General features: G+C 62.4%; 225 protein-coding genes and 5 tRNA genes. 110 read left to right on the top strand and 120 right to left on the bottom strand.

The genetic code is table 11. The features are described 5' to 3' along the window. Positions 1–4: 4 nt before the first annotated feature. The 8 genes from HRU92_RS04490 to rpsL all read right to left on the bottom strand — a co-directional run bounded on the left by HRU92_RS04490 (position 5) and on the right by rpsL (position 6,280). A complete protein-coding gene (locus HRU92_RS04490) occupies positions 5–298 on the bottom strand; it encodes a 50S ribosomal protein L23 (RefSeq protein ID WP_127752906.1) in 294 nt (97 codons plus the stop codon). Continuing rightward, positions 295–915, bottom strand: a complete 621-nt coding sequence (rplD, locus tag HRU92_RS04485; RefSeq protein ID WP_172123151.1) for a 50S ribosomal protein L4 — start codon at positions 913–915, stop codon at positions 295–297. The genes HRU92_RS04490 and rplD overlap by 4 nt, the downstream gene beginning before the upstream one ends. Then, positions 916–1,617 carry a 50S ribosomal protein L3 gene (gene rplC, locus HRU92_RS04480; protein WP_127755207.1) on the bottom strand — a complete coding sequence of 234 codons (702 nt, stop codon included), beginning with the start codon at positions 1,615–1,617 and terminating at the stop codon, positions 916–918. Positions 1,618–1,704: 87 nt separating this feature from the next. Next, the gene (rpsJ, locus tag HRU92_RS04475) at positions 1,705–2,013 is read right to left on the bottom strand and encodes a 30S ribosomal protein S10 (RefSeq protein ID WP_072338649.1); all 309 of its coding nucleotides are present in this window, start codon (positions 2,011–2,013) and stop codon (positions 1,705–1,707) included. A 67-nt stretch (positions 2,014–2,080) separates the two neighbouring features. Then, the gene (gene tuf / locus HRU92_RS04470) at positions 2,081–3,271 is read right to left on the bottom strand and encodes an elongation factor Tu (RefSeq protein ID WP_127752904.1); all 1,191 of its coding nucleotides are present in this window, start codon (positions 3,269–3,271) and stop codon (positions 2,081–2,083) included. A 53-nt stretch (positions 3,272–3,324) separates the two neighbouring features. Then, positions 3,325–5,415, bottom strand: coding sequence for an elongation factor G (fusA, locus tag HRU92_RS04465; protein ID WP_127752903.1), 2,091 nt, complete (start codon positions 5,413–5,415; stop codon positions 3,325–3,327). Between the two features lie 12 nt (positions 5,416–5,427). Then, complete coding sequence (rpsG, locus tag HRU92_RS04460; RefSeq protein ID WP_127752902.1) at positions 5,428–5,898, bottom strand: 30S ribosomal protein S7; 471 nt, start codon at positions 5,896–5,898, stop codon at positions 5,428–5,430. A 10-nt stretch (positions 5,899–5,908) separates the two neighbouring features. After that, positions 5,909–6,280 (bottom strand): 30S ribosomal protein S12, encoded by a 372-nt coding sequence (gene rpsL, locus HRU92_RS04455; RefSeq protein ID WP_046136734.1) that lies wholly within the window; start codon positions 6,278–6,280, stop codon positions 5,909–5,911. Positions 6,281–6,742: 462 nt separating this feature from the next. Here rpsL and HRU92_RS04450 point away from each other — a divergent pair, with 462 nt between their 5' ends. Next, positions 6,743–7,219: a YbjN domain-containing protein gene (locus HRU92_RS04450; RefSeq protein ID WP_172123150.1), complete on the top strand. Its 477-nt coding sequence runs from the start codon at positions 6,743–6,745 to the stop codon at positions 7,217–7,219. A 123-nt stretch (positions 7,220–7,342) separates the two neighbouring features. Here HRU92_RS04450 and rpoC read toward each other — a convergent pair whose 3' ends face one another. The 8 genes from rpoC to secE all read right to left on the bottom strand — a co-directional run bounded on the left by rpoC (position 7,343) and on the right by secE (position 19,455). Then, a complete protein-coding gene (gene rpoC / locus HRU92_RS04445; protein ID WP_172123149.1) occupies positions 7,343–11,530 on the bottom strand; it encodes a DNA-directed RNA polymerase subunit beta' in 4,188 nt (1,395 codons plus the stop codon). 80 nt (positions 11,531–11,610) lie between these two features. After that, on the bottom strand, positions 11,611–15,753 hold the full coding sequence (rpoB, locus tag HRU92_RS04440; RefSeq protein ID WP_127752899.1) for a DNA-directed RNA polymerase subunit beta: 4,143 nt from the start codon (positions 15,751–15,753) through the stop codon (positions 11,611–11,613). A 355-nt stretch (positions 15,754–16,108) separates the two neighbouring features. Beyond that, positions 16,109–16,483 (bottom strand): 50S ribosomal protein L7/L12, encoded by a 375-nt coding sequence (gene rplL / locus HRU92_RS04435; protein WP_127752898.1) that lies wholly within the window; start codon positions 16,481–16,483, stop codon positions 16,109–16,111. Between the two features lie 61 nt (positions 16,484–16,544). Further along, a complete protein-coding gene (gene rplJ, locus HRU92_RS04430; protein ID WP_127752897.1) occupies positions 16,545–17,066 on the bottom strand; it encodes a 50S ribosomal protein L10 in 522 nt (173 codons plus the stop codon). 324 nt (positions 17,067–17,390) lie between these two features. Continuing rightward, positions 17,391–18,083, bottom strand: a complete 693-nt coding sequence (rplA, locus tag HRU92_RS04425) for a 50S ribosomal protein L1 (protein ID WP_127752896.1) — start codon at positions 18,081–18,083, stop codon at positions 17,391–17,393. A gap of 3 nt (positions 18,084–18,086) precedes the next feature. Then, a complete protein-coding gene (rplK, locus tag HRU92_RS04420; RefSeq protein ID WP_127752895.1) occupies positions 18,087–18,515 on the bottom strand; it encodes a 50S ribosomal protein L11 in 429 nt (142 codons plus the stop codon). A 172-nt stretch (positions 18,516–18,687) separates the two neighbouring features. Continuing rightward, the gene (nusG, locus tag HRU92_RS04415; protein WP_127752894.1) at positions 18,688–19,218 is read right to left on the bottom strand and encodes a transcription termination/antitermination protein NusG; all 531 of its coding nucleotides are present in this window, start codon (positions 19,216–19,218) and stop codon (positions 18,688–18,690) included. A gap of 39 nt (positions 19,219–19,257) precedes the next feature. Further along, positions 19,258–19,455: a preprotein translocase subunit SecE gene (gene secE, locus HRU92_RS04410; protein WP_164854949.1), complete on the bottom strand. Its 198-nt coding sequence runs from the start codon at positions 19,453–19,455 to the stop codon at positions 19,258–19,260. Between the two features lie 250 nt (positions 19,456–19,705). Between secE and HRU92_RS04405 the strand changes: the two genes are divergently transcribed. The 3 genes from HRU92_RS04405 (at position 19,706) to HRU92_RS04395 (ending at position 21,291) form a co-directional block, all read left to right on the top strand. After that, complete coding sequence (locus HRU92_RS04405; protein WP_172123148.1) at positions 19,706–20,035, top strand: hypothetical protein; 330 nt, start codon at positions 19,706–19,708, stop codon at positions 20,033–20,035. A 119-nt stretch (positions 20,036–20,154) separates the two neighbouring features. Then, positions 20,155–20,820 carry a dihydrofolate reductase family protein gene (locus HRU92_RS04400; RefSeq protein WP_172123147.1) on the top strand — a complete coding sequence of 222 codons (666 nt, stop codon included), beginning with the start codon at positions 20,155–20,157 and terminating at the stop codon, positions 20,818–20,820. Between the two features lie 207 nt (positions 20,821–21,027). After that, positions 21,028–21,291 carry a hypothetical protein gene (locus HRU92_RS04395; RefSeq protein WP_127752890.1) on the top strand — a complete coding sequence of 88 codons (264 nt, stop codon included), beginning with the start codon at positions 21,028–21,030 and terminating at the stop codon, positions 21,289–21,291. Positions 21,292–21,416: 125 nt separating this feature from the next. Here the strand turns inward: HRU92_RS04395 and HRU92_RS04390 are convergent. Both HRU92_RS04390 and HRU92_RS04385 read right to left on the bottom strand, forming a co-directional pair. Beyond that, a tRNA-Trp gene (locus HRU92_RS04390) sits at positions 21,417–21,492 on the bottom strand. 56 nt (positions 21,493–21,548) lie between these two features. Further along, positions 21,549–21,941 (bottom strand): MAPEG family protein, encoded by a 393-nt coding sequence (locus HRU92_RS04385; protein WP_172123146.1) that lies wholly within the window; start codon positions 21,939–21,941, stop codon positions 21,549–21,551. A 210-nt stretch (positions 21,942–22,151) separates the two neighbouring features. On the opposite strand from HRU92_RS04385, the gene HRU92_RS04380 reads away from it, so the two are divergent. Then, a complete protein-coding gene (locus HRU92_RS04380) occupies positions 22,152–22,739 on the top strand; it encodes a HupE/UreJ family protein (RefSeq protein ID WP_172123145.1) in 588 nt (195 codons plus the stop codon). Here HRU92_RS04380 and HRU92_RS04375 read toward each other — a convergent pair. The 5 genes from HRU92_RS04375 to HRU92_RS04355 all read right to left on the bottom strand — a co-directional run bounded on the left by HRU92_RS04375 (position 22,736) and on the right by HRU92_RS04355 (position 26,964). Next, positions 22,736–24,025: a DUF6395 domain-containing protein gene (locus tag HRU92_RS04375; RefSeq protein WP_172123144.1), complete on the bottom strand. Its 1,290-nt coding sequence runs from the start codon at positions 24,023–24,025 to the stop codon at positions 22,736–22,738. The two genes, HRU92_RS04380 and HRU92_RS04375, sit on opposite strands and share 4 nt — an antisense overlap. Positions 24,026–24,171: 146 nt before the next feature. Next, positions 24,172–24,245 (bottom strand) — tRNA-Gly (locus HRU92_RS04370). Between the two features lie 118 nt (positions 24,246–24,363). Next, positions 24,364–25,164, bottom strand: coding sequence for a Hint domain-containing protein (locus HRU92_RS04365; protein ID WP_172123143.1), 801 nt, complete (start codon positions 25,162–25,164; stop codon positions 24,364–24,366). A gap of 106 nt (positions 25,165–25,270) precedes the next feature. After that, complete coding sequence (gene phnN / locus HRU92_RS04360) at positions 25,271–25,819, bottom strand: phosphonate metabolism protein/1,5-bisphosphokinase (PRPP-forming) PhnN (protein ID WP_172123142.1); 549 nt, start codon at positions 25,817–25,819, stop codon at positions 25,271–25,273. Continuing rightward, complete coding sequence (locus HRU92_RS04355; RefSeq protein WP_172123141.1) at positions 25,816–26,964, bottom strand: alpha-D-ribose 1-methylphosphonate 5-triphosphate diphosphatase; 1,149 nt, start codon at positions 26,962–26,964, stop codon at positions 25,816–25,818. Before HRU92_RS04355 ends, phnN begins: the two co-directional genes overlap by 4 nt. Before the next feature lie 324 nt (positions 26,965–27,288). Between HRU92_RS04355 and HRU92_RS04350 the strand changes: the two genes are divergently transcribed. Both HRU92_RS04350 and HRU92_RS04345 read left to right on the top strand, forming a co-directional pair. After that, the gene (locus HRU92_RS04350; protein WP_127752883.1) at positions 27,289–27,504 is read left to right on the top strand and encodes a cold-shock protein; all 216 of its coding nucleotides are present in this window, start codon (positions 27,289–27,291) and stop codon (positions 27,502–27,504) included. 174 nt (positions 27,505–27,678) lie between these two features. Beyond that, positions 27,679–27,903 carry a hypothetical protein gene (locus HRU92_RS04345; RefSeq protein WP_127752882.1) on the top strand — a complete coding sequence of 75 codons (225 nt, stop codon included), beginning with the start codon at positions 27,679–27,681 and terminating at the stop codon, positions 27,901–27,903. Positions 27,904–28,014: 111 nt separating this feature from the next. Here the strand turns inward: HRU92_RS04345 and HRU92_RS04340 are convergent, their stop codons facing one another. Next, positions 28,015–28,236: a hypothetical protein gene (locus HRU92_RS04340; RefSeq protein ID WP_127752881.1), complete on the bottom strand. Its 222-nt coding sequence runs from the start codon at positions 28,234–28,236 to the stop codon at positions 28,015–28,017. Positions 28,237–28,579: 343 nt separating this feature from the next. On the opposite strand from HRU92_RS04340, the gene HRU92_RS04335 reads away from it, so the two are divergent. After that, complete coding sequence (locus HRU92_RS04335; protein ID WP_127752880.1) at positions 28,580–28,819, top strand: hypothetical protein; 240 nt, start codon at positions 28,580–28,582, stop codon at positions 28,817–28,819. Here HRU92_RS04335 and HRU92_RS04330 read toward each other — a convergent pair. The 6 genes from HRU92_RS04330 to HRU92_RS04305 all read right to left on the bottom strand — a co-directional run bounded on the left by HRU92_RS04330 (position 28,816) and on the right by HRU92_RS04305 (position 36,270). Continuing rightward, positions 28,816–29,550 carry a Crp/Fnr family transcriptional regulator gene (locus HRU92_RS04330; RefSeq protein WP_173087611.1) on the bottom strand — a complete coding sequence of 245 codons (735 nt, stop codon included), beginning with the start codon at positions 29,548–29,550 and terminating at the stop codon, positions 28,816–28,818. The genes HRU92_RS04335 and HRU92_RS04330 overlap by 4 nt on opposite strands. A 125-nt stretch (positions 29,551–29,675) precedes the next feature. Continuing rightward, positions 29,676–31,328: an iron ABC transporter permease gene (locus tag HRU92_RS04325; RefSeq protein WP_210259486.1), complete on the bottom strand. Its 1,653-nt coding sequence runs from the start codon at positions 31,326–31,328 to the stop codon at positions 29,676–29,678. Continuing rightward, positions 31,325–32,410: an ABC transporter ATP-binding protein gene (locus tag HRU92_RS04320; protein WP_172123139.1), complete on the bottom strand. Its 1,086-nt coding sequence runs from the start codon at positions 32,408–32,410 to the stop codon at positions 31,325–31,327. Before HRU92_RS04320 ends, HRU92_RS04325 begins: the two co-directional genes overlap by 4 nt. 31 nt (positions 32,411–32,441) lie before the next feature. Further along, positions 32,442–33,476: an extracellular solute-binding protein gene (locus tag HRU92_RS04315; RefSeq protein ID WP_210258535.1), complete on the bottom strand. Its 1,035-nt coding sequence runs from the start codon at positions 33,474–33,476 to the stop codon at positions 32,442–32,444. 89 nt (positions 33,477–33,565) lie between these two features. Next, a complete protein-coding gene (locus HRU92_RS04310) occupies positions 33,566–35,215 on the bottom strand; it encodes an iron ABC transporter permease (RefSeq protein ID WP_172123138.1) in 1,650 nt (549 codons plus the stop codon). Beyond that, positions 35,212–36,270 (bottom strand): ABC transporter ATP-binding protein, encoded by a 1,059-nt coding sequence (locus HRU92_RS04305; protein ID WP_172123137.1) that lies wholly within the window; start codon positions 36,268–36,270, stop codon positions 35,212–35,214. The genes HRU92_RS04310 and HRU92_RS04305 overlap by 4 nt, the downstream gene beginning before the upstream one ends. A gap of 124 nt (positions 36,271–36,394) precedes the next feature. Here HRU92_RS04305 and HRU92_RS04300 point away from each other — a divergent pair, with 124 nt between their 5' ends. The 14 genes from HRU92_RS04300 (at position 36,395) to HRU92_RS04235 (ending at position 49,781) form a co-directional block, all read left to right on the top strand. Then, entirely contained in the window at positions 36,395–37,387 is a 993-nt protein-coding gene (locus HRU92_RS04300; protein WP_172123136.1) for an extracellular solute-binding protein, read from the top strand. Between the two features lie 42 nt (positions 37,388–37,429). Continuing rightward, complete coding sequence (locus HRU92_RS04295) at positions 37,430–38,446, top strand: protein phosphatase 2C domain-containing protein (protein WP_172123135.1); 1,017 nt, start codon at positions 37,430–37,432, stop codon at positions 38,444–38,446. Next, the gene (locus HRU92_RS04290; protein WP_172123134.1) at positions 38,443–39,267 is read left to right on the top strand and encodes a DeoR/GlpR family DNA-binding transcription regulator; all 825 of its coding nucleotides are present in this window, start codon (positions 38,443–38,445) and stop codon (positions 39,265–39,267) included. The genes HRU92_RS04295 and HRU92_RS04290 overlap by 4 nt, the downstream gene beginning before the upstream one ends. Positions 39,268–39,328: 61 nt before the next feature. Continuing rightward, a complete protein-coding gene (locus HRU92_RS04285) occupies positions 39,329–40,075 on the top strand; it encodes a glucosamine-6-phosphate deaminase (protein WP_172123133.1) in 747 nt (248 codons plus the stop codon). Then, positions 40,075–41,073 carry an amidohydrolase family protein gene (locus HRU92_RS04280; RefSeq protein ID WP_172123132.1) on the top strand — a complete coding sequence of 333 codons (999 nt, stop codon included), beginning with the start codon at positions 40,075–40,077 and terminating at the stop codon, positions 41,071–41,073. The genes HRU92_RS04285 and HRU92_RS04280 overlap by 1 nt, the downstream gene beginning before the upstream one ends. Positions 41,074–41,280: 207 nt before the next feature. After that, positions 41,281–42,081: an ABC transporter permease gene (locus HRU92_RS04275; RefSeq protein WP_172123131.1), complete on the top strand. Its 801-nt coding sequence runs from the start codon at positions 41,281–41,283 to the stop codon at positions 42,079–42,081. Positions 42,082–42,095: 14 nt separating this feature from the next. After that, positions 42,096–42,869 (top strand): ABC transporter ATP-binding protein, encoded by a 774-nt coding sequence (locus HRU92_RS04270; protein WP_349236736.1) that lies wholly within the window; start codon positions 42,096–42,098, stop codon positions 42,867–42,869. A 3-nt stretch (positions 42,870–42,872) separates the two neighbouring features. After that, positions 42,873–43,838: an aliphatic sulfonate ABC transporter substrate-binding protein gene (locus HRU92_RS04265; protein ID WP_172123130.1), complete on the top strand. Its 966-nt coding sequence runs from the start codon at positions 42,873–42,875 to the stop codon at positions 43,836–43,838. A gap of 74 nt (positions 43,839–43,912) precedes the next feature. Beyond that, positions 43,913–45,469 carry a sulfatase gene (locus HRU92_RS04260; RefSeq protein ID WP_172123129.1) on the top strand — a complete coding sequence of 519 codons (1,557 nt, stop codon included), beginning with the start codon at positions 43,913–43,915 and terminating at the stop codon, positions 45,467–45,469. A gap of 105 nt (positions 45,470–45,574) precedes the next feature. After that, positions 45,575–46,411, top strand: coding sequence for a formylglycine-generating enzyme family protein (locus HRU92_RS04255; protein ID WP_349236690.1), 837 nt, complete (start codon positions 45,575–45,577; stop codon positions 46,409–46,411). 14 nt (positions 46,412–46,425) lie between these two features. Next, a complete protein-coding gene (locus HRU92_RS04250; protein WP_248306952.1) occupies positions 46,426–48,318 on the top strand; it encodes a chloride channel protein in 1,893 nt (630 codons plus the stop codon). Positions 48,319–48,380: 62 nt separating this feature from the next. Beyond that, entirely contained in the window at positions 48,381–48,683 is a 303-nt protein-coding gene (locus HRU92_RS04245; protein ID WP_172123127.1) for a metalloregulator ArsR/SmtB family transcription factor, read from the top strand. A 1-nt stretch (position 48,684) separates the two neighbouring features. Beyond that, a complete protein-coding gene (locus HRU92_RS04240) occupies positions 48,685–49,200 on the top strand; it encodes an SRPBCC family protein (protein ID WP_172123126.1) in 516 nt (171 codons plus the stop codon). A 101-nt stretch (positions 49,201–49,301) separates the two neighbouring features. Further along, on the top strand, positions 49,302–49,781 hold the full coding sequence (locus tag HRU92_RS04235) for an SRPBCC domain-containing protein (protein ID WP_172123125.1): 480 nt from the start codon (positions 49,302–49,304) through the stop codon (positions 49,779–49,781). A gap of 44 nt (positions 49,782–49,825) precedes the next feature. On the opposite strand, the gene HRU92_RS04230 is transcribed toward HRU92_RS04235, so the two are convergent. Continuing rightward, positions 49,826–50,719 (bottom strand): NAD(P)H-hydrate dehydratase, encoded by an 894-nt coding sequence (locus HRU92_RS04230; protein WP_172123124.1) that lies wholly within the window; start codon positions 50,717–50,719, stop codon positions 49,826–49,828. Next, entirely contained in the window at positions 50,716–51,474 is a 759-nt protein-coding gene (locus HRU92_RS04225) for a histidine phosphatase family protein (protein ID WP_172123123.1), read from the bottom strand. The genes HRU92_RS04230 and HRU92_RS04225 overlap by 4 nt, the downstream gene beginning before the upstream one ends. 246 nt (positions 51,475–51,720) lie before the next feature. On the opposite strand from HRU92_RS04225, the gene HRU92_RS04220 reads away from it, so the two are divergent. Together HRU92_RS04220 and HRU92_RS04215 are read left to right on the top strand one after the other, a co-directional pair. Next, on the top strand, positions 51,721–52,467 hold the full coding sequence (locus HRU92_RS04220) for a FadR/GntR family transcriptional regulator (protein ID WP_248306951.1): 747 nt from the start codon (positions 51,721–51,723) through the stop codon (positions 52,465–52,467). A gap of 15 nt (positions 52,468–52,482) precedes the next feature. Further along, positions 52,483–52,875, top strand: a complete 393-nt coding sequence (locus HRU92_RS04215; protein ID WP_172123121.1) for a VOC family protein — start codon at positions 52,483–52,485, stop codon at positions 52,873–52,875. Positions 52,876–53,085: 210 nt separating this feature from the next. On the opposite strand, the gene HRU92_RS04210 is transcribed toward HRU92_RS04215, so the two are convergent. Beyond that, positions 53,086–54,168, bottom strand: coding sequence for a Gfo/Idh/MocA family oxidoreductase (locus tag HRU92_RS04210; protein WP_172123120.1), 1,083 nt, complete (start codon positions 54,166–54,168; stop codon positions 53,086–53,088). After that, positions 54,165–55,184 (bottom strand): Gfo/Idh/MocA family oxidoreductase, encoded by a 1,020-nt coding sequence (locus tag HRU92_RS04205; protein ID WP_172123119.1) that lies wholly within the window; start codon positions 55,182–55,184, stop codon positions 54,165–54,167. The genes HRU92_RS04210 and HRU92_RS04205 overlap by 4 nt, the downstream gene beginning before the upstream one ends. 263 nt (positions 55,185–55,447) lie before the next feature. On the opposite strand from HRU92_RS04205, the gene HRU92_RS04200 reads away from it, so the two are divergent. The 4 genes from HRU92_RS04200 (at position 55,448) to ugpC (ending at position 59,925) form a co-directional block, all read left to right on the top strand. Continuing rightward, positions 55,448–56,722, top strand: coding sequence for an ABC transporter substrate-binding protein (locus HRU92_RS04200; protein ID WP_172123118.1), 1,275 nt, complete (start codon positions 55,448–55,450; stop codon positions 56,720–56,722). Between the two features lie 96 nt (positions 56,723–56,818). Then, positions 56,819–57,742: a sugar ABC transporter permease gene (locus HRU92_RS04195; RefSeq protein ID WP_172124937.1), complete on the top strand. Its 924-nt coding sequence runs from the start codon at positions 56,819–56,821 to the stop codon at positions 57,740–57,742. Further along, positions 57,735–58,823 carry a carbohydrate ABC transporter permease gene (locus HRU92_RS04190; RefSeq protein ID WP_172123117.1) on the top strand — a complete coding sequence of 363 codons (1,089 nt, stop codon included), beginning with the start codon at positions 57,735–57,737 and terminating at the stop codon, positions 58,821–58,823. The genes HRU92_RS04195 and HRU92_RS04190 overlap by 8 nt, the downstream gene beginning before the upstream one ends. 7 nt (positions 58,824–58,830) lie before the next feature. Then, positions 58,831–59,925, top strand: a complete 1,095-nt coding sequence (ugpC, locus tag HRU92_RS04185) for a sn-glycerol-3-phosphate ABC transporter ATP-binding protein UgpC (RefSeq protein WP_172123116.1) — start codon at positions 58,831–58,833, stop codon at positions 59,923–59,925. Between the two features lie 172 nt (positions 59,926–60,097). Here ugpC and HRU92_RS04180 read toward each other — a convergent pair. Further along, positions 60,098–60,182: transfer RNA gene (locus HRU92_RS04180), tRNA-Tyr, on the bottom strand. 182 nt (positions 60,183–60,364) lie between these two features. Here HRU92_RS04180 and rlmB point away from each other — a divergent pair. Continuing rightward, positions 60,365–61,120, top strand: coding sequence for a 23S rRNA (guanosine(2251)-2'-O)-methyltransferase RlmB (gene rlmB / locus HRU92_RS04175; protein WP_172123115.1), 756 nt, complete (start codon positions 60,365–60,367; stop codon positions 61,118–61,120). Then, a complete protein-coding gene (locus HRU92_RS04170) occupies positions 61,117–61,506 on the top strand; it encodes a hypothetical protein (protein ID WP_127752852.1) in 390 nt (129 codons plus the stop codon). Before rlmB ends, HRU92_RS04170 begins: the two co-directional genes overlap by 4 nt. 6 nt (positions 61,507–61,512) lie before the next feature. Here the strand turns inward: HRU92_RS04170 and HRU92_RS04165 are convergent, their stop codons facing one another. From HRU92_RS04165 to HRU92_RS04155, 3 genes are all read right to left on the bottom strand, one after another. Next, positions 61,513–61,977, bottom strand: a complete 465-nt coding sequence (locus HRU92_RS04165) for a YaiI/YqxD family protein (RefSeq protein WP_172123114.1) — start codon at positions 61,975–61,977, stop codon at positions 61,513–61,515. Between the two features lie 65 nt (positions 61,978–62,042). Next, positions 62,043–63,170 (bottom strand): S-(hydroxymethyl)glutathione dehydrogenase/class III alcohol dehydrogenase, encoded by a 1,128-nt coding sequence (locus HRU92_RS04160; protein WP_172123113.1) that lies wholly within the window; start codon positions 63,168–63,170, stop codon positions 62,043–62,045. Positions 63,171–63,322: 152 nt separating this feature from the next. Next, entirely contained in the window at positions 63,323–63,676 is a 354-nt protein-coding gene (locus HRU92_RS04155) for a DUF1428 family protein (protein WP_127752848.1), read from the bottom strand. A gap of 193 nt (positions 63,677–63,869) precedes the next feature. On the opposite strand from HRU92_RS04155, the gene HRU92_RS04150 reads away from it, so the two are divergent. Then, positions 63,870–64,232: a response regulator gene (locus HRU92_RS04150; RefSeq protein ID WP_127752847.1), complete on the top strand. Its 363-nt coding sequence runs from the start codon at positions 63,870–63,872 to the stop codon at positions 64,230–64,232. A gap of 46 nt (positions 64,233–64,278) precedes the next feature. Here HRU92_RS04150 and HRU92_RS04145 read toward each other — a convergent pair whose 3' ends face one another. Then, positions 64,279–64,491 carry a hypothetical protein gene (locus tag HRU92_RS04145; RefSeq protein WP_127752846.1) on the bottom strand — a complete coding sequence of 71 codons (213 nt, stop codon included), beginning with the start codon at positions 64,489–64,491 and terminating at the stop codon, positions 64,279–64,281. Between the two features lie 230 nt (positions 64,492–64,721). Here HRU92_RS04145 and HRU92_RS04140 point away from each other — a divergent pair, with 230 nt between their 5' ends. From HRU92_RS04140 to HRU92_RS04130, 3 genes are all read left to right on the top strand, one after another. Continuing rightward, positions 64,722–65,069 carry a hypothetical protein gene (locus HRU92_RS04140; RefSeq protein ID WP_127752845.1) on the top strand — a complete coding sequence of 116 codons (348 nt, stop codon included), beginning with the start codon at positions 64,722–64,724 and terminating at the stop codon, positions 65,067–65,069. A gap of 382 nt (positions 65,070–65,451) precedes the next feature. Further along, on the top strand, positions 65,452–66,609 hold the full coding sequence (locus tag HRU92_RS04135; RefSeq protein WP_172123112.1) for an alpha/beta hydrolase: 1,158 nt from the start codon (positions 65,452–65,454) through the stop codon (positions 66,607–66,609). Between the two features lie 108 nt (positions 66,610–66,717). Continuing rightward, positions 66,718–67,311, top strand: a complete 594-nt coding sequence (locus tag HRU92_RS04130; protein WP_127752843.1) for a hypothetical protein — start codon at positions 66,718–66,720, stop codon at positions 67,309–67,311. A 44-nt stretch (positions 67,312–67,355) separates the two neighbouring features. Here HRU92_RS04130 and HRU92_RS04125 read toward each other — a convergent pair whose 3' ends face one another. The 6 genes from HRU92_RS04125 to HRU92_RS04100 form a co-directional block, all read right to left on the bottom strand. Further along, a complete protein-coding gene (locus HRU92_RS04125; RefSeq protein ID WP_127752842.1) occupies positions 67,356–68,180 on the bottom strand; it encodes a transporter substrate-binding domain-containing protein in 825 nt (274 codons plus the stop codon). A 59-nt stretch (positions 68,181–68,239) separates the two neighbouring features. Beyond that, on the bottom strand, positions 68,240–69,997 hold the full coding sequence (locus tag HRU92_RS04120; protein WP_172123111.1) for a PQQ-binding-like beta-propeller repeat protein: 1,758 nt from the start codon (positions 69,995–69,997) through the stop codon (positions 68,240–68,242). 48 nt (positions 69,998–70,045) lie between these two features. Next, positions 70,046–70,660: a cytochrome c gene (locus HRU92_RS04115; protein ID WP_164854790.1), complete on the bottom strand. Its 615-nt coding sequence runs from the start codon at positions 70,658–70,660 to the stop codon at positions 70,046–70,048. Positions 70,661–70,821: 161 nt separating this feature from the next. After that, complete coding sequence (locus tag HRU92_RS04110) at positions 70,822–71,646, bottom strand: transporter substrate-binding domain-containing protein (RefSeq protein ID WP_172123110.1); 825 nt, start codon at positions 71,644–71,646, stop codon at positions 70,822–70,824. Further along, a complete protein-coding gene (locus HRU92_RS04105) occupies positions 71,643–72,455 on the bottom strand; it encodes an ABC transporter permease (protein WP_210258533.1) in 813 nt (270 codons plus the stop codon). The genes HRU92_RS04110 and HRU92_RS04105 overlap by 4 nt, the downstream gene beginning before the upstream one ends. A gap of 64 nt (positions 72,456–72,519) precedes the next feature. Further along, a complete protein-coding gene (locus tag HRU92_RS04100) occupies positions 72,520–73,494 on the bottom strand; it encodes an ABC transporter ATP-binding protein (RefSeq protein WP_172123109.1) in 975 nt (324 codons plus the stop codon). A 292-nt stretch (positions 73,495–73,786) separates the two neighbouring features. Here HRU92_RS04100 and HRU92_RS04095 point away from each other — a divergent pair, with 292 nt between their 5' ends. Beyond that, positions 73,787–74,221: a pseudoazurin gene (locus tag HRU92_RS04095; RefSeq protein ID WP_248305326.1), complete on the top strand. Its 435-nt coding sequence runs from the start codon at positions 73,787–73,789 to the stop codon at positions 74,219–74,221. A 106-nt stretch (positions 74,222–74,327) separates the two neighbouring features. Here the strand turns inward: HRU92_RS04095 and HRU92_RS04090 are convergent, their stop codons facing one another. After that, a complete protein-coding gene (locus HRU92_RS04090) occupies positions 74,328–74,882 on the bottom strand; it encodes a DUF4142 domain-containing protein (RefSeq protein WP_172123108.1) in 555 nt (184 codons plus the stop codon). A gap of 200 nt (positions 74,883–75,082) precedes the next feature. Here HRU92_RS04090 and HRU92_RS04085 point away from each other — a divergent pair, with 200 nt between their 5' ends. Next, positions 75,083–76,384 carry a sorbosone dehydrogenase family protein gene (locus HRU92_RS04085; protein WP_172123107.1) on the top strand — a complete coding sequence of 434 codons (1,302 nt, stop codon included), beginning with the start codon at positions 75,083–75,085 and terminating at the stop codon, positions 76,382–76,384. 61 nt (positions 76,385–76,445) lie between these two features. On the opposite strand, the gene HRU92_RS04080 is transcribed toward HRU92_RS04085, so the two are convergent. Together HRU92_RS04080 and HRU92_RS04075 are read right to left on the bottom strand one after the other, a co-directional pair. Then, entirely contained in the window at positions 76,446–76,787 is a 342-nt protein-coding gene (locus HRU92_RS04080; RefSeq protein WP_172123106.1) for a hypothetical protein, read from the bottom strand. A 96-nt stretch (positions 76,788–76,883) separates the two neighbouring features. Beyond that, positions 76,884–77,858: a DMT family transporter gene (locus HRU92_RS04075; RefSeq protein WP_173087609.1), complete on the bottom strand. Its 975-nt coding sequence runs from the start codon at positions 77,856–77,858 to the stop codon at positions 76,884–76,886. 224 nt (positions 77,859–78,082) lie between these two features. On the opposite strand from HRU92_RS04075, the gene HRU92_RS04070 reads away from it, so the two are divergent. Next, entirely contained in the window at positions 78,083–78,463 is a 381-nt protein-coding gene (locus HRU92_RS04070; protein WP_172123104.1) for a DUF983 domain-containing protein, read from the top strand. A gap of 138 nt (positions 78,464–78,601) precedes the next feature. On the opposite strand, the gene HRU92_RS04065 is transcribed toward HRU92_RS04070, so the two are convergent. Continuing rightward, a tRNA-Thr gene (locus HRU92_RS04065) sits at positions 78,602–78,677 on the bottom strand. 138 nt (positions 78,678–78,815) lie between these two features. Between HRU92_RS04065 and HRU92_RS04060 the strand changes: the two genes are divergently transcribed. Further along, complete coding sequence (locus HRU92_RS04060) at positions 78,816–79,592, top strand: NAD kinase (protein ID WP_172123103.1); 777 nt, start codon at positions 78,816–78,818, stop codon at positions 79,590–79,592. Between the two features lie 4 nt (positions 79,593–79,596). Here HRU92_RS04060 and HRU92_RS04055 read toward each other — a convergent pair whose 3' ends face one another. The 5 genes from HRU92_RS04055 to HRU92_RS04035 form a co-directional block, all read right to left on the bottom strand. Further along, positions 79,597–80,799: a DUF2336 domain-containing protein gene (locus HRU92_RS04055; RefSeq protein ID WP_172123102.1), complete on the bottom strand. Its 1,203-nt coding sequence runs from the start codon at positions 80,797–80,799 to the stop codon at positions 79,597–79,599. 79 nt (positions 80,800–80,878) lie between these two features. After that, entirely contained in the window at positions 80,879–81,031 is a 153-nt protein-coding gene (locus HRU92_RS04050; RefSeq protein ID WP_172123101.1) for a hypothetical protein, read from the bottom strand. A 71-nt stretch (positions 81,032–81,102) separates the two neighbouring features. Then, positions 81,103–81,915, bottom strand: a complete 813-nt coding sequence (locus HRU92_RS04045) for a transglycosylase SLT domain-containing protein (protein WP_172123100.1) — start codon at positions 81,913–81,915, stop codon at positions 81,103–81,105. Positions 81,916–81,982: 67 nt separating this feature from the next. Beyond that, complete coding sequence (locus tag HRU92_RS04040; RefSeq protein ID WP_164854786.1) at positions 81,983–82,231, bottom strand: DUF2188 domain-containing protein; 249 nt, start codon at positions 82,229–82,231, stop codon at positions 81,983–81,985. Between the two features lie 39 nt (positions 82,232–82,270). Continuing rightward, on the bottom strand, positions 82,271–82,858 hold the full coding sequence (locus tag HRU92_RS04035; protein WP_172123099.1) for a nitroreductase: 588 nt from the start codon (positions 82,856–82,858) through the stop codon (positions 82,271–82,273). A gap of 310 nt (positions 82,859–83,168) precedes the next feature. Between HRU92_RS04035 and HRU92_RS04030 the strand changes: the two genes are divergently transcribed. Beyond that, complete coding sequence (locus HRU92_RS04030; RefSeq protein WP_127752827.1) at positions 83,169–84,032, top strand: hypothetical protein; 864 nt, start codon at positions 83,169–83,171, stop codon at positions 84,030–84,032. Positions 84,033–84,120: 88 nt separating this feature from the next. Further along, the gene (locus HRU92_RS04025; protein WP_172123098.1) at positions 84,121–85,944 is read left to right on the top strand and encodes a hypothetical protein; all 1,824 of its coding nucleotides are present in this window, start codon (positions 84,121–84,123) and stop codon (positions 85,942–85,944) included. 50 nt (positions 85,945–85,994) lie between these two features. Here HRU92_RS04025 and arfB read toward each other — a convergent pair whose 3' ends face one another. The 5 genes from arfB to HRU92_RS04000 form a co-directional block, all read right to left on the bottom strand. Beyond that, complete coding sequence (gene arfB, locus HRU92_RS04020) at positions 85,995–86,426, bottom strand: alternative ribosome rescue aminoacyl-tRNA hydrolase ArfB (protein WP_172123097.1); 432 nt, start codon at positions 86,424–86,426, stop codon at positions 85,995–85,997. Positions 86,427–86,441: 15 nt separating this feature from the next. Then, a complete protein-coding gene (locus HRU92_RS04015; protein WP_127752824.1) occupies positions 86,442–86,672 on the bottom strand; it encodes a hypothetical protein in 231 nt (76 codons plus the stop codon). Positions 86,673–86,675: 3 nt separating this feature from the next. After that, complete coding sequence (thrS, locus tag HRU92_RS04010; protein ID WP_172123096.1) at positions 86,676–88,655, bottom strand: threonine--tRNA ligase; 1,980 nt, start codon at positions 88,653–88,655, stop codon at positions 86,676–86,678. Between the two features lie 123 nt (positions 88,656–88,778). Further along, complete coding sequence (gene yidD / locus HRU92_RS04005) at positions 88,779–89,090, bottom strand: membrane protein insertion efficiency factor YidD (RefSeq protein ID WP_172123095.1); 312 nt, start codon at positions 89,088–89,090, stop codon at positions 88,779–88,781. Continuing rightward, positions 89,087–89,530, bottom strand: a complete 444-nt coding sequence (locus HRU92_RS04000) for an iron-sulfur cluster assembly scaffold protein (RefSeq protein ID WP_172123094.1) — start codon at positions 89,528–89,530, stop codon at positions 89,087–89,089. The genes yidD and HRU92_RS04000 overlap by 4 nt, the downstream gene beginning before the upstream one ends. 142 nt (positions 89,531–89,672) lie before the next feature. On the opposite strand from HRU92_RS04000, the gene folE reads away from it, so the two are divergent. Both folE and hisI read left to right on the top strand, forming a co-directional pair. Continuing rightward, complete coding sequence (gene folE, locus HRU92_RS03995; protein ID WP_173087607.1) at positions 89,673–90,296, top strand: GTP cyclohydrolase I FolE; 624 nt, start codon at positions 89,673–89,675, stop codon at positions 90,294–90,296. 40 nt (positions 90,297–90,336) lie between these two features. Beyond that, positions 90,337–90,786 (top strand): phosphoribosyl-AMP cyclohydrolase, encoded by a 450-nt coding sequence (hisI, locus tag HRU92_RS03990; protein ID WP_172123092.1) that lies wholly within the window; start codon positions 90,337–90,339, stop codon positions 90,784–90,786. Here hisI and HRU92_RS03985 read toward each other — a convergent pair. After that, on the bottom strand, positions 90,783–91,517 hold the full coding sequence (locus HRU92_RS03985) for a rhomboid family intramembrane serine protease (RefSeq protein ID WP_172123091.1): 735 nt from the start codon (positions 91,515–91,517) through the stop codon (positions 90,783–90,785). The genes hisI and HRU92_RS03985 overlap by 4 nt on opposite strands. A 179-nt stretch (positions 91,518–91,696) precedes the next feature. Between HRU92_RS03985 and HRU92_RS03980 the strand changes: the two genes are divergently transcribed. From HRU92_RS03980 to HRU92_RS03965, 4 genes are all read left to right on the top strand, one after another. Continuing rightward, complete coding sequence (locus HRU92_RS03980) at positions 91,697–92,344, top strand: PAS domain-containing protein (RefSeq protein ID WP_164854785.1); 648 nt, start codon at positions 91,697–91,699, stop codon at positions 92,342–92,344. 122 nt (positions 92,345–92,466) lie between these two features. Next, positions 92,467–93,099 carry a PilZ domain-containing protein gene (locus HRU92_RS03975; protein WP_127752816.1) on the top strand — a complete coding sequence of 211 codons (633 nt, stop codon included), beginning with the start codon at positions 92,467–92,469 and terminating at the stop codon, positions 93,097–93,099. 55 nt (positions 93,100–93,154) lie between these two features. Then, a complete protein-coding gene (locus HRU92_RS03970; protein ID WP_127752815.1) occupies positions 93,155–93,808 on the top strand; it encodes a sulfite oxidase-like oxidoreductase in 654 nt (217 codons plus the stop codon). Between the two features lie 51 nt (positions 93,809–93,859). After that, positions 93,860–94,660, top strand: a complete 801-nt coding sequence (locus HRU92_RS03965) for an ion channel (RefSeq protein WP_127752814.1) — start codon at positions 93,860–93,862, stop codon at positions 94,658–94,660. Position 94,661: 1 nt separating this feature from the next. On the opposite strand, the gene HRU92_RS03960 is transcribed toward HRU92_RS03965, so the two are convergent. From HRU92_RS03960 to HRU92_RS03940, 5 genes are all read right to left on the bottom strand, one after another. Beyond that, the gene (locus tag HRU92_RS03960) at positions 94,662–95,423 is read right to left on the bottom strand and encodes a 5-oxoprolinase subunit PxpA (protein ID WP_172123090.1); all 762 of its coding nucleotides are present in this window, start codon (positions 95,421–95,423) and stop codon (positions 94,662–94,664) included. Next, entirely contained in the window at positions 95,420–96,328 is a 909-nt protein-coding gene (locus tag HRU92_RS03955) for a biotin-dependent carboxyltransferase family protein (protein WP_172123089.1), read from the bottom strand. Before HRU92_RS03955 ends, HRU92_RS03960 begins: the two co-directional genes overlap by 4 nt. Further along, positions 96,325–96,996 carry an allophanate hydrolase subunit 1 gene (locus tag HRU92_RS03950; protein WP_172123088.1) on the bottom strand — a complete coding sequence of 224 codons (672 nt, stop codon included), beginning with the start codon at positions 96,994–96,996 and terminating at the stop codon, positions 96,325–96,327. The genes HRU92_RS03955 and HRU92_RS03950 overlap by 4 nt, the downstream gene beginning before the upstream one ends. A gap of 115 nt (positions 96,997–97,111) precedes the next feature. Then, positions 97,112–97,288 carry a hypothetical protein gene (locus tag HRU92_RS03945; protein WP_164854783.1) on the bottom strand — a complete coding sequence of 59 codons (177 nt, stop codon included), beginning with the start codon at positions 97,286–97,288 and terminating at the stop codon, positions 97,112–97,114. A 115-nt stretch (positions 97,289–97,403) separates the two neighbouring features. Next, positions 97,404–97,640, bottom strand: coding sequence for a hypothetical protein (locus HRU92_RS03940; RefSeq protein WP_127752810.1), 237 nt, complete (start codon positions 97,638–97,640; stop codon positions 97,404–97,406). A 290-nt stretch (positions 97,641–97,930) separates the two neighbouring features. Here HRU92_RS03940 and HRU92_RS03935 point away from each other — a divergent pair, with 290 nt between their 5' ends. Together HRU92_RS03935 and HRU92_RS03930 are read left to right on the top strand one after the other, a co-directional pair. After that, entirely contained in the window at positions 97,931–98,944 is a 1,014-nt protein-coding gene (locus HRU92_RS03935) for a glycosyltransferase family 2 protein (RefSeq protein ID WP_172123087.1), read from the top strand. Positions 98,945–99,020: 76 nt separating this feature from the next. Continuing rightward, positions 99,021–99,374 (top strand): hypothetical protein, encoded by a 354-nt coding sequence (locus HRU92_RS03930; RefSeq protein WP_127752808.1) that lies wholly within the window; start codon positions 99,021–99,023, stop codon positions 99,372–99,374. Between the two features lie 39 nt (positions 99,375–99,413). Here the strand turns inward: HRU92_RS03930 and cfa are convergent, their stop codons facing one another. Together cfa and HRU92_RS03920 are read right to left on the bottom strand one after the other, a co-directional pair. Then, a complete protein-coding gene (cfa, locus tag HRU92_RS03925; protein ID WP_172123086.1) occupies positions 99,414–100,529 on the bottom strand; it encodes a cyclopropane fatty acyl phospholipid synthase in 1,116 nt (371 codons plus the stop codon). A gap of 298 nt (positions 100,530–100,827) precedes the next feature. Further along, positions 100,828–100,904: transfer RNA gene (locus HRU92_RS03920), tRNA-His, on the bottom strand. A gap of 253 nt (positions 100,905–101,157) precedes the next feature. Here HRU92_RS03920 and HRU92_RS03915 point away from each other — a divergent pair. The 5 genes from HRU92_RS03915 to HRU92_RS03895 all read left to right on the top strand — a co-directional run bounded on the left by HRU92_RS03915 (position 101,158) and on the right by HRU92_RS03895 (position 109,103). Further along, positions 101,158–104,085 carry a histidine kinase dimerization/phospho-acceptor domain-containing protein gene (locus HRU92_RS03915; protein ID WP_172123085.1) on the top strand — a complete coding sequence of 976 codons (2,928 nt, stop codon included), beginning with the start codon at positions 101,158–101,160 and terminating at the stop codon, positions 104,083–104,085. 152 nt (positions 104,086–104,237) lie between these two features. Continuing rightward, the gene (locus tag HRU92_RS03910; RefSeq protein WP_172123084.1) at positions 104,238–105,719 is read left to right on the top strand and encodes an ABC transporter substrate-binding protein; all 1,482 of its coding nucleotides are present in this window, start codon (positions 104,238–104,240) and stop codon (positions 105,717–105,719) included. A gap of 21 nt (positions 105,720–105,740) precedes the next feature. Further along, a complete protein-coding gene (locus tag HRU92_RS03905; protein ID WP_172123083.1) occupies positions 105,741–106,697 on the top strand; it encodes an ABC transporter permease in 957 nt (318 codons plus the stop codon). After that, positions 106,694–107,539 (top strand): ABC transporter permease, encoded by an 846-nt coding sequence (locus tag HRU92_RS03900; RefSeq protein WP_172123082.1) that lies wholly within the window; start codon positions 106,694–106,696, stop codon positions 107,537–107,539. The genes HRU92_RS03905 and HRU92_RS03900 overlap by 4 nt, the downstream gene beginning before the upstream one ends. Beyond that, entirely contained in the window at positions 107,526–109,103 is a 1,578-nt protein-coding gene (locus HRU92_RS03895) for an ABC transporter ATP-binding protein (protein ID WP_172123081.1), read from the top strand. The genes HRU92_RS03900 and HRU92_RS03895 overlap by 14 nt, the downstream gene beginning before the upstream one ends. On the opposite strand, the gene HRU92_RS03890 is transcribed toward HRU92_RS03895, so the two are convergent. The 6 genes from HRU92_RS03890 to HRU92_RS03865 all read right to left on the bottom strand — a co-directional run bounded on the left by HRU92_RS03890 (position 109,100) and on the right by HRU92_RS03865 (position 114,264). Next, on the bottom strand, positions 109,100–109,321 hold the full coding sequence (locus tag HRU92_RS03890; protein WP_172123080.1) for a DUF3072 domain-containing protein: 222 nt from the start codon (positions 109,319–109,321) through the stop codon (positions 109,100–109,102). The two genes, HRU92_RS03895 and HRU92_RS03890, sit on opposite strands and share 4 nt — an antisense overlap. 85 nt (positions 109,322–109,406) lie before the next feature. Next, positions 109,407–110,483, bottom strand: coding sequence for an Mrp/NBP35 family ATP-binding protein (locus tag HRU92_RS03885; protein WP_172123079.1), 1,077 nt, complete (start codon positions 110,481–110,483; stop codon positions 109,407–109,409). A 124-nt stretch (positions 110,484–110,607) separates the two neighbouring features. Continuing rightward, a complete protein-coding gene (gene fsa / locus HRU92_RS03880; protein WP_127752799.1) occupies positions 110,608–111,261 on the bottom strand; it encodes a fructose-6-phosphate aldolase in 654 nt (217 codons plus the stop codon). A 52-nt stretch (positions 111,262–111,313) separates the two neighbouring features. Continuing rightward, positions 111,314–112,498: an amino acid aminotransferase gene (locus tag HRU92_RS03875; protein WP_173087605.1), complete on the bottom strand. Its 1,185-nt coding sequence runs from the start codon at positions 112,496–112,498 to the stop codon at positions 111,314–111,316. A gap of 63 nt (positions 112,499–112,561) precedes the next feature. Beyond that, positions 112,562–113,506, bottom strand: a complete 945-nt coding sequence (locus HRU92_RS03870) for an electron transfer flavoprotein subunit alpha/FixB family protein (RefSeq protein ID WP_172123077.1) — start codon at positions 113,504–113,506, stop codon at positions 112,562–112,564. Continuing rightward, positions 113,506–114,264 (bottom strand): electron transfer flavoprotein subunit beta/FixA family protein, encoded by a 759-nt coding sequence (locus HRU92_RS03865; RefSeq protein WP_172123076.1) that lies wholly within the window; start codon positions 114,262–114,264, stop codon positions 113,506–113,508. The genes HRU92_RS03870 and HRU92_RS03865 overlap by 1 nt, the downstream gene beginning before the upstream one ends. Positions 114,265–114,462: 198 nt before the next feature. Here HRU92_RS03865 and HRU92_RS03860 point away from each other — a divergent pair, with 198 nt between their 5' ends. Beyond that, on the top strand, positions 114,463–115,632 hold the full coding sequence (locus HRU92_RS03860; RefSeq protein ID WP_127752795.1) for a M20 aminoacylase family protein: 1,170 nt from the start codon (positions 114,463–114,465) through the stop codon (positions 115,630–115,632). Continuing rightward, entirely contained in the window at positions 115,593–116,723 is a 1,131-nt protein-coding gene (locus HRU92_RS03855) for an AbrB family transcriptional regulator (protein ID WP_173087603.1), read from the top strand. Before HRU92_RS03860 ends, HRU92_RS03855 begins: the two co-directional genes overlap by 40 nt. Position 116,724: 1 nt before the next feature. Here the strand turns inward: HRU92_RS03855 and HRU92_RS03850 are convergent, their stop codons facing one another. Next, positions 116,725–117,654 (bottom strand): 2-hydroxyacid dehydrogenase, encoded by a 930-nt coding sequence (locus tag HRU92_RS03850; RefSeq protein ID WP_173087601.1) that lies wholly within the window; start codon positions 117,652–117,654, stop codon positions 116,725–116,727. Between the two features lie 161 nt (positions 117,655–117,815). Here HRU92_RS03850 and HRU92_RS03845 point away from each other — a divergent pair, with 161 nt between their 5' ends. From HRU92_RS03845 to HRU92_RS03835, 3 genes are read left to right on the top strand one after another with little or no spacing between them, the layout of a single operon-like run. Then, positions 117,816–119,237, top strand: coding sequence for a circularly permuted type 2 ATP-grasp protein (locus tag HRU92_RS03845; RefSeq protein WP_172123073.1), 1,422 nt, complete (start codon positions 117,816–117,818; stop codon positions 119,235–119,237). A gap of 4 nt (positions 119,238–119,241) precedes the next feature. Beyond that, on the top strand, positions 119,242–120,192 hold the full coding sequence (locus HRU92_RS03840; protein ID WP_248306950.1) for an alpha-E domain-containing protein: 951 nt from the start codon (positions 119,242–119,244) through the stop codon (positions 120,190–120,192). Between the two features lie 33 nt (positions 120,193–120,225). Continuing rightward, positions 120,226–121,119 carry a transglutaminase family protein gene (locus HRU92_RS03835; protein ID WP_172123072.1) on the top strand — a complete coding sequence of 298 codons (894 nt, stop codon included), beginning with the start codon at positions 120,226–120,228 and terminating at the stop codon, positions 121,117–121,119. Positions 121,120–121,126: 7 nt separating this feature from the next. Here HRU92_RS03835 and HRU92_RS03830 read toward each other — a convergent pair whose 3' ends face one another. After that, entirely contained in the window at positions 121,127–122,062 is a 936-nt protein-coding gene (locus HRU92_RS03830; protein WP_172123071.1) for an AEC family transporter, read from the bottom strand. A gap of 157 nt (positions 122,063–122,219) precedes the next feature. On the opposite strand from HRU92_RS03830, the gene glpD reads away from it, so the two are divergent. Beyond that, entirely contained in the window at positions 122,220–123,716 is a 1,497-nt protein-coding gene (glpD, locus tag HRU92_RS03825; protein WP_172123070.1) for a glycerol-3-phosphate dehydrogenase, read from the top strand. Between the two features lie 13 nt (positions 123,717–123,729). After that, positions 123,730–125,229 carry a glycerol kinase GlpK gene (gene glpK / locus HRU92_RS03820; protein WP_172123069.1) on the top strand — a complete coding sequence of 500 codons (1,500 nt, stop codon included), beginning with the start codon at positions 123,730–123,732 and terminating at the stop codon, positions 125,227–125,229. Between the two features lie 10 nt (positions 125,230–125,239). Here the strand turns inward: glpK and HRU92_RS03815 are convergent, their stop codons facing one another. The 4 genes from HRU92_RS03815 to HRU92_RS03800 all read right to left on the bottom strand — a co-directional run bounded on the left by HRU92_RS03815 (position 125,240) and on the right by HRU92_RS03800 (position 128,764). Then, positions 125,240–125,743, bottom strand: a complete 504-nt coding sequence (locus HRU92_RS03815) for a CAP domain-containing protein (protein WP_172123068.1) — start codon at positions 125,741–125,743, stop codon at positions 125,240–125,242. A 17-nt stretch (positions 125,744–125,760) separates the two neighbouring features. After that, on the bottom strand, positions 125,761–126,609 hold the full coding sequence (locus HRU92_RS03810; protein WP_173087599.1) for an aminoglycoside phosphotransferase family protein: 849 nt from the start codon (positions 126,607–126,609) through the stop codon (positions 125,761–125,763). Between the two features lie 91 nt (positions 126,610–126,700). After that, positions 126,701–128,116: a glucuronate isomerase gene (gene uxaC, locus HRU92_RS03805; protein WP_173087597.1), complete on the bottom strand. Its 1,416-nt coding sequence runs from the start codon at positions 128,114–128,116 to the stop codon at positions 126,701–126,703. A gap of 375 nt (positions 128,117–128,491) precedes the next feature. After that, a complete protein-coding gene (locus HRU92_RS03800; protein ID WP_172123065.1) occupies positions 128,492–128,764 on the bottom strand; it encodes a hypothetical protein in 273 nt (90 codons plus the stop codon). 322 nt (positions 128,765–129,086) lie between these two features. Here HRU92_RS03800 and HRU92_RS03795 point away from each other — a divergent pair, with 322 nt between their 5' ends. Then, positions 129,087–129,350 (top strand): hypothetical protein, encoded by a 264-nt coding sequence (locus HRU92_RS03795; protein WP_172124931.1) that lies wholly within the window; start codon positions 129,087–129,089, stop codon positions 129,348–129,350. A gap of 134 nt (positions 129,351–129,484) precedes the next feature. On the opposite strand, the gene HRU92_RS03790 is transcribed toward HRU92_RS03795, so the two are convergent. After that, a complete protein-coding gene (locus HRU92_RS03790) occupies positions 129,485–130,363 on the bottom strand; it encodes a DUF72 domain-containing protein (protein WP_210258532.1) in 879 nt (292 codons plus the stop codon). 87 nt (positions 130,364–130,450) lie between these two features. Between HRU92_RS03790 and HRU92_RS03785 the strand changes: the two genes are divergently transcribed. Next, a complete protein-coding gene (locus HRU92_RS03785; RefSeq protein WP_172123064.1) occupies positions 130,451–132,388 on the top strand; it encodes a PAS domain-containing sensor histidine kinase in 1,938 nt (645 codons plus the stop codon). 81 nt (positions 132,389–132,469) lie between these two features. Here the strand turns inward: HRU92_RS03785 and HRU92_RS03780 are convergent, their stop codons facing one another. The 10 genes from HRU92_RS03780 to HRU92_RS03735 form a co-directional block, all read right to left on the bottom strand. Continuing rightward, positions 132,470–133,513: an HlyD family secretion protein gene (locus tag HRU92_RS03780; protein WP_172123063.1), complete on the bottom strand. Its 1,044-nt coding sequence runs from the start codon at positions 133,511–133,513 to the stop codon at positions 132,470–132,472. Between the two features lie 22 nt (positions 133,514–133,535). After that, entirely contained in the window at positions 133,536–135,311 is a 1,776-nt protein-coding gene (locus HRU92_RS03775; protein ID WP_248306949.1) for an MFS transporter, read from the bottom strand. After that, complete coding sequence (locus HRU92_RS03770) at positions 135,308–135,787, bottom strand: MarR family transcriptional regulator (protein WP_172123062.1); 480 nt, start codon at positions 135,785–135,787, stop codon at positions 135,308–135,310. The genes HRU92_RS03775 and HRU92_RS03770 overlap by 4 nt, the downstream gene beginning before the upstream one ends. 160 nt (positions 135,788–135,947) lie before the next feature. After that, positions 135,948–136,919 (bottom strand): ABC transporter permease, encoded by a 972-nt coding sequence (locus HRU92_RS03765; protein ID WP_172123061.1) that lies wholly within the window; start codon positions 136,917–136,919, stop codon positions 135,948–135,950. Further along, the gene (locus HRU92_RS03760) at positions 136,916–137,836 is read right to left on the bottom strand and encodes an ABC transporter permease (protein ID WP_210258627.1); all 921 of its coding nucleotides are present in this window, start codon (positions 137,834–137,836) and stop codon (positions 136,916–136,918) included. Before HRU92_RS03760 ends, HRU92_RS03765 begins: the two co-directional genes overlap by 4 nt. A gap of 77 nt (positions 137,837–137,913) precedes the next feature. Next, a complete protein-coding gene (locus HRU92_RS03755) occupies positions 137,914–139,449 on the bottom strand; it encodes a sugar ABC transporter ATP-binding protein (RefSeq protein WP_172123059.1) in 1,536 nt (511 codons plus the stop codon). Between the two features lie 59 nt (positions 139,450–139,508). After that, on the bottom strand, positions 139,509–140,489 hold the full coding sequence (locus HRU92_RS03750; protein WP_172124925.1) for an ABC transporter substrate-binding protein: 981 nt from the start codon (positions 140,487–140,489) through the stop codon (positions 139,509–139,511). A 219-nt stretch (positions 140,490–140,708) separates the two neighbouring features. After that, a complete protein-coding gene (locus HRU92_RS03745; RefSeq protein WP_172123058.1) occupies positions 140,709–141,434 on the bottom strand; it encodes an SDR family oxidoreductase in 726 nt (241 codons plus the stop codon). Next, a complete protein-coding gene (locus HRU92_RS03740) occupies positions 141,424–143,079 on the bottom strand; it encodes a GMC family oxidoreductase (protein WP_172123057.1) in 1,656 nt (551 codons plus the stop codon). Before HRU92_RS03740 ends, HRU92_RS03745 begins: the two co-directional genes overlap by 11 nt. Positions 143,080–143,125: 46 nt before the next feature. Further along, on the bottom strand, positions 143,126–143,860 hold the full coding sequence (locus HRU92_RS03735) for an FCD domain-containing protein (protein WP_349236689.1): 735 nt from the start codon (positions 143,858–143,860) through the stop codon (positions 143,126–143,128). Positions 143,861–144,031: 171 nt separating this feature from the next. On the opposite strand from HRU92_RS03735, the gene HRU92_RS03730 reads away from it, so the two are divergent. The 6 genes from HRU92_RS03730 (at position 144,032) to HRU92_RS03705 (ending at position 150,570) form a co-directional block, all read left to right on the top strand. Beyond that, positions 144,032–145,510: an aldehyde dehydrogenase family protein gene (locus HRU92_RS03730; RefSeq protein WP_172123056.1), complete on the top strand. Its 1,479-nt coding sequence runs from the start codon at positions 144,032–144,034 to the stop codon at positions 145,508–145,510. 5 nt (positions 145,511–145,515) lie between these two features. Then, a complete protein-coding gene (locus HRU92_RS03725) occupies positions 145,516–146,607 on the top strand; it encodes a mandelate racemase/muconate lactonizing enzyme family protein (protein WP_173087595.1) in 1,092 nt (363 codons plus the stop codon). A gap of 229 nt (positions 146,608–146,836) precedes the next feature. Continuing rightward, positions 146,837–147,859, top strand: a complete 1,023-nt coding sequence (locus tag HRU92_RS03720; RefSeq protein WP_172123054.1) for a sugar ABC transporter substrate-binding protein — start codon at positions 146,837–146,839, stop codon at positions 147,857–147,859. A 73-nt stretch (positions 147,860–147,932) separates the two neighbouring features. Then, positions 147,933–149,009 carry an ABC transporter permease gene (locus tag HRU92_RS03715; RefSeq protein WP_172123053.1) on the top strand — a complete coding sequence of 359 codons (1,077 nt, stop codon included), beginning with the start codon at positions 147,933–147,935 and terminating at the stop codon, positions 149,007–149,009. Further along, positions 149,006–149,782 (top strand): ATP-binding cassette domain-containing protein, encoded by a 777-nt coding sequence (locus tag HRU92_RS03710; protein WP_173087593.1) that lies wholly within the window; start codon positions 149,006–149,008, stop codon positions 149,780–149,782. The genes HRU92_RS03715 and HRU92_RS03710 overlap by 4 nt, the downstream gene beginning before the upstream one ends. A 2-nt stretch (positions 149,783–149,784) precedes the next feature. After that, positions 149,785–150,570, top strand: a complete 786-nt coding sequence (locus HRU92_RS03705) for an SDR family oxidoreductase (RefSeq protein WP_172123051.1) — start codon at positions 149,785–149,787, stop codon at positions 150,568–150,570. A 55-nt stretch (positions 150,571–150,625) separates the two neighbouring features. Here HRU92_RS03705 and HRU92_RS03700 read toward each other — a convergent pair whose 3' ends face one another. After that, positions 150,626–152,284: a Na/Pi cotransporter family protein gene (locus HRU92_RS03700; RefSeq protein WP_172123050.1), complete on the bottom strand. Its 1,659-nt coding sequence runs from the start codon at positions 152,282–152,284 to the stop codon at positions 150,626–150,628. Positions 152,285–152,561: 277 nt separating this feature from the next. On the opposite strand from HRU92_RS03700, the gene ugpB reads away from it, so the two are divergent. The 6 genes from ugpB to HRU92_RS03670 all read left to right on the top strand — a co-directional run bounded on the left by ugpB (position 152,562) and on the right by HRU92_RS03670 (position 158,337). Then, positions 152,562–153,887 (top strand): sn-glycerol-3-phosphate ABC transporter substrate-binding protein UgpB, encoded by a 1,326-nt coding sequence (ugpB, locus tag HRU92_RS03695; protein WP_172123049.1) that lies wholly within the window; start codon positions 152,562–152,564, stop codon positions 153,885–153,887. A gap of 69 nt (positions 153,888–153,956) precedes the next feature. After that, a complete protein-coding gene (gene ugpA / locus HRU92_RS03690; RefSeq protein ID WP_127752767.1) occupies positions 153,957–154,841 on the top strand; it encodes a sn-glycerol-3-phosphate ABC transporter permease UgpA in 885 nt (294 codons plus the stop codon). A gap of 10 nt (positions 154,842–154,851) precedes the next feature. Continuing rightward, the gene (gene ugpE / locus HRU92_RS03685; protein WP_127752766.1) at positions 154,852–155,700 is read left to right on the top strand and encodes a sn-glycerol-3-phosphate ABC transporter permease UgpE; all 849 of its coding nucleotides are present in this window, start codon (positions 154,852–154,854) and stop codon (positions 155,698–155,700) included. A 2-nt stretch (positions 155,701–155,702) separates the two neighbouring features. After that, positions 155,703–156,755, top strand: coding sequence for a sn-glycerol-3-phosphate import ATP-binding protein UgpC (locus HRU92_RS03680; RefSeq protein ID WP_172123048.1), 1,053 nt, complete (start codon positions 155,703–155,705; stop codon positions 156,753–156,755). A gap of 46 nt (positions 156,756–156,801) precedes the next feature. Next, the gene (locus HRU92_RS03675) at positions 156,802–157,548 is read left to right on the top strand and encodes a glycerophosphoryl diester phosphodiesterase (protein WP_172123047.1); all 747 of its coding nucleotides are present in this window, start codon (positions 156,802–156,804) and stop codon (positions 157,546–157,548) included. Between the two features lie 6 nt (positions 157,549–157,554). Beyond that, the gene (locus tag HRU92_RS03670) at positions 157,555–158,337 is read left to right on the top strand and encodes a DeoR/GlpR family DNA-binding transcription regulator (RefSeq protein ID WP_172124921.1); all 783 of its coding nucleotides are present in this window, start codon (positions 157,555–157,557) and stop codon (positions 158,335–158,337) included. Positions 158,338–158,383: 46 nt separating this feature from the next. Here HRU92_RS03670 and HRU92_RS03665 read toward each other — a convergent pair whose 3' ends face one another. From HRU92_RS03665 to HRU92_RS03645, 5 genes are all read right to left on the bottom strand, one after another. After that, positions 158,384–158,644, bottom strand: a complete 261-nt coding sequence (locus HRU92_RS03665) for an SWIB/MDM2 domain-containing protein (protein ID WP_127752763.1) — start codon at positions 158,642–158,644, stop codon at positions 158,384–158,386. A 118-nt stretch (positions 158,645–158,762) separates the two neighbouring features. Then, positions 158,763–161,462 carry a sensor histidine kinase gene (locus tag HRU92_RS03660; RefSeq protein WP_173087591.1) on the bottom strand — a complete coding sequence of 900 codons (2,700 nt, stop codon included), beginning with the start codon at positions 161,460–161,462 and terminating at the stop codon, positions 158,763–158,765. Further along, entirely contained in the window at positions 161,462–161,695 is a 234-nt protein-coding gene (locus HRU92_RS03655; protein WP_172123045.1) for a hypothetical protein, read from the bottom strand. The genes HRU92_RS03660 and HRU92_RS03655 overlap by 1 nt, the downstream gene beginning before the upstream one ends. Further along, on the bottom strand, positions 161,682–162,065 hold the full coding sequence (locus HRU92_RS03650) for a response regulator (protein WP_172123044.1): 384 nt from the start codon (positions 162,063–162,065) through the stop codon (positions 161,682–161,684). Before HRU92_RS03650 ends, HRU92_RS03655 begins: the two co-directional genes overlap by 14 nt. 53 nt (positions 162,066–162,118) lie before the next feature. After that, the gene (locus HRU92_RS03645; protein ID WP_172123043.1) at positions 162,119–163,741 is read right to left on the bottom strand and encodes an XRE family transcriptional regulator; all 1,623 of its coding nucleotides are present in this window, start codon (positions 163,739–163,741) and stop codon (positions 162,119–162,121) included. A gap of 179 nt (positions 163,742–163,920) precedes the next feature. On the opposite strand from HRU92_RS03645, the gene HRU92_RS03640 reads away from it, so the two are divergent. The 7 genes from HRU92_RS03640 (at position 163,921) to HRU92_RS03610 (ending at position 171,755) form a co-directional block, all read left to right on the top strand. After that, positions 163,921–165,279: a substrate-binding protein gene (locus HRU92_RS03640; protein ID WP_172123042.1), complete on the top strand. Its 1,359-nt coding sequence runs from the start codon at positions 163,921–163,923 to the stop codon at positions 165,277–165,279. A gap of 174 nt (positions 165,280–165,453) precedes the next feature. After that, positions 165,454–166,482, top strand: a complete 1,029-nt coding sequence (locus HRU92_RS03635; protein ID WP_172124919.1) for a branched-chain amino acid ABC transporter permease — start codon at positions 165,454–165,456, stop codon at positions 166,480–166,482. A gap of 1 nt (position 166,483) precedes the next feature. Continuing rightward, a complete protein-coding gene (locus tag HRU92_RS03630) occupies positions 166,484–167,632 on the top strand; it encodes a branched-chain amino acid ABC transporter permease (protein ID WP_173087589.1) in 1,149 nt (382 codons plus the stop codon). Between the two features lie 11 nt (positions 167,633–167,643). Further along, a complete protein-coding gene (locus tag HRU92_RS03625; RefSeq protein WP_172123040.1) occupies positions 167,644–168,411 on the top strand; it encodes an ABC transporter ATP-binding protein in 768 nt (255 codons plus the stop codon). Next, complete coding sequence (locus HRU92_RS03620) at positions 168,408–169,178, top strand: ABC transporter ATP-binding protein (RefSeq protein WP_172123039.1); 771 nt, start codon at positions 168,408–168,410, stop codon at positions 169,176–169,178. The genes HRU92_RS03625 and HRU92_RS03620 overlap by 4 nt, the downstream gene beginning before the upstream one ends. Positions 169,179–169,295: 117 nt before the next feature. Then, a complete protein-coding gene (locus HRU92_RS03615) occupies positions 169,296–169,985 on the top strand; it encodes an alpha/beta hydrolase-fold protein (RefSeq protein ID WP_172123038.1) in 690 nt (229 codons plus the stop codon). A 144-nt stretch (positions 169,986–170,129) separates the two neighbouring features. After that, on the top strand, positions 170,130–171,755 hold the full coding sequence (locus HRU92_RS03610; RefSeq protein ID WP_172123037.1) for an MFS transporter: 1,626 nt from the start codon (positions 170,130–170,132) through the stop codon (positions 171,753–171,755). A 280-nt stretch (positions 171,756–172,035) separates the two neighbouring features. On the opposite strand, the gene HRU92_RS20470 is transcribed toward HRU92_RS03610, so the two are convergent. The 3 genes from HRU92_RS20470 to HRU92_RS03595 form a co-directional block, all read right to left on the bottom strand. Further along, the gene (locus HRU92_RS20470) at positions 172,036–172,209 is read right to left on the bottom strand and encodes a hypothetical protein (protein WP_248306947.1); all 174 of its coding nucleotides are present in this window, start codon (positions 172,207–172,209) and stop codon (positions 172,036–172,038) included. Positions 172,210–172,746: 537 nt separating this feature from the next. After that, entirely contained in the window at positions 172,747–173,337 is a 591-nt protein-coding gene (locus HRU92_RS03600; protein WP_172123035.1) for an SH3 domain-containing protein, read from the bottom strand. A gap of 151 nt (positions 173,338–173,488) precedes the next feature. Continuing rightward, complete coding sequence (locus tag HRU92_RS03595) at positions 173,489–174,136, bottom strand: DUF2161 family putative PD-(D/E)XK-type phosphodiesterase (RefSeq protein ID WP_172123034.1); 648 nt, start codon at positions 174,134–174,136, stop codon at positions 173,489–173,491. A 267-nt stretch (positions 174,137–174,403) separates the two neighbouring features. Here HRU92_RS03595 and HRU92_RS03590 point away from each other — a divergent pair, with 267 nt between their 5' ends. The 8 genes from HRU92_RS03590 to HRU92_RS03555 all read left to right on the top strand — a co-directional run bounded on the left by HRU92_RS03590 (position 174,404) and on the right by HRU92_RS03555 (position 180,648). Further along, a complete protein-coding gene (locus HRU92_RS03590) occupies positions 174,404–175,519 on the top strand; it encodes a sugar ABC transporter substrate-binding protein (RefSeq protein ID WP_248307017.1) in 1,116 nt (371 codons plus the stop codon). Positions 175,520–175,575: 56 nt separating this feature from the next. Further along, complete coding sequence (locus HRU92_RS03585; protein ID WP_172123032.1) at positions 175,576–177,120, top strand: sugar ABC transporter ATP-binding protein; 1,545 nt, start codon at positions 175,576–175,578, stop codon at positions 177,118–177,120. Further along, positions 177,117–178,103, top strand: coding sequence for an ABC transporter permease (locus HRU92_RS03580; RefSeq protein ID WP_172123031.1), 987 nt, complete (start codon positions 177,117–177,119; stop codon positions 178,101–178,103). The genes HRU92_RS03585 and HRU92_RS03580 overlap by 4 nt, the downstream gene beginning before the upstream one ends. 7 nt (positions 178,104–178,110) lie before the next feature. Beyond that, positions 178,111–179,100 carry an ABC transporter permease gene (locus HRU92_RS03575; protein ID WP_172123030.1) on the top strand — a complete coding sequence of 330 codons (990 nt, stop codon included), beginning with the start codon at positions 178,111–178,113 and terminating at the stop codon, positions 179,098–179,100. Between the two features lie 67 nt (positions 179,101–179,167). Then, positions 179,168–179,422, top strand: a complete 255-nt coding sequence (locus HRU92_RS03570; protein WP_172123029.1) for a helix-turn-helix transcriptional regulator — start codon at positions 179,168–179,170, stop codon at positions 179,420–179,422. Between the two features lie 99 nt (positions 179,423–179,521). After that, entirely contained in the window at positions 179,522–179,722 is a 201-nt protein-coding gene (locus HRU92_RS03565) for a hypothetical protein (RefSeq protein WP_172123028.1), read from the top strand. 85 nt (positions 179,723–179,807) lie between these two features. Continuing rightward, positions 179,808–180,242 carry a GFA family protein gene (locus tag HRU92_RS03560; protein WP_210258530.1) on the top strand — a complete coding sequence of 145 codons (435 nt, stop codon included), beginning with the start codon at positions 179,808–179,810 and terminating at the stop codon, positions 180,240–180,242. A 13-nt stretch (positions 180,243–180,255) separates the two neighbouring features. Continuing rightward, positions 180,256–180,648, top strand: coding sequence for an ester cyclase (locus HRU92_RS03555; protein ID WP_172123026.1), 393 nt, complete (start codon positions 180,256–180,258; stop codon positions 180,646–180,648). 53 nt (positions 180,649–180,701) lie between these two features. Here the strand turns inward: HRU92_RS03555 and HRU92_RS03550 are convergent, their stop codons facing one another. After that, on the bottom strand, positions 180,702–182,615 hold the full coding sequence (locus tag HRU92_RS03550) for a glucose/sorbosone family PQQ-dependent dehydrogenase (protein WP_248306946.1): 1,914 nt from the start codon (positions 182,613–182,615) through the stop codon (positions 180,702–180,704). 320 nt (positions 182,616–182,935) lie between these two features. Here HRU92_RS03550 and HRU92_RS03545 point away from each other — a divergent pair, with 320 nt between their 5' ends. Beyond that, positions 182,936–183,616: a hypothetical protein gene (locus HRU92_RS03545; protein ID WP_172123025.1), complete on the top strand. Its 681-nt coding sequence runs from the start codon at positions 182,936–182,938 to the stop codon at positions 183,614–183,616. A gap of 26 nt (positions 183,617–183,642) precedes the next feature. Here the strand turns inward: HRU92_RS03545 and HRU92_RS03540 are convergent, their stop codons facing one another. Then, a complete protein-coding gene (locus HRU92_RS03540) occupies positions 183,643–183,999 on the bottom strand; it encodes a hypothetical protein (RefSeq protein WP_127752740.1) in 357 nt (118 codons plus the stop codon). A 281-nt stretch (positions 184,000–184,280) separates the two neighbouring features. On the opposite strand from HRU92_RS03540, the gene ytfQ reads away from it, so the two are divergent. The 13 genes from ytfQ (at position 184,281) to dld (ending at position 197,307) form a co-directional block, all read left to right on the top strand. Then, positions 184,281–185,252 carry a galactofuranose ABC transporter, galactofuranose-binding protein YtfQ gene (ytfQ, locus tag HRU92_RS03535; RefSeq protein WP_349236688.1) on the top strand — a complete coding sequence of 324 codons (972 nt, stop codon included), beginning with the start codon at positions 184,281–184,283 and terminating at the stop codon, positions 185,250–185,252. 118 nt (positions 185,253–185,370) lie between these two features. Continuing rightward, the gene (locus HRU92_RS03530; RefSeq protein WP_173087585.1) at positions 185,371–186,888 is read left to right on the top strand and encodes a sugar ABC transporter ATP-binding protein; all 1,518 of its coding nucleotides are present in this window, start codon (positions 185,371–185,373) and stop codon (positions 186,886–186,888) included. After that, on the top strand, positions 186,885–187,889 hold the full coding sequence (locus HRU92_RS03525) for an ABC transporter permease (RefSeq protein WP_127752737.1): 1,005 nt from the start codon (positions 186,885–186,887) through the stop codon (positions 187,887–187,889). The genes HRU92_RS03530 and HRU92_RS03525 overlap by 4 nt, the downstream gene beginning before the upstream one ends. Continuing rightward, positions 187,886–188,863 (top strand): galactofuranose ABC transporter, permease protein YjfF, encoded by a 978-nt coding sequence (gene yjfF, locus HRU92_RS03520; protein ID WP_172123023.1) that lies wholly within the window; start codon positions 187,886–187,888, stop codon positions 188,861–188,863. Before HRU92_RS03525 ends, yjfF begins: the two co-directional genes overlap by 4 nt. 1 nt (position 188,864) lies before the next feature. Further along, positions 188,865–189,641, top strand: a complete 777-nt coding sequence (locus HRU92_RS03515) for a FadR/GntR family transcriptional regulator (RefSeq protein WP_172123022.1) — start codon at positions 188,865–188,867, stop codon at positions 189,639–189,641. Between the two features lie 230 nt (positions 189,642–189,871). Next, the gene (locus HRU92_RS03510; protein WP_172123021.1) at positions 189,872–190,852 is read left to right on the top strand and encodes a TRAP transporter substrate-binding protein; all 981 of its coding nucleotides are present in this window, start codon (positions 189,872–189,874) and stop codon (positions 190,850–190,852) included. Positions 190,853–190,988: 136 nt separating this feature from the next. Beyond that, complete coding sequence (locus HRU92_RS03505; protein WP_172123020.1) at positions 190,989–191,516, top strand: TRAP transporter small permease; 528 nt, start codon at positions 190,989–190,991, stop codon at positions 191,514–191,516. Between the two features lie 5 nt (positions 191,517–191,521). Further along, a complete protein-coding gene (locus HRU92_RS03500) occupies positions 191,522–192,805 on the top strand; it encodes a TRAP transporter large permease (protein WP_172123019.1) in 1,284 nt (427 codons plus the stop codon). 3 nt (positions 192,806–192,808) lie between these two features. Continuing rightward, positions 192,809–193,537: a FadR/GntR family transcriptional regulator gene (locus HRU92_RS03495; RefSeq protein ID WP_173087584.1), complete on the top strand. Its 729-nt coding sequence runs from the start codon at positions 192,809–192,811 to the stop codon at positions 193,535–193,537. Positions 193,538–193,558: 21 nt separating this feature from the next. Continuing rightward, positions 193,559–194,401 carry a 5-dehydro-4-deoxy-D-glucuronate isomerase gene (gene kduI / locus HRU92_RS03490; RefSeq protein WP_172123017.1) on the top strand — a complete coding sequence of 281 codons (843 nt, stop codon included), beginning with the start codon at positions 193,559–193,561 and terminating at the stop codon, positions 194,399–194,401. Further along, entirely contained in the window at positions 194,398–195,162 is a 765-nt protein-coding gene (gene kduD, locus HRU92_RS03485) for a 2-dehydro-3-deoxy-D-gluconate 5-dehydrogenase KduD (protein ID WP_173087582.1), read from the top strand. Before kduI ends, kduD begins: the two co-directional genes overlap by 4 nt. 4 nt (positions 195,163–195,166) lie before the next feature. Further along, positions 195,167–195,493 carry a cupin domain-containing protein gene (locus HRU92_RS03480; protein WP_248306945.1) on the top strand — a complete coding sequence of 109 codons (327 nt, stop codon included), beginning with the start codon at positions 195,167–195,169 and terminating at the stop codon, positions 195,491–195,493. Between the two features lie 128 nt (positions 195,494–195,621). After that, complete coding sequence (gene dld, locus HRU92_RS03475; RefSeq protein ID WP_172123015.1) at positions 195,622–197,307, top strand: D-lactate dehydrogenase; 1,686 nt, start codon at positions 195,622–195,624, stop codon at positions 197,305–197,307. Here the strand turns inward: dld and HRU92_RS03470 are convergent, their stop codons facing one another. The 5 genes from HRU92_RS03470 to HRU92_RS03450 all read right to left on the bottom strand — a co-directional run bounded on the left by HRU92_RS03470 (position 197,308) and on the right by HRU92_RS03450 (position 202,428). After that, a complete protein-coding gene (locus tag HRU92_RS03470) occupies positions 197,308–198,192 on the bottom strand; it encodes a DMT family transporter (protein WP_210258623.1) in 885 nt (294 codons plus the stop codon). It abuts the gene before it with no gap. Positions 198,193–198,209: 17 nt separating this feature from the next. Next, a complete protein-coding gene (locus HRU92_RS03465) occupies positions 198,210–199,424 on the bottom strand; it encodes a mandelate racemase/muconate lactonizing enzyme family protein (protein WP_127752727.1) in 1,215 nt (404 codons plus the stop codon). 125 nt (positions 199,425–199,549) lie between these two features. Continuing rightward, positions 199,550–200,560, bottom strand: coding sequence for a TRAP transporter substrate-binding protein (locus HRU92_RS03460; RefSeq protein WP_172123014.1), 1,011 nt, complete (start codon positions 200,558–200,560; stop codon positions 199,550–199,552). Positions 200,561–200,617: 57 nt separating this feature from the next. After that, positions 200,618–201,895, bottom strand: a complete 1,278-nt coding sequence (locus HRU92_RS03455; protein ID WP_127752725.1) for a TRAP transporter large permease subunit — start codon at positions 201,893–201,895, stop codon at positions 200,618–200,620. After that, positions 201,892–202,428 carry a TRAP transporter small permease gene (locus HRU92_RS03450; RefSeq protein ID WP_127752724.1) on the bottom strand — a complete coding sequence of 179 codons (537 nt, stop codon included), beginning with the start codon at positions 202,426–202,428 and terminating at the stop codon, positions 201,892–201,894. The genes HRU92_RS03455 and HRU92_RS03450 overlap by 4 nt, the downstream gene beginning before the upstream one ends. 199 nt (positions 202,429–202,627) lie before the next feature. Between HRU92_RS03450 and HRU92_RS03445 the strand changes: the two genes are divergently transcribed. After that, the gene (locus HRU92_RS03445; protein ID WP_172123013.1) at positions 202,628–203,662 is read left to right on the top strand and encodes a LacI family DNA-binding transcriptional regulator; all 1,035 of its coding nucleotides are present in this window, start codon (positions 202,628–202,630) and stop codon (positions 203,660–203,662) included. A 74-nt stretch (positions 203,663–203,736) separates the two neighbouring features. On the opposite strand, the gene HRU92_RS03440 is transcribed toward HRU92_RS03445, so the two are convergent. Together HRU92_RS03440 and HRU92_RS03435 are read right to left on the bottom strand one after the other, a co-directional pair. Beyond that, complete coding sequence (locus tag HRU92_RS03440) at positions 203,737–203,946, bottom strand: YMGG-like glycine zipper-containing protein (protein ID WP_127752722.1); 210 nt, start codon at positions 203,944–203,946, stop codon at positions 203,737–203,739. A gap of 148 nt (positions 203,947–204,094) precedes the next feature. Next, on the bottom strand, positions 204,095–204,286 hold the full coding sequence (locus HRU92_RS03435; protein WP_172123012.1) for a hypothetical protein: 192 nt from the start codon (positions 204,284–204,286) through the stop codon (positions 204,095–204,097). 192 nt (positions 204,287–204,478) lie between these two features. Between HRU92_RS03435 and HRU92_RS03430 the strand changes: the two genes are divergently transcribed. After that, positions 204,479–205,381 (top strand): S1C family serine protease, encoded by a 903-nt coding sequence (locus tag HRU92_RS03430; RefSeq protein ID WP_172123011.1) that lies wholly within the window; start codon positions 204,479–204,481, stop codon positions 205,379–205,381. Between the two features lie 41 nt (positions 205,382–205,422). Here HRU92_RS03430 and HRU92_RS03425 read toward each other — a convergent pair whose 3' ends face one another. The 7 genes from HRU92_RS03425 to HRU92_RS03395 form a co-directional block, all read right to left on the bottom strand. Continuing rightward, on the bottom strand, positions 205,423–206,343 hold the full coding sequence (locus HRU92_RS03425) for an MYG1 family protein (protein ID WP_172123010.1): 921 nt from the start codon (positions 206,341–206,343) through the stop codon (positions 205,423–205,425). A 613-nt stretch (positions 206,344–206,956) separates the two neighbouring features. Beyond that, positions 206,957–207,274: a septal ring lytic transglycosylase RlpA family protein gene (locus tag HRU92_RS03420; protein WP_248305264.1), complete on the bottom strand. Its 318-nt coding sequence runs from the start codon at positions 207,272–207,274 to the stop codon at positions 206,957–206,959. A 628-nt stretch (positions 207,275–207,902) separates the two neighbouring features. Beyond that, entirely contained in the window at positions 207,903–208,817 is a 915-nt protein-coding gene (locus HRU92_RS03415) for an SMP-30/gluconolactonase/LRE family protein (RefSeq protein ID WP_173087580.1), read from the bottom strand. Between the two features lie 32 nt (positions 208,818–208,849). After that, entirely contained in the window at positions 208,850–209,815 is a 966-nt protein-coding gene (locus HRU92_RS03410; RefSeq protein ID WP_172123008.1) for an ABC transporter permease, read from the bottom strand. Further along, positions 209,812–210,807 carry an ABC transporter permease gene (locus tag HRU92_RS03405; protein ID WP_172123007.1) on the bottom strand — a complete coding sequence of 332 codons (996 nt, stop codon included), beginning with the start codon at positions 210,805–210,807 and terminating at the stop codon, positions 209,812–209,814. The genes HRU92_RS03410 and HRU92_RS03405 overlap by 4 nt, the downstream gene beginning before the upstream one ends. Further along, a complete protein-coding gene (locus tag HRU92_RS03400) occupies positions 210,804–212,273 on the bottom strand; it encodes a sugar ABC transporter ATP-binding protein (RefSeq protein ID WP_172123006.1) in 1,470 nt (489 codons plus the stop codon). Before HRU92_RS03400 ends, HRU92_RS03405 begins: the two co-directional genes overlap by 4 nt. A gap of 19 nt (positions 212,274–212,292) precedes the next feature. Continuing rightward, positions 212,293–213,306 (bottom strand): ABC transporter substrate-binding protein, encoded by a 1,014-nt coding sequence (locus HRU92_RS03395; protein WP_127752713.1) that lies wholly within the window; start codon positions 213,304–213,306, stop codon positions 212,293–212,295. Positions 213,307–213,529: 223 nt separating this feature from the next. On the opposite strand from HRU92_RS03395, the gene HRU92_RS03390 reads away from it, so the two are divergent. The 3 genes from HRU92_RS03390 to HRU92_RS03380 all read left to right on the top strand — a co-directional run bounded on the left by HRU92_RS03390 (position 213,530) and on the right by HRU92_RS03380 (position 215,658). Continuing rightward, complete coding sequence (locus tag HRU92_RS03390; RefSeq protein WP_173087578.1) at positions 213,530–214,282, top strand: GntR family transcriptional regulator; 753 nt, start codon at positions 213,530–213,532, stop codon at positions 214,280–214,282. A gap of 9 nt (positions 214,283–214,291) precedes the next feature. Continuing rightward, positions 214,292–214,501: a 4-oxalocrotonate tautomerase family protein gene (locus HRU92_RS03385; RefSeq protein ID WP_127752711.1), complete on the top strand. Its 210-nt coding sequence runs from the start codon at positions 214,292–214,294 to the stop codon at positions 214,499–214,501. A 113-nt stretch (positions 214,502–214,614) separates the two neighbouring features. Beyond that, positions 214,615–215,658 (top strand): Ldh family oxidoreductase, encoded by a 1,044-nt coding sequence (locus HRU92_RS03380; RefSeq protein WP_172123004.1) that lies wholly within the window; start codon positions 214,615–214,617, stop codon positions 215,656–215,658. A 45-nt stretch (positions 215,659–215,703) separates the two neighbouring features. Here the strand turns inward: HRU92_RS03380 and HRU92_RS03375 are convergent, their stop codons facing one another. Genes HRU92_RS03375 through HRU92_RS03355 form a run of 5 tightly spaced genes read right to left on the bottom strand, consistent with a single transcriptional unit; the run spans position 215,704 to position 220,639 of the window. After that, positions 215,704–216,315, bottom strand: coding sequence for a DJ-1/PfpI family protein (locus tag HRU92_RS03375; protein WP_172123003.1), 612 nt, complete (start codon positions 216,313–216,315; stop codon positions 215,704–215,706). A 57-nt stretch (positions 216,316–216,372) separates the two neighbouring features. Further along, positions 216,373–217,323, bottom strand: coding sequence for a substrate-binding domain-containing protein (locus HRU92_RS03370; protein ID WP_172123002.1), 951 nt, complete (start codon positions 217,321–217,323; stop codon positions 216,373–216,375). A 46-nt stretch (positions 217,324–217,369) separates the two neighbouring features. Next, positions 217,370–218,374 (bottom strand): ABC transporter permease, encoded by a 1,005-nt coding sequence (locus HRU92_RS03365; RefSeq protein WP_172123001.1) that lies wholly within the window; start codon positions 218,372–218,374, stop codon positions 217,370–217,372. Then, positions 218,361–219,872, bottom strand: coding sequence for a sugar ABC transporter ATP-binding protein (locus tag HRU92_RS03360; protein WP_248307014.1), 1,512 nt, complete (start codon positions 219,870–219,872; stop codon positions 218,361–218,363). The genes HRU92_RS03365 and HRU92_RS03360 overlap by 14 nt, the downstream gene beginning before the upstream one ends. Positions 219,873–219,928: 56 nt before the next feature. Beyond that, positions 219,929–220,639, bottom strand: coding sequence for a GntR family transcriptional regulator (locus HRU92_RS03355; RefSeq protein WP_172122999.1), 711 nt, complete (start codon positions 220,637–220,639; stop codon positions 219,929–219,931). 135 nt (positions 220,640–220,774) lie between these two features. Here HRU92_RS03355 and HRU92_RS03350 point away from each other — a divergent pair, with 135 nt between their 5' ends. Together HRU92_RS03350 and HRU92_RS03345 are read left to right on the top strand one after the other, a co-directional pair. Further along, positions 220,775–221,641, top strand: coding sequence for an alpha/beta hydrolase (locus HRU92_RS03350; protein ID WP_349236860.1), 867 nt, complete (start codon positions 220,775–220,777; stop codon positions 221,639–221,641). 73 nt (positions 221,642–221,714) lie between these two features. After that, the gene (locus HRU92_RS03345; protein WP_172122998.1) at positions 221,715–222,506 is read left to right on the top strand and encodes a YdcF family protein; all 792 of its coding nucleotides are present in this window, start codon (positions 221,715–221,717) and stop codon (positions 222,504–222,506) included. The last annotated feature ends 98 nt before the right edge of the window (positions 222,507–222,604 follow it).

The raw sequence follows: 222,604 nt of genomic DNA, 5'->3' as shown, positions 1-222,604 counted from the left end.
TCCCTTAGAGGCCGGTCGAAATATCGATCGACTGGCCGTCGACGAGGGTCACGATGGCCTTCTTGACGTCGTTACGAACGCCGATCTTGCCGCGGAAACGCTTCACCTTGCCCTTGCGGACGAGGGTGTTAACTGCCTTCACCTTGACCTGGAAGAGCTGCTCGACGGCAGCCTTGATCTCGGTCTTGCTGGCATCGATTGCCACATCGAAAACAACCTGGTTGTTTTCCGAAGCCATGGTCGACTTTTCAGTCACCACTGGATTGCGGACGATGTCGTAAGCGCTAAGCTTGTTCATGCGAACCTCGCTTCCAGCGCTTCGAGCGCTGCCTTGGTCAGGACGAGCTTTTCACGCTTGAGGATCGAAACAACGTTGATCCCCTGCACCGGCAGCACGTCGATGTGCGGAATGTTGCGGGCGGCCAGAGCGAAGTTCTGGTCCACAGCCGCACCATCGATGATCAGCGCATTGGACCAGGCCAAGTTGCCGAACACGGTGCGAAGCGCCGCAGTCTTGGGAACAGCAGTCGCAACGCTATCCAGGACGATCAGATCGCCTGCCTTAGCCTTTGCCGACAAAGCATGCTTGAGTGCCAGGGCGCGGACCTTCTTGGGAAGATCGATCGCATGGCTGCGCGGGGTCGGACCGAATGCACGGCCACCACCACGGAACTGGGGAGCCTTGCGATCGCCGTGACGGGCGCCGCCCGAACCCTTCTGCTTCACGAACTTCTTGCCCGTGCGCACGCCTTCCGAACGATGCTTGACATCGTGCGTGCCGGACATGGCCTTGAGCTGCTGGTAGCGAACCATGCGGTGCAGGATGTCCTGCCGCACTTCGAGGCCGAACACGTCGTCAGCAAGCGTAACGCTGCCGTTCGACTGGCCATCAAGAGTGGTTACCTGGAGTTCCATTTATACTGCCTCCCCCGCAACATCAGCGGCGGGCTTGAACGAACCGGGGAAAGCCGCATCTTTGGGAGCGGGCTTCTTGACGGCGTCCTTGATCATGATCCAAGCGCCCTTGGCACCTGGGACCGAACCCTGGATCATGATCAAACCGCGCTCGACATCGGTCTTGACGACCTTGAGGTTCTGCGTGGTGATGCGACGATCGCCCATATGGCCCGGCATCTTCTTGTTTTTGAAGGTCTTGCCCGGGTCCTGACGGCCACCGGTCGAACCGATCGAACGGTGCGACACAGACACACCGTGGGTCGCGCGCAGACCACCAAAGTTCCAGCGCTTCATACCGCCGGCAAAACCCTTACCAATCGAGGTGCCGGTGACATCCACCAGCTGGCCTTCGACAAAGTGGTCAGCCTGCAGCTGCGCGCCGACCTCGATGAGGTTGGCCTCATCAACGCGGAACTCAGCGACGTGGCGCTTTGGCTCGACCTTGGCGACGGCGAACTGGCCGCGTTCTGCCTTGGTCGTATTCTTGGCTTTCGCCTGCCCAGCACCGAGCTGCAACGCCACATAGCCGTCTTTTTCCGCAGTCCGCTGACCTACCACCTGGCAGTTCTGCAGCTCAAGCACCGTGACCGGCACATGCGCGCCGTCATCGGTGAAAATGCGGGTCATGCCCAGCTTCTGTGCGATCAATCCAGAACGCATCGGTTTAAACCTTTTCAAACTGGCGCTGTGCCGGGTCATTGTTTCCCAAGAGGACCCTGTTGGCGGCAAGCGCGAAAATTATGTCACTTAGAGCTTGATTTCGACGTCCACACCGGCGGCGAGGTCGAGCTTCATCAGTGCATCAACCGTCTGGGGAGTCGGATCCACGATGTCGAGAAGACGCTTGTGGGTCCGGATCTCGAACTGCTCGCGCGACTTCTTGTCGATGTGCGGCGAGCGGTTGACGGTGAACTTCTCGATCCGCGTCGGCAACGGAATTGGGCCGCGTACCTGCGCGCCCGTACGCTTGGCCGTATTGACGATCTCGCGGGTCGAGCTATCGAGCACACGATGGTCAAAGGCCTTGAGCCTGATGCGAATATTTTGACCGTTCATCTTGTGAATCCTGACAGAAATGGACGCGGCGCGCGTCAATCCGCGCGCCGCGAATAAACAGTCGCTCTTACTTAAGGATCTTGGCGACCACGCCGGCGCCGACGGTGCGGCCACCTTCACGGATAGCGAAGCGGAGCTTCTCTTCCATTGCGATCGGAACGATCAGCTGAACGTTCATGTTGATGTTGTCACCAGGCATAACCATTTCCGTGCCTTCCGGCAGGGTCACGATACCGGTCACGTCGGTGGTCCGGAAGTAGAACTGCGGACGGTAGTTACCGAAGAACGGGGTGTGACGGCCGCCTTCTTCCTTGGTGAGGATATAGGCCTCAGCAACGAAGTCGGTGTGTGGGGTCACGGAACCGGGCTTGCACAGAACCTGACCACGCTCCACCTGGGTGCGGTCGATACCACGGATCAGCGCGCCGATGTTGTCGCCAGCCTGGCCCGAGTCGAGCAGCTTGCGGAACATTTCGACACCCGTAACGGTGGTCTTCTGGGTTGCCTTGATGCCGACGATTTCGACTTCTTCGCCAACCTTGACGATGCCGCGTTCAACGCGACCGGTCACCACAGTACCACGACCCGAGATCGAGAACACGTCTTCGATCGGCATCAGGAACGGCTGGTCAACAGGACGCTCTGGCTGCGGGATGTACTCGTCAACGGTCTTCATCAGCGCCAGAACGGCGTCGTGACCAAGAGCCTTGTCCGAGTCCTCGAGAGCGGCCAAGGCCGAGCCCTTGGTGATCGGGATATCATCGCCGGGGAATTCGTACGAGCTCAGGAGCTCGCGGACTTCCAGCTCAACCAGCTCAAGCAGTTCCGGATCGTCGACCATGTCGCACTTGTTCAGGAACACCACGAGAGCAGGCACGCCAACCTGACGGGCCAGCAAGATGTGCTCGCGCGTCTGGGGCATTGGGCCGTCAGCAGCCGACACGACCAGGATCGCGCCGTCCATCTGGGCTGCGCCGGTGATCATGTTCTTCACATAGTCGGCGTGGCCGGGGCAGTCCACGTGAGCGTAGTGCCGATTGGCAGTCTCATACTCAACGTGAGCGGTGTTGATGGTGATGCCACGGGCCTTTTCTTCGGGCGCCGCGTCGATCTGGTCGTACGCCTTGAAGGTCGCGCCACCGGTTTCGGCCAGAACCTTGGTGATGGCTGCGGTCAGCGAGGTCTTGCCATGGTCAACGTGACCGATGGTGCCGATGTTGCAGTGAGGCTTATTGCGGGAAAACTTTTCCTTGCCCATTGCTTCTCTCCGTATCGGTTAGCCCTGCGGCCAACCTAGTTTCAGTTTCTTGTTTAGGCGTACTTGGCCTGGACTTCGTCAGCGACTGCCTGTGGCACTTGCTCGTAGTGGTCGAACGTCATCGTATATTGTGCACGACCCTGGCTCATGGAGCGCAGCGAGTTCACATAGCCGAACATGTTCGCGAGCGGCACATAGGCATTCACCACCTGAAGGACACCACGACTCTCGGTTCCATGAATTTGGCCCCGACGGGAGTTCAGGTCGCCGATGACGTCGCCCATGTAATCTTCCGGCGTGACAACTTCAACCTTCATGATGGGCTCCAGGATTTTTGGAGCCGCTTTACGAAGACCTTCGTTGAAACCAGCACGACCGGCGATTTCGAATGCCAGCACCGAGGAGTCAACATCGTGGTAGGCGCCTTCGGTCAGCGTCACCTTGACGTCCACGATCGGGAACCCGATCAACGGACCGGCAGCCATCACCGACTTCACGCCCTTTTCGACGCCCGGGATGTATTCCTTGGGCACGGAGCCACCAACAACAGCGTTGACGAACTCAAGACCCTTGCCGACTTCACCTGGCTCAACCGTCAGCTTGACGCGAGCGAACTGGCCCGAACCACCCGACTGCTTCTTGTGGGTATAGTCCACATCGGCCTTGCGGGTGATGGTTTCACGATAAGCCACCTGCGGCTGACCGATATTGGCTTCCACCTTGAACTCGCGACGCATGCGGTCAACGAGAATGTCGAGGTGCAACTCGCCCATGCCCGAGATGATGGTCTGACCCGATTCTTCGTCGGTCTTGACGCGGAACGACGGATCCTCGGCAGCCAGGCGATTGAGTGCAAGACCCATCTTCTCTTGGTCGGCCTTCGACTTCGGCTCAACCGAGATATCGATAACCGGCTCGGGGAAGATCATGCGTTCAAGGATAACCGGAGCATTCTGCGCGCAAAGCGTATCGCCCGTGGTCGTGTCCTTAAGGCCAACGATAGCGACGATGTCGCCAGCAAAGGCTTCGGTGATCTGCTCGCGGCTGTTGGCGTGCATCTGGAACATACGGCCGACGCGTTCGCGCTTTTCCTTGACCGTGTTTTCCAGCATTGCGCCCTGCTCGATGTGACCCGAGTAGATGCGGCAGAAGGTCAACGAACCCATGTGCGGATCGTTGGCAATCTTGAAAGCCAGCATCGAGAGCGGCTCGTTGTCGTCAGCGTGACGCTCGATCGGCGCTTCGGTACGGGCATCGATACCCTGGATGGCCGGAACGTCAGCGGGCGACGGCAGATAGTCGATCACGCCGTCCAGCAGAGGCTGCACGCCCTTGTTCTTGAAGGCGGAGCCCGCAAAGATCAGGAAGAACTTGGCGTCGATAACACCGCGACGGAGCAGCCGGCGGATCGTATCGTTGTTTGGCACTTCGCCGTTCAGATACGCTTCCATGGCGTCGTCGTCGAGTTCAACCGCGGCTTCGATCAGCGCTTCGCGATACTTCTCGGCTTTGTCCTTGAGGTCCTCGGGGATCTCAACAACGTCCCACTGGGCCCCGAGCTCTTCGTTGCGCCAGACCAGAGCGTTCATCTCGATCAGGTCGACAACGCCCTTGAACTCATTCTCAGCGCCGATCGGCAGCTGAACCGGAACGCCCTTGGCACCAAGACGCGAACCGACCATTTCGACGCAGCGATAAAAATCGGCGCCGATCTTGTCCATCTTGTTCACGAAGATCAGACGGGGAACCCGGTACTTGTCGGCCTGACGCCAAACGGTCTCAGTCTGTGGCTCAACACCAGCATTGGCGTCCAGCAGGGCAACGGCGCCGTCGAGCACACGCAGCGAACGCTCAACTTCAATGGTGAAGTCAACGTGGCCGGGAGTGTCGATGATGTTGAAGCGGTGCTGGGTACCGTTGCGGTCTTTCCAGAACGTGGTGGTAGCAGCAGACGTGATCGTGATGCCGCGCTCCTGCTCCTGCTCCATCCAGTCCATGGTCGCGGCGCCGTCGTGGACTTCGCCGATCTTATGGGACTTGCCGGTGTAGTACAGAATGCGCTCAGTCGTAGTCGTCTTGCCAGCATCGATGTGCGCCATGATGCCGAAGTTACGATAGAGCGGAATTGGATATTCGCGTGCCATAGGGCGCTCCTACTACCAGCGGTAGTGCGAGAAGGCACGGTTGGCGTCAGCCATACGGTGCGTATCTTCGCGTTTCTTGACGGCCTGACCACGCCCGTTCACAGCATCCATGAGCTCGCCAGAAAGGCGCTCACGCATGGTGTTCTCACCGCGCTTGCGGGCCGAGTCGATCAGCCAGCGAATGGCAAGAGCCTGCTGACGGTCGGCACGGACCTCGACGGGAACCTGGTAGGTTGCACCGCCAACACGGCGTGAACGAACTTCTACAGCCGGACGGATGTTGTCGAGCGCGGTATGGAACACCGTGATCGGGTCCTGCTTGATCTTGGCTTCAACGATGTCGAACGCACCATAAACGATGGACTCGGCAGCGGACTTCTTGCCGTCCTTCATCAGGGAGTTCATGAACTTGGTTACGACGAGATCACCGAACTTGGGATCAGGGATAACGTCACGCTTTTCTGCGCGGTGGCGACGGGACATGACTCTCTCCTTACTTCGGACGCTTCGCGCCGTACTTAGAACGACGCTGCTTGCGGTCCTTCACGCTCTGGGTGTCAAGGACACCACGGAGCACGTGATAACGAACACCCGGAAGATCGCGAACACGACCGCCACGGATCAGCACAACCGAGTGCTCCTGGAGGTTGTGGCCTTCGCCCGGAATGTACGAGATCACCTCGCGGGAGTTGGTCAGGCGCACCTTGGCGACCTTGCGAAGGGCCGAGTTCGGCTTCTTCGGAGTGGTCGTATAGACACGGGAGCACACGCCGCGCTTCTGCGGATTGGCTTCCATTGCGGGAACCTTGTTCCGCTTGGGCTTGCTGGCGCGTGGTTTGCGGATCAGCTGATTAATGGTCGGCATTGAGCTCTTTCCATCGTCCAAATTCATTTCGATCGTGACAAGCAAACCAAAATAGCGCTCACCTGACCCCCTAAGGGGTATGGCGGCGCCTCAATTGCAGCGGACCACGCGCCAACAAAGGCGGCAGTCATGCGCACAAGGATTTACTTCGTCTATCTACCCACAGTGTGTTTGAGTGTCCTGGATGCCCGCGCTAGGTGGCAGGTACCCGAAGCGACAATCACGACCGACCGCTAAGGTATGGGCTGTTTAGAGGCGGAGAGTCGTTCCGTCAAGGATTCTTTCGTGATTTTGCGCATTGGAGGCATGCGTCAAATATTCAGCATGTTGAGATTTGCGACCTTCATGACGGTTCAACCATGCTTCTCCTTTCGGGCGCCACGCCCTTCCTCCAAAGCAGTGAAAGTGTAGTGTTCGATCGAGCAACAGCCCCTTGGCTGTCAGCCCACCATGGAGGTTTTGATGAGAGTTATAGCAAAGACTGCCGGCGCATTCATGGTGCTCGCTTTTACCGGCATTGCCACAGGGCAAGAGGCGATTACCGGGGCCGATGTGGATGCGGTTCTAGCGGCAGCAACCGAGTACGGTACAGCAGTCCTTTCGGCTCAGCCCAACGGGGATCCACTGATCAATGGCAAGATCGGAGAAGTCGGCTATCAGATCTTGTTCCGCAACTGCACGGACAATGCCGACTGTGAGGACATCAACTTCTTTCTTGGCTTTGTTGATGTGAAGCCAACGCTGGAGGTGATCAACGAGTGGAATGCATCCAAGCGTTTTAGCCGCGCCTACCTCGACCAGGACAAGGACGCGTGTGTCGAGATGGACATCGATCTGGTCGAAGGGGTGAGCCCGGCCTACCTCAATTCGCAAATAGCAATTTGGACCATGGTGGTCGAGCAATTCGCAGATCACGTCGGTTACACGGCGCCGTCCTAGGCGCTTGGACCGCTGCCTCGCCTCGTTCGCCATCGTTGAACCGCCACTGCGGGAGCGACATGTGCAGCTGGCATAAAGAAAGGGGGCCTTGCGGCCCCCTCCCCTAAATCGCAGTAGCTGGTCTTACTCGGCTGCTGTTGGCGCCGGGATCTGAACGGTCGACGCCTGGCGACGGCGCTCCTCGAGGATAAGGTCGTCGCGCTTGGCGGCGATCATCCGTGCCGAGGAGATACCCGCGCCGGTGCCGGCTGGGATCAGACGGCCCACGATCACGTTCTCCTTGAGACCCTCGAGCAAATCGGCCTTGCCCGAAACCGCTGCTTCCGTGAGAACGCGGGTGGTTTCCTGGAACGAGGCTGCCGACACGAACGAGCGGGTCTGGAGCGACGCCTTGGTGATGCCGAGCAGGACCGGGTTGGCGGTTGCCGGCTTCTTGCCTTCGCTGACCAGCTGGTCGTTGAGTTCGTCGAAATCCAGCTTGTCGAGCTGCTCGTCCTTGAGCAGGCCGGACTCACCGGGATCCACGATCTCAACCTTCTGCAGCATCTGGCGAACAATCACCTCGATGTGCTTGTCGTTGATCAGCACGCCCTGCAGTCGATAGACCTCCTGGATTTCATTGACGAGGTAACGAGCAAGCTCTTCCACGCCCTTGATGGCCAGGATGTCATGCGGCGCCGGGTTGCCGTCGAGGATGTACTCACCCTTTTCAATGGCGTCGCCTTCCTGAAGGTGGAAGGGCTTGCCCTTGGGGATCAGGTACTCGACGGGCTCTGCACCTTCTTCATGCGGCTCGATGATGACGCGACGCTTGTTCTTGTAGTCGCGACCGAACCGGACGGTACCATCGATCTCGGCGATGATGGCGTGGTCCTTCGGACGACGAGCTTCGAACAGTTCGGCCACACGCGGCAGACCGCCAGTGATGTCCTTGGTCTTGGCCGATTCCAGCGGGATACGGGCCAGCACGTCACCGGGCGCAACCTTCTCGCCGGGTTCAACCGCAATGACGGCATCAACCGAGAGCAGGTAACGAGCGTCGCCGCCACGTTCCACCTTCTGGACCAAACCACCTCGGGCAATGGCAATCGCGGGCTTGAGGCCCTCGCCACGCTGGTTGGTGCGCCAGTCGATGACAACGCGCTTGGTGAAGCCGGTGGCTTCGTCGGTGTTTTCCGCAACCGAGGCACCATCGACGAGATCTTCGAACACGACCTCGCCTTCAACTTCGGCAAGCACTGGACGGGTGTAGGGATCCCATTCAGCCAAACGCTGACCACGCCGCACCGTGTCGCCTTCAGCGACGAGGAGCTTGGAGCCGTAAGTCACCTTATGGGTAGCCCGCTCCTTACCGTCGGCATCGAGGATGGCCAGCGACACGTTACGCGACATCACCACATGGCGACCGCCCTCGATCTTGGCGAGGTTCGGATTACGAACGGCAATCGTGCCTTCCGCACCGGCCTCAAGGAACGAGGAGTCGACCACCTGCGCCGTGCCACCAATGTGGAACGTACGCATGGTGAGCTGGGTGCCGGGTTCACCGATGGACTGAGCAGCGATAACGCCTACAGCCTCACCCATGTTTACCGGAGTACCCCGGGCCAAGTCACGACCATAGCAGGCCGCGCAGGTACCCTGACGCATGTCGCAGGTCAGCGGGGAGCGAATCCGGATCGACTGGATGCGCGCTTCCTCGATGATGTCGATATGCTTTTCTTCCAGCAGCGTACCCTTGGTGGCGATCAGATCACCGGACAGCGGATGGAAGATGTCGTCGGCAGCAGTACGACCAAGTACCCGCTGGCCGATGGAAGCCACGATCTGGCCGGCATCGACAATCGGCTCCATGGTCAGGCCACGCTCGGTGCCGCAATCGTTTGACACGATGATCGCGTCCTGCGCCACGTCCACCAGGCGACGGGTGAGATAGCCCGAGTTCGCGGTCTTCAACGCCGTATCCGCCAGACCCTTACGGGCACCGTGGGTGGAGTTGAAGTATTCGAGAACGTTGAGGCCTTCCTTGAAGTTAGCCGTGATCGGGGTCTCGATGATCGAGCCATCGGGACGGGCCATAAGACCACGCATACCAGCCAGCTGCTTCATCTGCGCCGGTGAACCACGCGCGCCTGAGTGGCTCATCATGTAAACGGAGTTGATGGGCTTTTGGCGGCCGGTTTCTTCGTCGATTTGGACGGTGCGGATGGCTTCCATCATCTTTTCGGCCACGGCGTCGCCGCATTTGGCCCAGGCGTCAACGACCTTGTTGTACTTCTCGCCCTGAGTAATCAGGCCGTCATTGTACTGCTGCTCGAACTCTTCCACTTGCTTACGGGCAGCTTCCACGATCGTGTACTTGGACGCCGGGATCACCATGTCGTCCTTGCCGAACGAAATGCCAGCGTCGCAGGCGTTCTTGAAGCCGAGCTGCATGACGCGATCACAGAAGATCACGGTCTCCTTCTGACCGCAGCCACGGTAAACCGTGTCGATCATCTTGGAGATCATCTTCTTGGTCATCAGCTGGTTGGCCGTCGAGAACGGCACCGCCGGGTTCTTGGGCAGGATCTGCCCAATCAGCATGCGGCCAGGCGTGGTTTCCACGATCTCGGTGGTCTTGTTGCCCGCTTCATCGAAGCTGGTGACACGGCCTTTGATCTTGGTGTGGAGGGTCACGACCTTGTTGTCGAGGGCATGCTCGAGCTCGGCATAAGAGCCGAACACCATGCCTTCGCCCGGCTCCTTCTCGTTCATCAACGAGAGGTAGTAGAGGCCCAGCACGATATCCTGCGAGGGCACAATGATCGGCTGACCATTGGCGGGGTGCAGGATGTTGTTGGTCGACATCATCAGCACGCGCGCTTCCAGCTGCGCTTCGAGCGACAGCGGAACGTGCACGGCCATCTGGTCACCGTCGAAGTCGGCGTTGAAAGCCGAGCAAACGAGCGGATGCAGACGAATGGCCTTGCCTTCGATCAGGATGGGCTCAAAGGCCTGGATGCCAAGACGGTGGAGCGTGGGCGCGCGGTTCAGCAGAACCGGGTGCTCACGGATCACTTCGTCAAGGATATCCCAGACTTCGGGCTTTTCTTTCTCAACCAGCTTCTTGGCCTGCTTGACGGTCGAGGAGAAACCCTTGGCCTCAAGGCGCGAGTAGATGAAGGGCTTGAAGAGCTCAAGCGCCATCTTCTTGGGCAGGCCGCACTGGTGCAGCTTGAGGTTGGGACCAACGGTGATGACCGAGCGGCCGGAATAGTCGACGCGCTTGCCGAGCAGGTTCTGGCGGAACCGGCCCTGCTTGCCCTTGAGCATATCGGACAGCGACTTGAGCGGACGCTTGTTGGCACCGGTGATGGTGCGGCCACGGCGGCCGTTGTCGAACAGCGCGTCCACAGCTTCCTGCAGCATGCGCTTTTCGTTGCGGATGATGATGTCGGGCGCACGCAGCTCGATCAGGCGCTTCAACCGGTTGTTGCGGTTGATGACGCGACGATAAAGGTCGTTCAGATCGGACGTGGCAAAGCGGCCACCATCCAGCGGCACCAGCGGGCGCAGCTCGGGCGGAATGACCGGGATAACGGTCATGATCATCCATTCGGGCTTGTTGCCCGAAACAATGAACTGCTCGACGATCTTGAGGCGCTTGGCCAGCTTCTTGGGCTTAAGCTCGGTGGTGGACTCGGCAATCTCGACACGCAGGTCAGCGGCGATCTTTTCGAGATCCAGCGCCAGCAGGATGTCGCGAATGGCTTCAGCGCCGATCTTGGCGGTGAAGCTGTCGGCACCGTATTCGTCCTGAGCGTCCAGGAACTGCTCTTCGGTCAGCAGCTCGTGCTGGGTGAAGGGGCTGAGGCCCGGATCGAGAATAACGTAGTTCTCGAAGTAAAGAATGCGCTCGATGTCCTTGAGCGTCATATCGAGCAAGAGCGCGATACGGGACGGCAAAGACTTCAGGAACCAGATGTGAGCAACGGGCGCGGCCAATTCAATATGGCCCATGCGCTCGCGACGCACGCGGCTGAGGGTCACCTCAACGCCGCACTTTTCGCAGATGACGCCCTTGAACTTCATGCGCTTGTACTTGCCGCACAAGCATTCGTAGTCCTTCACCGGGCCAAAGATGCGCGCGCAGAAAAGACCGTCGCGTTCAGGCTTGAACGTACGATAGTTGATGGTCTCGGGCTTCTTGATCTCGCCGTAGGACCAGCTCAGGATCTTCTCGGGCGAAGCGATGGAGATCTTCATCTGATCGAAGGTCTGCACCGGGACAGCCGGATTAAACGGGTCCATGACGTGGGAATGATGGTTCATTCAAACTCTCCTCTACCCGCCCGGGCCGTGGTTTCGCCACAGACCTGAACGGATGATGAACGGGATGGGGAAGTGCCGGATTATTCCGCCGCTTCCTGAGGAGGTGCGAGCTCCGCTTCGGCCTGACCGAGGTCGCCGCCGAGGTCGCGCATGTCGAGTTCGACATTGAGACCGAGCGAACGGATTTCCTTAACCAGAACGTTGAAGCTCTCGGGGATGCCCGGCTCGAACGTATCGTCGCCGCGCACAATGGATTCATAGACCTTGGTACGACCGGTAACGTCGTCCGACTTGATGGTGAGCATTTCCTGGAGCGTGTAAGCCGCGCCATAGGCTTCGAGAGCCCACACTTCCATCTCGCCGAAACGCTGTCCGCCGAACTGTGCCTTGCCGCCCAGCGGTTGCTGGGTAACCAGGGAGTACGGGCCGATCGAGCGGGCGTGGATCTTGTTGTCCACCAGGTGGTCGAGCTTGAGCATATAGATATACCCAACCGTCACCTGCCGATCGAACTGCTCGCCCGAGCGACCGTCGAACACGGTGGACTGGCCTGAGCCCTTGAGCCCTGCCCGCTCCAGCATCTCGACGATATCGGCTTCCTTGGCGCCGTCAAACACCGGGGTCGCGATCGACACGCCCTTCGAGAGGTGTTCGCCGAGGCGGATCAGACCGTCGTCATCGAGATCGGTGATGGATTCATCACCGGCAAACAGCGCACCCACTTCCGCACGCAGCGGCTTGAGGTCACCCTTTTGCTGATAGATGCGCACCATCTCGTCGATCTTCTTGCCCATGCCGGCGCAAGCCCAGCCCAGGTGAGTCTCGAGGATCTGACCCACATTCATGCGCGAAGGCACGCCGAGCGGGTTGAGCACGATATCCACCGAAGTGCCGTCTTCGAGATAAGGCATGTCTTCGATGGGCACGATGCGCGACACCACACCCTTGTTGCCGTGACGGCCGGCCATCTTGTCGCCTGGCTGGATCTTGCGCTTGGTCGCGATGAAGACCTTGACCATCTTCATCACGCCCGGAGGCAGTTCGTCACCGCGCTGCAGCTTGTCCACCTTGTCGATGAAGCGCTGCTCGAGCAGACGACGGCTTTCCTCGTACTGGGCGTGCAAGGCTTCCATCTCGGTCATGACCTTGTCGTCATCAACCGCGAACTGCCACCACTTGGAGCGGGGCTGGGCCTCGAACATCTGGTCATTGAGGCGGGTGCCGACGACATAGCCCTTCGGGCCAGCAGTGGCAGCCTTGCCAAACAGCATTTCCTTGAGACGCGCATAAACGTTGCGGTCCAGGATCGACTGTTCGTCATCACGGTCCTTGGCGAGACGCTCGATTTCCTCGCGCTCGATGGCCATGGCGCGCTCGTCCTTGTCGATGCCGTGGCGATTGAACACGCGCACTTCAACAACAGTACCAGCATCGCCCGGCGGAACGCGGAGCGAGGTATCGCGAACGTCGGAAGCCTTTTCACCAAAGATGGCGCGGAGGAGCTTTTCTTCCGGCGTCATCGGCGACTCGCCCTTGGGCGTGATCTTGCCCACGAGAATGTCGCCTGGCATCACTTCGGCACCGATATGGACGATACCGGCTTCGTCGAGGTTCTTGAGCGCTTCTTCCGACACGTTCGGAATGTCGCGCGTGATTTCCTCAGGACCAAGCTTGGTGTCGCGGGCCATAACTTCATATTCCTCGATGTGGATCGAGGTGAAGACGTCCTGCATCGCGATCTTCTCGCTCAGCAGAATGGAGTCTTCGAAGTTGTAGCCGTTCCAGGGCATGAACGCGACGAGCACGTTGCGGCCCAGAGCCAGATCGCCCAGTTCAGTCGAGGGACCATCGGCGATGATGTCGCCCTGGTTCACATGGTCGCCCACGACCACCAGCGGACGCTGGTTGATGCAGGTGGACTGGTTGGAGCGCTGGAACTTCATCAGGTTGTAGATGTCGACGCCAGTCTTGCTCGCATCGGTTTCTTCGGTCGCCCGAATAACGATACGGGTCGCGTCCACCTGATCAACGATGCCCTTGCGCTTGGCCACGATGGCGGCGCCGGAGTCACGGGCAACCACAGCTTCCATGCCGGTGCCGACAAACGGCGCTTCAGCGCGCAGCAGCGGCACAGCCTGACGCTGCATGTTGGAGCCCATCAGAGCACGGTTAGCGTCGTCGTTCTCGAGGAACGGGATCAGCGAGGCGGCAACCGACACCATCTGCTTGGGAGAAACGTCCATCAGATCGACGTTTTCCTTGGGCGTCAGGCCGTTGTCGCCAGCATGGCGGGCAACCACCAGGTCATGCTCAAGCTCGCCGCTTTCAGTGAAAGTGACGTTGGCCTGGGCGACATAGTGCTTGGCCTCTTCCATGGCGGACAGATAGACCACGTCGTCGGTCAGCTTGCCGTCAACGATCTTGCGATACGGAGTTTCGATGAAGCCGTATTTGTTGACGCGCGCAAACGTCGAGAGCGAGTTGATCAAACCGATATTGGGACCTTCAGGGGTCTCAATCGGGCAGATACGACCATAGTGGGTCGGGTGCACGTCGCGCACTTCAAAGCCAGCACGCTCACGGGTGAGACCACCAGGCCCAAGAGCCGACAAGCGGCGCTTATGGGTGATTTCCGAAAGCGGATTGGTCTGATCCATGAACTGGCTGAGCTGGGAAGAACCGAAGAACTCGCGCACGGCGGCAGCCGCCGGCTTGGCGTTGATCAGATCCTGAGGCATGACCGTGTCGATTTCGACCGAACTCATGCGCTCCTTGATGGCGCGCTCCATGCGGAGCAGACCAAGACGATAGGAGTTTTCCATCAGCTCGCCGACCGAGCGCACGCGGCGATTGCCGAGATTGTCGATGTCGTCGATTTCGCCACGGCCGTCGCGCAGATCCACGAGGGTGCGCACGACTTCGACAATGTCTTCCTTGCGCAGGGTGCGCATGGTGTCGGGAGCGTCGAGCTCCAGACGCATGTTCATCTTGACGCGGCCCACGGCGGACAGGTCATAGCGCTCGCTGTCAAAAAACAGCGACTTGAACATGGCTTCGGCGGTATCAACGGTCGGCGGTTCGCCGGGACGCATCACGCGATAGATGTCGAACAGCGCGTCTTCACGCGACTCGTTCTTGTCGATGGCAAGCGTGTTGCGCAGGTAAGCGCCCACATTGATGTGGTCGATATCGAGCAGCGGCAGCTCATCAAAACCGAGGTCAACCAGGGTGGCGAGCACCTTCTCGTCCAGCTCGTCGCCAGCTTCGGCATAGATCTCGCCGGTCTGGAGATTAACCAGATCCTCGGCCAGATACATGCCGTAGAGGTCGGCATCGGTGGCCAGCAAATGGGTCAAACCATTCTCGGCAAGCTTCTTGGCCTGACGTGCGGACAGCTTCTTGCCGCCTTCATGGACGACGTCGCCGGTCTTGGCGTCGATCAGGTCATGGCTGGGCTTGGCACCCTTCCACTTCTCGGCGTCATACGGAACCTGCCAACCGCTCGCGGTCTTTTCGTACTGGAGCGTGGTGTAATAGGTCGCAAGGATTTCCTCGGCATCCATGCCGAGTGCCTTGAGCAGCGAGGTCACCGGGATCTTGCGACGCCGATCGATACGCGCATAGACGATGTCCTTGGCATCGAATTCCAGATCGAGCCAGGAGCCGCGGTAGGGAATGATGCGGCCTGCGAACAGGAGCTTGCCCGAGGAGTGGGTCTTGCCCTTGTCGTGATCAAAGAACACGCCAGGCGAACGGTGCATCTGGGAAACGATGACGCGCTCGGTACCATTGACGATAAAGGTGCCGTTGGAGGTCATGAAGGGCATGTCGCCCATATAGACGTCCTGCTCCTTGATATCCTTTACCGAGCGGGCGCCGGTTTCCTCGTCCACTTCAAACACGATCAGCCGCAGCGTCACCTTGAGCGGGGCAGCGAAAGTGATATCGCGCGCACGGCACTCGTCGATGTCGTATTTGGGCTGCTCGAATTCGTATTTCACGAATTCGAGAGAAGCGGTGTTGGAAAAGTCGGTGATGGGGAACACCGAACGAAATACGGATTGAAGCCCTTCGTCGGGACGGCCGCCTTCGGGCTCGTCCACAAGAAGAAACTGATCATAGGAGGCCTTCTGGACCTCGATCAGGTTGGGCATCTCCGTGACTTCGCGAATGGAACCGAAGGACTTGCGTACCTTGCGGCGGCCGTTGAACGTGGTAGCCATGAAAGCTCCTGTTTCTCTGCGATTGTCTCGGAGGCACCTAGCCAAAGCCCCGACTATCAGCCGTCGGGGATCGGGATATGTGCCCTTGTGGGGTCTAGTCGTTTAGGCTCAGCGATGACTCAAGGCCCTGCCCCAGCCATGGGAAGGGAAGACATGAAACGTCAAACAACCCCATGGCCAATAACCATGAGGTTTCGGGACGTCAGCGTGCCTCAGACATCGAAATCGTCATATGTTCCGCAAATTGGCGCCAGGACCCATCCAACCGGTCCGGCGATTCGTTTCCAAGCTGAAACGATAAAGCGAAATGGCACATAGCGCGCCATTTCGCAAATTGCAAGGGGTAAAAGCGAACTTACTTGAGTTCGACCTTGGCGCCGGCAGCTTCCAGCTTCTTCTGGATGTCTTCGGCTTCAGCCTTGGTAGCGCCTTCCTTGATGGCCTTGGGAGCCGATTCAACGAGTGCCTTGGCTTCGCCCAGGCCCAGGCCAGTAATGGCGCGGACTTCCTTGATGACGTTGATCTTGTTCTCGCCGAAGGAGGCGAGGATCACGTCAAATTCGGTCTTTTCTTCAGCAGCAGGAGCGGCAGCGCCGCCGCCAGCAGCGGCAACAGCAACAGGAGCTGCAGCCGAAACGCCCCACTTTTCTTCAAGCATCTTGGACAGCTCGGAAGCTTCCAGAACGGTCAGGGCAGACAGGTCGTCTACGATCTTGGCGAGATCAGCCATTTGATAAATCTCTTCTTTTCAGGTGTTCAGTTCAAACCGGTTCCAGAGGGAACCATGGGGGTTACGCTGCTTCGTTGCTCTTTTCCGCGTGAGCGGCCAACACGCGCGCGATACCACCAGCCGGAGCGACGATGACCGAAGCGATACGGGTCGCGGGCTGCTTGAGCATCCCGGCGAGCGTGGCGCGCAGTTCATCGAGCGACGGCATGGTCGACAAGGCCTTGACGCTGTTTGCGTCGAGAGCGGTCTTGCCCATGACGCCACCAAGAACGACGTATTTCGCGTTCTTGTCGGCAAATTTCTGCGCCAGCTTGGGCGCAGTCATGGGGTCTTCCGCATAGGCGATGACGATCGGACCGGTAAACAGGTCCGAGATGTCGGCGTGGTCGGTGTCTTTAAGAGCAAGCTTGGCAAGACGGTTTTTTGCGATCTTCACATAGCCACCGGCACCCTTCACCTCACGGCGAAGCGATTCCAGATTGGCCACGGTCAGACCGGCATTCTGCGCGAGGACGATCGACCCAGCGCCCGAGAGGGCTGACTGAAGCGATGCGACAAGCTCACGCTTTTCCGCTCTTTCCACTGCTAGTCTCCACATTGAGCCCGACAAGAAACAATGCCGGGCCATTGCCAATTGCTGCCCTCCGATCTCCCGAAGGAGGAGAGGAGCAACGGTTACATGCCTGTCAACCGTGCTGCCCGGATGGGCAACTGGCCTGGTTCGAACCTTGAACACCCCGGCCCTTGCGGGCCGGAAAATCCTTGGTCTTCACCCCATCTATGCTGGCGTCGGTGGACATTAAGCTGATCCAGATCGATCAGCACCGGCAGTCTCGGACAGGACTTACGCACCCGACAGGCGAACCAATCGGGTGCGGTCCGGGCGGCGAACCGCCCGAATTTCGTTTTAGAGCGCGGAAGCCGGCTCTACGTGCACGCCGGGGCCCATGGTCGAGGACACGGCAACGCGCTTGACATAGGTGCCCTTGGCACCGGCGGGCTTGCTCTTCTGCACGGCGTCGGTGAACGCCTTGATGTTCTGCAGGAGGGCTTCGTCCGAGAACGAAACCTTGCCAACGCCAGCATGCAGGATACCGGCCTTTTCGACGCGGTATTCAACAGCGCCACCCTTGGCGGCCTTGACGGCGCCAGCGACGTCCATGGTCACGGTGCCGACCTTGGGGTTCGGCATCAGGTTGCGTGGCCCGAGGATCTTACCGAGACGACCAACGATGGGCATCATGTCAGGGGTGGCAATGCAGCGATCGAAATCGATCTTGCCGCCCTGGATCTGCTCCATCAGGTCTTCGGCGCCAACAATGTCGGCACCAGCAGCGGTGGCTTCATCAGCCTTGGCGCCACGGGCGAACACGGCGACGCGCACGGTCTTGCCGGTACCATTGGGCAGGCTCACAACGCCGCGGACCATCTGGTCGGCGTGGCGGGGATCAACACCCAGATTGATGGCAACTTCGATGGTTTCGTCGAACTTGGCGGTGGCGCGTTCCTTGACCATCTTGATTGCCTCATCAAGCTTGTAGAGCTTGTTGCGGTCGATGCCTTCGCGTGCCTTGACGGTCTTCTTACCGATATGTGCCATCTATCAACCCTCGACCTGGATGCCCATGGAACGGGCGGAGCCGGCGATCATCGACACAGCAGCGTCGACATTGTCGGCATTGAGATCCTTCATCTTCTTTTCGGCGATTTCGCGCAGCTGAGCCTGCGTGATGGTGCCAGCCGATTCCTTGCCCGGAAGCTTGGAGCCGGACTTGAGGTTGACGGCCTTCTTGATGAAGTAGGTCACCGGGGGAGACTTCATCTCGAAAGTGAAGCTCTTGTCGGCATAGGCAGTGATCACGACTGGAATGGGCGAACCCTTTTCCATTTCCTGCGTGGCGGCATTGAACGCCTTGCAGAATTCCATGATGTTCAGACCGCGCTGACCCAGTGCTGGGCCAATCGGCGGGGAAGGTGTTGCGGAACCCGCAGGCACCTGCAGCTTGACGTAGCCAGTGATTTTCTTTGCCATGATCGTCCTTTGATGTTGTCTCCGCGGTCAAGCGGAGCGTTTGACGCTGTGGTGCGAAGCTTGATCGGCCGCCTGGCAGCAACCGCCCTCTTCCACAGATTTTGCCGGATCGCTCCGGCAGTATCCGGCTTGCGCCGGAATGGGGATGCCGCGGATCAGCGCGGCAAATCGATCAGACCTTTTCGACCTGACCGTATTCGAGTTCCACCGGAGTGGGGCGCCCGAAGATGGACACCTCGACCTTAAGGCGCGAACGCTCCTCGTCGACTTCCTCCACGACGCCATTGAAGCTGGCGAAGGGGCCATCCGACACGCGGACATTCTCGCCCACTTCGAAGGACACGGACGGCTTGGGATGATCCACGCCTTCCTGCACCTGCTGCAGGATCGCCATGGCTTCCTTTTCCGAGATCGGCATCGGCTTGTTGTCCGAACCGAGGAAACCGGTGACCTTGGGGGTATTCTTGATGAGGTGGAAGGCCTCGTCGGTCATATCCATCTTCACCAGCACATAGCCGGGGAAGAACTTGCGCTCGGCATCGACCTTGCGGCCACGACGGATCTCCGTGACCTTTTCGGTCGGCACGATCACGTCCTCGAACAAATGCTCGAGCTTCTTTTGCGCAACCTTCTGGCGAATATCTTCCGCCACCTTGCGCTCAAAGTTCGAATACGCCTGAACGATATACCAGCGCTTGGCCATGCCGCCTCGTCGCTCCCTAGTGGTTATTCGCCGACCGCTTTAGCGGATCGACAGCATCAGCGATACCAGCCACGAAATCAGCTGGTCGGCCAACAAGAAAAACAGACTGGCCAACATAACCAGCACAAGTACCATGATCGTAGAGATCATCACCTCGTTGCGGCCGGGCCAAGTCACCTTGCTGACTTCGGTTCGAACCTGCTGGAGGAAGGTGATCGGGTTCGTACGCGCCATCAGCGAATCATCTCTTTGGTGTTTTGGTGCAAAACCAAAGGCCGCGCAGGACACCCGCACGGCTGGAAGCTGCTATCTAGAGAAATCAGACGCGGATTGCAACAGGCCCTGCCCGATTTGTTGGACCGCACCGAGCCCGAACAGCTTACCTGCCGCAGTCTACATCCACCGAGCTAGGCCGGGAAGTTGGGTTGCAGTGTCACACTGATCTGCTTTGATGCGATCGGGCGGTTGGCCGGTGGAGGACGGGTCGATGAGCTTTGAGATCAAGGCCTGTGACATCCTGTATTTCGAGCCGCACCGCATCATCAAGGGCCGCACGGTCGGGGTGATCCGGGTAAAGGTGCGCGAAACCTTCATGGGCGCGGTTTCCGAGTTCTCGCTGGACCTGAAATGCCGAGCCGATATCGGGCGCGCCCAGGCTGCGGAAATCCGCACTGCACTGCTTGCCCACGCCGCCCATCAGCTCAACCGGATCAAGGCCCGGCACGAGCAGATGGAGGCGGACGAACTCGCGGCGAGCGAAGCAATGGCGGCCGCTACCGCGGAGCCTAGTGGCCGGGCTCAGGGCCGACTGCGCTGAAGCCTCATAACGCCGATCCGAACTCCCCTGCAGCGCCGATGCAAATTTCCGTGTGGCTGGATGTCGGCTCTGCGCCTTTGTGGGCGTCCTGATTGCGACGGATATGAGGAGTTACAGGCATGAGAAAGCTCATCGTAGGTGCATTTGCCAGCCTTGACGGCGTGATGCAGGCGCCCGGGGGCCCAAGCGAAGATCCCACGGGTGGCTTTCAATATGGTGGTTGGGGTGTCCCTTATTTCGACGAAGCGGTGGGGCAATTCATGGATGCCGGGTTTGCCGAACCCTATGATCTGCTGCTCGGGCGCAAGACCTACGAAATATTTGCTGCGCACTGGCCGCATATGCCGGCGGATGATCCGATCGCCACGGCCTTCAACAAGGTGACGAAATATGTCGCTACCCGATCCGACCAGGAGTTTGGGTGGATCAATACCACTCCGCTGCGCGGTGAGGTGGTGGAGCCCCTAAGGCGCCTCAAGGCGGAGGATGGCCCCCATCTGCTGACGCAAGGCAGCACGGTGTTGGTGCAAACGCTGCTGGCCCATGACCTTGTGGATCAACTTCGGCTCCTGAGCTTTCCCGTGCTGCTGGGCCCGGGCAAGCGGCTGTTCGGGCACGGCACCAAGCCGCGGGCCCTTAAACTCGTCAGCAACAGCGTCTCGGCGAGCGGGGTCAGCATGAGCGTTTATGAGCGCGCGGGAGAGGTTTCAACCGGATCCTTTGCCTTGGCCGAGCCCACGGCGGCAGAACAAGCGCGGCAGGAGCGGATGGCCCGGGAAGGATAGTGTCTGCGTGCACTGGTGCCGGGGGACGGTGCCCCCGCCCCTACCCTCCTTTTCAGGAAATGGGCGAAGGCTGGTGGCACTGCGGCAGGAGTTGCTGGTGCAGTGATCGGCCTGAGGAGCCTCGCGGGGTTTCATTCCCGCTGATATGGCCTAAATTAAGGGGTGAGTTTTCTGCCGCGCTTGCGCGGATACGAATGGAGCCAAACCATGCTGTTGCGATCCGCCCTCATTGCCGCCGTGTTGCTCGTACCCGTCAGCGGAGCAATGGCCGCCTGCCCGCCCGGCACCCGCAGCGTGCAGGAAACCAATAACCGCATCGTGTGCATCCAGCAGGAACTGGCCGAGGAAACCGCGGCGCGTGCCAATGAACGGCAACTGAAGGATTTGCAGACCGACTGGCGGCAGAACCAGCTGGAACAGCGCTTCAAGGAGCTGCCCCGTTTCAGCCCCGTTCCCAAGTGGAACGAATAGCTCCCAAGGGGCAGAGCCGGGCCATAGGTCGCTTTCGGTTTCTTGCCAAGCGCATCACCAAACCGGCCAGGCAACAAAAAGCCCGCTCACCGAGCGGGCTGGCAGCGATCAATGGTGGAAGTGCCTGGCAGGGGCTGGGGGACTCGAACCCACGACCCTCGGTTTTGGAGACCGATGCTCTACCAACTGAGCTAAACCCCTTCAGGCGAGCTATCCACTAATGGCAAAGCGCGCGGTGTGCAAGAGGTTCGCGACGCTCATCCCCAAAGATGGGGCACAAGCGGGATCGCCACAAGGATGGTGCCGAGCAGCCCCAGCGCATAACTGATCGAGCGCCAGGGGCTGAGCGCGCGCATATAGCACAAGAGATGTGCGACTCGCGCAGCGAGGAACAATGTCGCGCCCAGCAGGGACAGCCAGCCCTGCTCCCCCAGCACAATCGAGAGCACGGCCAGAGTGAGAAAAGCCGGCAGGTTTTCTTGCAGATTGGCGAGGGCGCGGCGTGAGCGGGCTAGTTCGGGCGTGGGTTCGGGCAGATTGTCGCGCGCGCCCATTTGCGCCTCGGGCCCGACCTGCTTGGCCAGGAGAACGCCGGGAAGCTGGGACTGCATAAAAAGCAGCAGCAGCACAAGAAAGATGATCAACAGCATGGCAAGGGGCGACTCCGGTTAAGGCGTGCAGTGTGGCCCAGCGCCAGGGGCTTGAGAACCGCTAAACGCCGGGGCGGCAAACAAGGTGCGCGAGGCACGAGGGGGCATTTACAAGCGTGGCGCCTCCGGGGATAACTAACGCGCGAGTGAATGGAAGCCGTGGGAAGCAACCTGAACCGGAGGGACGGACGTGTCCCCGAAAGGATATCGATGCGCCTAGTGCTTGCCCTTGTTATGCTCGCCGTTTTTCCCAACCTTGCCTTTGCCCATAGCGGGCCCGAACACGCCCTCGGCTTTGTGCACGGGTTCGAGCATCCCGTTGGTGGGCTCGATCATCTGCTGGCGATGGTGGCGGTTGGGGTGTTCGCCTTTGTGTTGGGCGGCCGCGCGCTTTGGGCGGTGCCGCTGAGCTTTGTGGCAATGATGATTGTTGGCTTTGGCGCTGGGGTCGCCGGGGTGCCGGTGCCGTTTGTGGAACTGGGGATTGCCGTTTCGAGCGTGCTGATCGGGGGCGCCGCGGCGCTGGGGCGGCCGATGCCGGTGGCGGCGGCGATGGGCCTCGTGGGGGTTTTCGCGCTGTTCCATGGCCACGCGCATGGGGCGGAAATGCCCGGCGGCGCCAATGGGCTGGACTATGTCGCGGGATTCACGCTGGCGACCGCGAGCCTGCATCTTGCCGGGATGGCGGCGAGCTTGACGGTGGCGCGACTCGCCGGGCGGTTTGGCGCCGGTGCGGCGCGCCTGGCAGGCGGCGGCTTTGCCCTGGCGGGCCTGGGTGCGATCACGGGCTGGATCTAGGCGGCAGCAAAGCAGTTCCACGCCCGCACCGCGGCGATCTCCTCCGCGCTCATGGGCTGGTAGCGCCGCGACAAGCGTTCGGTCATGGCTGACGCGATGGTGTCGGGCAAAATATCGAGCCCCGGTGGGAAGTATCGGCCGAGATCGAAGCGGACGGGGGGCACCTGCGCAACCGCCTCCGCCATGCTGGGCAGGTAGAGGCTCTCCGGCACCCGGTCCTGCAGCCATTTGAACGAGGATGCGAGGTAAACCGGCCTGACCTGGCAGAGCTTGGCGATATAGGGATTGTCGAAGCGGGCGATGTCCATCGCTTCGAACTGGGGAATGGAGATAGCGGTTTCGCGCTTCAGGGCCTCGTAAAGCAGGCGCTTGCGGTAGCATTTGAGACAGCGCCCGCAGGGCCCGCCATTTGGCCCCATGATACAGAACGAGACCTGGTCGCCCAATCCATGCAGGGCAACTTCCTTGATGTTGAGATATTCGGGCAGCATGGTGGCGGCAGGCGCGATGCGCAGGCCAAGGGCGGCGAAGGCCCGGCCGATCGTATCATGGCGATTGCCGGGCCTGAACTCGACATAGCGGCGGCCGTTTTCGTTGAACGAGCCTTCGAACACCGTGCCCGACAGGATGCAGTTGAGGCCGCGATCGGCTCCGGCCAGCAGCATGGGAATGGCATAGGTGGCCCAGGTGGTGACGCCGCGCGGGGACGCGATGTTTTCGGCATTGGTCCAGATATACTGGTCGCAGACGGGGGCGTCGTTGAGCCGGATGGCGTCCCGATCGGCGTAGAAGCGGTAGATGGGCAGGTGGAAGACGTTGTTGACGATGATGGCGCTGACGAGGTGGTAGCTGAACACTTCGGGCAGCAGCGTCTTGACCGCGACGGCATCAAAGCCCCCGCCCAAGGCGAGCCCGCAGGTGGCGAGGGTGATGGGCGAAGCATTCTCGGGGCGCGGCCCCGTTACGGTGGTGGTGACTTCGACCGGCTCGGGCCCGGGAGCGCCGCGTTTGTTGGCGTGAAGGAACTCGGGGATCACATCGGACACTGGGAAGGAAAAAGAGACCTTGTTGCCGATGAAAGGCAGGAAGAGCAGGCAGCAGGCCAGCGCCAGCCGATCGTAATCAAGGTTCTGGATATCGAGGCCGAAGGACACGCGGGTTTCGGTCAGCGTGAGCGGCGTTTTATCGCTCTGTACGCGGTTGCCGGTGCGCATATCGCCATGGGCGTCGACCAGCCCGGCGGTGATGGTGAACACCCCTGGCTCCTGGCGGAAGGTGAAATGCATCGGGGGTCCTCCACGGCCGGCAGACGTCCGGGCCCAATATGGAGGATTGCCGGCGCCAATGCAGCCGTACCCGCGATGGGAGTTGCAACGGAGTTACGACGCGCTTGCAGCGCGTGCCGGTAATTTACTGACAATGTGAGGAATTTTGGAGCGGGTAGCGGGAATCGAACCCGCATATTCAGCTTGGAAGGCTGCTGCTCTACCACTGAGCTATACCCGCCCGCTTGGGGGCGAACCCGACGCACAGAACTAGCGGGAGGCGCAGGCCAATGCAAGAGCGCGGGTGGGCCATCGCGCACTTTGCCGGGGGATTGATGCGCAGCGAGGCCCCTGCCCGCTCAACCGGCCATTTGGGCGCGGGCGGCGAAGCGGTCATGGGCGCGCATGGAGGCGTCGCGCAGATCAAGACCCCAGCCGGTGAGCCAGCGCCTGACAGAGGCGAGGGCACGGTCGCGGCGGCGACCATAGCGGATGACGCGGGCGTATTTGGCGGTGATTGCAGTGTGCGGGCCGTAGAGAAGCGCATACTCGGCGGCATTGTCGAACTGGTCACGGCCATTATTGGCGAGGAGGGTTTCGACCGCAACGCCATTGGCAAAGATCACCTGATGCTCGGCCAATTCGATGTTGAACAGCTCGAGTGTGGGGGAATGATCCCAGGGCTCTTCCGTAATGGTGGTGCCGTTGATGAGTTGATAGGCGGGGATCAGCACGCCGTCGAGAAAGAGGCTGTGTTCGCGCGAGACCAGCAGGTCGCGACTGGGGACATTTCGGGCCATGGCCGAGCGGCGGATGCGAACCGGCCGCATCGTGAGCGACCAGCCGGCGGCGGGACGATGGCGCAGGCTGCGCCCGATCCATTTGACGGGCTGAGTGCCGGAAGCGGTTTGCACGAGATCGCCGATCCGCAGGGTTTCGACGGCAACAGTGCCCTTGGCGGTCCCGATGCGCGTGCCGGGCAGGAAGCAGGAGACGGCGTCAGTGTCGGCGGCCCCACCGCCAATCACGGAGCGGGACCGGGCGCTGCGCCGGTGCCCGCCCGACCCGCAAGCTGCGAGCGAGCCGGCCAGGAGCGTAGCGGTGAAAGTGCGGGTTGCCTTGGCGAGAAACTCACGTCTGCCGATGCCAGGAAGATCCATGCTGCTGCCTACTCTCGTAACTACAGAACACTGTATAGAGGTGCAGAATCACGCACAGTTAAACATTGGAGTAAGCTGGACTTTCCCGTACTTACTATAGCTTAGTTCACCGCCCGCCGAGCTCTTGCAGCAGCGTCACGAATTGAGCGCCGGCAACGGAAAGCTCACCCGAATTGTCAATGACGACGGCGTTGGCGGGCACGGTGTTGCACTCGATGCGGCGCGCGAGGCGTCGCTCCACCGAGGCCGGTGATTCCCGGCCGCGGCGCAGGAGCCGCTCGGCGATCACCGGGCGATCAGCCACCACGGAGACGACCACCGCGGTGGGATAGCGCTGCAGCAGCGCTGGCAACACGCCGCGGGAGAGATTGGCGACGACGACCCGGCCACTGGCGAGTTCATGTTCCAGCGCGACCGGAAGACCGTAGCGCAGGCCGTGGGCAGCCCAGCTAAGCGCGAAATCGCCGCGGGCTTCGGCGGCCATGAAACCTTCGGGATCAAGCGTGTCGTGATCCTCGGCATTGCCATCGGCGCTGCGGGTAACGACCCGGCGCACGAAACAGATCTTATCGCCCAGCCGATCGCGGGCGAAGCGGATCAGACTGTCCTTGCCGACGCCACTGGGGCCAACAACGGCGACGAAGGTGCCGGTCATACCACCCGGCGACCTTGGCGCCACACGGTCAGGACGATCGGGATGCCGTCTTCGATGCGCAGATGCACCAGGTCGGCGCGCTTGCCGACGGCGATCTCGCCACGGTCATCAAAGCCGATGGCGGCGGCCGGACGCTTGGTGACCAGTTGCACAGCCTTGGGCAAGCTCACCCCTTCGGGGCCGTCGGCGAGGGCAAAGGCGGCCTGCAACATGCTGAAAGGGATGTAGTCCGAGGAGATGATGTCGAGCAGGTCGGCGGCGGCCAGCGCGCGGGCCGAGACATTGCCTGAGTGGGAGCTACCGCGCACCACATTGGGCCCGCCCATCAGGATCGCCATGCCCGCCTCACGGGAGGCGCGCGCCGCATCCAGCGTGGTGGGAAATTCGGCAATATGGGTGCCGAGCGTCACTGCTTCTTCCACATGGTCTGAGGTCGCGTCGTCGTGGCTGGCCAGCACGATGGCGCGGCTTTGGCACAGATCGGCAATGGCGCGGCGGTGGCGGCCGGCAAAGGTTTGCGATTCGATGTTGCGCCGCGTGGTGAACTCCTCGAGCGCGGCGTCGCTGAGCTTGAGCTTGCCCTGGTAATAGGACTTATAAACCTCTTCCTTGACGAACTGGCGCTGGCCCGGCGCGTGGTCCATCAACGATGCCAAGCGCACCTGGGGATCGTCCATCACCTGCAAAAAGCTCTCAAGGCAATCGGGTGCGGAAACCTCGCAGCGCAGATGGACGTGATGTTCGGCGCGCAGGCGCCCTGCCCGCGTCCCCGCCGCAATCGCCCCGGCCAGAATGCGCGACTCATCCAGGCCGACATCGGCGTGCTCGTCGGTGCCAACGCGAATGGCATCAAGCACGGTGGTGATACCCGAAGCGGCGATCTGGGCATCATGGGCCTGCACTGCCGCGACAGGGTTCCAACGCACGCGGGGACGCGGGGCGTAATGGGTTTCGAGATGGTCGGTATGGAGTTCCACGAGACCGGGGATCAGGTAGTCCCCCTCCAGATCCGTGCCGGATGCACTTATGGTGCCGATCTCGGCGATATGCCCGTCCACAACACGAAGGGAACCCTGGATCACCTCATCGGCCAGCACCATACGTGCATTGTTGAGAACAAGGTCTGCCGGGAAGGCTGTGGTCATGGAAAGGTCCGCAGTGAAAAGCCGGAAGAAGGCCGGAATAATATGATGGTAGTTGGGCCGCCGGCATGTCGCCAGCCTTTAAAGCGCCAGCCGCTTCCCGGGGCCTAACTGGCCCGGTTTGGCGCGGCGGACATGCGGCCTTGCTTTGAACACCATTGACTGTCATACAAGGGTTACACGTTTACAGCCAATCGTCGGCTGCCTGATCTTCCGGTTCTCCGGGCCCTGGCTCCCTTCTCTTTCTTGCGAACGTTATCACCCTTGCGCATGTCGCCCAAGGGAGCGCTCGCTTGCATGTGCTTCGGGCTTTCAAAGGACTTCATCATGGCAACCATCAATGGTACCGTAAAATTCTTCAACACCACCAAGGGCTTCGGCTTTATTTCGCCTGAAGATGGCAGCAAGGACGCTTTCGTCCACATCTCGGCAGTAGAGCGTTCGGGCCTGCAGGGCCTGTATGAAAACGACAAGGTTTCCTACGAACTGGAAACCGGTCGTGACGGCAAGGTTTCGGCAGCCAATCTGTCGCTGCTGAGCTAAGCCCAAGACTTTAGCACCGGGGTGCGCCGCCTGGCACATCCCGGTGTTTGTTTTGTTCCAGGCGGGAGTGCTCTTGTGTCGGCTAACTTGAAAAGTATCGCAGTGCCAATGAAGCGCAGCCGGGGTTCCGCAGCTGCTGCCCCTGTGCCTGCGGTGACTGATAATGTTGCGCCGATGGCCCGTAGCATCCCTGCCCCCGTTGCCCGCCAGGTCAACCATCTCTACAGCACCGGCGATCGGCTGATGCTGCTGAGCAATGTGCGCGCAGGCAAGGCGGCGACGCCATGCGTCGTGCTGCGCCTGCTGCCGTTTGAAGGCCGCGAATTTCAGTACCGCGTCCACGATGATTCCGACGGTCGCGAGCGCGTCGTCGCCGAGGCTGATCTGCAGGGGCTTTAAGCCCGGGCCTGCAGAGGGCTCCGCCCCGATAACATCCAGTGCCGTGCTGTTCAGCGCCTTGCAGGCTTCTGCGGGGCGCTTTTGCCGTTGGAGCGCCGGTCCGGGCCAGCGCTAAACCGCGCCGGCCGTGCCTGGTGCCTGCAAGAGGCTGCGGGTGTGGGGATCGGAAAGGGCGGCATTGAGTGCCTCGGCCAGCAGCCGGGCATTGAGCGACATCGCTGCCGTCATCCCAAAGCGCTGCTCGAGCCGCGACACTGCTTGCGCCGTCACCGAATCGGCTGATGCGGGTTGCTCGTCGAGAATGGTCTGCATGGTGTGGGGTAGCAGGTGCATCGTATCGGCCCCGGTGCGTTGCCTCGGCACAGTGCGCTTTTGGCGGTTCGGCGTCACCCGCAAGAGTTGCGAAACCATAAGTTGCCCACAGGAAAGCCCAAGCTGGGCAAAGCACCCGCGGCGGCGAGCACCGCTTCGGAGCCCCTTTATTGGTATCACTTTGCGGCTCACGATTGCTTGACCTAAATCATGGGCAGTGGCCGGATTTCACGATAGGAGAATAATCAGGACCTTAGCCGCACAAGCTTGCTTGGCGTGGTGCAAAGACCCGAGCCCGGCGCAGGTTAATTCAGCAACTGGCCTGCTCCATCTTCGTTGACGGGCTACACAGGGTGCCTTTGTGATGCAGCGCTTCTTTTTCGACGTCGATGACGGGAGCTTCCACGAAGACTCGGAAGGCACGAACCTGCGCGACGAACAGGCCGCGGAGGATGAGGCTGTGAAGGCGCTGGCCGAGATGGTGCGCGATTTGATTCCCACCTCGCCGCCGGGCAGCATCACCATGTGGGTGCGAGACGAGCACCAGGAGCGACTGCTGGAGCTCTCCATCAGCTTGACGATCAAGCGGCCGGGCCAGGCTTAGCGCCTGCGGGTCTCGTGGAGGTAATAGAGGTAGGCGGGTTCGAACTGCGCGAGGTCGCGCAGGGCGGGCCAATCGAGCACGGTCGCCTTGCCCCCCTCCAGGCTGACCAATCCGCGCTGCTGCAGGGCCTGCAAGCTATGGCTGGCAAGGACAATGCTGGCGCCGATCACATCGGCCACTTCGTCCTGGCTTAGCGGGAAGGGAAAAGGCCCGCCTTCGAGGTCGCCGATCATCTCCCAGCGGACATAAAGCTCGCACAGGATATGGGCGACACGGGCAAGCGTCTGGGTTTGGCCGATCATGGTCATCCAGGCGCGGAAGGTGGCGGCATCGATAAGGGTTTCGCGCCAGAGAAGGTCGCTCAGCGCCGGGCTGGCGTGGATAGCCTGCCCGATGTCCTCGTGGGCGATCAAGGCTACCTGGCAGTCGACCGTTGCCACCAGGTCATGGTCCATCTTCTTGAGATGGTAGCTGTGCAGATCGGGCACATCCCCCGGGATGTGGATGGAAAGGATCTGCCGATTGCCCTGGGGCGTCAGCTTGCGGCGGTGCAGCATGCCTTCGAGCAGCAGGCAACTATGCCGGGAGATTTCGCCATCGCTGACGACGTGCTCACCCTTGGCCAGCGACTTGACCTGGAGGGGCATGGCGTCGATCGCCGCCTTCATCTCCTCGGTCAGTTCACCAATGGCTTCCAGCTTACGGAACAGGTTGCCGGTTTCTGCTTTCATGGGATCCCCCGGGCAGCGCGGACAAACAGCGCCGACCAGAGGGTTAGCCTAGTTGCAGCACGCAACCAAGGCAATCATGCTGGTGGGCGTGAACTGGCGGACAGCTTGCCGCCAGCTCCACCGGGTTAAACGCGCAGTTCCTTGTGACCGCCGGGCAGGCGCATCAGCAGGAAGAGGGACAGCATGGTCAGCGCCAGCAGGATCGTCGACAACGCAGCGGCGGTGCCGAGCTGGCCGCGGATCACCTGGGCGTAGATGCCCAGCGAGAGCGTTTGCGTCGAAGTGTTGTAGAGGAACAGTGTCGTGCTGAGCTCAGTGATGATGGTCACCCAGCTCAGCACCGCGCCCGACATGATGCCGGGCGCGAGCGCGGGCACGATCACCCGGACCAGCGTGCGGAACTTGGAGGCGCCGAGGCTGATCGCCGCTTCCTCGATGCTGGGGCTGATCTGGTGCATGAGCGCGGTGGTGGAGCGCACGGCATAAGGCAGGCGCCGGATGGTCAGCGCGATCACCATGATGGCGAAAGTGCCGGTCAGCACCAGCGGGCCCTGACTGAAGGCGGTGACGAGAGCAATGCCGATGATGAGACCGGGCACCACATAGGGCACCATGGTCATGGTATCGAGCGTATTGCTGAGGGCACCCTTGCGCCGCACGGTCAGGTAGGCAACCAGCACGGCGATGACGACGAGGATGACCAGCGCGGTCAGGCCAATGCCGAAGGTATTGCCGATATAGCGGAAGATGTCGCGGCGGGCGTCGGTATAGCTGTCGAGCGTCCAGCCGGCCACGAACTGACCGTAGAGCGTCTTGCGAAACGAGCTGACCACGACAACTGCAAGCGGCGCCAAGGCGAGAACCAGGAAGCCATAGACATAGGCATGCACGGCAACGCCGCGCCAGCCTGGAAGCTTGCGGGCCTCGACGGAGCGCAGGGCGGTCATCGAGAACTGCCGGCGATCCACCAGCACTTTTTGCACGAGAAAGACCGTAAGCGTCACCAGGATGACGATGACGGCCACCGCGGCGGCAAAGCTCTTGTCGATGCTGACCTCGCCCACAAAGGAGCTGTAGATGAGCACGGGGATGGTGCGGAATCCCTGCCCGATCAACATCGGGGTGCCGAAATCGGCAAAGGCGCGCACGAACACCAGGAGGCTCCCGGCCAGCACGGTGGGCAGCAGCAGCGGCGAGATCACCTGCATGGCGCGACGCCAGCCGGTGATGCCCATGCTTTCGGAAGCCTCGAGCAGGGACACATCGATGGTGCGCCAGGCGCCCATCAAATAGGTGAAGATCAGCGGCACGAGCTGGAGCGTGAGCACCAGGACAATGCCGGGAAAGCCATAGATGCTGGGCGATTCGATGCCGAAGGTGCTTTCGAGCCAGCGGGTGATCATGCCGTTGTTGCCCAGCAGCAGGATCCAGGAATAAGCCCCGATGAATGGCGGGGACATCATGGAGGCCAGGATCAGCATCTGCACGGTGCGATTGCCGCGGATGCGGAACATGGTCATGAAGTAAGCGAGCGGGAACGCCACTGCCAGCGCCAGGATGGTGACACAGACGGTCACGAGCAGGCTGTTGACCAGGGTACCGTAATACAGGCGCGAGGAGAAAAAGGTCGCGAAGCCGGCGAGCGAGAACTCGCCGCCAGCGCTGACGCTGTTGATCAGCACGATCACGAGCGGCCAGATCACCATGAGCAGGTAGCCGCCGGTGAGGGTCAGTGCGATGGCCGTCCAGCCGTCGAGACGATCGCCGGCGAGCTTCACTGCTGGGCTCCATTGCTGATGGAGGTGCCGCTTTGCGCATCAAAGAAAGTCAGCATGTCGCGGTCGAACTGCAGGAAGACCTGCTCGCCACGGGTCCACTGGGAGGAGCGGCGGGAGAATTCGAGGAACTCCACGGTTTCCCCGGTCTGCAGGCGCGCCTGGACCTGGGAATGAGAGCCAAGGAAGGTTTCCTCAGCGATCTCGGCCGGCAGGCCGGTTGCGGCGGCACGCACGGCTTCGGGGCGCACCGAGACTTCGACGGTGCCGGTGGCGGTGTCGTTGACGGCAGCAGTGATGTCGAGGGGTTCGCCATCGCCGAGATCGATCAGGGCGCGGCCGTCGAGGCGGCGCAGATCGCGGGTGAGGAGATTGGTCTTGCCGATGAATTCGGCAACGAAGCGGTTGGCCGGATGGCGGTAGATCTGGGCGGGCGTGCCGACCTGCTGCACGACGCCCTGGTGCATCACGGCAATGCGGTCGGACACCGCCATCGCTTCTTCCTGGTCGTGGGTCACGTAGACGGTGGTGATCCCCGCCTCGCGCTGCGCTAGGCGGATGGTGTCGCGCATCTCAACGCGCAGCTTGGCGTCAAGATTGGACAGGGGCTCGTCCATCAGCAGCACGGCCGGCTGAATCACGAGGGCACGGGCCAGTGCAACGCGCTGCTGCTGGCCGCCGGACATGGCGCCGGGCAGCCGGTCCTTGAGATGGGCCATGTGTACGGAAGCGAGCGCGGCCTCGACGCGGCGGGCCATCTCGGCCTTTTCCACGTTGCGGGTCTGCAGACCAAAGGCGACGTTCTTGGCCGCCGTCATCTGCGGGAACAAGGCGTAGTTCTGGAACACCATGCCGATATTGCGCGCGGCCGGCGGGCGATCATTGATCACCGCGCCGTCGAACGAGATGGTGCCGGATTCAATGGAGTTGAAGCCGGCAATCATGCGCAACAGCGTGGTCTTGCCGCAGCCGGAGGGACCCAGCAGCGTGAAGAACTCGCCATCGGCAATGTCCAGGTCGAGATCGGGGATCGCGACCTGGTTGTTGTACTCCTTGCGGAGCGAGCGCAGCGCAATACTGGTCACCGCGCTGCCCCCTGGTTGATGCCATCAAGCATTAAAACTGTTCCTCGAGGATGGACTTGTACTTGGCGACGATCTCGTCGCGATGGGCCGCGACATAGGCACCATCTTCCTGCACGGTCGGGATATCAGCGAGCGCCGGCAGGCCTGGCTTGTCGACGCCTTCACGCAGGGGACGGCCGGCGGTCTGCTCGGCAATGATGGTCTGGCCTTCTTCGGTGATCACGAAGTCGATGAAGGCCTGGGCAGCCGCCTCATTGGGGCCGCCCTTGATGACCTGGACGGTCGCGGGCAGGAAGGCCGCGCCTTCTTCGGGGTAGACGATCTCGACGGGAGCGCCGCTCTGGACGAAGTTGAACGAGAGCGGCTCATAGGTCAGGCCGACGATGTATTCGCCATTGGCGACGTCCTGGGCCACCTGGCTCGAGGAGCCGATGGTGATGCCATCGAGCTGGGTCACGAGGGAGCGAACGAACTCCCAGCCCTTGTCGGATTCATAATCGCCGCCGACGGCCTTGAGCATATTGGTAAGCTGGGCGAAGGCGGAAGACGAAGCCGTGGGATCGCCAAAGGCGATCTTGCCCTTGAGCTCGGGGGCGAGCAGATCGGCATAGCTGTCGATCTCGACGCCGGCCTTGGCGGCCGCTTCGGTGTTGACCAGCAGGTTCGAGCCATCGGCCTGGTAGGGGGTGAAGAAGCCGGTGGTGTTCTTGCCCGCTTCGACCATCTCGGCATCGCCGGGCGAGACATACTCGGCCCAGAGTTCCTGATTGGCATTGGCCTGGGCGGCGCCGCCACCGAACATCACATCGCCCTGCGGATTGCCCGCTTCGCTGCCGATGCGCTGGTAGAGCTCACCGGTGCCGGCAGTGATCAACTGCACTTCAACGCCGGTCTGGTCTTCAAAGACGGGGATGAGGCTGTCGAGCATGCCTTCTTCATTGGGCGTGTAAACAACCAGGGTCGAGCCCGAAATGTCGTCCTGGGCGAGCACAGGCAGCGCGGCAAGGCTGGACATGCCGAGGGCCAGGGCAAGAGCTGACACGCTGATCATGGAGGTGCGGTTCATTGAGCGATCCTTTGCTTGGATGCGGGGCAAGTAGATGAAGCTGGGGCGTAAAGGCCCCTGCCCGGTGAGATGGTCAAGCTGCACAGATGTCACAGCAGTGCTTGTTCATTGCGGCCCATGAAGCGGAACGCGATGTAGACGGCACAGCCGCTCAACAGCAGCAACACGGTCGAAAGGGCCGCGGCGGTGCCGAAATCACCGTCGAGGATCAGGAGGTAAATGCGCACCGGCATGGTCATGGTGCTGCCGACATAAAGGACGAGCGAGGACGACAGCTCGTTGATCGCCGTGACGAAGCTGAGCATGCCGCCGGCGATGATGCCGGGGACGATCAGCGGCACGGTGATGCGCAGAAATGCCTGGAAGGGGCTGTAGCCGAGCGATACCGCGGCTTCCTCCATGCTGGGGGAAATTTGTCGCAGGGAAGAAGCGGTGGTGCGGACCGTGTAGGGCAGCCGCCGGATGAAGATGGACAGGATGATGATCGCAGCCGTCCCGGTCAGCACGATGGGGCCGGTGTTGAAGGCGGCGATGAAGGCAATGCCGATGACAATGCCGGGCATCACATAGGGGACCATGAAGGCCCCATCGAGCAGCGCGGTGTTGAGATTGGTGCGCCGCGCCACCAGTACGCCGACCACGGTGCCGACCATGACGATCAGAACAACCGCTGCCACCGAGAAGGTGAGCGAGTTGCGCACGACATCGCCGAGGTTGAACAGGATGCGTTCATAGCTCTGGAGGGCAAAGCCCTGCTGGAACACCGGGCCGTTGGTTTTGCGGAAGGAATAGATCACCGAGATGATGACTGGCATCGCACCGCACAGGCCAATTAAGTAGACGGCAAAGTGCGCCAGGACATTGCGCCAGCCCTTGAGCTGGATGCGGGTCGGCTTGTTGATCATGTTGCCATGATAAACATTGCGGCGCGACATGTAGCGCTGGAGCATGACGAAGACCATCGACACCAGGATCAGCACGACGCTGATCGTGGTGGCCATGGACATGTTGGAGCCCACTTCGGCCGAATAGAGCGTGAAGGCTTCGGTGGCGAGCACGTTGTAGCCACGGCCGAGGAGACGCGGCGTGCCGAAGTCGGCGATGGCGTGGATAAGGGCGAGCAGCCCACCAGCCGTCAAGGCCGGGAACACCATCGGAAACGAGATCTGCATGGTGCGCTGCCAAGGGGTTAGCCCCAGGCCTTCGGCTGCTTCCTCAAGCGAGCGGTTGACGTTGCTCAGTGCGCCCGAGACCATCAGGTACACGTATGGATAGAACTTGAGCGAGAAGACGATGAGGATGCCACCCAGCCCGTAAATGGGCGGCATGGTGATCCCCACTTCGCGCAGCCAGCCGCGCACCACGCCCCCTGCCCCGAACAGCACGATCCAGGAATAGGCGCCGATAAAGGGCGGCGAGACGAGCGCGAGAATGGCCAGGAGCGAGACGAACTTGCCGCCGCGAATAACAAAGCGCGACACGCAAAAGGCCATGATGGAGCCGAGCAGCAGCGCGCCGAAAAGGCCGCCAAAGCCCACCACCAGCGTGTTGACGAAGGCCTGCCGAAAGCGCGGTTCCCCAAGGAACTTGAGGTAATTGGCGATGGTCAGATTGCCGGACTGATCATAAAGGCTCGACACCAGGACCGAGCCCACAGGAATGAACAGCAGCACAAACAGCAGGACCCAGGTGAGAATCATCACCACGGACCAGAAATTGAGGCGCTGCAGCAGGGTCATTGCTGGATCCTCGTGCCATCGGCGCGGAACGCCATGAGGGCATCACGCGGCACCAGAACCGAGACCGTTTCGCCCGCCTGCCTGGTCGCCGCCATGCCGGGATCGGCCAGCTGAACGATGACAACGCCAGCCGGGGTTTCCACCTGCACATGAGCCTCGCGCCCGAGATAGGTGTATTTGGTCACGGTGCCGGGCAGCGTAGCGGTTTGGGCAGAGGCCGGCTCGGTGCCGTTCCCAAGGGCTAGACGTTCCGGGCGGATGGTCCAGTTGGCGACGCCTTCGTTGAACAGGCCTAGCTGGGCGACGAGCACATTGATCGCATCGCCCGGGGTGAAGATGTTGAGGGTGCCCACAAACTGGGCGACAAAACTGGTCTGCGGATCGCCATAGATCTGCTGGGGCGTGCCGATCTGCTCGATCTTGCCCGCGCTCATAACGCAGATGCGGTCCGAGATCGCGAGCGCCTCTTCCTGATCATGGGTCACATAGATGGTCGCGATATCGACCTGCTTCTGGATGTCGCGAATTTCCTCGCGCAGCTCGATGCGCAGCTTGGCGTCGAGATTGGACAGGGGCTCATCCATGAGCAGCAGGCGCGGATTAATGACCATGGCGCGCGCCAAGCCGATGCGCTGCTGCTGACCGCCCGACATGGCGGCGGGAAGGCGGTCGGCCATGGCGCCGAGGCGTACGGCTTCAAGCGCGGTGGTCACACGGGTCTTGATCTCGGCGGCCGGCACCTTGCGGGGCTTGAGGCCGAAAGCGACGTTGTCGAAGACGCTGAGATGGGGGAACACCGCATAGTCCTGGAAGACCATGCCGATATCGCGCTGATGCGGAGGCACGACGCGCAGATTGGCGCCGTCCAGGGTGATCTCGCCCGATGAGAGGTCATTGAAGCCGGCGATGGCGCGCAGCAAGGTGGTCTTGCCGCAGCCGCTCGGGCCCAGAAGAGTGAAGAACTCGCCGCGTTCAACCGCAATGGAAACGCCGGCCAATGCCGTGAAAGTGGATCCGAACTGCTTGGTAGCGTTGCGGACCTCAAGATAACTCATGCCTGCTCCTCCCGGACTGCGTTGTCACATATGACACCGGCCTAGTTTCGTATTGCAACATCTTTCGGCGTAGTTCAGGATCATCTCACCCGAAAAATGTCTAAAAACGAACCGGAGGATTCGAATGAGCATTCGCAAACGTACATTCCTGGCACTGTCGGCCGCGGCCCTGATCGCCTCGACCAGCATGACCTCGCTGGCGCTGGCCCAGGACGGCTCGGTGGTGATCTACACCGCCCACAAGTCATCGATCGTCGATACGCTGCTGCCGATCTTCGAGCAGGAAACCGGCCTCAAGGCCGAAGTGGTCAAGCTCGGTTCGGGCGATATCGCCAAGCGCGTGCAGGCCGAAGCGGGCGCACCGGCCGCAGACGTAATCTGGTCCATCTCGGGTAGCCAGCTGACCGAACTCAGCGATCTGCTGGAGCCCTATACGCCCCCCGAGGCTGACCAGATCGATCCGCAGTTCGTCAAGGATCCCGCCTGGACCCCCTACACTGCCGTTGTTTACGTGCTGGCGGTCAACACCGACCTGCAGCCGCTCGAATCGGCGCCAAAGACCTGGGCTGAGCTTGCCGATCCCAAATGGTCCGGCCAGATCGCCACGGCCCGTGCCGATGGTTCGGGTTCGGCCATGCAGCAGTTGCAGACTGTCCTCACCGTCTTTGGTGACGAAGGCTGGGACAAGTATGCCGAGATCGCCAAGAACTTCGTGTTCGCCGACTCTTCGGGCGCCGTGCCGCGCTTTGTTGCCGATGGCGAAACCGCAATGGGCCTGACCCTCGAAGACAATGCGCTGGAATATGTGCAGGGCGGCGCACCGATCTCGATCGTGCACCTGACCGATGGCACGGCAGCGACCCCCGATGGCGTGGCGCTGGTCAAGAACAGCCCCAATCCAGAAGGCGGCAAGGCGTTTATCGACTGGGCCATGTCCAAGTCGACCCAGGAAAAGCTCGCCATGGATATCGGCCGCCGCTCGGTGCGCCTCGACGTTGAAGGCCCGGCCGGCACGCCGAACCTGGCCGATCTGACCCTCGTCAATGTCAAGCCGCTCAGCGAGTTCGGCGGCGCCGAGGACGTACTGGCCAAGTGGCGGACGGCCATCGGCGAATAAGCCGGCCCACCACACCGAAAAACACGACTAGAGCAGGATTACATGCGGCAGCTTGAAGCTTTTACGTTGGGCAAGAAATTTGGCCAGCCGGAGACCAATGAAGACAGCCTCGTAGTCATGCCGAACCTAGGTTACGCCGTCATCGACGGCGTAACCGATCGCAATGGCACCCGTTTTGGCGGCATGCTGTCGGGGCAGTTTGCCTCGCGCACCGTCAAGCGGGCCATTGAAATCTTTCTGCTGGCGCAAGGCCAGCCCGACCAGCCCGCCCTGCAATTCCAGGGCGGCGAGCATTTCGTCGATTATCTCGGCAAGGCAATCCATGCCGGCTATGCCCAGCATGGGGCGCTCGAGGCCGTGGAAGCGGACTGGAAGCTGCGCGGCGGCTGCACGGTGATGGCCGCGCTGCTCCTGGGCGACCGGCTCGAAGTGGTGGCGGTTGGCGATAGCGGTATTCGCATCAACGGCCACGACACGCTGCAGGTGCTCAAGCCCCTCGATGACGTCACCGCCATCCTGCGGCGCGAGACCTGGCGCTATTTCGAACAGCGGGGCGCTTCGCTCGAGGAGTGCGACAAGCATGCCGCGGCCATGACCTGGCAGGGCACGCGCAACCAGCAGGCGGGCACGGTCACCGCCGCGCCCGAAATCGTGGAGGCGATCGAGCAGAGCGCCCTCAGCGCCTGCCGGCAGCACCTGCCCAGCGTGCCCGAGGCTGAAATCCTAGTGCTGATCCAGCACGGGATTTCCCACGGTCAGGGCCAATTCTCCAATGTCACCGAGCCGGTGCTGGGTTATGGCGGACTGGATGGCTTTGCCGTGCCCAAGCGCTTCATCGAGACGCGCAGCTATCCGCTGGCCGAGGTCGAGACCATCGAGCTGTTCTCGGACGGCTATTTCAAGATGGGCGCCGAGTTCGGCGTGGCATCCTGGGAAGCCGCCTTCGAGGAAGTGGAGGCAGAGGATCTGCACAAGATCGGCCCCTATATAAGCACCAAGGGCACTACGGCCCTGCAGCTGACCGATGACCGCAGCTATCTGGGTGTGCGGCTGAAATGAGCGGCGAGAACGCGCCCCGGCTGCATCCGCAAGCCGACGCCGAGGCTGGCGCGGGGGGCAATATCCGGGCGAGCGAGCGGCGGCAGGCAATCCTGGAAGCGGTGCGGGCCAATGGCGCGGCTTCCGTCGCTGAACTGGCGGCGCGGTTCGACGTGACCTACCAGACCATTCGCCGCGATTTGCGCACGCTCGAAACCGAGGGGCTGCTGCAAAAGGGTTTTGGCGGTGCGTTCGCCTCACCGGGGGTGGCGCATCATACACATGACGAGCGTCATGCGGTGGGCGTGGCGGTCAAGCGCCGGCTGGTGCTGGCGCTCGAGGAGTTCCTGACGCCCGGGGCGACCATTTTCGTGGGGCTGGGGACGACGTTCGATTCCCTCCATGAAGTGCTGGCGCGCCATCCTGGCGTGCTGATCGCGACGCCGAACCTTGAAGTGGCGCATTCCTGCGCGCTCAAGACCGATGCCACCGTCTATGTTTATGGCGGCTATGTCCGCAACAAGGACTCCTCGGTGCTCACGATGGCCGATGAAAGCCGGCACCGGTTCAAGTTCGACCTCGCGGTGATCGGCGCCAGCGCCATCGATCGCGATGGGGTCGTGCAGGAGTTCGACCCGATGGAGGTCGAGCTGATCCGCGCCATCCTGCCCCATTCGCGGCAAGTGATCCTGATGGCCCATGACGAAAAGTTCGGCCGCCGCGCGCCGCATGTGGTGACCCAACTGGCCGATGTGGACGTGCTGATCACGAATGGCGATCCCAAGGAGCGCTTTGATGATCCGGCAGTGCTTGCCGGCTTGCGGGTTATCGCGCTTGATTGAACATTGTCATGGCCCGCGGGCGTAACCGCTCCCATCCCTGCCCTTTTCGCCGGAGTTTGCAGTGAAGATTTCCATTTGCCCCGATAAGCCTGCGCTGGGTGCGGCTGCCGCCGAACATGGTGCCCGCGTGATCCGCGAGGCGATAGCGCAGCATGGGGAAGCCCATGTGGTGCTGGCGACAGGCGCCAGCCAGTTCGAGATGCTGGAACAGCTGCTGCAGGCCGAAATCGACTGGTCGGCAGTCAGCTTTTATCATCTGGATGAATATGTCGGCCTGCCAGTGGCGCATGGGGCGAGCTTCCGGCGTTATCTGCGCGAGCGATTCCTGGATCGCCTGCCGGGCTACAAGTCGTTCCTCGCCATCAACGCCGACGCCACTGATCTTGATGCTGAACTGGCGCGCCTCAACGGAGCCCTGGCCGGCCAGCGAATCGATGTATGCTTTGCCGGGATCGGGGAGAATTGCCACCTCGCGTTCAATGACCCACCGGCGAACTTCGATTACGACCAGCCCTATCTCGTGGTGGAGCTCGATCGGGAGTGCCGGCAACAGCAGTTCGGCGAAGGCTGGTTCGGGACCTTGGAGGCCGTGCCCACGCGGGCCATCTCCATGAGCATCAAGCGCATCATGGCGTGCGAAGCGCTGATCCTTGCAGTGCCTGATGAGCGCAAGGCCAAGGCGGTGCAGGCCGCGGTGGAGGGGCCGGTCTCGAACCTGTTCCCCGCCTCGATTGTTCAGCAGCATCCCGATGCCAGCCTTTATCTGGACCCGGCAGCGGCGTCCCTGCTGCGCCCCGTGCAGGGCTGATGGCGATCACCACGCTCGGGCTGTTTGACCTGCAGGTGAACGGCTATGCCGGGGTCGACTTCAACGATCCCGCGATTACACCGGACGCCCTCGATCATGCCCTGGCGGCGATGCGCAAGGCCGGGGTCACCGGGTGTTTGCCGACCATCATCACGGCGCATCGCGATCAACTGGCCGAGCGGCTCGCGGCGATTGACGCGGCGGCCCGCAGCAGCCGGCTCGGCCCCAGCATGGTTCCTGGCTATCACCTCGAAGGGCCGTTCCTGCGTGCAGAAGCGGGCTACCAGGGGTGTCATCCCGCCGACGCGATGCGCGACCCCGATGCTGCGATGGTTCAGGGCTTGTCCGCTGGGCTGGGGCGGCCGATCCTGATGGTGACGCTGGCGCCCGAGCGCCAAGGGAGCGCGGAAGCAATCCGTGCACTCAAGAACGCCGGGATGGCGGTCAGTATCGGGCACAGTGCGGCCGATTACGCACAGATCGAGATGGCGGTAGCGGCAGGCGCCAGCTGCTCAACCCATCTGGGCAATGGCTTGCCCCAGCACTTGCCCAAGCTCAACAATACGCTGCTGGCACAGCTGGGAGCCGAGGGGCTCTGGGCGTGCTTCATCGCGGATGGGCATCATATTGCACCGGACGCGCTGCGCGCTTTGGTTCGCCTGAAGGGCGTCGACAAATCCATCCTGGTGAGCGACGCCGTGCTGGCCGCGGCGGCGGAGCCTGCTCAATACGAATTTGCGGGCATGAGCATAGAGCGCGATGTTGATGGGGTGGTGCGGGTCCCCGGGCACGACAATCTCGCCGGTTCGGCTTTGGAGATGGATCAGGCGGTCCGCAATGTTGTTCGCTGGAACATCGCTTCCTTCGATACCGCGATCATCATGGCCGCCGATAATCCAAGACGCGCCATCGCTGCAGCCGCCAGTCATCATGGTATTGCCCTGCCGGCGGACGAGATCGACTGGGACGGGGAAATGCGGGTGCTTGGAAGGTCTTAGAACCATTGTCCGCGTCACCGGATCAAGGCCGGCTCACGCGATAAGCTGCGACTGCGCCGCGCTGGCGTCCTCCAAGCATTCCTGCCACAACAGCTGATGCTGCGGTTCCGATGGCGAGAGTCGGACGGGCACTTCGGCAATCCAAAACGGCGCCTCTAGGAGATGCCCGCGGCGGATTGAAGGAGTTCGCTATCAGGGATGACTTGGATGACCACGAACCATGAAGCCGCCGCGGAGACGGGGCAACCCGGCGGCCTGCTGCGCTCCAATCTTGCGCTGGGCACCATTTCCTTTGTGGTCGGGATCGGGATCTGGTGGCTGTATTCAGCGAGCGGCTCAACACCCTTGCCGGGCCCAGTTCAGGTGGTGCAGCGCTTTGGCACTGCTATCAGCAGCGGACAGTTATTCAATGACGTCAGAGCTTCCATTGTCCGGGTGCTGACAGGCTTCCTCCTGGGCATCACCATCGCGATCCCGGTCGGCTTCCTGATGGGATGGTATCGGGTGGCGCGTGGGCTGATCGACCCGTGGATCCAGTTCTTCCGGGTGATCCCGCCACTGGCGATTATTCCCCTGGCGATCGTCACGCTTGGGATCGACGAGCCGCCCAAGATCTTCGTGATCTTTCTCGCCTCGTTCCTGGCTTCCGTGGTCGCGACCTATCAGGGCGTGGTCAATGTCGACAAAACCTTCATCAATGCCGCCCGCGTGCTTGGGGCCAATGATTGGGTGATCTTCACCAAGGTCGTAGTGCCCGCCTCTACCCCGTTCATCCTTGTGGGCTTTCGCATCGGGCTGGGTGCGGCCTGGGCGACGCTGGTCGCTGCCGAGCTGATCGCGGCGCAATCGGGGCTGGGGTTCCGCATGCAACAGGGGCAGCTCTACTATGACCTGCCCGTTATTTTCGTGTCCCTGATCTCCATCGGGATCCTGGGTCTGATCATGGATCGGATCGTGCTGTTTCTCGAGCGTCGGCTGACCTCCTGGCAGGAAAGGGTTGAGCATTGAGCGCCGAGGTCAAGATCGATTTCAGCGATGTCGGACGGGTGTTCGGCGTGCCTGATGGGCGCTTCGTGGCGCTGGAGAACTTCAACCTCCAGGTGTTCGATGGCGAATTCGTCACTGTGGTGGGCCCGTCGGGCTGCGGCAAGTCGACAGCGATGAATATTGCGGCCGGCTTGCTCAAGCCGAGCAGCGGCCAGTGCCTTGTGGATGGCAAGGCGGTGGAAGGGCCCGGACCCGAGCGCGGCGTCATCTTCCAGCAATATGCGCTGTTTCCCTGGCTAACGGTGCGGCAGAACGTGGAATTCGGGCTCAAGCTCAAGGGCGTGGAGCGGGCCGAGCGCCGGCGGATTTCGGACCATTATATTGGACTGGTGGGCCTTTCGGATTTTGCCGATGCGCTGCCCAAGCAGCTTTCTGGCGGAATGAAGCAGCGCTGCGCCATTGCGCGGGCCTATGCGGTGGATCCGCAGGTGCTGCTGATGGACGAGCCTTTCGGTGCGCTCGACGCCCTGACGCGCGTGCGGATGCAGAACCAGCTGCTCGACACCTGGATGCGCGAGCGGCGCACCGTGATGTTCATCACCCATGATGTGGACGAGGCGGTTTATCTCGCCAATCGGGTGGTGGTCATGGCTTCACGCCCCGGGCGGCTGCAGGAGATCATCGAGGTCGACCTGCCCTATCCGCGCAACGACGAGATCCGGCTGTCACCGCAATTTGCAGCAATCCGCAACCAAGTTTGGCACGCCGTCTACACACGATCAGGCCAAAGCAACAACCAGGAGGAATAAGCCTTGAACAAACGCAGCTTCATCAAGATCATCGCGGGCATGGCGTTGGCGGGCGCCGCATTGAGCCCTGCTTTGGCCCAGGACCTGACCAAGGTGCGCGTGGGCTATATCGCCGATTATTTCGGCTCGAGCATGGTCGCCATCGCCAATGACCAGGGCCTGTGGGCCAAGCACGGGCTCGACCCGCAGCTGAGCGTCTTCACCAATGGCCCGATTCAGGTGCAGGCGCTGGGCGCCGGGTCGCTGGATTTCGCCTATATCGGGCCGGGTGCCCTGTGGCTGCCCGCTTCGGGCAAGGCCAAGGTGATCGCCATCAATGCCCTTGGCTATACCGACCGCGTGATCGCCCAGCCGGGCATCGAGAGCATCGAGGACCTGCGCGGCAAGCGCGTGGCGGTGCCGGAAGGCACGTCGGGCGACATGCTGCTGCGCCTTGCGCTCGACAAGGCCGGCATGAGCATCGGGGACGTCCAGGTGGTCAGCATGGATCCCAGCACCATCGTGACCGCCTTTGCCTCGGGCCAGGTGGATGCCGCGGGCATCTGGTATCCCTTCGTCGACGTGATCCGGCAGCGGGTGAAGGACCTGAAGGAGCTCTCCTCCAACGAGGATTTCTTCCCCGAGGTGGCGTTCCCGAGCTCGTTTATCGTGAGCAATGAAAAGGCGAGCGACGAAGACACCGTGCGCAAGATGAATGCGGTGATCAAGGAAGCGCTGGATTATCGCCGCGACAATCTCGACCAGTCGGTGCAGATCACCGCAGCGTTCCTGGGCGTACCGGTGGAGCCGCTGGCCGCCGAAGCGCCGCAGGCCCGCCTGCCCTCGAGCGCCGAACTCGAAGAACTCAGCGCTGATGGCACGGTCAATGGCTGGCTCGATACGCTGGCCAATCTCTATGTGGATTTCGGCAAGATCACCGATCCGCTGCCCGCCAGTGAGTTCTACCTCTCGAACCTGTATTCGAACTGATCTATGGCCCTATGCTGCGGCTGCCCCCCGGGGTGGCCGCAGCTGCCGGCACGCTCAAGACTGCGGAACATGCAATGACCAGCAAGCGCCCCAATATCGTGTTCATCATGTCCGATGACCATGCGGCCAATGCCATTTCCTGCTACGGCTCGGGGCTTAACTCGACGCCCAATCTGGATCGCATTGCCGAAGAGGGTATGCGGCTCGATCATTGCTATGTCACCAATTCGATCTGCACACCCAGCCGCGCCTCGATCCTGACCGGCACCTATAATCATGTGAATGGGGTGACGACGCTCGCCACCCACCTCGATAACCGCCTGCCCAATGTGGCCAAGCATCTGCGCCATTCCGGCTACCAGACCGCCATGTTCGGTAAATGGCATTTGGGCGAAGGCCCGGAGCACCAGCCCACGGGCTTTGACGAATGGTCGGTGCTGCCGGGCCAGGGCGACTATTTCGATCCGGTGATGATCGGGCCCGATGGCCCGAGGGTTGAAGCGGGTTACGCCACCGACATCGTCACCGACAAATGCATCGACTTCCTCGAGCGGCGCGATCGCGAGCGGCCATTCTTCATGATGTGCCACCACAAGGCGCCACACCGGCCCTTTGCGCCCCATCCGCGCCATCGCGGGCTTTACACCGAGGATCTGCCGGTTCCGCCAACCTATGACGATGACTACAGCAATCGCGCCGAGGCCGCCAAGCTGGCCAAGATGCGGATCCGCGAGGACATGACCTATGACGATCTGGGCCTGGTGCAGCCCGAGGGCGGCGATGAGACCGGCGAAGCGCAGCGCGCCGAGAACGGCTTTGTCGGTCGCAAGATTCCCAACCCCGAGGATGTCAGTGGCCTGCGCCTGATCGACAAGGACACCGGCGAGACCTTCACCTTCACCAGCCGGCGCGAGCTGCACCTCTTCAAATACCAGCGCTATATCAAGCGCTACCTGCGCACGGTTGCGGCGGTGGACGACAATGTGGGGCGGCTGCTCGATTATCTTGATGCCAATGGGCTGACCGAGAACACGATCGTCATCTACACCTCCGACCAGGGCTTCTTCCTGGGCGAGCATGGCTGGTTCGACAAGCGCTTCATGTATGAGGAATCGCTGCAGATGCCGTTCGTGATCCGCTATCCGGCGGCGATCAAGCCGGGCTCGGTCTCCAAGCAGATCGCCACCAATGTGGATTTCGCGCCGACCTTCCTAGACTATGCCGGCGCGCCGCTGCCGAGCTATATGCAGGGGGTGAGCATGCGACCGCTGCTCGAGGACAGTGCGGCGGGCGACTGGCAGGATGTCGCCTATCACCGCTACTGGATGCACAAGGACTATTACCACAACGCCTTTGCCCATTACGGGGTGCGCGATCATCGCTACAAGCTCATCTATTGGTACAATGACGATCTGGGCCAGCTCGGCGCTTTCCCCGGCGATGAACCGCCCGAATGGGAGCTGTTCGACTGCGAGAGCGATCCGCACGAGCTGCAGAACCGTGCCGGCGATCCGGCTTATGCCGAAGTGTTCGCGCGGATGCTGAGCAAGCTCGACGCCAAGATGGCCGAGATCGGCGACATTCCCGAGCACAACAGCGCCGAGGTGCTTGCCGGCTTGAGCGTGAGCTGAGCCATGTCCTGTTGCGCCCCTTCCTCGGGCAGGTTAGCGGCGGCGGTAACGGCCACCCCGGGTGCGGCCCCTGCCCCGGTGGCGCCGACGCGGTCGGCGGATGCCGTGTTGATCAAGGGTGGGCGCAGCTTTGTGGGGACAAACGATCCGGTGATTGCCGCTGACGGGGAAGGACCGGAGCGACCGCTCAAGCTCAACGACTTCCTGCTGGAAACAACCACAGTGACGGTGGAGCGCTTTGCCGAGTTTGTGGCGGACACGGGCTATGTGACGGAGGCCGAGCAGTTCGGCTGGTCATCGGTGTTCGTGGGCGGCGGCAAGGGTTTAGGGGAAGTTGTTGGCACGGGCCTGAATTGGTGGCACCGGGTAGATGGTGCGTATTGGCGCGAACCGGAAGGCCCCGGCAGCTTGGTCGATAAGCGGCTGGATCATCCGGTGACGCAGGTATCGGCGCAGGATGCGGAAGCCTTTGCACAATGGGCGGGCGGCCGGCTGCCGAGCGAGGCCGAATGGGAGCATGCGGCTCGGGGTGGCGCGCGGCGGCAGCGCTTTCCCTGGGGGGACGAGGAGCCGAGCGATGAGGCGATTTTCTGTAATATCTGGCAGGGCAACTTTCCCCGGCTGAATACGGCTCGCGATGGGTTTGAAGCCACGGCGCCGGCGCGCAGCTTCGCTCCATCCGAGCTCGGGCTTTACAACATGGTCGGCAATGTCTGGGAGTGGACGGCAGAACCATTCCGCATTCGTTCGGTGTCGCTCAAGGCGCGCGAGCGTAATGAGGCGGCGCGGCTGCATGGGGAGCGGCTGCTCAAGGGCGGCTCGTTTTTGTGCCACAAGAGCTACTGCTATCGCTACCGGATCGCCGCGCGCATGGCCCTGTCACCTGACAGTGCCGCCAGCAATGTCGGCTTTCGCCTTGCCTTTGATGCCCGGCGGGCGTGAGGAGCGGCGAGCCCATGTCAGAGCCAGAGGCCCAGCAGGCCGAGATCGACAAAGCTCCTGACAGCGCCCCGGATCAAGCTGTCCCCGAAAACGCCGGCGCTCAGGGGCAACCGGGCTGGAGCGCCTCGCAGCTCGGCAAGGGCCTGCGCTGGTTGCAGCATCGGCTAACCGCAGAGGGGATGTCGGCGTGGATGGGCAGCCTGATCCGGCGGCGCGAAACGGGGCTGGTGGTGCTGGCCGTCGTGATCGGCGCGCTGGCCGGGCTCGTCGTGCTGGTGCTGCGCGAGCTGGCCTATGGCATGCAGAGCATTCTCTTTCAGCTATCACCCGGCGAACGCTTGAGCGCCCTGCCTGCGCTGGCCTTTGACCTGGCCTTTGTACCGGCAATCGGCGGCTTGCTGTTGGGGCTGCTCGGCCTGTTGCTGCGCCGGCGCAAGTCGCGTTATGTCGACTTGGTAGAGGCCAATGCGCTTCATGGCGGCAAGCTCTCCATGACGGATAGTCTTATCATCACCGCACAAACGCTGATCTCGAACGGGTTTGGCGCCTCGGTGGGGCTGGAGGCGGCCTATACGCAGATGGGCGGGGCAACCGCATCCAAGCTGGGCGACTTCTTTCACCTGCGGCGCGGTGACTTGCGCAAGCTGGTGGGGTGCGGCGCCGGCGCGGCCATCGCCGCAGCTTTCGGGGCGCCGCTGACCGGCGCCTTTTACGCCTTTGAGCTGATCATCGGCACCTATTCCATCTCGACCCTGGCGCCGGTAATCGCCGCCTGCATTTCGGCGGTGCTGGTAACCTCCGTTTTCGGGCAAGGCCACACGGTGGTGTCGATCAGCCAGGCGCTGTCGTTTGGGGTTCCCCAGGTGCTGCTGATCGTCGTGAGCGGGGTTGCGGCGGGCGGCTTGGGCATTCTGCTCATGCGGCTTGTGGGCGTGGTGGAACGCAGCTTCAGCAAGTCGCATGTGCCCAGCTGGTGCCGACCGGCGGTCGGCGGGTTGATCGTGGGTGGGCTGGCGATGATCTCGCCCGCGGTGCTGTCGGCCGGCCATGGCGCGCTCGAGCGGGCATTTGCCTCGCCGCCCCTGCCCATCGGGGTGGCGGTGAGCCTGCTCGTGCTCAAGGTCCTCGCTTCGGCGGTGTCCCTGGGGTCGGGGTTCCGCGGCGGGCTGTTCTTTGCCTCGCTGTTCCTCGGCGCCTTGTTGGGCCAGGTGTATTTCTGGCTGGCGCAGGCGATCAGCCCGGGGCTGTTTCCCGATCCGAGCATTCCCATGCTGGTGGGCATGGCGGGACTCGCAGCGGCCGTAGTCGGGGGGCCTCTCACCATGGCATTCCTCGCGCTCGAGATTTCGGGCAGCTTGCCGCTGACCATTGCGGTGCTGGTGGCGGCGGTCACCTCCTCCATGCTGGTGCGCGAAACCTTTGGCTATTCCTTCACCACCTGGCGCTTTCACCTGCGCGGCGAAACCATCCGCAGCGCCCATGACGTGGGGTGGATGCGCAATCTTACCGTGGGCAAGATGATGCGGCGCGACGTCAAAATGGTTCCGCAAACCATGACACTCAAAGAGTTTCGCCGCGCTTATCCACTTGGCTCGGCCAACCGGGTGATCGCCACACGCGATGATGGCCGCTATGTCGGCCTTATCGATGTGGCGGACGCCTATGCCCCGGACGGGCTCGATGAAGCGGGCACTGTCAGCCAAATCCTGCGCCAGACCGATGTGATGCTGCATCCTGCCTTGCAGGCGCTGGATGCGGGGGCGCTGTTCGAGAAGCACAATGCCGAAGCCATCGTGGTCGTCAGCGACCTCGGCGATCCCAAGGTGATCGGCATTCTGACCGAAGCGCACCTGCTGCGCCGCTACAGCAATGAACTCGAAAAAGCCCGGGCAGACCTCGCCCAATAGCGGCTCCGATATCCCACGCAATATTCCTTGACAGGCATATGCCTATGGTGGAATATGTGTGCATGTCGATTTTCACAGCTATAGCCGATCCCGTTCGGCGCGAAATTCTGGGCCTGCTGCTGGCGGGCGAGCAGCCCGCCGGTGTGCTGGTGGATCGGCTGGACCTGCCGCAGCCCAATGTGTCCAAGCATTTGCGGGCCCTGCATGAGGCGGGGCTGGTGCGCTTTCGCGTGGACGGGCCACGGCGGCTCTACAGCCTGGAACCACAGCCCTTGGCGGAACTCGATCACTGGCTGCAGCCCTATCGCGCGTTCTGGGCGAACAAGCTCGATGCGCTCGATGATCACCTCAAAAGGAGTGATTGAAATGGCGTTCAACGATGAACTGGGCGTCTTTACCCGCCAAACGGATCATATAGATGTGCGCTTCGAGCGGCATTACGACCGACCGGTTGAAACGGTGTGGAGCGCCATCACGGAGCCAGAACGGCTGGCAGACTGGATGGGCGCGGCCTATGTGGAACCCCATGTCGGTGGGCGGTTCGAGCTGATGGTTGGTGGCCCCCACCCGATGACCGGCATTGTATGCGCCTGGGAGCCGCCCCACCTGCTCGAATTCAGTTGGTCCAACACGCACGCCCCTGACTCCGTTGTGCGGTATGAACTCAGCCGCGAGGGGAACGGCACGAGGCTGATCTTCACCCATCGCGGCATGCCTTATGTCAACAGCGCCCTGATGCTGCCCGGCTGGCACGATTTTCTTGATCATCTCGAATCCCTGCTGAGCGGCGCCACAGAGGGCGTCGATCCGAACGGCTGGCAACGGCGGCAGGAGCTCTACATCCAGCACTATGATTTGCAGGGCGTGAGGCTGCAGCCCTAAGCCAGCCCGCGCGAGGATACTACACGGCCGCTCCTTTTCCATCGACGCGCTGCGGCGCGGCCGACGCAGCACGTCCATGCCTTCAATCAAGGAGACCAGCGATGACTGACCAAAACTTCGAGACCAGCTTTATCGTGCCGCAACCACCTGCTGCCGTCTTTGACGCCATCACCAATGTTCGGGGTTGGTGGTCCGAGGATGTGAAGGGCGCGACTGATATCCTGGGCTCCACCTTCGACTATGCGTATCGCGACGTGCACCGGGCGCAGATCCGCGTCACCGAGTTGATCCCGGATCGCCGCGTTGCCTGGCATGTGGTCCAGAACCACTTCAGTTTCACCGAGGACAAGTCCGAGTGGACCGGCACCGACATCGTCTTTGATATCCAGCCTGTGGAGGGTGGGACGCAGTTGCGCTTCACCCATATCGGGCTTGTGCCGGAATATGAGTGCTTCGATGTCTGCTCGGACGGCTGGGGCACCTATATCGGCGGGAGCCTTAAGGCCTTGATCACCACCGGGACGGGCAGGCCCAATAAGGGCGAGCCGATGAATGCCAGCGAAACGGTGCTTTCGGCGTGAGATGGTTGGGGCCGGTCAACACCGGTCGGCCCCTTCCCCAGCACTCAATTGGCTGCGGGCTGCAGATCTCGCATGATCGCAGGGATTTGCGCCGGGATTTCGCGCGCGAGATAGCCAAGCAGGCCATGGACCTGCTTGAGGCGCTCGCCGGCTTCCCCATGCATGAAAACGCCCCATTGCGCTGCGAGGAGCGGGGAGGCGCCGCGCGCCAGCAGGCCGGCGATGATGCCCGCGAGCGTATCGCCCGAGCCGGACGTGGCAAGACCGACATTGCCCTGCCGGGCTTCCCAGATCTCGCCCTGTGGGCTCGCGATCCGGGTGTGGCTGCCCTTCATCACCACAACCGCACCCGTTGCCGCAGCGGCACGGCGGGCAGCGGCTGCGGGATCGGCGGCAACTTCCCGAATGTGAATGTCAAGGAAGGTGGCCATTTCGCCAGCATGGGGCGTGATAACAATGCGTCCGGCGTGTTCCTTCATGTGTTCGAGTCGGGTCCGCAATCCGGTCAAAGCCGCGGCATCCAGAACAAAACTTCGGCCATGGAGCGAGGACAGCAGGCTCGCAGCGAGTTCGCCGGCCACTTCATCGTCCAGCATGCCAGGGCCGAGCAGAACTGCATCGTCGTCGTGGATGGCGGCAGCTATGGCTGCGGCATTTGCCGCCTCGATCTCGCCGGTGGTGGTCTCCGACAAGCCAAGCACCCGCGCTTCGGGAATGGCGAGCCCCAGCGCCAACGCGCTGCTGCGCACAGTCGCAATCGCGAGCTTGCCGGCGCCGGCACGCAAGGCAGCCTCGCCGGAAAGCAGCACGGCGCCCGGAACTTCGCGGTGCCCGCCGACAGCCATGACCCGGCCGCGGGCGTCCTTGTCGACCTCGCCTTGCGGCAGGGGCAGCGGGTTCTCGAGCAGGAACTCACGCGTAATGGAGTGCTCGCTCATGGATTGGCACTGGCGACGGGCGGCTCGGCGGTGACGGTGGTGCCATCCTCTTGCAGAGGAGCCAGGAAATTGTACCGCTTGAGCACGAGTTCCCCGCCTTTGCGCGTCCCTTCGGCAAAGTGGTATTCAGTGATCGAGCAATTGGCGACATCGCCTTCCCGATCGATGGCGAGGATTTCTTCCTCGCTCAGCCGCTCCAGCAAGTAGCGCAAGCAGAGCACAACGACCTGGTGGCTGACGATGAGCACGTCCTGGCCGCCGTGATGCAGGCCGATCGTGTCCATCAGACTGCGCAGGCGCAAAACCACGTCGCACCAGCTCTCGCCCGCCGGCGGACGGTGGTAGAACTTGCCCAAGAGGGTGCGGAAGCGCGCCTGATCGGGGAACCGCTCCTGGATGCCCGCCGTCGTCAGGCGATCGAGGATACCGAATTCCTTTTCGCGCAGCCGCTCGTCGGCGATGAATTCGGCATCGGTGAAGCCGCCATGCTCACAGATGAGCTCGGCCGTACGATTGGCGCGCGCATAGGGGGAGGCCAGCACCACTTCGGGCAGGCCCTCGTGGCGGTTGCGGGCAAACCAGCGGCCGAGCGCAATGGCCTGCTCTTCCCCCAGCGGGCTGAGTGGAACGTCGATATCGCGGTGATCGATGTTGATCTCGGACAGGCCGGCATCCATTGCCGCCTGGCGGGCGACATTGCCAGTGCTTTCGCCGTGGCGCACGATCCACAGGCGCCGGGGCCATCTCTGCTGCATGTTGTTGTCCTCAAGCTCTGCTGCACAACTGCTCAGAGGAAACAAAGTTCGACGGGGAAAACGAGTTTGATGGGGGCAAGCGAGCTTGCGAGTACTGCCGCCGGCTCGATCTTGCCATCAAGAGAACGGCTGAGGAACGAGAACTGTGCTAGGAGTGGCATAGGGGATGCAACTGATCGCGCGACTTGCCGCTCGATCATGGATAAAGCTGTTCGCCTAGGGGCGTGCTTGAATAAGGACAGGCGGTTGGACCGAATAGACGGTGCGAATTATCAGCTCAGCAACAAGCGCCTCTACCAGGTGGTGGCTCAGCGTATCGCCCAGATGATCGAAGCGCATTCAGGCGATCCATCCTGGCGCCTGCCCTCCGAGCGCGAGTTGGCGGAAGAGCTTCAGGTGAGCCGGCCATCGATCCGGGAGGCGGTCATTGCCCTCGAGATGCGCGGCGTGGTCGAGGTCCGGGGCCGCGCCGGCATCGTGATCTTGCCGCGAAAAACCAATGATGTGAACTTCGACATCATCAATACCGATATCGGTCCGGGACCGTTCGAGTTGCTGCAAGCAAGACTTGCGGTCGAGTCAGGCGCCGCCGCCATCGCGGCACAGCGTGCTAATAGCTATGACATCATGCGGCTCGAAGACAGTATTGCTCGCATGCAGGACGAGGGCAGTTCGGCGGTCCACAACGAGAAGAACGACCGCGAATTCCACATGATCATCGCCCATATGACCGGAAACGCAATCGTCGTCTCCATCACCGAGGCCTTGTGGGCACAACGTGATGCCTCGCGCATGTGGAAGAAGATCCACGAGCACATGCATGGCGACGCCGTCCGCCCGACCTGGATCGGCGACCACCATGCGATTGTTGCAGCCTTGAAGCTGCGCAATGCCGATGCGGCCTACAAAGCCATGGCGCGGCACATCAACAACGTGTCGGAGGAATTGCTGCAGGCCGACGAACGCCGGCGGCTTACCGGACCTGAGGATTAAGAGGGAGACGCGGCCATGCTGAAGGGTTTTGAGCATGTGGGCATCACCGTGAAGAACATCGACAGAAGCCTGGCCTTTTACGTGGACCTGCTCGGGCTGGAGCTGCGCGTGCGTCGTCGGGTGTTCAATGGCGATGAACTGGCCTTTCTGGATGCCAAGGGGCCGATGCTGGAGATGGTCTGTCCTGCCACAGGCGCGCTGACAGCTGAAGACGTAGCCATCGGGCGGGCCGGCGTGCGGCATCTCACCTTCAATTTCGACAGCGTGGATGATATCTACAATATCCTGCTGGATGCCGGCGTGGATATCGTCGAGCCGCCCCGCGATGCGCATAACCGCGACATTGCGCGGCGGGTGGCATTTTGCCGAGATCCGGATGGCATCATGATCGAGCTCATCGAACGCTGAAGCGGGCCGCCGGGACAAGCCGCCCTGCCCGGCTCGAGGGCGCGCGCTTCCAGCAGCTTGAAAGGACCAGGGCCATAATCAGCGCCGCTCGCGTGGAAGCTGATCCCCCTGGTGCCGGGATCAGCCGCACCGGCTGGGTGCGATCCATCTCGTCCTTTCCGAGCGTGGGAGGAAATGCCCCACGCTCTAGGCTCCACCACTTCACTTGCGTCAGGCGGCGGCCTCCGTTTCCGGCAGCCAGGAGCGATAAAGGGGATTGCCTGGACCGATCGGCATTGGCGTCGGCAGGCCCGTGCGCTGGGACTGATAGGCCGCGGTGACCAGTTCAAGCGAGTTCCTGGCGTCCTGCAAGGTCACGGGTGGCTCGCCACCACTAATGATCGCCTGATGGAACAGCTCGAACTGTCGGGTGTAGCCATCCTCCTTCACCTCATAGCCGGCCAGGGCGTCGTCCACCCGTTGCTGGTGCTCGGGCGTTCCGGCGGTGAATTGCCAGGGATCGCGGCCCATCGTGTAGGGCTCGAGTATGCTTTCGGCGACAAGATCGTGGAAGCAGAAGCGCAACCGGGAGATCTCCTTGCGCGAGCCCAAGGTCATCGAAAGCGTGGCGAGCGAGCCATTCTGCATTTTAACGGCCAGCGCCATGGTGTCCTCGACCTCGATCTTGTTCACCAGAGTCGCGCCATAGGCGAAGAGTTCGGCGCAGGGCCCGTGCACATAGTTCAGCATGTCGTGGGCGTGAATGGCGTGCCCGAGCAGGCCCCCACCCAACTCCGTCGCCCATTTGCCGCGCCATGGCACTTCGTAATAGGCCGGACCGCGCCACCAGTGCGTTTCGATTGTGGTCATGAACGGCCTGCCCGTGAGCCCGGCCGCCATCAGCAGCTTGAGCTTTTGCAGGCCGGTCCCATAGCGATACTGAAAGATCGGCATCAGCTTGCGTCCGGAGTGCGCGACGATTTCCGCCATGGCATCCACTTCGGCGATGGAGCCGAACAGCGGCTTTTCGCAGATGACGTGTTTGCCCGCTTCGATGGCGCGGCGCGACAGCTCGAAATGGTTGTGCGGCGGTGTGCACACATCCACCACATCGATGTCACCTCGGGCGAACAGGGTGTCGACGTCCTGGGTGTATTCAGGGATGTTGAAGGTTTCGCACAGGCGCCGGCCGCGATCTTCATCGAGCGAGCAAAGCACCGCTACATCAAACAGATCCTTGTTCCACTGATAGGCCATGAGATGGCGCTCGGCGATTCCTGCCCCGATAACTGCCACTCGCAACTTTTGGCTCATGCCGACTTCCTCCCGCCTATATGGGTTGCCTGCTGCTGCGCTTCGAGCGAGAGCCGACAGACTTCGAATACGTGATGCTGGGTCATTGCCGTTTGCGTGCGCTCGCGCACGTCGGCTACAAAGCTCGTGAAATAGTCGAGCGGCTCGCTGCTGCAATCGACGTGACGCACGCCAGATCCGTCGACCAAGAAGAGGTGGTCCTTGCCGTCGCGTCCGCCGATATCGATGTATTTGCGCAGTTCGATGTAGCCGTCGGTGCCCAGAATGGTGAGGCGACCGTCGCCCCAGGTCGGCAGGCCCTCGGGGGTGAACCAATCAACGCGAATATAGCCGGAACCCTGCTCACTGCGCAGCAAGACCTCTCCGAAATCCTGGAAATCCGGGCTTTGCGGCGTGCCGAAATTGCCGACCGAACTGGCGACGACCTCACCCGAATTGGAGCCGGTATAAAAGAGAAATTGGTCGATCTGGTGGGATGCGATGTCGACGATAATGCCGCCAAAGGCGTCCAGATCGAAGAACCAGGAGGGGCGGCTGGCGGCAGAAAGGCGATGGGGCCCCATGCCGATTGTCTGCACCACCCTGCCAATCGCGCCCTCTGCAACCAGCTTGCCAGCCTTGACCGCCGAGGGAACGCAGAGGCGCTCAGAAAAGCAGACCGAGAACATCCGGCCGGTCTCCATCACCGTGCGCTTGACCTGGTCCAGTTGAGCGAAGGTGGTCACGCCCGGCTTGTCGACGATCACGTCCTTGCCGGCTTTCATGGCGGTGATGGCAAGACCGGCCCGGTCGCGGGGAACCGCAGCGATGCAGACGACATCGATGCCCTTATCGGCAAGAAGCTGGTCCCGACTGACTTCAGGCACGCCAGGATGTTGTTTGCGCACGGTGTCCACCAGAGCGGGAACCGAACTTTCTGGACAATAGCCGACGAACTCTGCGCCGGCATCGAGCAGGCCATCGATGTGGTTGAAGATGTGACCATGATCGATGCCTATCGCGGCAAATCTCAGCATTGACTAACTTTCTCCCGGCGCAATGGCTTCTTGGACCTCCGGGCCGTCTGGTAAGACCAAAACCGCTCCAAGACACATCAAGCAAGGGCTTGCTGTCAAGGCGGCCCAGTGGCTGGACGGTCTGTTCCGTCAGGCGCAGGAACTATTGACAAGCCAATCCGATCGCACCAACCTGCTGGTAAGGCCAGAGCCTGCTGGCTAGACCAAACTCGTTCGAGGGTCGGAGGAGCCGTTGCCTCGAAGCGGATGTGGAGGAGGAACGCATGCAGCTTTCTAGGCTTCGCCTGACTTGTGCCTTGGGCGCCCTGATGCTCGCCAGCGCACCAGCGCTCGCTCAAGAAATCACGGTGGTCTGCGACGACCTCGGCTTTGGCTGCAACACGATGCAGCCCATCGCCGAGAGGTTCATGCAGGAGAACCCGGGAAAGACCGTCAACCTGGAAGTCGTCCCGTATCAATCGATGCTCGAAAGCCTGCCGGTGCAGTTGGCGTCGGGGCAAGGCCCCGACGCAGCCATCGTCACCGACCTTGGTGGCCTCAGCCGCTATTACCTGGATCTCACGCCCTATGTTGATCCAGCCCTGTTCAACGAGAACTTCGAGCGGACCCTGCAGTGGTTGCGCGGTGGCGAGGCAAACAGCACAGCGATCAATGGCATGCCGACTTCGCTGACGGTCAACGGGGGCTATGTCAACCTGACCTTGTTTGAACAGGCCGGGGTCCCGGTGCCTGAAGAAGGCGCCACCTGGGAGGAATGGGCCGAAGCGACACGCCAGGTTGCCGAAGCGACCGGCACCGACTTTGCAATGGAAATGGACCGATCGGGACACCGCTTTTCCAGCCTAGCGATAAGCTATGGGGCCGAACTCGTCGATGAGGCGGGCAATCCGGTGGTCGACGATGGCTTGCGCGCAGCCATCGAGCAGTTCGTAGCCTGGCACCAGGACGGCACCATGCCGATGGATTTGTGGGGCGCCGTGGGTGGCGCCACCCACCGCGAGCTGTTCTCGGACTTCCTCAACGCCAATACCGTGCTTTATTTTGGCGGCTCATGGACGCTAAGCCAGATGGACCAGGAAGTGGGAGACCTGTTCGACTGGAAGGTCATTGCCGCTCCATGCGGCCCCTCCTCCTGCACGGTCATGCCCGGTGGCGGCGCCTTGGTGGCATTCCAGCACACCGACCAGCCTGAACTGGTGGGGGAGTTCATCAACTATCTGGCTCGGCCAGAAAATTTGAGCGAAGTGCTGGCAGCAGCCGTGGAAATCCCGGCTGCCTCCACCCTGATCGAAAGCGGCATCGAATATCCCGGCGCCTCGGAGCGGACCCAGGAAGCGCTTTCAACCTTTATCGCGCAGATTCCCAAGATGGCGCCGGCAGCGTACCGCTTCCAAGGCTGGCGCTACCAACGCGCAATGATGAATGCCCTCACCACCCGCATCAGCCAGGTCCTTAATGGCGAACTCGAGGTGGATGGCGCAATGGACCGGATCAAGCAGGACGTGAACCTGGCGATCGAAGCCGCCAAGGCGCAGTAAAGCTTAATCCGGGAGGGCGGCATGGGTGCTTCATCTCGTATTGCGCACGCTACGGGATCGGTATTTTCCCTGCCCGCGCGGGCAATCGAGCCGCTCATGGCGGGGCTGCAGAGGCTGATCGGCATCAAACGAATGCCGTGGTTCTTCCTGCTGCCCAACCTGGCTGCGGTGATCCTGTTCTCCCTGCTGCCCGTGTTTGTGAACATCTTTTATTCCTTCACGGGCAGCGACCGCCTTTACCCATCCGAACGCCCGTTCATCGGCACCTATAACTACGAGACGCTGCTGGATTGCGGCAATTATTTCGATCCTTCCACCTGTTCGCGTGACCTGTTCTGGCGCGCCCTTGGCAACAGCCTGGTGTTTGTGCCCACCCAGGTTGCAGCGATGATTGGCATCGCGCTGCTGACGGCTATCTGCCTTAACGGGGACATCAGGGGCCGCGGCTTTTTTCGCGGCGTGTTCTTTTTCCCAGTGATGCTGTCGCCAGTGGTGGTCGCCCTGACCTGGCAGTGGATTCTCCAGCGCACCGGCGTGCTGAACGGCATTCTGACCAATCTTGGCATGGAGCCGGTGAACTGGCTGGTCCACGCCAGCTCGGCATTCTTCTGGTCGGTGTTCGTCACCGTCTGGGCGCATATGGGCTTTTACACCATCATCCTGCTGGCGGGCCTGCAGGCGATCCCGCGCGACGTGTACGAGGCTGCCAAGATGGACTCCGCCAATCACTGGCGCGTTTTCACCCGCATCACCCTGCCGCTGCTGCGGCCAGTGCTGCTGGTGGTCTTCATCCTGGCGGTGATCCGTTCGGTGCAGACCTTTGATGAGCTTTACGTTCTAACGGGCGGCGGCCCAGGCTCGGCGACCCTGCTGATGGTGCAATATATCTACGAGATTGGCTTTGCCATCCAGCCGCGCAACTTCGGACTGGCCGCTGCCGCGTCCCTGCTGCTGGGGGTGGTGCTGCTCGTCTTCACCCTTGTCCAACTGCGCGTTTCGCGAGGATCGAGCAATGGCTGACCTGAGCTTGACGCGATCCGAAGGCGGAGTGAGGGCCATGCTGCTGGGCCGACGTGGCAGGGGGAAACTGGCGCTTTCCGACTTCCTGACCTACGGCTATCTGCTCCTTGGCGTGCTGATCATGTTCGCGCCCGTGGTTTGGGTCGTGCTGTCCTCGTTCAAAACCCCAGCGGCGCTGCAGGAATTTCCACCGACACTTTTGCCCTATTCAACCGAACAGGTGATGGTCGAAGGCTATGATCAGAGCTTGCCCCTGTTCGACGTCACGACTGAAAGCGGTGAGGTGGTTCAACTCGCGCAGATCCGGCGAGTGGGCCTTAATGCCCAGATGGTCGATCCGGCCAATCCTGAGGCCGGCCGCATCGTTGTACCGGTTGCTAACGCCATGCCCGTGCGCAAGGTGCATTTTGCCGTCGAGAACTATGTCCAGCTGCTCGCCAGTTCGGGCAGCGATATCTGGCGGTTCGTGTTCAACAGCCTGTTCATCACCGTTGCAGCCACAGTGATTACCTTGATCATGAACTCGATGGCGGCGTTTGCCCTGTCCAAGTACCGGTTCCGCGGTGACGGGTTGGCGCTCGTGGCGATCCTTTCAACGCTGATGATTCCGGCTACCGTGGTGCTGGTCCCCACCTATCTGATTGTTGCCCAGCTGGGGCTCGTCAACAATCTGTGGGGCGTCATCCTGCCCACCGTGGCCACGCCTACAGGCGTGTTCCTGCTGCGGCAATATATGCTGACCATTCCTGACGAGCTGATTGAGGCGGCGCGGATGGACCATGCCAGCGAGTGGCGCATCTTTTGGCGCATCATCCTGCCCCTGTCTTCGCCCGCTTTGGCGGTGGTGGCGATCTTTTCCATTCTTTCTCGCTGGAACGACTTCCTGCTGCCACTGGTAGTGCTCAATCGGCGCGAAGTGTTCACCCTCCAGCTCGCCCTCGCCTCTTATCAGGACGAGAATGTCGTTCGCTACGAACAGCTGTTGGCGATGACCACGCTGACGGCGTTGCCGCTCGCCTTCGCATTCATTTTCCTGCAGCGCTACATCACCAGTGGCATTGCCTCAACCGGGATCAAGTGAGGTCCGCATGGCAAATCTCGTGCTTGAAAGCCTCAACAAATCCTTTGGCCTCGTGGAAGTGATCCCCAGCGTCGATCTGGAAATCGCGGACGGGGAGTTTGTGGTGTTTGTCGGCCCCTCGGGCTGCGGCAAGTCGACCCTGCTGCGCCTGATTGCCGGTCTCGAAGAGGCCACTTCCGGCGACATTCGCATCGACGGACAGAGCGTGATCAACGTTCCGGCCGCCGATCGCGGCGTGGCCATGGTGTTCCAGTCCTACGCGCTATACCCGCATATGACGGTTCGCGAGAATCTCAGCTTCGGGCTCGAGAATATCCGCATGCCCAAGCAGGAGATCGAACAACGGGTGCTCAGCGCCGCCACGCTCCTGCAGATCGAGCAATTGCTGGAGCGTCGACCCAAGCAGCTTTCCGGCGGACAACGGCAGCGTGTCGCGATCGGGCGAGCCATCACGCGGGACCCGAAGATATTTCTGTTTGATGAACCACTGTCCAATCTCGACGCCGAGTTGCGGGTGCTGATGCGGGTCGAGATCACGAGCCTGCACCAGCGGCTGGGCAATACGATGATCTATGTCACCCATGACCAGATCGAGGCCATGACCATGGCCGACAAGATCGTGGTTCTGCGCCAAGGCAAGATCGAGCAGGTTGGAGCTCCCCTCGAGCTCTACAACCGGCCGCGCAACAGCTTCGTGGCCGGCTTCATCGGTTCGCCACGGATGAATTTCGTGGAAACGGTGGTGGCGGCCAACAATGATGCAGGACTGACTCTCTCAGGCGAAGGCCTGCCCGACCTGACCTTGCCGGTGCGTCGCGTGCCCTTGCAAACCGGGGCAAGCGCAACGCTCGGAATCCGCCCCGAACATCTGGTCTCCTCCAACACAGGCTGGCCTGTTCAGGTCAAGGTGGCAGAGCAGCATGGCGCCAGCAGCTACCTGCACTGCACCATGCCCAACGGCACGGCGTTACTGGTGCATGAGGCCGGCCAAAGCGGGTTGCGGAGCGGGGACGCACTTCATGTCACCCCAGCTACCGGGCAATGGCACTTGTTCGATGAGCAGGGGTTGCGGGTCGAGGGTGAACTCATCGGCCCGGGTTGAAGACGAGAACTTCGCCGGCTTTGGCCAAGCACTCACGAGCTGGGCACCAGCGGACTGGATGCAAGCCAATGCTCGGCAGCCAAACCCTTGCACACGAACCAAGGTCGCGGCCTGTTCGAAACGATCAAGGAAGATTTGGGGGCCGGGAACCGGGCGCTTTGCCCGGCGGCGTTGGTGGAGGGGACTGGATTCGAACCAGTGTACGCTAAGCGGTCAGATTTACAGTCTGATGGATTTAACCACTCTCCCACCCCTCCACTGCAACTTCGCCGTTGGGCAGGAAACGATGCACCGAAGCGCGTCGTCGGGGCGGTTTATGGGTGCCCTGCCCGCTCGTGTCAACACCCCTGACCCGGTTGCCCGCAAGAAAACGAAAACGGGGCACTTCCACCATGCCCCTCTGCTTGCCGGAGCGACGCAAAGAGGCTAACGCTCGGCCATGAGCATCAACAAATTTCCCCCCAAGCAGCGCTACAATCCCGATGACGGCCCGGTCTATCTTTATGGCTTTCATACCGTCCGCGCTGCGCTGGATAATCCCGGTCGCGTCAAGAAGGCGCTGCTGGCCACGCCCAATGCCTTGTTGCGGCTGCGCGAAAGCGGCGAGCTGGGCAAGGTCAAGGTGACCGAAACCACGCCCAAGGAGCTTGATCGGCTCTTGGGGGCCGATGCCGTGCACCAGGGCGTAGCGCTGGAAGTGGATCCGGTCAGCCGGTTCGGGCTCGACGATATCGACCCGCTCAAGCTCGTGGTGGTGCTCGACCAGATCACCGACCCGCATAATGTCGGCGCTATTCTGCGCACCGCCTGCGCCTTTGGCGCCGATGCGGTGATTACCACTGCGCGCCATTCCCCGCGGGAGACCGGGGTGATGGCCAAGTCGGCCTCGGGTGCGCTTGATCTCGTGCCCATGATCGAGGTGCGCAATCTCGGCGATGCGTTGGAAAAGCTGAAAAAGCGCGGCATGCTGGTCCTCGGCTTTGATTCCGAAAGCGAGCAACCCCTGCGGCCCCGCACTGACGATCAGCCGCTCGCCATCGTGATGGGAGCGGAAGGCAAGGGCTTGCGGCAGCGCACGCGCGAGCTTTGCGACGAGATGGTCAAGCTCGACATGCCGGGCCCCATCAAGTCCCTCAACGTTTCCAATGCGGCAGCGATCGCGCTGTTTGCTGCAACTGCAGGACGGTCTGCATGAGCCAGTTCGAGCCATTTGCCATTGCCTTGCGGCTTTCGGGCGTCAGCATCACCCAGCGGGATCTGGATACGGCGCTTAAGCAGCTGACCAGCCGTTACGAGCCAGAAGACGCCGACAACAACTGGTATGCGCAAGTGGACCTCGATACGGCCAATCCGGTTCGGGCTGTACTCGAGTTGGCGGAACGATCGGGCCCGGCCATCGAGGCCATGCTGGAAGATCGGCGGCTGGGCCGGGCGGTGTTGGACCTGGCCTTTGATTTCCCCGAAGCGGGAGAATCGATGTCGGCCCGCCTGCCCGCGCATCTCGCCGCCGCGGTGGCGGTGCATGGGATCGACATCGAAGTGTCGGTTTACCTCACCGATGTCGAGGACGACGAAGAGTAGCTCTGCTTACTCGCTTGCTGCGGCCAAGGCCCGCCGCACCAGCGGATCAAGCGCGCTGAGAAAGGCCGAGCGATCGCCGCGAACAAAACTCGCGTTGTAGCCCTTGCTTTCGCCGGTTTCGCGAAGGTGCTGCTTGAGCTCGCGCATAGCGAGCGCCATGCCGATGGAGTTCTGGGTAAAAGGCTTGCCGGTAAAACCGAGCACATGGCAGCCCTTTTCGAGGGCGCGACTGGCCAGCGGAATATCGGCGGTCAGGACGATGTCGTTGGCTTGCGCCTGTTCGACGATCCAGTCATCGGCCGCATCGGCGCCGGCGGGTACCACGACCACCCGCACCATCGGATCCCGCGAGGGCCGCACCCCGCCATTGCTAACAAAGACCAGCGCCACCCCCAGCCGTTCGGCAACGCGAAGCGCCTCGTCCTTGACCGGGCAGGCATCGGCATCAACGTAAATGGTGGGTGCCGGCATAAAATCCATGCATGTTTGGAGCAAGGGAGCCTGACCCGGCCGCAGCCAGGGTCAGGCGCACTACATCAGTAAACTACAACGCTGCGGATGCTTTCGCCGGAATGCATCATCTCAAAGCCCTTGTTGATGTCTTCGAGGCGCAACGTATGGGTGATCATGGGATCGATCTCGATCTTGCCATCGAGATACCAGTCAACGATTTTCGGCACATCGGTGCGGCCGCGCGCGCCACCAAAGGCGGTGCCCATCCAGGTGCGGCCGGTGACGAGCTGGAACGGACGGGTGGAGATTTCCTGGCCGGCAGCGGCGACGCCGATCACCACCGACTTGCCCCAGCCGCGATGGCTGGCTTCGAGGGCCTGACGCATGACCTTGGTGTTGCCGGTGCAGTCGAAGGTGTAGTCGGCACCGCCGATCAGGTCGCCGCGCCGCTTGGTCAGGTTGACGAGATAGGGGACGACGTCGCCTTCGATCTCGGTGGGGTTGACGAAGTGGGTCATGCCGAAGCGTTCGCCCCAGGCCTTCTTGTCGTTGTTGATGTCAACGCCGATGATCATGTCGGCGCCGGCCAGACGCAGGCCCTGGATGACGTTGAGGCCGATGCCGCCGAGGCCAAAGACAACGGCGGTGGCGCCGATCTCGACCTTGGCCGTGTTGATCACTGCGCCAACGCCCGTGGTGACGCCGCAGCCGACATAGCAGACCTTGTCGAAGGCCGCGGCCGGGTCGATCTTGGCCACGGCGATCTCGGGCAAGACAGTGTAGTTCGAGAAGGTCGAGCAGCCCATATAATGGTGGATGGGCTTGCCTTCGAACGAGAAGCGCGAAGTGCCGTCGGGCATCAGCCCCTGCCCTTGCGTGGTGCGGATGGCGGTGCACAGATTGGTCTTGCGCGACAGGCAGGACGGGCATTCGCGGCATTCGGGCGTATACAGAGGGATGACGTGGTCGCCCTTTTTCACCGAAGTGACGCCGGCGCCGACATCCACAACCACGCCTGCGCCTTCATGGCCAAGAATGGCGGGAAACAGCCCTTCCGGATCGGCGCCAGAACGGGTGAAATCGTCGGTGTGACAGATACCTGTCGCCTTGATCTCCACGAGAACTTCGCCCGCGCGAGGACCTTCAAGATCGACCTCGACAATCTCGAGCGGCTTGCCGGCCTGAAAGGCAACGGCGGCACGGGTTTTCATGGCTGGGACTCCTTTGGTGGTGCGGGCAAGGTTTGGCACAGCCAAGGGCAGGCGGCAAGTTTGCGGGGCGCGGCCCGGAGGCGCACCCGAGCACCGCTCAGATCAGATCGGCAGGGGCAGCCGGAAGGGGCGCCCCTGCCCGGCCGCCGGCGCTAGAGATCGACGAAGGTGGTGAAGCCGCCGAAAATCATGCGCTTCATGTCGATCGGTGCGTTTTCCATCAGCCCGGTGAGTTCGGGGTCGTTCATGACCTTGGCGTTGACGGCATCGCGCTGTTCGCGCGATTGATAAAGCACCCAGGAAAAGATCACGACTTCGTCCTCGGTGGCCATCACGGCGCGCGGGAAGGATGTCAGCTCCCCGTAAGGCACGTCATCGGCAACGGCTTCCTTGTAGGCCAAGGCGCCGTAGGCCATCCAGGCCTCGCCCGCCCGGCGGGCAATTTCCTTGTATTGCTCCAGAAAGCTCTTCGGCACGGCAAGAACATATCCATCAACATAGGGCATGGTGCACCTCCTTGTTGCTGCTGACGCTTGAAGACGCCACGATCCTACATTTGCCAAGGCACGACTGGGCAATCTTGGGGTTCGATCGGGGCCAAACGAGTCCGGGCAAATGTCGAGCTTCGCGCCGAATGTGAAGGATCGATTCAAAGGTGGTGACGTTCAGGCCGGAGTATCTCCCAGCCCCTGGTGTCCGATGACCGAGCAGATCTCCGTCCTGATCGTTGAAGACGAACCGCTTATCCGCATGAACATTGTCGCGGTGTTCGAGAATGAGGGTTTCAAGGTGCATGAAGCAGCCGGCGCCGCGGCCGCGCTAGCGCTGCTGTATTCGCACGTGGCGGTGCACGCCATGTTCACCGATGTGGATCTGGACGGGGGGATGGACGGCCTGACGCTGGCCGCGGCAGTGCGGGACGAATGGCCCGACATCAAGATTGTGGTGGCCTCGGGCGTCCGGCGGGTGAGCCCGCGCGAAGTGCCGGACGGGAAATTTTTCGTAAAGCCTTATAACCCTGAGACAATCGTCGCCACTGTGCGCGAACTAGTCGAGGCGTGACGCTGTTAAGACTCAGGCCACCCTGTTCAGGGTGGCTCTATTAACGCTAGGTCCGGCTGCGACTGGCTTCGACCGGCTTGCTGTGTTCCAAACGCTCTGCCGCATCAAGCGCATTCATGAGTGCGAGGCCAGATTGCGCCATATGAGCGGGAATACGGGTGAGTTCACGCCCGACATGTCGGGCGTTCCAGCCCGTGAACATGTCGACGATCGAGAACGAACCATCGGCGTCGGAATTGAGGATATATCGGTTTGCCATGGAGAAAACTGTAACAGAGTCGCACAACCTTGGAAGGGCGGCGCCGGGGTTATTCACCAAAAATACACCGGAGTTAACAGGTCCGTATCGCGGACTTAAGCCAGCAAGCGTTTGGTTAAGATTAACCACTGGTTAAGTCACTGCTGGATCGCCACTTTTCGCCGTGCAACAAGCAATTCACGGTTATTCACAACCACACCAACATGGCCACTCAAGCCGGAGGATACACAATGGCAACTGAACTCGACAACAAGGCGGCAGCGGCTGCACTCAACGCAAATGCATCTCCAGAATTCCTGCGCCAGAACCGGGCTCCTACCAAGGACCTTGGCGCAACGCGTTATGTAGACATGCATGGGCGCGATGAATTCGACCACAACATCATGAGCCACCGCACCCAGCTCGAAATGCTGCACACCCAGATCACCAATCTCGACCAGACCATCGAACTCGAGCAGCAGAAGCTGCGCGAAAGCAAGGCCGCGCTCGAGGCGAGCTATCACGCCCGCGCTCGTTTGCTGCACCTGCGTGAAGCCATGCTCCACTTCGTGCTCGAGCTGGAACGCGGCGACCAATAGGCGACGGTGCTGGTTGGTGTGATTGCGGCGGTCGTTGTCCTCGGACAGCGGCCGCCGTTTGCATTTCGGGGTGGGCTGCAATGGGCCAGCGCCCCAGGCGGCCGGTTTGTCCACGCTAACAATACCGGTTAGGGTTACGACGCGATGGGGTTGGACCCCGACAGCTGTGGGTTCTAAGCCCGGGGCAAGCCGGAACCCTCCTCATGCGTCGCACGCTTCTCCTGACCAGCCTTTTTGTTCTCTCGCTGGCCTTCATGGCCACTGCATATAGCCTCACCCCGGCCTGAGAGTGGCGGGCAAGCCGCACTAGCATAGAACAGGCCGGAACATTCGGGCATCGAGGCGATTACCCCTTGCACAAGGCTTTACCGCAAGGGTTCCCATGCCGCTTCAATTTCTGTTCCGCTTTCTCGCCAACCTCATCTCCCTCGCCATCCTGATTGCGGCTGGCTATCTGCTGTGGTCGTGGTGGGACGGCGATCTCGTCCGCCAAACCGACGGCACGATTGTGCGGGTGCGCGAGGACTGGCTGCTGTGGGTGGGGCTGGCTGGCCTCGCCTTTTCCTTTCTGGGTCGACCGCTGATGGTTCTGCTGCTGGCGGGCGCCGACAAGGATCGTACTGCTCCGGTCCGTGGCAATGGCACCACCATCGAGGCGCCAAACGGCGCCCAGCTTTATGTGGAGCAGGCAGGCGCACCCGACGGCGAAACAATCATCCTGACCCATGGCTGGAGCATGGACAGCACGATCTGGAATTACGCCAAACGCGATCTGGGCCAGCAGTTCCGGGTCGTCAGCTGGGATCTGCCCGGGCTGGGGAAATCGCGTGGCGAGATCAGCCTGGAAGCATTCGCGGCTGACCTAGCCGCAGTGATCACCTGGACCGGTGCAACTCGCGTCGTGTTGGTTGGGCACAGCATTGGTGGCATGACCATCCAGACCCTGGCGCGTGACCATGCAGGGGTGTTCGACACCAAAGTGGCCGGGGTAGTTCTGGTCAACACCACCTATACGAACCCGCTCAAGACCATGATCTTGCCGCGCCTCATGCAGGCGCTGCGCTTTCCGGTGCTGGAGCCTCTGATGAAGCTGACCAAATGGCTGTTGCCCGTCAGCCAGCTGAGTGCCTGGCAGAGCTATCTCAGCGGCACCGCGCATATGGCCAACCGTCTGGGTTTTGGCAAATACGTGACGCGCAGCCAGCTTGATCACACCACGCTGCTTAGCACGCGCAATTCCCAGGCCGCTATCGCTGATGGCAATCTGGCGATGTTCCGCTGGGATGCAACTGGCGCAACCGCAAAGCTGCAGGTGCCAGTTCTGGTGCTGGCGGGCGAGGTCGACATCGTGACCAAACCGGTTGCGAGCGAAACCATCGCTGGATACACGCCAACCGCCACGCTGCGGAAGATCGAAGGCGTGAACCATATGGGCTTTCTCGAGCGCTCGGACGTTTACAATCCGGCCATCGCCGAATTTGCTGCCGCCGCGCTGGCAACGGGGCGCACTGGCTCGCAGACGACACCAAGCTTCGGCTAAGTTTTTCGGCTTGGGCAAACAATCCCGGCGCTCACTTCCCACTTGAAGTGAGCGCCGGCATCGTGTTTCAGCAGCACGAACCTGGACGCGACGAGAGGACAAAGTCAGTTGGGCCTGCTGAACGAACTGACCGTGGGTTTGCTCGCCTCCCGCATTGGGGCTTTCCTGATTTATACGGCGGTGCTGGGTGGTCTGCTGGCGCTGTTTGCGCGGCTGCTCGGTTTCCTGCGCCCCAAGCATGAAGGTCGGCTGACCGCCAATCCCTTTGCCCATCTGTCGGTCTGGGGGCTGGCGATGGGGACGCTGTTTCAGATGGGGTGGATTCGCTCTATGTGGCTGGACGTAGACGGCAGCGGCAACAGCCGCCTTCGCGCTGCGGCAGTCGCGATCCTTGGGCTCGCAGCGGTGTTGCTGTTGATCCCGCTGCTCTGGTGGCTACGGCCGCTGCTGCAGGTCGCCCTCCCCCGCACCGGCGGCTACGCCGTGCTTGGGGTGGTGCTGGAGTTGCAGCGCATTACCTTGGCTACAACCATCCTGAACATCCTGCCGCTCCCAGGGCTCGTTGGGGGCTTGTTCCTGCAGGCGGCCTTTCCAGAGGCGGAAAAGAAGATCCGCCGGTGGGAGCCGTTCGTGCTGGCAGGTCTTGTTGTGCTGCTCGTGACGGGCTGGCTGCCCGCTGCGATGGCGCAACTGCTGGGCTAAGCCAACAACTGGCGCGTGAGCCATTGGCTCACGCGCAAAATCAATTATTGATCGCCGGCTTGGCCGGTATAGCCATATTTGTCCAGCAAGGTCTGGATAGTGCCGTCGGCAACAAGGGCGTCGATGGCCTGGTCAACCTGGGTGCGCAAGAAGGCGTCCCGGCTCGAGACCACGGCGCCGACCTTGATCGCGGTCGCAGGCACCGGGGCAAGTTCAATCACCCGCAAAGCCGCGGCCTCAGGCACCTCGCTCTGGAGCTTGCGCAGCGCGGGCTGCCAGAGCAGCATGCCACCAAGCGTGCCATCGAGCACGCGCTTGGCCATTAGTGAATTGTCCGCATAGGGCAAACGCTTCCAGCGCTCGGCTTCGGGCTGCTGCAGCGACCACGTGATATACACCAGCTCGCCCACGCTTTGCAGCGCGGTGCCGATCTTGCGGTCATGCGGAATGTCGGCCCAGCTATTCCAATTGGCATCCTCCACCGCAAGCACGAACGGAATGGTGGCATAGGGACGGGTCACGGCAGCCCATTCGGGAAAGGGCGAGTTGGTTTGCACCGAAACACCCATGAACATGTCGCAGGTGTTGTTCATGGCCAGCATCAGCTCGTCCATGAAGCCGTCGCCGTTTACCGGAAAGCCGCCAAAGCCTTCCTTGACGTTGACCTGCAGGAACAGCGCATCCCCAATGGCCTGGGCGACGTCGTGGTCGAAAGCGCTGATGACGCTGCTGGTGTCAAAGCAGACATTGATCTGGTCGCCGTTCTGGCGGCGCGAATTGTCGAGCAGTTCACCCGGCACGCTGCTGGTTTGGGCCAAGGCCTGGCCAGACAGCAGCAGCGCCATTGAAAGCGCGAGAGTGCGAAGCATGAGGTTCTCCAAAATAAAGAAAGGGGCCGAAGCCCCTTTCAATTGATCGCGCCGGAAGCTTATTCCTTCGGCAGCTTGTAGACGAAAACCGAGTTGCCCGAACCGGTCGGCAGCGGGATCTCGGGGAAGGCCGAGGAGATCGAGCTCGCCGAGTTGCTGTAGCCGGTGGGGATGGCGACATACTGCTCGCCGTCGATCTCGTAGGTCATTGGGTAACCACCGATCGGGGCGTTCAGGCGCTGTTCCCAAAGGACCTCGCCGGTATCCTGATCCCAGGCCTTGACGAAGCGGGCCGCGTCGCCGCCGAACACCAGACCACCGCCGGTTGCCAGAACCGAGCTGGTCATGGACGGACGCTCACGCGCCTGCCACTTGGATTCGGCCTGAGTCGGGTTGATGTCGAGAGCCTGCAGCAGGCCTGCATCGGTGATGCCTTCTGGCAGAACGCGTGGGCCGAATTTGACCGCACCAACGGCATTGCCGGCGGTGAATTCAGTCTGGGTCGGCGCAACGGTGTTGCAAGCCTCGGTCAGGGGCACGAAGAAGGTCTGGGTCAGCGGGCTGTAGGAGCCGGCCTGCCAGAGCTTGCCGCCCGACACCGAAGTACACACCAGGTGTTCCTGGCCAACGGCTTCGGAGATCAGGTCCTCGTTGATGTGCACGGTGCCGTCAGGATCAACGCCGGTGACAACGTTCTGAACAACTGTTTCCTTGTGCCACAGATACTTGCCAGTGTCGCGGTCAAGGCCGAAGGCGATGCCGTTCTTGCCGGGAACGCTGATCAGCAGGTGATGCATCTCGCCGTCGATTTCCTGGTCAACCAGGATACGCTCGAACGGGCTGTCCAGATCCCAGTTATCGCGCGGCAGGTGCTGGTAGTACCACTTCAGCTCGCCCGTATCGGCATCGAGAGCCAGGGTCGAGTTGGTGTAGAGCACGTTGCCGTCACCCGAACCGCGGATCAGCTCGGCATAGGGGCCAGGCATACCAATGCCCCAGAAGGTGGTGTTGGTGCGAGCGTCATAGGCACCGGTCGCCCAGGGCGTACCGCCCCAACGGTTTTCCGGCGGCACTTCGCCCCAGCTTGCCTGCTGCTCAGGATTGTTGGGGTCATCGATGGTGTTGAAGCGCCACAGCTCTTCGCCAGTGTTGGCGTCGTGAGCCAGGATAAAGCAACCACCGGCGGTGCCGGCAATCGAGCAGCCTGAAATGGCCGAGATGATCTTGTCCTTAACGATCAGCGGCCCAATCGTGTAGGAATAACCCAGGTTGTAATCGAGAACCTGCTTTTCCCACACGACCTTGCCGTCTGCTGCGTTGAGCATGACAATCTTGGCGTCGGGTGTGGTCAGAACGATCTTGTCCTCATAAAGAGCGATCGAGTTCTTCTGGCGGCGGGCCTGGTTGGCCTGGTAGCTCCACGAGGTCGGGATCTCGGGCATGGCATGGCGGTACTGCCAGATCAGGTCGCCGGTCTTGGCGTCGAGCGCCTCGACGATAGCGTTGCTGGTCTGCAGGAACATTACGCCGTCATGCACCAGGGGAGCGGTTTCCTGGATGCCGGCTTCAGCCATAGGCCAGGCCCAAGCGAGTTCGAGATCCTTGACCGTGTCCTTGTTGACCAGATCGAGCGGGCTGTAGCCCTGGTTGTCGCGGGTGCCACGCCACATCAGCCATTCTTCAGCTGGAGGGTTTTCCAGCATTTCTTCGGTGACGGGCTTGTAGTCTTCGCGCACGCCCTGGGCGAAAGCTGCGCCGGACAATGCCATCATGGCTGTCGTCGCCACCAAGACTGATTTCAAAACACCGATTTTCATCGATTCTCTCCAATGGTGCGCGTCGCGGACGCGCTTAGATGCAGTGAGTTAGTTGGTTGCCCCGGGCAATGGCTTGCCATAGGTGAAAGCCTGCGGAACGGCCGGTTCAGCCGCCGCAGTAGGCGCAGCTGCTGCCGCTGGTGGCGCGCCACCAGGCAATTGCTTGCCCCAGGTGAAGGCCTGCGGCACGGTCGTCTCCGGCGTCGCAGTCGCAGCTTCAGCCGGAGCAGACGGCGTGGCAGCGGCCCCAGCTGCGGTTTCTTCCGGCAGCGAGATGGATGCCAATAGTTCCGGATCGGCAGTCATGGGCGTGTCACCGGGCTGAGCGCCGTTGAACGACATGATATAGGCGACAATGTTGACATAGACGTCTTCGCCGAGCAGGCCGGGGGCCGAAGGCGGCATGGCGACGCTGATGAAGTCATAAAGACCGGCAGCGGTATACCAGTTCTGCATTACGTCGCGTCCGGCCAGGCCGGGGGCGTCGGGGCCCTCAAGCTGGAAGCCGTGGCATTGTGCGCAGTTGGAATCGTACGAGGACTTCCCCGCTTCCGCTTGTTCCGCCGTAAAGCCGGCGGCAGTGGCAGCGCCACTCCCAAGCAGCCCGAGGGTCAGCGACAGCAATGTGGCGCTGACAAATAGCCCTTTGGATCTTTCGATCACGATAACCTCCCAAAGGTGGTGAGTTGGATGGCACGCCCGTGAGCGCGCCCGAAGCGATAGTGGTCATATCGTTGCACCTGCACGCCTAAACCTCAAACCCGCCGGCTTCAATAGGTAACTGAGGCGTAACGATGCGAAGTTCAGATTGCTTTCGCGTATAGCTACAATGAGCCTTGTTCAGGAAGAACCCCGCCTAGCCCGTAGCGTTCTCGCAGATTATCAACGGTTCCGCTTTCCTGCAGGTGCTCCATTGCCGCCCGAACGGCGCGCATCAGCGTCTGGTCGCCTTTCCACAAGCCGAGAGCCATCTGGTAGCGCGGCAGATCCTGCGCCGGGAGCCATGACAGCGTGAAGTCAGGCGGCAGGCTCCCAATGGCGCTCGCCGCGAATCGCTCGGCAAATCCCACCTGCGCCCTCCCCTCGCTTAGCGCACGGGTCAGCTCATCGGGGCCGCTGACCAATACGGGCCGCAGTCCGTGCGCGCGCAGCCAGCTCGACAGGGCCAGGCGGTCAAGACCGCTGGAGCCCGGCAGCACGGCCGCGGCAGCACTTCCAGATGGCAGTTCTCCGCGAGGCGCGATAGCCACCCAGCCGGTTTCGGCCGTGGTGGGGATGGTCTGAAGAAACCCGCGCGTTTGCAGCGTATCGGTCAGGCCACCCGCGATCATGTCACACTGCGCGCGGGAAAGTTGCCAGTTGCGTGGATTGAAGTCGCGGCCCATCGATGGGAGGGCATTGACGATGAGCCGAACACCGATGGAATCGGCGATGTGCTGAGCCAGCTCGATGTCGAACCCAGGCTGCGCGGGATCACCGGTAACCAGGGGCGGATAGCTCGGGGGGACGCAGAGTTTAAGGACCCCCGCCTGCCGCCGCTCCTTGAGCGAAGTGTCGGGCGGCAGGAAGCTCACGGCAAACAGCAGCGCCGCGATCAGCGCGAGGTTGGCCGCTGCCCGCAGCCAGCGATGCGGGCGCCCCGTGCTCATGACCGGCCGAAATCCACGAGGGCCAGCACAAAGAACACGATGGCCATGCCGACCACGATCACGGGGCCATAGCTGGGCGTGAACTGATTGAAGCCGATCAGCACGCCGCGAAGGGTATCGACCGCATAGGTGATCGGGTTGATCTGCACCAGGAACACCAGCCATTCGGGATAGCTGGCAGTGGTCTGGGTGCGGCTCAGGGCGGGGTCGAGCGGAAACACCGAGGAAGAGGTGAAATAAAGCGGCAAGATCAAGGTGTTGGAGAACACTCCGAAGCCTTCAAAACTGCGCACGCGCGCCGCAAGGATCACGCCAAAGCAGGTCAGCCCGAACGACAGCAGGAACATGAAGGCCAAGGCCGTCACCACCTGTTCTGGCGTCATGGTGACATCGGCAAACCTGGCCAGGATCAGCACCACCGCGCCATGCAGCGTCGCGACAGTGCTGCCGCCCAGCACCTTGCCGAGCAGGACCAGCGGCTTGGGCATGGGCGAAACCAGCACTTCGCGGAGGAAGCCGAATTCACGATCCCAGATCACCGACACCGCGAACTGGATCGAGGTGTACATGATGTTGAGCACGATAACGGCCGGGAACAGGAACTGCAGATAGGTATAAGGGATGACATAGCGCACCTCCCCATAAACCTCGCCGCGGAAATAGGGATTGAGCCCGACGCCCAGGATCAGCAGCCAGATCAGCGGGCGGCTGACGCCGCCGATCATCTGCCCGCGATCACGGGTGGCGCGGGTGACTTCGCGCAGCCACACGCCGTAAACGCCGCGCAGCAGGGGCATGATCGCGGTCATGGTGTGCCTCGAAGATTGGGTGTGCCGGCGCTGGAATACGTATAGCGGCCATGGATTATGGTGATCATCGCCGCCCTGCCCTTCTGCCAGCTGCCTGTTCGGCGTCGCGCCGGCCGGCGGCGCGGTCGCGCAGCTCGGTTCCCGTCAGGGCGAGGAACACGCTTTCGAGGCTGGGCTGTTCGAGGCGCATTTCGCTGAGCTGGCTGCCAAAGCTGGCAAGGAAATGATCGACAAAGCCTTCGTCCGTCACCGGCACGGCAAGGCGATTGCTGCCCAGGTCGCGCGTTTCGGGGAAGCGCTGGAGGATCGCTTGGCGCACGCCCTCGTCCCGGGGCACAACATGGAGCCAGCTGCGGCCATGAGCGAGCTTGAGTTCAGCGGGACTGCCCTGGTTCACGATGACGCCGTTGTTGATGATGCACACCTGATCTGCGGTCTCCACCTCCTCGATATAGTGGGTCGTGGTGAGTACCGTCAGTTCGCGCTCGCGGCGCAGTTGATCGAGATATTGCCAGATGCGCTCGCGCGTTTGGGCATCAAGGCCAACCGTGGGCTCATCGAGAAACAGGATGGCGGGATTGTGTAGCAGCGCCCGGGCGATCTCGAGGCGCCGGCGCATGCCGCCCGAAAAGCTGCGCACGATGGCATCGCGCCAATCCTCCAGCTCAACCAGGGCCAGCATCTCGCCGATGCGCTGCCGCCGGTCCCGCGCGGCCATGCCGTAAACCAGACCGTGGAAGTTCAGGTTCTCGTAGGCACTCAGGCGATCATCGAGGCTGGAGTCCTGAAACACGACCCCGATGCGCTTGCGCGCGGCCGTCGGGCTGCGCCTGACATCAATGCCATCCACCTCGGCGGTGCCGCTGTCGGCCTTCTGCAGCGTACACAAGATGCTGATCAGCGTGGTCTTGCCGGCCCCGTTTGGACCCAACAGGGCAAAGCTGGAACCGCGCGCGATGGTGAGGGAGACCTTGTCGAGGGCCAGTTTCCCGGCATAGCTATGCGACAAATTGTCAACGAAAACAGAGGGTACAGTCACTTCCGGCCCCCTCCCGAGGTGGGCAAATCTACGCGAACCGCCCCGCCCAAGCCCGTGGTAGCGCTAGGATTTCTGTGAAATCGGATCATGCGTGCTTTTGCGTCATAGAGGGGGCGAGAGCAAGCGCTGAAGAACCTGTTCACAGGTGCGGTCCGGTTGGCAAACCACATTTCATTTCCTATCTGAACCTCAGACGCCGGTGGCATTCACTTTCGATAAGTGACTGACATGCGGGAACACCACGGCGTACTTCCGGTTGTAGTAGTAGTTCCTTCAGGAGGCTAAAATTCGTATTCTCAAAACTCTCGGTCTTGCGGCCGTAGCGGTATCCGCTTTCGCACTCCCCGCTTTCGCTGCTGACCATCAGGTCCAGATGCTCAACAAGGGCGAGGACGGCACGATGGTGTTCGAGCCAGCGCTGACCGAAATTGCCGTTGGCGACACTGTCACCTTCGTGCCCACCGACAAGGGCCACAACGCCGAAACCATTGCCGGCATGCTGCCCGAAGGCGCTACCCCGTTTAAGGGCAAGCTCAACGAAGAAATCACCGTGACCTTCGACACTGAAGGTGTTTACGGCGTCAAGTGCGCTCCGCACTTCGGCATGGGCATGGTGGCCCTGGTTGTTGTCGGCGAGCCGACCAATCTGGAAGAAGCCAAGAGCGTCAAGGTTCCGCCCAAGGCACAGTCGCGTTTCGACGCCATGTATGCTGAGCTGGCCGAATAATCTGTTTGGCTACGCGGCCCTTCCGGGTCAGGTTGCCACTATCTGATAATAAAAGCCTGCCGCTCTTTCGGGAGCGGCAGGCTTTTTTGCAGGGGGCGGAAAGGACCTATTCGGGCTTTGCGTCCTCGGGCAGCATGTCCAGATGCATGTTCAAGGCGGGTAGGCTTGCTGCAGCATATTCCTTGATCGGGCCGGCTTCGCCAGCCTCTGCATAGGACGAGAACAGCGAGATCGCGTCCTGATGGGCCTGATACTGCATCTTGAGATAGTCCATGTCGAAATCGGTCGAGGCTTCAAGCGTGTCCATCATCTGCTGATGCACCGGATCAAGCACGGTTGGCACCGCAATCTCGATGCCGGTCGCGGCTACCGCATCCGTCAGGGCTTCGGAATTGGCGGTGTGCTCATCGATCATGTGCTGGGCGAATTCCTTGACGTCGTCGCGCTCGGCTTTTTCCAGCGCCAGCTTGCTGGACTCGATTTCAAAGGTGCCGGAAAAGCCAGCCTGTTCGATGAACTGGGGCGTTTCCACCGGCGTGCGCGCCGTTGTGCTGGCGGATGGGTTTGCGGCTGGGGCCGCGCCACCGGCGGCAGGAGCGGCGTCCTGGGCAAAAGCCGTGCCGGACATCAGAACAAGGGCAGCTAGGGCTAGAATTCGCATCGTCGTCTCCTCTGTGAGTGTCCTTCAGGAACGACTGGAGATTCCGTTTGTTCCGATGTGCGCGGTTAGGGAGAGCCAGAGGAAGCAACTCGGCGACCAGCCAACACTAAAAGCGTGCAAGATCACTCCCTGCAGGGGTGTTCGACCCGTCGCAATGGCGTTAGCTTGAGCTAACCTGTTCCGCCAGTTGAGATCCTTCAATGAACACCAGTGCCGTTTTCGCCCGTGTTGTTGCCGCCGTAGGCGCGGTTGCCGTTGCCGTCCGCCACTCGGGCGACGGCCCCCGCCCGCCGGTTTACGGCACTGCCCCCACCATTCCGGCGCCAAAGCCACAGGGCAGCATCCCAACCCTCAAGATGCCGACGGCGAAAGGCTGGGAACCGGGGCACACCCCGACAGCCGCAGCCGGGCTCAAGGTCAATGCCTTTGCGGCCAAGCTCGACCACCCGCGCAACATGCATGTGCTGCCCAATGGCGATGTGCTGGTGGCTGAGTCCATGGGCGAATCGGGGGAGCCGAAGTCGCTGTTCGACCATGCGATGTCGAGCACGATGAAGCGCGCCAAGGCTTCGGGCACGAGCCCGAACCGCATTACCCTCTTGCGCGATGCCGACGGGGACGGCGTGGCCGAGATCCGGCATGTGTTCATCGACAATGTGCGCCAGCCCTATGGCATGGTGCTGATCGGCGACACGCTTTATGTCGGTGCGAGCGACGCGGTGCTGGCCTATCCCTACGAGGCTGGTGCCACCCAGATCACGGCGGCACCCCGCAAGCTCATGAGCACCAAGCCGGGCGGGCACTGGACGCGCAATCTCATCGCGAGCGCCGATGGCTCCAAGCTTTATGTGGCCGTGGGCTCGCTCAGCAATATCGGTGACTCCGGCATGGAGGCCGAGATCGATCGCGCCTGCATCCACGAACTGGATTTGGCAACCGGCCAGTCGCGCATCTTTGCGGGTGGCTTGCGCAATCCAGTGGGTATGGCCTGGGAGCCGAGCAATGGCTCGCTCTGGACGGTAGTCAATGAGCGCGACGGCTTGGGCGATGAGACCCCGCCCGATTACCTGACCTCAGTGCGCGATGGCGGCTTTTATGGCTGGCCCTACAGCTATTGGGGTCAAACCGTAGATGACCGGGTGCCCCAGGACGCGACCAAGGTCGCGACGGCCCTCGCACCCGATTATGCGCTGGGCGGGCACACGGCGTCGCTCGGCCTTTGTTGGTTGCCGGAAGGTACCCTGCCCGGCTTCCCCGCGGGCATGGCCATCGGCCAGCATGGCTCGTGGAACCGCAGCACGCTCAGCGGCTACAAGCTCTGTTTCGTTGCGTTCGAGAATGGCAAGCCAGTTGGCCTGCCGCGCGACATTCTCACCGGCTTCCTGTCGGCCGACGAGAAGTTCTCCTTTGGTCGGCCGGTGGGCGTGGCCATTGCTGCCGACCAGTCGGTGCTGATGGCGGACGACGTGGGTGACGTGATCTGGCGCATCACCGGCGCCTGAACGTAAAACTGGAGTTCCGCAGGCGCGGAACTCCAGTTCTTTTGTGGTTTCGATGCCGGGCTTAGTTGGGCGCGAGGCCGAAATTGCCTTCGCTGCACTGCTCGATCGAGAGCTTTTCCAGATCGATCGTGCCGTCTGCAGTCCAAAGCTCGCTTGAGAGTTCCACGGCCGCGTCAGCGGCCGCTTCGCGGCCAGCTTCCTTGTTGGGCTCATCGGCTGCGGCTTCGGCCACGGGGGAAGTGGTTTCGCCCTTGCGCATCTCGTCGCACTTTGCCTGGACCCCGGCCACCTGATCGGCGGGAACGGCCTTGCCGGCGATCCGGTGCTCTTCCTGGGCAAAGGCCGCGCCTGGCAGTACCATTACGGCGGCGAGAGCGAGGGACAAAGCTGTTCTGGTGATCATCGCGTTTTCTCCATTGCGCGTGCAGTTTGCGTAAAGCGGCAGCAGGCAGCTTTGGTTGCGGTCACTCAGCACCCGCGGCGATCAAGACTGCGGTAGTTACGACTTCGCCTGCTGCGGACCCGACCCGGCTATTGCGCACTGGGATATCGCGATATCGTCAAGCACCTTGGCCTCGCTCGGCTGCTGAGCAGCGCCGCCATGTCTCTTCAGGCTGAGGTGTCGGCCACAGGCCTCGGGGGAAAGCAGGTTCAAGGCCCCCGCGCCGATCATGATGACGAGCCCAACTATGCCAATGCCATCCAGGTACTCGCCGTAGAACAGCGCCCCCAGCCCCAGGGCCCACAGCATCTGGGTATATTGCGCGGGCGCCACCTGGTTGGCTGGCGCCAGCCTGGTGGCCCCAATAAAGGTCAGGTGTCCGAGGCCGCCCATGGTGCCGATCAGGGCCAGCACCGCAAGCTGGGGCAAGGTTGGCAGGCTGCTGCCCCAGATGATCATGCCGATCCCGTTCAGGACCAGTGCGTAGAGCGTCACCGTGGCGAAGATGCTCAGCCGATGCTCGCGCGGCGCGAGGGAGCGGAGCACGACCGTATTGGTCGCCGTGAAAAAGGCACAGGCCAGCACCGCCAGGTGGCCAAGCTGCAATTCGCGGAACCCAGGACGCACAACGATCAGCACGCCGACAAAGCTAAGCACCAGCAAGAGCCAGCGATAGCGCGGAATGGCTTCCGCGAGGAGCATAGCTGACAGCAGCACCACGAAAATAGGCGCGAGGAAAGCCAGCGAATATACTTCGGCGAGCGGCACATGAGTGAAGGCATAGATCACGCAGCCAGAGCCAAGCACGCCGGAAAGGCCGCGAATATTGAGCAACAAGGGATTGTTGAACTGCAAGACGTCGCGCCAGCGCTCCTTGCGGGCTTTGCTCAGAAGCGCCGGTCCTACGGCAAACAACGAGGTGAAAAAGCCGATCTCGAACACGCTGAGCTCCCCGCCCAGGCTCTTGATCGAGGCATCGGAACAGGAGAACAGGCCGTAGGCCAGAAGAGCGAGAATGACACCGGGGGACATGGGGAACCAAGCGTTGAGCGACAGACCAACGGCATGCCGTCTCTGCGGTTTCCCAATGCTAATCAGGATTAGCAAGCATAGCGAGACACTATCGACAGCAAACGGCAAAAACAGCGCCCGGCCCCCAGGCATGACATTTGACGTGATTACTCGGGGCGGCCGGATGTAAGCTCGTGCCGGCAAACCCGGCAGCAAGCTCGCTCGGTCCGAAACGGAGGCCTCCCATGCCTTCCTCAAGCGGCGAAACCAGGAAGACCTGGCCGGCAATATGGAACGGCATCAAGTGCCGCTGCCCTCGATGCGGCGAGGGCTGGCTCTTCCACCATTATCTTGAGCAGGTTGATCAATGCGCCGTATGCGGCGAGCCGCTCGCCAATTACCGGGTAGGCCTGATCCTGCCCCTTCTCGTCATCACGGTGGTGGGCCATATCATCGGCTTTGTGATGCTGGAGATGGAGCTCAGCGGCGCGGGCAGCCCACTTGTCTACATCTATGTTCTCGTACCGCTCGCCATCATCATCCCCCTCGCCATCATGCCCTCAAGCAAGGGAGCAATCATCGGCCTACTCTGGGCCAATGGCTGGAGCGACGAACAGGATCGGTGATCGTGCCTGTGGAGAAGTGGGGCTGCCGGCGTCTGGCGCGCAGGGGAACGGCTAAGCTGTGACCGGCGCTTTTGCCCGCTCAACTGCTCGTTTTGGATTGTCTGGTAAGTGCCGTAACTCTCCCCTGGGGAGTTATGCTGGTGCCGGCAGCAGGGTTCGAACCCGCGACCCCCTGATTACAAATCAGGTGCTCTACCAACTGAGCTATACCGGCGCCGAGGGCCCTCTAGCATTGCGGGCGCCTGCGGGCAATGGGGGATTGCAGCGACCCACAGGAGCGGCGGTCCCGCGAGACTGCTGGCACGGGCCTGCTTCACATGTTAGGCAGACGCGTTTCCTTTGGAGTGCAGCTTTGGCCGCGTCAGCCCCGCCTCGAATTTGCTTTGTCACCAATGGCACTCCCGACGCGGAGGCCGCTGCGCAGCGGCTGCGGCAGCGCTACGGCGATTACCCGATAGACCAGACCGACTATGTCGTGGCGCTGGGTGGCGATGGCTTGATGCTGCAAACCCTGCATCAGGTGATGCGGCGCGACATCCCGGTTTACGGCATGAATTTCGGCTCGGTCGGGTTCATGATGAACGTCTTTTCCGAAGACGGGCTCGACGAGCGCCTGGCGGCCGTGCAGCAGACCCGGATCTATCCGCTGTCCATGCAGGTGCTCGATGTGGCGGGCAACACGCAAACAGCTCTGGCGCTCAACGAGGTGTCGCTGTTCCGCTCGTCCTATCAGGCCGCCAAGATCCAGATCATCGTGGACGGGGAGACCCGGCTCGAGGAGTTGATCTGCGATGGGGCGCTGCTGTCAACGCCCGCCGGTTCAACAGCTTACAATCTCTCCGCCCACGGCCCCATCCTGCCGATCGAGGCCCCACTGCTGGCTTTGACGCCGATCTCGCCGTTCCGGCCGCGCCGCTGGCGTGGTGCTATCCTGTCCAACAGGGCGGTGGTGAAATTCGTCACTCGGGAAGCGGCCAAGCGCCCCGTCAGCGCGGTTGCTGACAATGTCGAGTTTCAGAACGTGCTCGAAGTCACCGTGCACGAAGATCGCTCGCATGGGGTGACGCTGTTGTTCGACCCCGGCACCAGCCTTGAAGAGCGGGTGCTGAGCGAGCAGTTCCGCTTCTAGCGGTTCAGGCTGCAGGCAAAGCCATTGGCTCGACCACCGGGGCAGGCAGCGCGCGATCAAGGCTGGCTTCCTCGGCAAAGGCGGCCATGACCCCGCGGGCGGCCTGGCGTGCCAAGGCGATGTTCTGCTCGCTGAGGTATGCAAAAGCTTCTTCGAGCTCGGCTGGGATGACACCGGCATGCTCGGCGATCAACTCTTCGGTGAGCGCCGTAACCACATAATGGCGAGCGGCAGCATCATCGACAAGATCGGTAGCGCGGGCATGCAGCACAAGGCGGGCGAGGAGGTTGCCCACCCCCTGCCCCAGCCCACATCGCGACAACAGCGCATGCAGCGCAGGCCGGCTGCCGCGCTCAAGAATGGCGAGCACCTTGGCATGCGGTACGTCACTGAGTTCGGCGAGGCACGCGGCGAAAAACATCACGTGACCGGTGACCATGGCATGCAGCAAGACGCGGGCATTAATCCGCGAGGTCTCCACCAGAGCCGAAACATAGTTGGATGGCCCGGCAACGGCTTCACGTTCCCCGATCGAGGATACCGCAGTGTCCTCGCTGTTGCGGAGCAGGCGGTTGAGCCGCTCGGTGGCAAGCGATCCCTTGACCACGCGGCAATTGCGCAAGGCTGCGCTGATTTTTTGCACCAGCAGCAGGCGCGCATCGGCCGGCAGGTCGTCGCGGGCCAGCAGCGCCCCGCGGAACTGCGCTTCATCCCCATGCGTCGCGGCCAGGTTCGAGAGTAGCGGCGCCGGCAAATCAATCTCCGTTCGCCGCAGCAGTCGCAGCGTAATGGGCCGGTCGCCACAGGACACCAGCGCCGCCGCAAGGCGCGGGCTGATGCGGTCGCGCTCGCTGATCGCCAGCAGCAGGCCGGGCTCGGCGGATTGTACCAGGCCGAACAGGTCGGCATCGATCAGCACGGGAGAATATTGGAGCACGGCGCGTGCGATCACTGCGCTGTCGTGCAGCAGTGCCAGGATGATCGGACGGGGCGCGTCGGACGAGTGAAGCAGTCCATAGGCTAACGCTGCGCGTACCTTGACCGAGGGATCATCCAGAAAACCGATCAAGGCGGCATAAAGCGCGGCCTGTTCATCGGCGGGACCATGGTGGTTGAGATAAGCGATCGCCGACAAATGCGCGGCGCGACCTCGATCCTCGCTATCGGGGGACTGACACAGCGACACGAACTCCTGATAGCCAACCATGACTCACTCCGCACACACACGCGCAGAAAGTTCTAAGTCACGGAGACTTAAGGAAACGTTCACCATGATAGCGGTGCAATCAAGTGCCTGTCAGGAGGGCGAAAAGGTGGAGCGCCAGATGCGCCAAGCCGATCACGGCGAGCCAACTCGCCACCAGCAAGCCGACAAACACCCATCCTGGCGGGATGCTCAACTCGTGGCTGGGCGCGAACGGAACAGAGTGATGGCGCATGGCAGGCCTCCCGGCTGCTGTGTCAGCGTTTTGACAGGAACGTCATGACGCCAACCGGGTTCCGATTCTTGTCAGGGGGCGTAGAGCTGGGTGAAAAAGGCCGAGCCTGGCTCCGGGGCAATCTCGGGCGCAGGCGAGGTGCCTTGGTTGGTGAACAGGCCCGTGAACGACATATTGGCCGGGGAAAAGCGTGAGGGCACCACCTCCGGTGCCGGCACCGTGGATGGTGGCGCTACACCCGTCAACTGCTGGGCCGCGAAACTCGCATTGGCGCCGCCGGCTTCATGCTTGGACACCAGCACGCGATAAACGTCACGGATCGTGCGCGGTTGGCCATCGGCATAAAAGATCGCGCGATTGGCCGCGGCCTGGCGGGGAAACAGGTTCGCGGCGATCTGATCGGGGTTCTGCAAACCCGCGGTGAACATGCGCTCGGCGCCCTGGGCCCCGAGGAAATGGGCAATATAGAGCTCGCCCGCGCTGGGCATGCGGCCGAAACGGGATTGCAGGTAGTCGCCGTTGGTCTTGGTGAAGGCCGCGGCGAGATCGGCGGCGATCTGCGGGTCTTCCCGCAATTTCAGGATCTGTTGGCGAATCTGGGGGTCGGCGATGAAGTAGTCGCCCTCGCTGTTACGCTGGATGTTATTGGCATAATCGCCATAGCCAAGCCGGGGGCCCTGCTCCTTCATGACCTGCATCCAGGTGCTTTCGAGAAACTGGAACAGCCCGGTGGCCGAGGAGGTCTGCGCCTTCGCCTGCGGATTGAGGCTACTTTCACGAATGGCGGTTTGCAGCAGATAATCAAAATCGACGCCGTTGCGGTCGCCGGCGGCATTGAGCACATAAGCCAGGCTTTGTGGCACTGCGATTGGTTGAACGCCCATGCGCGGCACGGTTCCAGAAACTTGCCGCTGAACTAAGCGACGGATATGGTTAATGCCGCGTTAAGGCTCAAGCCTTGGTCGCCAGGGGAGCACCCTCGTCTCCGGTATTTCTTGAGGTCCACGCCGTGTGGAAGTTCGATTCAATGTCCTGCACCAGCACTTCCACGTCCTCGCCGTCGTTGTACTCGGCCTGGGCCGCAGCGATGGCGATCTCGATGGCTTCTTCCTTGCTGGTGAACGGCCCCTGGTCGGTGCCGCGATAGCTGACCTTCCATTGGCTTTCGCTGCGCGCAACGATGTAGTGATGCTCGGCCATGGCCATTCCTCCCTTTCCGCAACAACGCGGTGGGAGGTTCTATGTTGCAGAAGGCGTCCAGCGCGTCACCACATCGGCAAGCGCCGGGCGGGGGCGATCCTCGATCGTTGCGGTAGGGGTGCCGATATGAACGAAGCCGACAAAGCGTTCGCCTGGCCGTGCACCAAGTGCGGCAGCGGCGGTTTCATCATAGCTATACCAGCGGGTAACCCATTGGGCGGCAAAGCCCATGGCATAGGCCGCATGAACAAGGTTGAAGGCGACATTGGCCGCCGACAGCAACTGCTCGAATTCAGGAATCTTGGGGTGTGGCTTGGCGGTGGAGAGCACGCCCACGGTCAAGGGCGCCGGCAAGAACTGGCGGCGCTCCAAATCCATAGCCACGGGCTCGATCGCGGGGTTCTTGGCTGCAGCAATTTCGGCCAGTTTCTCGCCGGCGGCCAGGCGATCTTCGCCTTGGATCAGAATCAGCCGCCAGGGGGCCAGCTTGCCATGATCAGGCACGCGGGTGGCGATTGTCAGCATCTGCTCGAGTTGCTCGGCGGTGGGCCCGGGCTCCTTAAGGAAAGCCATGCCCACCGACCGGCGGGTCAGAAGATAATCAAGCATGGCCTGGTTGGCGGGCATGGAAATTCTCCGTTGTTGGGGCTGCCATAGCAAGTGCGCCGGGACCGGGCCAGTCCAGAACCACACAAAATGGTAGCTATGCCCATGCCACTGTTTTCAACCGGGATGGTCTGTGACACAGCTTCTCCCCAATCGCCGCCTAGCATCCGCGCCTGATATCAGCGCCGGGGGGGGGGCGACTGTCTGGCCTGGAGTTAACATGCGTTTGCGACCGATCCTTGCTGTTGGACTGACTCTGGTTTTCGGAGCCCAACTGCCATGGGGGTCACCGGGGCCATTGGCCCAGGAGGAAAGTGCGGAGTCGCCGCCCATGCCCCGCCCGCGGCCACAGCGTGAGGGCGGCAGTGGGCCAGCCGCGCCGGGCAGCACGCCCGCCACGGCCGCCATCAATGCGCTGACATCCGCACCCCAGCCCGTTTCGCTCACTGCCAAGATCACTCAGGACGGGGCAGTCGTTCCCAACGGCCTGGTTTGGCGCATCTTCGAACCCACGCCGGACGCCAGCGGGGAGCTTCCCCTTGTCGCCAAATCCGATGAGGGCACGGCCAAGCTGGAACTGGCGCCCGGAGATTACGTGGTCCACATCGCTTATGGCCGGGCTCAGATCAGCGACACGGTGACGGTTGTTGCCGGTCCCAACGAAAAAAGCTTTGTGCTCGATGCCGGTGCCTTGCGGCTCAATGCTGCAGTGACGGGGGACATCCCGATCCCACCCGACTTGCTGCGGTTCGACATCTTCCTCGAAGAAGCCACCGGCAGCGTGCCCATCGCGGAGGGCCTGACGCCCAACGACATTGTAACGCTCAATTCCGGCACCTACCACGTGGTGTCCCATTTCGGCACGATCAATGCCGAAGTGCGGGCCGATCTTCGGGTGGAGCCCGGCCAACTCACCGACGCAACGCTTTATCATCATGCCAGTCAGGTTGCCTTCAAGCTGGTGTCCGAGCCGGGCGGCGAAGCCATTGCTGACGTGGAATGGACGGTGAAAAACTCGGATGGCGCCACCCTCTTTACTGATCTGGGCGCCTTTCCCTCGACCGTCCTGTCCGCTGGCGACTACGTCGTGCTCGCAAAGATCGGCGACAAGGTGTTTGACCGCGCCTTCCAGGTGCAACCGGGATCAGCCCAAGACATCGAAGTGCTGACAGCGGTCACCAGCCGCCCAAGCTAGGGTGTTCGGGCGCGACTTGCCGGCACGGGGTTTGTCTGCCGGCCAGCCTATAGTATGCAGTGGGGGCCGAGTGGCGAGGAGATCCCCAATGTTGTTTTGTGACCGACCCCATCGCGGCCTCGCCGCTCTTGTCACCGCCTGCATGCTCACCGTCGCTCTGCCGGTTGGAGCCGCCTGGGCGCAAAAGATCAAGAACCCGGCGCCGGAGGTGTCCCAGCCAGCCCCAGCTCCGGCGGAGGTAACCACGACCCAGCAGGTCGAGATCGATACGATCGAGGCGGTGGACTCCAATCTTGATGAAGCCACGTTGCGCGAGATTTTCAGCGGCAATATCGCCGACAATGCCGAAGCGCTGGCGTCGCTGTCCGCCACCAGCATTACCATCCCGGCCATCAATGTCCGGATCGAAACCACAAGCGGCGACAACGACACCACGCAAAGCACAGTCGTATTTAATGATCTGGTGCTCACTGATGTCGTGAATGGCGTTGCCGCAACCGTGTCGCTGGGCGGCACAACTGTAGAGAGCGAAGACGAGGGCAGTGCACAGATGGGCGCCATGACGGCGGCCACGCTCGACATCAGCGCGGTGCTCGGTCTTTACGGACTGGTCCAGACCAATCCTTCAAATGAGCTGACGCCGCTTTACACCAATTTCAACTTTGAGGGCGGCTCGTTTAAAGCCCCCGAAGTCAGCTGCACCATGGGCCCGATCACCATGGCCGAAGTGAAGGGCCGGCCGCTCCGCCATTCCATGGCCGAAGTCATGGCCCTCTCCAGTGCGCTCGACGATCAGGATGAGGACGACGAGACCCCCTCGCCAGAACTGATGGGCGCGGCCTTGCGTATGTATGCCGACATCTTCACCGCCTTTGAAACCTCCCCGGCCCAGTTCGGCGGTTTTGATTGCAACGGCGTCGATGACGAAGACCGCCCGCTTACGGTCGGGGTCAAGAGCATGAGCATGGCCGGGCTGTCCCCCGGCATCTATCCCGAGATCACCATCGAGGGCATGACCATCGCGGTTGAAGGCGATGGCCACTTCGAAATGGGCCGCGCGGTCTTCAAGCAGATCGACCTCGCTGGCCCGATTGCCGCCATCGAAGCGGCGCCCGAGGCGATCGACCAAGCCTGGCTTGATGCCAATGCGCGGGAGCTCGTGCCCGCCTTTACCGGCTTCTCACTTGAACAGATCAGCGTCGATGTGCCTGATCCGGAAGACAGCTCCGTGCGCATCAAGGGCAGCCTGGGCGCGTTCGACCTGACGCTGGCCGAATACCGCAACGGCATTCCCACCGATTTCCTGATGTCGGCGACCAATCTAGCCTTCGCCTTGCCGGAAGACACGAGCGACCCGCAGTTGGCGCAACTGCGCGCGCTGGGTGTCACCGACATCGATGCCGGCTTCAAGATCGCCGCGGCCTGGAACGAAGCCACGAGCAGCATCGACATCAACGAGATCTCGGTGACCGGGGCGGATTTGGCGACTATCGTCATGACCGGCACGCTGACCAATGCTACGGCCGAACTGTTTGACCTTGATGCCGATACGGCGCTCGCTGCCGGCATGGAACTGGCCGTCGGCAAGCTCAATGTCGATGTGAGCGATCAGGGGCTCACCGACATCATCTTTGCCGCCGTTGCCGCTGAGCAGGGCACCCAACCAGAAGCGCTCCGGCCAATCTTTGCCGGGCTGGCCGAGGGCACGATCGTGGGGCTGCTCGCCGGCGCCGCTGATGCACAAAATGTCGGGCGCGCCATCAACACCTTTGTCAGCGGCCAAGCCAAGAACCTCAATATCGATGTGGTGGCCAAGGAGCCGGGCGGCGTCAGCGTCGTGGACTTCATGGCGGCCGAAGAGGATCCCAAGGTTCTGATCGACAAGGTGACAATCAAGGCCACCGCCCAATAAGGTCAGGCTCAATCCAGCGCCGCCGGCAAACCACAGCCGGCGGCGTTGCCTTACTCAGCGTCCGGCCGGCTCGTGCGCAATTGCTTGGTGGCGGAGCGGATCGACTTGCCTTCGAGCCGGCGCCGCTTGGAGGCCAGTGTCGGGCGAGTCGGCACCCGGGCCTTGGGCACATGCGCGCCCGCCACCAACAAGCCAATCAGCCGCTCGAGCGCATCGGCGCGGTTCATCGGCTGGTCACGGTGGCTGTTGGCGGTGATGACGATCACGCCGTTCTTGGTCAGGCGCTTGCCTGCCAGCGCCGCTACCCGCCGCTTCATGCCTTCGGGGATGGAGGGGGAGTTGGCCAGGTCAAAGCGCAGCTGCACCGCGCTTGAGACCTTGTTGACGTTCTGTCCGCCCGGCCCGGCGGCGCGCACGAAGGTTTCCTCGATCTCGCCGGGATCGATCGAGATGGAGCGGGTGATGGGGATCGGATCGGCCATGCCCGCTTCCTCGGCTTAGCGCTTCAGCCGACCGGCAAAGATGATTTCACCTTCATGCACCGTCAGGCCCTTGATCGTGGCCTTGAAGCGGTTGGGGTGCCCCTCGGCAGGAACAACCCAACCCTTCTTTTCCATGCCAGCAAACACCTTCTCGCCGATGTCCTTGAAGTCATCGGGGCCAAGAATGTTGTCTTCGCCCAGATGGGTCAGGGCCTTGAGCTCGCGGTTGGACGGACGTTGCGGCACGGTTCAGGCAGCCTTTTGCTGGAGATCGGGCGGGGTCGCTTCTGCCATCAGTGCCACGATGGCATCCATGGCCGGCATGACCTTTTGCCCTTCGGTGCCGAGTCGGCGCACGGAGACCGTACCCTCCTCGGCCTCGCGCTTGCCCACCACGAACATGAGCGGCACCTTGCCCACGGAGTGCTCGCGCACCTTGTAGTTGATCTTTTCGTTGCGGGTATCAAGTTCGGCCCGGACGCCCGCTTCGCGTAGCTGGCGCACCAGCTTTTCGGCGTAATCGTCCGCTTCCGAAACAATGGTGGCGACCACGACCTGGGTCGGAGCCAGCCACATCGGCATCTTGCCGGCATAGTTCTCGATCAGCATGCCGATGAAGCGCTCGAGCGAACCAAGGATCGCCCGGTGCAGCATCACCGCATATTGGCGCGAGCCGTCCTCGGCGATGTAGGTGGCACCCAGCCGCTCGGGCAGCACATAATCGAGCTGCAGCGTGCCGACCTGCCAGGAGCGGCCAATGGCGTCCTTGAGGTGGAACTCGAGCTTGGGTGCATAAAATGCCCCCTCGCCTTCCGCGATCTCGAAATCATAGCCGGTGGCGCGCAGCGCATCGCCCAGCGCCTTTTCCGCTGCATCCCAGCGCTCGATCGTGCCGCCGAACTTTTCGGGGCGCGTGGCGAGTTTGATCACCACATTGTCGAAGCCCATATGGGCGTACACGGAATACAGCAGATGCACGAAGTGCTCGGTTTCGCTCTGAATCTGGTCTTCGCGGCAGAAGATATGCGCGTCGTCCTGCGTCATCTGCCGAACGCGCATCAAGCCATGCAGCGCACCATGGGCCTCGTTGCGGTGACAGCAGCCGAATTCGGCCATGCGTAGCGGCAGATCGCGATAGCTCTTGATGCCCTGGTTGAAGATCTGCACGTGGGCCGGGCAGTTCATGGGCTTGAGTGCCATGAGGTCGCCCTTGCCCGACAGCACCGGACCTTCTTCCTCAGTGCCAGGCACTTCATCGGGCACCACGAACATGTTCTCGCGGTACTTGCCCCAGTGGCCCGACATTTCCCAAAACTTCGAGCTCATCAGCTGCGGGGTCTTCACCTCCACATAGCCCGAGGAATTAAGGCGCCGGCGGATATAGGCTTCCATCTGGTTGTAGAGCACATAGCCGCGCGGATGCCAGAACACCGAACCCTGCGCTTCGGGCTGGAAATGGTAGAGGTCCATTTCCTGACCGATCTTGCGGTGGTCGCGCTTTTCGGCCTCCTCCATCATGTGGAGATAGGCTTCCAGCTCATCCTTGGTGGCAAAGGCCGTGCCGTAAATGCGGCTGAGCACCGGGTTATTGCTGTCGCCTCGCCAATAAGCGCCGGCCACCTTGGTCAGCTTGAAGGCGTTGCCGACATCCTTGGTCGAGCGCATATGCGGGCCACGGCAAAGGTCGATCCATTGGCCCTGCTTGTACATCTTGAGCGTCTGGTCAGCGGGAATGGCATCCACCAGCTCGACCTTGAAGTTCTCGCCGCGCGCATTGAAGAACGCCTTGGCCTGGTCGCGCGTCCAGATTTCCTTCGTAAAGGCAGCACCGCGCTCGATGATTTCGGCCATCTTCTTTTCAATGGCGGGAAAGTCTTCCTCGCTGAACGGCTCGTCGCGCTTGAAGTCGTAGTAAAAGCCGTTCTCGATCACCGGACCGATCGTCACCTGCGTGTCGGGCCACAATTCCTGCACGGCTTCGGCCAGGACGTGGGCGGCGTCGTGCCGGATCAGCTCCAGCACATCCTTGGAGCCGCTGTCCCGCGTCACGAACTCGATGCGGCCATCCGCTTCAAGCGGATCGCTGAGATCGCTCAACACGCCGTTCCAGCGCATCGCCACCGTCTTTTTCGCGAGGCTCTTGGAGATACCCTCGACGATCTCGGTGCCGGTGGTGCCGCGCGCATAATCGCGAGCTGCACCATCGGGGAACGTCACCTTGATCGTCATTGTTTCTCTCCAGAAATGGGTTCATGCCGCGCTGTTCGCGGCAAGGCGGGCCTATCTAGCACGCTTTACGTTTATTGCCACCTGAGCACACCAAAAACTCGGTGCTGCCGCAGCTTCCAGGTCCTAGCGCCATCGGCCATAGCGCCAGGGTTGCCACCAGCGACCGCTGCTCGGCAGGGTTTCGGGCACCGGATCATAGCCGTGGGTGCCCCCGGGCCGGCACCGGCTCCAGCGCGCCAGCCCCATCCAGCCGCCGGGCCAGAAACCGAAACGCCAGATCGCCTCGCCGGTATATTCCGAGCAGCTCGGCAAATGCCGGCAGGTTCGCCCCACAAAGGCTGAGAGCGTGTAGCGATAGATCGTGATCAGCAACACCGCCACGAGCTTGAACGGGAGATCGATGGCGCGCCAGAACGCTTGGGCGGACGGCTTCATCGGGGCTCGGTCTTGCCTTCGATGGTGTCGAGCGCTTCCGCCACGGCGTCGAACACCAGAAGGGTCGAAGCGTGCCGCGCCTTGTAGTCACGCACGGGCAGCAGATAGCCCAGATCGCTCCACTTGCCGGCGGGACCCGTCCCTTCAGCCTGCAGCATCGCGTACATCTGCGCCCGCAACTCACGAAACGCACTGACATCTGTGCCCACGATTTCGCGCGCCACCACCGCCGCAGAGGTCTGCCCGAGGGCGCAGGCGGAGAGATGATGGCCATAGCCGGTGATCACCCCGTCCGTCACCTCGATATCCACTTCGATCAGCGAACCGCAGACGCGGCTGACCTTGCGCGCCGAAGCATGGGGCTGCGCGAGGCGCCCCGGCTGGACAGCATTGGCCGCCAGATCGAGAATACGCTCGGAATAGAGATCGCTAAGTTCCATCAACCACGAAATTCTGTTTCTTGTGAGAGCCCGCCACTCCCTCTATATAGGAGCGCGCATGCCTTGTAACAGGCGCGGTTTCATCTGAACCGGTCACTTTCCCGCTCAGCCCGCCTGCTTGCCGGCCGCTACCGGAGCCGCCATGGACGCTCTATCGAAAACCGCTGTTCCCGTTGCCCCCTTTCCGGCGCCAGTGCGCCGTCCCACCCAGGAGGAAGCGGAAGCGGCCGTGCGCACGCTGATCGCCTGGGCTGGAGATGACCCCAACCGCGAAGGCCTGCTGGAAACGCCTAGCCGCGTGGCCAAGGCCTATCGCGAGTTCTACTCCGGCTACGAACAGGACGCGGCAGAGATCCTCTCGACCACTTTCCGCGACATCAGCGGCTATGACGACATAGTCCTTCTGCGCGATATCCCGTTCCACTCCCATTGCGAGCACCACATGGTGCCCTTTGTCGGCAAGGCCCATATCGCCTATCTGCCCGTTGACGGGGTGGTTGGACTTTCCAAGCTGGCTCGCCTGGTTGATGTGTTCGCGCGCCGGCTGCAGACCCAGGAAGCGATGACGGCGCAGATCATCGACGCCGTCACAGCCAGCCTTACGCCCCGCGGAGCCGCCGTGATGCTCGAGGCCGAGCATATGTGCATGTCCATGCGCGGCGTGCGGGCCCATGATGTCACCACGGTCACTCATCGCTTCACCGGCGTGTTTGCCGAGGACCGGGTGGAGCGTGACCGGTTTTTTGCGATGGTAACGCGAAGCTGACCGGTTGGCAAAGCCGCCAGGTGCAGGATAAACCAGCCCCATGAACATTACCTTTGCCGATCCCGCGAGCCTGTCCCCTGCCGAACTGGAGGAAGGCACCGCCTTTGCTCCCCGGTTCGATGCCAATGGCCTCATCACCGTTGTCACCGTGGAAGCGGGCAGCAATGCCGTGCTGATGCTGGCCCATATGAACAAGGAAGCCCTGCGGCTAACGTTGGAAACCGGCATCGCCCATTACTGGTCGCGCTCGCGCAACGCGCTTTGGAAAAAGGGCGAAACCTCGGGCGAGCTGCAGCAGGTCACCGAGCTGCGACTCGATTGCGACCAGGACGCCATCGCCCTTACCGTTGAGCAGACCGGCCGCGGCGCTGCCTGCCATACCGGCCGCCAGAGCTGCTTTTACCGGCGCGTCGTGCTCAACGAAGGCGAGCTGATGCTTGAAGACGACGGCTCGCCGCGCCTCTTTAATCCCGACGAAGTCTACGGCTAAGGCCGCCGCTCAAACAAACCGACCATCAACAGACCCGCAAAAAAGCCACCCAGATGGGCCTGCCAGGCAATGCCCACATTGGTGCCGGTCAGCATGGGCAGGAGCGGCACCGCCGCATTGAGCACCACCCAGATCAGCACGAACATCCGGGCCCGCTTGTCGCGGAACAGCTCGGGCAGGCTCGCCAGCCGGCGCCCGAGAATCACCTGCTCGCCGGTTTCGGGGTCCACCCCCACCAGCACTGGCTGGAAAAAGAATCGCACTGCCGCGCCGGTGAGCCCCGCCACGCCACCCGAAGCCCCGATGAGGTAAGCCCCGTTCCACAGCGTGGTGGCGGCAAAGGCCGCCGCACCGGCGATCGAGGACACGCAAAAGATCAGCAGCATCGGCACGGCGCCATAGCGGCGCGCGACCGGGGTGCCGAAGATCGCGAGCCAGGCCACGTTGACCAGCAAATGGTCCCAGCTGCCATGCAGGAATGCATGGGTCAGCGGGGTCCAGAGCAGCGGCACACCGAGGCTGGGGTCATCAAAGGCGGCAACGATTCGCAGCGGCAGAAACCCACCCCAGAAGATCAGCTGATTCCACCCGTCGGGGTTAAGGATCAAGGTTGACGCCAGGTGAATGGCGACCAGCACGCCACAGAGCGCCGTCACCGAACCTGGCAGCAAGAAAACCGGTTCGCGCCCGGCAGCACCGGCCTCACCGGCTGGGGGGCCTTGTTCGGCCATGTGATCTCTCCGACTCTCAGGCGCACTGCCCGTTTGCGCTTCTTTATCCACAATCGGGTGGGCGCGTTAACCTTAAGCTTTGATTAATGGCGCAATTGTCGGGCCATTTTGCCATGGTTGAGATGCGGCGAAAGCGTTCCATGGGGGGAATGCGCGCCCATTCCGCAACTGGGTCGACCATGCAAAAAACGAGCACCAAAACGCTCTATGATTATTGGAACAAGCTGCGGGGTTCCCGCAGCGCTCCAGACCGCAAGGATATTGACCCGGCCCGCATTCGCGATGCCCTGGGCAACACCTTCATCCTTGAACTGGACGAGAACGACAAATTCTCGTTCCGCCTTGCTGGTTCCCATCTGTGCAACAGCTATTGCCGCGAACTCAAGGGCCGCTCCTTTTCCGCCCTCTGGCATGAACGCGATCAGGATGCGCTCGATACCCTCCTGCGTGCGGTGACCGAAGACCATGCGGTGGCGCTGGTAACCTTCAGCGGCACCACGGCAATCCACACCAAGGCCAGCTTTGAAACTATCCTGATGCCGTTGCGGCACAATGGCTCCACCCATACCCGCCTCTTGGGCGCGATGACGGCCGTCAATGAGCCCTATTGGCTGGGCGTGCAGCCGATCATCGAGCAGCGCATTTCCGGCCTGCGGTTGATCTGGCCCGATGATGTGGCGCTGGAGGAAACCGTCAGGGACGTATCAGTGCAGGTGGTGGGCGAGCGCAGCTATTCCGCCTCGGCGCCAATGCCCGCCACCGTTTATGGCCGCTCCGCCCGCCGCTACGCCCATCTGGCGGTGATCGACGGCGGTCGTGGTAAGTAAGGCCTTGCCGCAGAACCTGCAGAAACACGCCGATCTGCGCATCTTTGGCGCCCAAATTCTTACAACTGTTTAACCAAAGCTCGATAGGTTTGCGTGGATAACGCTCACCATCGGTCTGGCGCATGCTCAGCGACGCAATACCTTCTCCGCGCTTCATCGCCCCGGCCCGCACGCGTGCCGAGCCCATTCAATTCCAGCGCGTCAAGGTTTCCGTCCTTGGCCGCTATATGCTGGCGGACCGCCGCGAGTTCCCCTGCCAGATCCTTGAGATGTCGCCCGGCGACGCGGTGGTCGTCGCGCCCATCAGTGGCGTTGTGGGGGAAAAGGTCATTGCGTATGTGGACCTTGTTGGTCGCATCGAAGGCACCATTCTCGCCCAGATCGATGGTGGGTTCTGCATGAACATCGCCGCCTCGCCGCGCAAGCGCGACAAGATGGCGGCCCAGCTGACCTGGCTCGCCAACAAGGAACTGCTGAACCTGCCTGAAGATCGCCGCCACGAACGTGTGGTGCCCGATATCCGCCATTCCAGCGTCGTGCTGGATGATGGCCGACGCTACAACTGCAAGATCATCGACATCTCACTCTCGGGCGCCGCGGTGGAGCTGGATGTGCGCCCCGCCTTGGGCACGCCGATTACGCTGGGCCGCATGCGCGCTCGCGTCGTGCGCCATTTCCAGAACGGGGTTGCGGTGGAGTTCGCCTCTGCCCAGGAAATGCTGACGGTGGTACAACAAAACCTGCGGATGAACTGACGCCGAAACTTCGGTGCACCCCGGCGCGTTCGCTTACCCAGAAGCGGAGCGCGCGATGGCAGACGATCTGACACAAGACAGCAAACTGACCCGCACCAAGGCGAAATGGGCCGCCGAGGGTCGCTTCATCACGGGCCGCACCAGCCGCCCCGAGGATAGCCGCTTGCCTCCAGGCCAGCACCTGGTCAAGAACTGGCCGGTGCTTGATCTGGGGATCGAGCCTCCCATCAATCTGACCAACTGGAAGCTCGACGTCACCGGGCTCGTGGATCGGCTGACCACACTGGATTGGAACGGCTTCATGGCCCTGCCCCAGGTGAACCCAGTTTCAGACATCCATTGCGTCACCACCTGGTCGCGCTACGACAACCACTGGCAAGGCGTTTCCACTCAGGAGTTGGCGGCGCAGGTCGGGTTGCAGCCCGAAGCGCAGTTCGTTCACCTGTTCAGTAATGACGGCTACACCACCAACTTGCCCGTCGCCGATTTCCTGGTGGAAGATGCGGTTCTGGCCCATAGCTGGGAAGGCACCCCGCTGACCGCCGAGCATGGTGGCCCGATGCGCCTCGTCGTGCCCCATCTTTATTTCTGGAAAAGCGCCAAATGGTTGCGCCGGATCGAATTTGCGGCCACAGACCAGCCTGGCTTTTGGGAAACGCGCGGCTATCACAACCACGGCGACCCGTGGCGTGAACAACGCTATTCCTGACCAGCTCACTATGGCAACCGCCACCCGTTTCCCTTGATAGGTCACGATGACATGGATCAGCCCGACCGAGCCTCCAAGCGGAGCGGCTTTACACGCCTGCGCTCGACGCTGCGCGTCTTGTATCACGGTCAGTCGCCAGCGGCGGTTCGCTTTCAGTATCTTGTGCTGGTGGTGGACCTCGCGATCATCGGGTTTTTCATCGCCTCTCCCCTGATCCGGGATCAGGATGCCTTTCTGTGGCTGGATTATTCCATCGCCGCCTTGCTGGGGCTGGACATCATCGCCCGCGCGCTGGCCACCAACAACTTTACCCGCTGGCTGCGCCAATTGCCGGTGATTATCGACATCTTCATCCTGCTGACGCTCCTGGCGCCCACCTGGTTCTTCAATCTTGGCTTTTTGCGCATCATGCGCCTGTGGACCTTGACCCGCAGCACCGTCTTCTGGCGGCCGCTCCGCAAGCGGGGATTGGCCCAATATCAGGAAACCATCCAGGCGGTGATCAACCTGCTGGTGTTCCTGTTTGTGGTCACCGGCTTTGTTTACACCGTGTTTGCCGGCCGGGGCGGCGGGATCGCCGGCTATGTGGACGCGCTTTATTTCACCGTCACCACGATCACGACCACGGGCTTTGGCGATATCACCCTGCCCGGCACGACGGGAAAGCTCGTTTCCATCGTCATCATGTTCGTCGGTATCTCATTGTTCGTGCGCCTGGCGCAGGCGATCTTTCGCCCCAACAAGGTGCATTTCCCCTGTCCGCAATGCGGGCTGCAGCGGCACGATCCCGATGCGGTTCACTGCAAGGCTTGCGGGCATATTCTTAACATCCCCGACAGTGGCCACTTCTGACCTAGGCTGGCTGTTGTTCGGGTAGCTGGGCGGCAATGGTGACCCCTGCGGCTTCCAGCGCCAGCCGCACCGCCCGCCCCAGCTCCACCGCCCCGGGCGTGTCGCCATGCAGGCAGATCGAGCGCGCCGACGAGGTCAGCACTGTTCCATCAATGGCGACAATCTCGCCGGCCAGGGCCAGCCGCAGGCAACGCGTGATTACGGCGTCCGGCTCATGGATCACCGCTCCGGTCTCCGAGCGCGACACCAGCATCCCTGCAGGCGTATAGGCACGGTCCGCATAGGCTTCCCGAATCAGGGGCAAACCAAGCCCCTCGGCGGCCCGCACCTGTTGGCTGTTGTCGAGCGACAGCACTGCCAGTTGAGGATCCGTTGCTTTGATCGCCCCGAACACCTGCGTTGCAAGCTCAAGGTCTTCCGCGGTCTGGTTGGCCAGTGCGCCATGCAGTTTCACATAGGCCAGTTCAGCGCCCACATCCTCGGCAACGGAGCGGATCAGCTGCATCTGCGTGCTGATCTGTGCGAGCAGTTCCTCGGCAGAAATATCCATCCGGAAGCGGCCAAACCGCGCCGGATCAGCATAGCCGGGATGAGCCCCAGCCCTGATTCCCCGCGCCTTGCACAGCTCCAGGACATGGCGGATGGTGGCCGCATCCCCCGCATGGCCGCCACAGGCGATCGAAGCACTCGAGACGATCGCGAGCAGCGCATCATCACCGCCCATGCCTTCGCCAAGATCGGCATTGAGATCAATCGAGATCATGGCGTTTCTCCGCGCAGCAAACGGTGGGCATGTTCGACAGTGACTGGTTGGAATGCAATTGTGGTTCCGGGGCGCTGTTGCGCGAACCGATCCAGATCTGCCGAGATCACCGTCGCAATGCGGGGATAGCCGCCCGTGGGCTGATGATCGCGCATCAGCACGATCGGCGTGCCATCGCCCAGGATCTGGATATCGCCCGGAACAATCGCGTCAGACACCAGCGATAGCGCGCCCGCACCGGCAAAAACCCTCTCGGCATCGCGCAAGCGCACGCCCATTCGGTCCATTTGTGGGCTCACCTCGAAGCGTCCCGCAACAAAGGCCTGCCGTGTTTGGGGCGAGAACAGGTCGGCATGGATGCCCCAGACCACACGAAAGGCGCTGTCGGCGGGCACCGTCGTTGACCGCTGCAGTCTCGGTGCACCGCTGGCGCCCACTCCAAGCTCCAAGCGATCACCGGCCTGCAGCGGCCGCCCGGCCAATCCCCCCAATTGCGCGCGGCTGTTGGTAGCCAGGCTACCCAGCACGGCCGGCAGTTGCAGGTCCCCATCGAAGCGAAGATAGCCATAGTTCCCCGCACCACCGGGCGTGATCGCCACTCGATCGCCGACCCGCAGCAACACCGTTCCCGGCCAATTCACCGGTTCGCCGTTGTGGCGCACCGTAAAAGCACCGCCGGCAAAGCCGATGCGGCAGGAGCCGGCAGTTACGGCCAGTTCGAGCCCCGCCATGGTGAACTCGATGCCCCCAAGCGCTTGGACGCCCAACATGTCCGCTGCCAACGCAAACCCGGCCGTGTCCATTGGTCCCGACGCACTGATCCCGCTGGCCAGCAAGCCAGAGCGGCCCTCGTCCTGAATGGTCGTGAGCGGCCCCGCCCGGAGAATCGTAATGGTCGCACTCACGCTTGCACCTCGAACTGAACGGCGTCGCCAGCCGCAAGCCGCGTTGGCGCTGCGGCGGCGGGGTCGAAATTGCGAAACTCGGTCCGGCCAATCACGTGCCAGCCCGTCGGGATTTCCGTGGCGGCAATGGCGGTCTGCCCGGCCGCAAACAGCACACTACCGGCGGGCACGGCGCGCCGCACTGCCGTGCGCCGCGGCAGCACCAGTTCGGAGCCGTGAAAACCACAATACACAAAGCCCGGCGCGAAACCGGTCGCCAGCACCCGCAGTGGTGCCCGGTTATGGGCTTGCACAAAGGCGTCCGCCTCCATGCCGAGCAGCGCCGCCACCTCTGGCAGGTCGGGGCCAGCCGCGCCGCCGAAGCGCGCCTTGATCTTGTGCTGCTCCCCTGACTCCGCTGCATTGTCCAACCCGGCCAGCCGCAACCGCAGTTCACCGGCCAGCTGCCCCGGGTCGGTGAGCGCGGGATCATACCGCACCAGCACAGACACCAGATTGGGCGTGATTTCGACTACCCCTGGCACAGGCTGCGACCCAAGCAGGTGCGCCAGCGCTACCGCAGCATTGTTGGCGCTTTCGCTTAAGCTCGTGGCAAAGCGCACCAGCACTGCCGCGTCACCGAGCGGCAAGATGGTGGGCTTGACCCGTGGCAGGCCTGCGTCAGACATGGCGCACAAAGTCCCTGATTGGCGATGGTCCCGCCTTAGCAGAACCATTTGCCGATCGCTACCTGAGCGCCCGATCGCGCGGCGTGGTCAGTGGTGAGGGCTGGAAGTGGGAGAGCTAGTTGGGATCTCGGCCCTCCTGTTCGACAACTGCATCAAAGAGCTGGCGGGCTTGCCCTGCCCCGATGGCCTCGATGGCCACGGCTGCAATAGCGGCAAACAGCTCGGCAATTTCCTGGGGGTCGGTGATTTCCGCGTCGTCGTCCTCTGCGTCGGCGTTTATTAGAGTGAACATACGCGCCTCCAAAGTAGCCAATGGAGGGAGTGTGCTTCGATTCATGTTACAGAATAAATAATGCAAATTCGCTGATGAGGGCGCATAGGCCGGTTGCCAGCAAGGTCAGCCAGACTTACTCTTCGCCGGCATCGAGCTTGTCGAGATAGGCCTCGATATCGGCCAGGGTCGCGGTGAACGGCAGCGGGTCGTGCCCGTAGACCACGTTGAAGCTCTCGTCGTCGCGCAGCGCATGGCCGCCCTTGCCCATTTTGGCGGTGAGCTTTTCGGCCGTCAGAATGGTCAGCCCGTGCCGTCCGGCAACCCGCCGCAGCCGGCGCATGATCGATGCATCAAAGTCGCGTCTGCTCACGTGATCCTCGGCGTGTTGGTTCGCGCCGTCCTACTACTGCAGGCCCCGCCGGGGCAAGACGAGACTTGCCGGCAGGAGCGAGTCGGCTTGTCCCTGCCCTCAGGAGCGACCATCGCTCGCGCCGCAAGTTATCCGCTGCGCAGCCTCCGTATGAGCACGGATATCCACCGGCCTAGCGAGGTTTCCGTACGTATTGAGCGATTCTTGTTGCCCGTTAATCTTCCATTTACCCCATCCGGAGGCGCAGCGACGGCTGATCGAGGCGCATCATTTTGGGCAGTGGATCCACATTGTTGCGAGAAAGCATCCTCGTTGTTGTTCCTACGCTGAACGAAGCCCTGCACATCGCCGATGTGCTTGCCTCCCTCCTTGCTGACCCTCTCGCCGCGGCAATGACCATTGTGGTGGCCGATGGTGGCAGCACGGACGACACCGAGGCCATTGTTCGACAGATCGCTCAAGCCGCGCCGCAAGTACACCTGGTCCGCAATGCCCGGCGGCTGCAAAGTGCCGGCGTCAACCTCGCCGCTCGCCTCTTCGGGCACGACTGCCGCTTTCTAGTGCGCATCGATGCCCACGCCGCCTATCCGCGTGATTATGTGAGCCAGCTCGTTGCCATTCAACGGCAAACCCAGGCCAATTCGGTGGTGGTGAGCATGAAGGCGGTAGGGCAAGCGCCCCTGCAGATCGCCATCGCCGAAGCGCAGAACTCGATCTATGGCACTGGCGGCGCCGCGCATCGCAGCATCTCGGGCGGCAAATGGGTGGAGCATGGGCATCATGCCTTGTTCCTGCTGGACGATTTCCTCGCCGTTGGCGGCTACAACGAAATCTTGAGCCACAACGAAGACGCCGAACTCGATCTGCGCCTCACCACCACAGGGCGGCGCCTTTATCTCGCGCCACTCACCATCGAGTATTTCCCCCGCGATTCCCTTGATCGTCTTTGGCGGCAATACTTCAATTTCGGTCGTGGCCGGGCGCGTACGGCGCTGATGCATCGCCAGCCGCCCAATGCGCGGCGCTGGCTGGTCATTCTGCTGCTGCCCGCCCTTGGCCTGGCGCTATTCACATCGGCCACCCCGCTCGCGGCGCTGCCGCTGTTGGCCTGGGCTGGGGTGATTGTGGTTTTTGCCAGCCGCTGGTCCAGCCACCATGGCGTTTTCCATGGCATCACGGCGGCGCTCGCCGGCGCCATCATGCAACTGGCCTGGTCGGCGGGCTTCCATGCCCAATTGTTGCTGAGCCTGCCCGGCACCATGCTGCCCCGGCAGGGTGCTGCGCCACCAGCCGAGCCGCGCTGACCTTTGCGCCTTGCTATATGGGCCTGCGCGCAGCTAGACTCACCTCGGCTCCAGATGTCTTTGGCGATCCGCTCCCATGAAAGTTCCTTTCAGCATGTTCCAGACCCGCTCGCCCGAGCGCGACAAGGAGCAGGACCGTGCGCGCATCGAGCGGATGCGGCGCGCCGTTGCAGGCGAACTGCAAGCGGCGATCAATGAACGCGATGGCCTGACGCGGCGCCGCGAGCGCGACTACGCCGTCGCGGCGACTTCCTTGTCACAGCTGGGCGAGTTCGGTGAACGCTCCGCCGCCGACGAGCAGTCCATCTCCGAGCTCGAACGCAATGCCGAGCGCGCCAATACCCGCATCAAGAACCTCACCATCCAGATCGAATCGATCCGCAAACTGCTGGCCGGGATCAACGAGCTGGACAATTTGCCCAGCCAGTAAAATTCAAGTCGTTTCACTCGCGAGGCCAGCCTGCCCCGCCTACCTGACGCTGGAATAGCCGCCAACCACGCCCTTGGGTGAGTAAACCACCTGCCAGAGTTGAGTGTAGCGCGCCCTGAATGTGGCAGCGAAGCTCAACAGGTAATAGCGCCACATCCGATAGAAGCGGTCGCCATACTTGTCCTTGAGACTGGGCCAGGCTGCCTCGAAGTTTTCGTACCAGGCCAGCAGGGTCCGGTCGTAATCCGCCCCGAAATTGTGCCAGTCTTCCATGATGAAGAGGCCCTCGCTGGCTTCACTGATCTGTTTTTGCGACGGCAGCATGCCATTGGGAAAGATGTACTTTTCGCTCCATGGATCGCCATGCGACTGGGTGAGATTGCCGCCGATAGTGTGCAGCACGAACAGGCCATCATCGGTGAGCAACTGCCGCACCTTTTCCATATAGGGGCGATAGTTCTTGTAGCCCACATGCTCGAACATGCCGATCGAGATGATGCGGTCAAACTTTCCCTCGAGCGCCATATAGTCCATCAGCCGGGTTTCGACCGGCAAGCCCTCAGTGTGGCTATTGGCCCAACTCGCCTGCTCCTTGGAGATGGTTACCCCAACACCCTCAACACCGTAGCGCTCGGCGGCGAACTTCAAGAACCCGCCCCAGCCCGAGCCGATATCGAGAATGCGCATACCCGGCTCCAGCCCTGCCTTGCGGCAGATGAGGTCGAGCTTAGCTTCCTGCGCCTCAGCAAGAGTGGTGGCGTTCTTCCAGTAGCCGCAGGAATAGATCATGCGTGGATCGAGCATGGCAGAGTAAAGATCGTTGCCGATGTCATAATGCCGCTCCCCCACTTCTTGCACCTTCAGGCGCTGCAGGTTGAGGATGCGGCCCTTTACCATGCTCCACATCAGGGCAAAGTCGATCGGCAGCTTGGCTTTGACGTTGTTCACCAGCAGTCGGTAGATGAACTGATCGAGCGCCGCAGCGTCCCACCACCCCTCCATATAAGCCTCGCCCAGGCCGAGCGTGCCTTGCAGCATTACCCGGTCAAACAGCTTTTCGTCGTAAACGGTGACGTCGAAGGGTCGCTGCCCTCCCACCTGGATGTCGTGTTGCTGCAGAAGATCGGAGATGAAGGTTTTGTTCCGCATACCCATTTGGCCACATCGCGCACATGTTGGACAAAGCAAAAGGGCGCGCCATGCCGGGGGCAGAAGGCCCGAGGCCGTGCGTGCATCATGGGGATGCTATGCCGCTCTACGAGGCGGCGCAATGATATATCGCAAGATACCGATGGTTAAGATTCGGGCACACAAATCGGGCCATTGCTGCGGGATTTCCGCCTCTTCGGTGGCAATGGGAAGGTGTTTGGGATCCCGGCGGCGCCGCAGCGGGCAAGTTCGACGCCGACTTGATCTGTCGGGCGCAACATGCGGCAGCAGGGATGTGAAGGAGTGGTACCACCTCTCGGGATCGAACCGAGGACCTCTAGATCCACAATCTAGCGCTCTAACCAACTGAGCTAAGGCGGCAATGGGCCTGTCCGGGTACATCGCCAAGCGAGTCCCGAAAGCGCGCGATACATAGGTCGACTTGTCGCTGATGACAAGCGCTCTTTTGCAGCTTTCCCCTCTGCACCGCTCCTCTTAACCATGCCCAAGTTTGTTGGGGGGTCTCGGCCCCACGGCTATGGACCGGGTGCGAGGGGCGCTATATTGAAGAACACTTAACGAACAAGAATGAACTGTACCGAAATGGCACAGATGCAACGGGTAGCGGTTATCGATGGATGACGACTGGATCACATCGCCAGCTGGTGCCCGCGTGTTGCAACACGCCGAGGATCCCCGCCCGGCCTGGCTATGGTCCGCCGACGGGTTGCACTTGATCTGGCACAATCGGGCAGCAACGCTGTTTGGGGCCAAGCTCAAGAAAAGCGGCCTCAAGCGCGGCCCCACCCCAGTACCGATCAAGGGCCAGATAGCTCGTAATATCCGACTCGGCTCCACCGGTCGAAGCAGTCTTGCGCGGATCCAGTTCTTGGCTGGGGAAAAGCCGATCTCGGCGACCTGCGCCACAACGCCGCTGCTCGACGGCGCGGGCGCAGCGATGCTGCTGATCGTGGCAGTTGACGCCATCGACGCCGAGATCTTGTTGGCGACCGGTCCGGCACCCGCCCTGGCCCCTGCCGATTCGCTGGCCGCACCCTCGGCTATGGCCGTGACGAGTGAGCCGGCTGCTCCGCCGACGACGATAGAATCCGGGACCTCGCCAGATCCGGTCACCGAGTCGCTCGAGCTTTCAGTTGTGGCGCCCGAGCTGGAAGCTGCGCTGGTAGAGGCTCAAGAGCCCCAACTGCCCGCAGCTGAGTCGCAAGGGCCTGTCTTGCCACCGCGGCCATGGTTGCCGCTGCCGCCCCCCGGCGTGGTCCTGGAAACGGCGCCCTTCCGGCCTGTCGCATTGGTTGATGAAGACGAGGAAACGGTCGAACCAGATCCCCAGGTGGGTGAGCTTGCCCCGATTGCCGCGGCGATCGAGGCCAATGATGCGGCCTATCAGCGCGAGCTCGACAACTGGCGGGCGACCGAAAGCGATGCTGCCGCTCCGAGCGGCTATGAGGCCGAGGACGAGGACAGCGCCGCCGAGACCTCGGAAGCGGTTTCCGAGTTCGAGCACGAACCAGAGGTAACGCCATCAGACGCCGCCGAGCCGCCTGTCGAAGAAGCGCCAGGCGTGGGCACCCGGCTATCGGCGCTGGTCGACCGGTTGAGTGCGGACGCCGATTTGTTCTCGCCGCTCACCGATTCGGATGATCCGCTGCAAAGCGACCCGGTTGTCACCGGCGCTGCACCACAACTCTGGCTGGTGACAGGCACAGGCTTTGTCGCTGCCGCTTCTGCCCCTGCGGCCGAAGATCAGCAGGACACCCCCGCGACGATTGAGGTCGAAGCATCGGCGGCGCCGATGGAGCAACCAACAGCCGCCTTTATCGATGAGCCCGAGCCGAAAGTGGATGAGGACGAGGACAACGCGCAGGAGCAGTTGCTAGCGTCCACAGCCGAGGACGAGCTTGCCGAATTCGACGGCGATGACACTCCCGAGCCCCAATCCGATGCCGCGACTGAGGATGGCCCGGAAATCCTGCCGCCGGGCGCCCCCGATCCTGAGGCGGTGGAACGCGTTTCGCGCTACAACTTCGATGAGCTCTCGCGCATTCTGAACGACCGCATGGGTGAGACCTCGGGTCAGGCGCAGCGCGCTGTTGCCCAACCACCGAGCAGTTCGGGTGCACTGATCAATCTGGGTGGCGAAACGCTGGTGCTGAACCGGCTGCCGCTCGGCATCCTCGTGTTCCGTGATCAGCAAGTGCTGTTCGCCAACCGTGCCATCACCGAGATGGTCGGCTATGATTCGGTGGAGAACCTGCGCGCCGCCGGCCTGGCCTCGGTGTTCCCGGCGGCCGGACCGGAAGGTCACGAAGCGGGGCCGGTCAACCATCTGGTGCAGCGTGATGGCACGCTGGTGCCGGTGACCGCACGCTTGCAGTCCATTTCCTGGCAGGGTCGCCCGGCCCTCATGCTGTCGGCGAGCGCCACCGAAGTTCGCACCGGCCATGAAGCGGCGGTGCGCGCCTTCGCGGAAACCTTTGCCAGCTTGCGTGGGGACGGGTTCTTCGAAACCAATCGCGCGGGCGTGCTGAGCGTCGTGTCCCCACGCGCCGCCGCGCTGCTGGGCCAGGAAGGCGCGTCGCTGCAAGGGCGGCCGCTGACGAGCTTTGTCGCCCGCGCCGACACCCCGGATCTGCAGTCGTTCCTCGAGCGGCCAGCGCGCTTTGCCGAATCGGCCCGTCCCTGCCTGTCGCTGCGCGCCGCCTCCGCGGGTGCCGAATTGATGCTGTTTGCGCAGGGCCAGGCGGGCGTCGTCACCGGTTATTTCGGCTTTGTGCACCAGCGCGAAACCAGCCAGCCGCGCCTCGGAGCGCCAAGCGATATCGATCCAGCGTTGCTGGCTCGGATCAGCCGGGGGATTCGCCGCCCCCTCAACACGATCATCGGTTTTTCCGATCTGCTGCGTTCGGAGGCCTTTGGTCGGCTCGGCACCGAGCGCCACGAGACTTATGCGCAGGATATCGTCACTGCCGGCAACGAGATCGCCGCGCTGGTGGATGAACTCGATGATTTCACCCGCCTGCGCGATGGGCGCTACCTGCCCCAACGCGCCAGCATTGATCTGACCGGACTGCTCGAAAGCTGCGTGCTGCGCATCCGCCACCAGGCCGGCATCTCGCGGGTGATCGTGCGCAACGCGATTTCCGAATTCCTGCCCAAGGTCACGGCCGATCGGGCATCGCTGGCGCAAGCGGTGCTGAACCTGCTCGCCAGCGCTATTGATCAAACCCCGGCGGGTGGCGCCGTCATCATCTCCTCCAATAGGGAGGACGATGGCAGCATCGCCATCCATGTGCGCGATAGCTCCAACACAGCAGTCGACATGGCTGAACGTTTCGTGGTGTTCCGCGATGGCGTGGGCCGGGACGGCAAGGCCGTGGCGCCGGTGCGCTCGAGCGTCGGGCTCGCCCTCACCCGCTCGCTGCTGTCGGTCAACGCCTTCTCACTGGCCGTGGACCCAGCTGGCGAGCACGGGCTGCTGTTCACACTGCGCATTCCCCCCGACCTCGTCGATGCGCCCCTGGCCGAAGCCGGCGAGAAGTAAGCGGGCCGCGGCACCGCTCCGGCAGTGGATGATCAATGCCATGCACTGGGGTCACACCAGCAAATCTTCATCCTTTGCCTAGGTGCCATGCCGGGCGCAGTGCCTTATAGAAAAGAATGCAAGGCGGCCGAGCCGCAACGGGGAGCGAAAGCATGGGCAAGGGACTACAAATTCTGGGCATGGCGGCAATGCTTGGCATGAGCTGGTCGAGCCTTGCGCTTGCTGCCTCGACGCAAGTCCGGATCGGCGTCGCCCTAGAGCCACCAACCCTTGATCCTACGGCAGGGGCTGCCGAAGCCATCGACAACATCGGCTATCAGAACGTCTTTGAGGGCCTGACGCAGATCGACCAGACCGGCGCGGTGCAGCCCTCCCTCGCCAGCAGCTGGACGATCAGCGATGACGGGCTGACCTATACCTTCACCCTCCAGCCTGACGTCACCTTCCATGACGGCACCAGCTTTGATGCCGATGACGTCAAATACACCTTTGACCGGCTGCTGGCGCCAGAGAGCACCAATGCCCAGAAGGCACTGTTCTCCCCCATCGCCAGCGTTGTGGTCCAGGATCCCCAAACCATCACCTTTACCCTCAGCCGCCCCGACGGGATGTTCCTGTTCAATCTCGGGCGCGGGGATGCCATCATCGTTGCGCCCGAAAGCGCCGAGAATAATGCCACTGCCCCCATCGGCACCGGCCCCTTTAGCTTTGTGCAGTGGGACAAGGGCAGCCGCGTCGTGCTCGAGCAATATGGCCCCTATTGGGGTGAGCTGCCGGCGATAACCCGCGCAACTTTCGTGTTTATCAGCGACACCGCAACCATGACCAATGCGCTCCTTGCGGGCGACGTCGACGGAACCAACAATTTCGCCGCCGAAGCGCTGCCGATCTTTGAGGGCAATCCGCAGTTCAAGGTGCTGGTGGGCACGACCGAGGGCGAGGCCATCCTCTCCACCAACAATGCCAAGGCTCCCTTCAACGAGCTCAAAGTGCGCCAGGCCATGGCGCATGCCATTGACCGTGCCGCCATCATCGAAGGGGCGACCTATGGCTATGGCGTGGCGATCGGCAGCCATTTCGCCCCGCACAATCCCTATTATGTCGATCTGACCAATACCTATCCCTATGACCCCGAAAAGGCGCGCGCCCTCCTCGCCGAGGCGGGTTATCCCGATGGGTTCAGCGCCACGCTCAAGCTGCCCCCGGTGAACTATGCCAAGGTCAGCGGGCAGATCCTCGCCAGCCAGTTTGCCGAGGTCGGCATCAAGCTCGAACTCATCAACCTCGAATGGGCGCAGTGGCTCGAAGATGTGCTGACCAACAAGGACTTTGATCTCTCCATCATCGCCCATGTGGAGCCGTTCGACATTGGCATCTATGCCGATCCCAACTACTATTTCGGCTACGACAATCCCCAGTTCCAGGCGCTGATCGAGAAGCTCAATGCCACGACCGACGAGGCGGAACGCAAGGTCCTGGCCATCGAGGCACAAACCATTCTCGCCAATGATGCGGTCAATGGCTACTTGTTCGAGCTGGCCAAGACCGGGGTGTGGAACGCCAAGCTCGAAGGCATGTGGCCGAATTCGCCGATCGAGGGCGTGGTGCTCCGGGATATCCACTGGGTGGACTAAGTCGTCCGGGGCGGCCGCGGCATGATCGCTTTTCTGGTGCGCCGCCTTGCCGGCTTTGCGCTAACGCTGCTGCTGGCAGCGGCAGCGATCTTTTTCCTGCTCGACCTGCTGCCCGGTGATCCCGCGCGCTTCCTCCTTGGCATTACCGCCAGCCCCGAAGCGGTCGCCAATCTGCGCCTGCAGCTGGGCCTCGAAGCGCCACCGCTGGAGCGCTTCGGGCAGTGGCTCTGGGGGATGCTGCACGGCAATCTGGGGGTCTCCTATACGCAGCAGGCCCCCGTTGCGTCGCTGATCGCGGGGCGCCTTGCCGTCACCCTGCCGCTGACCATTGCAGCGATGATCATCTCGGTCGCCATCGGGCTGCCGCTCGGCATTCTTGCTGCCCGGCACCGGGGCAAGGCACTCGATTCGGCGCTGATGGTGCTGGCGCAGCTGGGCGTCGCCATTCCCAATTTCTGGTTCGGCATGTTGCTGACCCTCCTTTTCGCGGTGACCTTGCGCTGGCTCCCGCCTGGAGGCTTCACGCCCTGGAGCGAAAACCCGCTGGGCGCACTGCGCTCGCTGGTGCTGCCGAGCCTGGCGCTGGCTCTGCCGCAGGCCGCCATTCTGGCCCGGGTGATGCGCACCGCCCTGGTCGATATCCAGGAGCAGGATTTCATCCGCACCGCCCGCGCCAAGGGCATGACCATGGGGGAAGCGGTGTGGCGCCATGGCGTACGCAACGCCCTTTTGCCAGTGCTGACCATTCTCGGGCTGCAATTTGCCTTCCTCATCGCCGGGGCGATCATTGTCGAGAACGTCTTCTACCTGCCGGGCCTCGGCCGCCTGATCTTCACCGCCATTTCCGAGCGTGACCTCATCCTCGTGCGTGGCGCCGTCATGGTGCTGGTGGTGACGGTCAGCCTCAGCATGTTCCTCGTCGATCTGGCCTATGGTCTCGTCGATCCGCGCCTGCGCGAACGGGGTGTCGCCACATGATCGCGCGCGTCCTTGCCAATCGCAGCTTTCGCATCGGGGCTGCTGGCACGCTCCTCTTTGCCCTTGCCGCGCTCATCTCCATCTGGTGGACCCCCTACCCCATTGCCGAAATCGACATCGGCCGCCGATTTCTTGGGCCCTCGCCCGAGCATTGGCTGGGCACCGATCAGCTCGGCCGCGACATGGTTTCGCTGGTGATGGCGGGGACGCTGACCAGCTTTGTGGTTGCCGCCATGGCCGTATTGATCGGCGCCGGCATCGGCGTGCCCTTGGGCCTTGCCGCCGCCGCATGGGGTGGCGCGGTGGAGTGGCTGGTGCTGCGCCTCAGCGATGTGGTGTTTGCCTTCCCCGCCGTGATCACCGCCATTCTGATCACGGCCCTGTTCGGCCCTGGCGCCATCAACGCGACCATTGCCATTGGGGTGTTCAACATTCCGGTCTTTGCCCGCGTCGCGCGCGGCGGGGCGCTCAGCATTGCCACCCTCGATTTCATTGCTGCAGGGCGCCTCGCCGGGCTGGGGAATGCCACGCTGGCCTGGCGGCATCTGCTGCCCAACATTTTGAGCCTCCTCATCGTGCAGGCAACCATCCAGCTCTCGCTGGGGATCCTCGCGGAAGCCGGTCTTTCCTATGTCGGGCTCGGCACCCAGCCACCGGCCACCAGTCTCGGCCTGATGTTGCGCGAGGCTCAAAGCCTTTTCCTGATTCATCCCTGGCTGACCCTCGTGCCAGGCCTTTCGATCGTGGCGATCGTCATTTCCATCAATATCGCGGGCGACGGCCTGCGCGATGCGCTGGACCCGCGCCTGCGCCGACAGGGAGCCGCGCATGGCCTTGCTTGAGGTGCAGGGCCTGTCGATAGCGTTCGGCTCCACACAGGTGGTCGACGCCGTCAGCTTCGCGCTCGAGCGGGGGGAGCGTTTCGGCATTATTGGGGAAAGCGGCTCGGGCAAGACCCTGACGGCGCTCGCGCTTGCCGGTCTCCTGCCCCTGGGCGCTGCCGCCACCGGCTCCATCCGCCTTGAGGGCGCCCCGCTCCCCAGCGCCGAGCGGCCGATGGCGCGGTTGCGTGGCAAGCGCTTCGGCATGGTGTTTCAGGAGCCGATGACCGCCCTCAACCCACTGATGCGGATCGGGCGCCAGATCGGGGAAGCGGTCGACCTCAACGAGGCCAGCCGTGACGTAGCGACGGTCGTGCCGCAGTTGCTGGCTGAAGTTGGCCTCCTGCCCGAGCATGCTAGCCGCTACCCGCACCAGCTCTCGGGCGGGCAACGGCAACGCGCCATGATCGCCATGGCCCTGGCGAGCGAACCCGACCTGCTGATTGCCGATGAGCCCACTTCCGCGCTCGACCTGGTCACCCAACGGCGCGTGCTCGAACTCATCGCACAGATCTGCGAGCGAAGGCACATGGCGCTCCTCTTTATCAGCCATGACCTCAAGTCCGTGGCGGCGCTGTGTTCGCGGGTGATGGTGATGCATCGCGGCGTGGTGGTGGAACAGGGCACCAGCGCCGCGGTCTTCGGGCACCCGCAACAGGACTATACCCGCCGCCTCGTCGCAGCCTCCCGGCTTGATGTGGCGGCCCCGATGCGGCCGCCCTTGGGCGAAACACTGCTCGAGGTCGAGCGTGTCAGCCGCGAATACCGCCACAATGCCGTCTGGCCATGGGCGGCAAAGCCTGTCCGCGCTGTGCGTGAGGTTTCGTTCGCGCTGCGCCAGGGGGAATGCCTGGCGCTGGTCGGTCCATCCGGCTGCGGCAAGACCACCCTCGCCCGCATCATTGCCGGCCTTGATAGCGCCAGTTCCGGTGTCGTTCGGCTGGATGGGCGCCCGTATCGTGGGCGTGACCTGCCGCGGTCCCTTCGCCCCGATATCTCGCTGGTATTTCAGGATCCGTTCGGAAGTTTCGATCCCCACCTCACCATTGGGCAATCGGTCGGCGAACCATTGCGGCTGAGGCCCGAACTGAGGCTAGTGGGGCGCAGCGAGCGGCTGCAGGAAGCCGTCAGTGCCGTGGGCCTGTCGCCGGATATGCTCGAGCGCTACCCGCATGAGTTCTCGGGCGGGCAGCGGCAGCGCCTCGCCATTGCCCGCGCCCTCGTCACCCGCCCCAAGCTGCTGGTTCTCGATGAACCCGTGTCGGCGCTTGATGTGTCGGTGCGGGGGGAAGTGCTAAATCTCCTCGCCCGGCTGCAGGCCGAGTTCGGGCTGACCTATCTCCTGATCAGCCATGACCTCGATATGGTCCGCGCCATGGCGGACCGGGTGATGGTGATGGAGGCCGGCAAGATCGTCGAAGAAGGCGGGCCGCAGGCGATCTTCGAGCACCCTCGGCACCGCCTGACCCAGGAGTTGGTTGGCGCTCGCCTACCCGAACTGGGCCAAGACCCGCTGCTGGCCTAGAGCCCCAGCTTTTCGCGCAGCGAGTCGATACGCTTGGAGGCTTCGGCCTTGCTCAGATCCTCGGCGAAGGCATCGGGATCGCTGGCCTGCTCGCTCAGCGTTTTCAGATACGACGCCTGCGCGCCGGTCATCGGGTCGTCACCCGTGGTCCAATCGTCAGGGTCCTTCTGCAGATTGGAATTGGGTGCGTCGGCAACTTTGGGATTGGTGGTGGACATGTCGAACTCCGTTCCGGTGTTCGCTTAATGTTCCAGCTGGCAACTTGTTCCCGGCGCCGCAACCTAGGTCAAGGATGCGCTCGGTTTAGTGGCGCAGCGACGGCGTAGCGGCAAGAATCCTGCGCGCAATGGCGCGGAAGGCTTCGGCCTCCGGACCATTGGGATCAGCCACGACCGGCGGTGCCCCACGGTCGGAGGCTTCGCGGATCGACATCACCAGCGGCACTGCCCCTAGGAACGGCATCTCAAGCTCCGCCGCTGCCTGTTCCGCCCCGCCCGAGCCGAAGATGTCGTACCGATTGCCGGTATCGGGGGCGATGAAATAGCTCATATTCTCGACCAGCCCCAGCAACGGCACACTAAGCCGCCGCAGCATGTCGATGGCCTTGCGCGCGTCGATCAGCGCCAAATCCTGGGGCGTCGAAACGATCACCACGCCATCCACTTCCGCCTGCTGGAACAGCGAGATGTGGATGTCGCCCGTCCCGGGCGGCAAGTCGACCACGAGGATATCGAGCTCGCCCCAGTCCGTTTCGCGGAGCAATTGCCGCAAGGCCGAGGTCGCCATCGGCCCGCGCCAGACCACCGCCTGGCCCGGATTGAGCATGGAGCCGATCGACATGGCCTTGAGCCCGAAGGCATCATGGGGCGAGAAAATCCCGTCCTCGCGCACCGCCGGCTTGCCCTCGAGATGGAGCAGCTTGGGAATGGAGGGGCCATAAAGATCGGCGTCGAGGATGCCGACCCGCAGCCCGTCCGCCTGCAAGGCCAGCGCCAGGTTGACCGCTGTCGTGGATTTGCCGACCCCGCCCTTGCCCGAACCGACGGCGATGATGCGTTTGACGCCAGGCACAGCCTGTTTTGGTGCAGGACCGGGTCGTCCCTGTGCCGCGGCTTGCCCTGTGGCTGGCGCCTTGTCCGATGTCAGCGAAACCATGATCTTGCGCGTCGGCGCCACCGACTGCGCGGCGCGCTGGGCCGCCTCGCGCACTGGCCCGAAGGCCGCTTCCATGCCCGGTTGCACCGCAATGGCAAAAGCTACGGCGCTGGGCGTCACGATGATTTCCGAAAGGCCGGCATAACCCGCCAGCGTGTCCCCGCCGGGGATTTCTACGGCAGCGAGGGCGGATTTCACCGCGGCAGCAAGTTCGGTATCGGCCATGTCAGGCTTTCACGGATGAGGCAGGCGCCGCACCTGCCCTATGGCTGCGGCCGGCCCATGAGCCGACCGCGGCAATTGTCTCGAACAAGAAGCGGGCCCCGGATGATCCGGAGCCCAAGCGCAACTAGAGGATCGACTGGCCGGTGCCGGCCCAATCCTTAAGGAAGCTGTCGATGCCCGACTTGGTCAGCGGGTGATCGGCCAGCTTGCGGATCACGGCAGGCGGGATCGTCGCGACGTCAGCACCGATTAGCGCGACCTGGGTCACGTGATTGGGCGTACGGATCGAAGCGGCCAGGATCTGGGTGTCGAACTGGTAGTTGTCGTAGATCGTGCGGATATTCTCGATCAGCTCGACGCCATCGAGATTGAGGTCATCGAGGCGCCCGAGGAAGGGCGAGATATAGGTCGCGCCGGCCTTGGCTGCGAGCAGGGCCTGGTTGGCCGAAAAGCACAGGGTCACATTGGTCTTGATGCCCTTTTCCGCGAAGTGCTTGGTGGCCTTGAGGCCATTGAGCGTCAGCGGCAGCTTGACCACGATGTTCTGCGCGATCTTGGCAAGGTGCTCGCCTTCGGCAACCATGCCCTCATATTCGAGCGAAGCCACTTCAGCCGAAACCGGGCCGGGGGTGATCGCAGCGATTTCCTTGATCACTTCCTTGAAGTCGCGGCCGGACTTGGCAATCAGCGAGGGATTGGTGGTCACGCCGTCAACCAGGCCGGCTTCATGCAGTTCACGGATGTCATTGATGTCCGCGGTGTCGACGAAAAACTTCATCGTTTCCTCCTAGAGTCTGGGTTGCCGGCGCGTCAGGGTGACGGGCGCCGCTTTATTTCGTTCCCGCAAGCAGGGCGTCGGCCAGATCGCCAACGCGGTCCTCGGGGATGCCGGCGACATTGATGCGGCTGTCCCCTATCATATAGACACCGCGGGCCGCTTTTACATGCTCGACGGTCGCATTATCGAGCCCGAGCAGCGAAAACATGCCGCGGTGGCGGGCGATGAAATCGAAGTCTTCCGAATTGCTCTTCTGGCGGATGGCGTCGGCCAGCTTCTCGCGCAGCCGGATCATGCGAGCGCGCATTTCATTGAGCTCGGTTTCCCATTCCGCGCGCAGTTGCGCATCCTCGAGAATGGTGCGGATGATCTCGGCGCCATGATCGGGTGGCTGGGAATAAGCGCCACGGATGATGTTGAGCAGCTGGGAATTGGCGATATCGGCGTGTGCGGCATCACGGGCCACAAGGATCGCCGCGCCGATGCGCTCGCGGTAAAGGCCAAAGTTCTTGGAGCCCGAAAATGCGACGAGGGCCTCGGGCACTGCTGCCAGCACCTTGCGGGTGCCATAGGCGTCTTCAGCAAGGCCATCGCCAAAGCCGAGATAGGCGAGATCGATAAAGGGCAATGCGCCAGTGCGGGCAAGGCTCGCGGCCACGGCGTCCCACTGCTCGTTGGAAAGGTTGGCGCCGGTCGGATTGTGGCAGCAGCCATGCAGCAGCACGATATCCTGCGGCCCCAGCCCATCAAGCGTGGCCAGCATGGCATCGAACTTCACGCCGCGCGTCTGCGTATCGAAATAAGGGTACTTCTTGACCGTCAGCCCGGCATTTTCGGCAATGGGGTTGTGGTTGGGCCAGGTCGGGTCCGAGACCCACACCGTGGCACCAGGACGGGCCCGGTTGATCAGCTGCATCAAGACCCAAAGCGAGCCGGTGCCGCCGGGAGCCTGCGCGATTCGCACGCGCGAGCGTTCCACCGCATCACCCAACGCCAGGTCCAGCACCGCGGCGCCAAAGCCCTTGTTGCCGGCAATGCCGAGATAGGTCTTGGTGGTGCCTGCCTCCAGAATGCGCTCTTCGGCTTTGCGCACCGCCGACATGATCGGGGTGGTACCGGTTTCATCCTTGTAGACGCCGACGCCGAGGTCGATCTTGTCAGTGCGCGGATCGGCGGCATACTCGCCCATCAGCGCCAAAATCTTGTCGCCAGGGGCCTTGGAAAGGGTCTCGAACATTGCGGGGCTGGGTTCCGTTGGGAGGCGCGGCCTTTATAGAAGCCGGGATGGGATTTGCAACCGTCAGCGCTGGACGCCGAGACGGTCGAGTTCGGCGATGAGCGCGGGCACGATGGTGAAGAGATCGCCCACCAGCACCGCATCGGCCATTTTGCTCAAGGGCGCTTCGGGATCGCTGTTGATGGCGATGATGCGCTTGGCGCCCTGAATCCCAGCCAGGTGCTGCAAGGCCCCCGAAATGCCGACAGCAATATAAAGGTCCGGCGCGATGATCTTGCCAGTTTGACCCACCTGCCAGTCATTGGGTGCGTAGCCGGCATCGACGGCCGCGCGGGTCGCGCCCACGGCAGCGCCCAGCGTTTTGGCGAGCTGCTCGATCAGCTTGAAGCCTTCGGCCGAACCCACCGACACGCCGCCGCCCACCACGATCTGTGCCGTGGACAGATCCGGTGAGTCGCTTTCGGTCCGGTGCGCCGCAATGATCCGCGCCACCGAAGCCACCGGCGCGTGTGGCAGCGGCTCGATCGGGGCGGCGTCCCCGAGCCCGGTTGGACGGAATGCGGAAGCGCGCAGCGTCAAAAGGTTCTGCTTCTGGTCGGACACCACCGTTTGAAGCGCGTTGCCGGCATAGATGGGCCGCACAAAGCGGTTGGGCGCCTGGATGGAAACTACATCGGTGATCGGCATCAGGTCGAGCTTGGCCGCAAGGCGCGGCATCAGGTCCCGGCCAGCGGCCGCGGCGGCCGCAACGATATAGGTGTATTGCGGTGCCAGCCCGGTCAGCAGCGGGACGATGCTGTCGGGCAGGCCCGCAGCAAGATCGGTGCCCTGCCCCACCAGCACGCGATTGACGCCAAGGAGGCGCGCGCCATCCAGCGCCACCTGGTCAACCCCTTCGCCCAGGACCAGCAGGTCCACCGCACCCAGCTCGCTCACTGCCCCAACGAGACGCGCCGTAGCGGGTGAGAGCAGTCCAAGATCATGCTCGGCCAGAACCAGAACGGACATCACAGCGCCTCCAGATCGGCAACGTCATCGGCAATGAGCCGGGCGAGGTCGGCAACATTGCCCACGGTCTTGCCGGCCGCACGATCGGGCGGGGGCGACACGCTGTCAACGCGCAGGCGCGGCGTCAGGTCGACGCCAAATTCTTCCACAGGGCGCACCGCCAGCGGCTTGCTGCGCGCCTTCATCACCATGGGCAGCGCCGCATTGCGCGGCGTATTGAGGCGCAGATCGGCCGTCACCACTGCCGGCAGCGGCAGCGCCACGGTTTCGCGGCCCCAGTCTACTTCACGCGTCACTTCAAGTCCGTCGCCAGTCGGGTTGATGGCCGAAGCGAAAGTGGCCTGCGGCCAGTCCAGCAGGGCCGCCAGCATCTGCCCGACATGATTGCTGTCGTCATCCACCGCCTGCTTGCCCAGCAGCACGAGGTCGGGTTGCTCTTCGGCCACGACCTTGGCCAGCAATTTGGCGATGGCGAGGGTTTCGAGTTCGGCATCGGTCTGAATCAGCACGCCGCGATGCGCGCCCATGGCGAGGGCGGTCAGGATCACGTCGGTCGCGGGCTTGGAACCGATCGAGACCACAGCGATTTCGCTATCTCCCACCTTCTCCGCCAGTTGCACCGCCGCTTCCACCGCGTGCTTGCAAAAGGGGTTCATCGACATGCGCACGCCAGCGGTTTCCACGCCCGATCCATCGGGGCGGACTCGGATACGGACATTGTGATCAACAACACGCTTTACGGCGACAAGGATCTTCATGGCGGCAGGAGGCTCCGGAACACGGGGCATGGTTTGGCAAATCTAGGCGAACGGAACAAGGCGGCGGGCGTAAATAACGGCCCAAGCTGGCGCACGATGTTGAAAAACGCTGCCGTTTGCCGGCACGGACCGACGCCGCGAGGTTGACGCGGAGAGTTATGGCAGCGACACTGACCCAGAACAATTTTCTGGTTTTTCATGCCCGTAATCAATCGCATTGCCGAGTTTCACGACGAGATCGCTGGCTGGCGCCAGGACCTGCATCGCAATCCCGAGATCCTGTTCGAGGTGCATCGCACGGCGGGCAAGGTCGAGGAACTCCTGCGCGCTTTTGGATGCGACGAGGTCGTGACCGGGCTGGGGCGGACCGGCGTTGTCGGCATCATCAATGGCAAGAGCAATACCAGCGGGCGCACCCTGGGCCTGCGCGCGGATATGGATGCCCTGCCGATCGCCGAACGCACGGGCAAGCCTTACGCCAGTGCGGTGCCGGGCAGCATGCATGCCTGCGGCCATGATGGTCACACAGCCATGCTGCTGGGCGCAGCCAAGTATCTCGCCGAAACCCGCAACTTCGATGGGCGAGTCGCCCTCATCTTCCAGCCGGCCGAAGAAGGCGGCGCCGGCGGGCGCGAAATGGTCGAGGACGGCGTTCTCGAGCGCTTCGGCATCAACGAAGTTTACGGCATGCACAACTGGCCGGGCATCCCGGCTGGCCATTTCGGCATTCGCGTAGGCGGCATCATGGCGGCGACGGATCGGTTCGTGATCGATATCGAGGGCCGGGGCGGCCATGCCGCGCGCCCGCAATCCACGGTCGATCCCGTGATCATCGCCGCCCAACTCATCACCGCGTTGCAGACCGTAGTGTCGCGCAATGTGGACCCGCTCGGTAGTGCTGTGTTGTCGGTCACGGTGCTGGAAGCCGGTGACGCCGACAATGTCATCCCGCGTACCGCACGCCTTAAGGGCACCGTGCGCACGCTCGATGCCGGGGTGCAGGACTTCATCGAAGCCCGTCTGCAGCAGTTCGTGCCCCAATTTGCCGCAAGCTTTGGCGGGTCGGCCGAGGTCAACTATATGCGCGGCTATCCGGTAACGGTGAACAGCCCCGCCGAAACCGCCTTCGCCGCCGGCATTGCCGAGGAGGTTTCCGGCGCCGAGCGCGTCGACAAGGACGTGCCCCCCTCCATGGGCGGGGAAGACTTCTCATTCATGCTCGAGCAGCGGCCCGGCGCCTATATCTTTCTTGGCAATGGCGACAGTTCCGAGTTGCACACGGACACGTACGATTTCAACGATGCCATCATTCCGGTGGGGACAAGTTATTGGGTAAAGCTGGCGGAACGAGCCCTGCCGATCCGCTAGAGCTCTGGTGGCGGCCCCGCATCCTGGGGCTGACCCTCCTGACCCTTACCCTGTCCGCCTTAGGCGGCTTGGGGGCGACCGCGCTGGGCCTGCCCGGCGGCTGGATCATGGGCGGCTCATTGGCGGTGACTGTCGCGGCGATGATCGGCCTGCCCGTGCGCATGCCCGTCCGCTTGCGCGACATCGCCTTTGTGCTGATCGGCATGTCGATGGGCACAACCGTGGCCAGCGAAAGCCTGTCGCTGCTCGCCAGCTGGCCGATCAGCCTTATGGGCCTCGTGCTCGAAATGGTGCTGATCATCGCGCTCACCGGCTGGATGCTGGTGCGCGTGTTCAAACTCGATCCGGGCACGGCTTATCTCGGTTCCATTCCCGGGCATCTGTCCTTCATCATGGGGATCGCTTCGGCCGGCGTCGGCGACGCCCGCCAGATCGTCATCATCCAGGTCATCCGGCTGCTGATGCTGACGATCTGTGTGCCGATCGGCGCCATGTTCCTGCCGGTGGAGCATTTTGGCAGCGCTGCCCCGACAACAACCCTGAGCTGGGGCGAGCTGCTGGCCCTCGCCGCCGCTTGCGTGGCGTTGGGGCTCGTCTTCATGCGCCTCGGCGTTCCCGCAGCCATGGTCATGGGGCCGATGGCCCTGGCGACTGCGGCCAAGCTTGGCGGGCTTTATAGCGGCGCCATGCCTGAGCCGCTGGTGATCATCGCTTTTGTGCTGACAGGGGCGCTGATCGGTTCGCGCTTTGCGGGCATCACCCGGCAAGAGTTCATGCAGGCCGCCCTTGGCGGGCTGATCGCCACGGCGATGACCGTCGGCATCGTCACCGTCGTCTCTTTCGGAGTGAGCCGGCTGGTGGACATGCCCTTCGGGCAGATCTGGATCGGCCTGTCGCCGGGCGCGCTCGAAGGTATGGGGGCTCTGGGTGTGGCGCTCAGCTTCGACGCCGCCTTTATCGCGGCCCACCACATGATCCGCCTGCTGCTGCTGAGCTTTGTCATCCCGCTGCTCGTCGTGCTGATCCGACGGCGCCAGGGGCTCAGCGAGGGAGCGGCGACAGCAGCAACGCTGCCGCCGGCTCAGGGCTAGATCAAACGACGGCGCTCAGCAGCGGCTCGCCGGCAAAATAGGCATCGAGGTTGGCCACCAGCAGCGCGCCCATCGCATCGCGCGTCTGATGAGTGGCACTGCCCTGATGGGGCGAGAGCACGACATTTTCGAGCTTCAGCAGCGCCTCGGGCACCTCAGGTTCGTTCTCGAACACATCCAGCGCTGCACCGCCCAGCTTGCCGTTCGACAGCAGCTCGATCGTGGCGGGCTCATCGATGAGGGTGCCGCGCGCGACATTGACCAGCATGCCCTTGGGGCCCAGCGCTTCGAGCACTTCGCGCGACACGATCCGGTTGGTGCCCTTGCCGCCCGGCGCAATGATCACCAGCCAGTCAATATCGCGGGCCATCTCCAGCAGGTCGGGATAGAACACATAGGGCTCTTTCTCCTGCCGCTTGCGGCCGTGATAGACCACCCGCATCTTCATCGCCTGCGCCCGGGTGGCAATCTCCTTGCCGATTCGCCCCAGCCCCAGGATGCCTACCGTCTTGCCGGTCAGTTCGGTGAACAGACCCATATTGCCCGCCGGCCATTTTCCGGCGCGCACGAACTGGTCCGCCTGCGGAATACGTCGCGCGAGGGCGATCATCATTCCGATTGTCAACTCGGCCACCGCGTCATTGAGCACATCGGGCGTATTGGTCACGCGCACTCCGGCCGCCTTGGCTGCCGCCAGATCGATATTGTCGGTGCCAACACCGAAGCCGGCGATGATTTCCAGATTGGGCAATTTGGCGATGAGGTCGGCATTTACATCGCTGCCGGCATGGGCGCGAATGCGGGGTCCAACCTCGTTCAGAAAGCGTTCAGGTTCCTGAACTTCGTGCAGTTTATGCACGGTAAACCGTTCAGCAAGCGCCGCTTCGCAGCTCGCCAGCAGCTTCTTGGTTTGCAGAATTTCGATGGTCATGGTCTCGCCCCCCGCTCTTAACCCAGGTGAGAAATAGACAAAGGTTCCCGCCGAGTCGACCAGATTTGGCGAAAATGGCCCCTTGCTCCCGCTGGACGGCGCGTCACAAATATGTAGCAATGTGAATAGGATGGGACCAAGCCCTTTACCCTCGGAGCGAGATGGCCGACACAGCGCCGTTTGACGAAATGAACAATGCGGACGGATCGATCCGCGAACCCTATCGCGTCCTCGCCGAGTGGCTGGCCGAGCAACCCGAACGAGCCCTGCCCCTGATGCAGTCGGACGCCGAAGCGATCTTCCGCAAGCTCGGCATCACCTTCGCCGTCTATGGTTCGAGTGAGGGCACGGAAAAGCTCATCCCCTTCGACGTTATTCCTCGCATCATCTCGGCGGCAGAATGGCGTCGACTGAGCAAGGGAATAGAGCAACGGGTACGAGCACTTAACGCCTTTCTTTACGACATCTATCATCGTCAGGAGATCATCAAGGCGGGCCGGGTACCGGAGCACCTGATCCTCCAGAACGCCGCTTTTTGCCCCGAAATGATGGGGCTTGAACCGGCGCAGGGCGTTTACGCCCACATTATCGGCGTCGATATCGTGCGGGTCGGCCCTAATGATTTCTATGTGCTTGAGGACAATCTACGGACGCCTTCCGGGGTGAGCTATATGCTCGAGGACCGCGAGGCCATGATGCAACTGGCCCCGGACCTCTTCCATCGCTACAAGGTCGCGCCGGTGGAAACCTATCCCGAAAACCTGCGCCGCACTCTCGAAAGCGTGGCGCCCGCAGGCGCTGGCAGTTCGCCCAATATCGTAGTGCTGACGCCGGGCATCTATAACTCGGCCTATTTCGAGCACTCGTTCCTGGCGGACCAGATGGGCGCCCAGCTGTGCGAGGGGCCAGACCTGTTTGTCGATGGCGGCAAGGTCTATATGCGCACCACAACGGGCCCGACGCGGGTAGACGTGATTTATCGGCGCATTGACGATGATTACGTGGATCCGCTGACCTTTCGCCCCGACTCCATGCTGGGTGTTCCGGGGCTGTTCAACGCCTATCGCGCTGGCAATGTAACGCTGGTCAACGCGCCCGGCACGGGCATCGCCGACGACAAAGCCGTCTACACCTATGTCCCTGATATCATTGAGTTCTATCTGGGCGAAAAGTCCCTGCTAAACAATGTGCCGACCTATAACTGCACCGATCGCGAGCAGCGGGAATGGGTGCTGGCCAATATAGGCGAACTCGTGGTCAAGGAAGTGCATGGCTCGGGCGGCTACGGCATGCTGGTTGGCCCTACGTCCACCAAGGCACAACAGGAAGAGTTCAAGGCCAAGATCCTGGCTAGACCGGACAATTACATCGTCCAACCCACGCTCGCCCTCTCCACCTGCCCTACCTACGTCAACAATGGCGTGGCGCCGCGCCATGTGGATTTGCGGCCCTATGTTCTGGTGGGTGACAAGGTGCGGATCACACCGGGCGGCTTGACCCGCGTGGCGCTCAAGGAGGGATCGCTCGTCGTCAATTCGAGCCAGGGTGGCGGCACCAAGGACACCTGGGTGCTGGAGGACTGATGCCATGACCATGCTGGGGCGCACAGCGCAAAACCTCTTCTGGATGAGTCGCTATGTGGAGCGGGCCGAGAACATCGCCCGCCTGCTGGAAGTTGGCTATCGCATGAGCCTTACCTCGCGGCGCGAAGGTGGCGCCAGCGAGCATCTGGTCTCGATGATGCAGGCCGCCGAAGTCGACGAAGCCTTCGCCGCCAAGCACGATCAGGCCGATGTCGACAGCGTCGCGCACTTCATGATGTTCGATCCGGACAACCCGTCATCCGTTCATTCATGTTTGCAAGCCGCCCGCACCAACGCCCGCTCCGTCCGCACCGCCATCACCAGCGACATGTGGCAGAGCCTCAACGCGGCCTGGCTCGAGTTCTCCCAGATCAAGCCCACCGATGTGCGCGGCGCCAAGCTGCTCGGCCTCTTGCAGTGGGTCAAGCAACGCAGCCACGAGTTCCGCGGCGCCATGCTCGGCACCATCTTGCGCGATGACGGTTTTGCGTTTTCGCAGGCGGGCAGTTTTGTCGAGCGGGCCGATAATACAGCGCGCATCCTCGACATGAAGTATTACGTGCTGCTGCCACGCGCAACGATGGTGGGGGGCGAGCTCGACATCCAGCAATGGACACTGATCCTGCGGGCAGCCTCGGCGCATCGCTCGTATCAGCACTTCTATCGGGACCGCTTCAAGGCCCACAACATCGCCGATTATCTGATCCTGCGCCCTGAAATGCCGCGGTCACTGGTCTATTGCGCACGATCAATGTCGGACACGCTGGACACGCTGGCGGATGTCTACGGGCAACGCATGATCTGCCACGAAGCGGCTGAACAGCTCTGTGCCATGGTGGAGGACACAACCATGGACACGATCTTCGCTCACGGCTTGCACGAGTTCCTCAACGAATTCATCGGCCGCAACAATCATGTCACCGAGTGCATGTCGGTCAGCTACAATTTCTACTGACACCCGGGATCGCTCGGCACAAAAGGCTTCCAGATGCGCATCGCCATCCATCATCGCTTGAGCATTACACCCCCGCCCGGCACCGTGCATGCGCTGATGCAATTGCTGCTCACGCCGCAATCAGGCGTCGGGCAGAAGGTCGAGAGCTGGACTGTGGACATGCCGGGCCTCGACAGTGCGGCACGGTTTACCGACGCCTATGGGAACATCATGCATCTGGTTAACCAAAGCCGCCCGGAAGGCGAGATCGTGGTCACGGTGGACGGCGTGGTTGAAACCGTTGACAAGCATGGTGTTCTGGGGCGCGTGGGGGGAGAACCGGTCCCAGGTCTTTTCAAGCGCAAAACGTCCTCAACGCAGGGCAGCGAAGAGATCTTCGGTCGCTTCAAAGGCAGCAGCAATAATCGACTGGAGGTGCTGCATGGCCTGATGGCGGCGGTCGGCGAAGCTCTTATTCCTCAAGAGGTGGAGGATGCGGCGGCTCCCCTGAACGGGGGCAACGAGGCGGCCCAGTCCATGTCCGCGGCAGGCGTGACGCAATCCATCGGTGGAGTGACGCAGTCGATAGGCGAGAGCCTGACCGAGGTGACTGAAAGTGAGGGAGCGTCAATCAAGTCATTGCCGCTGGCGAGCGAGTTTGCCCACCAATTTATCGGCGCGGCCCGAGCGCTCAACATTCCGGCGCGCTATGTCACCGGTTATCTTGCGGATGACGAGGGCGGAAGCACTGCGCTGCACGCCTGGGCGGAAGCTTTTGACGATCGGCTTGGCTGGATCGGCTTCGACCCCATGCTGCAACTGTGTCCCACAGAACAGCATGTGCGACTGGCTGCGGGGTTGGATGCCCACACGACCCAGCCCTTACGGGCAGTGCCACTGGGCGATGGCGTGCGGGTACTGGGCTTCTCGGTAGCGCCCGCTACCTAGGCCAGCGCTAAGGACCGAGGATCAACAACCAGGCCGAAATGGAAGCCGCCGAGGCAAGTGTTGCGATCAAAATCGTGTTCGCCGCGACGCTGGTGCCGCGATTGTAGTAGGTCGCGAACACGTAAACATTGACGCCGGGCGGCATAGCGGCCAGCAGAATGCCATATCGGGCAATCTCCATATCAACCCGCATCACCCAGACCATAAGCACATAGGCGATGGCGGGGTGCAGGACGAGCTTGATCAGCGAAGCCACAACGGCCTGCTTCCAATTGTCGGACAAGCGGTACTCGTTCAGGGCGCCGCCGATGCCGAACAAGGCGGCGGGCACCACCGCCTGGCTCATCATCAAGAAGAATGCATCGGCCGGCTCGATCAGTTGCAGCCCGGCAAAAGATCCGATCATCCCGCCGGCGATCCCCCAAATCAGTGGGTTGGAGAGGACCCGCTTGGCCGCTAGCAGCAGCGTTCTACCCAAGGAGCGACCATCCCGCTTGACCAGTTCCATGGTCACCATGCCGATGCTCAGCAAAATGGCCCCGTGCAGACCGATAATGGAGAGCGTGACCGGCAGCGAGTCCAGACCATAAGCGCGCTGCATGATGGGGAGCCCCACCAGGACCGTATTGGTGAAGGTGCCGGAAAAGCCAATCGAGACGCTTTCGCCGGGTGTGTTCGCAAAAAACTTTCGGGCGATGAATATGCCGACCACAAAGCAGATCAGCGCGCCCAGGTAAAACGGTCCGATAATCGCAAGGTTGAAGGCGGACCGAAAATCGCTGGTGAGAATGGAGTGGAACAGCAGGCAAGGGGTCGCAAAGTTGTTCACAAATGCGATCAGGCTTTTGATGCCTTCGGCGGGAAAAAGCCGGAAGCGCACGGCACAGTAGCCTAGCGCCATCAGCGCGAATATTGGCGCGATGACATTGAATATGGCGAGCATGGCCGGGCAACCTGGAAACTGGTCCCCTGCCCTAGACTGCCGTCGCGGTTGGGTCAATCCGAGGGAGTGAGACGGGCGGCTCCAAGACGCACATGAAGTTCATTTTCATGAGCGAACATAAGGCGTAGAAGCGGCGGGAATCTCCCGGGAGCCCAGCATGACCCAAACAGAGCAAGTCGATATTTTTGTGATCGGTGGAGGCGTCAACGGCACTTCCATTGCTCGTGATGCCGTCGGCCGCGGCTTTTCGGTGATGCTGGCCGAGATGAATGATCTAGCGTCCGGTACATCATCGGCCGCGACCAAGCTGGTCCATGGCGGGCTGCGTTATCTGGAGCACTATGAGTTTCGCCTCGTTGCCGAAGCCTTGGCCGAACGCGAAGTCCTTTGGGCGGCCGCACCGCACATCATCTGGCCGCTCCGGTTCGTCTTGCCCCACCACAAGGGGCTGAGGCCTAAGGTGGTGCTGCGCGCGGGTCTGGCGATGTATGACTATATGGGCGGACGCCGCCTGCTTCCCCCGACCAAGACGCTGGACCTAACCAAGGACGAAGCGGGCAAGCCGCTAAAACCGGGCTTCAAGACGGGCTTTGAGTATTCGGACTGCTGGGTGGACGACGCCCGTTTTGTCGTTCTCAACGCTCGGGACGCTGCGAACAAGGGTGCGACGGTCTACACCCGTACCAAGGTCACCAGCGCGCGCCGGGATAACGGGGGCTGGACGCTGACGCTGTCAGGGCCGGATGGCGAGCAGACGGTGCACGCCAAGTTTGTGGTCAATGCCGCTGGTCCCTGGGTGGACGAAGTGGTCGGCAATACGATGGGCAATAACGGCGCCCACAATGTGCGCCTTGTGAAGGGCAGCCACATCGTGGTGCGAAAGCTGTTCGACCATGATCGCTGCTACATCTTCCAGAACGCCGACGGACGCATCATTTTTGCCATTCCCTACGAGCAGGATTTCACTCTGATCGGCACCACCGACCAGGACTACACGGGCGATCCCAAGGACGTCGCTATTTCTGATAGCGAGATCGACTATCTCTGCCGGGCGGCCAGCGAGTACTTCGCGCTGCCTGTCCTTAAAGCCGATATCGTCTGGACCTATTCCGGGGTACGCCCATTGTTCGACGACGGCGCCAGCGCCGCCCAGGAAGCCACCCGGGATTACGTCCTCAAGCTCGATGGCGATCTGGCCAGCGGAGCGGCGTTGCACGTCTTTGGCGGCAAACTCACGACGTCCCGGCGCTTGGCCGAGTCGGCCATGGAAAAGATCGAAAGCGTGCTGGGCCAACGCGGCCCACGTTGGACCAAGGAATCTAAACTGCCCGGCGGTGAGTTCGAGCCGCTGCAGTTTGAATCGGAAGTGCGGCGCCTGGCTATGGACTATAGCCGCCTGCCCGCCACCATGATCCGGCGGTTGATGCGCCTTTACGGAACCAAGGCGCGGGTAATCCTTGGGGACAACAAGGAACTGCACGAACTGGGGACTCACTTCGGCGCTGACCTTTTCCAAAGCGAGGTGGATTATCTGATTGCCAATGAATGGGCTGTGAGTTCCGCCGATATCTTGTGGCGCCGCACCAAGCTGGGGCTGCATACCGGGGCTGAAGACAAGGCGCGCCTGGACGCTTATCTGGCACAACGGCGCTAAGGGGGAGAGCGGAATGACTGAGGGTTTTGTGCTGGCGATCGACCAGGGCACCACATCGAGCCGAGCCATCGTTTTTGATGCCAGCTGCCAGGTGCGGGGCGTCGGCCAGCAGGAATTTGCGCAAATCTTCCCCCAGGATGGCTGGGTCGAACATGATCCGGAGGCCATTTGGGAGAGCGTCCTTGCCACAGCACAGACGGCCATTGGGGCGGCCGGGATCGAGCCGGCGGCATTAGCTGGCATCGGCATCACCAACCAGCGTGAAACCGTGGTTTGCTGGGATCGCGATACCGGCAAACCCATCGCCAATGCCATTGTTTGGCAAGACAGGCGCACAGCACCGGTTTGTGCTCAACTGCGGCGAGACGGCGTCGAGGCGCTCGTAACCGAGCGAACCGGATTGCTGCTCGACCCGTATTTCTCTGGAACCAAGATTGGGTGGCTGCTTGACCATGTGCCTGGCGCCCGTGACCGCGCCGAATGTGGCGAAGTGCTGTTCGGTACTGTCGATAGCTTTCTGATCTGGCGGCTGACGGGCGGCCGAGTGCATGCCACCGACGCTACCAACGCGGCCCGTACGCTACTGTTTGACATTGTCGCCAATCGCTGGGACCCCGAACTGCTGGAGGTGTTCGGGGTTCCCGCAGCAATGCTGCCCGAGGTCAAGGACTGCGCCGACGACTTCGGGAGCACCGATGCGGCGCTGTTTGGCGCGGCTGTGCCGATCCTTGGCGTTGCCGGCGACCAGCATGCCGCGACGATCGGCCAGGCCTGCTTCAAGCCTGGGATGCTGAAATCGACTTATGGCACTGGCTGCTTTGCGCTGCTCAATACTGGCACCGAACTGGTACGGTCGCATAACCGGTTGCTGTCCACCCTTGCCTATCGGCTGGACGGCAAGACCACCTATGCGCTGGAGGGGTCGATCTTTGTGGCCGGTGCAGCCGTGCAGTGGATCCGGGACGGGCTGAAGCTTGTGAACAAGGCGAGCGAAACTGGCCCCCTGGCGCAGTCGGCAGATCCCAACCAGCATGTTTACATGGTGCCCGCATTCGTGGGCTTGGGCGCACCTTGGTGGGATGCCGAGGCGCGCGGCGCGATTTATGGCCTGACCCGCAATACCGGGCCAGCCGAGATCGCGCGGGCAGCACTGGAAGCGGTATGCTACCAGACGCGCGATTTGCTTGATGCGATGCGCAAGGATTGGAAAAGCACTGGCGGGGAGACCGTGCTGCGCGTGGATGGCGGCATGGTCGCGTCTGATTGGACCATGCAGTTCCTGGCGGATGTGCTCGACGCGCCGGTTGATCGGCCAACGATCCTTGAAACCACTGCATTGGGCGCCGCTTGGCTCGCTGGCTCGCGCGCCGGGGCTTGGCCCGACATGGAAGCCTTTGCTGCTGGCTGGTTATGTGACCAGAGGTTCGAGCCCGCAATGGACCCCTCAACGAGGGAGAGCAAGCTCAGCGGTTGGGGCGCAGCAGTGCGGCGCACGCTTAGCACAGCGGCTTAGGCCTGCGCGACTAGATGAGCCAAGCCTCGAATGAGCCGCCGGCGATCATGGCCCAATACAGCCGGCCCTTGTCGGTGCGCGCCACAGCCAAGCCGAACTCAGTGAATTTCGGGCTGAGCAAGGTGGACCGGTGCCCAGGCGAATTCATCCATCCCTGGATGGCGCTTTCGAGATTGGGATGGCCGCCGGCAACGTTCTCGCCCACTGCGCCGAGATAGCCAGCCTGGGTTACACGTTCGCGCAAGGTAACGCCCAGATCGTGGCTGAGCTTGTTCTTGGCTGCCATTAGCTGGGCTTGCGAACGGGCTGCCGTTTCAAGCCGCTGATTATAGCTCCAGGGCGGCGCGCCATTGGCTTTGCGCACCGCGTTGATGGCGGCAAGGATTTGATCGTCAGACAAGGTTTCGGGAGCGGTACCACCGCTGGCGGGAACAATTGGCGCGGTGGTGGCGCAGGCCGAAAGCAGCGCCGCGCCCGCAAGCACCAGCGCGCCGCGGCGGGTCAGGTTAGCCATGAAGAGAACCCTTGAGGTCACGCCTGATCATAGGCGCTGAGCAGATTGGGAAGGCAGGCGAGTTGGATCGTGATGGGCTTGCCATCCGCCAGGTTCAGGGAAGCCGACAAAGCTGCATGGGCCGCGGCCCAGCCCAAAACCCGTTTGCGGGGAAGATCGAGTCGCGCCTCGAAGGTGTCCAGCAATGCCAAAATGCGGCGCGGGTCGGCAACCAGCGCTTCGGCGCCGGAGGGGCTAACAAATGCGGGTGCTACTTCGTAAGCCGGATCACCGAAGAGGCCCACCGGATCGATGGCGAGCCATCCGCGCCCCGACGAGATGATGTTGTCGTAGTGCAGATCGCCGTGAAGCGGGAGTTGTGCACTGGGTTTGTCGAACAGCTTGAGCGCGATGCCGCTGGCACGGGCGTAGAGATCCCGGGCGGTGTGCGGCCAGACCCGCACATCGGTATCGAATAGCATCTGAAAGCGTTCGCGTAGCGAAAGTAAGTCCGGGGGAGACTGCGGACGCGGCCGATGAAGACTGGCGATCACGGTTGCAAGTGCGACAGTCGCCTCTTCGTCGTGGCCGCGCCGAACAGCGTCCCCCAGCGGAATGCCGTCCAGCCATTCCATGAACAGTGTGTCGCCATGCGAGTCAAACACGGTCGCGGCGCCCTCCCCGCCATACCAGGCCATCAGCGCCGCTCCGCGGCGCTCCGCATCTGGGGGGGCCGCCTTCAGGATCTTGAGCACCGCAAAGTTGCGTCCATTCTGATCAACGCGAAAAATCCAGCTGGTTGCTGTGTCGGCAAGCGGCTGCGAGCGGGTCAGGGACCAGCGGATCATGGCGCGGCTGAGCGCTGTTTCGACGGGCGACTGATTCATCATGGACGCATTAGAGCAGAACAATGGTCGTGATTCGAGCTCCCAGCGCTCTTTACGCCAAAACTTGATAAGCGCCCACCCGAAGCGGCCATCAGTTCAGGCGATAAGCATCCTTAGCTGCGGTGTAGCTCAAATGCTTGGCCAAGTCCTGCGCAGTCGCGGCCGAGAGCCGGTGCTCGCCCACCCAACGCCCAAGGAAGCCGCTGACTTCACGGCGCCAGACATCATGCCGGGCGGGGATCGAGAGCAGCGCACGCGTATCGTCATTGAAGCCGGCGAGATTGTAGAAGCCGGCCGTCTCCACCACCTGGTCAAGATAACGCCGGATACCCTGCGGGCTGTCGTGGAACCACCACGGCGGGCCGATCATCAGGCTGGGCCAATAGCCAGCCATGGGCGCCAGCTCCCGAGCATAGGTGGTTTCATCGAGCACGAACATGATGATGCGCAAGTTCGGCTCATTGCCGCAGCGGCCCAGGAGCGCCCGCATACCGGTGACATAATCGGTCGTGCCAGGAATGTCGGCGCCAAGATCGGTGCCACGCTCGGCCATCAGCAACGGATCGGTGTTGCGGCGCGAGCCGGCATGGATCTGCATGACCATGCCGTCTTCCACCGACAACAGCGCCATTTCCGTGAGCATCTGGGCACGGAACAGTTCGGCATCCACAGCATCGTGCCGCCCGGCCAAGACCTTGTCGAGCAAGGCCTGCTTTTCGACCATCGGAAGGTCAGCAGTGTTGGCGGTGGGAACCCCATGATCGGTCGCAACGGCGCCGAAGCGCCGGAAGAACTCTCGCCGGCTCCGGTGGGCATTGATGAGACCGCCCCAGGTCGTAATGTTTTCTCCGGTGACCTCCCCCAGACGCTGAAGATTGTCGGCGATGGCGGGGCGGCTGGCGTCGGTAACATCATCAGGGCGATAGGTGGTACGCACCCGCCCGATCAATCCCCGGTCAGCCAAACGGGCATGGTGCTGGAGCGGATCGAGGGCGAATTCGGTGGTCGCAATGGTCTCTACGTTGGCACGATCGAGAATCGCCAGCGGCAGCAAATCGGGATCACCCAAGCGCTTGTCGACGACGTCATAGATCGCATCAGCAGTGTCTGGCCCCAACTCCTCGTTGATGCCAAAGGTGAGCTGGAGCGAGTGATCGACCCAGGTCTTGGATGGAGTACCTGCGAACAAATAGTAGTTCGCGGCGAAGAGACGCCAGGCATCGCGCCCGGCCGTAACTGGCTTTCCGTCCTTGCGGGGCACGCCGAGATCGTCATAGCTCAGCCCACGGCTGCGCAGCATGCGCAACACGTAATGGTCTGGGGTGAGAAACAGCGCCGCCGGGTCCGAAAACCGATCATTGGCCGCAAACCATTCCGGGTCCGTGTGCCCATGGGGGCAGATCAGCGGCAAATCTTTGACAGCAGCATAAAGGTCCCGCGCGACGGACCGTGCTGGTTCGGCCACGGGGAAAAAGCGATCGGGATGAAGGTGCGGAGCATTGGTCATGATCAGGTTTTGCCATGATCCGGACCCAAGATCAACGACTACCATACAAGATCGGCCAGTGAGCGGATTAGATTAAAATTAACGGCGTTCCGGAAAGGCTTTTCCCCCTGCCGCCATGCTGGACTACGCTTGCGACGTGGGCGAAACGACTAAACAAAGGCCGCCCCGAGTTACTGGCGACTGCCACGCATTGTCTCAAGGGGTAAGCGATGACACAGGTTGAATTGCAGGGAACTGGCCACGACGTCCACGCATCCACCTCAGCTATTCGCCGGCTGCCCCGGGCTCATGCGATGGTCCTCGCTGCCGGGATGGCGGCCTTCGGTATAGTAGCCGTTGCGGCCGCGATGACCATGACCCTGTGACAGCCCAAGCTCACGCGACCTCGCCAAGACTTTCGCGTTCTTGCGGCGTGGTTTTGCGGAAGTGCTCTTCAATTGCTTCGATGCCGATCTCATCCAAGCAGTGCCGGATCGGTGCCCATAGGGCCCATTTCGGCTTGACTGCCCTCATCGTCAGCCGATCATCCACCAGGTCGAAAGTGACGTTGGCAGCCTTGGCCAGCGCAAGAAACTGCGCCACTGCCAAGGCGGTATCGCGCCGGTCATCACCGATCTGAGCTACAGTATTGTGCAACGCTTGATCCATTGCCGTACTCCACACATCCGTGCAGAAGCAACGGAACTCTGCGCAATTCGATGCAATTGCAAGCGGAACGTGGTTTACGATTCGTTACCGCGACAATTCTGTAGTTAATCCAAGAAGCCGGAGTTGTGCGGCCGGTGATCCTTGACCGGCATCAAAGCATCACTGTTCCGGCATCGGGCGCGAAAGCAAGCATACAAGATACCACTTAGATGGCGCTTCCCATATGTCGCAGGTGCGAGGCGCATGGTCGGGGCGACGCTTTGGCGGTGGCCATAGCCGCCTTCTCGCGCTATGGGAGCGCACCGCATAATGGAGAGCAATGATGAGCGACGAAGATCAGGATATTGAGCTTTCCGAGCAGAGCTGCGAATTCACCCAGGACGGGATCACCGTCCAGGTCGGCATCTACCGCCTCAAGGACAGCAATGATGGCTGGACCCTGGAAGTGGTGGACAATGACGACAATTCGCTGATCTGGGAAGACACCTTCCCCACCGAGCTGGACGCCTGGAACGAGTTCCAGCGTGCGCTTGAGGAAGAAGGCATCGCCCAGCTGATCGGCCCGCCCGACGAGGCCGTTCACTAAGCGAATGACCGCTGCGGCCATGACCTGCCAGTACGACCCAGACCCATACGCCGAGCTCGACTACCGAGCCGACGCCGATGAACTCTCGGAAGAGAGAAAGCCAACGCGCGTGCGTATGCATCCGAGGCGGGCCCTTAACGGTCCGCCCCGGCGGCACCATCGCACATTGTAGCGGCGACGGTGCTTGCGGGGCTTTCCTCCGCGATAGGATCGCGCAGTTTGAAGGCGTCGCGCAGCGCCGCGCCTGATGCGGTGTTGTCAAAGATGCACCAGCCCGGACCACTCCCCGCCCTCAGCAGTGCGGCGAAAAGCTCAATGGCTGCAGGGTCGTACTCTGAATAGTAGATTTTCGGCGAACCGTGCAGCCGCAGGTAGGTTGCGCCGTCGGCAAGCGCCGCCGCGCGCAAGCCTTCTTGCTGTGGATCGGCATAGACGCGGGCGATCTTGAATGCCTGCAGCAGTTCGGAAGCTTCCGCGTTGGCCCAGGTGGCGTGGCGGGGCTCCAGATAAACAGGCACCGGGCTGCGCGCCTGGAGGGCGGAGAAGAATGCCGATGCGGACTCGGGCTGAAATGCCAGCTTGGGCGGGAGTTGTACGAGGATTGCCGCGAGCTTGCTGCCGAGCGGAGCGATGTCGGCGAAGAACTCATCGAGGTCAGTTTCGGGGTTGATGAGCTGACTTTGGTGAGTGATGGTCTTGGGCAGCTTGACGGAGAATTTGAAGTTTTGCGGGACTGAATCGTGCCAGCGCTGCCAGGTGGATGGGCGGTGACGGCGGTGAAAGCTGGAATTTACCTCGGTCGCGGAGAATACGGCGGCGTAGCGCTCCAGGGCGGTTCCTTCCCCCTGGAACTCGGAAAAGTCCCGATTTAAACTCCATCCTGCCGTACCGATGAACGCATTATGAACCACTGCAAAGCCTTTATGAATGGGCCAAAATCCAACTCCCATGGCGTCGAGCTGTTCCCGCCGGAAGTGGCCAGTTGCATCACCTGCTGTGTCGAGGGAACGCATTTGATCGTGCGACGCTCTCAAGACGTTTGGACATCGGCGGCAAATGGGTAGATGAGAGAGACGATTGATGCGAAGGTGCGGGCAGACATGATCGAAACCGAAAGCCAGGTCACGACACCCGGCAGTGACCACTATCAGCTGCTGGTGAGCAGCATCGTGGACTATGCCATTTACATGCTGGATCGTAACGGCACGGTGGTGAGCTGGAATGCCGGCGCGCAGCGCTTCAAGGGCTACGAAGCTTCCGAGATCATCGGGCACCATTTCTCGAGATTCTATACCGAAGAAGACAAGGCAACGGATCTGCCCGCGCGAGCCCTGCGCACTGCAGCCGAAGAGGGCAAGTTCGAGCAGGAAGGGTGGCGCGTTCGCAAGGACGGCACCCGCATGTGGGCGCATGTGGTGATCGACCCGATCCGCAGCCCGACGGGCGAGCTGATCGGGTTTGCCAAAGTCACCCGGGATCTATCGGAACGAAAAGCGGCGGAAACGGCCCTGCGCGAAAGCGAAGAACAGTTTCGCCTGCTGGTGCAGAGCGTCACGGACTATGCGCTGTACCAGCTCTCGCCCGAGGGCACGGTCAGCAGCTGGAATGCCGGGGCCCAGCGCATCAAGGGCTACAGCGCCGAGGAGATCATCGGCCAGCACTTCAGCCGCTTCTACACGCCCGAAGACCAGGAAATCGAGCTGCCCAGGATCGCGCTCGAAACCGCCACGCGCGAGGGGCGGTTCGAGAAGGAAGGCTGGCGCGTCCGCAAGGATGGCAGCCGCTTCTGGGCGCATGTGGTGATCGACCCCATCCGCAATCAGGCCGGCAACATTGTCGGCTTTGCCAAGGTCACCCGCGACAATACCGAACGACGCGAAGCGCAACGGGCACTCGATGAGGCGCGCGAGGCGTTCTTTCAGTCGCAAAAGTCCGAAGCGCTGGGCCAGCTTACCGGCGGCGTGGCGCATGACTTCAACAATCTGCTGATGGTGATCCAGAGCAGCCTCGAGCTCGCGCAAAAGCGGCTGCCCGACGATCCCAAGCTGCGCCGGCTGATTGGCAATGCGCTGCAGGGCGCGCAGCGCGGCGCGTCACTGACGCAGCGCATGCTGGCTTTTGCCCGCAAGCAGGAACTCAATCCCGAGTCCGTCGACGTTCCCCAACTGGTGCGCGGTATTCTGGACCTGCTGGAGCGTTCGCTTGGCCCTTCCCTGGACCTCGTGACCGAATTTGCCGCGACCTTGCGACCGGCCCGTGCAGATGCCAACCAGCTCGAGCTGGCCATCCTCAACCTCGTGGTCAATGCGCGGGACGCGATGCCCGGCGGCGGCATTATCCGGATCTCGGCCAAATCGATCGATGTCGTCGGAGCCGGCAAGCCGATGCCGCCCGGCCGCTATGTGCGGATCACCGTGGAAGACAGTGGCGAGGGCATGGATGCGGCGACATTGGCCCGCGCAACCGAGCCGTTCTTTACCACCAAGGGCGTGGGGAAAGGCACCGGGCTCGGCCTGTCCATGGTCAAGGGCATGGTCGAACAATCCGGCGGAAGGTTAGTGATCACCAGCGAAAAAGGCACGGGTACCACGGCGCAGATCTGGCTGCCCGAAGCTGCAGCAGAAACGACGCTCGACACCGCCACTGCCGATGAACAGCAAACACACCAGAACGAGCCGGCCAAAAAACCAGTCGTACTGGTGGTGGACGATGATGCACTGGTGCTGGGCAATGTCGCAGATATGCTTGAGGACCTCGGCTATAGCCCGATATTGGCGGGCTCGGGCGCCGAGGCGCTCAAGGTGCTGGCGACCGGTGAGCCGATCGACATGATGCTGACCGATTATGCCATGCCCAATATGACGGGCTTGCAACTGGTGAGGGAAGCCCGTTCGCGACGGCCGGACTTGCCGGTGGTTCTTGCCAGCGGCTTTGTGGACCTAGCCGGCGAGGAAAGCATCGAGCTGCCCCGGCTCGCCAAGCCGTTCCGCCAAACCGAACTGGCCAAGGCTGTGTCAGCGGTTATCGAGGCGAGCTGACGAAAGGCTGCCGGCGGGCGCGAAGCCTGCCAGCTGGTGAGCAAAGCGGCACTGAAGTGCTCCTGCCGCCCTCACCCGCGCCTAGAGCTGCGTGTCGACCCAGACTTCCACCGACATACCCGGCCGGAGCTGAGTGACCAGTTCGGGCTCGGCATCGAGTTCGATGCGCACCGGAATACGCTGGGCGATCTTGGTGAAGTTCCCCGTGGCGTTATCGGGCTTGATGACGCTGAACTCCGAGCCGGTCGCCGGCGAGATTTCCGAGATATGGCCCTTGACCTGTTGGTGATTGAGCGCGTCGACGGAAAAGGTGACCTCCTGCCCGATATGGACGCTGGCGAGCTGCGTTTCCTTGAAATTGGCCACGACCCAACGATCGGGCGGGGTGACGGAGGTTAGCTGGCTGCCGGTGGATACATACTGGCCCACGCGCGCCGTCACTTCCCCGAGCACACCATCGACAGGCGCGATGATGCTCGTATTGGCCAGATTGATCTTGGCCAGTTCCACCGCAGCTTCAGCGGAGTGAACCGCCCCCTGCAATGCGGGTACGCTCCCCTCGACCAGCGACAGGTTCTGTTCGGCCACGCTGATATTGGCCTGGGCCTGGGCAACGCTGGATTGCGCTTGCAGCAATGCGGCGCGGACCTGGTCGTTGCTCGATTGCGGCGACAGGCCCGAAGCCAACAACGACTCGCTGCGCGCGGCATCGGCCTGGGCGCGCTCAAGCGAAGCCTCTGCCGCTTCGAGCTGGGCGTTGGCATAGTCGAGGCTCGCCTGCTTGGATGCCCGGTTCTGCTCATAGTTGTCGAGGGCGTTGCGCTGCTGGGCCAAGGCCCCTTCGGCCTGCGCCAATTGCTGCTGATAGATGCGGTCATCGAGCTTGATCAGCAGATCGCCCTTCGTAACCTGCTGGTAGTCGCTGACCGGCACTTGCGTGACATAGCCGGCAAGCTGAGGCGCGATCATGGTCACTCGGCCACGCACAAAGGCATTGTTGGTGGACTGGATCGTGGAGGTGAAAGGCGGCAGCTGCCAGGCATAGAGCACGACGCCAACGCCGATGAGGCCGATCAGCAAGGCAGCCCAGGTGCCCTTGGATTTAAGCAGTTTGAGGAAAGGCATAGTCAATTCTCCAGAGAGGCAATCAGGCCGGGCTGGCGGCGCTGGCAGTTTTGGCGGCGTTGAGGGCGGCGAGCTTGGTGAGGCTCATGTGAATGACCAGCGCGGCAGTGGATGCCAGCGCCCCGTAGAAGACCACGAGGAAGAGGTCGTTATAGGCGAGCACCCAGGATTGCTGGGTAAGCGACTGGGTCAACAGGTTCAGCCCTTGCGTGCTGAGCTGGGTGGGATCGGTCAGGACGCGCGCATAAGCGCCGCCATAGGCCTGGATGCGCTGGGCCACGAGTGGATCAAGCAGGGTGATCCCTTGCGACAGCATGTTGGAATGAAACTGCTCGCGCAGGGCGACGAAGGTGGTGAAGATGGCGCTGCCCAACAAGCCACCCAGGCTTTGCGTGGTGAGAAACACGGCAAGGAACGACAGAATATATTGCGGGCCTCGCGCCAGCGCCTTCATGAAGCCATTGAGCATGGCTGGCGGCAGGAACAAGCCACCAGCGGCGCCAATCAGCGCCTGGCTGAGATAGAATTGCTCGGGCCGGCTGAGCGTGGTGCTGTGCGCATCCATCCAGCTGCCAGCCGCAATCAGGACCAGCGCCACGAGGTGGATGATCTCGGTGCGCTGCGGCTTGATCACTGCGCTAAGGACAGCGGTGGCAATGAAGGTCACGACCCCGATGACGCCGAAGAGTGGGATCAGTTGATCGTTCTGCAGATTAAGCACGGTGAAGAGGCCAAACACCCCCACCGACTGCTCTGACAGCAGCAGGCGGAACACGACGAGGGCCCCGGCAAAGATCAGCATGTCGCGACCCGTGAGCCAGCGCAGGTCGATAATCGGGTTGCTGCGATGCAGCTCGACCATGCAGAACAGCGCCATGGAGGCAATGCCGAGGGCCAGGAGTTCGCCGATCCAGGGGGTTTCGAACCACCAGAAGGCCCGACCCATGCCGAGCACGATGGCAAGGCAAGCAAAGCCGACCGTCATCAGCGGAAAGCTAAGGATATCGGCACGATCAAAGACCTTCATGCGCGGCGGGGCGGTCAAGGGCACGAGGAACACAATCGCGAGCGAGACCAGCGCCATGCCCACTTCAACGGCGTAAAGGCCCACCCAATCGCCCATCTGCAGCAGATCGGGCGAGATGACCCGGGCCAAGGGCAAGGCGAGGGTTGAGCCGAGCATGCCAAAGCAGATGCCAATGCTCATCTTCTTTTGCGGGGGAAGCCATTCCAGCATGTAGTAAAAACCGAGCGTGCTGAGCGGGGCCGCGGCCACGCCCATGATGGCGCGCACGACAATGGCCGAGTGCAGATCATGGGCAAACAGGTGGGCGATGACCACCACCACATAGGCAGCGATCCCCAACTCGGCGAAGCGCCGCAGCCCGAACTGGGTGCGCGCCTTGAAGAGGAGAATAGTGCCCGCAAGATTGGTGGCGAAATAAGCGGCGGCGAGCCAGCCCATCTCGGTTTGGGTGGCCCCAAACGAGGCCTGCAAGCCCGGTAGATTGGCGGTGATGAGATTGAGCCCCAAGCCCTGAGTCAGCCCGAGGATCAGCGAGCTCAGGATATAAACCAGGTTCATGATCGGCGATTTGGGCACGAAGGGCGGCATGGCGGGCATGCCCGAGGCTGGCGCCGCCGCTGGCGGCGCGCTTGGCTGCGCCACCGGTTCAGCCTGGGTGTCCGTTGTTGCTGCGGACGCGAGGGCGGCCTGCTGTTCGGGCGGAGTCGAGTTCTCGGCGGCGCGATCCTCAACGGGATCAGCGACCGGTATTACCGTGCTGCGCGTGCTCATGACGGGGCGTGCTCCCGATCCTTGGTGAGAGAACCGGCAATGTCCGACTTCATCCTTTGCAGCCCGTCGAGGAGCTGAAGCAGGACGCGATTGGCGATCTCGGCTTCGGCGGGATCAAGCTGGGACATCAGGTGATCATTGAGACAGGAAACGATAGCCGAGACCTTTTTGGCCACAGCACGGCCTTGCGGCGTCAAAACGATCATGCGGGCGCGGCGATCGTCCGGGCTGGGCACGCGATGGGTATAGCCAAGGCTCTCCAGCCCATCGAGGATGCGCACGGCGGTGGGATGCTCAACGCGCAAATGTTCGGTTACGGCGGCCTGGCTGACGCCTTCCGTGCTGGGCAGCAACAGCAGCAGAACGCGCGCGCGCGCCGTGGTCAGGTTGAGATCCTTAAGATGGACATCAAAGCCCACGCTCAGTTCCCGCCCAGCTTTGGCGACATTGCGAAGCAGTTCGGATGTCTCGGCCATGTTCGTGCTCACCTACAGTGTAGGGACCTACATATGTGCTGCGGCGGTGGAGCGCCACAAGAGCGGACGCATAACAGACCTGCATTTTTTCACAGGAACAATGCGCCAGGGACTCAAGTGTTGAGTCCGGCTGGGGCGCTAAGTGGTTCCCACAGCGAGACTAAGCGGGGGCGTTCGGGCGCGTCACCATGCGGGCCTGGATGATCACGACGACCAGAAGGAAAGCGCCGCGGATCACCGATTGCCAATAGGCTGAGAGGGAAATCCAGCCCATGCCGTTCTCGAAATTGAGCACGTTGAAGAGGATGCCGAGGAGAAGCACGCCGGCCAAAGTGGTGCCAACGGAGCCGACGCCGCCGGTCAGCAGCGTACCGCCGACCACGACCGAGGCGATGGCAAAGAGCTCCCAGCCGACGCCTTCAATGGGCTGGCCAGCGCCGAACTGGGCGGCAAGAATGACGCCGGCGAGGCCGGCCAGGCCCCCGCTCGCCAGATAGGTCAGGAACTTGATGGCATCGGTACGCAAGCCCATGAGGCGTGAGGCTTCCTCGTTGCCACCGATGGCGAGGACGGTGCGGCCGGTGCTGGTGAAGTTGAGGACGACCGAGCCGAGGAGATAGGCGACCGCGGCGATCACGGCGGGGATGGGCAGGATCCACAGATTGCCCTGCCCTAGCGCGGTGAAGCCGCTTTCATAGGAAACGGAGACGGACTGGTTGTTGGCCAGCAGCAGCGCCGAGCCGCTGGCCGCGAGCATGGTCGCGAGAGTGGCGATGAAGGGCATGATGTTGGCGCGGGTGACGAGAAGGCCGTTGATGGCGCCGACGAGGAGGCCGACGCCGATGCCGGCCGCGGCGCCGGGGAGGATGCCATAGGGACTCGCAAGGGCCGCCGCGACGCTGCCGAGGGCGGCGGTGGAGCCGACGGAGAGATCAATGCCGCCGGTCATGATGACGAAGCACATGCCGAGCGAGACCAGCGCGAACATGGAATTGTAGCGCAAAACGCTGGTGATGTTGAAAAAGCCGACGAAGTTGTCGTAGCGCCACCAGCCAAAGGCGATGAGGGCGAGGAGGGCAATGACGACGCCATAGGTGCCGAGGAGAATGCGCAGATCGGGCTTGCGGGTCATCGCGCCCTGCCCTGTTGCTGGAGCCAGACGGCGAGGACGATGATGGCGGCCTTGACCACGAGCGCGGCGGCGTCGGGGACGCCATTGGCGAGAAGCGTGTAGCGCACGAGCTGGATGGTGAGCGCGCCGATGAGGGTGCCGATGATGGTGGCCTTGCCGCCGCTCAGCAGCGTGCCGCCGACGGCAACGGCGGCGATGGCGTCGAGCTCCATGCCGAGGCCGACGAGATTGGCGTCGCTGGCGGAGTTGATGGCGATGACGATGAGCCCGGCCACGCCCGCGCAAAAGCCGGAAATGGCGTAGACGGCGAGTTTGACGCGGCTGACGGGGACGCCCGAGAGTTCGGCGGCGCGCTCATTGCCGCCGGTGGCGAGGATGGCGCGGCCAAAGACGGTGCGGCGGAGGACCCAGGCGGCAAGGAGCACGATGGCGGCCATGATCAGCACCTGGACGGGGATGCCGAAGGGGCGCCCCAGGCCGATCCACTGGAATTCGGGGGTGCGGAAGACCTGGAGGTTGCCGTTGGTGAGGACCTGGGCAATGCCGCGGCCGGCGATGAAGAGGACCAGGGTGGCGACAATGGGCTGGATGCGGAAATAAGCGACGAGCCAGCCGTTGAAGAGGCCCAGGAGCGTCGCGGCCAGGAGCGCGACAAAGATGGCGAGGGCGACGGCGGGGCCGATAGGGCCAACGGGAAAGATGGTGCCGAGGAAGATCATCGGCGCCAGCGCGCCGGAGATGGCCATGATGGAGCCGACGGACAGGTCGATGCCGCCGGTGCCGATGACCATGGTCATGCCGACGGCGACGATGACGATGGTGCAGACCTGGGTGAGGTTGACGTTGAGGGTTTGGACGGTGGCGAAGTTGCGAGTGAAGATGAGGTTGAAGACGAGCAACAGCGCGAGCGCGATCAGCGTGCCATAGCGCGAAAGGAAATCGAAGACGTCAAAGGGGCGGCGCTCGGCGGCGCGCGGGGCGGGAAGAGTTGCGGTCACGCCTGCACCTGCTCGGTTCGGGTGGAATGGCCATGGGCCATGGCGTCGAGCACGCGCTCTTCGGTGATCTCGCTGCCGGTGAGTTCGGCGACTGTCCGCCCTTCGCGCAGCACAAAAACGCGGTCGGCGCCTTCGACGACTTCCTCGAGTTCGGAGGAGATCATGAGCACGGCCAGACCCTGATCGGCGAGGGAGCGGATGAGGCGCTGGATCTCGCCCTTGGCGCCCACATCGATGCCGCGGGTGGGTTCATCGAGGATCAGGAGTTTGGGATTGGTGGCGAGCCAGCGGGCCAGCAGCACTTTTTGCTGGTTGCCGCCGGACAGTTCGCGGATCTTCTGGTTGGGGCCGGAGCATTTGATGCCGAGTTGCGCGATGAAGCGCTCCACCAGTTCGCGCTGCTCGGTTTCGGAAACGACGCCGTTCCTGCTGATGCGCGGCAGAAGGGCGAGGGTCATGTTTTCCGCGACGCTGAGTTCGGGCACGATCCCTTCGGCCTTGCGGTCCTCGGTAACAAAACCCATGCCAGCGGCAATGGCGTCCTTAGCGCGGCCGGGGGCATAGGGCTGGTGGCCCATCTGCATGGCGCCGGCGCGCGTGCGATCGATGCCGAAGACGAGGCGGGCGGTTTCGGTGCGCCCTGCCCCCAACAAGCCGGCAAAACCGACGATCTCGCCCCGCGCGACATCGAAGCTGACATCCTGCACCGCCTGCCGGGCGGCCAGGTTGCGGGCGGCAAATACGGTTTCCCCCGCCTCCCGGTGCCGTTCAGTGAAGGCGGTGGCGTGGCCTTCGGCCTTGCTGATGTCGCGCCCGAGCATGGCGGAGACGAGGTCGAGCTTGTCGATCTCGTGCATGTCGGCGGTGCGCACGGTGCGGCCATCGCGCATGATGGTGACGCGGTCGCAGACCTCGTAGAGTTCATCGAGCTTGTGGCTGACAAAGATGACGGAAACGCCGTCGGCCTTGAGTTGGCGGATGACCTTGAACAGCATGGCGACCTCCCCTTCGTCGAGCGAGGAGGTGGGCTCGTCCATGATGACGAGACGGGCGGAAAAGCCGATGGCGCGGGCAATGGCCACCATCTGCTGGGTGGCGGTGTTGAAATCCATCAAGGGGCGGCGGACATCGACGTTGATGCCGAAGCTCGCGAGCAGGCGCTGCGCTTCGGCATGCATGGCGTTCCAATCGAGCATGCCAAAGCGGCGCGCTTCGCGGCCCAGGCAGATATTCTCGGTGAGCGAGCGGAAGGGGACGAGGTTGATTTCCTGGTAGATGGTGCTGATGCCGCGCGACTGGGCTTCGTGGGGAGAGCCCACTTCAAAGGGTTGGCCGGCAAAGAGGACCTCGCCGCCATCGCGCTTATGGTAGCCGGTCAGCACCTTGATCATGGTTGATTTGCCGGCGCCGTTCTGGCCGATCAGGGCGTGCACTTCGCCGGGGCGAACCTCAAGCGATGCGCCGGAGAGGGCCGGGATGCCGGCGAAGCGCTTGTCGATGCCGGTCATCGAGAGCAGCAGAACTTCGGCCATGCTGGAACTCCGAAAAACGGGGGCACCCGCCCCGAGGGCGGATGCCCGTCACCTTGCGATCAGTAGGCGGTGTCGAGCAGGTCGTCCGCGTTTTCGGGCGTATACATCTCGTCGGGATTGATGATCACCGGCGGGATGGTTTCGCCAGCGGCATAAGCCACGGCGGTATCGAAGGCCTTGGGGCCAAAGCGCGGGTTGCACTCGACCACGGCTTCGATCTTGCCATCGACCACGAGCTGCACGGCTTCCTTGCCGCCATCGATGGAGAAGACGAGGCAATCGTCGCGCCCGGCGGTGCGGCCAGCCGCTTCAAGGGCGGCAATGGCGCCGATGGCCATCTCGTCATTGTGGGCATAGATGACATTGGCGTCGGGATGAGCCTGCAGCAGGGTTTCGGCCACCTGGCGGCCCTTGTCGCGGGCGAAGTCGCCGGACTGGGAGGCCACGATCTGGAAGTCCGGATGCTGGGCAATGACGTCATCAAAGCCCTTCTTGCGGTCATTGGCCGGTGAGGAACCGGTAGTGCCTTCGAGTTCGATGATGACCTTTTTGTCGAGGCCGAGACCAACCAGATATTCGGCCACGCGCTGGCCTTCTTCGACGAAATTGGAGCCGATGAAGGTCACGTAGTCTTCGCCGGGCTTGGCGAGGCTCTGGTCCACATTGCGATCGAGCAGGATAATCGGAATGCCAGCGCCCTTGGCGGCCATGATGGCGGGGATCAGCGGCTTTTCTTCGCGCGGGGCGAGGAAGATCAGATCCACGCCCTGGGCAATCATGGAATTGACGTCGGCCACCTGCTTGGCGGCGGAGCCCGCCGCATCGGTATAAACCAGCTGCCAGCCGCGGGCGGCGGCTTCGTCCTGCATGGACTTGGTTTGCGCGAGGCGCCAGGGATTGTTGGACTCGGTCTGAGCAAAGCCGACCTTGTAGGTGTCCTTCTGTTCCAGCGGGGGCGCGGCGGCAAAGGCACGCGAGGCTAGAATGGACGCTGCGGCGCTGGCGGCCGAAGCAATCAGCAGACTACGACGGGTAATCATCATGTAGTTTTCCTCCCAGTTTGGCCGCCATTGCGCGACCAGTGGCTTGAGCCACGAACCATGATAGTTGACCAAATAATCTTGCGACGTCAATGCAGCTAATTAGCCTTAACTAGCTGATATTCTTGATGTATTATGCGACACGCACCTGCGCCCGGAGCACGGCCGGAACCTGCGTCTACCTCCCTCACATTTCCTGCCGGGCTCCCTCTGCTTGCTTCAGTTCACGGCGAAACCCGCATCTATCGGCAGGGCGACGCCATTGATCATGGCGGCCGCGTCGCTGAGTAAAAACAGGATCACGGATGCGACCTCTTCGGGCTGCACGAACCGCCCGAGGGGCATGCGGCGCAGCATGGGATCGGCCTTGGCCGGATCGCTCCAGGCCTTGACCGCCATCGGCGTCAGCGTAATCGCTGGATTGACGGTGTTGACGCGGATGCCATGTCGGCCAAGCTCATTGGCCATGACGCGGCTCATGGCATCAAGGGCACCCTTGCTGGCGCAGTAAGCGGCGTGATCAGCCCAGCCCATCCATGCCGCATTGCTCGAGACATTGACGATGGCGCCGCCCAGACCGCGGCTGATGCGATCGCGCGCATATTCCTGGGCGAGCAGCATCGGGGCGCGCAGGTTAACGGCCATCAACTGATCGAGGCTGTCGACGCTGGTTTCGAGGAAGCTTTCGAGAATGGTGGTGCCGGCATTGTTGACGAGATAGTCGACCGGTCCACCTGCATGGGCTGCGGCGAGGGTAGCCTCAGGGTCGGACAAGTCTACGACGACGGGGGTGCAGCCAATTTCCTCGACGAGGCTATCCAGGTCAGACTCGGTGCGGCTGAGCGCCACGACATGGGCGCCCGCCTTGGCGAGCATAAGAGCGGTGGACCGGCCGATACCCTTGCCCGCACCACTGACCAGAACTGATTTGCCTTCAAGCGACATGGCTAACGCGTACTCCGTCCATCTGATTGACTGTGCTGCCCAAGATGAAGCTGGCGCAGCGATCGCCCAGCATCATGGCCGGGGCGGCAGTGTTGCCGGCATTGATGGTGGGGCACGCTGACATATCAGCGACGCGCAGATTGTCGATGCCGCGCACCTGCATCTGGGCATCCAGGACCGCCAATGGGTCGCCATCAGGCCCCATGCGACAGGTGCCGGCGGGGTGGTAATTGGTCTTGACCATGCGCTTGCAATGGGTCGCCAGCGCCTCGTCGCTCCAATCGGCTGGATCAGGGCGCAGGATCTTATCCACGCGCGAGCCAAGGGGGCCGTTCTGGAAGGCGCGCAGGAAAAAGCGCTGGCCGGCGATCATGGTGGCCATATCTTCGGGATGCTTGAGGAGATGGGGCGACACCACAGGCATATCGGCGGGATTGGCGGACCGCAGCTTCACGAAGCCGCGGGATTTGGGCTTGGTGACGACCGTGGTGACGGTGACCCCATGCGTGGGGGCGATGAGCTTGAGCAGGTCGCGGTCGAGATAAACAAAGGGGACGCAGAAGGCCTGGATGCTGGGTTCGGCGTCCGGATCGATGGGATTGACGAAGGCGCCGGCTTCCACGCCCGCCGAGGTCACCATGCCCGAGCCAAAGACCTTAAACTGCAGGCCATGCATCAACATGCGCCAGCCATCGGTGTGGCCGAAATAGCCATAGGGACCATTGAAGTGCGCGAGGATCGGCACTTCGGGATGATCGATCAGGTTCTGGCCGACGCCCGGCGCGTCAAGGGTGACGGAAAGTCCGTGCCCGCGCAGTTCATCGGCGGGGCCGATGCCCGAAAGCATCAGCAGCTTGGGGGAAACCAGCGCCCCCGAGCAGACGATGATATCGGCGGCGGAATGGGCGGTGTGCTCGCCCGAGTTGTCGGCGTAAACGACGGAGGTCGCCCGCTCCTTGTCGATGACGAGGCGCTGCACGGCGGCGTTGAGCTTGACGGTCAGGCGGGGATGCTTGAGCAGTGGCTCGACGAAAGCGTAAGCGGCGCTGGAGCGTTTGCCGCGCCGGTTCATGAACTGGTAGAAGCCGACGCCGGTTTGGCGCGGGCCGTTGAAATCGGGATTGAAGGGGACGCCCAGCCCCTGCATGGTTTGCACGAACCAGCGCGACACATCATCGATATGGCCGGGATCGGATACGAGCAGCGGGCCGCTGTCGTTGTGGCGCTCATCGAAAAAGCGGTTATTGCCTTCCATGCCGCGGAAATGGGGGAGCACATGCTCCCAGTCCCAGCGCACACCGGCATTGTTGCCGCGCAAGAGCTCGTCCCAGGCATCGTAGTCGGACGGGCGGCCGCGCATATAGACCTGGGCGTTCACCGAAGTGCCGCCGCCCAGCACATTGCCCTGGCTGATCTCATGGACGCGCCCGTCCAGATGCTCTTGGGGCGTCGTGGCGTGATAGCGCATGAACTTGGAGCCGTTGATCATCTTGAAGATGCCCGGCGGCATATCGAGCAGCGGATGATGGTGGGAGTGCCCGGCTTCCAGGAGCAGCACCCGGCGCCCGGCCTCGACCAGCCGCGCGGCCGCCACGCAGCCCGACGCGCCCCCGCCCACAACGATATGATCGTATTCCTGCGTCACGCTTTGTGGTCCTCCTCGGGTGGCGGGCGTCCTCTCTTGGCGGAGTTCAGCCCTGGTCGAATGTTCCTCGCACATATTCCCAGGCGGCGGTCAGGTGGCCATTGAGGGCGCGCTCGGCACCCTCGGGGTCACGTTCGGCAATGGCCTGGTAGATTTCACGGTGGCTGAGCCAATTGGTGCGGTTGCGCTCCGAGGAGCGGTCCATGCGCTCCCAATGGGGGCGCAGCCAGCCGGTGAAGGCGCGATGGATGGAGGGCATCACCGGATTGCGCGGCAGCTCATAAAAGACGGCATGAAAGGCCATGTCGGTGCGGTAGAATTCGGCGGCGTCGCCGATGGCGGCTTCATTGGCCTCGAGCGCGGTGCGCAGGGCGGCGAGATCGTCCTTGCGGGCGTGAAGCGCGGCGTGGCGCACCAGCGCGGCTTCGAGGAAGACGCGGGTGTCGTAGAGGTTCTTGACGCCCGCGGTCTGGCCCAGCAACTGGCCGACGACGCCGCCGAGGGCTGAAAGGGCCGCATCATAGCCGGCGCGGCGCACGACTGGGCGGAAGCGCGGACGGGTTTCGACGAGCCCCCTGCCCGCCAGTTGCGCCACCGCTTCGCGCGCGACGGTGCGGCTGATGTTGAACTGAGCCATGAGTTCGCGCTCGGCGGGCAGATAGCTGCCATCGGGCAGTTCGCCGCTGCCGATCATGGCTTCGAGCCGGGCCACGACCATGTCGGCGGCTCGATCACTCGCTCCGCTCCGGGGTTCCGCTGCCAGCTCCATTGCACCCGTCACGCCACCGCTCTCCTTTGCCCGATACCTCAACCAAGTTCGCATCAGAATGCAAGCGCAAAACGCTATTTGGTCCGTCCAAAGTTTAGATGAACTGCGGCCAGGGCTTGACTTTGTGGCGCCGCACGGCCTCACTTGTGCTGGTTTGGTCGGAGCAAAGCGGAGGAGCCGTTGATGCTGCAGGAGATGTTGGCGGAGCTGGCCGGCAGCGGGGTGTATCGCGGGCAGATGCTGATCGACGGGCGCTGGACCGATGGGGGCGCGCGCGATGTGTTCGAGGTGGAGAACCCGGCCAACCAGCGCATCATCGGCACCATCCCCCAGGGCGGACCGGAGGATGCGGCGGCGGCAATCGAGGCGGCGCGGCGGGCACAGCCGGCCTGGGCGGCGCGGCCGCCGATCGAGCGGGCCAAGCTGCTGTTCAAGCTGGCCGATGCGGTGCGCGAGAATGATGGCGTGCTGGCGCGGATCGTGGTGGCCGAACAGGGCAAGCCGCTCAACCAGGCGATGGGGGAGATCGGGGCGACGGAGACTTTCCTGCGCTATGCGGCGGAGTCGGCGCGGCGCATCGAGGGGGATATTCTTCCCTCGGACGTGGCCAATGAGGAAGTGTGGATCCGGCGGGTGCCGCATGGGGTCGTGGTGGGGCTGACGGCTTGGAATTTCCCGGCGGCGCTCGCCACGCGCAAGCTGGGGCCGGCGCTGGTGGCGGGCAATACATTCGTGCTCAAGGCGCATGAGTTCACGCCGTTTTCGGGGCTGGCCCTGGCGGCACTGGCGCAAGAAGTGGGGTTCCCGCCGGGCGTGTTCAATGTGGTGACGGGCGCGGGGCGTAGCGTCGGGGAAGCGCTGGTGACCCATCCCCATTCCGACCTCATCACCATGACCGGCAGCACGCGGGCGGGCAAGGAAATCTACCGGGCGGGCGCCGACCAGATCAAGGTGCTGCGGCTCGAGCTCGGGGGCAAGGCGCCGTTTATCGTCATGGACGATGCCGATGTGGATGGGGCCGTTCAAAGCGCGGTGGCGGCGCGGTTCAGCAATTGCGGGCAGATCTGCACCTGCAATGAGCGGATGTATCTGCATCGCGCCATTGCCGATGAGTTTCTGGAGAAATTCGTGGCGCGCACGCAGCGGTTGCGGATCGGCGATCCGCTGAGTGACCCCGATCTTGGGCCCAAGATCAGCGGGCCGGAGGTCGACAAGGTCGCCGCTATCGTGGCGCAATCGGTGGGTGCAGGGGCCGAGGTGCTGCTGGAGGGCGGGCCGCTGCGGGAGGGGGAATTTGCGCGGGGGCATTGGTATGCGCCAACCGTGATGAAAGTGCCCAACAACTCGGTGCCGGCGATGCAGCAGGAGATCTTTGGGCCGGTGGTGCCGGCCATGGTGGTGGGCGACTTCGAGGAGGCGCTGAGCCTCGCCAATGACAGCGAATATGGACTCTCCGCCTATGTTTATACGCAGAACTTCAAGCGGCTGATGCGCTCGGCCGAGGCGCTGCAGTTCGGGGAAATCTACTGCAATCGCTCGAGCGGCGAGCTGGTGCAAGGTTTCCATACCGGCTGGGGGCAATCGGGGCTGGGCGGGGAGGACGGCAAATATGGGCTGGACGGCTATTTCCGCAAGAAAACCATGTATGTGAACTGGTCCTGAACCCCATGAACACGCCACTGATCGAGGCCGTGGAGGCCCAGCTGTTCCGGGTGCCGCTCCCCAAGGTGATGGTGGATGCCAAGCATGGCGCGCACACCCATTTCGAGCTCGTGACCGTCACCATCCGCACCAGCGATGGCGCGGAGGGCACCGGCTATAGCTATACCGGCGGCAAGGGCGGGCGGGCGATTCTCGCGGTCGTCGAGGATGATCTGACACCCATGCTCCTGGGAAGCGATGCCGGGGAGATCGACGCCATCTATGACGCGATGTGGTGGCATATCCATTATGTGGGGCGCGGCGGGATCACGGCGTTTGCGATGTCGGCGGTGGATATTGCGCTCTGGGATTTGAAGGGCAGGCGCGAGGGGCGGCCGCTCTGGCAGATGGCCGGCGGCGCCGGGGCAACGGCCAAGGTTTATCGCGGCGGGATCGACCTCAACTACACGCTACCCGAGCTGCTGGAGAGCATCGAGGGGTATCTGGCGGCAGGGTTCAGGGCGATCAAGATCAAGGTGGGCAAGGACGACCTCGCAGAGGATGTCGAGCGGGTGCGGGCGGTGCGGGCGCTGATCGGGCCGGATACCCCGTTCATGGTGGATGCCAATTATGCACTGGATGTGCCGCGCGCGATTGCGGCGGCGAGAGCGTTCAAGCCCTTTGATCTGCTCTGGTTTGAGGAGCCGATCATCCCTGATGATTACCTCGGCTATGCGGCGATCGTTGAGGCAATGGGGATGCCGCTGGCGATGGGGGAGAACCTCCACACCATCCACGAGTTTGAATACGCCTTGGCGCAGTCGCAACTCTCGTTCATCCAGCCCGATGCCTCCAACTGTGGGGGGATAACCGGGTTCCTGCGGGTGGCGGAGCTATCGCGCGCCCATGGCATTCCGGTGTGCAGTCATGGGATGCAGGAATTGCATGTGAGCCTTGTGGCCGGACAGCCCAATGCCGGCTGGGTCGAGGCCCACAGCTTTGACATCGACCACTACACCATCCGCCCCCTGCAGTTGCGCGACGGGCTGGCGGTGGCGCCGGATGTGCCCGGCACGGGCGTGGATTTCGATTGGGGTAAATTGCGCAGCGTTACGTAAAGCAAATGCACAAGGAAACGGCAGCATTTACTTGCCGCCAGGCTCTCGCACCAAGATAGGACGGAAGCAACAGCAACAAACGAGCAAAGCCCCATTCCGGTTGATTGACAGGCCCCAAGGTGGCGTGCTGACATCATCTTTATCGAAGCGGCGCACGAGGAGTGCGCGCGAACTTCGCAGCGGTCGTGACCGGAAAAATCCGGGACGTCCATGTTCTGGAGGAGAACACATGAACAGGTTCTGGAAAGCCACGGCAGCTGGCGCCGTGCTGCTCGGCCTTGCGTCCGGCTCGGCCTATGCGCAGGAAATTGTCGGACTGATCACGAAGACCGAGGGCAATCCCTTCTTCGTCAAGATGCGCGAAGGCGCGCAGGCCAAGGCGCAGGAACTCGGGCTCGAGTTGCGCACCTTTGCCGGCGAGTTCGATGGCGACAATGAAAGCCAGATCGCCGCTATCGAAAGCCTGATCGCCGCGGGCGCCAAGGGCTTTGCCATTGTTCCTTCGGATTCGTCAGCTATCGTGCCCACTATTCAGCAGGCCCGCGATGCCGGGCTGCTGGTCATTGTGCTGGATACCCCGCTCGACCCGATGGATGCGGCCGACGCGACCTTTGCCACCGACAACCGGCAGGCGGGACGGCTGATCGGGCAATGGGCCGCTGGCACGCTGGGCGATGAAGCGGCCAATGCCAAGATCGCGTTCCTCGATCTGGCGACCAACCAGCCTACCGTCGACTATCTGCGCGACCAGGGCTTCATGGAAGGCTTCGGCATCGATGTGAAGGATCCCAATCGCTATGGCGACGAGGACGATCCGCGCATCTGCGGACATGAAGTCACCGGCGGCGCGGAAGAAGGCGGGGTGACCGCCATGGAGACGCTGCTGCAGCGCTGCCCGGACGTCAATGTGGTCTATGCCATCAACGAACCGGCGGCGGCGGGGGGCTACCAGGCCCTGCAGTCGGTGGGCAAGGATGATGGTTCGGTGCTGATCGTGGCCATCGATGGCGGCTGCCCGGGCGTGCAGAACGTCAAGGAAGGCATTATCGGCGCGACCTCGCAGCAATACCCGCTCGACATGGCATCGCTCGCCATGGAGGCAATCGCCAAGTTTGCCGAAGATGGCACCAAGCCGGAAGTCGATCCGGAACTGGGCTTTTACGATACGGGGGCACGCCTTGTGACCGACAAGCCGGTGGACGGCGTGGAATCGATCGACACCACCGAAGCTGCCGAACTCTGCTGGGGCTAAGCGCCTCCTCGGCCTCTCCGGCCACTTGCCGGAGGGGCCCACTGCATTCCGCTCACCCCAGGAGGAGCAGGCGATGAGTGACGACGCCAGCGGCGTGACGACGGCAGAGCGCGGCCTTGGCAGCGGACCTGCCGGAGTGGCGAGCTTTGAGGACGAGGCACCCGGTGCGGGGCGCCGGATCCAGCACTTCTTTCACCAGAACCCAACAGCGATTCCCGCCATCATCCTGCTGGTGGCGGTGGCGGTGTTCGGGTTCGTGACCGGCGGTCGGTTTTTTGGCTCACTTAACCTGTCGCTGATTTTGGCGCAGGTGACGCTGATTGCCTTGTTGGGCACGGCGCAGACCCTCGTGATCATCACTGCGGGGATCGACCTGTCCGTCGGCGCGATCATGGTGCTGTCCTCCATCATCATGGGCAAGCTGGCGGTGGACTACCAGGTGCCGGTCGCCATCGCCTTTCCGGCGGGATTGTTGACGGGGCTGTTGTGCGGGCTGCTCAATGGCCTTCTCGTTACCGCGCTAAAGCTGCCACCGTTCATCGTGACGCTGGGCACCTGGAGCATTTATGGGGCGCTGATTACGCTGGTGTCCAACGCCGCGACGATCCGGGCGCAGGCGCTGGATCAATATGCGCCGTTTCTGCGCTGGATGGGTGCGCGCATTCCGCTCGGAGGTGGCGCCTTCTTGATGTATGGCTCGATCCTGATGCTACTGGTCGCGGTGGTGATCTGGTATCTCCTGAGCCGCACGGCCTTTGGGCGGCATGTTTATGCCATTGGCGATGATGCCAATGCCGCACGGCTTGCGGGCATTCAGGTCAACCGCACCCTTTTGGGCGTTTATACCCTGGCAGGGCTGCTGTGCGGGATTGCCGGTTGGGTACTGATCGGCCGGGTGGGCGCCGTGTCGCCGCTGGGCAATCAAACCGCCAATCTCGACGCCATCACCGCCGTCGTGATCGGGGGCACGTCGCTGTTTGGGGGACGCGGCTCGATTCTGGGGACGCTGTTTGGCGCACTGATCGTGGGCGTGTTCGATTCGGGATTGTCGCTGACCGGGGTGGATCCCTTGTGGCGGCAGCTGACGGTTGGCGCGCTGATCATCATCGCCGTGGCGATCGACCAATGGATCCGGAGGGTTTCGGCATGACCCAGCCCATTCTCGAAGCGCGGCAACTGACCAAGCGCTATGGCCGGGTGGTGGCGCTCGACCATGCCGATTTCGAGTTGATGCCCAACGAGATCCTCGCCGTGATCGGGGATAATGGTGCGGGCAAATCCACCCTGATCAAGGCGCTGTGTGGCGCGGTGCTGCCCGATGGCGGGGAGATCCTGCTTGAAGGCAAGCCGGTCAATTTTCGCTCCCCGCTCGAGGCGCGGATGGCGGGGATCGAGACGGTGTACCAAGATTTGGCGCTATCCCCTGCCCTCTCGATTGCCGACAACATGTTCTTGGGCCGGGAGTTGCGCAAGCCCGGCATCGTTGGGTCGGTGTTTCGCGGCCTCGACCGGGCGCGGATGCAAAAGATCGCGCGCGAAAAGCTGTCTGAGTTGGGACTGATGACGATCCAGAACATCAACCAGGCGGTGGAAACCCTGTCGGGCGGGCAACGGCAGGGCGTCGCGGTGGCGCGGGCCGCGGCCTTTGGCAGCCGGGTCGTGATCATGGATGAGCCGACAGCGGCGCTCGGGGTCAAGGAAAGCCGGCGCGTGCTGGAACTGATCCTCGATGTGCGGCGGCGCGGCTTGCCGATCGTGCTCATCTCGCACAACATGCCCCATGTATTCGAGGTGGCTGATCGCATTCACATCCACCGCCTCGGCAAGCGAATCGCAGTGATCAACCCCAAGGACTTTTCCATGTCCGATGCGGTGGCGATCATGACCGGGGCGATGCCGCCGCCGGTAGAACAAAAGGTTTGAGCATGGATTTGGGTTTGCGGGACAAGGTCGCGGTGATCACCGGCGGCACGGTGGGGATTGGGCTGGCGGTGGCCGAGGGGCTGGCGACAGAAGGGGCCAATCTGGTGCTGGTCGGGCGGGATGGGGAGCGCGCCGAGCGGGAAGCCATCCGCATTGCCGAAACCTATGGGGTCATTGTTTCCGCCATTGGCGCCGATGTGGCAACGGCCGCCGGCTGCGAGGCGGTGATCGCCGGGGCCAAGCGCGGCTTTGGCGGGGTCGATATCCTCATCAACAATGCCGGCACCGGCTCCAATGAAACCATCCAGGAGGCCGATGACGCCAAATGGCAGTATTACTGGGACCTGCATGTGATGGCGGCGGTGCGGCTGGCGCGCGGGCTGGTGCCCAGCATGAAGGCGCGGGGCGGCGGGGTCGTGCTGCACAATGCCTCGATCTGCGCGGTGCAGCCGCTTTGGTATGAGCCGATCTACAACACCACCAAAGCCGCACTGATGATGTTCAGCAAGACGCTCTCGACCGAAGTGGTGGGCGACAATATCCGCGTCAACACCATCAATCCCGGGCTGATCCTGACGCCCGACTGGATCAAGACGGCCAAGCAGATCGCCGGCGAAGATGGCTGGGAGGCGCATCTGCAGGGCGTTGCCAACGAGGCCGGGGGCATGAAGCGCTTCGCCAGCCCCGAGGAGCTGGCGAATTTCTTTGTGTTCATGTGCTCGGACAAGGCCAGCTATTCGACGGGCTCGACCTATTTCGTCGATGGCGGCTGGCTGAAGACGGTTTAGGCGCGGGGGCTGCGCGACGTGGGCTAAGCCCACGCGCGGGGGCGTTTGCGCCGGATCAGCCCGTCTGGACCAGCCGGGTGCGGAGCAGTTCGCCACTGTCGCTGAGGATGGAATAGGCGATGCCGGTCAGCAGGGAGTTGATCCGGCGCAGGGCGTGCACGGTTTCAAGGTGCAGGTCGCTCGACTGGATGCTGGTGGGGTTGCCGTCGCGCATGCGGCTGAAATGCTGCTCCATGCTGCGCCGCTCGAGCACGCCGATCTCGTCCTTCTCCGCCACGAGCTGGCGGGCCGAATCGGTGTCCTCGGACACAAGCACATTGAAGGCCAGTTGCATGTTGCCCAGCACGCGCGCATGCAGGTCCGTCAGCTCGTTCCAGCCCTGGGACGAAAAGGCGAGGCGCCGCTCCTGCTTTTGCTCGGCGAGCTTGAGCAGCTGCTTGACGATGATGTCGCCGGCCTGTTCGAGGCTGATGGCGAAATTGGTCAGGTCCTTGGCGCGGCGGGTCTGGGCGGCGTCCATTTCCTCCCATTCAAGGCGCGTGAGGAACAGCTTGATCTCACGATTGGCCTGATCGACCTCGGACTCGAGCGCCTTGATGCGGCGGATGGCTGTTTTGTCGCAGCTTTGGAAGATTTCCATCACCGGCTGGAGCATGACCTCGACCGTTTCGCTCATGCGCAGCAATTCGCGCGTGGCGCTGGCGAGCGCGGCATCGATGTTGCCGGTAGGGGTCGAGAGCAGAGCGTTGCTGCGCAGCCGCGCGACATTGAGCTCGCCTTCGACCGGCGCTTCGCTGATGAAGCGTTCGGTCAGGCGGGCAACAAGGCCGGTTAGCGGCAAACCCAGCACCAGAACGGCGAAGTTGAAGCCGATATGGAGGATGCTGGCCTGGAGGCCGACACTGCCTGGAATAGCGTCAAGCAGATGGGGCAGCAGCTGGACCAGCAACAGAACGAGGATCGCAGCGCCGCCGCGGAATGCCAGCGCGCCAACAGCGATGCGGCGGGCCCGCACATCGGCGGCCCGGGTCATGCTCCAGGAGATCAGCGTGCCGCCCAGATTGGCGCCGAGCACAAAGGCGGTGGCCACTTCGAGCGGGATAAGGCCGGTGGCGCCAAAGGAGATGATGACGAGAACGCTGGCGACGGAGGAATAGGACGCCCAGGTGATAAGCGCGGCGACAAGGAAACCGGTCCAGAGATCGCCCTGCAGATAGGTGATGACCGAGCCCAGCGCGCGGCTGTCGCGCCAGGGGGCGGTGGCTTCCCCCACCATTTGCAGCGACAGGAGCACAAAGGCGATGCCCAGCACCATGCGGCCGAGCTGCTTGGTGCCGCGGCTTTGGCCGCGCAGGAACAGCATGCCGCCGATGATGATCAGCGGGGGCATGAGGAGGGTGAGATCAAAGGACAGGATGCTGGCCACGAGCGCCGAGCCGAAATAGGCCCCCAGCATCAGTGCGAGGCCCGTGCCGCCTTCGAGGAGCCCGCCGGCAGCAAAGCTCGAGGCGAGCGCGGCAACGGCAGTGGAGCTTTGCAGGGCAACGGCCATGGCAGTGCCGGCAGCGGCGGCGCCGATGCGGCTTTTGTTGGCGTAAGCCAGCAAACGCTTAAGCTGGGGCGAATAGGCGCGCTCAACCGCGGTCCGCACCATGCGCACTGCCCAGAGCAGCAGCACGATGGCGGCTACCAGATGCACTGCGATGAAATACAAACGACGCCTCCTTGAGCGGCCAAATGGCCAGCCCCTATGATGTTCACATGAACCCCAGTGATGCAACTGCTTGGGGCAAAACCGCGAATGACGCTGTGCGCTGTCATAAAACGGTTAGGTGCTCCAACTAGAAGCCTAAGCAGGCTGCAGCAAGGCCATCAACCCCCCTTCTTGAATGTTCAAATGAGCATTTCAGTTTGCAAAGGAAGAATCGATGCTATCAAGTGGTGCCAAGCTTGGGACGAAAAGCTCCCAGCGCAATAACATGGGAGTGAGCATGTTCAAAAACGCTTTGCTGTTGTCTGCAGGACTGGTCGCCGTGATGTCGGCAACACCGGCCTATGCTCAGACCGAAATCACCTGGTGGCACGCCATGAGCGCCGAACTCGGCGAAAAGCTCGAGGAAGTGGCGCAGGGCTTCAATGAAAGCCAGACCGAGTACAAGGTCACGCCCGTCTTCAAGGGCACCTATCCCGAAACGCTCAATGCCGCAATCTCGGCATTCCGCGCCAACGAGCAGCCCGCCATCGTGCAGGTTTATGAAGTTGGCACCGGCACGATGATGGCTGCCCAGGGCGCCGTTTATCCCGTGCACCAGCTGATGACCGACAAGGGCGAGCCGTGGGATCCGAGCGCCTTCCTGCAGCCAGTTGTCGGCTATTATTCGGACACCGAAGGCAACATCCTGTCGATGCCCTTCAACTCGTCCACGCCGATCTTCTACTACAACAAGGACGTGTTCGAAAAAGCCGGCCTTGATCCGGAAGTCGCGCCCAAGACCTGGGCGGAAGTGGAAGAATTCTCGCGCAAGATCGTCGATTCCGGCGCAGCCAAGTGCGGCCTGACCACGGCCTGGATCACCTGGATCCACACCGAAAACATGTCGGCTCTGCACGATCAGCCGTTCGGCACGCTCGAAAACGGCTTTGGTGGCGCCGCTTCCGAGCTGACGTTCAACAATGAAGCGGTCGTCAAGCATTGGGGCAATCTCAAGAAGTGGGCTGACGAAGGCCTGTTCCAGTATGGCGGCCCGGTGGGCGGCAACGATTCGCAGCCCAAGTTCGTGGCGCAGGAATGCGCGATGTTCATGAACTCCTCGGCTGGCCGCGCTGGCGTGATCCGCAATGCCGTGGACTTCGAAGTCGGCTTTGCGCCCCTGCCCTATTATGACGACCTGATCGACGAGCCCAAGAACTCGATCATCGGTGGCGCCACCTTGTGGGTGCTGAACGGCAAGTCCGACGAAGTGTATTCGGGCGTCGCCAAGTTCTTCACCTATCTGAGCCAGCCCGAAGTGCAGGCCGATTGGCACCAGTTCACCGGCTATCTGCCGATCACCACGGCAGCCTATGAGCTGGGCCAGGAGCAGGGCTACTACGCCAAGAACCCGGGTTCAGACATCGCCATCGAGCAGATCATGCGCGGCACTCCCACAGCCAACTCCAAGGGCGTGCGCTTCGGCAACCTGACCCAGGTCCGCGATGCCGTGGACGCCGAGTTCGAGGCCATGCTGGCCGGCCAGAAGACCGCCCAGGAAGCACTGGACAGCGCCGTGGAGCGCGGCAACGCCATCCTGCGCGATTTCGAAGCCAACAACAGCTAATCCGCTACCGTCAGGAAGACCCGCGCCAATGGTGCGGGTCTTCATCCGAGGCCCAGCCAGCGAGCCCCAATGCAGTCCAAACGCACGATTTTCCCCAACAAACTGCTGCCTTACGCGCTGCTGGCGCCGCAGCTGATCATCACCATCATCTTCTTCCTGTGGCCCGCGGCCCAGGCAGTCCGGTCGAGCTTTGAACGCGAAGATCCGTTCGGCTTCCGAACCACCTTTATCTGGTTCCAGAACTATACCCGGCTGTTTGCCGACCCCGGCTATCTGCGCGCGGCCTCCAACACGGCGGTGTTCGCAGTCGGCGTCACCATCCTCTCGATGGGCGTGGCGCTGTTGCTGGCTGTGGCGGTTAACCGGCTGTTGCGCTCGGGCAAGTTCTACACCACGCTCCTGGTCTGGCCCTATGCGGTGGCGCCGATCGTTGCGGGTATCCTGTGGTGGTTCATGTTCAACCCCACGATCGGCATCGTGCCCTATCTGCTGGATGCGTTCGGTTATCGCTGGAACCACCGGGTGAACGGCAACGACGCCATGATCCTCGTGATCATCGCGGCCAGCTGGAAGCAGATTTCCTATAACTTCCTGTTCTTCGTGGCGGGTCTGCAATCGGTGCCGAAATCACTGATCGAGGCGGCCGCTATCGATGGCGCCGGCCCGTTCAAGCGGTTCTGGACCATTGTGTTCCCGCTGCTGTCGCCGACGACCTTCTTCTTGATGATCGTCAACATCAATTACGCCATGTTCGACACTTTCGGCATTATCGACGGCACCACCGCCGGCGGCCCTGCGGGCGCCACCAACACGCTGGTGTACAAGGTTTATGCCGACGGCTTTGTTGGCCTCAATATCGGCTCGTCGGCGGCCCAGTCCGTGCTGCTGATGCTGATCGTTATCGCTTTGACCGTCGTCCAGTTCCGCTGGGTCGAACGGCGCGTGCAATACTAGGAGGCCGGTCATGGTCGAAAACAGGCCTTTCCTCAATATCCTCACGCATCTGCTGCTGATCGTCGGCGTTGCCGTGGTGGCGTTCCCGGTCTACCTGGCTTTCATCGCCTCCACCCATGGCGCGGACGCGTTCTCGCGTGGGCTGGCGCCCATGCTGCCCGGGCCGCATATGATCGACAATTATGCGCGGATGCTCACCAACGGCCTGTCTTCGGCCGGGGCGCCGCCGGTCTGGATGATGCTGATCAATTCCACGATCATGGCGCTGACCATCGCCATCGGCAAGATCGCCATCTCGATCATCTCGGCCTATGCGATCGTCTACTTCAAGTTCCCGTTCCGCCTGCTCGCCTTCTGGATGATCTTCATCACCCTGATGCTGCCGGTGGAAGTGCGCATCATGCCCACCTTCAAGGTGGTGGCGGATCTCGGGATGCTCAACAGCTATGCCGGTCTCACCATTCCGCTGATCGCTTCGGCGACCGCGACGTTCCTCTTCCGCCAGTTCTTCCTGACTATTCCCGATGAACTGATGGAAGCGGCGCGGGTGGATGGCGCGGGTCCGATGAAGTTCTTCCGCGACATCCTGCTGCCCCTCAGCCGGACCAATATCGCCGCGCTATTCGTGATCCTCTTCATCTATGGCTGGGTGCAGTATTTGTGGCCGCTGCTGGTGACCACCGACACCGGCTATTACACCATCGTCATGGGCATCAAACGGCTCGCGGCCAGTGCCGACACCGATCCGTACTGGAACCTCGTCATGGCAGCGGTGATGCTGGCCATGCTCCCTCCAGTGCTCGTTATCCTTCTCATGCAGCGCCTGTTCGTCAAAGGCCTGGTCGAAACGGAAAAATAGATATGGCAACCATCAACCTAGTCGACCTGCAAAAGAGCTATGGCGGCGATGTCATGGCGGTCAAAGGCATCAATCTCAGTGTCGCCGATGGCGAGATGATCGTGCTGGTCGGCCCCTCCGGTTGCGGCAAATCCACCCTGCTCCGCATGGTGGCCGGGCTGGAAACCGTCACTTCCGGGCGGATCGAGATCAATGGCCGCGATGTGGTCAAGGCCGAGCCTGCCGAGCGCGACATCGCCATGGTGTTCCAGAACTACGCGCTTTATCCGCATATGACGGTGCGTGGAAACCTGGAATACGGGCTCAAGAACCGCGGCACCCCGCGCGCCGAGATCGACCGGCGCGTCAAGGAAGCCGCTGATATCCTCGAGATCGGGCCAATGCTCGACCGCAAGCCACGGGCATTGTCGGGCGGGCAGCGCCAGCGCGTCGCGATGGGCCGCGCCATTGTGCGCGAGCCATCCGCGTTCCTGTTCGACGAGCCGCTCTCGAACCTCGACGCCAAGCTGCGCGTGCAGATGCGGGTGGAAATCCGCCGCCTGCAGCGCCGGCTCAAGACCACCAGCCTTTATGTGACCCATGACCAGCTCGAAGCCATGACCCTGGCCGACCGGCTGGTGGTGATGAATGGCGGGCTGGTCGAGCAGATCGGCACGCCGACTGAGGTTTATGACCGCCCGGCAACGCTGTTTGTCGCGAGCTTTATTGGCTCGCCGCCGATGAACCTGATCCCCATCGCGGCCCTGGCCGGCGCCGAAGGCTTCCACGCGGGCAATCTGCCGGCGAATACCGACATTGTCGGCCTGCGCGCCGACCAGCTGGTGATCGACAAGCCTGAGGGCGAAACCATTGTGCTCGACGCGGTGGTGGAACTGCTCGAGCCCGTGGGCGGCGAAAGCCATCTGCATGTGCGCCTCGCCGACCAGACGTTGATCCTGCGGGTGCCTGGGCGACCGCAACTGGCCGAAGGGGCGGCGATCAAGCTTTATGCCCCCGCCTCGCTGATCCACCCGTTCAACAGCAGCACGGGTCGGCGCACGGACGCCCTCGCCTGAGATCCAGGCGAGGCAGCGGATCAGGACGACCGCAGAAGGAACGCGCATGACCAACAGCACCCCCAACGGCCCGCAGCGGGACGAAGTGCAGGCCCATCGTGGCGCCTCACTTGCGGCGCCGGAAAACACCATTGCCGCCTTTCGGGCCGCAGCCGACCAGGGCGCTAAATGGGTGGAGCTGGACGTTGCCCTGCTCCAGGACGGCACCCTGGTGGTGATCCACGACGACAGCGTCGACCGGACCACGACGGGCACGGGTTCGCTGGGCGCGTTGAAGCGCAGTGCGTTGGCCGAACTCGACGCAGGCGCCCGGTTCGGGGACGCGTTCAAAGGCGAGCGCATCCCGACGCTCGACGAAGTGCTGGCGGTGCTGGGCGAGCTTGGCGTTGGCGCCAATATCGAGATCAAGCAGCACAAGCACCACCGTTCGCTCGAGCAACTGACCGGAGCTGTGCAAAGCGCCATCGAGGGGTGCCCTGCCCTGCCCCCGATCATGATTTCGAGCTTTGACCCCGCGGCATTGGCAGCAATGCATCGGCTGTTCCCGGAGATGGAGCTAGCAATGCTGTGGAGCAAGCTGCCGGCCGACTGGGCCGAGCAGCTCGCGGCCATTCCGGCGAGCAGCGTGCACCTCGACTACAAGGCGCTCAGCATCGGCTTTCTGGAACAGGCGCGCGAGCGCGGCGTCAAGGTGCGGGCCTGGACGGTCAACGAGCCCGCGGTCCTGGCGTCCTTCTGGCCCGCGGGGCTAACCGGCGTGATCACCGACGACCCGAAGGTGTTTCTAGGCTAGTGCGTGATGGGGTTGAACATGCTGTCGGGCCGACAACGCGACATTCTTGCTCGCATTGAAACCGAAGGGGCTCAGTATATCGAGACCCTGGCTGCCCGCTACCGCGTGACGACGCAAACAATCCGCCGCGACATCAACACACTTTGCGATCTGGGCTTTGCCCGGCGCTTCCATGGCGGCGCCGATGTGCCGGTGGAAGCCCATAATATCTCGGTGCATGCCCGGGTGGCGCAGAACAGCGGCGCCAAGCAACGCATTGGCAAGCGTATCGCGGCGGCGATCGAGCCGGGCTCAACCGTGTTCATGGGCATTGGGAGTACGGTGCAATATGTGGCCGAGGCGATGCGCGAGCACCAGGGGGTCACCGTCGTGACCAACAATATCGATGTGGCGCTGACGCTGTGTAATGCGTCCCAGATCGAGGTGCATCTCACCGGCGGGCTGTTGCGGCACAATGACCGCGACGTGGTGGGCGCCGATGTGCTGCGGTTTTTCGAGAAGTTCTATGCGTCCTATGCCGTGATCGGCGCGGGCGCCCTGCATCCCAGCAATGGGGTGCTGGACTTCAGCTATAGCGAGGCGCAGATCACCTCAACGCTGGTGGAAAATTCGCGTCTGAGTTTTCTGGCGGCAGATGCCAGCAAGTGGACGCGCGAGGCGGCGGTCAAGGTGGTGCCGTTCAGCAAGATTACCTGCCTGTTCACGGACCGGTTGCCCGACGGCGGGGTGGCGCAGAGCCTCGGCGCCTTCGGCACCCAGGTGGTGCTGTGCGACGAGGTTCTGGCCTGATCGGAATGGCTGGGCCCCGCCGAAAACGGTCGGCCCGCCGGAAGAACTAGCCGAGGTGCTTGGACACCAGGGCTGTCATCTCGAACATGGTGACGGTATCCTTGCCGCCGAACACGGTCTTGAGCTTGTCATCGGCCTTGATGTTGCGCTTGTTCTGGGGGTCCTGAAGGTCGTTCTTCTTGATGTATTCCCAGACCTTCTTGGTTACGTCAGGGCGGGACATCGGGCCTTTGCCGACAATCGGCACCAGGTCGGGACCGACCTCCACAGGCTTGGATAGTCCGGAGTTCGCCTTCTTTTCGGCCATTCATCAGCTCCAATATGTGTCAGCGTTCGGCATAAACGATGGATAAGCGATATTGTTCAAAATAGGCAGAATAGGTCAGAAGGGCGCAGTATAGGGCGGTCTGCCCCTCAGCACCGGATCAGCAAGCTAGTTGCAGCTGCACGCGGAAGCAAGCGCCCGGCAAGGGGCCATCGACGAGTTCGAGCGTGCCGTGCATGCGCTCAACGATTTGCCGGGAAATGGCAAGGCCAAGGCCGGCGCCGCCTTTTTCGGTGAGGCCCCGCTTGCCGCGGCTGAATTTCTCGAAAATGAGCGTGCGCTCCTCGGTGGGAATGCCGGGGCCGTTGTCCACCACCTCGACGGCGTAACTGCCTGAGCGAACAGCGGTTTGTACCCGCACAACGGGCGCGGGCGCGTTGTTGTAGCGGATGGCGTTGATGATGAGATTGATGAAGACCTGGCAGAGGCGATCGGCGTCGCCTTCGACCAGCGCGGCGGGAGCGCGCTCGCCCAATTCGAGCCGGACGCCATGCTGGCGCAGGGCGGCTTCGCACACCACCAGCGCGCGATCGAGCGCCGCCTGGGGATCGGTGGGCGTGTTTTCCCAGGCGCGTTCGCCGCGCTCAAGGGCGCTGAGATCGAGGATTTCGTCGAGCAGCTTGGTCAGGCGCAGCGATTCCTGGTGGATGGTCCCGACGAAGTGCTGGCGCTGGCGCTCGCTGATGTCGGGCTCTTCGAGCAGGATTTCGGAAAAGGAGCGGATGGAGGTCATGGGGGTGCGCACTTCGTGGCTGACCTGGCTGAGGAAATCGTCCTTGCGGATATCGAGTTCGCGCAGGCGCCCATTGGCGTCTTCGAGCTGGCGGGCGGTGGAGCGCAGCTCGGCTGAGGTGAGCTCGAGCTGCTGGGAATATTCAATGACCTGCTGGGTTTCGTCCGCCATCTGCATCATTTCCTCCAGCGAAATGTCGCTGCCCGAGACGACCTTGGAGAGCATCACATGGGCGGAAGCGGCGCCGATGGAGCCTGCGAGCTCCCGCTCGAGCCGGCCGATGAATTCGGGGGTGGGATCGAGCTGGTCCGCCTCGACGCCGGCTTCGCGAGCGGCGGTTTCAAACAGCGCTGCGGCGCGGCGCTCGCCCAGGACGCGTTCGGCGACAAAGTAAAGATCGTTGGCCGTGGCCGAGCCCAGAACAAAATTGCCGCGGGCGTGCTGGCCTCGCTTGAACACGTCGAGGAAGACGCTGGCCTGGAGGCGCTCAAGGGCTGACTGACGGGTGAGGAGCGAGACGATGGTCAGGGTGAGGACGTTGACAGTGAGGCTCCAGAAGGCGGCATGGGCCAGCGGGTCCCAGCCATCCAGCCCGAACATGGCCTCGGGGCGCAGCCAGGATATGCCCCAGGGCCCCTCGGCCAAAAGCATGGCGACGGCGGGAGAAACGGACTCAAAGGACGGCAGGAAGCTGCACCAGACCCAGAAGACAAAGCCCAGCGCGATGGCAGAGGTCGCGGCCTTGAGCGAGGCTTCGCGCCAGAACAGGGCCGCGAGCACGGCGGGGAAGAACTGGGCGATGCCGGTGAAGGAAATGAGGCCAATGGGCGCCAGGGCGTCGGAGTCGCGGGTGAAAAAGAAGTAGAAAAAGCCCAGCGACAGGATCAAGACGATCGAGACGCGCCGGGCATTGAGCAGGAGCCGCGTGACCCCCTGCCCGTCCCCGCTGCTGCCGGCACTGAAGCGCAGGATCAGCGGCATGAGGATGTGGTTGGACACCATGATCGAAAGCGCAATGGACTCAAGGATGATCATGGAGGTGGCGGAGGAAAAGCCGCCGATAAAGGCGAGGAGCGCCAAGCCATCCTGGCCAAAGGCCATGGGCAGGGTCAGGGCGAACATGTCGGGGTTGGAGCCTGCGGGCATGGTGGTGAGCCCGAACACCGCAATGGGCAGGATGAAGAGGCTCATCAACAGCATATAGGCGGGGAAGGCCCAGCTCGCGACGCGCAGATGGTTCTCGTCGGAGTTCTCGACCACGGTGACCTGGAACTGCCGGGGCAGGCAAACAATCGCGGCAACCGAAAGGGCAAGCGTGGTCAACCAGCGGCTATCAAAGGTGTTGGCGGCATCGACGGCGACGCCCAACTCGGCCGCCCGGCTGAAGATGGCCTCAAAGCCACCGCCGACATAAACCACGAAAATGCCAACGGTCAGGAGCGCGGCGAGCTTGACCACGGCTTCAAAGGCAATGGCGGCGACGACGCCGTGGTGCTGCTCCTTGGCGTCCACATGGCGGGTGCCAAAAAGGATGGTGAAGAGCGCCATGCCCGCCGCGATGCCGAGCGCGAGGCCGACATCATCGATGCCGGCGAGGCTCCCCTGCCCGAACTCGGAGGCCCCGGCGACGGCCTGGATGGACGAGGTCACCGCCTTGAGCTGGAGCGCGATATAGGGGGCGATGCCGACCACGGCGATGCAGGTGACGAGCACGGCAAGGCGGTTGGATTTGCCGAAGCGCGAGGACAGCAGATCGGCCACGGAGGTGATGCGCTGATGGTGGCTGATGCGCACGAGGCGGCGGAGCAGGAACCACCAGCCCACGAAAACGAGCGTGGGGCCAAGATAAATGGTGAGGAATTCGAGGCCGCTGCGGGCGGCATTACCGACGGCGCCGTAGAAGGTCCAGCTGGTGCAATAGACCGAGATGGAGAGGGTATAAACAGCGGGGGAATGGAGGAACGAGCGCTGGTTGGCGCGGGCGCGGCGATCACCCAGATAGGCCAGCACGAAGAGCAGTCCGACATAGCCGATAGCCGTGGCAATCACGAAATCGGCCGACAGCATCAGCGTTCACCCTCGCCGGCATCGGGGTCGGCCGGCTCGGGCGGAAGCGCGCCGGCGAGCAAGGCGGTGCCGATAATCAGGGCCAGCCAAAGGGCGAACAGGTAAAAGACGATCTGGGGGATGCCGAAATGGGCGATGTCCTGGTTGAACACATAGACCAGCGGGGGCAGCATCAGCATGGCGCCCAGTATGGTGAGCACCAGCATGGCCGGGATGAGCCTAGAGCGGTCCACCGGGCTCGCCCAGCAATTGCCTGACCGCGCCCACCACCTCGGCATTGGCATAGGGTTTGGTGACGAAATCACTGGCGCCCAGTTCGGCGGCAATGCGACGGTCCTGCTGCTGGCCCTTGGCGGTCAGGATCAGCACCGGCAGGTGCTCGGTATCGGCATTGGCGCGGATATGCTTGAGCACCTCAAAGCCCGAGCGCTTGGGCAGCATGACGTCGAGCACCAGGATGCGCGGGCGCAGGCGGCGCACCGCCTCTAGCGCCGCATCACCGTCGGTCACGGCGCTTATTGTCCAGCCGGCGCGCCGCAGAATGAAATCGAGCGATTCCAGAATGCTCGGTTCATCCTCGGCAATGACAATATCGATTGCCAAAGTCCCCCCTTACCTGCGGTCTCCCCTCCGCAAGTTCATGCACTAAAGCGCAATCACGCCGGATCGCCAAGGCCAAACTGGTGTGGCAGCAAGGGCGCGCGATCCGGAGCCGTGCTGCCGCCGGGGGCAAGAGGTTCTTCCTGCCGGCTGGCGCAGTCACGACGGGTGCACAGGCGACAGGCGGGCCCGACGGGAATATCGGCGGCCGGGTTAGAGAGATCGAGCCCGGCGCCATAGACCGTGCGATCGGCATGAAGCACGTCGCAGGCGAGCATCACCGAGGAGATGGCGGGTTGTTCGCGATAGGACCCGGCGCGGCGCTGCACCGTGCGGGCAAGAAACAGGTAACGGGAGCCATCGGAAAAGCGGACGACTTGGCGCAGCAGCGCCTCAGGGGTGCGGAAGGCGCCATAGATGGCCCATAGCGGGCAGGCATGGCCGCTATTGGGCAGCAGGAGGCCAGGCAGGGGAAAATGCTTGGTGAGCCGCCCGGCCGGATCGGAGCGCAGGAAGCCGAAGGGGATGCCCTCCTGCCCCGGCCGGCGCAGGGTCACGAGGCGATGGGCGACTTGCTCATAGCTGGCGTTGAAGCTCTGGCGGAGGTGATCGAGGTCATAGGCGCAGCTTTCGGCGCGCTGCAGCATCTGCCCATAGGGGAAAACGATGGCCCCGGCCAGATAGGAGCCGACGGCGCGGGCGGCGAGGCGCCGGGCTGTGGGCGTGGATAGCAGCGCATTTTGCAGGGTGAGCGCGATGGCATCGGGAGCGGCCAGTTCCCCATACAGGCGGGCCAGCTGGAACTGGCGCGTTGCGAGGGTGGAGGCACCGGCAAACCACATCCGGCGCGTTGCCGCATCAAAGCTGTATTGACCGGGAAAGCCTGGCTCGGGCGGCGGGCCGCCAGCCGTAACCTCAATGCCGAAGCGGGTGGCGAGCAGGGTCGTCAAGGTGGCGGGGCCAAAGGAGCCGGCGCGCTCGAGCTGGGCCCGCAAGTGCTCGGCCGCCTCTTCGAGCAGCGGGAAATGGTTGTGCTGCTCGATGATGAGATCGTCGATTTCACGCGCCGGCGAGCCGCTGCGCCGGCTTTCGCTCGCGGTTTCGAACTGGCCGATAAGGTTGCGCGCGACTTCCGAAAGGGTGCGCGCTTCCCGCCCAATGGCAGCAAGGAACTGGCGCCGCTCGGCCTCATCGAGATCCCCAACATCTTCAAGAATTTCGGCGCTGGAGCGCACGGCGGTGATGCCTGAAAGGATCTGGTGGAGCAATTCCCCCAGCAGGGGGTCCGAGCGCAGCCGATCGGCATAGGCATCGGCATTGGACTGGGCGGTGGCATAGGCGCGATGCAGCCGCGCGAGAGCGGTGGCGCTGGCGGGATATTGGGCGACGAGTTCGCGCCGCTCATCGGGCCGGAAGGGCAGCGACTCAAGCAAGGGATCGGCATGGGCTTCCTCGAGCTCCTGGAGCAGCTTTTGCTCGGTACGCCCGGCGAGTTCATCGATATCGATCTGCAACTGGGCCGCGACCCGGTTCAGCAGCGCCCCGCCGATGTCGCGCTTGTTGTTTTCGATGAGGTTCAAATAGCTCGGCGAAATACCAAGGCTGCGGGCCAGGGCTGCCTGCGAAATCTTGAGCGATTTCCGCCGGTTGCTGATGCGAAACCCGATCGGCGCCCGCATGCCCTCCCCTCCCCTTGTAAATTGATTGACTGGTTATCGGCCCAGCCTGATCAACAATTTACAGAATAGCGCTGCAATAACAATGCACTATTGCTGTCGTTTTACTGAGGTGGAAATATTCACCGGCGGTGAGCGGCTGGCTATGCATCAGTTGCCCCGCGCCAAAAGGAGGAACACCAATGACACTTCTCAAGCGTGGCCTGTCCCGCCGCAGGGTTTTGCAGACCGGCCTGGCCGGCATAATCGCCACGGGCGTCGCCCCCGCCATTTTCACCCGCGGCGCCTGGGCGCAGGAATTCTGCAACAATCCAACGGGCGACACCGTCACCTTCGGGCTCAACCTGCCGCTGACCGGCGCTTATGCCGAAGAAGGCGCGGACGAGCAGAAGGCCTATGAACTGGCCGTCAAGCACCTCAATGGCGAAGGCGACGGTGGGCTTGTGGCCATGCTCAAGCCCACCGCACTCAAGGGCAATGGCATTTTGGGCAAGAAGGTCGCGTTCGTGACCTCGGACAGCCAGACCAAGGCCGATGTGGCCCGCGCCGGCGCCACCCGCATGATCGAGCGCGACGGCGCCATCATGGTCACGGGCGGCTCGTCCTCGGCCGAAGCCATTGCCGTGCAGGGCCTGTGCCAGGAAATGGGCGTCATCTTCATGGCGGGCCTCACCCATTCCAACGACACCACCGGCAAGGACAAGCGCCGCTACGGCTTCCGCCATTTCTTCAATGCCTACCAGTCTGGCGTGGGTCTCGCCCCGGTGCTTGGCCAGGAATATGGCGCCGACCGGCGCGCTTATCACCTGACGGCCGATTATACTTGGGGCTGGACGCAGGAAGAATCGATCAAGAACGCCACCGAGGCGCTGGGTTGGCAAACGGTGCAGGCCGTGCGCACCCCGCTGGGGGCTGCCGATTTCAGCCAGTATCTGACGCCGATCCTCAATTCGGGCGCCGATGTGCTGATCCTCAACCACTATGGCACGGACATGGTCAATTCGCTGACCCAGGCGGTGCAGTTCGGCATGCGTGACCGGCAGGCCAATGGCAAGGACTTCCAGATCGTCACCCCGCTGATTTCCGAGCTGATGGCCAAGGGCGCGGGCGAAAGCGTCAAGGGCATTTTCGGCACCTCGAACTGGCACTGGAACCTGCAGGATCCGGGCACGCAGGCCTTCACCAAGTCTTTTGGTGCCGCCTATGGCTCCCCGCCATCGCAGGCCGCGCACACCGCCTATGTGCAGGCGCTGCTTTATGCCGATGCGGTGGAGCGTGCGGGGACATTCTATCCGCCAGCGGTGATCGCGGCGCTGGAAGGCTTCGAGTTCGACGGCATGGGCAATGGTCCGACCCTGTATCGCGCCGAAGATCACCAGTGCATCAAGAACGTGCTCGTGGTGCAGGGCAATCAAAGCCCGACCAGCCAATTCGACGTGCTCAACATCGTCCAGGAAATTCCGCGCGCCGATGTGGCTTACGATCCAGCGATGTTCGGCGGCGATCTTGGGCCGGCCGAGCCGGCGCCGATCTGCGCTTAGCCAAGTTTCCCCGCGCCACTCCCCCCGTGGCGCGGGTTTTTTGTTCAGAAGAGCTCATCCAAAGCCTGTTGACGGGTGAGGCGCGCCACTAGGCCGCGAGCCACGTCCTCGTGGTTCGACAGGCTCACCATGAGGACTACTGCGGATGCCGCCGAGTTCGAGAACCAGACCATGATCGACGTGATATTCCTGCAGTTCCTCAATGGGCTCGACAAAGGCGCCGCTTACGCGCTGATCGCGCTGGGGCTCACCCTGGTGTTCGGCACGCTGGGGGTGGTCAACTTCGCCCACGGCGCGCTGTTCATGCTGGGGGCCTTTTGTGCCGTGCTGTTCCGGCAGTTCCTGACGCTGGAAACAGTAACGGTCGACCCCACCAAGCTTTCGCCCTGGGGCACGCCGCTCGAAGTGCGCGAGCCGCTGGTGCAGGCCTGGTTCGGCGATTGGGGTGCGGTGCTGGTGAACTATTCGGTGCCGGTGTCGATCATTGTCACCATCCCCATCATGCTGGTGATCGGGGTGGCGCTTGAGCGCGGCATCATCAAGCACTTCTACAAGCGTCCCCATGCCGAGCAGATCCTTGTGACTTTTGGTCTGGCGATTGTGGCGCAAGAGCTAATCAAAGCGTTTTTCGGCCCCAATCCCATTCCCCAGCCAATGCCCACCGATCTGCGCGGCGCCGCCGATATCGGGGCGTTCCTCGGCATGCAGGCCGGGGTGATCACCTACCCGATCTGGCGGCTGATCTATTTCCTGTTCTCGGCGGCGATCATCGGGGCGGTGTTTGCTTTCCTGCAGTTCACCACTTTCGGCATGGTGGTGCGCGCCGGCATGGCCGATCGCGAAACCGTGGGCCTGCTCGGGATCGATATCGACCGGCGCTTCACCATCATGTTCGGGCTGGCGGCGGTGGTCGCGGGGCTGGCGGGGGTGATGTACACGCCGCTGCTGCCGCCGAACTACCATATCGGCATGGACTTCCTCGTGCTCAGCTTCGTGGTCGTGGTCGTGGGTGGCATGGGCTCCCTGCCGGGCGCGGTGGCCGCGGGGTTCCTGCTCGGAATCCTGCAATCCTTTGCCTCGATGACGCAGGTGAAGGCCCTTATTCCCGGCATCGACCAGATCATCATCTACCTGGTTGCCGTCGTAATCCTGTTGGTATTGCCGCGTGGGCTGTTTGGCCGCCGTGGCGTGATGGAGGGTTGAGATGCGCGCCATGTCCCGCAACGACCTGCTGCTGTTTCTGGGCTTTTCGGCGGCCGTGCTGCTGATGCCGATCTGGATGCAGCCCTTTGGCGCCGCTTATCCCGACCTGCTGCAACGCTTCATGATCTTTGCCATCTTCGCGGTGGGGTTCAACATCCTCTTCGGGCTGACGGGCTATCTCAGCTTCGGGCATGCCGCGTTTTTCGGCGTCGGCTCCTATGCGGCGGTGTGGTCGTTCAAGCTGCTGAGCCTCGATGCTATCCCAGCGCTGGTGTTTGCCATCGTGGTCTCGGGCGTGTTTGCGCTGCTGATCGGCTATGTGAGCCTGCGGCGCTCGGGCATCTACTTTTCCATCCTGACGCTCGCTTTTGCGCAGATGAGCTATAACCTCGCTTATTCCGTGCTAACCCCGATTACCAATGGTGAAACCGGGCTGCAGCTGACGCTGGGCGATCCCCGCCATCTTGATGCTGCGATCGGGCAGAGCAGTGTTGGCCAGCCGGTGCCGACGCTGCTGGGCCAGTCGCTGGGTGGGTTTGCCGGTTTCTACTTCTGCGCGGGCTTCTTGATCCTGGCGTTCTTCCTTGCCCAGCGCATCACCGGCTCGCCCTTTGGCATGATGCTCAAGGGGATCAAGTCCAACCAGACGCGGATGAACTATACCGGCTTCAACACCAAGCCCTATACGCTGGCGGCTTTCGTGATCTCGGGCATGTATGCCGGGCTCGCAGGGGCTTTGCTGGCCGTGACCGATCCGCTGGCCGGCGCCGAGCGCATGCAGTGGACGGCCTCGGGCGAAGTGGTGCTGATGACCATCCTGGGTGGCGCGGGCACGCTTGTCGGTCCAGTGATCGGGGCCTGGCTGATCAAATATTTCGAGAACATCTTTTCGGCGATCAATGATTCGGTGCTGCGCCGCTTCTTTGGTTTCCTGCCTGACGGGGTTGCAGAGGGATTCGTGACGGTCACCAGCAAGTTCGTCGGGGAAGGCTGGTTCCTGACCCTAGGGCTCGTTTTCGTGCTGATCGTCGTGTTCCTGCCCGGCGGGATCATGGAAGGGGTGCGCCGGATCGCTGGGTTATTCAACCGCTCGCGTCCCTCGCCCACCGTGCCTGGCAAGCCCCTCCGGCAAGCGCAACCGGCTGAATGAGGACGCCAGCGATGACCACACCCAATGTCGTTCTTCACGTTGCCGATGTGCACAAGCGCTTCGGGGGCCTGCATGCCCTGGCCGATATCGATTTGCAGGTCGAGGAAGGCCAGACCCACGCCATTATCGGGCCCAATGGCGCGGGCAAATCGACCCTGCTCAATGTGATCATCGGCAAGCTCGCACCTTCGAGCGGCCAAGTGGTGTTCGATGGCGCGGTGCTGACGGGGCGCAAGCCTTATCAGATCAACCAGCTCGGCATCGCCCGGGTGTTCCAGACCCCCGAGATCTTCGCAGATCTGAGCGTGCTGCATAATGTGATGATCCCGGCGCTGGCCAAGCGCGATGGCGCGTTCAAGCTCAACCTCATGCGCTCGCTCGACAGCGAAACGGCCATCCGCGATGAAGCCGAGCACATGCTGGAGGATGTCGGCATGCATAGCCGGCGAGAGATGGCGGCGGGAAGCCTGAGCCGTGGCGACAAGCGGCGCATGGAACTGGCGATGTGCCTGATCCAGCATCCCCGCCTGTTGCTGCTCGATGAACCCACTGCCGGCATGAGCCGGCACGACACCAATACCACGATCGAGCTGCTGCAAAAGATCAAGGCGCGGGGCATGACCAAGGTGATTATCGAGCACGACATGCATGTGGTGTTTTCGTTGGCCGACAAGATTTCGGTGCTGGCGCAAGGTCGCATCATCGCCGATGGCACGCCCGACCAGGTGCGCGGCAATCCTAAAGTTCAGGAAGCCTATCTGGGGGGAGCGCACGCATGAGCACGATCACTCTCGAGGGACAAAAGACGCGCGTTGCCCAGGCCGCGGCGGTGGAAACCACCCGCCCATTCTTTTCCGTGCGCGACCTGCACGCCTATTACGGCGAAAGCTATATCGTCCAGGGCGTGTCGCTGGATGTGCGCAAGGGCGAAATCCTGGCGCTGCTGGGGCGCAATGGGGCGGGCAAGACTTCGACCCTGCGCACGATTGCCCGGACCGACAATCCCCAATTGCGGCAAGGCGAAATCTGGCTGGATGGTCAGCCCATCCACCAGATGAAGTCGTTCCAGGCCGCGCGCGCCGGTATTCAGCTCGTACCCGAAGACCGGCGCATCATTGCCGGGCTGACTGTCGAGGAAAACATTACATTGGCCAAGGTGGCGCCCGGCAATGGCTGGGGCCTCGAGCAAATCTACCAAAGCTTTCCGCGCCTGGCGGAGCGACGCAAGCAGGAGGGCGTGACGCTATCGGGCGGCGAGCAGCAGATGCTGGCGATCGCCCGGGCGCTGGCGCGTGACCTAAAACTGCTGCTGCTCGATGAGCCTTATGAAGGCTTGGCTCCGGTGATCGTGCAGGAGATCGAACGGATTCTGCATTCAATCAAGCCGCTGGGGATCACGACGATTATTGTGGAGCAGAATGCGATTGCGGCGCTGAACCTGGCGGACCGGGCGGTGATCCTTGATACGGGGGAAACGGTGTTTAGTGGTACGGCGGCCGAAGTGCTCGACAATGCCGAGCTGCGCCAGGAATATCTCGCGATTTAGGCGCTATAGGGCGCGCCGGCAGGACTCTGTCGCTCGCGAGTGCTGTTTGAGCCTGCCGAGGATTACACCGGGGAACCGCGGCGGCGCATCGAAGTTGGAGGGGCAAGGAGTTTTGCCATGCCCACAGCTCAGGAACTCTGGCGCGCGGCGGTTCTGAGCGCCCAGCCCTCTTCCCAGCGCCAATCTCATCCGCCCCATGCGGGCCGCATCTGGCCTTTGGGTGAAGGCGAGCGGCAGCCTGCGCTGTTTGTGCCCAGGAACTTGCCGCAGACACCGGTTCCGCTCGTCGTGTTGCTGCATGGTGCCGGCGGGACCGCTTCGGATATCTTGCCGGTGCTGCAGGAGCATGCCGATGCGCTCAAATTCCTGATCCTGGCGCCGCAATCGCGCGCCCCGACTTGGGATGTGATCGCGCATCAGTATGGGCCAGATGTCCGGCAGATCGACGAGGCGCTGGCAACGGTGTTCAGCACTTTCGCGGTGGATCCCGAGCGTGTTGCCGTGGCGGGTTTTTCCGACGGTGCCTCTTATGCCTTGAGCCTTGGGCTCAGCAATGGGCAGTTGTTCGGGTCAGTCCTCGCATTCTCGCCGGGTTTTCTCGCCCCCAGCCGTGAGGAGGGCAAGCCGCGCATCTTTATCTCCCATGGGCGCCAGGACAATGTGCTGCCGGTCGAGCGCTGCAGCCGCCGCATTGTGCCCGCCCTCGAAGCGGGCGGCTATGAGGTTCGGTATGACGAGTTTACGGGCGGGCATATCGTGCCCAGCAGTGCGGTAAAGGCGGCATTGGACTTGTTCCTGACCCCTTGATGAGGTTGGGTGCGGCAGCAGCGGATCGAGCAGCGACTCGAGGCGCTGAGGCTGCCGATTTGAAGCAATGTTGCAGGCAAGTTGGGCCCGCAACCTGTTGGCCGCGATGGTGTTCCATCACCAGGCGCATGAAAAGGAACTGGTATGTCTGAACGAGCGTCCGTGCTTGCTCCCTTCCGGCACGAGACCTTCCGTTTGCTTTGGCTGGCAACGCTCGCCTCCAATCTTGGCGGGCTGGTGCAGTCGGTTGGCGCCGGCTGGATGATGACCACGCTCACAGACTCCCACAATATGGTAGCGCTGGTGCAGGCCTCGACCACCTTGCCCATCATGATCTTTTCGCTGGCGGCGGGTGCCTTGGCGGACAATTTCGACCGGCGCACGGTGATGATCATTGCCCAATGCGGCATGGCGCTGGTGTCGGTTGCGCTGGCGGTGATGGGCTATCTTGGCTTGCTCAATCCCTGGCTGCTGCTGACATTCACCTTCCTGATCGGCTGCGGCACGGCCCTGTTCAATCCGTCCTGGCAGGCCTCAATGGGCGATATCGTGCCGCGCTCGGACCTGCCAGGCGCGGTGACGCTCAACAGCGTCGGCTTCAACATGATGCGCAGCGTTGGACCGGCGATTGGGGGGCTGATTGTGGCCATTGCCGGGGCAGCGGCGGCGTTTGCGCTCAATGCCGTTTCATATCTGCCGCTGATCGTGGCACTGGGGCGCTGGAAATCGCCGCCGCTCAACACCAAGCTGCCGCGCGAGCGCTTTGGCAGCGCGATGTGGGCGGGCATTCGTTATGTGTCGCTATCTCCCAACCTGACCATTGTCCTCTTTCGTGGGTTGCTGTTCGGGCTGGCGGCTATTTCGGTGCTGGCGCTGCTGCCTTCGGTGGCCAATGAATATGTGGGGGGTGGCGCCTTTGTTTATGGCAGCCTGCTCGGCTTTTTCGGGCTGGGGGCGATTGGCGGCGCGTTTCTGAACGGCGCAATCCGCGAGCGCTACAGCAATGAAACCATTGTGCGGATCGCCTGCGTGGTATTTGCGCTGAGCTGCGCGGGCTTGGGATTCAGCCGGCAACCGGTGCTCAGCCACCTGGCGCTGCTGCCGGCGGGAGCGAGTTGGGTGCTGGCACTGTCGCTGTTCAATGTCTCGATCCAGCTCTCGACACCCCGCTGGGTGGTGGGGCGGGCGCTGTCGCTCTACCAGACCGCAACCTTTGGCGGCATGGCGGCGGGAAGCTGGCTGTGGGGGAGCGTGGCCGATCTTTGGGGGCCGGACTGGTCGCTGGCCAGCGCGGCCCTCGCCTTGCTCGGCTGCGCGCTGATCGGGTTCGTCTTGCCCCTGCCCCAATTCAGCTCGCGCGATCTGACGCCGCTCAACAAGTTCAACGAGCCGGTGCTCCGACTGGAATTACGCCCCCGCAGCGGGCCAGTGATGGTCATGGTCGACTACCAAATCGCCCAGGAAGACGTGGAAGAGTTCCTTGCGCTGATGAATGAGCGCCGCCGCATTCGCCGGCGCGATGGGGCCCGGCAATGGGCGCTGTTGCGGGATCTCGAAAAGCCCGAGATCTGGACCGAAACCTACCATGTGCCGACCTGGATCGATTATGTGCGCCACAATATGCGCCGCACCAAGGCCGATGCCGACAATCTCGAGAAACTGCGCGCCCTGCATCGTGGGGAGAACCCACCACTGGTGCATCGGCTGATCGAACGGCAAACCGTGCCGCTGACCGATGACATGCCGATGCGGCCGGGCCCCCAGATCTGAGTTTTCCGAGGCTTATGCAAGAAAGCCGCGCCCGTTCAGGACGCGGCTCTGTGCGATTTTGAGGAAGAGCTTCTAGTCGATGCGCGGCGGTGGCAGGGGCGGTCCCCCATTGCCACCAGAGCCTGAACCGGAGTTCGGCGGCGGGGGTGGTGGTGGTGGGCCACCGTCCGAGCCAGGTCCTGGTCCGGGCCCCGGTCCGGGTCCGGGTCCGGGCCCCGGTCCGGGTCCGGGTCCAGGTCCAGGTCCGGGTCCTGGTCCGGGTTCAGGTCCGGGTCCGGGTTCAGGTCCGGGTCCAGGTCCAGGTCCAGGTCCAGGTCCAGGTCCAGGTCCAGGTCCAGGTCCAGGTCCAGGTCCAGGTCCGGGTCCAGGTCCAGGTCCCGGTCCAGGTCCAGGTCCAGGAGGCGGTCCCGGAGGAGGGCCAGGAGGACGTGGCGGCGGCCGGGGAGGATTCCAATCCGGCGGGCCGAAATTGAAGCTGAACACCGTCGCGGGCACCCTGGGGCGCCGCAGTTCGGCCAGATAACGGCCGGAAACCCAGCCTTCGGTGCGCCGGGTTTCGACGTAGCACCAGCCGCGGCGGCAGCCATCGACCTCGACGCGATCCCCTTGCCGCAGGACGGCGACTGGCGCGTAGTTGGTCCCAGGTCCGGTTCGAACATTGACGTTTGTTGTCGCCACGGCGGGCGCGGCAAGTGCAGCTCCGGCCATGCCGAAGAGCATCAAGCCGCCTAAGGCGGCGGGTAGCGATTTCGATTTCATTGCCGGAGTGTCCTCTTTGGTTACGAGCGCTTTGCGCCCTTGGCGCAAGCGGCGCCTCGTGAGGTCGACACCAGCATTAATGGCGGCGGCGTGAAGCCTGTTCCGTCACCGATGGTTGATAAGAATGAAGGGAAAATATGCTGTAAATCAGCGGGTTAGCAGCGGATCACCTGCTATGTGCAAGAGGCACGAAAAAGCCGCGCCACCGAGTGGGGCGCGGCTGTTTTGCTTCTTAGCTACGGTCGCAATTGGGCCAGTTGGGCATGCCCAAAGTGCACTTGGCGCCGTCATCGCGCGGACGATCAGGACCGGCATTGCCGCGGTCCGGACCATCGCCACGGCCTGGGCCATCACCGCGGCCGTCGCCACGCCCCGGACCGTCGCCACGGCCATCACCGCGACCCGGGCCATCGCCGCGGCCGTCACCGCGGCCAGGCCCACGGCCGTCCCAGTCACGATCAGGGCGGCGCGGACCGTCCCAGTCACGCCCTGGACGATGGCGCGGGGCTTCCCAACGTGGGGGCGCACCGAAATCGAACTGGAACACGGTGGCAGGACGCGAAGGACGGTTGCGTTCGGCCAGGTAGCGCCAGGAAACCCAACCCTCGGTGCGGCGGGTCTCGATATAGCACCAGCCGGCGCGACAGCCTTCGACATCAACGCGATCACCACGGCGCAGCGTATCGACAGCGTAGTAATCGGTCCCGGGACCGGAACGAACATTAACGTTGGCGGTGGCAATAGCGGGCGCGGCAAGTGCGGCTCCGGCCATGCCAACCAGCATGATGCTGCTCAAGGCAGCCCTTAGCAATTTTGATTTCATTGCCGCGATGTCCTTTTAAGTTTGGGGGGCGATTCCGCCCTGAGCGCACAAAGCGCCTAATGAGGTGAACGGCGGATGAACGGCGCACGGCCCGGCTTGTTCCCTCGCTGCGCGGCAGGCAAACTTGACGAATGTGGTTCGGGCTTCGCCCCTAGTCGGCCGGTGAAACAGATGAGCGACCAAGCTCGGTCAGGCCATAGACGCCCCGGCTTTCACGCACGAACCAGCCATAGACATTGCGGCGCAGGATGATGGGAGCGCGATCGACAACCGTCCTGAGTTGTTTGGGTGACTGGGGCCCGGCCAGCATGGCCTGGGCGCAGGCGATGCAATCCTGCCGGTAGGCGGTCATGATGGGCTGGCGGTTGCCGCCGCCCTTGTTGGGATCGCCGATGCGGCGGCGATGCTCGTCAAGGAGGCGCGAGCGGCGCTTGGGGTTGCGGCGCGGGGTGGCGGCAAAGGGAGCCACCAGCACCTCGACCGCTCCCGAGGTCGAGACGCCGAGCAGGCCAAAACCCAAGCGACGGCAGAGATTGCGATAGCGCGCATCGGCTTCGCGCCCCCTGCCCGCCTTGGAGAGGCGCGCGGCGAGCCAGACTTCGTCGCAGGCGGGGGCGCGATCCACGCCCTGCAGCACGAGTTCGAGATTGAAGCTCAGCTTGAGCTCGCAGACCACCAGAACGGGCGGCTCGCCTTCGCGCACACCCAAGAGGTCGCAGCCATTGACCTCGCCTTTGACGGTGAAGCCCTGTTTTTCCATGAAGCGTTTGAGGGGAGGATAAAGGTCGCTTTCGGCCATGGCACCGCTGTTGATTTGCCGGGGACATGGACAGCGCGGCAGCCCGTCGCGCCGGGCCGATGAGGGCGAAAGACGCGGGGGCGGCTCGTGTTGCAAATGTCGCTCACGGGGGCTCGCAGGCCCCAAAACGGCATGTTAGCATGATTCTGCGCAAGCCTCCGGGGCGAGCGGAAACGGGTGGATGCTGGCAAACCAGTGCACAACAACCCGGCCGCCGAGACCCCGACCTTTGCGCAAGCCAAAGTTCTCTGGGAGGAGACAATGAACATGCTACGCACCACTTCGGTGGCTATCGGCGTCTTGCTGCTTTCGACCGGGCTGACTGCCGCGCAGCCCGAGATCGTCGAAGGCCCGTCCGACGACGCGCAATGCTACGTGCCCACCACGGAAGACACCCAGTTCTTCCAGTTTCCCGCCAAAACCGGCCCCTATCGCATCGCGCTGGCCAATGGCTATGTCGCCAATACCTGGCGCATCCAGATGATCCAGACGGCCAAGGCTTATGCGGCGCAGCCCGAAGTCGCCGAGCGGCTGGAGGAATTCAAGGTCGTTTCCACCGGCGAGGACGTGGCGGCGCAGATTTCGGCCATCAACAACTTCATCGATTCCGGCTACGACGCCGTGGTTGTCAACGCGCAGAACCCGCAGGCTTTTGCACCGGTGATCAAGCGCGCCAGGGATGCCGGGGTGATCCTCGTGGCGTTCGACAATACGCTCGACACCAAGGATGCCATCAACGTCAATGTTGACCAGAAGGGCCTCGGCGAGCTCTGGGGCAATTGGCTGGTGCAGCACCTGCCCGAGGGCGGCAAGATCCTGGAAGTACGCGGGGTCGCCGGCACTTCGGTCGATACCGATCGCCATAACGGCATCCACGAAGTGTTCGCCAATTCGGGCAAGACCTTTGAAGTGGTCGAGGTCGTGGGCAAGTGGGACGATGGCGTGGCCCAGAAAGCCGCGGCCGACGCCTTTGCCGTGCATGGCCAGTTCGACGGCATTACCGCGCAGGGCGGTGACACCGGCGTGGTGCAGGCCATGCTCGATGCCAAGCACCCGATGGTCCCCTTTGGCGGGGAAACCGAGAACGGGTTCCGCAAGTTCTGCGCGCAATATTCGACCGATGGGCTCAAATGCTCTTCGGCGGGCTCGGGGCCAGCGCAGGTCGCCGTGGCGATCAAGACCGCCATCGATGCGCTCGACGGCAAGGTGATCCCGCAGGCGATCAACCTGCCGCTCGACATCACTGAAGATCCCAACTTCGTTGACGGCACCAATTTCTACACCGCCGAATCCGACAACTTTTTTGTCGGCAACTCCTTCCCCACCTGCGGCATCAATTTCAGCGCGCAGGAAATCATGAGCCAGACCGAAGGCAATCAGTAAGGGCCTATTGCGGGGGCCTTCGGGCTCCCGCACCCGGTGGATGGCTTGGGGGTGACATGGACAATACCGCTCCGCTCTTTCGCATGGAAGGGATATCCAAACGCTATGGTGGCGTGCGGGCGATGGAGAAGGCCGACCTCGTGGTCGAGGCCGGGCGCGTGCACGCTATCCTCGGCGAAAACGGTGCGGGGAAGTCGACGCTGATCAAAATCATGTCGGGGGTGGTGGCGCCCGACGAAGGGCAGATGTTCCTCGATGGCCGGCCGGTGAGCTTTCCCGATCCGGGGGCGGCGAATGCGGCGGGGATCGTCTGCATCTTCCAGGAACTGTCGCTGATCCCCGAGCTTTCGGTGGCCGACAACATCATTGCCGCCAACCCGCCGACACGGTTCGGGCTCATCAACCGGCGCGAGCAGCGGCGGCTGGCCGAAGCGGCCCTGGCCCGGGCGGGGGCCGAGGACATCCATCCCCTGGCGCTGATCAAGGATTTGCCGCTGTCGCGCCGGCAATTGGTGGAGATCGCCAAGGCGCTGGCGCGCAAGCCGCGGCTGCTGATCCTGGATGAAGCCACTTCTGCGCTGACCGCGGCAGACGTCGCCAAGGTGTTTGGCGTGCTCAAGCGGTTGCGCAGCGAGGGGCTGGGACTGCTCTATATTTCGCACCGCATGCATGAGATCGCCGAATTGGCTGATACCTGCACGGTGTTTCGCAATGGCAGCAAGGTCGCCAGTTTTGCGGCGGGCACGCGCAGCGACAGCGAAGTCATCGAGATGATGATCGGGCGGGAATATTCCAATGTGTTTCCGCCCAAGCCGGCGCCCCTGCCCGCTTCGATCAGGCCCGTGCTGGCTGTGCGGAACCTGACCTGGACCGACCGGCTCAACAACATTTCCTTTGGCGTGCGGCCCGGCGAAGTCCTTGGGCTTGGGGGGCTCGACGGCCAGGGGCAGCGCGAATTGCTGCTCGCCCTCTTCGGGGTGTTGCGCGGCACCGGCGGGGAGATCCTCGTCGATGGGCAAGCGAGAAAGCTCACCGGTCCGCGCGCCGCCAAGGCGCCGCCGGTCGGCATGGCGCTGATCCCCGAGGATCGCAAAACCGAGGGGCTGATGCTGCCCATGTCGGTGCTGGAGAATCTGAGCCTGGCGAGCATGAGCCGTATTTCCCATGCCGGCATCATCGACAAGGGGGCCGAACGGCAAGCGGCCGACGAGATGATCAAGCTCTTGGCGATCAAAACGGCCAGCACCGAAGTGCCGGTGGGAGCGCTTTCGGGCGGCAACCAGCAAAAGGTGGTGATTGCCAAATGGCTGATGGGGCAGCCGCGCATCATCCTCCTCAATGATCCCACCCGCGGCATCGATGTGGGCACCAAGCAGGAAATCTACCAGCTGTTGCGCCAGCTGGCGGATGGGGGCGCGGCGATCATTCTCTACTCCACCGATTATGACGAGCTGATCGGCTGCTGCGACCGGGTGCTGGTGATGTATGACGGCGCGATCAAGCGCGAACTGGTGGGCGAGGAGATCACCGAGCGCGCGCTGATCGGCAGTGCCCTCAACGTGGAAATGACGAGGGAGGCCGGCGCACCGGCACAAGTATGAGAGACTGGCGCTTTCATTTCGCGGCCCAGCGCGGCACGCTCCTGGCGTTGCTGATCTTTGTGGCGATGTTCACGCTCTATGTCGCCAACCACCCCGCGGGGTTCACCGCCAATGTGGTGCAGACCGCGGCCAACAAGGGCGTTTTGCTGGCCTTCGTCGCGATGGCGCAGACCTTTGTGGTGCTGACTGCCGGGATCGACCTGTCGGTCGGGATGATCTTCATTCTCGCCAATTGTGTGGCCTCGTACCTCCTGGGTGGCACGAGTTGGGAAACGGGGCTCGGGCTTTGCGCCACGCTGCTGGTGGGCGTGGCATGCGGGGCGATCAATGGCTTGATCGTGATCTTCGGGCGCTTGCAGCCCATCGTCGCGACTATCGCCACGGGGGCGGTCTATTTCGGCATTGCCTTGATCCTGCGACCCTTTCCCGGCTCCGGCCCCAACTTCAACTCCGGCTTGGCCGACGCGCTCACCGGGCGCTTGTTCGGCGTTGTCCCGACGAGCCTCGTCGTGCTGCTCGGGGTCGTGCTGGTGATCTGGGTGCCATTCCAGCGCTCGGTGCTGGGGCGCGCCGCCTATGCGGTCGGGTCGGCTGAGATGGCCGCCTATATGTCGGGCATGCCGATCCGGCGGGCCAAGTTCCTTGCCTATGTGCTCTCGGGCCTCCTAGCAGCGATTGGCGGGATCTTTTTGACCTTCTTCACCTATTCGGGCGAAGCCTCGCTCTCCAACGGCAACACCTACACGCTCTATGCCATCGCCGCGGTGGTGCTGGGCGGGGTGTCGCTGTTTGGCGGGCGTGGCTCGGCGATCGGCGCGATCTTTGGCGCCCTCGCCTTCCGCGCCATCGGCGATCTGTTGTTCGTGTTCGATCTTGATCCGCTTTACCAACCGCTGTTCCAGGGCATTGTGCTGCTGCTGGCGGTGTCGCTCGGTTCGGCCCGGCTGTTCCAGGTTCGCAACCGGCTCGACCTGTTTTCGTGAGGCCGCGATGAGCATCCAGGCGCATTCCGCTCCCGCCGACCGGTGGAGCACGCTGCGGCAAAGCCTCGATCTGCCGGTGCTGACTGCCTTTGGCTGCATCATCGTGCTGCTGGTGGTGGGGAGCCTTTATTCCCCCAACTTCCTGTCGCCAGAATATCTGCTGCAGCAACTCAAGGTGGGGGCGTTCCTGGGCATCATTGCCACCGGCATGATGCTGGTGATCCTCTTGGGCCAGATCGACCTGTCGGTGCCCTGGACGGTAACGGTGGGGGCGATGATGGCTTCGGCGGCCGCCGCCTATGGGCCGATGGGCGAGTTCTTCGCCATTCCATTTGGGGTGCTGTGCGGAGTGTTGCTGGGGCTCGTCAATGGTGTGGGCGTTGCCTATCTGCGCATCCCGTCCATGATCATCACCCTTGCGGTCAACGCGGTCGCGCAAGGGCTGATGGTGGCCTATTCCGGGGGCTCGTCGCCGCGCGACTCGGCTTCAGCCGCGATGCGCTTCATTGCAACGGGCGATCCGATCCTGGGCATTCCCAATGCGGTGATCGGCTGGGCCATCACTGGAGCGCTGGCGGTGTTCCTGCTGCAGCGCACGACTTTTGGACGCTCGGTTTATGCCATCGGCAACAAGGAAAGCGCGGCTTACCTTTCGGGTATCCCCACCCAGCGGGTGGTGATGGTGGCGTTTGCGCTTTCGGGCGGGCTCGCGGCGCTCGGGGGCGTGATGCTGGCGGGATATGGCGGCAAGGCGGCGCAATCGATGGGGGATGCCTATTTGCTGCCGGCGATCGCCGCCGTGGTGCTGGGCGGCACTTCGATTTTGGGCGGGCGCGGCAATTATCTGGGCACGGTGGCAGGGGTGATCCTGATCACGCTGCTGCAATCAATTTTGTCGGTGATGCAGATGGCCGAATATGGCCGGCAGATCATCTATGGCGTGGTGATCGTGGCCATGCTGCTGCTGTATGGCCGCTCGCCCAAGCTCAAGGCGTGAGGGAATAAGGGGAAACGCTTGCGGGCCTACCACGTTGAGGTCCAGCTTTTCATCTCTGGAGACGATCATGGCCGCGATGCGCATTCCCCTCACCGACCACTCGCCCGTTGCCGACCGGGACCGGCGCGAACGCCTCGGCATCACCCTTGATGACCTCGCCGCCCGCGCGGGGATCTCGCCGCAGGAATTGACCAGCTATGAGCAGGCCAAGTCGGAAAGCGATGCGAGCCCGACCGTGGCAATGAAAGTGGCCGATGCGCTCGACGCCTTTGAAAGCGAGATCGAGGACGGCAGCGAAGAACCCGAAGCGCACCCGACCTGAGGCGGAGTGGCGTGAGCGGCGCCTGAGCGCCTGCGGGGCTGGTCGTTGTGCTCGGCGGCGGAGCGTGCGAAAACAGGCCACCCGAGAGGAGACAGCCGCATGTTCACGCAGATCCTGATCTATACCTTCTTTTTCGCGGCGGGCGTGCTGGCGCTGTTGGCGCTGCTGCGCGCCTTTTCGGCGCGGGATGTGCCTGATGTGACGCGCTTTCACACCCTGCTCACCGACTTAGCGCTGGCACTGATGCTGGTGGGGTTCGGGCAGGTGCTGCGGCTGTTGTTTGCCATTCTCCAGGGCTAAAGAGCGCTCGCCCGTTAGCGGGCGCCGTAGATTGACAGGACGACCAGTATAGATGCCGAAAACCGGAAGCTGCGAATGCGGGGCCGTGACCTACAGGATCGCGGCGGACGAGCCGGTGCATGTTTATGCGTGCCACTGCCTCGATTGCCAGTTGCGCAGCGGCAGTGCCTTTGCGGAACACGCCATGGTCCGCGCCGCCAGCTTTGAATGCGAGGGGGAACTGGACGCCTATCGGCGCAAGATCGAGGGCATGGTTTCCGAAGAACTGTTCTGCCGGGAATGCCATACGCGCCTCTTCAACCGCAATGATGTGCTCCCGGGCATGGTGTTCCTGCGCGCTGGCACCTTGAACGAGCGGCAGGCGATTGCGCCGGTCGCGCATCTGTGGACCAGCCGCAAGCAAGCCTGGGTGATGCTGCCCGAGGGCGTTCCGGCTTTTCCCGAGTCGCCGACGCCGGCTGAATTCGGCGCGGCGATTGGGCAGGCCCAGAGCCGGGTTGAGGCTGCGGGCGCCGTCTAGCTGGGAGGGGGCGATGGCGGGTGACGATCTGGGGGCGATCTATCGGCGCTATATCGACTGCCTCAATGCCCAGGACTGGGAGCGGCTGGGCACGTTCGTGCATGCGGAAGTCAGCCATAACGGGCGGGCGTTCGGGCTGGCGGGTTATCGCGCGATGCTGGAGGAGGATTTTCGGCAGATCCCGGATCTGCGGTTCCAAATCGACCTGCTGGTCTGCGAGGGGGCCAATGTGGCGGCGCGCTTGTGGTTCGACTGCACGCCACGCGGGAGCTTTCTCGGGCGGCCGGTAAATGGGCGGCGGGTGCAATTCGCGGAGCACGTGTTTTACCGATTCGAGGATGGGCAGATCAAAACGGTCTCGTCGGTGCTGGACAAGTCGGCGGTCGAGGCGGCGTTGCCGAGTTGAGCAAAAGAAAAGGCGGGATTGCTCCCGCCTTTTGCGTCACGGTTGCAGCTCGACTAGCGCTTGGCGGCCACCTCATCGATGGTCAGCGGCCCGAAGTCGTTGCCCCAGGAATTGCGGATATAGCTGCCGATCTGGGCGATGTCCTCGTCGCTGAGCTCATCACCAAAGGGTGGCATATAGCCCAAGCCATGGATCACGGTTGAGGCGACATGGCCGGCATCGGCCAGGTTCTGGTTGCCGGCAAGCACTGCGCCGGCGCCGCCCTGACCGTTGACGCCATGGCAGGCCGAGCAGGTGGAGACGAATTTAGGCTGGCCGGCACTGACGAGAGAAGCAAGATCGGCCTCCCCTGCCCCGGCGGCCGGTGCGGCGGCAGCATTATCGGGAGCCGCGCCTCCCGCGGGTGCCGTTTCGGTCCCCTGATTGGCCGGGTTCTCCCATTCCTCGGGGCCACCGGCAGGCGGCACGGCTTCGGACGCAGGCGCGTCGGTTGGCACGTCGCCGGCGGTGCCAATCACGCTGCCTTCCTCGCCACCATAGGTGAACTTAAGGATCGCGCCGGGATTGTGCAGCACGCTCGTGGTCAGCTCGTCGCCATACAGCTGGACGACGGAGCCAAAGGCGTCGGTGGCGATGAAGACATCTCGGCCATTGGGGGCGATGATTACGTCACGATAGCGGTTCTGGCTGCCGAGCCAGGCTTCGGGCAGGCCATCGACCGATTTGCCGTCTTCGCTCATATGCTGGACGTAGAGCACGCCATGCTTGAGGGTCGGCATCAGGATGGAATTGTCCCACTCGGCAATGCCGTTCTCGCCGGCTTCGTAGAACAGCACCGATGCGGGGGCGATGGTGGGGTTGCAGATGAAGCCGCACTGCTCGCCAAAGGGGAAGTCACTGTCGACGGTGAAATAGGTGGCGAGCGGATCCACCATCTCGCCCTCGAACTCGGTTTCAGCCGTTTGCGGGACCGTGTCGGGCACTGGAGTAACGATGCGCTCGATATCGGACGGGGCCTCGCTCCAGTTGATATAGGAATAGGCCATGTCATCCTTGAAGCCGGCGACATTGGGCCAGCCATAATTGCCGCCGGGCTGGATGATGTTGAGCTCGTCGTCGCTCGAGGGGCCATGCTCGGCTTCGTAGAGCGTGCCATCAGGACCAAAGGCAATGCCCTGCGGATTGCGGTGGCCATAGCTGTAGATGTGGCTGCGCACGCCGTCGATCTCCGGGTTGTCCTCGGGGATGGAGCCGTCGAGTTCCATGCGCAGGATCTTGCCCGAATAGGTGTGCCAGTCCTCGGCGCTGACTTCCTCGGCGGTCGGCAAAGCCTGAGCGAGGTTGGGGCGGCGGAAGTTGCGCCCGAAATTGGCGCCCTGCTCGCCGATGGAATAGTGGAGCTTCATGTCCGGACCGATGACGACGCGCCCGGCATTGTGGTCGTTCCAGGCCGGCAGCCCCTCGATGAGGACCGTGGGGTCGCTCAGTTGCATCGTGGCTTCGTCATAGGTGTAGCGCACGATCCGGGCGGATGGATCGGGCTCCTCGGCCGTGCCGTTGTTGACGGTGTAGCTCAGATACACATAGTCGTTGCCGGTGCCCTGAAGCAGTTCAGGATGAAGCGCCAGGCCCAGAAGGCCCTCGTGCTGCACGCCGGTGTAGACGTCATCAAGGGTCAGCAGCACCTGCTGGTTGCCGGTCTCGGGATCAACGCGAGTAACTTCTCCACTGGTGCGCTCGGTGACCCAAATCTGGTCGTCGGGACCCCAGCGCATGGCCCATGGATTGCTGAGGGCCGTGGACACAACGCGAGAGGAAAACAGCTCGTTCTGACCCTTGGGGATCTCGACGGGCGTTTCTTGCGCCGAGGCAAGCATGGGCATGGCGAGCAGGCCGGCCAGTGCTACTCCAGCGAGCAGGCTTTGGGTGGATAGGCGACCCATGCTGGTCTTGGCGCTTGAATTCATTGATATTCCTCCTGAACGAACTGACGCTGCGGCATTTTGGCCGCTAAGGCGCCGCATGGCAACCGGCTGGTTGCAAGAAGAGCGGACAATGGCCGGCAACGTTCATAGTAAGTTCTGCAAGAGAATCCGGTCTAGCAGTCAAGCCACTGATGGCATTGGACTTCGCGAAGCTTGGCGAGTGAGTCTTAAAACGGCCCTGCTTGATCTTGCGGGGTACGGCTCCTATGACACCGCCTTGGTTGTCGCCGTGCCCGGACAGGTCTGTCCGGGCTACCTGCCGCGGCAGCGTTGCCGTTTGCACCAGCCAGGACGGGCCGCCGATGAAGCCTTGGATCGAGCTTGATACCGCCAGCGTACCGGGTGGTGACACGCGGCTGCGGCTGATGCAGCGCGGGGACGAATATTCCATCATGCTGGGCACCAATGAGCTGATGAATAGCCGGCTCAGCGGCTCCGAAGAAGAACTCGCGCGGCTTGCCTGCGAGCCGATCAAGGCGCGCCCCAAGGCCCATATCCTGATCGGCGGGCTCGGGATGGGGTTCACGCTGCGGGCAGCGCTCACGCTGCTCGATGCGGATGCGCGGATTACCGTCGCCGAGATCGTGCCGCAGGTGATTGCCTGGGCGCATGGGCCCCTGGGGCCGGTTTTCGGTGATTGCCTCCTCGACCCTAGGGTGAGCGTGGTCGAGGCCGATGTGCGGCGGCTGATCGGAGCGGGGAAGAACGCCTATGACGCGGTGCTGCTCGATGTCGATAATGGCCCTGACGGGGTCAGCCGGGAAGGCAATGATGCGCTTTATAGCCGGCCGGGACTGGCGGCGGCGCGGGCGGCATTGCGTCCGGGCGGGGTCCTGGCTGTGTGGTCAGCCCATCCCAGCGCGGAGTTCACGCGCCGCCTCGAGGGCTCGGGCTTTGCCAGTGTCGAGGAGAACCGGGTGCGGGCTCGCTCTGGTGGGCGTGGGGCGCGTCACATGGTTTGGACGGCGCGAAAAGTCGGCTAGCCCGGAAGCAGGCGACCGGCCCGACGTTACAGGCCTGGGCCGGACCAGCCATTGTCCGTCGGTTCAACCGGGCAACGGAAGGGCAGGAAGGTGCTTGCCGCCCCGGCATTCATCATTGCCAGCGTGAGCGCATTGGCGATGTCCAGTTCCACCCGCGAGCGCGGGCAGGCCTCCACCGGTTCGGTGCAGCCACCGGCGATGAAGTTCTCGTTGGCGGCAATGAAGGCATAGTTGACCTGGGTCTCGTCGGCAGCGGCGACGGCATCCGTCCAGGCTGCCTGGTAAGCCCCGCATTTCTGCTCAACCCAGGAAGCCGATTGCTCCTGCCCCTGGGCGGGCATGATCATGGTCAGCACAATGGCCGCGAAGGGGAGCAGCTTCATGGGTTTTCCTCAGGCCGGGCGGTTTGGCGAGTCTCTCGTCCATGCTCCTTTGCCGGTGCTTTGGGGAAAGATCATGTCCGGGACAAAAAACTGGTGTGGTTGCACCCAGGTGAAGTGAGGGCTCACCCTCTGCTCTCTGCCCGGGAAGTATAGGCCTAGCCAGTTACTTGGGTCTGCTGCAGAGCGGCCCCTCAACCCACTTTACATATAATAGTACTTTTAGTAGGAGTGCATCACCGTCGCAGGTGAATACGCCGCGACTGGCACATGGGAGGTTACCAGTGAACATCATTACCAAGCTTGCCCTCGCGGCAGGCCTCGCTACCGCCTTGTCTTCCGCTACCCTGGCGCAGGATGTTTCCGGCAAGGTCATCGGCTTTTCCCAGATCGGTTCGGAATCGGGCTGGCGCGCGGCTGAAACGGCTGTGACCCGGCAGGAAGCCGAAGCGCGCGGCGTCGATCTCAAATTCGCCGATGCCCAGCAAAAGCAGGAAAATCAGATCAAGGCCATTCGCGGCTTTATCGCCCAGGGCGTTGACGCGATCCTCGTCGCGCCAGTGGTGGCGACCGGCTGGGACGACGTGCTGTCCGAAGCCAAGGAAGCCGAGATCCCGGTTGTGCTGCTCGATCGGGGCGTCGATGCCCCTGAGGATCTGTACCTCACTTCCGTGGCCTCTGACCAGGTGGAAGAAGGCCGTGTGGCCGGCCAGTGGCTAGTCGACAATGTTGGCGACGAGGACTGCAATGTCGTTGAGCTGCAGGGCACCGTTGGCTCCACGCCCGCGATCAACCGCAAGAAGGGCTTTGAAGAAGCCATTGCCGGCCACGACAACATCACCATCGGCCAGAGCCAGACCGGCGACTTTACCCGCGCCAAGGGCAAGGAAGTGATGGAAGCCTTCCTCAAGTCGTCCAATAATGGCGCCGATATCTGCGCCGTTTACGCTCATAACGACGACATGGCGGTTGGCGCCATCCAGGCGATCAAGGATGCCGGCCTCAAGCCCGGCACCGACATCAAGGTCGTGTCGATCGATGCCGTGCCCGACATCTTCCAGGCTATCGCGGCCGGCGAAGCCAATGCCACCGTCGAGTTGACGCCAAACATGGCCGGTCCGGCCTTTGATGCGCTGGCCGCTTACTGGGCTGATGGTACCGAGCCCGAGAAGTTCATCATCACCGAGTCCAAGCTCTATACCGCCGAGAACGATCCCGAGGGCGAATACGAGCGCCGCAAGGATCTCGGTTACTGACCTGATCGCATCGCAATTGCATCCCGGCTCCGCGTCGGGGTGCAAGTCAGACCCATGACCGGGCCGGCGAGCTGCCGACCGGCTCATCCAAGCGGGTCGGCCGAACCAGGAGGCGGTTTTGTCAGACGGCCCTTATGTGCTTGAAGCGCGCGGTATCACCAAGATTTTCGGCAATCACCTGGCGCTCGACCAAGTCGATTTCAGCCTGCGCGCGGGCGAGGTGCATGCGCTTCTGGGTGAGAATGGCGCCGGCAAATCCACGCTGATCAAGATCCTCACCGGCGCCTACCAGCCCGATGGCGGGCGGATCCTCGCAGAAGGGCGGCCAATTGTGCTGGCTAATCCGCAGCACGCTCAGACCCATGGCATCGGCACGGTGTATCAGGAGGTCAATCTCCTGCCCAATCGCTCGGTCGCCGAGAACCTATTCCTGGGGCACCAGCCGACGCGATGGGGCCTGGTGGACCGGCGCCGCATGGAGCGCGAAGCACGCGTGGTGCTGGCGCGCTATGGGCTGGCGCTCGACCCGGGCAGCGAGCTGGGTACCCATTCGGTGGCGGTGCAGCAGATCGTTGCCATTGCCCGGGCGGTCGAGCTTTCGGGCAAGGTGCTGATCCTCGACGAACCCACTGCGAGCCTTGACCGCAATGAAGTGGAGCGGCTGTTCGAGGTCATCAACGGGCTCAAGGCCCAAGGCATGGCGGTGGTGTTCATCACCCATTTCCTCGAGCAGGTGTTTGCCATCGCCGATCGCGTGACCGTGCTGCGCAACGGCAAGCTCGTGGGCACGCGCGACATCGATACGCTCAATCGCAGCGAAGTGGTGCGCCTGATGCTGGGCAAGGATATCGCCTTTTCCGGTGCCACCAGCCTTGACGCCGATGGGGCGCGCGGCGAGGTGCTGCTGGAGTTCAAGGGCTATGGCCGCAAGCGCAGCGTTCATCCCTTCGACCTGACCATCCGCAAGGGCGAGGTGATCGGGGTCGCGGGCCTGCTGGGGTCGGGCCGCACGGAAATGGCGCGCATCATGTTCGGGGCCGATGCTGCGGACGAAGGCAGCGTGTCGATGGAAGGCGTGCAGCTCGTCATCAATCGCCCAACGGATGCGATCAATCACGGATTTGGCTTCCTGCCCGAAGATCGCAAGATCGAGGGCATTTTCGGCGATCTGTCGGTGCGCGAAAACATTGTCATTGCGCTTCAGGGCAAGCTCGGGTGGTTCACCGCGCTCAGCCGCGATGAGCAGCTCGAGATTGCCGGCAAGTTCGGGGAATCGCTCGATATCCGCGCCGCTTCCCTCGACATGCCGATCAAGCTCCTGTCAGGCGGCAACCAGCAAAAGGCGATCCTCGCGCGCTGGCTCGCGACCGATCCGGCCTTCCTGATCCTGGATGAGCCCACGCGCGGCATCGATGTGGGCGCCCATGCCGAGATTGTGCGCACCATCAACCGCCTGCGCGACGATGGCATGGCACTGGTGGTGATCTCGTCCGAGCTCGACGAAGTGGTCGCTTATTCCTCGCGTATCGTCGTCATGCGCGACCGTGAACTCGTAGCCGAACTGCATGGCGAGCAAATGAGCCCGGCCGTGATCGTGCAGGCCATCGCCAACCACAAGGAAGGAGAGGAGGCATGATCCGCCAGTCACTCAACCGCCTCGCCAATCCGCAGCTCCTCGCCCTTGTCGGGGTGCTGCTGATCAACTGGCTGCTATTTCCCAACTTCTTTCGCATCACCTGGCAGGACGGGCGGTTTTTTGGCAGCCTGATCGACGTGCTCAATCGCGGGGCGCCAGTTGCCATTCTCGCCATCGGCATGGCGGGTGTGATCGCCACCAAGGGGGTGGACCTGTCGGTGGGCGCCATCATGGCCGTCGCGGGCGCGGCGGCGGCGAGCCTTGTCGTGGCAGGCTATCCGGCGCCCATTGCCGTGGCGGCGGCGCTGGGGCTCGGGCTCGCCTGCGGGTTGTGGAACGGGCTGCTGGTGGCGGTGTTCAACATCCAGCCGATCATTGCCACGCTGGTGCTGATGGTGGCGGGGCGCGGCATTGCCCAGCTGATCACCGAAGGCTCGATCGTCACCTTCAACAATCCCCTGCTGGTCTTTATCGGCACCGGCTCGTTTCTCGGCTTCCCCATGGCGGCAGTGATTGCGCTGGTGCTGATGGTGGGGGTGACGCTGCTGGTGCGACGCACCGCGCTCGGGCTCTTCATCGAGGCTGTCGGGGTCAATCGCGCCGCAGCGAGCCTCTCGGGTATTCGCAGCCGCATGCTGCTGTTCTTTGTTTATGCCCTCTCGGGACTATGCGCCGCGATCGCCGGGCTGATCGTCACTGGAGATATTCGCGGTGCCGACGCCAATAATGCCGGGCTGTGGCTCGAACTCGACGCGATCCTGGCCGTCGTGATCGGGGGCACGTCGCTGCTGGGCGGGCGCTTTTCGGTGCCGATGGCGGTGGTGGGGGCGCTCATCATCCAGGCCATGAACACCGGCATTCTCGTCTCCGGGTTCCGGCCCGAGTTCAACCTCATCGTCAAGGCTGGCATGATCTTCCTGATCCTGCTGGTGCAATCGCCGCTCGCCGGCCGGGTCATGCCGCGCAAGCTGGTGGCCGTGCCCAAGGTCAAGACCTCATGAATCGCAGTCTCCGGCCGCTTCTCGCCACCCTCGTCATTTTCCTCGTTGCCTATGGGCTGGCCGTGCTCCAGTTCCCCGGGATGTTCTCCACGCGCGTCCTGGGCAATTTCCTCACCGACAATGCGTTTCTGGGCATTGCGGCGGTGGGCATGACCTTTGTGATCATCTCGGGTGGCATCGATCTCTCGGTGGGCGCGGTGATCGGGTTTACCGGCGTGCTTGTTGCCGTGCTGATTACCTGGATGGGGCTGCATCCAGTGCTGGCTTTTGCCATTGCGCTGGGCGTAGCGGCGGCGTTCGGCGCCACAATGGGGCTGGCGATCCATTTCCTCCAGGTGCCCTCGTTCATCGTCACGCTCGCGGGCATGTTCCTCGCCCGTGGTGGCGCTTCGGTGATCACCCAGGATTCAGTGGGGATCGACCACCCGTTTGTGGATTGGCTCACAAGCCTCATCATCCGCTTGCCCGGTGGCGGGCGGCTGAGCTTTATCGGCCTCCTAATGCTCGGGATCTTCGCCTTGGGCGCGGTGCTCGCGCATCGCACCAAGTTCGGCTCCTATGTCTATGCCATTGGCGGCAATGCGACTTCGGCGGCGCTGATGGGGGTGCCGATGGCGCGCACGACGGTGCTGATCTACATCCTCTCGAGCACGATGGCCGGGCTGGCGGGGATCGTGTTTTCCATCTACACCTCGGCCGGTTATCCGCTGGCGGCGGTTGGCGTCGAACTCGACGCGATCAGCGCGGTGGTGATCGGGGGCACGCTGTTGACGGGTGGCTATGGCTTTGTGGTCGGAACCCTTGTGGGCGTGATGCTGCTGGGGCTCGTGCAAACCTACATCATCTTTGATGGCACGCTTTCGAGCTGGTGGACCAAGATCGTCATCGGGGTGCTGTTGTTCCTGTTCATCGTGCTGCAGCGGCTGATCTTCGCGGCCTCCGGTCCGGGGGAAAAGGTACCCGAGAAGGCCTGAGATGATCGAACCTGGCAGCCTTATCCGCTCGCTTTCCGGGCGGCCCGCTGCACGGAACTTCCATAGCTTCGTGATCAATGAAATCGGGCAAGCCATTGTGGGCGGAAGCTTTCCCGTCGGCTCCACGCTGGCCAGCGACGCGGAGATGATGGAGAGCTATGGCGTGTCGCGCACCGTGTTGCGCGAAGCGCTCAAGACGCTTGAGGCCAAGGGGCTGGTGGAAGCGCGGCCCAAGATCGGCACAAGAGTGTCGCCGCAAAGCCGTTGGAATTATTTCGACCCGCAGGTGTTGTCTTGGCACTTTTATGCCGCTCTGCCCCGTCCGTTCATCGAGGGTCTCTTTGAGGTGCGCGCGCCGCTGGAGGCGCAGGCAGCGGAACGGATGGCGCAGCGACGGACCGCCGAGCAGGTGCGCCTGATGAAATACTGGCTGCACCAGATGAGCACGGCCGACAGCAGCGCCGAACAGTTTGGCCTCGCCTGTCTCGAAATCCACCGCGTGCTGGCGGATGGATCGGGTAATCCCCTCCTTCGCTCGGTGCTGGGCGTGGTGGAACTCACCCTGGCGCTCGCGGTCTCAAAGGGCGGAGCCAATGTGCTGCCGCAATACGCCACCTGCGCGATCGGTCTCCATGATGAGCTGATCCACGCCATCGAAGCGGGCGACCGGGCTAAGGCGCGAGCGGCAATGGAAGCCAGCATTGCGCTTGATCTGGCCGAGGTGCTGCGCAGCGCCAAAAATGGCGCCGGCGGAGTCACTCGGCCGAGTATGCTTTAGCTTGGACGCGCCTATACTTACCCTTCTGCCCCCTCAACAATAGCTCCGCAGACGCTTGCGGAATTCATCATACAATTTTTGGTATTTGTATGTTGACTGGATTTGAGCCGTTTTCTACCAATCATGCAGTTCCCAAAGCGCAATAGCGCTGCCGGTGCTGGCCAGAATGCAGCCAGCAGGGGTGCCGATGCCTAGAGCAAAGCGCACGGACATGCATATGGGAGGATACCATGTTTCATCTGCCTAAATTGGCAGCGACGGCGCTCGTCGCTACGACCCTGATGCTTTCGACCGCCAGCGCGCAAACCGTGCTGCGCTCGTCCGACACGCATCCCGACGGCTACCCAACGGTGGAAGCAGTCAAGCATTTCGGCGAATTGCTGAGCCAGAAAACCGATGGCCGCTACAGCGTCGAAGTTTTCCATTCCGCCCAGCTGGGCGAGGAAAAGGACACGATCGAGCAGACGCAGTTCGGCGTCATCGATATGAATCGCATATCGATTGGTGCCTTTGGCACGCAGGTGCCGGAAGCCACGGTCACGCAGCTGCCCTATATCTTCCGCTCGGCCGATCACTTCCATGCGGTGCTGGATGGCCCGATCGGGGAAGAAATCCTGGCCGCCTTTGACAAGGTGGATGTGGTGGCGCTTGCGTTCTACGATGGTGGCGCGCGCTCGTTCTACAACAGCCAGAAGCCCATCACCTCCCCGGCTGACATCTCGGGCATGAAGATGCGCGTCATGCAGTCCGATATCTTCGTCGATATGGTCGCCGCCTTTGGTGGCAATGCCACGCCCATGCCCTATGGCGAAGTTTATTCGGGTATCCAGACCGGGGTGATCGATGGCGCGGAAAACAACTATCCCAGCTACGACACGGCCGGCCATGCGGAAGTGGCGAAATACTATTCGCTGGACGAGCACCTGATGGTGCCCGAAGTGCTGGTGATCTCCAAGGTGGTCTGGGATGGCCTGACGCCAGAAGACCAGGCGCTGTTCCGCGAAGCCGCCAAGGAGTCCGTTGCCAAGCAGCGCGAGCTCTGGGCCGCCAAGGAAGTGGAATCCAAGGCTGCCGTGGAAGCACTCGGTGCCGAGATCAACGAAGTCGACAAGGCTCCCTTTATCGAAGCGATGAAGCCGGTCTACGACAAATATGTCACCGACCCGGCGCTGCAGGATCTGGTTGCCCGCATCCAGGCCACCGAAGGCTAACCGGAAAAAACGGAGGCCGGCGCTCGGGCGCCGGCCAATTCCACCGCGCTCCGCCGCATGGCGCTGACGGGGGCGCGTGACGACTTGCGGGCCACCACGGGTGGCTCGGCAGGCTCACCCATGAGGTCCAACTGCAATGCGAACCTGGCTCTTGCCCACCAGCCGCCGGCTGGGACAGCTCTCGACCGTCATTTTATGGCTGGCCGGCATTGGCCTTGTGGCGATGACGGCGATCGTTGCCTACCAGGTGTTCATGCGCTTCGTGATCAACGCCTCCCCCGCCTGGACGGAGAGCGGCTCGATCATGCTGATGACCTGGTTCATCTTCCTGGGCGCAGCCGTGGGGGTGCGCGAGAACTTCCATATGGGCTTTGACGTGCTGCTTTACGTGCTGCCGCCCAGTGCCAAGCCATGGTTGCGCGCGATCAGTGATCTGTGCGTGTTTGCCTTTGCCCTTGGCATGGTTTTTTACGGCGGCGAGCTCGCAATCCGCTACTGGGCGACACGGATTCCGGTGCTCGGCCTCCCTACCTCATTCACCTACTTCCCCATCGTGATCTCCGGCGCCTTGATGTGCCTGTTTGCGGCCGAGCGCCTGCTGCTGCGCATGGCCGGCGAGCCCATCGATGATGTTGCCGCCGATCCCACGATCACCGAGGCCTGAACGCAATGGAATACTGGATTCTTTTTGGCGTCTTCACCGTCCTGATGGTGATCGGCACGCCTATCGCGTTTTGCCTGGGCATCGCGAGCTTTGCCACCATTGTGTATCTAGGCCGTCCGCCGATCGTGGTGTTCCAGCAGCTCAATTCAGGCGTGTCCGCGTTCAGCCTGCTCGCCATTCCGTTCTTCATCTTTGCCGGCGATCTGATGATGCGGGGTGGGATTGCTTCGCGCATCATCTCTTTTGCCGGCTCGCTGATCGGGCATGTGCGGGGCGGCCTCGGGCAAGTCAATATCGCCGCCTCAACACTGTTTGGCGGCATTTCGGGCTCAGCCGTAGCGGAAGCTGCGGCGGTTGGTGGCATCATGATCCCGCAGATGAAGGCGCGCGGCTATGGCGCTGATTATGCGGTCAATGTGACCTCCATGGCGGCGCTGATCGCGCTGCTGCTGCCGCCCAGCCACAACATGATCATCTATTCGCTCTCGGGCGGTGGCAATATCTCGATTGCCGATCTATTCACCGCCGGCATAATTCCGGGCTTGCTGTTGGCGGTCGTGCTGGCGATCACCGCTTATTTCGTTGCCGTCAAGCGCGGTTACCCCACCGAGCCTTTTCCGGGCTTTCGGCGCGCCGGCTACTTCTTCCTTGTTTCCATCCCTGGCTTGATGCTCATCGTCATCATCTTTGGCGGGGTGCGCTCCGGGATATTCACCGCGACAGAAAGCTCCTGCATCGCGGTGATCTATGCGCTGCTCGTGACCCTCATCATTTACCGCTCGCTCAACTGGAGCGAGTTCGTCCACGCCGTGTTGGGGGCGGTGCGGACCACGGCAATGGTGTTGTTTATCATCGGAGCGGCGGCGAGCTTTGCCTGGCTAATGGCCTATCTGAAGGTCGCGCTCATTCTGACCGAAGGCATGGCGACGATCTCCTCGGACCCCCTGCTGGTCCTGCTGATGATCAATGTGGCCCTGCTGCTGCTGGGCACCTTCATGGATATGGGACCACTGATCATCATCACGACGCCGATCTTCTTGCCGATGGTGAAGGCATTTGGCGTGGACCCCGTGCATTTCGGGGTGATCATGATCCTCAATCTCGGGATCGGGCTCAATACGCCACCGCTCGGGCCGGTGCAGTTCGTGGCGGCTGCGGTGGGCAAGATCAGCGTGATGGAGGCGATGAAGAGTATCTGGCCGTTCTACCTTGCCGGGATCGTGGTATTGGGCCTGGTCACCTATATCCCTGCCCTGTCGCTGTGGCTGCCGGCGTTGTTCAGGGGATAGGCGATGAGCGCGACCGAAAGCTCCCCTGCCCTGCGAAGACCAAAGCTTGCTGACCTCGTGACCGGAACGCTGCGCCGGCGGATCGCGGCGGGCGAATATGATGCGAGCGGCAAACTGCCTACTGAGGGGCAGATGACGACGATCTTCGGCGTCAGCCGCACGGTGGTGCGCGAGGCAATCGCAGCTCTTGCAGCCGACGGGCTGGTGCAGTCGCGCCAGGGCGCCGGGGTGTTCGTTGTGCCCAGTCCGGCCAGCCCCTTCAACGCCCTGGGGGCGGAAAGCGCCAACAAGATTTCCGTCGCCATCAACGTGCTTGAAGTGCGCATGGGCATCGAGATCGAAGCCGCGGGTCTGGCAGCGGTGCGGCGCAGCGCCAGCCAGGAAGCTGCCATTCAGGAGGCCTGGAACGAGTTTGGCCGTTTGCTCAAGCTGGGAATTCCCACGGGCAAGACCGACTTCGCTTTCCATCGCGCGATTGCCGCGGCAACCAACAACCCATTCTACACCGAGGTGCTCGAAGCGCTGGGTAGCCGAACCATTCCATGCGATGTGGCCTCGCCCTGGAGCACCGAAACTGTTCTAAGCCGTGAGTATCAGGCGGGGCTACAGCGAGAACACCGCGCTATCATGGAGGCGATCTCGGCACAGGACGCGGCCGCCGCACGTGAGGCCATGCGCCAGCATCTTTCCCGCAGCCAGGAGCGCTATCGCGCCCGCCTGCGCACCGTCTAACCCGCTTACCGAGGACCAGTTATGACCACTGAACATGAAATTCGCTTCGCCATCGACCCGGTCAGCGCGGCCACCATGAACACCGAGGAATTGCGGGAGCATTTCCTGATCGAGAGCCTGTTTACGCCGGGCGGAGTAAACTGGACCTATACCCATTATGATCGCATGGCCGTGGGTGGCGCCATGCCGGCAGGCTCGCCGCTCACGCTTGAATCCATTGCGCCTACTGGCACGGCGGCTTTTCTGGATCGGCGCGAACTGATTGCCGTTAATGTTGGCGGGCCCGGCAGCATCGAGGTGGATGGCACCAGGCACGAACTCGCGCCGCGCGACATGCTTTATATCGGCATGGGCAGCCAAGCGGTCAGCTTCGCTTCGGCCGGCGAGAGCGAGCCGGCCAAGTTCTACCTGCTGAGCGCACCGGCACATGCCGGGTACCCGACCAAGCTCATCCGGCAGAGCGACGCCAAGCGGCTCGACCTCGGCAGCCAGGAAACGGCCAACGAGCGCTCGATCTTCCAGTTCGTCAACGCCGATAGCGTGCAGACCTGCCAGTTGGTGGTCGGGCTGACGAGCTTTGCCCCGGGTTCGGTGTGGAACACCATGCCGGCCCATGTGCATGACCGGCGCATGGAAGCTTATCTCTACTTCGATCTCAAGCCCGATGCGCTGGTGGTGCATCTAATGGGCGAGCCCGAAGAAACCCGGCACCTGATCGTGCGCAACGAGCAGGCGGTGATTTCCCCGCCCTGGTCGATCCATGCAGGCGCAGGCACGGGGTCCTACACCTTTATTTGGGCGATGGCCGGCGACAATGTCGATTATACCGATGTCGAGAAGGTCGGCATGGATCAACTGCTGTGACGGACCTTTCGGCATTCAGCCTTCAAGGCAAAACGGTGGTGGTGACCGGCGCCAATACGGGGATCGGCCAAGGCATCGCAGTATCGGTTGGACGGGCCGGCGCGCGCGTGATCGGGGTTGGCCGATCCAGCATGAATGAAACTGCGGGGTTGCTGGCGGAACTGGCGGCCCCGTTCGTGCCAGTGCAGGCAGACCTGAGTTCAACCAGCGCCGCCCAAGCCATGTTCGATGCCGTCTGGGACCAACATGGCCCGGTGGATGGGCTGGTCAACAATGCCGGCATCATCAGGCGGGCCGATGCGGTTGACCTCACGGAAGCCGATTGGGACGATGTGATGGACACCAATCTCAAGAGCATGTTCTTTCTCTGCCAGGCTTTAGGGCGAAAGGCGCTGGCGGCGAACCGCCCGGCGCGCATCGTCAACATCGCGTCCATGCTCAGCTTCCAAGGTGGCGTGCGGGTGGCGAGCTATACGGCGTCCAAGAGCGGCGTGCTCGGCATCACCCGGCTGCTGGCCAATGAATGGGCTGCGCGGGGCATCAACGTCAATGCCATTGCCCCCGGCTATATCCAGACCAACAATACCGCCGCCCTGCGGGCCGATCCGGAACGTTCGGCTGCGATCCTCGGGCGGATTCCAGCGGGGCGCTGGGGTGCCCCTGCCGATATTGGCGAGGCGGCAGTGTTCTTGCTGTCAAACGCTGCAAACTACATGCATGGCGCTGTCATCCCCGTGGATGGCGGCTGGCTCGCGAGGTAATGAAATGAAGCTCTTTGCACAGGCCGAAGAAACCCCTTGGACCGAGCTGGGCCCCGGCAATAAACGACGGGTGCTGATCCACTCCGACGAACTGATGCAGGTCGAGTTCGCCTTCGAAGCCGGTGCGATCGGCGCCTTGCACAGCCATCCCCATATCCAGGTGAGCTATGTGGCGGAGGGCTCGTTCGAAGTCACCATCGACGGGGTAACCCAAACCGTCGGCCAAGGGGGCAGCTTCATCGTGCCGTCAGGGCTGGTCCATGGCGTCAAGGCGCTTGAGCGGGGCCGCCTCGTGGATGTGTTCACGCCACATCGTGCCGATTTCCTCTAAGCAGTTCTGCGCCCCTGCGGTCTGCCGATGAAAAGCGCTGATTATTGAACGTCTCGGTCACCTCGGAGGCGTGAAAACTAGTTTGCGCTGTGCTAAGCGGCAACGGTCTGAAATTTCGGAGCTGCAGCATGGAACGGCTGATCGACACTTTCGAAGCGATTGTGGGACCGGGACATGTGCATGTAGGCGAGCGAGCCACCCGCCGCTTCCGCAAGGGCTATCGTTACGGCGATGGAGAAATCCTGGCTGCGGTGCGGCCGGCGACGCTGCTCGAGCAATGGCGGGTGCTCGAGGCCTGCGTTGCGGCCGATGTGATCGTCATCTTCCAGGCGGCCAATACGGGCCTGACCGGCGGGTCAACGCCGGCAGGGAACGATTATGACCGACCCATCGTCATCATCAACACGATGCGGATCGACCGGATCGACCTGATCGAGGACGGGCGCCAGGTGATCGCCCTGCCCGGCGCCACCCTAGACAAGCTGGAAAAAGCGCTCCGCCCCATAGGCCGCGAGCCGCATTCCGTTATTGGCTCGAGCTGCATCGGGGCGTCGGTCACGGGCGGGGTGTGCAACAATTCGGGTGGCTCGCTGATCCGGCGTGGGCCGGCCTATACGCAGTTTGCCCTTTATGCGCAGGTCGATGCCGAAGGACGATTGCAGCTGGTCAACCATCTGGGCGTGGCGCTGGGCGATGATCCGGAGACGGTGCTGTCGCGGCTGGACCGCAAGGATTATCGGGACAGCGACATCACTCATGCGAGTAATCAGTGGGCCTCGGACAAGCAATATTGTGAGCATGTGCGCGATATCGATGCCCCAACTCCGGCGCGGTTCAACGCCGATCCGCGGCGGCATTATGAGGCTTCGGGCTCGGCCGGCCGCATCGGCGTGTTTGCGGTACGGCTCGACACCTTCGAGGCGGACAAGGATGTGACCGTGTTCTATATCGGCGCTAATGACCCCAATACGTTGGGGGAGATCCGGCGCGATATCCTCGCCAGGTTCGAGAACCTGCCGATTGCCGGGGAATATATCCACCGGGAGGCCTATGAGACCGCGCAGGTCTACGGCAAGGATTTGTTCCTGTTCATCCGCGCCTTTGGCACCGACAATGTGCCCAAGGCCTATGCGGCCAAGAGCTGGTTCGATGGCCTGACCGAGCAGTTGCGGCTCGGCTCCACCATTGGCGATCATGTGCTGAATGCCCTGGCGCGGCTATGGCCGGAGCACCTACCCAAGCGCATGAACGAGTATCGCGACCGCTATACCCATCACCTGCTGCTCAAGATGGGCGGGGATGGCGTGGCCGAAGCACGCGAGTATCTGGCGGCGCGCCTCCCAAGTGGGGATGCGGACTTTTTCGAATGCACCAAGGAGGAAGGGGAAGCTGCGTTCCTGCATCGCTTCGTGGTGGGTGGTTCAGTGGTACGCTATCGCGCCACGCACAAAAAGACGGTCGAGAATATCGTGGCGCTCGATGTCGCCCTGCCCCGCAATGCGGTTGATTGGTTCGAAACCCTGCCGGCCAGCATCACCGAGCGGATCGAGCGCACGATCTATTGCGGGCATTTCTTCTGCCACGTGCTGCACCAAGAATATTTGGCCAAGAAGGATGTGGATTGCCACGCGCTCGAAGAAGAGATGCTGGCGATCCTCGACACGCGCGGCGCGCAGTATCCGGCCGAGCACAATGTGGGGCACCTCTACAAGGCGCAGCCGGCGCTTGAAGAGTTTTACCGGAGCCTAGATCCGACCAACAGCTTCAACCCCGGCATCGGCAAGACCTCGCGCAAGAAGATGTGGGCGACCTGATCAACCCGGTTCCGGCTGGGCCGCGCCGAGTTCGGTCTTGGCGCGGTGTTCGCGCAGATAGATGATGAAGCTGGAAGCCAGGATGATGGCCGCTCCGAGCAGCGTCAGCGGGCGTGGCAGGTCGCCAAAGAACAGATAGCCCAGGATAATGGCCCAGGGCAGCAGCGTGTACTGCAGGGGCGCGATGGTTGCCGCATCGGCCAGCTTGACCGCACGATTGACCCCGATATGGGCTACCATGGCCACAACGCCGAGCGCGCCGAGCAGCAGGAGGTCGGGCGCGGTTGGCGTGGTCCAGCTGAAGGGGGTCAGCACCAGGCCGGCCACCAGTGCGCCCGCGAGTTGGAACAGCACCAGCGTAGTATCGGGCGTGCCGCGCAGGGTGCGGCCGGTGATCATCATCAGGGCAAAGGCCAGCGTGCCGACCAAGGCAGCGCCCAGCGCGATGAAATTGATCTCACCGGAGGGGGTGAGCGCAACGAGCACGCCGACAAAGCCCAGGGCGATGGCGGCCCAGCGCACTGGCCCGACCTTTTCCTTGAGCAGGATTGGCGAAAGGGCTGCGACATAGATGGGCGCGGCCAGCCAATAGGTCATCACGTCGGCGAGCGGCAGGTAATACACCGCCCAGTAAAAGCAGAACACTTCTGCGGTAGAGAACACGACGCGCATGAACTGCAGCCAGGGGCGCTCAGCCGAAAGGATCGGGCGCAGTCCCGCTTTCCACAGGAAGGGTAAGAGGATCAGCAGCGCCACGGCGGAGCGCAGCAGCAGGACCTGACCGACCGAATAGGTCGAGACCAGCCACTTGCCCATCGCATCATTGAGCGAGAACAGGAACATCGCCAGCAGCATGACGAGCACCCCCATTCGAGCGGGGGACATGGCTGGCTTAGATGTGGTCACGTCACTTCTCCGTCGGCGCCTGAGCGGCGGTGGATGGCATCGGGGCGGGTAAACAACTCAGGCAGAAGCTCAAGCCCCAAGCCGGGCGCGTCGGTGACCGAAATCTCGCCTTTGCTGACGAGGGGCAACGCGGTCACAAGTTCGGTGTACCAGCCGGTGTAAAAGGCTCGCACGGACTCCTGGATCAGGGTGTTTCGCGCATGGAGCGAAAAATGGCAGGAGGCCATGAACACGACGGGACCCGTGCAATCATGGGGCGCCACGGGGATGTGGTGGGCTTCGGCGAGGGCAGCGATTTTTCGGGCTTCGGAGAGGCCACCGCACCAGGACAAATCGAGCATGGCAACGCCCGCGACACCGGTCGCGAGATAGTCGCGGAAGGCATGGGGATAGGCCAGCGTTTCAGAGGCACAGATCATCGCATCGGAATGGGGCGCATAGGCCTTGAGCGTCTCGAGGCTATCCATGCGAACAGGATCTTCGTGCCAGAAGGTGTCGTAGGGCTTGAGCGCGCGGGCGATGCGCTGGGCGGCCGGCAGTTTCCACAGTGAGTGGAACTCCACCATGATATCCATCTTGTCGCCTACCGCCCGGCGTATGCGCTCAAAGGGCGCCAGAGCGATCGTGAGCTCCTCGGCAGAGATATCCAGGCCATTGGTACGCTCGGCCGCCAAGTCGAAGGGCCAGATCTTCATGCCGGTGATGCCCTGCTCGAGCAGGGAGTGGGCTAGATCGTCGGCGCGGTTGAGGAATGCGTCCAAGTCTTCGTATGGACCGGGGGCGGCTTCGCCCATGCCCCAATTGGCAACACTTTGCGCGCGCGCATCGCGGATGTAACGGTAGCCGGCGCAGGTGTTGTAGGTGCGGATCTTGTCGCGCGACTTGCCACCCAGGGCCACCGAGATCGGCACCCCAAGCACTTTGCCGAAGATGTCCCAAAGCGCGATATCCACCGCGGAATTTCCGCGTGTTTCCACACCGGCCCCGCGCCAGCCAAGATAACCGATCAGGTCCCGATTAATGGCTTCGATCTGCAGCGGGTCACGGCCGATCAGTTTTGGCGCAACTGTCTCGTGGATATAGGCTTCAACGGCTGCGGCGCCCATGAAGGTTTCGCCCAGACCGCTCACGCCCTCGTCGGTGCGCAGAATAATCCAGACAATGTTGGCAAATTCGGCAAGCCGAAGCGTTTCGACGCCGGTGATCTTCATCTAGGCAATCCGGGAGCGGTTGTCCGCGCCGTGCTGAGTAACGAGCAGCGGATTGGGTAGGCCATAAAGGTCAAACAAGAGGCGGGACCGTAGCACTGGTCCCGCTCCGTTCTGCGCTCGCGGGTTTAGCCGCGGATTTCAGTCAGAGCAGCGTTGACCCGCTCAACCACCTCGGCACCGATGGTGGCGGCGCTGCGCTCGTAGACGCCCTGCACGGCTTCGCGGATCTTGGCCATGTTCTCTGGCGAGATGTCGTTGACCTCAAGGCCCGCATCCTTGATGCGCTGGAGCGACTGCTCGGAAAGCGTGCGGCTGGCCTTGCGCTGCACGTCGCGGCCAACCACGGAGCATTCCTGCAGGATCTGCTGCTCTTCGGCCGAGTAGGTGTCAAAGATCGGCTTCGAGAACAGGACCATGAACGGCGTATAGGCGTGGCGGGTGTTGGAGACGTAATCCTGCACTTCAAAGAAGCGCGAGGTGTCGATCGTCACATAGGGGTTTTCCTGCGCATCGATGGCGCCGGTTTCGAGGGCCGTGAACACTTCGCCGAATGCCATTGGCGTGGCGTTGGTGCCCAGCGTCTGGAAGGTATCGAGGAAGATGTTGTTCTGCATCACGCGAACGCGCATGCCCTTGAAGTCCTCAAGGCTTTCCACCGGACGCAGCGAGTTGGAAAGATTGCGGAAGCCGTTCTCCCAATAGGACAAGTTGACCAAGTTGTGCTTGGGCATCATGTCGGCGATGTACTGGCCGAACTCGCCATCCAGTAGCGCATCAGCTTCCTGTTCGCTCGAGATCAGGAAGGGCAGATCAAACACGCCCAGTGCCGGCTCGATGGCGACAAGTGGCGAGCTTGAGGAGATCACCATTTCCAGCGTGCCTGAACGAAGGGACTGGGCGGACTGCAGATCGTCGCCCAGCGCCGAGCTCCAGAAGGCGTTGACGGTCCAGGCGCCGTCGGTGCGTTCGGCGATGCACTGGGTCATCGCGTCGACGCCGTCGCCCACCGGATGATCGGCGGCAATGCCGTTGGCGATGCGGATAGTGCGCTGGGATACTTCGGCGCTGGCCGGGACGGTCAGGGCCGCGATCAGGGTTGCCGATACGCTTGCGGCAAGAAGTGCCTTGAGTGTCATGTGGTTGTCCTCCTCTTTTGGACGTCGTTCTTTAGTCGTCAGGTCCTCGCGGCGGGGCTAGCGCAGCCAGCGCAACGGCGTGAGGACAAGTTCTGGAAACAGTACCAGCAGCAGCAGCACAAAACAGTGCGCCAGCAGGAACGGCATCACGCCGGTGATAACCTTGCCAAGGGGCACGCGCGCTACGCCGCTCACCACATTGAGCACGACACCAACGGGCGGCGTCAGCAGGCCGATGCAGTTGTTCATGATGAACAGGACGCCGAAGTAGACCGGGTCGATACCGGCCTGACGCACGATGGGCATCAGGACCGGGGTAAGAATGAGAATGGTGGGGGTGAGATCGAGCGCCGTACCGACGACGAAGACCAGCACCATGATGAGCAGCATCAGGAGCAGTTGGTTGCCCATCACCGGCTCAAGAATACGGGTGATCTCGCCCGGGATATTGGCGCTGGTGATGAGCCAGGCGGACACCAACGCACCAGCGACGAGGAACAGGACAACCGATGTGGTCTTGGCGGCGCGCAGGAACACCCAATAAAGATCGACAAGCTTGAGTTCGCGATAGATGAACAGGCCGACGAACATGGCGTATACGGCGGCGATCACACCAGCCTCGGTTGGCGTGAAGATGCCGAAGCGAATGCCGCCCAGAATGATCACGGGCATCATCAGCGCCCAGCCAGCACGCAAGGTGGCACGGCCGCGGGCACCCCAATCCTGCTTGGGCAGGACCTCGACGCCATCCCGACGCGACACGATGGACCAAGCAACTAGCAGCGCCACCGCCATCAGCAGGCCCGGCACGATGCCGGCCAGGAACAGCTGAGTGATCGACACATTGGCGGCCACGCCAAAAACGATGAAGGCGATGGAAGGTGGGATCACTGGGGCGATAATGCCCCCGGCTGCGATCAAGCCAGCAGAACGAGGCACGTTGTAGCCGGCCTTGCTCATCATGGGGATCAGGATGGCGGCCAGCGCTGCCGTGTCGGCGGCCGCAGAACCCGACAGCGAGGCCATGATCAGGGCTGCGAAGATGGCGACAAAGCCGAGGCCGCCACGGAGATGCCCAACAAAGGAGATGGCGAAATCGATGATGCGCTTGGACAGGCCACCCGCATTCATCAACTCACCGGCGAGGATGAAGAACGGAATGGCCAGCAGAATGAAGCTGTTGGTGCCATCGACCATGTTCTGAGCGACGATCTGCGGATTGAAGATGCCCATATAGGTCATGAGCACGATGCCGCAGAACATCAGCGCAAAGGCGATCGGTGCGCCGATGGCCATGGCGCCCAGCAGTGACGAGAGGAATACGAACAGCGTCATTCGCCGCGCTCCAGCAAGCTGTCGATACTCTCGTAGTCACCCACGAACTGGGCGATCTCGCCTTCGGTCACCCGGCCGGTGAAAATTCGGAACAGCCGCCAGATCGCGATCACACCAATGCCGGCCGCGGTAAAGAAGGTGACACCGAACACATAGGCTAGGGGCATGCCAGCGACTGGCGAACGCATGGAGGCGTTGATCGGCGCCTGCATCCAGGTGCCCCAGAACAGAACCACCACGCAAAACAGGATGAGGATGTTGGTCAGCGCCATGCAGATGATGCGGCCACGGCGACCGAACCGCCGGACCAGCGTTTCGACACCCAGATGACCATTCTCACTGAAGGCCAACACGGCCCCAATAAAGGTGAGCCAGACAAAGAAGAACCGGCTCATTTCCTCGGAAATGACCAGGCCGGAATTAAAGCCGTAGCGAAGCACGACATTGAGAAAGATCATGGCCGCCATGCCTGCAAGCAGCAGCACAAGGGATACCTCGATGATCCTGCCGATGCCCGAAGTGAGCCGCCTCATGGCAAGCATGCCCCGAGCGTGGCGAACGGAGTCGCATTGGTCACGATGATCTTCTCCCCACGGCCTGCCGCACATTGCGGCCTGCCGCTCTCCCCTCACGACTGCCCTGGACAGCCGTCAATATAGACAACGGCTTAAATGACAGCGTATGTCATTGTCAACGGCTCACCTGCTGCGGGCGGGTGCATTTGGAGGGGCGATGGGGGAAAATGGCAGAAGTTACAGAGCGGTAACGCTTAAGGATGTTGCGGCCGCTGCTGGTGTAAGCGTTATCACCGCATCTCGCGCTTTGCGCACGCCTGACATAGTGTCCGGGCTTGCTTTGGCGAGGGTAAAAGAGGCCGTTGCGAGTCTCGGCTATACACCTAACCAGGCAGCCCGCGCGCTCGCATCCGCGACCACCTCGACCATCGGGGTGATCATCCCATCCCTGACCAACCAGGTCTTTGCGGAGGTGCTTCGGGGTATTTTCGACGCGGCGGAAGGCACAGCTTACCAAGTGCAGCTGGGCAATTCGCGTTATACGAACCGCAAGGAAGAAGAGCTTCTGCGCTTGTTTGGTGCACAACGTCCCGCGGGGCTCGTGGTCGCGGGAATCGATCAAAGCGAGTTGGCGCGTGCCATGCTCGACAGCTTCGGCTGTCCGGTGGTGCAGATCATGGACATCGGCGCCAGCCCGATCGACATGATGATCGGGTTTGACCACCGGGAAGGCGGGCGCGCCGCGGCGCGGCACCTGCTGGAGAAAGGTTATCGGCGTATCGGTTTCATTGGAGCCCGTATGGACCCGCGCGCGCAACGGCGGCTAGAGGGATATCGGGACGTTTTGCAAGCTGTCGATCTGTTTGACGAAAGGCTGATCTATACCAGCCCGCACCCATCTTCGGTCACCCGAGGCGCGGAGATGCTCGCCGATTTTCTGGAACTGGTGCCGGATGCAGATGCCGTATTCTGCAACAATGATGACATGGCCCTGGGCGCCCTTTTCGAGTGCCAGCGGCGACATATCCGGGTACCGAGCCAGTTCGGCATTATGGGCTATAACGACCTGGAATATGCTGCAGCTAGCGCGCCGAGCGTGTCATCGATCCGCACGCCGCGCTACGAAATGGGGCGCCAGGCGATCGGAATGATCATTGCCGCCGCCAATGGCGAGCGCCCTGTGCCCGCGGTGGTGAACCTTGGTTTCGAGCTCAAGGCGAGAGACAGTACGGATCGTCAGATCCGCGACTGACGCCAACCTATCGCCCATGAAAAAGGGGCCCGAGCGAACTCAAGCCCCAGACATTCTCGAGACGTATTGGTCGCCTATCGGGAGTTCCGGCCAATGACGGCGCCCGTCGCGCCACCGGCGACGCCACCGACAACGGCGCCGGGCGTGCCAGCGACCGCGCCGCCGACAACTGCGCCAGCGCCAGCGCCAATCGCAGCGCCAGCGACAGTACGCTCAGTGGTGGTGCACGCAGTAAGGGACATGGCCCCAACAAGGACCAAGGCAATAGGTGCAATCTTCTTCATGTTTTCCTCCGGAGGTAAGATGGAGAGTGAACCACTAAAATCCTATGTGGTTCCAACCGAGATTGCCGCAACTTAGATCAAAGCCGCAAGGATTGTCGTTGAGCGAGTGGGACTTATCTCCCTGGATTGCCGAAATGGGCTCCTGGCGTCAGCCGGTTGTAGTGTAGGTGGCTAGCAACCAGGCCTTCAGCTCGGACTTATCCAAAATGGAAGCGGGCAACTGGTTGGGCAAGGCAAAGCCGTGCCGGCGCAGCGTCGCGCTCAGCGCGAGAGCGCGGTTTTGCGGGTTGACGACCTGCATTGTTCGTTCTGCGATCTCTGCCGCGAGGGTCTTGGACATGCGTTTTGTCAATGTTTCACTCCGAAGCTGACAGGCGCCAGTGAACGTAAAGCACGAGGCCAGCTTCTGTATGGCACTTCACTCTCGCGGGTTGAACCGGCAGAGCATGTTAACGGGCTGGAGACGAGCCTTGCGGCTGTGCGATATCATCCTATCTGGAACAAGTGCATGGCTCGCCGTGGGGAGATAGAAATGACCAACAAGTTCCGAACCTCCATTGTGTCCCTCAGGGCGATGGTGCCCGAAACGGCATTCACCGCCTCGACCCTGGGTACGATCCGCGAAGGCAGCGGCGTCGTCATCAACACCACGGGCCTGGTCCTGACCATCGGATATCTCATCACCGAGGCTGAGGAAGTATGGCTGACCACGCATGACGGGCGGGTTGTCTACGCCCATGTGCTCGGCATCGACCAGCAAACCGGATTTGGCCTCGTCCAGGCTTTGGGAGAACTGGATCTCCCGGCCCTTAACCTTGGCAGTTCCGGTGCCACCAAGTTGGGCGATATCGGCACTATAATCGATGGGGAAGGCAGTGAGGTGCTGACCGAGATTGTCGCCAAGCAGGAATTCGCCGGCTACTGGGAATATCTGCTTGATGAGGCGATCTTTACCGCCCCATTCCACCCTTCCTGGGGCGGGGCTGCGCTGGTGGATCCGCAGGGTCAGCTGATCGGACTGGGTTCGCTGCGCCTGCAGATGCTGCAACTCGGGCGCACCACGGACATCAATATGTTCGTGCCGATCGATTTGTTGAAGGACATCCTTGATGACCTCGTCAACCTCGGGCGGTCGCGGAACGAGCCTCGCCCGTGGCTAGGCGTGTTCACGGCCGAGCAGAACAACGAGGTGATCGTGATGAGCGTCGCCGAGCACGGCCCCGCTGCAGACGCGGGGCTCAAGAGCGGGGACATCATCAGTGAGCTCGACGGCCATGCTATCAATGGCCTGAGTGATTTTTACCGCAAGCTTTGGACCACGTCCCCGGTGGGCTCCGAGTTCGCCTTACGCCTGGTCCGAGACGGGAGAGACAATTGGGTCCGGGTAAAAACCGCGGACCGCAACAGCTTCCTGCAAAAGCCGCAACTGCAGTAACGAACAACGCCCCTGCCCGGAGGTATCGGAGCGGAGTGGGATCAGGAGGTAATTTCTCGAACAGCCAAGTCGGCCATGGCCAGGATGGCGTCGCGAGACTTTGCCGCCGCGATGAACCGCCCATTGTGGCAGAAGCTCGCGCCCTCGACGCCGCAGACGGCCTCGAGATCGCCATTGGTCAGGCCAGCCCATGCGGCGGGAAGATCCGCTCGGAGCTTGAATTCGCCTTGCACGACGGGAATGCCGCCCAGGCACCAATCCTTGTCGCGGGGATGGACCACAAAGAGCAGGTGGTCGGCACCTGATTTCGCGATCGCTGATCGGTATGGCATGCCTTGGGGAAGCTCTAGGATCCGTCCTGAGCCGGCTGTTTCGATGGCCTGCAAAACCACTTGCTCCGCGCGCAATTTGGCAGCCCTGCGAGCGACATTGCCCTCAACAAACCGGCTGACAATGGCGAGAGCTTCGGCAAAGGCTCTGTCTTCGCTGGCTGGATCGGCCTGATCAAAGGGGGGCTTGAGACTATCCAGCAAAGCCGGCAGGGTCAGTTCGGCCAGGGCCCCCGCGACGCTGGCGCTGAGCGCGCCATTGTCCATCAGGTCGACCGGGAGAACGAATTCCCTGTCAAAGGAGGCGTGCACCTCATCCAAATTGGCGTCGACGATCCCTGAGGCACGGAGATAATCGCGTCCGTAGTGCTTCCAGACCAAGCCAAAGGAGCTGAACGGCTCGCCGCTGTCCCGAACCGGCGCACCGCGCTGATGGTGATCGAAGATCTGTGCTGCGGCATCATAGGCGCCGCCAACATCGTAGATGATGCGGTCTTGGGCGGGAGTAATCCACTGTGCAGTGCGGGAGCGGACCAGTTGCGCATCGGGGAAGAGCCGGGTCAGAACCACGCTGGACAGGAGTTCGTCGGCGTGAAAGCCACCGGAGTGAGTAACGAGAAAGTTCGGCTGCAAAACGGGAACGCGCCTTTCTTGGGCAAAGCGATACCGCGCCTAGCATCTGGCTCGCCGATAAACCAGTGGCGCATGGCAACAAAGTGTCGGAGGCGCCAAGCTCTACCCCGAATGGCGGATGATCAGAAGCGCAGGATTCAGCGAACAGCAGCCGATCGCTGGACCGGCCGCTCGGGGCGAATTGTGCAGTCTTCTGGGTCAACGCTGGCTTGGCTATCGGCTGGCGAAGTAGGGGTTTTCCGGGAAATCGCCTACCAAGCAGCGCGAGAAGCCGCGGGTGCCGGGCCGATAATCGAGCCGCACGCATGCCGCACGGCGGTCAGCTTCCGGAAACGCGGCGACATAGCCGCGGCCGGGCCGCAGCGCCGCGACGGAATCCACATTTCCCCTGGCGGGTGGCGGTTCGACGAGCCGAACCACTGGCTGCGGCTGAACAATAACCGCAGTTGGTGGTGATAAGACCACGACGCGCTCTCGAGACGCAGAACAGCCTGCCAGTGCCACAGCGGCTGCGAAGACTACAAGGACTTTACGCATGATGATCACCTCTGCTTGAAGAACACCCGTCTTATTGGTTTGTTCCCGAGCGCATTGAGGTGCAATTTCTGCTTATTTATGCGAGTATTTCTACAGTGACCGACGCGGTCCCGGAGCCGATCATGCCGATGGCCTGGGCAGCGCCTTTGGAGAGGTCGATGATCCGGCTGCCGACGTAAGGTCCACGATCATTGATCCGCACGATGACGGACTTGCCGTTCTTCTTGTTGGTCACACGAACCTTGGTGCCGAACTTGAGGGATTTGTGAGCCGCAGTGAGCTGGTGCATATTGTACTTCTCACCATTAGCCGTGGTGCGCCCGTGAAAGCCGGGGCCATACCAGGAAGCCACACCTGACAAAGTGCTGTCCTTGGCGAAGGCTTGTGGAGCCATTGGAACTGCGGCGAGGGTGAGGGAAAGCGCAACGGCGGCGGCTTTGAAAATCTTCTGCATTAAGGGAACGATATCTCGCTGTTGACGTTGAGGTCAGCATTAAAGGGATCGTTGCGGCCTCAATTGGCGGACAGAGCGGCTGGATTAGGGTGATTCTGGGACCCTGCCGCATTGCGTCCTTATTGTAGGGCGTTGCTGCCCAACATGCGTCCAAACCGGGATCGTCAACCCTGCGACAGGTGTGCCTGGTCGACGCAGGTCGCGGTATAGCTTGACATTGAGGACGCTCGCCAGGCGCCCCTGTAACCTGTGCTCGCACGTACCAGCGGAGATGTTGGACCTGGTGGGAACAGGGATTTAGCACTTCAATGCCGCGGGAAAGCCCGCACTACAGGGCTCGGGAGATCGGGAGCGGAGCACGCAGCAAAGAACACGAAACTACCCTTGATGCACCCTCTCTATCTCGTGACCGGGGAGCGTCTTGCGGGTCGGCCAGCCGCAACTATCTAAGGGTCAAGCCGGTGCGCGATCCCCTCCTCGCGGCCGCCGGCGAAAAGAAGGCCCTGGCGCTGTTATAGCTGCCGGGGCCTTTGTTTTTGTGCAGTCACCTGACCCTGAGTGGTCGGGCTCAGAAGGTCTTAGCGCCGTTAACAAACAGGCGCACGGAATACAGTGTCGTTGTGGCGCAGATAAAGAGCCGGTCCCGCTTGGGTCCGCCAAAGCAGACATTGGCGACCACTTCGGGAATGCGCACCTTGCCGATCAGCGTGCCGTCGGGATCATAAACGTGCACGCCATCCGCAGCCGAGGTCCAGATGCGGCCATCGGTATCGAGGCGGAAACCGTCGAACAGCCCGGCCGTGCAATCCGCAAAGACCCGACCGCCTGAGAGCGTGCCATTCTCGCCGACTTCGAACACGCGCATATGGGCCGGGTTCTGCGGGCCATGGGTGCGGCCGGTGTCGACGACGTAAAGCAGCTTTTCATCGGGCGAGAACGCCAGGCCGTTTGGCTTGACGAAGTCATCACAGACAATGGTGAGTGCGCCGGAAGCGGGATCGATCCGGTAGACATTGGACGCGCCGATCTCGCTTTCGGCCTTGTTGCCCTCGTAGTCAGAATCGATGCCATAGGTCGGGTCGGTGAACCAGATCGAGCCGTCTGACTTGACCACCACGTCATTGGGGCTGTTCAGCCGCTTGCCGTTGTAGTTGTCGGCAAGGACCGTGATGGAGCCGTCATGCTCGGTGCGGGTGACGCGGCGGGTGCCATGTTCGCAGGTAACAAGGCGACCCTGGCGGTCAACGGTGTTGCCGTTGCCGTTGTTGGCGGGCTGGCGGAAGACGCTGACGGCGTCACTGGCCTCATCATAACGCAGCATGCGGTTGTTGGGCGCGTCGGACCAGACGAGGTAGCGCCCGGCCGGGAAGTAGGCGGGACCCTCGGCCCAATGGCAGCCTTGGTAAAGCTTATGGACATTGGCCGTGGTGCACGGCAGGCGCGCAAAGCGTTCGTCCAGAATCTCATAATCCGATGCAGCCAAAATACCCTCCTCCGAGATTGCTTCTTGGGCTCTTACCTGAGCGCCTGACGCGTGCCAGTGATGGCGATCGCGGCAACGATGATCAGACCGGTAAAGACGTCCCGCAAGCCCGAGCCGAAGCCTGCGGTGTTGAGCAGAGTGGACACCATGAACAGGAACAAGGCGCCGCCCCAAAGGCCGGGGACATTGGCCCGCCCGCCCGCAACCGAGGTGCCGCCGAGCACGACCACGGCGATGGAGGTCAGCAGGTATTCGCGGCCCATGGAGAGCGAGGAACCACCCGAAAATCCGGCCAATAGCGCGCCGCACAGCGCGGCAAGAGCGCCGGAAAGCACATAGGTCAACAGCCTGGTGCGCTCGACCGAGAGGCCAGCAAAGCGGGCGGCGCGCATGTTCTGGCCAGTGGCGAGCACGGTGCGGCCATAGATGGTGCGGTGCAGCACGATCCCCGCCACGACGGACAGGGCGATGGCGACGATGGCGAGTACGGGAACACCTAGAAAGCGCGAGAAGGTAAAATCGGAGAGCGCCGCGGGCGGCTTGATCTGCAGGCCGCGGCCATAGCTGATGCCGACGGACTGGATGATGAAGCTCGAGGACAGGGTCGCCACGATGGGCGGGATACGGAGCAGTCGGATCAGCAGATAATTGAAGCCCCCGATCAGGATGCCGCAGGCGAGCGCGGCAAGGAGACCCCAGAGGATAAGGCTGTTCTGTCCATCCATGACCTTCATGGCGACGGCGCTGGCCAGGCCGATGGTGGCCGGGATCGAAAGGTCAACATTGCCGGGTCCGAGTGTGATGACGAACATCTGGCCCAAGCCCACCATGACGGTGAACACCGAGAAGGACAGGGCGGCGACGAGCATGCCCTGGGCGCCTTGCCCTGCAATGGAAAAGGACAGCACCCAGACCAGAAAGGCGCCGAGGAATGACCAGAGCCAGACCGGAAGACTGTTTAGGGTGAACCGCGAAAGGGAAAGGGTCTGATCGGTCATTTTTCAGCTTTGCTGATGAGCACGCGGGCGGCGAGGATGATGATCAGGAACATGCCTTGGGCACCAACCTGCCATTCTTGAGGAATGCGGCCGCCCGGCAGGAACGGCACCTGGAAGAAGTTCAGCGCCGAGGATGCCAGTTGCAGCACCAGGGCTCCGATCACCGCGCCGATGGGCGAGATGCGACCGCCAACGAACTCAGCGCCCCCGATCACCGCCCCGGCGATGGAGAGCAAGGTGTAGCCGGTCGCCATATTGGCGTCGGCGCTGGAGGACACGCCCACGAGCGTCATGCCAGCCAGAATGCCGAACACACCGGCCAGGGCGAACATGGCGACCTTGGCCTTGAGGATGGACCAGCCGGCACGATGGACCGCGCGGGCATTGCCGCCAACGCCGCGCAGCACCGCGCCATAGGAGGAGCGCATCAGGACGAAATGCACGACGAGGCCAATCACGATCGCCAGCAAGACCGGCATGGGGATGAAGGGCGGCTGGAAGGCCATGAAGTCGCGCAGAAAGCCGGGGGCGGAGCCGCCAGGCGTCGGGCGGATCAGGAGGGCGAGTCCCGCCCAGAAAAAGCTCAGGCCCAGGGTGACGACGATGGAAGGGACGTTGCGCAGGTGAATGATGACGGCCGCCAGCATGTAAACCAGCACGCCGCCGGCCAGCATCAGCGCGGCAAGGAGCGGCGCTTCAGGCATATAGGTGGCGGTGACGCAGGCGACAAAGCCGACAAAGGCACCGATCGACAGATCAAGCTCGTTGGTGGCCATGACGCACATCTGGGCGATGGTGGCCAGAGCGACGGGAATGGCCAGGTTCAGCATCAGGTTGAGGCCGAAATAGCTGATCGCCCGGGGATTGAAGTACCAGATGGCCGCAAGCACGATGACGAGCGAGACTGCCGGCAGGGCGCCGCGCAGCAGACGCTGACGAGAGGACGCAGCCAGGTTCTGACCGCGTGCCGTGGTCGAAATGTCGGTGGTCATGCCGCGTCCTTGTCCTTGAACGAGGAGCCAATCACACTGGCCTCGGTAATGTCAGCGCCCTGCAGTTCGCCCACGATGCGCCCGTTCTGGAACACGTAGACGCGGTCGCAATATTCGAGCTCTTCGAACTCGGTGGTGTACCAAAGGAAGGTTCGGCCGCCCGCTGCCTGCTCGGCAATGATGTCATAGACTTCGAGCTTGGTGCCGATATCGACGCCGCGCATGGGATCGTCCATCAGCACCACGGCGGATGTGGTCGAGAGCGCCCGGGCAAAGAGCGCTTTTTGCTGATTACCGCCGGAGAGGGAGAGAATTTCGTCGTCAAGCGAGGGCGCCTTGATCGCCATGGTTCGGCCCCAGCGGCTCGAAAGCTCGCGCTCCTTGGCGCCGGACAGAAGCAGGCCGTTGCGGAGCACCGGCAGCGAGCCGACCGCGATGTTGTCGGCGATGGACCAGAGCGGGAAGATGCCATCAGCTTGCCGGTCGCCGGCAACGAAGGACACCGCGCCCGCGACGGTGATCTCGGGCTTGCGGGCGCGCGCCGCTTCAAAGACCTGCACCAGGAATTCGGTCTGACCATGCCCGGACAAGCCAGCAAGGCCGATGACCTCGCCGCGCCGGGCAACGAAGGGTAGCCCCCTGCCCGCTGGTTCGGCCTTGACGGCAATGGGAGCGTCGGCGAGGGAGCGGATCGAGCGCTCGCGCGCTGCGCGGTCAGGATGCTCACCGCCGCTCATCAGATCGACGAGGCTTTCGCGCGAGAAGTTGGCGACCGGGCCGGAAGCCACAAGTTGGCCATTCTTCATCACCGCGATCTGATCGGAGTAATCGAGGATTTCGCCCAACATATGCGAGATGAGGATGCACGAGACCCCGCTCTGGACCTCCTTGCGCACAAATTCCAGTAATTGGCGCGAAGTGGTCGCATCAAGTGAGGATGTCGGTTCATCGAGGATCACGAGGCGCAGCACGCCTTCGCTGACGGTGAAGGCTCGGGCGATCTCGACCATCTGGCGGCGGCCGATGGATAGGTCGGAAACTACGGTGTCGGGCGAAATGTCGTGGCCGGGAAAAATGCGCTCCAGCATGGCGCTGATCAGCGCACCGGCCTTTTTGCGCCAGCCCCAGCCCTTGATGGAGGGGTGGAGGATGCGCGTGTTCTCGGCCACTGTGAGGTTGGGGCACAAGGACAGTTCCTGAAACACGCAGCGCAGCCCCAGGGTTTGCGCCAGGTGCACCGAAATCTGGTCGTACTGCTGCCCGCCGACCTGGATGCGGCCCTGATCGGGTCGCAGCGTGCCGGCAAGGACATGCATCAAGGTCGACTTGCCGGCCCCGTTATGGCCGACAAGTCCGAGGCACTGGCCCCCGGCAATCAACAAGTTGACGTCGGACAGGGCGCGCACCGCGCCAAAGGAGCGGGAAACACCCGCCAGCTCAATTGCCGATCCGTTTGGCGCGGTCATGGCTTACTTCTGCTCTCGCCTAGAGGTTGTCTGCGATGGCCTGGATGGCTTCCTCTTGCGAGTATTCCTTATTGGCAACGCCGCCGACCGGCGTGTTGGCAACAGCTTCATCCAGCGTTTCCTGGGTGACGGTCAGGTAGGGAACGGTCACGTCCTTGGGGATTTCCTTGCCGTCAAGGATCTGCTGGGCAACCCAGAAGGCGAGCGTCGAGATGCCGGGCGCGATGGTGCCGGACCAGGTCTCGTAACCATTGGCATCGCGCTGCTCCTGCCACCAGGCCAGCTCGTCCTGACGGTTGCCCATGATGATGATCGGCACATCACGGCCGGCAGCACGGAAGGCCTGAGCCGCGCCATAGCCGTCGCCGCCCTGGGTGACGATGGCATCGATCTCGGGCAGCGAGGGCAGCACGGTCGACACAGCGCGCTGGGCCGTGGCCTGATCCCAGTTGCCGGTAGCTTCGCCGACAATGGTGAAGTTTGGATGAGCCTTGACGCCGTCGGCGATACCTTCATGAATGAGGTTATCAATGGAAGTGCCGGCAAGACCACGGATTTCCAGGAGATTACCGCCTTCGGGAAGACGGCCGGCGAGATAGTCGAGCTGCTGCTGGCCGAGCTGCTTGTAGTCGACCGCCACGCGCCAGGCGCAAGGCTCGGACACAGTGCCATCAAACGAGACAACAACGATACCGGCGTCGCAGGCGGCCTTGACGGCGCCGTTCAGGGCGTCGGGGGAGGCGGCATTGATGACGATGGCGTCGTAGCCCTGCAGGATCAGGTTTTGGACCTGGGCGGCCTGGGTGGGCACTTCCTGATCGGCGGTGGTGAAGGTGTCGACGGCCGCGACGATCCCGTCAGCAACGGCCTGGCTCGTCACCTTCTCCCAGCTTTCGAGCATGGCCTGACGCCAGGAATTACCGGCATAGTTGTTGGACAGGGCAATGCGCTTGCCCGATGTTTCGGCATGCGCGATGCCGGTCAGGCTGGTCGATGCCAGAACTGCAGTCAGCAGAATCAGTGAACGCTTCATTGATATTCCTCCTCGCCGCCAGGCGGCCCTATGAACCCCTCGTCAGCTCGCGCAACACCTGAGCAGCTTACCTGCTTCTTTGGACGGGTCGCTTCGCACCAGGTTGTCGGATGCGAGCTGGCTCTGTTCTGTCCGATTTCGTAGTATATAGGATATTGATTAGCAAGCTGGCTTGTGGTGGTTTGCAGAGCAGGTTGCTGATGGGGAGCCGTGAAGACGTGGCGTGCCTGGCGTCGTGCTGCAGGACGCGCCATCGGAAAGGACGATTATGCCGGCGGCGGACAAGACCCTCGACAAGACCAGCCTGGCCGAGCAGGCCTATAATCACATTCGCAACCTGGTGCTCGACCAAGCCGTCGAGCCCGGTGAGGTGATCGGCATCGATGTGATCGCGAGCAAGCTGGGCGTGTCCCAGACCCCAATCCGCGAAGCCCTGGCGCGCCTCGAAGGGGACCGGCTCGTCGTACGGCTGCGCAATGGGCGCTACAAGGCGGCGCCGGCCATGTCCCTGCTCGACTACGCGCATCTGTTTCAAACGCGCTTGCTGCTGGAGCCTGCGGCCGCGGCTCTCGCGGCGCAGCATCGTACCGAGCAGACCATTACGACGCTCGAGCAGTCGATCAAGGGAATCAACTCGGCCGGACGGGGCCCACGCAGCCAGCTGTTCGTGAACTTCGTGGACGCAGATGCCCTGTTCCACCAAACCATCGCCGCCGATTGCGGCAATATGTTCATCACAGGGGCCCTGGCCCAGTTGCAAGCCAATCATCGAATTGGCCCGCTTTATCGCAATCGTGGCGTGGTCGATGCCGATGCGGTGATTGCCGAACATACAAAGATCTGTGCCGCTATTCGTGCTGGCGATGCCAAGGGCGCCGAAGACGCCATGCGGCATCACATAGAGCGGGCACGCGACGTCATCCTGGCCTGGGTGGAGGATGCCCCGGCCACGCAGGATAGCACCAAAAAAGGGTAGGAGATCCCCATGCCGTTCATCAACATCCGGCTCGTCCGGGAAGTCATCGCTGATGATCCCGAAGGCAAGAAGGCCCAGATCGCGCGCAAGGTGAGCGACGCGGTGACCGAAGCGACGGGGCTGGCGCCCGAGGATGTCTGGGTGGTGTTCGAAGAGGTTGCGGCACGCGACTGGTATGTCGGCCCCACCAATGTCCATACCCGGCGAAATCTCGGCTAGGCCCCGCCGGATCAATTACCACGGAATGGCAGCGGCTGCCGCCACCGCGCTCTCGCGCGGGCGACCGCGATTGCCTCGCGCCCCCTCACCCAACAAGAACTGAAAGCGCAGATATGACGGATGTTTCTGCCGGCACCATTACCATTGCCCCCGAGGAGCTGGAGGGACGAGTCCAGGGGGCGCTGCGGGCAGCGGGCGCGAGCGAAGCGTCGTTGCTGGCTGCGACCAAGGCCATGATGCATGCTTCGATGCTTGGGGTGGACAGCCATGGCGTGCGCCTCGTACGGCATTATTGCCAGATGCTGGGTGGCGGCCGGATCAACAAGAACCCGGAGCTGCGCGTCGAGCACAAGGGATCCGGCAGCACCATGCTGGATGGGGATGACGGGCTGGGTCATTACGCCTCTTACCGGGCGATGGATATTGCCTGCGAGCGGGCCAAGGAAAGCGGCATTGCCGCGGTGGGGGTCCGCCGCTCGTCTCATTTCGGCGCCGCGGGTGCCTATGCCCTGGAGGCCGCTTATGCGGGCATGATCGGCTTTGCCACCACCAACACCGATTCCATGGTGCCGCTGTTTGGTGGCGCCAAGCGCTTTCACGGCACCAATCCGCTGGCCTTTGCGGCACCCCTGCCCGGCCACAAGCCCTGGCTGCTCGACATGGCGACTTCCTCGATCCCGATGAACCGCGTGCTGCTGCATCGCTCGCTCGACAAGGAACTGCCGCCCGGTGTTGCGGCCGATGAGAGCGGCGGCACCGTCACCGACCCGCATAGCGCCGAGATGGTTCTGCCGTTGGGCGGGGACGAGTATGGCTACAAGGGTGCGGGGCTAGCGGGCCTCGCCACGCTGCTTTCGGCCGTGCTCACCGGCACAACCCTTGATGCCGATTTCATCCCGATGGTCGGCGCGGACGATATCAGCACGCCCCGCAATATGGGCCACTTCGTGCTGGCGATCGATCCCGATCATTTCGCCGGTCGAGCCATCTTCGAGATGGGCATGTCGCGCTATATCGCCTCCTTGCGCGAAGCGCCCACGCGGGAGGGACACGAGGTCATGGCGCCCGGCGACCGGGAATGGAGGCGGGCCGAACATCGGCGCCAGCATGGGGTGCCGATCGATCTCGATACGGGTCGGTTCCTCGACCTTGCCTGATGCAAAGATTGAGCCGGCCACGTGGCGCGGCCGGCTCAATGGTGGTTAGGCAGCTTTTTCGGTGACGTCGCCGCTGTGGCGAATTTCGGTGCCGAGGACTTTGAGGCATTCGCGGATGAAGGCTGCAAGAGCGGTCCAGCCCTTGGCCGAAACCATGGTGCCATCCACAAAGGCGTCGGTGGGCGACAGATCGATATAGGTGCCGCCGGCCAGGATCACTTCGGGCTCGCAGGCGCCCAGCGCCGCGACCTTCTTGCCGCGCACCACGCCGTCCACCGCCACCAGGATCTGCACGCCGTGGCAGATGGTGAAGATCGGCTTGTTGGTTTCGTGGAAGTGCCGGACCATGGCCTGGACGCGCTTGTCGGTGCGGATATATTCGGGACCGCGGCCGCCCGCAGCATAGACGGCGTCGTATTGGTCCAGCTTGACCTCATCGAAGCTCTTGTTGAGCTGGAAGTAGTGGCCCATCTTTTCGGTATAGGTCTGGTGACCTTCGAAATCATGCAAGGACGTGGCAATGATGTCGCCGGCCTTCTTGTCGGGGCAGACAACGTGGACCGTGTGGCCAACGGCTTCCATGGCCTGCTGATAAACAAAGATCTCGTATTCCTCGGTGAATTCACCGACCAGCATCAGGATTTTCTTGCCTGGCATTTTGCGTCTCCAGTAATTGTGTTGGGCGGGACCAGCACAAGGCTGGCCCCAAAGCTATCAGAACGGGGAGTCAGGGAAGTAATATTCAGCCGCATTGTCCTTGGTGATCAAGGGCGCGTCGAGCTTTACAGAACCGCGCACCGGAGCCTGCCCGTTGAACTGGGCAGCGGTCATGTAGATCGCGGTCTTGATCATGGACGGCGGATAAGGCGTCTCGATCGGGGTCATGGGGTCACCCGCCATCACCTTTTCGATGATTTCCTTCATGCCATTGCCGCCGAGCGCATATTTGATTTCGGTCCGGCCGGACTGCTGGATGGCTTCCAGCACGCCGAGCAGCATGTCGTCGTCATTGGCCCACACAGCGTCGATATGGGGGTACTTGGCGAGATAGTCCTGCATCAGGCTGAAGGCTTCGTCGCTGTTCCAGTTGGCATACTGGATGTCGAGCACATTGATGTCAGTGCCTTCGATCGTGTCCTGGAAGCCCTGGATACGCTCGTCATCGATCACGGTGGGAATGCCGCGCAGCACCACCACATCGCCCTTGCCGCCGAGATTGTCGATCAGGAACTGGGCCGTAGTGGAGCCAACGGCGATGTTGTCGCCGGCCACGTAAAGGTCCTGGATTTCGGGATCCGTCAGACCACGATCAACCACGGTGATGAAGGTGCCGGCATCCTTGATGCTCTGGACCGGCCCTGTCAGTTCCTCGGAGGAATGGGGCAGGATCACTAGGGCATCCGGCTGGCGGGTGGCGGTCAGATCCTCGAGCGCGCTGACCTGGGCGGATGCCGAAGGTGAAGTCTTGACGACAACTTCGATATTGGGGAATGCGGCCTGGATTTCTTCGGCTGCGGCCTGGGCGTGGTAGACAACACCGGCGGTCCAGCCATGGTCGGCGGCCGGGATCGAGACGGCGATCAGCTTTTTTTCCTGGGCGAGAGCAGGCACGGCCACGAGCGCGGCGGCGACACTGATCGCGGCAAGCATATTCAATCGAGACATAGTTTCCTCCCTTGGACCTTTCGCAGGTGCAAGCCGTTCGGTCGCTTTACGGCTGCGCTTTCGAGAACCTCTGTACGAGCATCGCAATGATGATGATGACGCCTTGCACCGCGGCGACGAGGTATTCGGAAATGAAGTCGGACAGCACCATCAGGTTGGCGATCATTTCAAGGATCACCGCGCCCGCGATGGTGCCCCAAATACGACCCTTGCCACCGCGCAGGGCGGTGCCGCCGATCACCACGGCTGTGATCACCTGCAGTTCCCAGAGGAGGCCGGTGGTGGGGGTGGCGGCCCCGAGCCGCGGGACGTAGCAGATCGCGGCGATCGCAACGCATACGCCTTGAATGACGAAGGCGGTGGTGCGGATCTTGGGGATGGAGATACCGGAAAAGCGTGCCACTTCCTCATTGGCACCGACAGCGGCGCAGCGGCGGCCGAACTTGGTCTTGTAGAGCAGGAAGGCGCCGATCAGGGCCACCACGATCGAAACGACTATCGGAATGGGTATCCCTGCCAGGGTGCCGAAATAGATTGGCCGGAAGGGCTCGCGCAAGCTGCGGTCGATCGGGATCGTGCCGCCATTGGACATGAAGGTGATGAGGGCGCGGAAAATGCCCATCGTGCCAAGGGTGACGATAAAGGGCTCAATCTTGCCGATAGTGACGATAAGACCGTTGAAGAGCCCGCACAGCGCACCGACGCAAAGCACCAGAGCCATGCCGGCAATGATGGCATTGGCGCCAAGACTGGGAACGAGGGCGTTCATGAACATGATCATGACGCCGGTTACAAAGGCCGCCATGGAGCCCACAGACAAGTCGAGCCCGCCCGAGGAGATGACGAAGGTGGCACCCACCGCGATGATGGCGATGAAGGACGAACGCGTAATGACATTGGTCAGGTTGGTGGGCGAGAGGAAATCGGGGTTGACGAGGAAACCGACGATTACGAGGACGGCCAGGGCGATGAAGGGGCCCAGATCCACCCAGTTGATGCGCCCGAGCAGGGTTTCGCGCGGTGATGCGGCACTGATCTCAGCCACGGGCATTTCCTCCAGTTGAACTGGCGGTTGTCCCGCCACTTGTTGCGGCAAGCACCACCGCATGTTCGGTGATGGCGTCGCCCTCCAGTTCGGCCACGAGCCGGCCCGAGCGCATCACGAGGATGCGGTCACACAGGCCCACCAGCTCCTGCAGTTCCGAGGAGATGACGATGCAGGACTTGCCCTCACGCACCAGCTTGTCGATGAAAGTGTAGATCTGGCTCTTGTTGCCGATATCAATGCCGCGCGTCGGCTCATCGATGATGACGACCGAAGGGTTGAGCAGCATGATCTTGGCCAGCAGCAGCTTTTGCTGGTTGCCGCCCGAGAGTTGGCCCGCCTGCAACTGGCGACTGCGAACGCGGATATCATATTCCTGCACCGCGCGATCGAGCTGCTGATCTTCGAGCTTTTGCTCGAGATATGGTTTGCGATATATCCAGGACAGAGCCGTCAGCACCAGGTTGGGTGCCAGTCGCTCCCGCAGCAGCAGACCCTTGCCCTTGCGATCTTCTGTCAGATAGCCGATCCCGGCCTCGATGCCATCGGCAACCGAACGGATATGGGTCTTCTTGCCGCCGACGCGCACGGCACCGGTCTTGGCGGGCCGCAGTCCCAGCAGGCCCTCAAAGAGCTCGGTTCGCCCAGCCCCGATCATGCCGCCAAAGCCGAGCACTTCGCCCGGGCGGGCGACGAAGGAAATGTCGTGCGCGAAACCTGGCACATCGGCATGCTCGACTTCGAGCAGCGGCGCTGCGGTGGAGAGGCCGCGCTTGTGTGGGTAGAGCATAGCCAGGTCGCGTCCGACCATGAGGTTGGCCATGTCCTGCTGGGTTAAATCAGCGGCGGGATAGGTGCCGATCTTCTTGCCATCGCGGAGCACTGTGATGCGATCGGCGAGAGCTTCGACCTCATCCAGGCGGTGGGAGATGTAGAGCACGGCTGCGCCCTGATCGCGTAGGCCACGCACGATCGCCAGCAGAGTTTCGACTTCGGTAGCGGCGAGCACCGCGGTGGGTTCATCGAAGATCACCATGCTGTGCTCTTCAAGCAAGGCACGGGCGATTTGCACCAGCTGGCGCTGGGCGATAGGAAGATTGCGAACCAAGTCCCGGGGGGAAGCGGTGCAGCCGATCGCCGCGAGCCGCTCGGCGGCGATGCGCTCCATGGTCGCGTCATCGACGAGCCCGTTGCGACCGAGTTCGCGGCCTAGAAAAAGGTTTTCCACCACGGTGAGACCGTCGGCGAGCAGGATCTCCTGATGCACCAATACAATGCCGGCATTTTCGGCCTGCACCGGCTTGCTGAAGTGTGCGGGCTGACCGTGATAGGTGATGGTACCGGTGGTGGGTTCCACATGCCCGGAAACCAGGCGCATCAGCGTAGATTTGCCAGCGCCGTTCTCGCCGATAATGGCGTGGATTTCCCCGGCGCGGATATCCAGGTCAACGCCGCTCAGCACCGTGATCGGGCCATAGGCTTTGCCGAGATCCTGCAATTGCATCAGCGGCTGCGCTGTGGTTTGCGCCCGATCCTGGAGCACAGCGTGCGCGACCCCGGTCATTCGAAAACCGGCAGCAAGCGATCGCGCGAGCGCTCGATATGGGCCCGCATCGCCTGCTCTGCGGCCTGCCCGTCACGCGCTTCAAACGCAGCAATAATCGCCTCGTGCTCCTCCAGCGCTTCCGCGGTGACGCGCGAGTGGAACATCAAGCGAAAGATGTGGAAGTGGACATGCTGGTGTGCCAGCGTATCGCGGATCAGATCGTTGCCAGCGGTCTGCACGATCATGTCGTGGAACACCGCGTCCTGCCGGGCAAACTGCGAATAACGCGCGCGTTCATCGCCTGATTTGGCGCGCCGCCCCATAACCCCCGCAGCTTCGGTGAGTGCAGCAAGGTTCTTGTCGGTGAGGCGCGCAACGGCCTCCCGGGCAGCATGAGGCTCGAGCAGAAGGCGAAGTTCATAAAGGTTCGCGAATTGTCGAACCGAGATCTGTGGGGCGGCGCTAAAGCCGATGAGATGAGTCTTGTTGACCAGCCCCTCACCCTCGAGGCGGCCCAAGGCCTCACGGATGGGAGTCTGCGAGACGCCAAGCTCGCGGGAAAGATTGTCGACGGTGATGCGGGCACCAGGCGCGATCTTGAGCGCCATCAGCTGGGAAAAGATTGCCTCATAGACTTCGTTGGCGAGACTGAGCGGGCGCGGTATTGGCGCGGCGCTTTTATCCGCCTCCACTTTCGCATCTCTCGTGAGCACGTGCCGAGCCATTGCTTCCCCCTCGCAATGACAAACAGCTAGCACGACACACCTCGACATGCAATCGTATATGATATTGGATTGTGGACGCGCAGTTGCTCCGAGTTGCCTCGGCGCGCACAAGAGGCTCACTCCGGGAAGTGGCCAGTGCGAAGAACGGATGACGTGCAAGCTGGGGAAATGATCGTGGAAGATGCCAAGGACCTGTTTCGGACACGCGATCACGTGCCGGACTTTGATGGCTACCTGAAAGAATATGCCGGCCGCAGCGCCCTAGCGCGGCATAATCACCGGGCTGTACTGGACCTTGAGTACGGGCCCGAGCCAGACGAAAAGCTCGACCTGTTTTTGCCACCGCCCGCGGCCGCCCCGGTACCAGTGCATCTCTTTATTCATGGCGGCTATTGGCGGATGTTCAGCAAGGACGACTTCTCCTTTATTGCCGATACGGTGGTCGCTGCCGGCGCCATCGCCGCTGTTATGGACTATTCCCTGATGCCAGCGGTTCGCATGGAGAAAATTGTAGCTCAGGTCCGCCGCGCTGCCGATTGGCTTGCAGCGAATATACCTCGCTTTGGCGGCGACCCGAACCAACTGAGCGTATCGGGCCACTCCGCCGGCGCCCATCTGTGCTGCACGCTGCTGGAAGCGGATATCCCAGTAGCGCCTAAGAGCGCGCTCCTTCTCAGCGGTATCTATGACCTAAAGCCGCTGCGGTCGTCCTTTCTGCAGCCAATGATCGGCCTGACGGAAGACGAGGTCACTAAATTCTCGCCTCTCTCGAGAAACTATCGTGCAGGCGGCGATGTGCTGCTGCTGGTGGGGGAGCAAGAAACCCTGCCGTTCCATTCCCAGGCAGACGCGATGCAATCACGGCTTGCTGCCCAGCAGGTGCCAACCAGAAGGATCGATATCCCGGACAGCAACCATATGAGCATAGCTCTCGACCTCGGGGTCGGCTCAACCGCAGTGAGCCAACTCCTGACCGCCGCCATCAAGAGCACCGGAGGCTAGACTTCTCCCCACGTATTCAACGTGGCGCGGGAAGCGCTTTACTCCGTTGCCGCTCCGGGGCATCTAGCCTCGCATGTTTTTCATCCTGTCCAAGATCTTCTGGCTGTTCGTGCAGCCCGTCAGCCTTACCTTCGTGCTGTTTTTGGCGGGATGGATGTTGAGCCTGTTGCGCCGCCGACTAGCGGGGCTGGTATTTGTTGGCCTCGGGCTAATGATCTTTGGGCTAAGCGCCTTTACCACGCTTGGATTCAACCTGATTGCGCCGCTGGAAGAGCGCTTTCCACGCGGAGAGCCCCTCCCCTCGGATGTGCAAACCATCATAATGCTGGGCGGCGCCACGGCCGGCCGGGTCAGCACGGCGCGGCGCATTGCCGAACTCAACGAGGCAGGGGATAGACTCACCGAAACCCTGCAGCTGGCCAAGCAGTATCCCCAGGCCAAGATTCTGCTGAGCGGAGGTGTCGGTCTGCTGATCGCTGATGGCGAACCAGAAGCAGAAACGGCCCGGCGGTTCTTTAGCGCCCAGGGCATCGCTCCCGAGCGGCTGGTGCTTGAAGGAGAGTCGCGCAACACCGACGAGAATGCGGCCAACAGCGCCGCCCTGCTTGGGGCGGAAGCCAGGACCATCGTGCTGGTCACGTCGGCGTTTCACATGCCCAGATCTGTGGGCTTGTTCCGCAGCGCTGGTCTTGAGGTGCTGCCGCGGCCGGTCGACTATCGCAGCTCAGGGACCGAGGGTATGGGCTTTGATCTGGCCAACCCAATCCTGAACCTGAACACCACCACACTGGCGCTCCGCGAATGGATTGGCTTGATCGCCTACAAACTGACCGGCCGCATTGGCGACTGGTTTCCCGCGCCCTAGGTTCAGAACGGCTTGGCTTGCTCAACAGCACTGGTGGCTGGATGCTGGGGGCAGCTTGGGGTTAGGTTGGCCAGGGAGTGCATCAGCCCGGCGCCGTG

Source organism: Devosia sp. 1635 (assembly GCF_013185955.1).
Classification (GTDB): domain Bacteria; phylum Pseudomonadota; class Alphaproteobacteria; order Rhizobiales; family Devosiaceae; genus Devosia.
The sequence above is the reverse complement of the archived record's forward strand: the minus strand, read 5'-3'. Positions and strand labels throughout refer to the sequence as shown.

Excerpts from the sequence above, each read along its gene's own strand:
- HRU92_RS04490 (WP_127752906.1), bottom strand. The coding sequence starts at position 298 with ATGAACAAGCTTAGCGCTTACGACATCGTCCGCAATCCAGTGGTGACT.
- rplD (WP_172123151.1), bottom strand. The coding sequence starts at position 915 with ATGGAACTCCAGGTAACCACTCTTGATGGCCAGTCGAACGGCAGCGTT.
- rplC (WP_127755207.1), bottom strand. The coding sequence starts at position 1,617 with ATGCGTTCTGGATTGATCGCACAGAAGCTGGGCATGACCCGCATTTTC.
- rpsJ (WP_072338649.1), bottom strand. The coding sequence starts at position 2,013 with ATGAACGGTCAAAATATTCGCATCAGGCTCAAGGCCTTTGACCATCGT.
- tuf (WP_127752904.1), bottom strand. The coding sequence starts at position 3,271 with ATGGGCAAGGAAAAGTTTTCCCGCAATAAGCCTCACTGCAACATCGGC.
- fusA (WP_127752903.1), bottom strand. The coding sequence starts at position 5,415 with ATGGCACGCGAATATCCAATTCCGCTCTATCGTAACTTCGGCATCATG.
- rpsG (WP_127752902.1), bottom strand. The coding sequence starts at position 5,898 with ATGTCCCGTCGCCACCGCGCAGAAAAGCGTGACGTTATCCCTGATCCC.
- rpsL (WP_046136734.1), bottom strand. The coding sequence starts at position 6,280 with ATGCCGACCATTAATCAGCTGATCCGCAAACCACGCGCCAGCAAGCCC.
- HRU92_RS04450 (WP_172123150.1), top strand. The coding sequence starts at position 6,743 with ATGAGAGTTATAGCAAAGACTGCCGGCGCATTCATGGTGCTCGCTTTT.
- rpoC (WP_172123149.1), bottom strand. The coding sequence starts at position 11,530 with ATGAACCATCATTCCCACGTCATGGACCCGTTTAATCCGGCTGTCCCG.
- rpoB (WP_127752899.1), bottom strand. The coding sequence starts at position 15,753 with ATGGCTACCACGTTCAACGGCCGCCGCAAGGTACGCAAGTCCTTCGGT.
- rplL (WP_127752898.1), bottom strand. The coding sequence starts at position 16,483 with ATGGCTGATCTCGCCAAGATCGTAGACGACCTGTCTGCCCTGACCGTT.
- rplA (WP_127752896.1), bottom strand. The coding sequence starts at position 18,083 with ATGGCACATATCGGTAAGAAGACCGTCAAGGCACGCGAAGGCATCGAC.
- rplK (WP_127752895.1), bottom strand. The coding sequence starts at position 18,515 with ATGGCAAAGAAAATCACTGGCTACGTCAAGCTGCAGGTGCCTGCGGGT.
- nusG (WP_127752894.1), bottom strand. The coding sequence starts at position 19,218 with ATGGCCAAGCGCTGGTATATCGTTCAGGCGTATTCGAACTTTGAGCGC.
- HRU92_RS04405 (WP_172123148.1), top strand. The coding sequence starts at position 19,706 with ATGAGCTTTGAGATCAAGGCCTGTGACATCCTGTATTTCGAGCCGCAC.
- HRU92_RS04400 (WP_172123147.1), top strand. The coding sequence starts at position 20,155 with ATGAGAAAGCTCATCGTAGGTGCATTTGCCAGCCTTGACGGCGTGATG.
- HRU92_RS04395 (WP_127752890.1), top strand. The coding sequence starts at position 21,028 with ATGCTGTTGCGATCCGCCCTCATTGCCGCCGTGTTGCTCGTACCCGTC.
- HRU92_RS04385 (WP_172123146.1), bottom strand. The coding sequence starts at position 21,941 with ATGCTGTTGATCATCTTTCTTGTGCTGCTGCTGCTTTTTATGCAGTCC.
- HRU92_RS04380 (WP_172123145.1), top strand. The coding sequence starts at position 22,152 with ATGCGCCTAGTGCTTGCCCTTGTTATGCTCGCCGTTTTTCCCAACCTT.
- HRU92_RS04375 (WP_172123144.1), bottom strand. The coding sequence starts at position 24,025 with ATGCATTTCACCTTCCGCCAGGAGCCAGGGGTGTTCACCATCACCGCC.
- HRU92_RS04365 (WP_172123143.1), bottom strand. The coding sequence starts at position 25,164 with ATGGATCTTCCTGGCATCGGCAGACGTGAGTTTCTCGCCAAGGCAACC.
- phnN (WP_172123142.1), bottom strand. The coding sequence starts at position 25,819 with ATGACCGGCACCTTCGTCGCCGTTGTTGGCCCCAGTGGCGTCGGCAAG.
- HRU92_RS04355 (WP_172123141.1), bottom strand. The coding sequence starts at position 26,964 with ATGACCACAGCCTTCCCGGCAGACCTTGTTCTCAACAATGCACGTATG.
- HRU92_RS04350 (WP_127752883.1), top strand. The coding sequence starts at position 27,289 with ATGGCAACCATCAATGGTACCGTAAAATTCTTCAACACCACCAAGGGC.
- HRU92_RS04345 (WP_127752882.1), top strand. The coding sequence starts at position 27,679 with ATGGCCCGTAGCATCCCTGCCCCCGTTGCCCGCCAGGTCAACCATCTC.
- HRU92_RS04340 (WP_127752881.1), bottom strand. The coding sequence starts at position 28,236 with ATGCACCTGCTACCCCACACCATGCAGACCATTCTCGACGAGCAACCC.
- HRU92_RS04335 (WP_127752880.1), top strand. The coding sequence starts at position 28,580 with ATGCAGCGCTTCTTTTTCGACGTCGATGACGGGAGCTTCCACGAAGAC.
- HRU92_RS04330 (WP_173087611.1), bottom strand. The coding sequence starts at position 29,550 with ATGAAAGCAGAAACCGGCAACCTGTTCCGTAAGCTGGAAGCCATTGGT.
- HRU92_RS04315 (WP_210258535.1), bottom strand. The coding sequence starts at position 33,476 with ATGAACCGCACCTCCATGATCAGCGTGTCAGCTCTTGCCCTGGCCCTC.
- HRU92_RS04310 (WP_172123138.1), bottom strand. The coding sequence starts at position 35,215 with ATGACCCTGCTGCAGCGCCTCAATTTCTGGTCCGTGGTGATGATTCTC.
- HRU92_RS04305 (WP_172123137.1), bottom strand. The coding sequence starts at position 36,270 with ATGAGTTATCTTGAGGTCCGCAACGCTACCAAGCAGTTCGGATCCACT.
- HRU92_RS04300 (WP_172123136.1), top strand. The coding sequence starts at position 36,395 with ATGAGCATTCGCAAACGTACATTCCTGGCACTGTCGGCCGCGGCCCTG.
- HRU92_RS04295 (WP_172123135.1), top strand. The coding sequence starts at position 37,430 with ATGCGGCAGCTTGAAGCTTTTACGTTGGGCAAGAAATTTGGCCAGCCG.
- HRU92_RS04290 (WP_172123134.1), top strand. The coding sequence starts at position 38,443 with ATGAGCGGCGAGAACGCGCCCCGGCTGCATCCGCAAGCCGACGCCGAG.
- HRU92_RS04280 (WP_172123132.1), top strand. The coding sequence starts at position 40,075 with ATGGCGATCACCACGCTCGGGCTGTTTGACCTGCAGGTGAACGGCTAT.
- HRU92_RS04275 (WP_172123131.1), top strand. The coding sequence starts at position 41,281 with ATGACCACGAACCATGAAGCCGCCGCGGAGACGGGGCAACCCGGCGGC.
- HRU92_RS04260 (WP_172123129.1), top strand. The coding sequence starts at position 43,913 with ATGACCAGCAAGCGCCCCAATATCGTGTTCATCATGTCCGATGACCAT.
- HRU92_RS04250 (WP_248306952.1), top strand. The coding sequence starts at position 46,426 with ATGTCAGAGCCAGAGGCCCAGCAGGCCGAGATCGACAAAGCTCCTGAC.
- HRU92_RS04245 (WP_172123127.1), top strand. The coding sequence starts at position 48,381 with ATGTCGATTTTCACAGCTATAGCCGATCCCGTTCGGCGCGAAATTCTG.
- HRU92_RS04240 (WP_172123126.1), top strand. The coding sequence starts at position 48,685 with ATGGCGTTCAACGATGAACTGGGCGTCTTTACCCGCCAAACGGATCAT.
- HRU92_RS04235 (WP_172123125.1), top strand. The coding sequence starts at position 49,302 with ATGACTGACCAAAACTTCGAGACCAGCTTTATCGTGCCGCAACCACCT.
- HRU92_RS04230 (WP_172123124.1), bottom strand. The coding sequence starts at position 50,719 with ATGAGCGAGCACTCCATTACGCGTGAGTTCCTGCTCGAGAACCCGCTG.
- HRU92_RS04225 (WP_172123123.1), bottom strand. The coding sequence starts at position 51,474 with ATGCAGCAGAGATGGCCCCGGCGCCTGTGGATCGTGCGCCACGGCGAA.
- HRU92_RS04215 (WP_172123121.1), top strand. The coding sequence starts at position 52,483 with ATGCTGAAGGGTTTTGAGCATGTGGGCATCACCGTGAAGAACATCGAC.
- HRU92_RS04210 (WP_172123120.1), bottom strand. The coding sequence starts at position 54,168 with ATGAGCCAAAAGTTGCGAGTGGCAGTTATCGGGGCAGGAATCGCCGAG.
- HRU92_RS04205 (WP_172123119.1), bottom strand. The coding sequence starts at position 55,184 with ATGCTGAGATTTGCCGCGATAGGCATCGATCATGGTCACATCTTCAAC.
- HRU92_RS04200 (WP_172123118.1), top strand. The coding sequence starts at position 55,448 with ATGCAGCTTTCTAGGCTTCGCCTGACTTGTGCCTTGGGCGCCCTGATG.
- HRU92_RS04195 (WP_172124937.1), top strand. The coding sequence starts at position 56,819 with ATGGCGGGGCTGCAGAGGCTGATCGGCATCAAACGAATGCCGTGGTTC.
- HRU92_RS04190 (WP_172123117.1), top strand. The coding sequence starts at position 57,735 with ATGGCTGACCTGAGCTTGACGCGATCCGAAGGCGGAGTGAGGGCCATG.
- ugpC (WP_172123116.1), top strand. The coding sequence starts at position 58,831 with ATGGCAAATCTCGTGCTTGAAAGCCTCAACAAATCCTTTGGCCTCGTG.
- rlmB (WP_172123115.1), top strand. The coding sequence starts at position 60,365 with ATGAGCATCAACAAATTTCCCCCCAAGCAGCGCTACAATCCCGATGAC.
- HRU92_RS04170 (WP_127752852.1), top strand. The coding sequence starts at position 61,117 with ATGAGCCAGTTCGAGCCATTTGCCATTGCCTTGCGGCTTTCGGGCGTC.
- HRU92_RS04165 (WP_172123114.1), bottom strand. The coding sequence starts at position 61,977 with ATGCCGGCACCCACCATTTACGTTGATGCCGATGCCTGCCCGGTCAAG.
- HRU92_RS04160 (WP_172123113.1), bottom strand. The coding sequence starts at position 63,170 with ATGAAAACCCGTGCCGCCGTTGCCTTTCAGGCCGGCAAGCCGCTCGAG.
- HRU92_RS04155 (WP_127752848.1), bottom strand. The coding sequence starts at position 63,676 with ATGCCCTATGTTGATGGATATGTTCTTGCCGTGCCGAAGAGCTTTCTG.
- HRU92_RS04150 (WP_127752847.1), top strand. The coding sequence starts at position 63,870 with ATGACCGAGCAGATCTCCGTCCTGATCGTTGAAGACGAACCGCTTATC.
- HRU92_RS04145 (WP_127752846.1), bottom strand. The coding sequence starts at position 64,491 with ATGGCAAACCGATATATCCTCAATTCCGACGCCGATGGTTCGTTCTCG.
- HRU92_RS04140 (WP_127752845.1), top strand. The coding sequence starts at position 64,722 with ATGGCAACTGAACTCGACAACAAGGCGGCAGCGGCTGCACTCAACGCA.
- HRU92_RS04135 (WP_172123112.1), top strand. The coding sequence starts at position 65,452 with ATGCCGCTTCAATTTCTGTTCCGCTTTCTCGCCAACCTCATCTCCCTC.
- HRU92_RS04125 (WP_127752842.1), bottom strand. The coding sequence starts at position 68,180 with ATGCTTCGCACTCTCGCGCTTTCAATGGCGCTGCTGCTGTCTGGCCAG.
- HRU92_RS04120 (WP_172123111.1), bottom strand. The coding sequence starts at position 69,997 with ATGAAAATCGGTGTTTTGAAATCAGTCTTGGTGGCGACGACAGCCATG.
- HRU92_RS04110 (WP_172123110.1), bottom strand. The coding sequence starts at position 71,646 with ATGAGCACGGGGCGCCCGCATCGCTGGCTGCGGGCAGCGGCCAACCTC.
- HRU92_RS04105 (WP_210258533.1), bottom strand. The coding sequence starts at position 72,455 with ATGACCGCGATCATGCCCCTGCTGCGCGGCGTTTACGGCGTGTGGCTG.
- HRU92_RS04090 (WP_172123108.1), bottom strand. The coding sequence starts at position 74,882 with ATGCGAATTCTAGCCCTAGCTGCCCTTGTTCTGATGTCCGGCACGGCT.
- HRU92_RS04085 (WP_172123107.1), top strand. The coding sequence starts at position 75,083 with ATGAACACCAGTGCCGTTTTCGCCCGTGTTGTTGCCGCCGTAGGCGCG.
- HRU92_RS04080 (WP_172123106.1), bottom strand. The coding sequence starts at position 76,787 with ATGATCACCAGAACAGCTTTGTCCCTCGCTCTCGCCGCCGTAATGGTA.
- HRU92_RS04075 (WP_173087609.1), bottom strand. The coding sequence starts at position 77,858 with ATGTCCCCCGGTGTCATTCTCGCTCTTCTGGCCTACGGCCTGTTCTCC.
- HRU92_RS04070 (WP_172123104.1), top strand. The coding sequence starts at position 78,083 with ATGCCTTCCTCAAGCGGCGAAACCAGGAAGACCTGGCCGGCAATATGG.
- HRU92_RS04055 (WP_172123102.1), bottom strand. The coding sequence starts at position 80,799 with ATGGTTGGCTATCAGGAGTTCGTGTCGCTGTGTCAGTCCCCCGATAGC.
- HRU92_RS04050 (WP_172123101.1), bottom strand. The coding sequence starts at position 81,031 with ATGCGCCATCACTCTGTTCCGTTCGCGCCCAGCCACGAGTTGAGCATC.
- HRU92_RS04045 (WP_172123100.1), bottom strand. The coding sequence starts at position 81,915 with ATGGGCGTTCAACCAATCGCAGTGCCACAAAGCCTGGCTTATGTGCTC.
- HRU92_RS04040 (WP_164854786.1), bottom strand. The coding sequence starts at position 82,231 with ATGGCCGAGCATCACTACATCGTTGCGCGCAGCGAAAGCCAATGGAAG.
- HRU92_RS04035 (WP_172123099.1), bottom strand. The coding sequence starts at position 82,858 with ATGCCCGCCAACCAGGCCATGCTTGATTATCTTCTGACCCGCCGGTCG.
- HRU92_RS04030 (WP_127752827.1), top strand. The coding sequence starts at position 83,169 with ATGCCCCGCCCGCGGCCACAGCGTGAGGGCGGCAGTGGGCCAGCCGCG.
- HRU92_RS04025 (WP_172123098.1), top strand. The coding sequence starts at position 84,121 with ATGTTGTTTTGTGACCGACCCCATCGCGGCCTCGCCGCTCTTGTCACC.
- arfB (WP_172123097.1), bottom strand. The coding sequence starts at position 86,426 with ATGGCCGATCCGATCCCCATCACCCGCTCCATCTCGATCGATCCCGGC.
- thrS (WP_172123096.1), bottom strand. The coding sequence starts at position 88,655 with ATGACGATCAAGGTGACGTTCCCCGATGGTGCAGCTCGCGATTATGCG.
- yidD (WP_172123095.1), bottom strand. The coding sequence starts at position 89,090 with ATGAAGCCGTCCGCCCAAGCGTTCTGGCGCGCCATCGATCTCCCGTTC.
- HRU92_RS04000 (WP_172123094.1), bottom strand. The coding sequence starts at position 89,530 with ATGGAACTTAGCGATCTCTATTCCGAGCGTATTCTCGATCTGGCGGCC.
- folE (WP_173087607.1), top strand. The coding sequence starts at position 89,673 with ATGGACGCTCTATCGAAAACCGCTGTTCCCGTTGCCCCCTTTCCGGCG.
- hisI (WP_172123092.1), top strand. The coding sequence starts at position 90,337 with ATGAACATTACCTTTGCCGATCCCGCGAGCCTGTCCCCTGCCGAACTG.
- HRU92_RS03985 (WP_172123091.1), bottom strand. The coding sequence starts at position 91,517 with ATGGCCGAACAAGGCCCCCCAGCCGGTGAGGCCGGTGCTGCCGGGCGC.
- HRU92_RS03980 (WP_164854785.1), top strand. The coding sequence starts at position 91,697 with ATGCAAAAAACGAGCACCAAAACGCTCTATGATTATTGGAACAAGCTG.
- HRU92_RS03975 (WP_127752816.1), top strand. The coding sequence starts at position 92,467 with ATGCTCAGCGACGCAATACCTTCTCCGCGCTTCATCGCCCCGGCCCGC.
- HRU92_RS03970 (WP_127752815.1), top strand. The coding sequence starts at position 93,155 with ATGGCAGACGATCTGACACAAGACAGCAAACTGACCCGCACCAAGGCG.
- HRU92_RS03965 (WP_127752814.1), top strand. The coding sequence starts at position 93,860 with ATGGATCAGCCCGACCGAGCCTCCAAGCGGAGCGGCTTTACACGCCTG.
- HRU92_RS03960 (WP_172123090.1), bottom strand. The coding sequence starts at position 95,423 with ATGATCTCGATTGATCTCAATGCCGATCTTGGCGAAGGCATGGGCGGT.
- HRU92_RS03950 (WP_172123088.1), bottom strand. The coding sequence starts at position 96,996 with ATGTCTGACGCAGGCCTGCCACGGGTCAAGCCCACCATCTTGCCGCTC.
- HRU92_RS03945 (WP_164854783.1), bottom strand. The coding sequence starts at position 97,288 with ATGTTCACTCTAATAAACGCCGACGCAGAGGACGACGACGCGGAAATC.
- HRU92_RS03930 (WP_127752808.1), top strand. The coding sequence starts at position 99,021 with ATGAAAGTTCCTTTCAGCATGTTCCAGACCCGCTCGCCCGAGCGCGAC.
- cfa (WP_172123086.1), bottom strand. The coding sequence starts at position 100,529 with ATGGGTATGCGGAACAAAACCTTCATCTCCGATCTTCTGCAGCAACAC.
- HRU92_RS03915 (WP_172123085.1), top strand. The coding sequence starts at position 101,158 with ATGGATGACGACTGGATCACATCGCCAGCTGGTGCCCGCGTGTTGCAA.
- HRU92_RS03910 (WP_172123084.1), top strand. The coding sequence starts at position 104,238 with ATGGGCAAGGGACTACAAATTCTGGGCATGGCGGCAATGCTTGGCATG.
- HRU92_RS03905 (WP_172123083.1), top strand. The coding sequence starts at position 105,741 with ATGATCGCTTTTCTGGTGCGCCGCCTTGCCGGCTTTGCGCTAACGCTG.
- HRU92_RS03900 (WP_172123082.1), top strand. The coding sequence starts at position 106,694 with ATGATCGCGCGCGTCCTTGCCAATCGCAGCTTTCGCATCGGGGCTGCT.
- HRU92_RS03895 (WP_172123081.1), top strand. The coding sequence starts at position 107,526 with ATGGCCTTGCTTGAGGTGCAGGGCCTGTCGATAGCGTTCGGCTCCACA.
- HRU92_RS03890 (WP_172123080.1), bottom strand. The coding sequence starts at position 109,321 with ATGTCCACCACCAATCCCAAAGTTGCCGACGCACCCAATTCCAATCTG.
- HRU92_RS03885 (WP_172123079.1), bottom strand. The coding sequence starts at position 110,483 with ATGGCCGATACCGAACTTGCTGCCGCGGTGAAATCCGCCCTCGCTGCC.
- fsa (WP_127752799.1), bottom strand. The coding sequence starts at position 111,261 with ATGAAGTTTTTCGTCGACACCGCGGACATCAATGACATCCGTGAACTG.
- HRU92_RS03875 (WP_173087605.1), bottom strand. The coding sequence starts at position 112,498 with ATGTTCGAGACCCTTTCCAAGGCCCCTGGCGACAAGATTTTGGCGCTG.
- HRU92_RS03870 (WP_172123077.1), bottom strand. The coding sequence starts at position 113,506 with ATGTCCGTTCTGGTTCTGGCCGAGCATGATCTTGGACTGCTCTCACCC.
- HRU92_RS03865 (WP_172123076.1), bottom strand. The coding sequence starts at position 114,264 with ATGAAGATCCTTGTCGCCGTAAAGCGTGTTGTTGATCACAATGTCCGT.
- HRU92_RS03860 (WP_127752795.1), top strand. The coding sequence starts at position 114,463 with ATGCCCGTAATCAATCGCATTGCCGAGTTTCACGACGAGATCGCTGGC.
- HRU92_RS03850 (WP_173087601.1), bottom strand. The coding sequence starts at position 117,654 with ATGACCATCGAAATTCTGCAAACCAAGAAGCTGCTGGCGAGCTGCGAA.
- HRU92_RS03845 (WP_172123073.1), top strand. The coding sequence starts at position 117,816 with ATGGCCGACACAGCGCCGTTTGACGAAATGAACAATGCGGACGGATCG.
- HRU92_RS03840 (WP_248306950.1), top strand. The coding sequence starts at position 119,242 with ATGACCATGCTGGGGCGCACAGCGCAAAACCTCTTCTGGATGAGTCGC.
- HRU92_RS03835 (WP_172123072.1), top strand. The coding sequence starts at position 120,226 with ATGCGCATCGCCATCCATCATCGCTTGAGCATTACACCCCCGCCCGGC.
- HRU92_RS03830 (WP_172123071.1), bottom strand. The coding sequence starts at position 122,062 with ATGCTCGCCATATTCAATGTCATCGCGCCAATATTCGCGCTGATGGCG.
- glpD (WP_172123070.1), top strand. The coding sequence starts at position 122,220 with ATGACCCAAACAGAGCAAGTCGATATTTTTGTGATCGGTGGAGGCGTC.
- glpK (WP_172123069.1), top strand. The coding sequence starts at position 123,730 with ATGACTGAGGGTTTTGTGCTGGCGATCGACCAGGGCACCACATCGAGC.
- HRU92_RS03815 (WP_172123068.1), bottom strand. The coding sequence starts at position 125,743 with ATGGCTAACCTGACCCGCCGCGGCGCGCTGGTGCTTGCGGGCGCGGCG.
- HRU92_RS03810 (WP_173087599.1), bottom strand. The coding sequence starts at position 126,609 with ATGAATCAGTCGCCCGTCGAAACAGCGCTCAGCCGCGCCATGATCCGC.
- uxaC (WP_173087597.1), bottom strand. The coding sequence starts at position 128,116 with ATGACCAATGCTCCGCACCTTCATCCCGATCGCTTTTTCCCCGTGGCC.
- HRU92_RS03800 (WP_172123065.1), bottom strand. The coding sequence starts at position 128,764 with ATGGATCAAGCGTTGCACAATACTGTAGCTCAGATCGGTGATGACCGG.
- HRU92_RS03795 (WP_172124931.1), top strand. The coding sequence starts at position 129,087 with ATGAGCGACGAAGATCAGGATATTGAGCTTTCCGAGCAGAGCTGCGAA.
- HRU92_RS03790 (WP_210258532.1), bottom strand. The coding sequence starts at position 130,363 with ATGCGTTCCCTCGACACAGCAGGTGATGCAACTGGCCACTTCCGGCGG.
- HRU92_RS03785 (WP_172123064.1), top strand. The coding sequence starts at position 130,451 with ATGATCGAAACCGAAAGCCAGGTCACGACACCCGGCAGTGACCACTAT.
- HRU92_RS03780 (WP_172123063.1), bottom strand. The coding sequence starts at position 133,513 with ATGCCTTTCCTCAAACTGCTTAAATCCAAGGGCACCTGGGCTGCCTTG.
- HRU92_RS03775 (WP_248306949.1), bottom strand. The coding sequence starts at position 135,311 with ATGAGCACGCGCAGCACGGTAATACCGGTCGCTGATCCCGTTGAGGAT.
- HRU92_RS03770 (WP_172123062.1), bottom strand. The coding sequence starts at position 135,787 with ATGGCCGAGACATCCGAACTGCTTCGCAATGTCGCCAAAGCTGGGCGG.
- HRU92_RS03765 (WP_172123061.1), bottom strand. The coding sequence starts at position 136,919 with ATGACCCGCAAGCCCGATCTGCGCATTCTCCTCGGCACCTATGGCGTC.
- HRU92_RS03755 (WP_172123059.1), bottom strand. The coding sequence starts at position 139,449 with ATGGCCGAAGTTCTGCTGCTCTCGATGACCGGCATCGACAAGCGCTTC.
- HRU92_RS03750 (WP_172124925.1), bottom strand. The coding sequence starts at position 140,489 with ATGATTACCCGTCGTAGTCTGCTGATTGCTTCGGCCGCCAGCGCCGCA.
- HRU92_RS03745 (WP_172123058.1), bottom strand. The coding sequence starts at position 141,434 with ATGTCGCTTGAAGGCAAATCAGTTCTGGTCAGTGGTGCGGGCAAGGGT.
- HRU92_RS03730 (WP_172123056.1), top strand. The coding sequence starts at position 144,032 with ATGCTGCAGGAGATGTTGGCGGAGCTGGCCGGCAGCGGGGTGTATCGC.
- HRU92_RS03725 (WP_173087595.1), top strand. The coding sequence starts at position 145,516 with ATGAACACGCCACTGATCGAGGCCGTGGAGGCCCAGCTGTTCCGGGTG.
- HRU92_RS03720 (WP_172123054.1), top strand. The coding sequence starts at position 146,837 with ATGAACAGGTTCTGGAAAGCCACGGCAGCTGGCGCCGTGCTGCTCGGC.
- HRU92_RS03715 (WP_172123053.1), top strand. The coding sequence starts at position 147,933 with ATGAGTGACGACGCCAGCGGCGTGACGACGGCAGAGCGCGGCCTTGGC.
- HRU92_RS03710 (WP_173087593.1), top strand. The coding sequence starts at position 149,006 with ATGACCCAGCCCATTCTCGAAGCGCGGCAACTGACCAAGCGCTATGGC.
- HRU92_RS03705 (WP_172123051.1), top strand. The coding sequence starts at position 149,785 with ATGGATTTGGGTTTGCGGGACAAGGTCGCGGTGATCACCGGCGGCACG.
- ugpB (WP_172123049.1), top strand. The coding sequence starts at position 152,562 with ATGTTCAAAAACGCTTTGCTGTTGTCTGCAGGACTGGTCGCCGTGATG.
- ugpA (WP_127752767.1), top strand. The coding sequence starts at position 153,957 with ATGCAGTCCAAACGCACGATTTTCCCCAACAAACTGCTGCCTTACGCG.
- ugpE (WP_127752766.1), top strand. The coding sequence starts at position 154,852 with ATGGTCGAAAACAGGCCTTTCCTCAATATCCTCACGCATCTGCTGCTG.
- HRU92_RS03680 (WP_172123048.1), top strand. The coding sequence starts at position 155,703 with ATGGCAACCATCAACCTAGTCGACCTGCAAAAGAGCTATGGCGGCGAT.
- HRU92_RS03675 (WP_172123047.1), top strand. The coding sequence starts at position 156,802 with ATGACCAACAGCACCCCCAACGGCCCGCAGCGGGACGAAGTGCAGGCC.
- HRU92_RS03670 (WP_172124921.1), top strand. The coding sequence starts at position 157,555 with ATGGGGTTGAACATGCTGTCGGGCCGACAACGCGACATTCTTGCTCGC.
- HRU92_RS03665 (WP_127752763.1), bottom strand. The coding sequence starts at position 158,644 with ATGGCCGAAAAGAAGGCGAACTCCGGACTATCCAAGCCTGTGGAGGTC.
- HRU92_RS03660 (WP_173087591.1), bottom strand. The coding sequence starts at position 161,462 with ATGCTGTCGGCCGATTTCGTGATTGCCACGGCTATCGGCTATGTCGGA.
- HRU92_RS03645 (WP_172123043.1), bottom strand. The coding sequence starts at position 163,741 with ATGCGGGCGCCGATCGGGTTTCGCATCAGCAACCGGCGGAAATCGCTC.
- HRU92_RS03640 (WP_172123042.1), top strand. The coding sequence starts at position 163,921 with ATGACACTTCTCAAGCGTGGCCTGTCCCGCCGCAGGGTTTTGCAGACC.
- HRU92_RS03630 (WP_173087589.1), top strand. The coding sequence starts at position 166,484 with ATGCGCGCCATGTCCCGCAACGACCTGCTGCTGTTTCTGGGCTTTTCG.
- HRU92_RS03625 (WP_172123040.1), top strand. The coding sequence starts at position 167,644 with ATGACCACACCCAATGTCGTTCTTCACGTTGCCGATGTGCACAAGCGC.
- HRU92_RS03620 (WP_172123039.1), top strand. The coding sequence starts at position 168,408 with ATGAGCACGATCACTCTCGAGGGACAAAAGACGCGCGTTGCCCAGGCC.
- HRU92_RS03615 (WP_172123038.1), top strand. The coding sequence starts at position 169,296 with ATGCCCACAGCTCAGGAACTCTGGCGCGCGGCGGTTCTGAGCGCCCAG.
- HRU92_RS03610 (WP_172123037.1), top strand. The coding sequence starts at position 170,130 with ATGTCTGAACGAGCGTCCGTGCTTGCTCCCTTCCGGCACGAGACCTTC.
- HRU92_RS03600 (WP_172123035.1), bottom strand. The coding sequence starts at position 173,337 with ATGAAATCAAAATTGCTAAGGGCTGCCTTGAGCAGCATCATGCTGGTT.
- HRU92_RS03595 (WP_172123034.1), bottom strand. The coding sequence starts at position 174,136 with ATGGCCGAAAGCGACCTTTATCCTCCCCTCAAACGCTTCATGGAAAAA.
- HRU92_RS03590 (WP_248307017.1), top strand. The coding sequence starts at position 174,404 with ATGCTACGCACCACTTCGGTGGCTATCGGCGTCTTGCTGCTTTCGACC.
- HRU92_RS03585 (WP_172123032.1), top strand. The coding sequence starts at position 175,576 with ATGGACAATACCGCTCCGCTCTTTCGCATGGAAGGGATATCCAAACGC.
- HRU92_RS03580 (WP_172123031.1), top strand. The coding sequence starts at position 177,117 with ATGAGAGACTGGCGCTTTCATTTCGCGGCCCAGCGCGGCACGCTCCTG.
- HRU92_RS03575 (WP_172123030.1), top strand. The coding sequence starts at position 178,111 with ATGAGCATCCAGGCGCATTCCGCTCCCGCCGACCGGTGGAGCACGCTG.
- HRU92_RS03570 (WP_172123029.1), top strand. The coding sequence starts at position 179,168 with ATGGCCGCGATGCGCATTCCCCTCACCGACCACTCGCCCGTTGCCGAC.
- HRU92_RS03565 (WP_172123028.1), top strand. The coding sequence starts at position 179,522 with ATGTTCACGCAGATCCTGATCTATACCTTCTTTTTCGCGGCGGGCGTG.
- HRU92_RS03555 (WP_172123026.1), top strand. The coding sequence starts at position 180,256 with ATGGCGGGTGACGATCTGGGGGCGATCTATCGGCGCTATATCGACTGC.
- HRU92_RS03550 (WP_248306946.1), bottom strand. The coding sequence starts at position 182,615 with ATGAATTCAAGCGCCAAGACCAGCATGGGTCGCCTATCCACCCAAAGC.
- HRU92_RS03545 (WP_172123025.1), top strand. The coding sequence starts at position 182,936 with ATGAAGCCTTGGATCGAGCTTGATACCGCCAGCGTACCGGGTGGTGAC.
- HRU92_RS03540 (WP_127752740.1), bottom strand. The coding sequence starts at position 183,999 with ATGAAGCTGCTCCCCTTCGCGGCCATTGTGCTGACCATGATCATGCCC.
- HRU92_RS03525 (WP_127752737.1), top strand. The coding sequence starts at position 186,885 with ATGATCCGCCAGTCACTCAACCGCCTCGCCAATCCGCAGCTCCTCGCC.
- yjfF (WP_172123023.1), top strand. The coding sequence starts at position 187,886 with ATGAATCGCAGTCTCCGGCCGCTTCTCGCCACCCTCGTCATTTTCCTC.
- HRU92_RS03515 (WP_172123022.1), top strand. The coding sequence starts at position 188,865 with ATGATCGAACCTGGCAGCCTTATCCGCTCGCTTTCCGGGCGGCCCGCT.
- HRU92_RS03510 (WP_172123021.1), top strand. The coding sequence starts at position 189,872 with ATGTTTCATCTGCCTAAATTGGCAGCGACGGCGCTCGTCGCTACGACC.
- HRU92_RS03505 (WP_172123020.1), top strand. The coding sequence starts at position 190,989 with ATGCGAACCTGGCTCTTGCCCACCAGCCGCCGGCTGGGACAGCTCTCG.
- HRU92_RS03500 (WP_172123019.1), top strand. The coding sequence starts at position 191,522 with ATGGAATACTGGATTCTTTTTGGCGTCTTCACCGTCCTGATGGTGATC.
- HRU92_RS03495 (WP_173087584.1), top strand. The coding sequence starts at position 192,809 with ATGAGCGCGACCGAAAGCTCCCCTGCCCTGCGAAGACCAAAGCTTGCT.
- kduI (WP_172123017.1), top strand. The coding sequence starts at position 193,559 with ATGACCACTGAACATGAAATTCGCTTCGCCATCGACCCGGTCAGCGCG.
- HRU92_RS03480 (WP_248306945.1), top strand. The coding sequence starts at position 195,167 with ATGAAGCTCTTTGCACAGGCCGAAGAAACCCCTTGGACCGAGCTGGGC.
- dld (WP_172123015.1), top strand. The coding sequence starts at position 195,622 with ATGGAACGGCTGATCGACACTTTCGAAGCGATTGTGGGACCGGGACAT.
- HRU92_RS03470 (WP_210258623.1), bottom strand. The coding sequence starts at position 198,192 with ATGTCCCCCGCTCGAATGGGGGTGCTCGTCATGCTGCTGGCGATGTTC.
- HRU92_RS03465 (WP_127752727.1), bottom strand. The coding sequence starts at position 199,424 with ATGAAGATCACCGGCGTCGAAACGCTTCGGCTTGCCGAATTTGCCAAC.
- HRU92_RS03460 (WP_172123014.1), bottom strand. The coding sequence starts at position 200,560 with ATGACACTCAAGGCACTTCTTGCCGCAAGCGTATCGGCAACCCTGATC.
- HRU92_RS03455 (WP_127752725.1), bottom strand. The coding sequence starts at position 201,895 with ATGACGCTGTTCGTATTCCTCTCGTCACTGCTGGGCGCCATGGCCATC.
- HRU92_RS03450 (WP_127752724.1), bottom strand. The coding sequence starts at position 202,428 with ATGAGGCGGCTCACTTCGGGCATCGGCAGGATCATCGAGGTATCCCTT.
- HRU92_RS03445 (WP_172123013.1), top strand. The coding sequence starts at position 202,628 with ATGGGGGAAAATGGCAGAAGTTACAGAGCGGTAACGCTTAAGGATGTT.
- HRU92_RS03440 (WP_127752722.1), bottom strand. The coding sequence starts at position 203,946 with ATGAAGAAGATTGCACCTATTGCCTTGGTCCTTGTTGGGGCCATGTCC.
- HRU92_RS03435 (WP_172123012.1), bottom strand. The coding sequence starts at position 204,286 with ATGTCCAAGACCCTCGCGGCAGAGATCGCAGAACGAACAATGCAGGTC.
- HRU92_RS03430 (WP_172123011.1), top strand. The coding sequence starts at position 204,479 with ATGACCAACAAGTTCCGAACCTCCATTGTGTCCCTCAGGGCGATGGTG.
- HRU92_RS03420 (WP_248305264.1), bottom strand. The coding sequence starts at position 207,274 with ATGGCTCCACAAGCCTTCGCCAAGGACAGCACTTTGTCAGGTGTGGCT.
- HRU92_RS03410 (WP_172123008.1), bottom strand. The coding sequence starts at position 209,815 with ATGACCGATCAGACCCTTTCCCTTTCGCGGTTCACCCTAAACAGTCTT.
- HRU92_RS03405 (WP_172123007.1), bottom strand. The coding sequence starts at position 210,807 with ATGACCACCGACATTTCGACCACGGCACGCGGTCAGAACCTGGCTGCG.
- HRU92_RS03400 (WP_172123006.1), bottom strand. The coding sequence starts at position 212,273 with ATGACCGCGCCAAACGGATCGGCAATTGAGCTGGCGGGTGTTTCCCGC.
- HRU92_RS03395 (WP_127752713.1), bottom strand. The coding sequence starts at position 213,306 with ATGAAGCGTTCACTGATTCTGCTGACTGCAGTTCTGGCATCGACCAGC.
- HRU92_RS03385 (WP_127752711.1), top strand. The coding sequence starts at position 214,292 with ATGCCGTTCATCAACATCCGGCTCGTCCGGGAAGTCATCGCTGATGAT.
- HRU92_RS03380 (WP_172123004.1), top strand. The coding sequence starts at position 214,615 with ATGACGGATGTTTCTGCCGGCACCATTACCATTGCCCCCGAGGAGCTG.
- HRU92_RS03375 (WP_172123003.1), bottom strand. The coding sequence starts at position 216,315 with ATGCCAGGCAAGAAAATCCTGATGCTGGTCGGTGAATTCACCGAGGAA.
- HRU92_RS03370 (WP_172123002.1), bottom strand. The coding sequence starts at position 217,323 with ATGTCTCGATTGAATATGCTTGCCGCGATCAGTGTCGCCGCCGCGCTC.
- HRU92_RS03365 (WP_172123001.1), bottom strand. The coding sequence starts at position 218,374 with ATGCCCGTGGCTGAGATCAGTGCCGCATCACCGCGCGAAACCCTGCTC.
- HRU92_RS03360 (WP_248307014.1), bottom strand. The coding sequence starts at position 219,872 with ATGCAATTGCAGGATCTCGGCAAAGCCTATGGCCCGATCACGGTGCTG.
- HRU92_RS03355 (WP_172122999.1), bottom strand. The coding sequence starts at position 220,639 with ATGGCTCGGCACGTGCTCACGAGAGATGCGAAAGTGGAGGCGGATAAA.
- HRU92_RS03345 (WP_172122998.1), top strand. The coding sequence starts at position 221,715 with ATGTTTTTCATCCTGTCCAAGATCTTCTGGCTGTTCGTGCAGCCCGTC.